This is a genomic window from Chromobacterium paludis (assembly GCF_008275125.1).
Classification (GTDB): Bacteria; Pseudomonadota; Gammaproteobacteria; order Burkholderiales; family Chromobacteriaceae; genus Chromobacterium; species Chromobacterium paludis.
Genome location: NZ_CP043473.1, coordinates 171,099 through 401,784, shown reverse-complemented (window position 1 = coordinate 401,784; position 230,686 = coordinate 171,099). Strand labels below are relative to the sequence as shown.

Annotated in this window: 201 protein-coding genes, 4 tRNA genes, 3 rRNA genes and 2 pseudogenes (1 of these 210 running past the window's edge); 95 read left to right on the top strand and 115 right to left on the bottom strand. The window is 63.3% G+C overall.

Translation table 11 applies throughout. The features are described from left to right. Window positions 1-478: 478 nt before the first annotated feature. Window positions 479-796: a type 1 fimbrial protein gene (locus FYK34_RS01900; RefSeq protein WP_149294807.1), complete on the bottom strand. Its 318-nt coding sequence runs from the start codon at window positions 794-796 to the stop codon at window positions 479-481. Window positions 797-1,122: 326 nt separating this feature from the next. Here FYK34_RS01900 and FYK34_RS01895 point away from each other — a divergent pair, with 326 nt between their 5' ends. Beyond that, window positions 1,123-1,995: an alpha/beta fold hydrolase gene (locus FYK34_RS01895; RefSeq protein ID WP_149294806.1), complete on the top strand. Its 873-nt coding sequence runs from the start codon at window positions 1,123-1,125 to the stop codon at window positions 1,993-1,995. A gap of 91 nt (window positions 1,996-2,086) precedes the next feature. After that, window positions 2,087-2,941: an HDOD domain-containing protein gene (locus FYK34_RS01890; RefSeq protein WP_149294805.1), complete on the top strand. Its 855-nt coding sequence runs from the start codon at window positions 2,087-2,089 to the stop codon at window positions 2,939-2,941. Window positions 2,942-3,062: 121 nt separating this feature from the next. On the opposite strand, the gene FYK34_RS01885 is transcribed toward FYK34_RS01890, so the two are convergent. The 7 genes from FYK34_RS01885 to glyA all read right to left on the bottom strand — a co-directional run bounded on the left by FYK34_RS01885 (window position 3,063) and on the right by glyA (window position 9,649). After that, a complete protein-coding gene (locus FYK34_RS01885) occupies window positions 3,063-4,550 on the bottom strand; it encodes a carboxypeptidase M32 (protein ID WP_149294804.1) in 1,488 nt (495 codons plus the stop codon). 125 nt (window positions 4,551-4,675) lie between these two features. After that, the gene (locus FYK34_RS01880) at window positions 4,676-5,338 is read right to left on the bottom strand and encodes a hypothetical protein (RefSeq protein WP_149294803.1); all 663 of its coding nucleotides are present in this window, start codon (window positions 5,336-5,338) and stop codon (window positions 4,676-4,678) included. Window positions 5,339-5,579: 241 nt separating this feature from the next. Further along, on the bottom strand, window positions 5,580-6,689 hold the full coding sequence (ribD, locus tag FYK34_RS01875; protein ID WP_331252018.1) for a bifunctional diaminohydroxyphosphoribosylaminopyrimidine deaminase/5-amino-6-(5-phosphoribosylamino)uracil reductase RibD: 1,110 nt from the start codon (window positions 6,687-6,689) through the stop codon (window positions 5,580-5,582). Next, on the bottom strand, window positions 6,686-7,219 hold the full coding sequence (locus FYK34_RS01870) for a GNAT family N-acetyltransferase (protein WP_149294802.1): 534 nt from the start codon (window positions 7,217-7,219) through the stop codon (window positions 6,686-6,688). The genes ribD and FYK34_RS01870 overlap by 4 nt, the downstream gene beginning before the upstream one ends. Continuing rightward, window positions 7,216-7,764: a GNAT family N-acetyltransferase gene (locus FYK34_RS01865; RefSeq protein WP_149294801.1), complete on the bottom strand. Its 549-nt coding sequence runs from the start codon at window positions 7,762-7,764 to the stop codon at window positions 7,216-7,218. Before FYK34_RS01865 ends, FYK34_RS01870 begins: the two co-directional genes overlap by 4 nt. 57 nt (window positions 7,765-7,821) lie before the next feature. Then, the gene (gene nrdR / locus FYK34_RS01860; protein WP_149294800.1) at window positions 7,822-8,280 is read right to left on the bottom strand and encodes a transcriptional regulator NrdR; all 459 of its coding nucleotides are present in this window, start codon (window positions 8,278-8,280) and stop codon (window positions 7,822-7,824) included. A 121-nt stretch (window positions 8,281-8,401) separates the two neighbouring features. Then, a complete protein-coding gene (glyA, locus tag FYK34_RS01855; RefSeq protein WP_149294799.1) occupies window positions 8,402-9,649 on the bottom strand; it encodes a serine hydroxymethyltransferase in 1,248 nt (415 codons plus the stop codon). A 70-nt stretch (window positions 9,650-9,719) separates the two neighbouring features. Here glyA and FYK34_RS01850 point away from each other — a divergent pair, with 70 nt between their 5' ends. Together FYK34_RS01850 and FYK34_RS01845 are read left to right on the top strand one after the other, a co-directional pair. Beyond that, window positions 9,720-9,908 carry a hypothetical protein gene (locus FYK34_RS01850; protein ID WP_149294798.1) on the top strand — a complete coding sequence of 63 codons (189 nt, stop codon included), beginning with the start codon at window positions 9,720-9,722 and terminating at the stop codon, window positions 9,906-9,908. Then, window positions 9,905-10,267 (top strand): cyanovirin, encoded by a 363-nt coding sequence (locus tag FYK34_RS01845; RefSeq protein ID WP_149294797.1) that lies wholly within the window; start codon window positions 9,905-9,907, stop codon window positions 10,265-10,267. Before FYK34_RS01850 ends, FYK34_RS01845 begins: the two co-directional genes overlap by 4 nt. Window positions 10,268-10,377: 110 nt before the next feature. Here FYK34_RS01845 and FYK34_RS01840 read toward each other — a convergent pair whose 3' ends face one another. After that, window positions 10,378-11,076 (bottom strand): pirin family protein, encoded by a 699-nt coding sequence (locus FYK34_RS01840; protein WP_149294796.1) that lies wholly within the window; start codon window positions 11,074-11,076, stop codon window positions 10,378-10,380. Between the two features lie 170 nt (window positions 11,077-11,246). Here FYK34_RS01840 and FYK34_RS01835 point away from each other — a divergent pair, with 170 nt between their 5' ends. Beyond that, complete coding sequence (locus tag FYK34_RS01835) at window positions 11,247-12,167, top strand: LysR family transcriptional regulator (protein WP_149294795.1); 921 nt, start codon at window positions 11,247-11,249, stop codon at window positions 12,165-12,167. Between the two features lie 50 nt (window positions 12,168-12,217). Here the strand turns inward: FYK34_RS01835 and FYK34_RS01830 are convergent, their stop codons facing one another. Beyond that, window positions 12,218-13,297 (bottom strand): hypothetical protein, encoded by a 1,080-nt coding sequence (locus FYK34_RS01830; protein WP_149294794.1) that lies wholly within the window; start codon window positions 13,295-13,297, stop codon window positions 12,218-12,220. A 1,160-nt stretch (window positions 13,298-14,457) separates the two neighbouring features. On the opposite strand from FYK34_RS01830, the gene FYK34_RS01825 reads away from it, so the two are divergent. Both FYK34_RS01825 and FYK34_RS01820 read left to right on the top strand, forming a co-directional pair. After that, window positions 14,458-14,826, top strand: a complete 369-nt coding sequence (locus FYK34_RS01825) for a DMT family transporter (protein WP_149294793.1) — start codon at window positions 14,458-14,460, stop codon at window positions 14,824-14,826. Then, the gene (locus FYK34_RS01820) at window positions 14,823-15,143 is read left to right on the top strand and encodes an SMR family transporter (RefSeq protein WP_149294792.1); all 321 of its coding nucleotides are present in this window, start codon (window positions 14,823-14,825) and stop codon (window positions 15,141-15,143) included. The genes FYK34_RS01825 and FYK34_RS01820 overlap by 4 nt, the downstream gene beginning before the upstream one ends. Window positions 15,144-15,289: 146 nt before the next feature. On the opposite strand, the gene ilvD is transcribed toward FYK34_RS01820, so the two are convergent. Then, the gene (ilvD, locus tag FYK34_RS01815; RefSeq protein WP_149294791.1) at window positions 15,290-17,146 is read right to left on the bottom strand and encodes a dihydroxy-acid dehydratase; all 1,857 of its coding nucleotides are present in this window, start codon (window positions 17,144-17,146) and stop codon (window positions 15,290-15,292) included. Between the two features lie 196 nt (window positions 17,147-17,342). Between ilvD and lgt the strand changes: the two genes are divergently transcribed. Next, entirely contained in the window at window positions 17,343-18,194 is an 852-nt protein-coding gene (lgt, locus tag FYK34_RS01810) for a prolipoprotein diacylglyceryl transferase (protein WP_149294790.1), read from the top strand. Window positions 18,195-18,253: 59 nt separating this feature from the next. On the opposite strand, the gene FYK34_RS01805 is transcribed toward lgt, so the two are convergent. Then, window positions 18,254-18,982: a hypothetical protein gene (locus FYK34_RS01805; RefSeq protein WP_149294789.1), complete on the bottom strand. Its 729-nt coding sequence runs from the start codon at window positions 18,980-18,982 to the stop codon at window positions 18,254-18,256. Between the two features lie 157 nt (window positions 18,983-19,139). Here FYK34_RS01805 and chrA point away from each other — a divergent pair, with 157 nt between their 5' ends. Further along, complete coding sequence (gene chrA, locus FYK34_RS01800) at window positions 19,140-20,333, top strand: chromate efflux transporter (protein WP_149294788.1); 1,194 nt, start codon at window positions 19,140-19,142, stop codon at window positions 20,331-20,333. 49 nt (window positions 20,334-20,382) lie between these two features. Here the strand turns inward: chrA and FYK34_RS01795 are convergent, their stop codons facing one another. Then, window positions 20,383-22,239, bottom strand: coding sequence for a S9 family peptidase (locus FYK34_RS01795; protein ID WP_149299696.1), 1,857 nt, complete (start codon window positions 22,237-22,239; stop codon window positions 20,383-20,385). Window positions 22,240-22,525: 286 nt separating this feature from the next. Between FYK34_RS01795 and FYK34_RS01790 the strand changes: the two genes are divergently transcribed. From FYK34_RS01790 to FYK34_RS01780, 3 genes are all read left to right on the top strand, one after another. Further along, window positions 22,526-24,421, top strand: a complete 1,896-nt coding sequence (locus FYK34_RS01790; RefSeq protein WP_149294787.1) for a M14 family metallopeptidase — start codon at window positions 22,526-22,528, stop codon at window positions 24,419-24,421. Window positions 24,422-24,493: 72 nt separating this feature from the next. Beyond that, entirely contained in the window at window positions 24,494-25,252 is a 759-nt protein-coding gene (locus FYK34_RS01785; RefSeq protein ID WP_149294786.1) for a 3',5'-cyclic-nucleotide phosphodiesterase, read from the top strand. Between the two features lie 20 nt (window positions 25,253-25,272). Further along, the gene (locus tag FYK34_RS01780) at window positions 25,273-25,590 is read left to right on the top strand and encodes a DUF190 domain-containing protein (RefSeq protein WP_149294785.1); all 318 of its coding nucleotides are present in this window, start codon (window positions 25,273-25,275) and stop codon (window positions 25,588-25,590) included. Between the two features lie 30 nt (window positions 25,591-25,620). Here FYK34_RS01780 and FYK34_RS01775 read toward each other — a convergent pair whose 3' ends face one another. The 3 genes from FYK34_RS01775 to FYK34_RS01765 all read right to left on the bottom strand — a co-directional run bounded on the left by FYK34_RS01775 (window position 25,621) and on the right by FYK34_RS01765 (window position 29,473). Next, window positions 25,621-26,646 (bottom strand): linear amide C-N hydrolase, encoded by a 1,026-nt coding sequence (locus tag FYK34_RS01775; protein ID WP_168209618.1) that lies wholly within the window; start codon window positions 26,644-26,646, stop codon window positions 25,621-25,623. 118 nt (window positions 26,647-26,764) lie between these two features. Continuing rightward, window positions 26,765-26,974, bottom strand: a complete 210-nt coding sequence (locus tag FYK34_RS01770) for a heavy-metal-associated domain-containing protein (RefSeq protein WP_149294783.1) — start codon at window positions 26,972-26,974, stop codon at window positions 26,765-26,767. A 150-nt stretch (window positions 26,975-27,124) separates the two neighbouring features. After that, complete coding sequence (locus FYK34_RS01765) at window positions 27,125-29,473, bottom strand: heavy metal translocating P-type ATPase (RefSeq protein WP_149294782.1); 2,349 nt, start codon at window positions 29,471-29,473, stop codon at window positions 27,125-27,127. 129 nt (window positions 29,474-29,602) lie between these two features. Here FYK34_RS01765 and pncA point away from each other — a divergent pair, with 129 nt between their 5' ends. Continuing rightward, complete coding sequence (gene pncA, locus FYK34_RS01760; protein ID WP_149294781.1) at window positions 29,603-30,235, top strand: bifunctional nicotinamidase/pyrazinamidase; 633 nt, start codon at window positions 29,603-29,605, stop codon at window positions 30,233-30,235. A 162-nt stretch (window positions 30,236-30,397) separates the two neighbouring features. Here pncA and corA read toward each other — a convergent pair whose 3' ends face one another. The 9 genes from corA to FYK34_RS01715 form a co-directional block, all read right to left on the bottom strand. Then, on the bottom strand, window positions 30,398-31,465 hold the full coding sequence (gene corA / locus FYK34_RS01755; RefSeq protein ID WP_149294780.1) for a magnesium/cobalt transporter CorA: 1,068 nt from the start codon (window positions 31,463-31,465) through the stop codon (window positions 30,398-30,400). Window positions 31,466-31,562: 97 nt separating this feature from the next. Further along, complete coding sequence (gene ppx / locus FYK34_RS01750; RefSeq protein WP_149299693.1) at window positions 31,563-33,056, bottom strand: exopolyphosphatase; 1,494 nt, start codon at window positions 33,054-33,056, stop codon at window positions 31,563-31,565. Between the two features lie 141 nt (window positions 33,057-33,197). After that, complete coding sequence (phoU, locus tag FYK34_RS01745; protein WP_149294779.1) at window positions 33,198-33,902, bottom strand: phosphate signaling complex protein PhoU; 705 nt, start codon at window positions 33,900-33,902, stop codon at window positions 33,198-33,200. A 118-nt stretch (window positions 33,903-34,020) separates the two neighbouring features. Beyond that, a complete protein-coding gene (rpiA, locus tag FYK34_RS01740) occupies window positions 34,021-34,680 on the bottom strand; it encodes a ribose-5-phosphate isomerase RpiA (protein ID WP_149294778.1) in 660 nt (219 codons plus the stop codon). Between the two features lie 106 nt (window positions 34,681-34,786). Beyond that, the gene (gene ispF / locus FYK34_RS01735) at window positions 34,787-35,263 is read right to left on the bottom strand and encodes a 2-C-methyl-D-erythritol 2,4-cyclodiphosphate synthase (RefSeq protein ID WP_149294777.1); all 477 of its coding nucleotides are present in this window, start codon (window positions 35,261-35,263) and stop codon (window positions 34,787-34,789) included. Window positions 35,264-35,292: 29 nt separating this feature from the next. Further along, entirely contained in the window at window positions 35,293-35,979 is a 687-nt protein-coding gene (ispD, locus tag FYK34_RS01730) for a 2-C-methyl-D-erythritol 4-phosphate cytidylyltransferase (RefSeq protein ID WP_149294776.1), read from the bottom strand. A gap of 3 nt (window positions 35,980-35,982) precedes the next feature. Beyond that, complete coding sequence (dnaQ, locus tag FYK34_RS01725) at window positions 35,983-36,705, bottom strand: DNA polymerase III subunit epsilon (RefSeq protein WP_149294775.1); 723 nt, start codon at window positions 36,703-36,705, stop codon at window positions 35,983-35,985. Between the two features lie 49 nt (window positions 36,706-36,754). Continuing rightward, entirely contained in the window at window positions 36,755-37,198 is a 444-nt protein-coding gene (gene rnhA / locus FYK34_RS01720) for a ribonuclease HI (RefSeq protein ID WP_149294774.1), read from the bottom strand. 10 nt (window positions 37,199-37,208) lie between these two features. Then, complete coding sequence (locus FYK34_RS01715; protein ID WP_149294773.1) at window positions 37,209-37,973, bottom strand: class I SAM-dependent methyltransferase; 765 nt, start codon at window positions 37,971-37,973, stop codon at window positions 37,209-37,211. Window positions 37,974-37,986: 13 nt separating this feature from the next. On the opposite strand from FYK34_RS01715, the gene gloB reads away from it, so the two are divergent. After that, complete coding sequence (gene gloB / locus FYK34_RS01710) at window positions 37,987-38,754, top strand: hydroxyacylglutathione hydrolase (RefSeq protein ID WP_149294772.1); 768 nt, start codon at window positions 37,987-37,989, stop codon at window positions 38,752-38,754. A 204-nt stretch (window positions 38,755-38,958) separates the two neighbouring features. Further along, window positions 38,959-40,686 carry a lytic transglycosylase gene (locus FYK34_RS01705; protein WP_231137345.1) on the top strand — a complete coding sequence of 576 codons (1,728 nt, stop codon included), beginning with the start codon at window positions 38,959-38,961 and terminating at the stop codon, window positions 40,684-40,686. Window positions 40,687-40,740: 54 nt separating this feature from the next. Here the strand turns inward: FYK34_RS01705 and FYK34_RS01700 are convergent, their stop codons facing one another. Beyond that, window positions 40,741-41,796 (bottom strand): FUSC family protein, encoded by a 1,056-nt coding sequence (locus tag FYK34_RS01700; RefSeq protein ID WP_149294770.1) that lies wholly within the window; start codon window positions 41,794-41,796, stop codon window positions 40,741-40,743. A gap of 4 nt (window positions 41,797-41,800) precedes the next feature. After that, complete coding sequence (gene dtd, locus FYK34_RS01695) at window positions 41,801-42,253, bottom strand: D-aminoacyl-tRNA deacylase (protein WP_149294769.1); 453 nt, start codon at window positions 42,251-42,253, stop codon at window positions 41,801-41,803. Between the two features lie 113 nt (window positions 42,254-42,366). Between dtd and yaaA the strand changes: the two genes are divergently transcribed. From yaaA to FYK34_RS01680, 3 genes are all read left to right on the top strand, one after another. Continuing rightward, window positions 42,367-43,140: a peroxide stress protein YaaA gene (yaaA, locus tag FYK34_RS01690; RefSeq protein WP_149294768.1), complete on the top strand. Its 774-nt coding sequence runs from the start codon at window positions 42,367-42,369 to the stop codon at window positions 43,138-43,140. Between the two features lie 55 nt (window positions 43,141-43,195). Beyond that, complete coding sequence (locus tag FYK34_RS01685; RefSeq protein ID WP_168209617.1) at window positions 43,196-43,696, top strand: GNAT family N-acetyltransferase; 501 nt, start codon at window positions 43,196-43,198, stop codon at window positions 43,694-43,696. Between the two features lie 128 nt (window positions 43,697-43,824). Next, window positions 43,825-45,411, top strand: a complete 1,587-nt coding sequence (locus FYK34_RS01680) for a methyl-accepting chemotaxis protein (protein ID WP_149294766.1) — start codon at window positions 43,825-43,827, stop codon at window positions 45,409-45,411. A gap of 38 nt (window positions 45,412-45,449) precedes the next feature. Here FYK34_RS01680 and FYK34_RS01675 read toward each other — a convergent pair. The 5 genes from FYK34_RS01675 to FYK34_RS01655 all read right to left on the bottom strand — a co-directional run bounded on the left by FYK34_RS01675 (window position 45,450) and on the right by FYK34_RS01655 (window position 50,659). After that, a tRNA-Met gene (locus FYK34_RS01675) sits at window positions 45,450-45,526 on the bottom strand. Between the two features lie 457 nt (window positions 45,527-45,983). Beyond that, on the bottom strand, window positions 45,984-46,604 hold the full coding sequence (locus FYK34_RS01670; RefSeq protein WP_196782580.1) for a VC0807 family protein: 621 nt from the start codon (window positions 46,602-46,604) through the stop codon (window positions 45,984-45,986). Window positions 46,605-46,727: 123 nt separating this feature from the next. Beyond that, a complete protein-coding gene (locus FYK34_RS01665; RefSeq protein WP_149294764.1) occupies window positions 46,728-46,913 on the bottom strand; it encodes a hypothetical protein in 186 nt (61 codons plus the stop codon). A gap of 283 nt (window positions 46,914-47,196) precedes the next feature. Continuing rightward, entirely contained in the window at window positions 47,197-49,257 is a 2,061-nt protein-coding gene (gene metG, locus FYK34_RS01660) for a methionine--tRNA ligase (RefSeq protein WP_149294763.1), read from the bottom strand. Between the two features lie 142 nt (window positions 49,258-49,399). Continuing rightward, complete coding sequence (locus FYK34_RS01655) at window positions 49,400-50,659, bottom strand: MFS transporter (RefSeq protein WP_149294762.1); 1,260 nt, start codon at window positions 50,657-50,659, stop codon at window positions 49,400-49,402. Window positions 50,660-50,874: 215 nt separating this feature from the next. Between FYK34_RS01655 and apbC the strand changes: the two genes are divergently transcribed. The 12 genes from apbC to narI all read left to right on the top strand — a co-directional run bounded on the left by apbC (window position 50,875) and on the right by narI (window position 65,451). Beyond that, window positions 50,875-52,056, top strand: a complete 1,182-nt coding sequence (apbC, locus tag FYK34_RS01650) for an iron-sulfur cluster carrier protein ApbC (RefSeq protein WP_407923591.1) — start codon at window positions 50,875-50,877, stop codon at window positions 52,054-52,056. A gap of 3 nt (window positions 52,057-52,059) precedes the next feature. After that, window positions 52,060-52,839, top strand: coding sequence for a glutamate racemase (gene murI / locus FYK34_RS01645; RefSeq protein ID WP_149294760.1), 780 nt, complete (start codon window positions 52,060-52,062; stop codon window positions 52,837-52,839). Window positions 52,840-52,906: 67 nt separating this feature from the next. Next, window positions 52,907-53,353, top strand: coding sequence for a ribonuclease domain-containing protein (locus tag FYK34_RS01640; protein ID WP_149294759.1), 447 nt, complete (start codon window positions 52,907-52,909; stop codon window positions 53,351-53,353). Beyond that, the gene (locus tag FYK34_RS01635) at window positions 53,344-53,622 is read left to right on the top strand and encodes a barstar family protein (protein ID WP_231137344.1); all 279 of its coding nucleotides are present in this window, start codon (window positions 53,344-53,346) and stop codon (window positions 53,620-53,622) included. Before FYK34_RS01640 ends, FYK34_RS01635 begins: the two co-directional genes overlap by 10 nt. Before the next feature lie 395 nt (window positions 53,623-54,017). Next, window positions 54,018-55,253: a dicarboxylate/amino acid:cation symporter gene (locus tag FYK34_RS01630; RefSeq protein WP_149294758.1), complete on the top strand. Its 1,236-nt coding sequence runs from the start codon at window positions 54,018-54,020 to the stop codon at window positions 55,251-55,253. A gap of 117 nt (window positions 55,254-55,370) precedes the next feature. Continuing rightward, a tRNA-Ser gene (locus FYK34_RS01625) sits at window positions 55,371-55,460 on the top strand. 229 nt (window positions 55,461-55,689) lie between these two features. Then, window positions 55,690-56,967: an MFS transporter gene (locus tag FYK34_RS01620; RefSeq protein ID WP_149294757.1), complete on the top strand. Its 1,278-nt coding sequence runs from the start codon at window positions 55,690-55,692 to the stop codon at window positions 56,965-56,967. Between the two features lie 20 nt (window positions 56,968-56,987). Further along, a complete protein-coding gene (locus tag FYK34_RS01615; protein ID WP_149294756.1) occupies window positions 56,988-58,367 on the top strand; it encodes a NarK family nitrate/nitrite MFS transporter in 1,380 nt (459 codons plus the stop codon). A 240-nt stretch (window positions 58,368-58,607) separates the two neighbouring features. Then, window positions 58,608-62,330, top strand: coding sequence for a nitrate reductase subunit alpha (locus FYK34_RS01610; RefSeq protein ID WP_149294755.1), 3,723 nt, complete (start codon window positions 58,608-58,610; stop codon window positions 62,328-62,330). A 75-nt stretch (window positions 62,331-62,405) separates the two neighbouring features. Then, complete coding sequence (gene narH, locus FYK34_RS01605) at window positions 62,406-63,956, top strand: nitrate reductase subunit beta (RefSeq protein WP_149294754.1); 1,551 nt, start codon at window positions 62,406-62,408, stop codon at window positions 63,954-63,956. A 9-nt stretch (window positions 63,957-63,965) separates the two neighbouring features. Next, entirely contained in the window at window positions 63,966-64,610 is a 645-nt protein-coding gene (gene narJ, locus FYK34_RS01600) for a nitrate reductase molybdenum cofactor assembly chaperone (protein ID WP_149294753.1), read from the top strand. Window positions 64,611-64,764: 154 nt separating this feature from the next. After that, window positions 64,765-65,451: a respiratory nitrate reductase subunit gamma gene (gene narI, locus FYK34_RS01595; RefSeq protein ID WP_114072484.1), complete on the top strand. Its 687-nt coding sequence runs from the start codon at window positions 64,765-64,767 to the stop codon at window positions 65,449-65,451. A 351-nt stretch (window positions 65,452-65,802) separates the two neighbouring features. On the opposite strand, the gene FYK34_RS01590 is transcribed toward narI, so the two are convergent. The 5 genes from FYK34_RS01590 to moaA form a co-directional block, all read right to left on the bottom strand. After that, window positions 65,803-66,531, bottom strand: a complete 729-nt coding sequence (locus FYK34_RS01590; protein WP_149294752.1) for a hypothetical protein — start codon at window positions 66,529-66,531, stop codon at window positions 65,803-65,805. A 61-nt stretch (window positions 66,532-66,592) separates the two neighbouring features. Continuing rightward, window positions 66,593-67,384, bottom strand: a complete 792-nt coding sequence (locus FYK34_RS01585; protein ID WP_149294751.1) for a restriction endonuclease — start codon at window positions 67,382-67,384, stop codon at window positions 66,593-66,595. Window positions 67,385-67,563: 179 nt separating this feature from the next. Beyond that, window positions 67,564-68,214, bottom strand: coding sequence for a response regulator (locus FYK34_RS01580; protein WP_149294750.1), 651 nt, complete (start codon window positions 68,212-68,214; stop codon window positions 67,564-67,566). Continuing rightward, entirely contained in the window at window positions 68,211-70,112 is a 1,902-nt protein-coding gene (locus tag FYK34_RS01575) for a type IV pili methyl-accepting chemotaxis transducer N-terminal domain-containing protein (RefSeq protein WP_149294749.1), read from the bottom strand. The genes FYK34_RS01580 and FYK34_RS01575 overlap by 4 nt, the downstream gene beginning before the upstream one ends. A gap of 286 nt (window positions 70,113-70,398) precedes the next feature. Continuing rightward, the gene (moaA, locus tag FYK34_RS01570) at window positions 70,399-71,373 is read right to left on the bottom strand and encodes a GTP 3',8-cyclase MoaA (RefSeq protein ID WP_149294748.1); all 975 of its coding nucleotides are present in this window, start codon (window positions 71,371-71,373) and stop codon (window positions 70,399-70,401) included. 192 nt (window positions 71,374-71,565) lie between these two features. On the opposite strand from moaA, the pseudogene FYK34_RS21140 reads away from it, so the two are divergent. Both FYK34_RS21140 and FYK34_RS21135 read left to right on the top strand, forming a co-directional pair. Next, window positions 71,566-72,408, top strand: a pseudogene (locus FYK34_RS21140) (methyl-accepting chemotaxis protein); the annotation flags it as partial. A 3-nt stretch (window positions 72,409-72,411) separates the two neighbouring features. Next, a complete protein-coding gene (locus tag FYK34_RS21135) occupies window positions 72,412-72,864 on the top strand; it encodes a CZB domain-containing protein (RefSeq protein ID WP_407923600.1) in 453 nt (150 codons plus the stop codon). A gap of 259 nt (window positions 72,865-73,123) precedes the next feature. Here FYK34_RS21135 and FYK34_RS01560 read toward each other — a convergent pair whose 3' ends face one another. After that, window positions 73,124-74,545, bottom strand: a complete 1,422-nt coding sequence (locus tag FYK34_RS01560) for an EAL and HDOD domain-containing protein (RefSeq protein WP_149294746.1) — start codon at window positions 74,543-74,545, stop codon at window positions 73,124-73,126. Between the two features lie 59 nt (window positions 74,546-74,604). Next, window positions 74,605-75,705 carry a chorismate synthase gene (gene aroC, locus FYK34_RS01555; RefSeq protein ID WP_149294745.1) on the bottom strand — a complete coding sequence of 367 codons (1,101 nt, stop codon included), beginning with the start codon at window positions 75,703-75,705 and terminating at the stop codon, window positions 74,605-74,607. A gap of 159 nt (window positions 75,706-75,864) precedes the next feature. Between aroC and eat the strand changes: the two genes are divergently transcribed. Genes eat through eutC form a run of 3 tightly spaced genes read left to right on the top strand, consistent with a single transcriptional unit; the run spans window position 75,865 to window position 79,456 of the window. Next, window positions 75,865-77,280 carry an ethanolamine permease gene (eat, locus tag FYK34_RS01550; RefSeq protein ID WP_149294744.1) on the top strand — a complete coding sequence of 472 codons (1,416 nt, stop codon included), beginning with the start codon at window positions 75,865-75,867 and terminating at the stop codon, window positions 77,278-77,280. Beyond that, window positions 77,277-78,659 (top strand): ethanolamine ammonia-lyase subunit EutB, encoded by a 1,383-nt coding sequence (locus FYK34_RS01545; RefSeq protein ID WP_149294743.1) that lies wholly within the window; start codon window positions 77,277-77,279, stop codon window positions 78,657-78,659. Before eat ends, FYK34_RS01545 begins: the two co-directional genes overlap by 4 nt. After that, window positions 78,656-79,456, top strand: a complete 801-nt coding sequence (gene eutC, locus FYK34_RS01540) for an ethanolamine ammonia-lyase subunit EutC (RefSeq protein ID WP_149294742.1) — start codon at window positions 78,656-78,658, stop codon at window positions 79,454-79,456. The genes FYK34_RS01545 and eutC overlap by 4 nt, the downstream gene beginning before the upstream one ends. A 153-nt stretch (window positions 79,457-79,609) precedes the next feature. On the opposite strand, the gene FYK34_RS01535 is transcribed toward eutC, so the two are convergent. The 5 genes from FYK34_RS01535 to FYK34_RS01515 form a co-directional block, all read right to left on the bottom strand. After that, complete coding sequence (locus FYK34_RS01535; RefSeq protein ID WP_149294741.1) at window positions 79,610-80,695, bottom strand: IS5 family transposase; 1,086 nt, start codon at window positions 80,693-80,695, stop codon at window positions 79,610-79,612. A gap of 515 nt (window positions 80,696-81,210) precedes the next feature. After that, window positions 81,211-81,840, bottom strand: coding sequence for a 2OG-Fe(II) oxygenase (locus FYK34_RS01530; RefSeq protein WP_149294740.1), 630 nt, complete (start codon window positions 81,838-81,840; stop codon window positions 81,211-81,213). A gap of 131 nt (window positions 81,841-81,971) precedes the next feature. After that, on the bottom strand, window positions 81,972-83,255 hold the full coding sequence (locus FYK34_RS01525; RefSeq protein WP_231137343.1) for a Rid family hydrolase: 1,284 nt from the start codon (window positions 83,253-83,255) through the stop codon (window positions 81,972-81,974). Between the two features lie 616 nt (window positions 83,256-83,871). Then, window positions 83,872-84,789 (bottom strand): alpha/beta fold hydrolase, encoded by a 918-nt coding sequence (locus tag FYK34_RS01520; protein ID WP_149294739.1) that lies wholly within the window; start codon window positions 84,787-84,789, stop codon window positions 83,872-83,874. Window positions 84,790-84,847: 58 nt separating this feature from the next. Next, a complete protein-coding gene (locus FYK34_RS01515; RefSeq protein WP_168209616.1) occupies window positions 84,848-86,065 on the bottom strand; it encodes an MFS transporter in 1,218 nt (405 codons plus the stop codon). A 107-nt stretch (window positions 86,066-86,172) separates the two neighbouring features. Between FYK34_RS01515 and FYK34_RS01510 the strand changes: the two genes are divergently transcribed. Both FYK34_RS01510 and FYK34_RS01505 read left to right on the top strand, forming a co-directional pair. Continuing rightward, complete coding sequence (locus tag FYK34_RS01510) at window positions 86,173-87,831, top strand: SgrR family transcriptional regulator (RefSeq protein ID WP_149294737.1); 1,659 nt, start codon at window positions 86,173-86,175, stop codon at window positions 87,829-87,831. 114 nt (window positions 87,832-87,945) lie between these two features. Continuing rightward, complete coding sequence (locus tag FYK34_RS01505; RefSeq protein ID WP_149294736.1) at window positions 87,946-88,371, top strand: Hsp20/alpha crystallin family protein; 426 nt, start codon at window positions 87,946-87,948, stop codon at window positions 88,369-88,371. A gap of 244 nt (window positions 88,372-88,615) precedes the next feature. Here the strand turns inward: FYK34_RS01505 and pepN are convergent, their stop codons facing one another. Both pepN and FYK34_RS01495 read right to left on the bottom strand, forming a co-directional pair. After that, the gene (pepN, locus tag FYK34_RS01500; protein ID WP_149294735.1) at window positions 88,616-91,234 is read right to left on the bottom strand and encodes an aminopeptidase N; all 2,619 of its coding nucleotides are present in this window, start codon (window positions 91,232-91,234) and stop codon (window positions 88,616-88,618) included. A gap of 93 nt (window positions 91,235-91,327) precedes the next feature. Beyond that, a complete protein-coding gene (locus FYK34_RS01495) occupies window positions 91,328-93,121 on the bottom strand; it encodes a M61 family metallopeptidase (protein WP_149294734.1) in 1,794 nt (597 codons plus the stop codon). A gap of 453 nt (window positions 93,122-93,574) precedes the next feature. On the opposite strand from FYK34_RS01495, the gene ccoN reads away from it, so the two are divergent. The 6 genes from ccoN to FYK34_RS01465 all read left to right on the top strand — a co-directional run bounded on the left by ccoN (window position 93,575) and on the right by FYK34_RS01465 (window position 98,836). After that, the gene (gene ccoN, locus FYK34_RS01490) at window positions 93,575-94,999 is read left to right on the top strand and encodes a cytochrome-c oxidase, cbb3-type subunit I (protein ID WP_149294733.1); all 1,425 of its coding nucleotides are present in this window, start codon (window positions 93,575-93,577) and stop codon (window positions 94,997-94,999) included. An 18-nt stretch (window positions 95,000-95,017) separates the two neighbouring features. After that, a complete protein-coding gene (ccoO, locus tag FYK34_RS01485; protein WP_149294732.1) occupies window positions 95,018-95,632 on the top strand; it encodes a cytochrome-c oxidase, cbb3-type subunit II in 615 nt (204 codons plus the stop codon). A 3-nt stretch (window positions 95,633-95,635) separates the two neighbouring features. Then, the gene (locus FYK34_RS01480; RefSeq protein ID WP_149294731.1) at window positions 95,636-95,827 is read left to right on the top strand and encodes a cbb3-type cytochrome oxidase subunit 3; all 192 of its coding nucleotides are present in this window, start codon (window positions 95,636-95,638) and stop codon (window positions 95,825-95,827) included. Then, window positions 95,824-96,753 carry a cytochrome-c oxidase, cbb3-type subunit III gene (ccoP, locus tag FYK34_RS01475; RefSeq protein ID WP_149294730.1) on the top strand — a complete coding sequence of 310 codons (930 nt, stop codon included), beginning with the start codon at window positions 95,824-95,826 and terminating at the stop codon, window positions 96,751-96,753. The genes FYK34_RS01480 and ccoP overlap by 4 nt, the downstream gene beginning before the upstream one ends. A 111-nt stretch (window positions 96,754-96,864) precedes the next feature. After that, on the top strand, window positions 96,865-98,298 hold the full coding sequence (ccoG, locus tag FYK34_RS01470) for a cytochrome c oxidase accessory protein CcoG (RefSeq protein WP_149294729.1): 1,434 nt from the start codon (window positions 96,865-96,867) through the stop codon (window positions 98,296-98,298). Window positions 98,299-98,302: 4 nt separating this feature from the next. Continuing rightward, complete coding sequence (locus FYK34_RS01465; protein ID WP_149294728.1) at window positions 98,303-98,836, top strand: FixH family protein; 534 nt, start codon at window positions 98,303-98,305, stop codon at window positions 98,834-98,836. A gap of 109 nt (window positions 98,837-98,945) precedes the next feature. Here the strand turns inward: FYK34_RS01465 and FYK34_RS01460 are convergent, their stop codons facing one another. Beyond that, on the bottom strand, window positions 98,946-100,154 hold the full coding sequence (locus FYK34_RS01460) for an MFS transporter (RefSeq protein ID WP_149294727.1): 1,209 nt from the start codon (window positions 100,152-100,154) through the stop codon (window positions 98,946-98,948). Window positions 100,155-100,163: 9 nt separating this feature from the next. On the opposite strand from FYK34_RS01460, the pseudogene FYK34_RS21130 reads away from it, so the two are divergent. Together FYK34_RS21130 and FYK34_RS20770 are read left to right on the top strand one after the other, a co-directional pair. Further along, window positions 100,164-100,949 (top strand): annotated as a pseudogene (locus tag FYK34_RS21130) (SgrR family transcriptional regulator); the annotation flags it as partial. Between the two features lie 178 nt (window positions 100,950-101,127). Then, window positions 101,128-101,505 carry a periplasmic substrate-binding domain-containing protein gene (locus FYK34_RS20770; protein ID WP_231137340.1) on the top strand — a complete coding sequence of 126 codons (378 nt, stop codon included), beginning with the start codon at window positions 101,128-101,130 and terminating at the stop codon, window positions 101,503-101,505. A 69-nt stretch (window positions 101,506-101,574) separates the two neighbouring features. On the opposite strand, the gene FYK34_RS01450 is transcribed toward FYK34_RS20770, so the two are convergent. From FYK34_RS01450 to FYK34_RS01440, 3 genes are all read right to left on the bottom strand, one after another. Beyond that, the gene (locus tag FYK34_RS01450) at window positions 101,575-101,922 is read right to left on the bottom strand and encodes a hypothetical protein (RefSeq protein WP_149294726.1); all 348 of its coding nucleotides are present in this window, start codon (window positions 101,920-101,922) and stop codon (window positions 101,575-101,577) included. Beyond that, the gene (locus FYK34_RS01445; protein WP_407923599.1) at window positions 101,919-102,374 is read right to left on the bottom strand and encodes a YbaK/EbsC family protein; all 456 of its coding nucleotides are present in this window, start codon (window positions 102,372-102,374) and stop codon (window positions 101,919-101,921) included. The genes FYK34_RS01450 and FYK34_RS01445 overlap by 4 nt, the downstream gene beginning before the upstream one ends. 271 nt (window positions 102,375-102,645) lie before the next feature. Beyond that, window positions 102,646-105,237 carry a BACON domain-containing protein gene (locus tag FYK34_RS01440; protein WP_149294725.1) on the bottom strand — a complete coding sequence of 864 codons (2,592 nt, stop codon included), beginning with the start codon at window positions 105,235-105,237 and terminating at the stop codon, window positions 102,646-102,648. 178 nt (window positions 105,238-105,415) lie between these two features. Between FYK34_RS01440 and FYK34_RS01435 the strand changes: the two genes are divergently transcribed. Continuing rightward, complete coding sequence (locus FYK34_RS01435) at window positions 105,416-105,991, top strand: class I SAM-dependent methyltransferase (protein ID WP_149294724.1); 576 nt, start codon at window positions 105,416-105,418, stop codon at window positions 105,989-105,991. Between the two features lie 33 nt (window positions 105,992-106,024). On the opposite strand, the gene FYK34_RS01430 is transcribed toward FYK34_RS01435, so the two are convergent. Beyond that, window positions 106,025-107,410: a tryptophanase gene (locus FYK34_RS01430; RefSeq protein WP_149294723.1), complete on the bottom strand. Its 1,386-nt coding sequence runs from the start codon at window positions 107,408-107,410 to the stop codon at window positions 106,025-106,027. 596 nt (window positions 107,411-108,006) lie between these two features. Here FYK34_RS01430 and FYK34_RS01425 point away from each other — a divergent pair. The 5 genes from FYK34_RS01425 (at window position 108,007) to FYK34_RS01405 (ending at window position 113,243) form a co-directional block, all read left to right on the top strand. Next, window positions 108,007-109,383: a peptide MFS transporter gene (locus FYK34_RS01425; RefSeq protein WP_149294722.1), complete on the top strand. Its 1,377-nt coding sequence runs from the start codon at window positions 108,007-108,009 to the stop codon at window positions 109,381-109,383. 117 nt (window positions 109,384-109,500) lie between these two features. Further along, window positions 109,501-110,970 carry an ArnT family glycosyltransferase gene (locus FYK34_RS01420; protein ID WP_149294721.1) on the top strand — a complete coding sequence of 490 codons (1,470 nt, stop codon included), beginning with the start codon at window positions 109,501-109,503 and terminating at the stop codon, window positions 110,968-110,970. A 14-nt stretch (window positions 110,971-110,984) separates the two neighbouring features. Further along, complete coding sequence (locus tag FYK34_RS01415) at window positions 110,985-111,992, top strand: glycosyltransferase family 2 protein (protein WP_149294720.1); 1,008 nt, start codon at window positions 110,985-110,987, stop codon at window positions 111,990-111,992. Further along, the gene (locus FYK34_RS01410) at window positions 111,989-112,378 is read left to right on the top strand and encodes a GtrA family protein (RefSeq protein WP_149294719.1); all 390 of its coding nucleotides are present in this window, start codon (window positions 111,989-111,991) and stop codon (window positions 112,376-112,378) included. The genes FYK34_RS01415 and FYK34_RS01410 overlap by 4 nt, the downstream gene beginning before the upstream one ends. A 55-nt stretch (window positions 112,379-112,433) precedes the next feature. Further along, window positions 112,434-113,243 carry a ChbG/HpnK family deacetylase gene (locus FYK34_RS01405; RefSeq protein WP_149294718.1) on the top strand — a complete coding sequence of 270 codons (810 nt, stop codon included), beginning with the start codon at window positions 112,434-112,436 and terminating at the stop codon, window positions 113,241-113,243. A 7-nt stretch (window positions 113,244-113,250) separates the two neighbouring features. On the opposite strand, the gene FYK34_RS01400 is transcribed toward FYK34_RS01405, so the two are convergent. Both FYK34_RS01400 and FYK34_RS01395 read right to left on the bottom strand, forming a co-directional pair. Then, window positions 113,251-113,925, bottom strand: coding sequence for a TIGR01621 family pseudouridine synthase (locus FYK34_RS01400; protein WP_149294717.1), 675 nt, complete (start codon window positions 113,923-113,925; stop codon window positions 113,251-113,253). A gap of 71 nt (window positions 113,926-113,996) precedes the next feature. Continuing rightward, window positions 113,997-114,473 (bottom strand): acyl-CoA thioesterase, encoded by a 477-nt coding sequence (locus tag FYK34_RS01395; protein WP_149294716.1) that lies wholly within the window; start codon window positions 114,471-114,473, stop codon window positions 113,997-113,999. 93 nt (window positions 114,474-114,566) lie between these two features. Between FYK34_RS01395 and FYK34_RS01390 the strand changes: the two genes are divergently transcribed. Then, entirely contained in the window at window positions 114,567-115,292 is a 726-nt protein-coding gene (locus FYK34_RS01390; protein ID WP_149294715.1) for a putative metalloprotease CJM1_0395 family protein, read from the top strand. Window positions 115,293-115,296: 4 nt separating this feature from the next. Here the strand turns inward: FYK34_RS01390 and FYK34_RS01385 are convergent, their stop codons facing one another. Continuing rightward, on the bottom strand, window positions 115,297-117,738 hold the full coding sequence (locus FYK34_RS01385) for a heavy metal translocating P-type ATPase (protein ID WP_149294714.1): 2,442 nt from the start codon (window positions 117,736-117,738) through the stop codon (window positions 115,297-115,299). Between the two features lie 80 nt (window positions 117,739-117,818). Between FYK34_RS01385 and FYK34_RS01380 the strand changes: the two genes are divergently transcribed. After that, a complete protein-coding gene (locus tag FYK34_RS01380; protein ID WP_149294713.1) occupies window positions 117,819-118,325 on the top strand; it encodes a Cd(II)/Pb(II)-responsive transcriptional regulator in 507 nt (168 codons plus the stop codon). A 76-nt stretch (window positions 118,326-118,401) separates the two neighbouring features. Here the strand turns inward: FYK34_RS01380 and FYK34_RS01375 are convergent, their stop codons facing one another. After that, on the bottom strand, window positions 118,402-119,085 hold the full coding sequence (locus FYK34_RS01375) for an LrgB family protein (protein WP_149294712.1): 684 nt from the start codon (window positions 119,083-119,085) through the stop codon (window positions 118,402-118,404). Beyond that, window positions 119,075-119,518: a CidA/LrgA family protein gene (locus FYK34_RS01370; protein WP_149294711.1), complete on the bottom strand. Its 444-nt coding sequence runs from the start codon at window positions 119,516-119,518 to the stop codon at window positions 119,075-119,077. Before FYK34_RS01370 ends, FYK34_RS01375 begins: the two co-directional genes overlap by 11 nt. 104 nt (window positions 119,519-119,622) lie before the next feature. Here FYK34_RS01370 and FYK34_RS01365 point away from each other — a divergent pair, with 104 nt between their 5' ends. After that, on the top strand, window positions 119,623-120,513 hold the full coding sequence (locus FYK34_RS01365) for a LysR family transcriptional regulator (RefSeq protein ID WP_149294710.1): 891 nt from the start codon (window positions 119,623-119,625) through the stop codon (window positions 120,511-120,513). A 40-nt stretch (window positions 120,514-120,553) separates the two neighbouring features. Here the strand turns inward: FYK34_RS01365 and rlmB are convergent, their stop codons facing one another. Together rlmB and FYK34_RS01355 are read right to left on the bottom strand one after the other, a co-directional pair. Continuing rightward, a complete protein-coding gene (gene rlmB, locus FYK34_RS01360; protein ID WP_149294709.1) occupies window positions 120,554-121,303 on the bottom strand; it encodes a 23S rRNA (guanosine(2251)-2'-O)-methyltransferase RlmB in 750 nt (249 codons plus the stop codon). Between the two features lie 61 nt (window positions 121,304-121,364). Further along, window positions 121,365-124,622 carry a bifunctional diguanylate cyclase/phosphodiesterase gene (locus tag FYK34_RS01355; RefSeq protein ID WP_231137339.1) on the bottom strand — a complete coding sequence of 1,086 codons (3,258 nt, stop codon included), beginning with the start codon at window positions 124,620-124,622 and terminating at the stop codon, window positions 121,365-121,367. Between the two features lie 285 nt (window positions 124,623-124,907). Between FYK34_RS01355 and mfd the strand changes: the two genes are divergently transcribed. The 3 genes from mfd (at window position 124,908) to FYK34_RS01340 (ending at window position 130,298) form a co-directional block, all read left to right on the top strand. Continuing rightward, a complete protein-coding gene (mfd, locus tag FYK34_RS01350) occupies window positions 124,908-128,300 on the top strand; it encodes a transcription-repair coupling factor (RefSeq protein WP_149294708.1) in 3,393 nt (1,130 codons plus the stop codon). Between the two features lie 757 nt (window positions 128,301-129,057). After that, window positions 129,058-129,684 (top strand): Clp protease ClpP, encoded by a 627-nt coding sequence (locus FYK34_RS01345; protein WP_149294707.1) that lies wholly within the window; start codon window positions 129,058-129,060, stop codon window positions 129,682-129,684. Window positions 129,685-129,779: 95 nt separating this feature from the next. Further along, window positions 129,780-130,298 (top strand): DinB family protein, encoded by a 519-nt coding sequence (locus FYK34_RS01340; protein WP_231137338.1) that lies wholly within the window; start codon window positions 129,780-129,782, stop codon window positions 130,296-130,298. 70 nt (window positions 130,299-130,368) lie between these two features. Here FYK34_RS01340 and FYK34_RS01335 read toward each other — a convergent pair whose 3' ends face one another. Beyond that, window positions 130,369-131,571, bottom strand: coding sequence for a GGDEF domain-containing protein (locus FYK34_RS01335; RefSeq protein ID WP_168209615.1), 1,203 nt, complete (start codon window positions 131,569-131,571; stop codon window positions 130,369-130,371). A 1,209-nt stretch (window positions 131,572-132,780) separates the two neighbouring features. Between FYK34_RS01335 and FYK34_RS01330 the strand changes: the two genes are divergently transcribed. After that, complete coding sequence (locus FYK34_RS01330) at window positions 132,781-133,149, top strand: hypothetical protein (RefSeq protein ID WP_149294705.1); 369 nt, start codon at window positions 132,781-132,783, stop codon at window positions 133,147-133,149. A 7-nt stretch (window positions 133,150-133,156) separates the two neighbouring features. Here the strand turns inward: FYK34_RS01330 and FYK34_RS01325 are convergent, their stop codons facing one another. Continuing rightward, window positions 133,157-134,146 carry an aldo/keto reductase gene (locus FYK34_RS01325; protein ID WP_149294704.1) on the bottom strand — a complete coding sequence of 330 codons (990 nt, stop codon included), beginning with the start codon at window positions 134,144-134,146 and terminating at the stop codon, window positions 133,157-133,159. A 99-nt stretch (window positions 134,147-134,245) separates the two neighbouring features. On the opposite strand from FYK34_RS01325, the gene FYK34_RS01320 reads away from it, so the two are divergent. Both FYK34_RS01320 and FYK34_RS01315 read left to right on the top strand, forming a co-directional pair. Continuing rightward, on the top strand, window positions 134,246-135,154 hold the full coding sequence (locus FYK34_RS01320; protein ID WP_149294703.1) for a LysR family transcriptional regulator: 909 nt from the start codon (window positions 134,246-134,248) through the stop codon (window positions 135,152-135,154). Window positions 135,155-135,364: 210 nt separating this feature from the next. After that, window positions 135,365-136,162 (top strand): substrate-binding periplasmic protein, encoded by a 798-nt coding sequence (locus tag FYK34_RS01315; protein ID WP_149294702.1) that lies wholly within the window; start codon window positions 135,365-135,367, stop codon window positions 136,160-136,162. A 39-nt stretch (window positions 136,163-136,201) separates the two neighbouring features. On the opposite strand, the gene adhE is transcribed toward FYK34_RS01315, so the two are convergent. The 5 genes from adhE to FYK34_RS20375 form a co-directional block, all read right to left on the bottom strand. Beyond that, window positions 136,202-138,865: a bifunctional acetaldehyde-CoA/alcohol dehydrogenase gene (gene adhE / locus FYK34_RS01310; RefSeq protein ID WP_149294701.1), complete on the bottom strand. Its 2,664-nt coding sequence runs from the start codon at window positions 138,863-138,865 to the stop codon at window positions 136,202-136,204. A 361-nt stretch (window positions 138,866-139,226) separates the two neighbouring features. Continuing rightward, a complete protein-coding gene (locus tag FYK34_RS01305; protein ID WP_231137337.1) occupies window positions 139,227-140,189 on the bottom strand; it encodes a carbonic anhydrase in 963 nt (320 codons plus the stop codon). 625 nt (window positions 140,190-140,814) lie between these two features. Next, the gene (locus tag FYK34_RS01300) at window positions 140,815-141,678 is read right to left on the bottom strand and encodes a DMT family transporter (RefSeq protein ID WP_149294700.1); all 864 of its coding nucleotides are present in this window, start codon (window positions 141,676-141,678) and stop codon (window positions 140,815-140,817) included. A gap of 91 nt (window positions 141,679-141,769) precedes the next feature. Further along, window positions 141,770-142,186: an ester cyclase gene (locus FYK34_RS01295; RefSeq protein ID WP_149294699.1), complete on the bottom strand. Its 417-nt coding sequence runs from the start codon at window positions 142,184-142,186 to the stop codon at window positions 141,770-141,772. Next, window positions 142,183-142,320: a hypothetical protein gene (locus FYK34_RS20375; RefSeq protein WP_168209614.1), complete on the bottom strand. Its 138-nt coding sequence runs from the start codon at window positions 142,318-142,320 to the stop codon at window positions 142,183-142,185. The genes FYK34_RS01295 and FYK34_RS20375 overlap by 4 nt, the downstream gene beginning before the upstream one ends. Before the next feature lie 96 nt (window positions 142,321-142,416). Between FYK34_RS20375 and FYK34_RS01290 the strand changes: the two genes are divergently transcribed. Genes FYK34_RS01290 through FYK34_RS01280 form a run of 3 tightly spaced genes read left to right on the top strand, consistent with a single transcriptional unit; the run spans window position 142,417 to window position 145,818 of the window. Further along, window positions 142,417-143,382: a LysR family transcriptional regulator gene (locus tag FYK34_RS01290; protein ID WP_149294698.1), complete on the top strand. Its 966-nt coding sequence runs from the start codon at window positions 142,417-142,419 to the stop codon at window positions 143,380-143,382. A gap of 46 nt (window positions 143,383-143,428) precedes the next feature. Then, on the top strand, window positions 143,429-144,634 hold the full coding sequence (locus FYK34_RS01285; protein WP_149294697.1) for an FAD-dependent oxidoreductase: 1,206 nt from the start codon (window positions 143,429-143,431) through the stop codon (window positions 144,632-144,634). 41 nt (window positions 144,635-144,675) lie between these two features. Beyond that, window positions 144,676-145,818 (top strand): alpha/beta hydrolase family protein, encoded by a 1,143-nt coding sequence (locus FYK34_RS01280; protein WP_149294696.1) that lies wholly within the window; start codon window positions 144,676-144,678, stop codon window positions 145,816-145,818. Between the two features lie 63 nt (window positions 145,819-145,881). On the opposite strand, the gene FYK34_RS01275 is transcribed toward FYK34_RS01280, so the two are convergent. From FYK34_RS01275 to FYK34_RS01225, 11 genes are all read right to left on the bottom strand, one after another. Beyond that, window positions 145,882-146,886: an NAD(P)H-dependent glycerol-3-phosphate dehydrogenase gene (locus FYK34_RS01275; protein ID WP_149294695.1), complete on the bottom strand. Its 1,005-nt coding sequence runs from the start codon at window positions 146,884-146,886 to the stop codon at window positions 145,882-145,884. 9 nt (window positions 146,887-146,895) lie between these two features. Then, window positions 146,896-147,336, bottom strand: a complete 441-nt coding sequence (locus FYK34_RS01270) for an SH3 domain-containing protein (RefSeq protein WP_149294694.1) — start codon at window positions 147,334-147,336, stop codon at window positions 146,896-146,898. A 10-nt stretch (window positions 147,337-147,346) separates the two neighbouring features. Continuing rightward, on the bottom strand, window positions 147,347-147,799 hold the full coding sequence (gene secB, locus FYK34_RS01265) for a protein-export chaperone SecB (protein ID WP_149294693.1): 453 nt from the start codon (window positions 147,797-147,799) through the stop codon (window positions 147,347-147,349). Between the two features lie 102 nt (window positions 147,800-147,901). After that, entirely contained in the window at window positions 147,902-148,159 is a 258-nt protein-coding gene (gene grxC, locus FYK34_RS01260) for a glutaredoxin 3 (protein WP_149294692.1), read from the bottom strand. 54 nt (window positions 148,160-148,213) lie between these two features. Beyond that, window positions 148,214-149,602: a D-alanyl-D-alanine carboxypeptidase/D-alanyl-D-alanine endopeptidase gene (gene dacB, locus FYK34_RS01255; protein ID WP_231137336.1), complete on the bottom strand. Its 1,389-nt coding sequence runs from the start codon at window positions 149,600-149,602 to the stop codon at window positions 148,214-148,216. Window positions 149,603-149,616: 14 nt separating this feature from the next. Continuing rightward, window positions 149,617-151,800 carry a primosomal protein N' gene (locus FYK34_RS01250; protein WP_149294690.1) on the bottom strand — a complete coding sequence of 728 codons (2,184 nt, stop codon included), beginning with the start codon at window positions 151,798-151,800 and terminating at the stop codon, window positions 149,617-149,619. Window positions 151,801-152,325: 525 nt separating this feature from the next. Beyond that, window positions 152,326-153,390, bottom strand: coding sequence for a uroporphyrinogen decarboxylase (hemE, locus tag FYK34_RS01245; protein WP_149294689.1), 1,065 nt, complete (start codon window positions 153,388-153,390; stop codon window positions 152,326-152,328). A 47-nt stretch (window positions 153,391-153,437) separates the two neighbouring features. After that, window positions 153,438-154,289, bottom strand: a complete 852-nt coding sequence (locus FYK34_RS01240; protein WP_149294688.1) for a hypothetical protein — start codon at window positions 154,287-154,289, stop codon at window positions 153,438-153,440. A 43-nt stretch (window positions 154,290-154,332) separates the two neighbouring features. Then, window positions 154,333-154,848, bottom strand: a complete 516-nt coding sequence (locus FYK34_RS01235; RefSeq protein WP_196782570.1) for a chromate transporter — start codon at window positions 154,846-154,848, stop codon at window positions 154,333-154,335. After that, window positions 154,845-155,408: a chromate transporter gene (locus FYK34_RS01230; RefSeq protein WP_231137335.1), complete on the bottom strand. Its 564-nt coding sequence runs from the start codon at window positions 155,406-155,408 to the stop codon at window positions 154,845-154,847. Before FYK34_RS01230 ends, FYK34_RS01235 begins: the two co-directional genes overlap by 4 nt. Window positions 155,409-155,471: 63 nt before the next feature. Next, window positions 155,472-156,356: a LysR family transcriptional regulator gene (locus tag FYK34_RS01225; protein ID WP_149294686.1), complete on the bottom strand. Its 885-nt coding sequence runs from the start codon at window positions 156,354-156,356 to the stop codon at window positions 155,472-155,474. A gap of 103 nt (window positions 156,357-156,459) precedes the next feature. On the opposite strand from FYK34_RS01225, the gene FYK34_RS01220 reads away from it, so the two are divergent. Both FYK34_RS01220 and FYK34_RS01215 read left to right on the top strand, forming a co-directional pair. Continuing rightward, entirely contained in the window at window positions 156,460-157,056 is a 597-nt protein-coding gene (locus FYK34_RS01220) for a short chain dehydrogenase (RefSeq protein WP_149294685.1), read from the top strand. Window positions 157,057-157,177: 121 nt separating this feature from the next. Continuing rightward, a complete protein-coding gene (locus FYK34_RS01215; RefSeq protein ID WP_168209613.1) occupies window positions 157,178-157,891 on the top strand; it encodes a type 2 periplasmic-binding domain-containing protein in 714 nt (237 codons plus the stop codon). Between the two features lie 60 nt (window positions 157,892-157,951). Here FYK34_RS01215 and parE read toward each other — a convergent pair whose 3' ends face one another. Next, entirely contained in the window at window positions 157,952-159,916 is a 1,965-nt protein-coding gene (gene parE / locus FYK34_RS01210) for a DNA topoisomerase IV subunit B (protein WP_149294683.1), read from the bottom strand. 112 nt (window positions 159,917-160,028) lie between these two features. Then, window positions 160,029-160,553 (bottom strand): RNA pyrophosphohydrolase, encoded by a 525-nt coding sequence (locus FYK34_RS01205; protein ID WP_174774493.1) that lies wholly within the window; start codon window positions 160,551-160,553, stop codon window positions 160,029-160,031. A 186-nt stretch (window positions 160,554-160,739) separates the two neighbouring features. Here FYK34_RS01205 and pssA point away from each other — a divergent pair, with 186 nt between their 5' ends. Further along, window positions 160,740-162,083: a CDP-diacylglycerol--serine O-phosphatidyltransferase gene (pssA, locus tag FYK34_RS01200; RefSeq protein ID WP_149294681.1), complete on the top strand. Its 1,344-nt coding sequence runs from the start codon at window positions 160,740-160,742 to the stop codon at window positions 162,081-162,083. Window positions 162,084-162,225: 142 nt separating this feature from the next. After that, window positions 162,226-164,016, top strand: coding sequence for a GAF domain-containing sensor histidine kinase (locus FYK34_RS01195; protein WP_149294680.1), 1,791 nt, complete (start codon window positions 162,226-162,228; stop codon window positions 164,014-164,016). Window positions 164,017-164,131: 115 nt separating this feature from the next. Here FYK34_RS01195 and rrf read toward each other — a convergent pair. The 17 genes from rrf to FYK34_RS01110 all read right to left on the bottom strand — a co-directional run bounded on the left by rrf (window position 164,132) and on the right by FYK34_RS01110 (window position 181,790). Next, a 5S ribosomal RNA gene (rrf, locus tag FYK34_RS01190) occupies window positions 164,132-164,246 on the bottom strand. A gap of 123 nt (window positions 164,247-164,369) precedes the next feature. Continuing rightward, window positions 164,370-167,258, bottom strand: a 23S ribosomal RNA gene (locus FYK34_RS01185). A 253-nt stretch (window positions 167,259-167,511) separates the two neighbouring features. Next, window positions 167,512-167,587, bottom strand: a tRNA-Ala gene (locus tag FYK34_RS01180). Between the two features lie 86 nt (window positions 167,588-167,673). Beyond that, a tRNA-Ile gene (locus FYK34_RS01175) sits at window positions 167,674-167,750 on the bottom strand. Between the two features lie 181 nt (window positions 167,751-167,931). Further along, window positions 167,932-169,469 (bottom strand): 16S ribosomal RNA (locus FYK34_RS01170). Together the 16S, 23S and 5S rRNA genes with 2 tRNA genes alongside form the textbook arrangement of a ribosomal RNA operon. A 353-nt stretch (window positions 169,470-169,822) precedes the next feature. Then, window positions 169,823-170,383, bottom strand: a complete 561-nt coding sequence (locus tag FYK34_RS01165; protein ID WP_149294679.1) for a glutathione peroxidase — start codon at window positions 170,381-170,383, stop codon at window positions 169,823-169,825. 96 nt (window positions 170,384-170,479) lie between these two features. Beyond that, entirely contained in the window at window positions 170,480-170,842 is a 363-nt protein-coding gene (gene trxA / locus FYK34_RS01160) for a thioredoxin (protein WP_149294678.1), read from the bottom strand. A 122-nt stretch (window positions 170,843-170,964) separates the two neighbouring features. After that, window positions 170,965-172,167, bottom strand: coding sequence for a sodium/glutamate symporter (gene gltS, locus FYK34_RS01155; RefSeq protein ID WP_149294677.1), 1,203 nt, complete (start codon window positions 172,165-172,167; stop codon window positions 170,965-170,967). A gap of 227 nt (window positions 172,168-172,394) precedes the next feature. Next, entirely contained in the window at window positions 172,395-173,339 is a 945-nt protein-coding gene (locus tag FYK34_RS01150; RefSeq protein WP_149294676.1) for a class I SAM-dependent methyltransferase, read from the bottom strand. Between the two features lie 78 nt (window positions 173,340-173,417). Then, entirely contained in the window at window positions 173,418-173,948 is a 531-nt protein-coding gene (coaD, locus tag FYK34_RS01145; protein ID WP_149294675.1) for a pantetheine-phosphate adenylyltransferase, read from the bottom strand. A 90-nt stretch (window positions 173,949-174,038) separates the two neighbouring features. Beyond that, window positions 174,039-174,443 (bottom strand): VOC family protein, encoded by a 405-nt coding sequence (locus FYK34_RS01140; protein WP_149294674.1) that lies wholly within the window; start codon window positions 174,441-174,443, stop codon window positions 174,039-174,041. Window positions 174,444-174,547: 104 nt separating this feature from the next. Next, on the bottom strand, window positions 174,548-175,519 hold the full coding sequence (locus FYK34_RS01135; protein ID WP_149294673.1) for a peptide ABC transporter ATP-binding protein: 972 nt from the start codon (window positions 175,517-175,519) through the stop codon (window positions 174,548-174,550). After that, entirely contained in the window at window positions 175,512-176,492 is a 981-nt protein-coding gene (locus tag FYK34_RS01130; protein ID WP_149294672.1) for an ABC transporter ATP-binding protein, read from the bottom strand. The genes FYK34_RS01135 and FYK34_RS01130 overlap by 8 nt, the downstream gene beginning before the upstream one ends. A 10-nt stretch (window positions 176,493-176,502) precedes the next feature. Further along, complete coding sequence (locus FYK34_RS01125) at window positions 176,503-177,423, bottom strand: ABC transporter permease subunit (RefSeq protein ID WP_149294671.1); 921 nt, start codon at window positions 177,421-177,423, stop codon at window positions 176,503-176,505. A 13-nt stretch (window positions 177,424-177,436) separates the two neighbouring features. Then, window positions 177,437-178,465 (bottom strand): ABC transporter permease subunit, encoded by a 1,029-nt coding sequence (locus FYK34_RS01120; protein WP_149294670.1) that lies wholly within the window; start codon window positions 178,463-178,465, stop codon window positions 177,437-177,439. Between the two features lie 433 nt (window positions 178,466-178,898). Next, entirely contained in the window at window positions 178,899-180,494 is a 1,596-nt protein-coding gene (locus FYK34_RS01115; RefSeq protein WP_149294669.1) for an ABC transporter substrate-binding protein, read from the bottom strand. 174 nt (window positions 180,495-180,668) lie between these two features. Then, window positions 180,669-181,790, bottom strand: coding sequence for a beta-ketoacyl-ACP synthase III (locus FYK34_RS01110; RefSeq protein ID WP_149294668.1), 1,122 nt, complete (start codon window positions 181,788-181,790; stop codon window positions 180,669-180,671). A 279-nt stretch (window positions 181,791-182,069) separates the two neighbouring features. Here FYK34_RS01110 and iscR point away from each other — a divergent pair, with 279 nt between their 5' ends. The 13 genes from iscR (at window position 182,070) to FYK34_RS01045 (ending at window position 190,524) form a co-directional block, all read left to right on the top strand. Next, window positions 182,070-182,558 carry a Fe-S cluster assembly transcriptional regulator IscR gene (gene iscR, locus FYK34_RS01105; RefSeq protein ID WP_149294667.1) on the top strand — a complete coding sequence of 163 codons (489 nt, stop codon included), beginning with the start codon at window positions 182,070-182,072 and terminating at the stop codon, window positions 182,556-182,558. Between the two features lie 28 nt (window positions 182,559-182,586). Next, on the top strand, window positions 182,587-183,804 hold the full coding sequence (locus tag FYK34_RS01100) for an IscS subfamily cysteine desulfurase (RefSeq protein ID WP_149294666.1): 1,218 nt from the start codon (window positions 182,587-182,589) through the stop codon (window positions 183,802-183,804). Window positions 183,805-183,864: 60 nt separating this feature from the next. After that, window positions 183,865-184,248, top strand: coding sequence for a Fe-S cluster assembly scaffold IscU (gene iscU, locus FYK34_RS01095; RefSeq protein WP_011134648.1), 384 nt, complete (start codon window positions 183,865-183,867; stop codon window positions 184,246-184,248). Between the two features lie 16 nt (window positions 184,249-184,264). Beyond that, window positions 184,265-184,588 (top strand): iron-sulfur cluster assembly protein IscA, encoded by a 324-nt coding sequence (gene iscA / locus FYK34_RS01090; RefSeq protein WP_149294665.1) that lies wholly within the window; start codon window positions 184,265-184,267, stop codon window positions 184,586-184,588. A gap of 85 nt (window positions 184,589-184,673) precedes the next feature. Further along, window positions 184,674-185,201, top strand: coding sequence for a Fe-S protein assembly co-chaperone HscB (gene hscB / locus FYK34_RS01085; protein WP_149294664.1), 528 nt, complete (start codon window positions 184,674-184,676; stop codon window positions 185,199-185,201). Window position 185,202: 1 nt separating this feature from the next. Further along, complete coding sequence (locus tag FYK34_RS01080) at window positions 185,203-185,562, top strand: hypothetical protein (protein WP_149294663.1); 360 nt, start codon at window positions 185,203-185,205, stop codon at window positions 185,560-185,562. Between the two features lie 33 nt (window positions 185,563-185,595). Beyond that, a complete protein-coding gene (gene hscA / locus FYK34_RS01075; RefSeq protein WP_149294662.1) occupies window positions 185,596-187,455 on the top strand; it encodes a Fe-S protein assembly chaperone HscA in 1,860 nt (619 codons plus the stop codon). Between the two features lie 9 nt (window positions 187,456-187,464). After that, window positions 187,465-187,806, top strand: coding sequence for an ISC system 2Fe-2S type ferredoxin (gene fdx / locus FYK34_RS01070; protein ID WP_071109699.1), 342 nt, complete (start codon window positions 187,465-187,467; stop codon window positions 187,804-187,806). Window positions 187,807-187,936: 130 nt separating this feature from the next. Further along, a complete protein-coding gene (iscX, locus tag FYK34_RS01065; RefSeq protein ID WP_149294661.1) occupies window positions 187,937-188,131 on the top strand; it encodes a Fe-S cluster assembly protein IscX in 195 nt (64 codons plus the stop codon). A gap of 123 nt (window positions 188,132-188,254) precedes the next feature. Then, entirely contained in the window at window positions 188,255-188,890 is a 636-nt protein-coding gene (locus FYK34_RS01060) for a glutathione S-transferase family protein (protein ID WP_149294660.1), read from the top strand. A 103-nt stretch (window positions 188,891-188,993) separates the two neighbouring features. After that, window positions 188,994-189,608: a uridine kinase gene (gene udk / locus FYK34_RS01055; protein WP_149294659.1), complete on the top strand. Its 615-nt coding sequence runs from the start codon at window positions 188,994-188,996 to the stop codon at window positions 189,606-189,608. Between the two features lie 121 nt (window positions 189,609-189,729). After that, entirely contained in the window at window positions 189,730-189,990 is a 261-nt protein-coding gene (locus FYK34_RS01050; protein WP_149294658.1) for a hypothetical protein, read from the top strand. Between the two features lie 81 nt (window positions 189,991-190,071). Next, on the top strand, window positions 190,072-190,524 hold the full coding sequence (locus FYK34_RS01045) for an LEA type 2 family protein (RefSeq protein WP_149294657.1): 453 nt from the start codon (window positions 190,072-190,074) through the stop codon (window positions 190,522-190,524). Window positions 190,525-190,644: 120 nt separating this feature from the next. Here FYK34_RS01045 and FYK34_RS01040 read toward each other — a convergent pair whose 3' ends face one another. The 4 genes from FYK34_RS01040 to FYK34_RS01025 form a co-directional block, all read right to left on the bottom strand. Further along, window positions 190,645-191,085, bottom strand: a complete 441-nt coding sequence (locus tag FYK34_RS01040) for a hypothetical protein (RefSeq protein WP_149294656.1) — start codon at window positions 191,083-191,085, stop codon at window positions 190,645-190,647. Window positions 191,086-191,191: 106 nt separating this feature from the next. After that, complete coding sequence (locus FYK34_RS01035) at window positions 191,192-193,075, bottom strand: methyl-accepting chemotaxis protein (RefSeq protein ID WP_149294655.1); 1,884 nt, start codon at window positions 193,073-193,075, stop codon at window positions 191,192-191,194. Window positions 193,076-193,266: 191 nt separating this feature from the next. After that, window positions 193,267-195,129, bottom strand: a complete 1,863-nt coding sequence (locus tag FYK34_RS01030; RefSeq protein ID WP_231137334.1) for a methyl-accepting chemotaxis protein — start codon at window positions 195,127-195,129, stop codon at window positions 193,267-193,269. A 154-nt stretch (window positions 195,130-195,283) separates the two neighbouring features. Further along, window positions 195,284-196,213, bottom strand: coding sequence for a LysR family transcriptional regulator (locus FYK34_RS01025; protein WP_149294653.1), 930 nt, complete (start codon window positions 196,211-196,213; stop codon window positions 195,284-195,286). An 88-nt stretch (window positions 196,214-196,301) separates the two neighbouring features. On the opposite strand from FYK34_RS01025, the gene FYK34_RS01020 reads away from it, so the two are divergent. Together FYK34_RS01020 and FYK34_RS01015 are read left to right on the top strand one after the other, a co-directional pair. Beyond that, on the top strand, window positions 196,302-197,807 hold the full coding sequence (locus FYK34_RS01020; protein WP_149294652.1) for an MFS transporter: 1,506 nt from the start codon (window positions 196,302-196,304) through the stop codon (window positions 197,805-197,807). A 50-nt stretch (window positions 197,808-197,857) separates the two neighbouring features. Continuing rightward, a complete protein-coding gene (locus tag FYK34_RS01015) occupies window positions 197,858-198,502 on the top strand; it encodes a TetR/AcrR family transcriptional regulator (RefSeq protein WP_168209612.1) in 645 nt (214 codons plus the stop codon). An 81-nt stretch (window positions 198,503-198,583) separates the two neighbouring features. Here the strand turns inward: FYK34_RS01015 and sucD are convergent, their stop codons facing one another. The 13 genes from sucD to FYK34_RS00950 form a co-directional block, all read right to left on the bottom strand. Next, window positions 198,584-199,468 carry a succinate--CoA ligase subunit alpha gene (gene sucD / locus FYK34_RS01010; protein WP_043592732.1) on the bottom strand — a complete coding sequence of 295 codons (885 nt, stop codon included), beginning with the start codon at window positions 199,466-199,468 and terminating at the stop codon, window positions 198,584-198,586. Between the two features lie 27 nt (window positions 199,469-199,495). After that, complete coding sequence (sucC, locus tag FYK34_RS01005; protein WP_149294650.1) at window positions 199,496-200,668, bottom strand: ADP-forming succinate--CoA ligase subunit beta; 1,173 nt, start codon at window positions 200,666-200,668, stop codon at window positions 199,496-199,498. 160 nt (window positions 200,669-200,828) lie between these two features. Then, window positions 200,829-202,262 carry a dihydrolipoyl dehydrogenase gene (gene lpdA, locus FYK34_RS01000; protein WP_149294649.1) on the bottom strand — a complete coding sequence of 478 codons (1,434 nt, stop codon included), beginning with the start codon at window positions 202,260-202,262 and terminating at the stop codon, window positions 200,829-200,831. A 15-nt stretch (window positions 202,263-202,277) separates the two neighbouring features. Further along, the gene (locus tag FYK34_RS00995; protein ID WP_103901871.1) at window positions 202,278-202,463 is read right to left on the bottom strand and encodes a hypothetical protein; all 186 of its coding nucleotides are present in this window, start codon (window positions 202,461-202,463) and stop codon (window positions 202,278-202,280) included. A gap of 56 nt (window positions 202,464-202,519) precedes the next feature. Continuing rightward, window positions 202,520-203,761 carry a 2-oxoglutarate dehydrogenase complex dihydrolipoyllysine-residue succinyltransferase gene (gene odhB / locus FYK34_RS00990; RefSeq protein ID WP_149294648.1) on the bottom strand — a complete coding sequence of 414 codons (1,242 nt, stop codon included), beginning with the start codon at window positions 203,759-203,761 and terminating at the stop codon, window positions 202,520-202,522. Window positions 203,762-203,813: 52 nt separating this feature from the next. After that, window positions 203,814-206,642, bottom strand: a complete 2,829-nt coding sequence (locus FYK34_RS00985) for a 2-oxoglutarate dehydrogenase E1 component (protein ID WP_149294647.1) — start codon at window positions 206,640-206,642, stop codon at window positions 203,814-203,816. A gap of 129 nt (window positions 206,643-206,771) precedes the next feature. Next, window positions 206,772-208,079: a citrate synthase gene (gene gltA / locus FYK34_RS00980; RefSeq protein ID WP_174774492.1), complete on the bottom strand. Its 1,308-nt coding sequence runs from the start codon at window positions 208,077-208,079 to the stop codon at window positions 206,772-206,774. A gap of 27 nt (window positions 208,080-208,106) precedes the next feature. Next, entirely contained in the window at window positions 208,107-208,355 is a 249-nt protein-coding gene (locus FYK34_RS00975) for an FAD assembly factor SdhE (RefSeq protein ID WP_149294645.1), read from the bottom strand. Next, window positions 208,352-209,062, bottom strand: a complete 711-nt coding sequence (locus FYK34_RS00970; RefSeq protein ID WP_149294644.1) for a succinate dehydrogenase iron-sulfur subunit — start codon at window positions 209,060-209,062, stop codon at window positions 208,352-208,354. The genes FYK34_RS00975 and FYK34_RS00970 overlap by 4 nt, the downstream gene beginning before the upstream one ends. A gap of 14 nt (window positions 209,063-209,076) precedes the next feature. Further along, window positions 209,077-210,852, bottom strand: a complete 1,776-nt coding sequence (sdhA, locus tag FYK34_RS00965) for a succinate dehydrogenase flavoprotein subunit (RefSeq protein ID WP_149294643.1) — start codon at window positions 210,850-210,852, stop codon at window positions 209,077-209,079. Further along, window positions 210,852-211,196, bottom strand: coding sequence for a succinate dehydrogenase, hydrophobic membrane anchor protein (gene sdhD, locus FYK34_RS00960; RefSeq protein WP_149294642.1), 345 nt, complete (start codon window positions 211,194-211,196; stop codon window positions 210,852-210,854). The genes sdhA and sdhD overlap by 1 nt, the downstream gene beginning before the upstream one ends. Then, entirely contained in the window at window positions 211,190-211,567 is a 378-nt protein-coding gene (gene sdhC, locus FYK34_RS00955) for a succinate dehydrogenase, cytochrome b556 subunit (protein WP_149294641.1), read from the bottom strand. The genes sdhD and sdhC overlap by 7 nt, the downstream gene beginning before the upstream one ends. Window positions 211,568-211,787: 220 nt before the next feature. After that, a complete protein-coding gene (locus FYK34_RS00950; RefSeq protein ID WP_149294640.1) occupies window positions 211,788-212,522 on the bottom strand; it encodes a GntR family transcriptional regulator in 735 nt (244 codons plus the stop codon). A gap of 198 nt (window positions 212,523-212,720) precedes the next feature. Here FYK34_RS00950 and FYK34_RS00945 point away from each other — a divergent pair, with 198 nt between their 5' ends. From FYK34_RS00945 to FYK34_RS00910, 8 genes are all read left to right on the top strand, one after another. Continuing rightward, window positions 212,721-213,701 carry a malate dehydrogenase gene (locus FYK34_RS00945; protein ID WP_149294639.1) on the top strand — a complete coding sequence of 327 codons (981 nt, stop codon included), beginning with the start codon at window positions 212,721-212,723 and terminating at the stop codon, window positions 213,699-213,701. Between the two features lie 112 nt (window positions 213,702-213,813). Then, a protein-coding gene (gene prfB / locus FYK34_RS00940; protein ID WP_149294638.1) for a peptide chain release factor 2 occupies window positions 213,814-214,921 on the top strand; the annotation gives its coding sequence in 2 pieces (ribosomal slippage) (window positions 213,814-213,897 and window positions 213,899-214,921; 1,107 coding nt in all). An 89-nt stretch (window positions 214,922-215,010) separates the two neighbouring features. Next, window positions 215,011-216,519, top strand: coding sequence for a lysine--tRNA ligase (gene lysS / locus FYK34_RS00935; protein WP_149294637.1), 1,509 nt, complete (start codon window positions 215,011-215,013; stop codon window positions 216,517-216,519). A gap of 774 nt (window positions 216,520-217,293) precedes the next feature. Continuing rightward, entirely contained in the window at window positions 217,294-217,512 is a 219-nt protein-coding gene (locus tag FYK34_RS00930) for a DUF2188 domain-containing protein (protein ID WP_149294636.1), read from the top strand. Window positions 217,513-217,983: 471 nt separating this feature from the next. Further along, window positions 217,984-218,526, top strand: coding sequence for a DUF3916 domain-containing protein (locus tag FYK34_RS00925; RefSeq protein WP_149294635.1), 543 nt, complete (start codon window positions 217,984-217,986; stop codon window positions 218,524-218,526). A gap of 633 nt (window positions 218,527-219,159) precedes the next feature. Continuing rightward, window positions 219,160-219,576 carry a DUF1484 domain-containing protein gene (locus FYK34_RS00920; protein WP_149294634.1) on the top strand — a complete coding sequence of 139 codons (417 nt, stop codon included), beginning with the start codon at window positions 219,160-219,162 and terminating at the stop codon, window positions 219,574-219,576. 425 nt (window positions 219,577-220,001) lie between these two features. Then, the gene (locus tag FYK34_RS00915) at window positions 220,002-220,970 is read left to right on the top strand and encodes a DUF2076 family protein (RefSeq protein WP_149294633.1); all 969 of its coding nucleotides are present in this window, start codon (window positions 220,002-220,004) and stop codon (window positions 220,968-220,970) included. 323 nt (window positions 220,971-221,293) lie between these two features. After that, window positions 221,294-221,686 carry a hypothetical protein gene (locus tag FYK34_RS00910; protein WP_231137333.1) on the top strand — a complete coding sequence of 131 codons (393 nt, stop codon included), beginning with the start codon at window positions 221,294-221,296 and terminating at the stop codon, window positions 221,684-221,686. A gap of 87 nt (window positions 221,687-221,773) precedes the next feature. Here FYK34_RS00910 and FYK34_RS00905 read toward each other — a convergent pair whose 3' ends face one another. Then, window positions 221,774-224,584, bottom strand: a complete 2,811-nt coding sequence (locus tag FYK34_RS00905) for a bifunctional diguanylate cyclase/phosphodiesterase (RefSeq protein WP_149294632.1) — start codon at window positions 224,582-224,584, stop codon at window positions 221,774-221,776. A gap of 245 nt (window positions 224,585-224,829) precedes the next feature. Here FYK34_RS00905 and FYK34_RS00900 point away from each other — a divergent pair, with 245 nt between their 5' ends. From FYK34_RS00900 to FYK34_RS00890, 3 genes are all read left to right on the top strand, one after another. Continuing rightward, a complete protein-coding gene (locus FYK34_RS00900) occupies window positions 224,830-226,149 on the top strand; it encodes a TRZ/ATZ family hydrolase (RefSeq protein ID WP_149294631.1) in 1,320 nt (439 codons plus the stop codon). Between the two features lie 3 nt (window positions 226,150-226,152). Further along, window positions 226,153-226,854, top strand: a complete 702-nt coding sequence (ubiG, locus tag FYK34_RS00895; RefSeq protein WP_149294630.1) for a bifunctional 2-polyprenyl-6-hydroxyphenol methylase/3-demethylubiquinol 3-O-methyltransferase UbiG — start codon at window positions 226,153-226,155, stop codon at window positions 226,852-226,854. Window positions 226,855-227,186: 332 nt separating this feature from the next. Beyond that, the gene (locus FYK34_RS00890; protein ID WP_149294629.1) at window positions 227,187-227,855 is read left to right on the top strand and encodes a GntR family transcriptional regulator; all 669 of its coding nucleotides are present in this window, start codon (window positions 227,187-227,189) and stop codon (window positions 227,853-227,855) included. Between the two features lie 61 nt (window positions 227,856-227,916). Here the strand turns inward: FYK34_RS00890 and FYK34_RS00885 are convergent, their stop codons facing one another. Both FYK34_RS00885 and FYK34_RS00880 read right to left on the bottom strand, forming a co-directional pair. Then, window positions 227,917-228,426, bottom strand: a complete 510-nt coding sequence (locus tag FYK34_RS00885) for a dihydrofolate reductase (RefSeq protein WP_149294628.1) — start codon at window positions 228,424-228,426, stop codon at window positions 227,917-227,919. Further along, window positions 228,423-229,217, bottom strand: a complete 795-nt coding sequence (locus FYK34_RS00880; protein WP_149294627.1) for a thymidylate synthase — start codon at window positions 229,215-229,217, stop codon at window positions 228,423-228,425. The genes FYK34_RS00885 and FYK34_RS00880 overlap by 4 nt, the downstream gene beginning before the upstream one ends. Window positions 229,218-229,365: 148 nt before the next feature. On the opposite strand from FYK34_RS00880, the gene flhB reads away from it, so the two are divergent. Together flhB and flhA are read left to right on the top strand one after the other, a co-directional pair. Beyond that, a complete protein-coding gene (flhB, locus tag FYK34_RS00875) occupies window positions 229,366-230,532 on the top strand; it encodes a flagellar biosynthesis protein FlhB (protein ID WP_149294626.1) in 1,167 nt (388 codons plus the stop codon). A gap of 6 nt (window positions 230,533-230,538) precedes the next feature. After that, a protein-coding gene (gene flhA, locus FYK34_RS00870) for a flagellar biosynthesis protein FlhA (RefSeq protein WP_149294625.1) crosses the window boundary here: on the top strand, window positions 230,539-230,686 show its 5' end (the start). The gene runs 1,937 nt beyond the window's last position; the window shows 148 of its 2,085 coding nt (coding positions 1-148); it begins with the start codon at window positions 230,539-230,541; its stop codon lies beyond the right edge, outside the window.

Genomic DNA, 230,686 nt, shown 5'->3' with positions numbered 1-230,686 from the left:
GGATAGCTCTATTATTAACCATTCAATTTAAGCTTGATTCATAAAAATTGTACTATCCAGGAAACATTTTCAGCAATGATCAATCCGCGCCAAAAAGCTGCTCACATAACGATGGGTTGAGAAAAAATGCACACAAGCCATTGAAATAAATGAAGAAACTTACAATTTAATCTCTAAAAACGAAAACTTGAAAATAGTTGTTTATTTACATCACTTGATTGTTTTTCTTACAAATAAAATCGATAGCTTACATCCAGTCTTATGAAAGTGACCAATCTCAAATCAAAATTATCCAAATTGAATTTTACGCAAAGAAGGGACACTCTATTCTCATGAGTCGCTTGTGTGATCAGCACAAACAAAAACGCCGCCGGTCAGCCCTGACCGGCGGCGTTTCTACTGAATAAGGGAAGCGAGCGTTACCTCGCTAGTTTGAAAGCCTGCTTGGTGCCGCATTCACACCATGCGGCATGCATGCCTAGCGGTACTCCAAAGTCATGATGGATTGCTGCTGGCCGACGGCCTGCATCGACACCGCCGCGACATAGCGATTCAGAGACTTCGCAGGAACCGCCGCGCTGACCGTGCGCTTCACCGTAGCCGTATCCTCACAGCTGAGTTGCAGAGCAACCGAACCCGACACGCCTTCCGCCTGGGAGGAGCAAGTCGGCGCCAGAATGCTGCCCGAGAAATACACCACGCCATCCGCCGCCAGCGCCGAACCCGCCACGCCCAGACACAGAATCATGCCAAGGGCCGCTTGCGAAAACACGCTCTTCAGGAATGCACGTTTCATGTTTTTCTCCCTGCGCCGACGGAGGCACCATCCACGCTTTAAATTTCACTTTAAAATCTTGTTAGGGGCTAAATTCACCTCATTTGCAATACAACAATATAAATTACGGCCGGTTTTTTCAAGTTATTTTTTATTAACGCGCCATCCCCTCCACCAAAACACCACACTTACTGAGTAAAAAATAGTCAAATTTGATATAAAAATTATTCTTCTTGTTTTATTTTAAATATTTTGTTTAATAAGCACCAACATGCCATCCGCCCCTGTCCCAACCTAGCCGTGACCGGTACACTGAAACGCTTACCACCTCCTCCCGATGCTCCGCCATGCCACCGCGTCTCCCACATCGCAGCGACTTCCGCACCGTCAACCGGCGCAGACTCCATTTACGCCACTGGGGAAGCGAAGGCGCCCCCCTGTTAGTGCTGCTTCACGGCTGGATGGATAGTTCGGCCACCTTTCAATTCATGGTAGAAGCCCTGGCCCAAGAATGGCATGTCGTTGCACCCGACTGGCGCGGCTTTGGCGACAGCCAGTGGAATGAGGGCAGCTATTACTTCCCCGACTACCTCGCCGATCTGGACGACTTGCTGACGCAGCTGTCGCCGGCGCAGCCCGTGCGGCTGCTTGGCCACAGCATGGGGGCGATGATCGCCGGCATTTACGCCGGCGTGCGGCCCGAACGGATTGCCCGGCTGGCGCTGGTGGAGGGATTTGGCTTGAACGCCACGCGCCCGGCCGAGGCGCCGGGACGATATGGCCGCTGGTTGCGCGAGAGCCGCGCCGAGATGGCATTCGAACCCATGCCCAGCCTGGACCAGGTAGCGGACAAGCTCCGCGCACGCAATCCCCTGCTGAGCGAGGAACGCGCGCGATGGCTGGCGCTAGCGCTGACCCGCCCCACGGAACAGGGGCTGGTTTACCGGGCGGATCCGCGCCACAAAATGGTGAATCCAGTGTTGTACCGGCTGGAAGAAGCCATGGCCTGCTGGCAGCGCATCCGCTCGCCGGTATTGTGGGTCATCGGCGAGCATCCCTTCGACCATCCGGCCGTGAGCGGCGTGATGGCCTCGCTGGATGAGCGCCGCGCCTGCTTTGCGCAATTGAGCGAGGTTCACATCGCAGGCGCCGGCCACATGATTCAATGGGAAAAACCGGAGGCCCTGGCCCTGGCGTTGGAAGAATTCATGTTGAAATAAGATTTTTATCAATGAGTTGGCTTCCTTCCCGCCGGGGAGGCGAGCGGCTGCTACACTGCGACAATACCGTTCAACTTCCGACCAAGCGACCATGGCAACCGAACTGAACGACGCGCAGCGCCAGCAGTTGCTGCAAAACCTGGTGATCCCGCCCCGACCGGAAATTCTCGATCGCCTGCAGGCCTTGCGCCAAGACAGCGCGTCCCCGCTGCAAGAGCTCAGCGAGCTGATCTCCAGCGACCCGGCGCTCAGCATCGCCATGCTCAAGGCCGCCAATTCGCCAGTATTGGGCCAGGGCCGCAAAATCCAATCCATCGGCCAGGCCGTCAATCTGCTTGGCGTGATCAATGTGATCAATCTGGCCAGCGGCCTGGTGCTGCGCAGCAGGCTGACGCAGGAAACGCCTCCGGTGCTGGAAGTGTTCTGGGACAAGGCGATGCAGCTGACCACGGTTTCCGGCCTGCTCAGCGAGCGGCTGGCCCAGGTGCCGGACCAGTGCCAGAGCTTCGCGCTGTTCCACGCCTGCGGCATCGCCATTCTGTTGATGCGCCAGCCCGGCTACGCCCGCACCTTGCAGCTGATGGAACTGGCCGACGACGATCGCATCTTGAAGGTGCAGCAGCAGCTGCATGGCACCGACCATGCGGTAGTGGGCTATCTGGTAGCCAAGGTGTGGAATATGCCGGAGAACTTCGCGCGCGCCGTTCTGCTGCAATACGACCCGCAAGCGCTCGCCACCGGACCGGATGCGCTGCTGGACCACGATGCCAGGATGATGGTGGCGGTGACGCGCGCCGCGCAACATGCCTGGCGCACCTCGCTGCCGGGCGACGAGGATCCCGGCTGGCCGCTGCGCCGTTCCGCGGTGCTTGCTTACCTGGGCCTGGATCAGGTGGAGTTTGAAGACTGGTGCGACCATCTGCACCAGCAGATGGCCGGCGCATGACCGGCCATCCACGCTTGGCTTCGCGTCGCCAAGCCAAGCTTGTGAGAGAACCCGCCCCTGGCGCGCCGACGCCAACGGCCAAGGAGACGCACAGCAGGATCCGGGCTGGGCTTCGCGGGTCTTAGCCCAGGTAGCGCGCCTCCAAGTGAGCGCGATAATGCGCCGGATTCAGCGCTTCGCCAGTGGCGCGGCGCACCAGTTCGTCCGTGCTCCACTGGCTGCCCTGGGTCCAGATATTGGCGCTCAGCCAATCGAACACCGGCGACAGGTCGCCCGCCGCGATGCGCTCGTCCAATCCCGGCTCTTGCTGGCGCAGCACCGCGAAATACTGCGCCGCGTACATCGCGCCCAAGGTGTAGCTGGGGAAATAGCCGAAGGTATCCGTCCAGTGAATATCCTGCAGGCAGCCGTCGCGGTAGTTGCCGCGGGTATCCATGCCCAGATAGGCCATCATCTTCTCATCCCACAGCGCCGGCACGTCCTCCGCCTCGATCTCGCCATTGATCAGCGCGCGCTCGATCTCGAAGCGCAGGATCACGTGGGCCGGGTAGCATAATTCGTCCGCATCGACGCGGATATAGCCCGGCTGGACCCGGGTATACAGTCGCGCCAGATTGTCGGCGGCAAAGGCAGGCTGATCGCCGAAGCGGCGGCGAATCAGCGGCGCGATCAGCTGCAGGAAGCCGCGGCTGCGGCCCAGCTGCATCTCGAACGACAGGCTCTGGCTTTCATGGATGCCCATGGAGCGCGCGCGGCCCATCGGCTGCTCCAGCCAGGCGGGCGGCAGCCCCTGTTCATAGCGCGCATGGCCGGTCTCGTGGATGATGCCCATCAGGCTTTGCACAAAATCGTCTTCGCGATAGCGGGTGGTGATGCGGACATCCTCCGGCACGCCGCCGCAGAATGGGTGATTGCTGACGTCCAGCCGGCCGGCGTCGAAATCGAAGCCCAACAGCCCCATCACTTCCAGTCCCAGATCGCGCTGCTTCTCCACCGGGAACGGACCCTCCGGCTGGATCACCATTTCGCCGGCCTGCTTGGCGCGCACTTGTGCGATCAGGCCGGGCAGCCAGGACTTGACGTCATCGAAGATGCGCGCGATGTCGGCGCTTTGCATGCCGGGCTCGTACTTGTCCAGCAGCGCGTCGTAGCGGCTGACGCCGTTCGCCTCCGCCAGCAGCTTGGCTTCCTCGCGCGCCAGCCGCAGCACTTCGCGGAAATTGGGCAAGAAGCCCTGCCAATCATTGTTCTTGCGTTGGTCGCGCCAGGCATGCTCGCAACGCGCGGCGGCCAGGGCCTTGGCCTCCACCAGCTCCGCCGGCAGCAGATTGGCCTGCGCCCATTCGCGGCGCATCTCGCGCAGGTTGGCGCGTTCCTGCTCGCTCAGCGCTTCCTGCTCTGCCGCTTGCAGCTGCGCTTTCAACTCCGGCGCGGTGATCAGCTGGTGCATCAACACTTGCAGCTCGGCCTGGGCCGCGGCGCGGGCCTCATTGCCCTTGGGCGGCATCATCGCCGCCTGGTCCCAGCTGGCAATGGCGCCAAGATGGCCAAAGCGATGCAGGCGTTGAAAGGTTTGGCTCAGGCTCTGATAGGCCTTTTGATTAGACATGGCGCTCTCCCTTGTAGCATGGCGTTCACGGCATGCTCACATGCCATTAGCTGATGGTCAAGCGCGCCGCATCTCCCTGGATCGCAAAGTAAAATCAAGCAGAAGATACAAAACCATCAAGCCAATCATGAGTTTTGATCATTCTGTAGTTTGGCCGGTGCCACCCGCTTGTGCGCAAAGGGAAAGGACTGCCAGTAGGGATAGTATTCACGCACCAGCAGGCGCAGGGCATCCCCTTCTTCCGGCGTCGCCAGGTGCAGCAACAGGGCGTCTACGGCCATGCGGTAGCTATTGGCGTCACAGGGATGCGGGTCCAGCAAGAACAAAAGGACTTGCAGCAGGCGCCGGCGGCGGTCTATCTCCTCCTCGGCCATGCCGTCCTCAAACAGCTTGCCCAGGTAAAGGTCGAGCGAAGGCGGGAAATGGTTGAAATCCATGCGCCGCATCAGCTGCTGCAAGGCATCCAGCGAGCCCAGCAGGGGCATGGCAAGGTTGCGGATGGTGAAGCTGGCACCGGCGGTGATCTCCATCACCTTCTTCATGTCATCCAGCCAAAAATAAAAGAACTCGCGCGCGCAGGTCACGGCCAGCAGCTTTTCCTCGACTGGGCATGCCGCCACGAAGGCATCCACGCCGGCATGGTAGCTGTCGACGTCGCGGCGCCGGCCCGCCAGGCTGTCCAGCAGCCGCTGCAACAGCTGGCGTCTGGCCGAGACCACCTCCGGCGCGGCGCCCAGCTTTTCGATCAAATGCAGATAGGCCGTCAATGCCTCCGTCAACGCCGCCACTTTGTCTCCTCATTGCCTTGCGCCTCACCTACAGCATATAACGCGGCGCGCGCCGATATGATGACCATGACCCCTAGGGGCGGTTGACGTTTGGCGAGCGGATCGCGCTTGAGCTATGCCGCCCCCGCAGGATCGGGCGCGTTTCGCGCCGACTCATCGGGGTCCCGCGCGGGCAGAGCATGCAAGGCGGCACGCCGCGATTCGCCCGAGCGCGCCACCGCGCGGCAAGCCTTAACCGCCCCTATGCCGCAGGCTGCGGACGCAGACTCAGCCGCAGATCCGCCCCCACCTTGCGCGCGTCGGCGATGTCCAGCCTGATCTTGTCCGTCAGACTTTCCAGCGCAGGCCAGGCGAACAGTCCGCGCGCCGCATCGCCGGCCAGCGACGGCGCCAAGTACAGCACGATCTCGTCCACCAGCCCGGCACGCAGCAGGGCGCCGTTCAGTCCGGCGCCCGCCTCTATCATCAATTCATTGACGCCGCGGCCCGCCAGCTGCGTCAACAAGTCCGCCAGGTCCGCCTTGCCGTCTCGACGCCCAACCACCAGCGCCTCCACTCCGCGCGCGCGGAACGGTTCCAGCCGCGCCTCGTCCGCCACGCAAGTGGCCAATAAAGCGCGCCCGCCCTGATAAACGCGGCTGGCCGGATCGGCGCGCAGATCGCCGTCCAGCACCACGCGCCAGGGTTGCACCGCCACGGGGAAGTCGCGCACCGTCAGCTGCGGATCATCGGCCAGCACCGTGCCGCTGCCGGTGAGGATGGCGCAATGCGCGGCGCGCAGCCGCTGCACGTCCAGCCGCGCCTGCGGCCCGGTGATCCACTTGCTCACGCCGTTGAGCAGCGCGGTCTTGCCGTCCAGCGTGGCGGCGGCCTTCAGCGTCACCCAGGGCCGGCCGCGCTCCACGCGCGACAGGAAGCCGCGATGCACGCGGCGAGCCTCCGCCTCCATCAAGCCGGCGGTTGCGTCTATGCCCGCCGCCCGCAGCATGGCGATGCCGCGCCCGGCCACCTCATGATAAGGGTCGACCATGGCCGCCGCCACGCGGCTTATGCCTTCCTTGATCAAACGCTCGGCGCAGGGGGGCGTGCGGCCGTGATGGCTGCACGGTTCCAGGGTGACATAGGCGGTGGCGCCGCGCGGACTGTCGCCGCGCGCCAGGCAGTCCTTGATCGCCTGGATTTCCGCGTGATCGGAGCCGACGGCCAGGGTCGCGCCCTCGCCTATGACCGCGCCGTCGCGCACCAACACGCAGCCCACGCCGGGATTGGGCGCGGCGCGCCGCGTCGCCCCCTCGGCCAGGCGCAGCGCGCGCTGCATGAACACATAGTCGTCGGCGCTGTATTCCATCATTCCCGCTTTTTCCATTCCTCGGCCAACAGGCCGTAACAACGCATATTCCAGAAGCGCCCGTTCAGCCACTGCGCGTCGCGCAGCTCGCCCTCCAGCCGAAAGCCCAGGCTTTCCGCCACCTTGCAGCTGCGGATGTTTTCCGGCGCGCAGCCCAGCTCCACCCTATGCAAGCCCATTTCGTGGAAGGCGTGCTCCAGCAATTGCTCCATCGCCCGCCGCATCACCCCGCGCCCGACGTGATGGTCAGCCAGCCAATAGCCGACGCGAGCGGAGCGATGCGCCTGGCTGACGCCATGCAGCGAGCAGCTGCCGGCGATTTCGCCATCGACAAGAATCAGCCTATGCGCGCAGCGGCCTTCTTCGTTCCCCTGGGCCTGCAGCCGCAGAAAAGCCTCGGTATCAGCCGCCGATTGCGGCTTGACGATGCCGGCCATCCATTGCGCCAAGGTGGCGCGATAGCGGTCGATCAGAGCGTAGACCGCCGCGGCGTCGCGCTCCGGCACGGCCGGACGAATGCTCACCTCGCTCATCGCCGCGCCCTCCACTCCCGCGCCAGCATGCTGTACTGGCAAGCATCGTGATAGTCGCCATGCAGACGGAGCCCGTCGCGCCGCACGCCTTCGAGGGCAAAGCCCAAGCGCTCCGCCACCGCGCGGCTGCGCGCATTGTCCATGCCCGCCAGAATGACCAGGCGGTTCAATCCCAGCTCGCCAAAGCCAAGGTCCAGCATCCGCGCCACCGCGCCGCTCATCGCGCCGCGGCCGACGAAACGGTCCGCCAGCCAATAGCCCAGCAGGCCTGAATCATTCAGCGCGCTGATGCCGTGGATGTCTATGCAGCCGGCCAGTTCGCCGTCCAGCTCGATCAGCCGGCAAGCGCAGCCGCCGCCGTTGCGCGCGCCTTCGGCGACGCCGGCCAGGAATTGCCGGCTGTCTTCCACGGTTTGCGTGGCGTCCACCCAGGGCAGCCAGGCGCGCAGGCTGGCGCGGCTTTCGTCAATCAAGGCAAACAGCCGCTCGGCGTGGATGACATCGGGCGGCAGCAGGGCAATAGCTTCGAGAGTGGCGGCAGTCATGGCTCAATCCAAAATGACAAATAGATTAAACATATGTATCAACCACCGCCAAGACTGTCAATGCGATGACTTCTGGATTTCCTCGATCGCATCGGTAAATTCGGAAATATCCTGAAAACTGCGGTAAACCGAGGCAAAACGGACATAGGCCACCTTGTCCAGCCGCGCCAGTTCATTCATCACCATCTCGCCTATCTGGCGGCTGCTCACCTCGCGCTCGCCCAGCTGCAGCAGCTTGTGGCAGATGCGGTCTATCGCCTCGTCCACCAGGGTGGTGGACACCGGCCGCTTGTGCAGCGCCCGCAGAAAACTGGTGCGCACTTTCTCGATGTCGAACTCGGAGCGATGTCCGGCCGCCTTCACCACCTGCGGCATGCGCACGTCGGCGGTTTCAAAGGTCGTGAAACGCTTGTCGCAGGCCGGGCAGCGCCGCCGCCGGCGGATGCTGCTGCCGTCCTCGCTGACGCGGGAGTCGATCACCTGAGTGTCCGGGTTGCCGCAGAACGCGCATTTCATGACAAAAATCCTGAGAGTTGCAATAAGCGAATGTTATCAGCAAAGGCCAGCCAATACATCGAAGCCATGAAAAAAGCCGCCCGTCAAGGGGCGGCTTGCTTGCAACCGAATAGCGCGGCGCTTACTTGGCGTACACCGGGAAACGGTGGCACAGCGCGGTGGCCTTCTCGGCAACGCGGGCGATCAACGCGTCGTCGTTCGGGTTGTCCAGCACGTCGGCGACCAGATTCGCCACTTCGATGGCCTCGGCTTCCTTGAAGCCGCGGGTGGTGATGGCCGGGGAGCCGATGCGGATGCCGGAGGTGACGAACGGGGTTTCCGGATCGTTCGGGATGGCGTTCTTGTTGACCGTGATGTGGGCGCGGCCCAGCAGCGAGTCGGCTTGCTTGCCGGTCAGGCCCTTGGCGCGCAGGTCGACCAGGAACACGTGGCTCTCGGTGCGGCCGGACACGATGCGCAGGCCGCGCTCGGCCAGGGTCTTGGCCATGATGGCGGCGTTCTTGATCACTTGTTCCTGATACGCCTTGAATTCCGGCTGCAGCGCTTCCTTGAAGGCGACGGCCTTGGCGGCGATCACATGCTCCAGCGGGCCGCCTTGCAGCGTCGGGAACACATTGCTGTTGATGCTCTTCTCGAACTCCGCGCGGGCCAGGATGATGCCGCCGCGCGGGCCGCGCAGGGTCTTGTGGGTGGTGGAGGTCACGAAGTCGGCGTGCGGCACCGGGTTCGGGTACAGGCCCGCGGCCACCAGGCCGGCGTAGTGAGCCATGTCCACCATGAAGTAAGCGCCTACTTTCTTGGCGATCTGACCCATGCGCTCGAAGTCGAAGCGCAAGGCGTAGGCGGATGCGCCGCCGATGATCAGCTTGGGCTTGGTTTCCATCGCCACGCGCTCCATGTCGTCGTAGTCGATTTCTTCCTTGTCGTTCAGGCCGTAGGCGACGATGTTGAACATCTTGCCGGACAGGTTGGCCGGGGAGCCGTGGGTCAGGTGGCCGCCGTGGCCCAGATTCATGCCCATCACCGTGTCGCCCGGCTTCAGGATGGAGAAGTACACCGCCTGATTGGCCTGGGAGCCGGAGTGCGGCTGGACGTTGGCGTATTCCGCGCCGAACAGCTGCTTGACGCGGTCGATGGCCAATTGCTCAACGACGTCCACATGCTCACAACCGCCGTAGAAGCGCTTGCCCGGGTAACCTTCGGCGTACTTGTTGGTCAGCTGGGAGCCTTGGGCTTCCATGACGGCCGGGCTGGTGTAGTTTTCCGAGGCGATCAGCTCGATGTGATCTTCCTGGCGTTGGCATTCCGCGGCAATGGCGGCGGCGAGTTCGGGGTCGAATTTGGCGATCGTCTGGTCAGCAGCGAACATCTTTGACTCATCCATCAAAGGGTTAACGATGGGGCCATTCTACACGAAATGGACTGGATGAAATCTTGACGTGGAATTGTCTTTGCAAGCGCTTGCTCTCGATCAAGCACAAGCAGGCAAGGCAGGCAACCCGCCTTTGGATCAGAGCAATAAAAAACCAATCAACTACATTCAAGTGGCACCCGATACTGGAAAAACAACCACGCCGGGCAGCATCTTGTTAAACAGTCAAAGTCCGCTCATTTTGGAGGGTTTATGAACAACCGCTTTGTGCCGCAAGGCAGCTATCTGCTGACCGCTAACAGCGTTTCCGTCCACTTGTATTGCGAGTCGCAAAAACGCAATGGCCAATGGATCCCGGCCGGCTTCGACCTGACTCAACTGAACGGCGGCCTGGTCAACCTGGACGGCTCGCTGCATGTCGAAGTGGATGCCGAACCGCAAAAGGGCTATATCCCGAACGGCTCTTACGCGCAAACCAGCCGCAACATCAAGGTGATCCTGAGCGCCCAATGCCGCAAGATGGATGGCAGCTGGCAATGGTCCACGCTGGACATCACCGGCTACCAGCAAGTGCCGGGAGAAATCGTGAACGATAACGGGGTGCTGACCCTGTAAGCTCCGGCTCGGCAGGCATCCGCCAGGCCGCAGGGCAATGCCCTGCGGCCTTTTCGCCATCTGGCGCCATGTCCGCCATCTGGACCTGAAGCCCCGCGCAGCCTCCCGCCTTACTCTCGTGTATCGACCAGAACCAGCTCCGCATCCTCGCTGGCCGATACATGAATCACATCTTCTCCCGCGATGGCCGCGCCGTCGCCGGCCTGCAGCGCGATGCCGTTCACCTGCGCCGCGCCGCTGGACAACACCAGGTAGCCGCGCCGCCCCTCGCCGAAGCGATAGTCCGCGCGCTCGCCCGCCCGCAGCGTGGCGCCCAGCACGCGGGCATCGGCGCGGATGGGCAAGGCATCTTCGTCGCCCATGCCGCTGGCCAGCGCGACGAAAGCGCCGGAGCGATCCGCCTTGGGAAACGGCTTGTTGCCCCAGGACGGCTCGCCGCCGTGGCGGTCCGGATAGATCCAGATCTGGAAGATGCGGGTCGTCACCGGCTCCAGGTTGTATTCGGAATGGACGATGCCGCTGCCGGCGCTCATCACCTGCACATCGCCGGCCTCGGTGCGGCCGCGGTTGCCCAGGCTGTCGGCGTGGCTGATCGCGCCTTCGCGGACATAGGTGATGATTTCCATATCGGCGTGAGGATGCGGATCGAAACCGGTGCCGGCGGCGATGGCGTCGTCGTTCCACACCCGCAGCCGCCCCCAGCGCATACGCTCGGCGTCGCGGTAATCGGCGAAGGAAAAATGGTGCTTGGCATCCAGCCAGCCATGCTGGGCGGCGCCCAGGCTGGCGTAGGGACGGCGTTCGATCATGGCGTTCTCCTTCTGCTCTTGAGTGGTATACCGCCACTATAAACGTCGCCACAGATGATGTTAATGGAATGAATTGAATAGCATGATTTCCATTTTCAACATAATCTCGCCGCAGCGAAGCTGGCGAACTGATAGGATGGGCAGAATAGACCCCATTCGACGGAGCCCGCATGAAACGACTGCCCGATCTGGAAGCCTGGGCCATTTTCGCCAAGGTGGCCGAATGCGGCGCCTTCGCCCGCGCCGCCGACGAGCTGGGCCTATCCCAGGCCACGGTGTCCAAGGCGGTATCGCGCCTGGAAGACAGGATGAAGACCGTGCTGCTGCACCGCACCTCGCGCCGGCTGTCGCTGACCGAGGCCGGCGACGCGGCGCTGGAGCGCGCCGCGCGCATCCTGGCGGAAGGCGAGGCGGTGGAGGCGGACATCGCCGAGCAGTCCGGGGCCTTGCGCGGCAGGGTGCGCATGGCGGCTCCCATGTCCTTCGGCCTGTCCCACCTGGCGCCGCTGCTGCCGGATTTCATGGCGCGTCACCCCGAGGTGGAACTGGACCTGCACTTCGGCGACGAGCAAGTGGACCTGGTGGCGGACAGGATGGATCTGGCGCTGCGCATCGCCTCCCCGGCCGACTCCAGCCTGCTGGCGCGCCGTCTGTGCGCGGTGCGCATCCTGCTGGTGGGCGCGCCCTCCTATTTCGCCCGCTACGGCAAGCCTGCCCATCCGGCGGAACTCGGCGATCACCGCGCCTTGCAATACAGCCATTCGCAAGGCGGCCGCTTCTGGCGCTTTCGCCACCCAGTCGAAGGCGAGTTCTCGCTGGAAATGAACGCGCCGCTGCGCGTCAACAACGCCGACGCGCTGGTCCCGGCCTTGCGCGCGGGACTGGGGCTGGCTCTGCAGCCGGAATTCCTGGCTTGGCAGGACTTGCAAGACGGCCTGCTGGAAACGGCGATGCCGGAATGGCAGGTCGATCCCATCGCCCTCTATATCCTGACGCCGCCGGGCCGCGGCCGGCCGGCGCGGGTGCAAGCCTTGATCGACGACTTGGCGCAACGCCTGGCCGGCTCGCCATGGGCCCGCGCGACAGGCTGAAACGACAAGCCCCGCGCTAGGCGGGGCGGCAAACCAGGCGGGGCGGAAACTTACAGATCGTCGGCGGTGAAGAACAGCGGAATGCCGTCGCGGCTTTCCGGCTGCAGTTCAGACAGGATATGCACCTCGCGCACGCGGCACTCCGCCATCAGTTCGCGGAAGTTTTCTTCTATCAGCTTGACGTTGTCGAGCGAAGCCAGCGGCCAGACAAAACCTTCCCAGTTGCGCTCGTCGCCGTGGGCGGACAGGGTGAAATGCAGCTCGCCGTTGTCGTGGGCGGACAGAATGGCCACCGGCTCCTTGTCCAGCTCGCGCAGGCGGCGGATCTGGCTGCTGGCGAACACCTGCAGCGCCACTTCGAAGCGCGCGTAGTTGCCGGCCACCAGCGCCTGCATCGCCGGCAGCGGCGGACGCGCGATGGGGAATAGCGTCACGCCGTCGGTCTTCAATTGCTCTCCCAGAAACTTCATCAGCGGCATGCCCCAGGCGCCGACCGAACCGCCCAGTTTGACCGGGCAGGCTTCGCTTTCGCGCTGAATCGCCACGCCTATCAGATAGCGCAGGAACACGCCCTCTTCCTTCACCGTGATCGGCGCCGCTTCGCTCGGCAAGCCTTCGCGGGCGGCTTCGCCCTGGCGGGACAGCTTATATAAGGTCAAGGCGTCCAGGCCGACCAGGCTGTCGGGATGCAGCAAGACGCCGCTCAAGGCGACATCGCCTCCTTCGGCGAACACGCCATGGCGACGCAGCAAATCATTCAAGCCGGCAACATCTTCGACGCCGCCGGGAAGCTGGGCTTGCTCGCGGCTGCCCGCCACCAAGACCAGCGGCAGGGCGAACACCAGCGCGCGCGCGCCGCCCGTTTCTTCCACCGTTTGGCGCAAAGCGTCCCACACAACCTGGTAGCACGCCTGCGTCGGCACCATGGCCAGCGCCACCGAGATGGACAAAACCTCGCCGCGCTGCAGCATCTCATCCATCGCCCCCACCAGCGCCTGCCGCCACATTTCGCGGTCTTCGGCGTTCGGCGCGTCCAACACGGACTGGGCATGGTGAATCAAACGGTTGGTCAAGGAAACCTGAGGGTGATATTGACGCGGATCGGGAAGAAGAGAGTGGACGGCGTCCATGGGCTGACATCCTGCTGCATGCGAAAAAAACGTATTGTGGCACAGCCGCCACGCACGCGCTCGCCCCGACGCACTTTATGCCAAAAAGCTAAACCCTGATTCCAAAAGGCTGCGTAAACGGCGACGTACTGAAGCGCGACAAAAAGTTATATTTCTCGACATTTTCGAAAACGCACATATTGACACTCGGTAGCGCAATCCGGATAATCCGTTCTCGTTGAGATGCAGCAATTGCTTCTTGATAGTTTCTCCTCTATTTCTCCTTTGTAGACTTGGCGCGGGCCGTAAGGCACCGCGCATTTTTTTTGCCCATCCGCTACTGCCTCATCAAAATAATCATTAAAAAACATTGAAATACAGGCGTCGCCGTCACAATCCGCGCGCCAAAGCCACTTCGCCGCACGCTTGGCGGCTGGCATGATCATGCGGCGCCACGGCGGGGAAAAATCCGGCAGCGCAATGCAATTATCATTTCAAGAAAAAAAGCAAATTCCAAATGGATTTAACAGATATTTCGCTTTCGAAATAAAACGAAACAATGAGCGAGGAAATTGTTCGGTTGCGAGAGAACTGAACACAAGAGGAGGCCCGACATGGGCGCGGAGAAACCTAGCATGGAGAGCCGGGCGCGCCGATTGTCCTACAGGGATGGCGCCATCCTACCACCTTTGCCTTCCCAAATTATGACAATTATCAAGACCTAACAATATAATTGCATAACCACCGCCGGCCGATGACCCAAGCCTCATCGGCATCGTCGATCAAGCCTTCATCATACCCATAACACCACGCTGTCTCAGCGCTTACCGCTCCGTTCTCCGGCCTCGCCTACGGCCGGCCGCGCTCAGCATAGCCATTGGCCCCGACGGCCATGGCAAGTCGACCCCATACCAAGCCGTCCATCTGCCGCATGCCGCGGCGGCGGAGCGGCCTTCCGCCGCGCTCGCCGCTTGAGAACCTTCGCGTTCGCGCTGGATGGCGGAGAAAGCGCCTTGCAGGCGCCAGAATAACCGCCACGTCGCCTAGCGGCGCAAACGCCATCGATTGAATCCGAAATTCGCCCAAATCAGGCGATATGCAAAAGGACTAACCATCTCAAGATGGAACTCCGTCTACATGCTCCGGGTCCCATTCCTGTCTCGTTTATTTTATTTAACACTATGCATAAAAAAATATTCACTCCCTTGTGCGCCGCCTGGCTGATCCTGCTGGCGGCCATTGCATGCGAAATTGCCGGCACGCTGCTCATGGCGTCGGCTGCCCGCGAAGACAGCTATCTGGCCTATGTCGGCATGGCCGGCGCGCTGGCCTTGTCCTACTTCCTGCTGTCTCGATCCTTGCGCGCCATCTCGGTCGGCGTGGCCTATGCGGTATGGGAAGGCCTGGGCCTGATGGGACTGACCATGGCCAGCGTCTGGTTGTTTGGCGAAAGGCTGGTGCCGCAAGAACTGCTTGGCCTGGCGCTGGCCTTGATCGGGCTGGCCTGCGTCACCTTGGGCGAGCAGCACGAAGGGGAGGCCGCGGCATGAAATTGATGTATCTGGGCTTGGTCGCCGCCTCCGCGCTGATTGATGTCTGCGCCAATATGATGCTGGAAAAATCCGACGGCTTCCGCCGCAAATTGTGGGGCGCCGGCGCCATTCTGCTGTTGTGGCTGGCGTTTGCGATTTTGGGCCAGGCCGTGAAAGGCATAGATCTGGCGATTGCCTACGCGCTGTGGGGCTCTATCGGCATTCTGGGCACCGCGATAGGCGGACGCGTGTTGTACCAGCAAAAACTGAAGCCCATAGGCTGGGCCGGCATTGGCATCGTCGCTGCCGCGGTGGTGACTTTGACCACCGTCTGAATCAGCCCGGCCCGAAAATTCCACCGCGTCTGCCGCGGCGAAATTCTCAGGCCCGCCTGAAACAAAATGGGGAGGCGCATGGCCTCCCCTTTTCCATCCCATCATGCATGGCGCGCCGCCGCTGCGGGTCGGCGCGCCCCACGGTTTTATTGGCGCTCCACCTGCGACACGTCGCGTACCGCGCCGGTGTCGGCGCTGGTGGTCATCGCCGCATAGGCGCGCAGGGCCGGGCTGACCACGCGTACGCGGCCGACCGGCTTCCAGGCGTCGCGGCCTTTCGCCTCCATCGCCGCGCGGCGGCGGGCCAGCTCCTCGTCGGACACCGCCAGATGGATGCGGCGGTTGGGGATGTCGATCTCCACCGTGTCGCCCTCTACCGCCAAACCTATCGCGCCGCCCTCGGCCGCTTCCGGCGACGCGTGGCCGATGGACAGGCCGGAGGTGCCGCCGGAAAAGCGGCCATCGGTCAGCAAGGCGCAGGCCTTGCCCAAGCCCTTGGACTTCAGATAGGACGTCGGGTACAGCATCTCCTGCATGCCCGGGCCGCCCTTGGGGCCTTCGTAGCGGATGATGACGATGTCGCCGGCGACGATCTGGTCGGCCAGGATGCTCTCCACCGCCGCGTCCTGGCTTTCGAAGATGCGGGCGCGGCCGGTGAATTTGAGGATGGACTCGTCGACGCCGGCGGTCTTCACGATGCAGCCGCGCTCGGCGATATTGCCGTACAGCACCGCGAGGCCGCCGTCCTGCGAGTAGGCATGGGCCTTATCGCGGATGCAGCCATCGGCGCGGTCGTCGTCCAGCGTCGGATAGCGCATGCTCTGGCTGAAGGCGATGGTGGTGGCCACGCCGCCCGGCGCCGCGCGGTACAGGCGATGCGGCTCGCTGCCTTCGCCGTGGCGCATCACGTCCCACTGCTCCAGCGCCGAACCCAGCGTCGGGCTATGCACGGTGGCCACGTCGCGGTGGATCAGGCCGGCGCGGTCCAGCTCGGCCAGGATGCCGATCACGCCGCCGGCGCGGTGCACGTCTTCCATATGGTATTTCTGCGTCGCCGGCGCCACCTTGGACAGACACGGCACGCCGCGGCTGATGCGGTCGATGTCGGCCATCTTGAAGTCCACCCCGGCCTCGCTGGCGGCGGCCAAGAGGTGCAGCACGGTATTGGTGGAGCCGCCCATGGCCACGTCCAGGCTCATCGCGTTCTCGAAAGCCTGTTTGGTGGCGATGCCGCGCGGCAGGATGGAGAAGTCCTCGCCCTCGTAATGGCGCTTGGCCAGTTCCACGATCAGGCGGCCGGCCTTGAGGAACAATTCTTTCCGGTCCGCGTGGGTGGCCACCAGGCTGCCGTTGCCGGGCAAGCTGAGACCCAGCGCCTCGGTCAGGCAATTCATCGAGTTGGCCGTGAACATGCCGGAGCAGGAGCCGCAGGTGGGACAGGCGGAACGCTCGACGCGGTCGACGTCGGCGTCGGACACCGCGCTGTTGGCGGCTTCCACCATGGCGTCCACCAGGTCCAGCTTGCGCACCTCGTTGCCCCACTGCACCTTGCCGGCCTCCATCGGCCCGCCGGAGACGAACACCACCGGGATGTTGAGCCGCATCGCCGCCATCAGCATGCCCGGGGTGATCTTGTCGCAGTTGGAGATGCACACCAGCGCGTCGGCGCAGTGGGCGTTGACCATGTATTCCACGCTGTCGGCGATCAGGTCGCGGCTGGGCAGGCTGTACAACATGCCGCCGTGGCCCATGGCGATGCCGTCGTCGATGGCGATGGTGTTGAATTCCTTGGCCACGCCGCCGGCTTTTTCGATCTCCCTCGCCACCAGCTGGCCCATGTTCTGCAGGTGCACGTGGCCGGGCACGAACTGGGTGAAGGAATTGGCGATGGCGATGATGGGCTTGCCGAAGTCGGCGTCGGTCATCCCGGTGGCGCGCCACAGCGCGCGGGCACCCGCCATATTGCGGCCGGCGGTAGAGGTGCGGGAGCGGTATTGAGGCATGGAGCTTCCTTTATCTGTTCAAAACCGGTCGTCATTCCGTCACGTCAGCAGGGTAAGCTGGCGGCGATTGGCCCGCGGGTGCCGGGTGGGCCAAGCAAAATGCCGCAACGCCGCGGGTGAGCGGCGCGACGGCGGGGAACGCTTTCCGTATAATCTCGTCAACATTTCTTTTACCGCAAACGCACATCACTGACAAATGCTGATTCATCCACAGTTCGATCCGGTGGCCATCCACCTGGGCCCGGTCGCCGTGCACTGGTACGGCCTGATGTACCTGCTGGGCTTCGCCCTGTTTCTGACCCTGGGCAAATACCGCCTGAACAAAGGCGACAACGTGCTCACCGTGCCGCAGCTGGACGACATGCTGATGTATGGCGCGGTCGGCGTGGTGGTGGGCGGCCGCCTGGGCGAGGTGCTGTTTTACGAGCCCGGCTTCTATTTCAGCCATCCGCTGGAAATCTTCATGGTGTGGAAGGGCGGCATGTCCTTCCACGGCGGCTTCCTCGGCGTGCTGATCGCGGTGGCGCTGTACGGCCGCAAGATCGGCCGCGGCTTCTGGCAGCTGACCGACTTCATCGCGCCGCTGGTGCCGCTGGGCCTGGCCGCCGGGCGCATCGGCAACTTCATCAACGGCGAGCTGTGGGGACGCGTGGCCAGCCCCAGCCTGCCCTGGGCCATGCTGTTCCCGCAGGCGCGGATGCAGGACATCGCCGAGGCGCAGCAATCGTCGGACCTGATGAACATGCTGATGCAGTACGGCGGCCTGCTGCGCCACCCCTCGCAGCTGTATGAGTTCATGCTGGAAGGCATCGCCCTGTTCAGCGTGCTGTGGCTTTACAGCGCCAAGAAACGCGCCACTGGCCAGGTATCGGCCCTGTTCCTGATCGGCTACGGCGTCGCGCGCTTCGTCAGCGAATACTTCCGCAACCCGGACGCCGGCATCTTCGGCAAGTCCGACGTGATCAGCATGGGCCAATGGCTGAGCCTGCCCATGATCATCATCGGCCTGGCGCTGTTTGTCTTCTTCGGCAAGCGCAAGCGCGCCTGATGCCATGACTCGTTAAGCAAAAGCCGGGATGCGTTCCCGGCTTTTTTTGCGCCCCGTCCTCAGTCAGCCGCGTAGCGGAAGCGCAGCAGGGTGTCGTCTGGCCAGGATGCGTCGGCCAAGGGCGCGATATAGCCAAAGCCGCCATTCTCGATCTGATCCAGCGACGCCTGGCGATTGCCTGCCTGCAGCTGTATCGACTCGATCTTGCGCTCGGATGGAAACACCAGGGCAAAGGAAGCCACCGTGCACATATTGCCGATCACGCTCATGGAGGCGCGCGCTGCCCAAGACAATTTCGGCTTGAGCATGGGCCAATACACGCGGCACGTCAGACGCAAATCGCCCAGCCTTTGCGTATCGGCGGCCAGCCCCGGCGTGCGCACCAGCGGTCGCCAGTAGTAACTGCCCTGCTTCTGATTGCCGCGCACCACCGCATCCTCGTCCTGCGCCAGCTCGTCTAGGCGTGGCAGCGTCACGCGGCCTTCGCGCGAAACCGGCACGGTCTCCACTTTCGTGTTGCCGACTATCTTCAACAGCAGGTTCTCAGCCAAGGCATGGCCCTGGCTGGGGCGCAGTTGAAATTCCAGCTTGGTCTGCGGCGCCAGCGCATGGTACTGGTCAAACGCATCCATCCAGCTCAGCGCCTCGCGATAGGGCAGCGATTCCGGTTGACGTATGCCTATCGTTTCGCTGGCCGGCAAGCTCTCCGCCACTGCCGCGCTGGCGGATTGCGCTTGCGCCCAGGCGTTCCCACTGATCAGGCTTATCGCCAGCAATAATGTGCGCACGGCCACTCCAAAAATGACAAAAGAATATCATAGCGCAAAATAGACCTCTGAATGCCCGGTTCCAGATCCAGCCGGTGACGCCCGCCGCAAGCGCAGCGCTTCAGGCCGGCGGCATTTTCGGCTAAGGTGGAACGCGTCTACCCACCGCCTTTCTGCCATGACCCCAAACCCTGCCGCCGATGAGCGCGGTTTCTGGCGCATTTTGCTGATTTTCCTGAAACTGGGATTCAGTTCGTTTGGCGGCCCGGTCGCCCACTTGGGCTATTTCCGCGCAGAATTCGTGGCGCGCCGCCGCTGGCTGGCGGAGCGCGACTACGCCGACTTGGTGGCGCTGTGCCAATTTCTGCCCGGACCTGCCAGCAGCCAAGTGGGCATGGCGCTGGGCATGACGCGCGGGGGCCTTCCCGGCGCGCTGGCCGCCTGGCTGGGCTTCACGCTGCCGTCGGCGCTGCTGATGCTGCTGCTGGCGCGGGGCCTGTCCCATCACGGCCAGGCCATTCCGTCCGGCATCCTGCACGGATTGAAGTTGGCCGCGGTGGCCGTGGTGGCGCAAGCGGTATGGAGCATGGCGCGCCAGCTATGCCCGGATAGGCCGCGGCTGACGCTGATGGGCATAAGCTGCTGCCTGGCCTTGTTGATGCCTGCGCCGTGGCTGCCGCTGGCCGTCATCGCGCTGGCAGGCGCGGCCAGCCGCCTGTGGCTGTCTCCGCCTGCGCAGGGCGCGCCTATGTTAGATGACGCTTCGGCTCCCAGCCGCCGCCGCGGCGCGCTGTGGCTGGCGTTGTTCGTCGCCCTGCTCGCCGGCCTGCCGCTGCTGGCCGCGGCCTGCCCTGGCTACCGGCTGGCGCTGTTCGACGCCTTCTACCGCAGCGGCGCGCTGGTGTTCGGCGGCGGCCATGTGGTGCTGCCGCTGCTGGAAAACGCGTCCGTCGCCAGCGGCTGGGTGCCCAGGGATGCCTTCCTGGCCGGCTATGGCGCGGCGCAGGCGCTGCCCGGCCCGCTGTTCGCCTTCGCCGCCTTTCTGGGCGCGGCCGGCGACGGCAGCTGGCAAAGCGGCGCGCTGGCGCTGGCGGCCATCTTCCTGCCCGGTTTTCTGCTCTTGGCCGGCGCCCTGCCGTTCTGGCACCGGCTGCGCGCCGCGCCGTCCGCGCAATCGGCCCTGGCCGGGGTCAACGCCGCGGTGGTCGGTCTGCTGCTGGCCGCGCTCTACCAGCCGGTTTGGACCAGCGCGGTGCGCGCGCCGGCCGACTTCGCCGCCGCGCTGCTGGCCCTGCTGGCGCTAAGCGCCTGGAAGCTGCCGCCCTGGCTGGTGGTGGGCCTGTGCGCGGCGGCGGGGTGGCTGGCGCGGTAAACGAAAAAGCCCGCCGAAAGGCGGGCTGCGGTCAGCTTGAAGCGCCGGCTCAGTCCAAGTGCTTCTTGAAGAACTGCTCCATGGCGCCATACGCCGCCATACGGTTTTCCTCGTTGTGGAAGCCGTGGCCCTCGTTGTCCTTGACGATGTATTCCACGTCCACGCCGCGCTTCTTCAAGCCATCCACGATCTGATTGGACTCGTTGATGTTGACGCGCGGATCCTTGGCGCCTTGCAGCACCAAGAGCGGCGTCTGGATGCGATCCACGTGCAGCGCCGGCGAACGCGCCTCCATCATTTCCTTATCCTTCACCGGATCGCCCACCATCTGGTAAGTCATGTCCAGATAGGGCTTCCAGTACGGTGGGATGGTCTTCATGAAGGTAAACAGGTTGGACACGCCCACGTAGTCCACGGCGCAGCGGTACAGCTCCGGCGTCTTGGTGATGCCGGACAGCGTGGCGTAGCCGCCATAGCTGCCGCCGTAGATGCATACCTTTTTAGGATCGGCCACGCCTTGCTTGACCAGCCAGTCCACGCCGTCGGTCACGTCGTCCTGCATCTTGCCGCCCCACTCCTTGAACGAAGCCTCCCAGAACTGGCGGCCGTAGCCGGTGGAGCCGCGGAAGTTCATCTGCAACACCGCCCAGCCGCGGCTGGCGAAGAACTGCGCCTCCGGGTTGAAGCCCCAGCTGTCGCGCGCCCATGGCCCGCCATGCGGATTGACAATCACCGGCAGGTTCTTGGCGTCCTCCTTGCCCTTGGGCAGGGTCAGATAACCGTGGATGGTCAGGCCGTCGCGGCTCTGATACTGGATGGGTTTAATCGACGCCATCTGGTCTTCATGCAGCCAAGGTGTGATGGAAGCCAGCAGCGTCAGCTTGTCTTTCTTCGCGTCATACAGATAGCGCTTGCCCTGGGTCTTGTCGTTCCAGGCTGCGACGACGAAGCGGTCTTCATTGCGGTCGCCGGACTGGATCTCCACCAAGTCGCCCGGGAAGTGCGCCTGCAGCTTGGCGTACAACTCGCGCGAGGCCGGATCGAAGCATTCGCGGCCCAGTTTGTCGGTTTCGAAGCTGGCGCAGGTGATGGTCTTGCGCTTGCGCGAATAGCCCAGCTCGCTGACATCCACATCGCTGCGGGCGTAGATTTCCTTGACCTCTTTATTGGCCTTGGGGTCGTACTCGACGATGGCGCTCTTGTCGCGGCCCAGATTGCTGGCGGCGTAGAAGCGCTGGTTGTCCGGGGTGAACAGCAGCGGTGAGAAATTGTCGCGGAAATCGGTGCTCAGCAGCTTGCGGAAGGGCTGGCCCGGCTGGTCGCGGTAGAGCACGGTGTTGTTGACGCCGTCGGTCTCGATGGCGATGCGGATATTGCCCTTGTGGTCGGTGCCCCAACTGGTCACCTTGCCCGGATTTTCCGCTTCCAGCGTCAGCTTGCCGGTTTTCAGATCCACGCGGTAGACGTCGAAAATTTCCCGATTGCGCTTGTTCAGGCTGACCAGCAACTGATTGTCCTGGCCCTCCAGGCCATCCACGATCTCCGCCCGCACGCCGGGAAACGGCGTCAGGTCGCGCGTCTTGCCCGTTTTCAGGTCCACGCTGAACAAATGGAAATTCTCGTCGCCGCCGCTGTCCTTGACGTAGACCAGCTGATTGTTGCCCTTCCAGAAATAGCCGGCCAGATCGCGGTCCTTGACCGCGGTGACGCGCTTATCCGGCTGACCCGGGCGGCGCACCACGATATTGCGGCGCGATTCCCATGGCGACAGAAAAGCCACGCTCTTGCCGTCCGGCGACACGGTGAAATTGCTCTGCTCGGGGTTGCGGAAGAAATCCTTCAGCGGAATGTCCGCCGCCATGGCGGAGCCGGACAGCAAAGTCGCTGCCAGCAGGGTGAGGGTCATTTTCAAGGCGGTTTCTCTCATATCAGGAACAGGAACCCTTGCGGCCTCCTTGGCCTGAGGTTCCGGCGCAGACATTCCGCGCGTCACCAAATGTTAATGCCTTGCCCCGACTTACGGCAATATGCATTTGTAATTTATTAACATTGCTATTAAACGCCACTATTTTACGGTTTTGCGGCAATGTAAAAACCGCCATTGACGGCAATCAAGCATGATAAACCAGACAATTCGAATATCGTGTGCCCAGGCGTAAGCTGGCGCGGTTCAACTCATTGGAGCACCGAAGATGAAACGCCTCGCCCCTCGCCTGACCCTGCTGGCCGCCATCGTCGCCAGCCTGCCCGCTCTGGCCACGCCTGCCGCGCCGGATTATGTCGACGCCCATCAATTCCTCAAGGCGGCGGGAGAGCGCGTGCTGCCGCCGGACATCCCGTGGAACGGCGCCAGCCAGCAGTTCGCCGTCGCCAAGGACGACCCGTGGGCCACGCCGTTCGAAGCCTCCGGCTTCACCCATACGCCGCCCTACGAGGAAACACTGGCCTACCTGCGCAAACTGGCCGCCGCCCGGCCCGAACTGATCCAGCTGACCGCCCTGCCGGAAAAAACCGGCGAAGGCCGGCCCTTCATGATGGCGGTAGTTTCCACTTCCGCCGACAAATCCGCCGCCGGACTCAAGGCCTCCGGCAAGCCCACGCTCTACATCGAAGCCGGCATCCACCCCGGCGAGGCCAACGGCAAGGACGCCGGCCTGATGCTGCTGCGCGACCTGACCACGCGCGGCACGCAACGCGCCTTACTGGACAAGGTGAATGTCCTGTTCGTGCCCACCGTCAACATCGACGGCGACATGCGCTACGGCAAGTACGGCCGCATCAACCAGAACGGCCCGGTGGAAACCGGCTGGCGCGTCAACAGCCGCAACCTGAACCTGAACCGCGACTTCACCAAGCTGGACAGCCCGGAAATCCGCAATGTGGCGCGCGCGCTGGACGAGTACCAGCCGGACTTTTTCATCGATACCCACAGCACGGACGGCGTGGACTACCAATACGACGTCACCTACTGCAATAACGGCGAGGGCTGGTCCCATGCCTCCAGCCGCTGGATGGACCAGGTGATGACGCCCTATGTCTACCGCGAGCTGCGCGCCTACGGCCATGAGCCCAATGTCTGCATCTCCATGAACGACAACGAGGACATCAGCCAGGGCTACTACCCGTATTACAGCGACCTGGCGCGCTTCTCCAACCAGTACGCCGACGCGCGCGGCATTCCCGGCATCCTGGTGGAGCTGCACGCGCTCAAGCCGTACAAGCAGCAGGTGCTGGGCAATTACGTGCTGTACAAGGCCATCATGGAAAGCATGGCGGCCAATCGAGACAGCCTGCGCGCCGCCATCGCCCAGGACAGGGCCGAGCGGCCCAGGGAAGTGACGCTGACCTGGAAGGCCGCCGAGGGCAAGCCGCAAACCGTGCCGTTCAAGGGTTTGAAGTTCGACAAAGTGCCATCGCCCATCACCGGCGACAAGATCGTGCGCTGGAGCAATCAGCCGCAGACCTACCAGATTCCGTTCACGCCGCAATCCGTGCCGGACCTGGTGGTGCCGCGCCCCAAGGCCTACGTGGTGCCGGCGCAATGGACCGAGGTCATCGCGCGGCTGAAAACGCACGGCATCGCCATGCGCACGCTGGACCAGCCCACGTCCATGGATGTCACCGTCTATCGCTTGGAGGACGTCAAGCTGGGCACGCCGTTCGAACCGGACCGCGAATCGGCCGACAAGATTCCGGGCTACGAAGGCAGACTGCTGATCGCCGGCAAACCGGTGCCGCAGCAGCGCAAGGTCACCTACCCCGCCGGCTCGGTGGTGGTCGATCCCAACCAGCAGCTGGGCACCCTGGCCATGATTCTGCTGGAGCCGTCCAGCCCGGACTCCTTCCTGAGCTGGGGCTTCTTCAACGCCAACCTGACCTCGGCCGAGGCGCCGGAAGCCTATGTGATGGAACCGATGGCGCGGCGCATGCTGGCGGAAAGCCCGGAGCTGCGCCAGGCCTTCGCCGCCAAGCTCAAGGCCGATCCCAAGTTCGCCAAGGACCGCGGCGCGCGCCTGAACTGGTTTTATGAGCGCACGCCCTTCGCCGACAGCAACCGCTATCTGTACCCGGTAGGCGTGGTCCGCTAAGCCCGCTCCGGCCGGGACGCCGCCGCGTCCCGGTCTACAATACAAATCGGGCAGGGAGAGGCGGAGCGAGACATGCACATCAAGATTCTGGGCGCGGCGGCATGCCTGGGCCAGCCGGGCCAGACCACCAGCTTTCTGGTCGGCGACGACACCCTGCTGGATTGCGGCACCGGCTGCGGCGCGCTGGACAGCGAACAGATGCTGGCCATCCGCCGCGTGTTGCTGACCCACAGCCATATCGACCATTGCGGCCTGCTGCCGCTGCTGGCCGATGTCCACGCCTGCCATCGCGGCGCCGGACTGGACGTGTACGGCCTGGCCGACACGCTGGACGCCATCCGCCAGCATTTTTTCAATGGCCGCATCTGGCCGGACTACACCGCGCCGGAAGCCCCCTGGCTGCGCCTGCGGCCCGTCGACGTCGGCGACACGGTGGCGCTGGCCGAGGGGCTGGCCACCGCGCTGCCGGCCCGGCACAGCGTGCCGGCCATAGGCTGGCTGATAGAAGGCCCGTGGCGCGCGCTGGCCTTCAGCGGCGACTCCGGCCCCTGCCCGGCTTTCTGGCAATGGCTGGCCGACGTGCCCTCGCTGACCGACGTGATCTGCGAAGTGACCTACAGCGATGAAAGACTGCGCGACGCGCAGCAGCAGGGCCATATGGCGCCGGCCTTGATCGCCGGCATGCTGCCCAAGCTGCCGGTCAATTCCCATCTATGGGTGACCCATTCCGACCCGGTCTGCCGCGAAGCCGTGATGCAGCAGATGCTGAACCTGTGCCCGCCCGGCGTGCACATCTGCCCGCTGAAAGAGGGTACGCTGATAGAACTGTGAAATGGCTGAAGGAACACATCATGCAAGGCTATCAACTGTCCTTCTTCACCCAGCAGGGCCACCGCCACCACGGCGTGCCGCTGGCAGAATGGATATTGCAGGAGGCCAAGCGCCTGGGCATAGGCGGCGCCACGCTGTTCGCCGCCAGCGAGGGTTTCGGCTCCGGCCGCCGCATCCACGCCGCGCGCTTCTTCGAACTATCCGACCAGCCCGAGGAGGTGACGATGGCGCTGAGCGCGCCGGAGGCGGACGCCTTGATGGCGCGGCTGCGGCAGGAAGGCGTCAAGGTGTTCTACGTCAAGACGCCCGTCGAATACGGCATGCTGGGCGAAGACTGAGCCGCGCGCGCCATGCACGCGGCCCCGCGCTTACTTGGGCTGGATGAAAGTGATGTCGGCCAGCTTGGGCAGCGGAATCACCTGGCTGGGCACCGATGCGAAGTCGATGTCATGCAGCCTCAGCCCGCAATACTGCATGCTGTCGTAGGTGCGCACGCCGATCTCGCCGCTGTTCAGGCCCTTCACCACCGCCCACTGCGTGTAATCCTGATCCTGTCCGTCGCGCACCGTGCCGCGCGGAATGTCCACCGCGTTCAGCAGATGGGTGGCCAGGGAGTAAGCCTGCGGCAAATCATCAGGCTGGTCGGCGAACTGCTTCAGATAGACGGTGCGCACGAAGCGTGCCGGCGGCGTGGCGTTGCCGGGCAAACCGGCCAGACCGCCGCCGTGTCCCGGCGGGCTGACCGGCAGGCTGCCGATCTCGCGCGGCGCAGGATCTTCCGGCGACAAATTCAGGTAATTGCCCAGATTGTCCAGGTGCCAGGGGAACCACGGCGCATTGGTGCAGACGCCCACCGGGTTGTGGTAGATCTTCTGCTGGCCGTCCTGGAACTCCACCACCAGCGAGCGCCCGTCCTTGTCGACGATGGCCGCGTGCAGCGGCAGCTGCTTGGCCAGCCAGTCCGGCAGCCAGAACTGGCGCGTCGGCAACAGCTCGCGCGCCTCGTCCACGCTGCCGCAGTGCGCCAGCACCCAGTCGGCGAACAGCGGCGCCAGCACCGTGTTCTGCAGATCGCCGAACGCCTGGTAGCGCGTGCCGGGTAGCCACAGCAGGCTGACGCTGAGGCCGGCCTCGTTCAAGCCGTCCGTGACGATGCGCTGGGTAATGCCCGGCAAGGGCAGGCTGGTGGAGCTGATGCCCACATAGCCATAGCGCGCGGCCCAGCTTGGCGCCCCTTCCAGGCGTTGAAACTCCGCGCCGGCCCATACCGGCTGCTGCAACACCTCGCCGCGGCGCTGGATGTAAAACGCCGGGTCCAACGGCCGCGCGAACTCCATCGAGCGGCCCACCACATGATTCCTGTCCTTCGCCTGCAACTGAAAATGCGTGCACATGCCAGGTCTCCTTGCGTCGCCCCGGAACGGCGGCCGCCGGGATGGCGACAGCCAGGGGCAAAGCATAGGAAACCTTGCCGCAGAGGCAGGCGAAACTGGCCTTTATCTCAGGGCAAAATCAAAAAGTCACATCAAAGCCGGCATCGGCCACCGCCGCCGCCAACTCCTCCGGCGACACGATGGCCGGGTCGTAGCTGACCTTGGCCTGCTTGGCCTCCAGGCTCACCTCGGCCTCGCCCACGCCGGCCATGCCGCCAAGCACGCCGCTCACGCTCTTGACGCAGCCGCCGCAAGTCATGCCATCGATATTCAGGATTACGTCCGCCATTTTGTTCTCCATTCAATGAAAGTTAAGGTTTGGTCCAGGGCCGCTAACAAAACCTCGTTAGATAGCCTGAGCCAAGGCGCACCGACGCAGACAGTGCCAGTAGTCCGGCAAGGAGGCGCAACACAGGATCAGGCGTTTTGTTAGCGGGTTTTAGCGCCAGCGGCGCAACAACAGGGAGTTGGACACCACCGACACCGAGCTGGCCGCCATCGCCGCGCCGGCGATCACCGGATTGAGCAGCCCCAGCGCCGCCAGCGGAATGCCCAACACGTTATACACGAAGGCGAAGCCCAGGTTCTGCCGGATCTTGGCCAAAGTGCTGCGCGACAGCCGGATCGCGTCCGCCGCGTGGCGCAGGTCGCCGCGCATCAGCGTGATGTCGGCCGCGGAAATCGCCACATCGGAACCGGAGCCCATGGCCAGGCTGACATCGGCCGCCGCCAGCGCCGGCGCGTCGTTGACGCCGTCGCCCAGCATGGCCACCACGCGGCCCTGCGCCTGCAGCTCCTTCACCACCGCCGCTTTGTCCTGCGGCCGCATGCCGGCGCGCCATTCGTCCACGCCAGCCTCGGCGGCGATGCCGCGCGCCGTCGCCTCGTCGTCGCCGGTCAGCATCATCACCCTCACGCCGCGGCCGCGCAGCTGGCTGACCGCCTCCGCCGACCCCTCGCGCAGCGGATCGGCCAAGGCCAGCAGGCCCTGCGGCGCGCCGTCCAGGCTGACCGCCACCACCGTGGCGCCGGCGGCCTGCCAGGCGCGCGCCGCGTCCGGCAGCGCCATGTCCAGCCAGGCCGGCACGCCCACGCGCGCCAGGCCGCGGCCGTCTATCTCTGCCTCCACGCCTCGCCCCACCTCGGCGCGGAAGCGGGAGCACGGCAGCAGCGGCAAGCCCAGCTCAGCCGCCTTGTCCAGCAAGGCGCGCGCCAAGGGATGCTCGGAACCCGCCTCCGCGCTGGCCGCCAGCTGGATCAGCGCGTTCTCGTCGCCGCGCAGCGCCAGCGCATGGGTCAGCGCCGGCCGTCCCTCGGTCAGCGTGCCGGTCTTGTCCACCAGCAGCGTGTCCACCTTGCCGGCCAACTCCAGCGCCTCCGCGTTGCGGAACAGGATGCCGCGCCGCGCGCCGTTGCCCACGCCCACCATCACCGCCGTCGGCGTGGCCAGGCCCAGCGCGCAGGGACAGGCGATCACCAGCACCGCCACCGCGTGGATCAAGGCCGCGGTCCAGCTGCCCTGCAGCCAGGCCGTCAATAGAAACGTCAGTAGCGCCACGGCGCTGACCGCCGGCACGAACACGCCGGAAATGCGGTCCGCCAGCCGCTGGATGGGCGCCTTGCTGCCCTGGGCAGCCGCCACCATGCGCACGATCTCGGCCAGCTGCGTCTCGCTGCCCACGCCCTCGGCGCGTATCTTCAGCATGCCGTCCTGGTTGCGCGTGGCGGCGTAAACCTTGTCGCCGGCACGCTTGGCCACCGGCCGGCTCTCTCCGCTCAGCATGCTCTCGTCCAGCCAGGCCTCGCCCGCCACCACCACGCCATCCACCGGCAGGCTGTCGCCATGGCGCGCCACCACGATATCGCCATGCTTGAGCTGGTCGATGGGCACTTCGACCAGCTCGCCGTCCTTCTCCACGCGCGCGCTCTTGGGCGCCAGCCGCATCAGCGCGGCGATGGCGGCCGAGGCCCGGCCCTTGGCGCGCGCCTCCAGCAGCTTGCCCAGCAACACCAGCGTGATCACGGCCGCGCTGGCCTCGAAATACACATGCTGATCATCCAGCCCCAGCACGGTGATGGCCGCCGACAACAGCCAGGCCATGCTGGTGCCCAAGGCCACCAGCACGTCCATATTGGCCACGCCGCCGCGCAGCGCCTGCCAGGCGCCGCGGTAGAAGCGCCAGCCGATGATGAACTGCACCGGCGTGGCCAGCGCCAGCTGCCACAACCGAGGCAGCCAGCCATGATGGCCGCCGCCCAGCATGGCTGCCATCTCGATCAAGAAGGGAAAGGTCAATAGCGCCGACGCGGCGAACCACAGCAGTTCGCGCCGGTAGCGCGCGGCGGCGGCAGCGCCCGCCGCATCGTCCGTTTCAGGCAAGGACGGTTCAAAGCCGGCGCGGCGCACCGCAGCCAGCACGGCGGTTCGCTCGGCCAGACCGGGGAGAAATTCGACGCGGGCGGATTCGCTGGCGAAATTGACGCTGGCGCTGACGCCGGGCAGCCGGTTCAGCGCCTTCTCCAGCCGCGCGGCGCAGGCGGCGCAACTCATGCCGGAAATGCCGAGCTGCAGGGCCTGCCTGGGCACGGCGAAGCCGCAGCGCTCTATGGTTTCCACCAGTTGCCGCGGCGTGGCTTGCGCAGGGTCGTAGCGCAGCTGGGCGCTCTCGTTGGCGAAGCTGACCGCGGCCTCCACGCCGGCCAGCCGGTTCAATTGCTTCTCGATGCGCGCGGCGCAGGCGGCGCAGCTCATGCCGGAAACCGGCAGCGTCAGCAGGGATTGCGTCATGGTGACCTCCTGAACTCATTATATACCCCCCAAGGGTATAAAAGACAAGCGCGGAAACCGCCATGGCCTTTACCCATGGCCGCAGCCGTGTTAACAAATACGCCTGAACACAACAAGAAGGTGTCGCCCATGCCCTTGAAACGTTATGGCGCCGACTGCGCATTGCTGGTGGTGGACGTGCAGAACAGCTTCTGCCCCGGCGGCGAGCTGGCCGTGCCCGGCGGCGACGAAGTGGTGCCCCTGATCAACCACCTGTCGCTCTTGTTTGAAAATGTGATCCTGACCCAGGACTGGCACCCGCGCGGCCATATCTCCTTCGCCAGCAGCCATGCCGGCGCAGCGCCTTTCCAAAACATCGAACTGTCCTACGGCGCGCAGACGCTGTGGCCGGACCATTGCGTGGCCGGCAGCCGCGGCGCGGCCTTCCATCCGGAACTGGAAACCGAACATGCCCGGCTGATCGTGCGCAAGGGCATCCACGCCCAGGTGGACAGCTACTCCGCCTTCGTCGAGGCCGACCGTGCCACCACGACCGGCCTGGCCGGCTATTTGCACGCGCTGGGAGTCAAGAAAGTGTGGCTGGCCGGGCTGGCCACGGACTTCTGCGTGGCCTGGAGCGCCCTGGACGCGCGCGCCGCCGGCTTCGAGACTTTCGTGGTGGAAGACGCCTGCCGCGCTATTGACCTGGATGGCTCGCTGGTCGAGGCCTGGGCGCAGATGCGCCAGGCCGGCGTCAAGCGCGTGCGATCGGATGAGGTGTAAACCGGTTGCGCGGCTTGGCCAAAGGCCATGCCCGCGAACGGCGCAGGCGCATGAGTAAGATATTGCCCGCACTCCGCGCGGAATAATCATCCACGCCATCGAACCAAGACCGCGGGCACGGCTCGATGGCCGACCCGCGCTACCGGCGCGAATGCACGTCCGTCAAATCCACCGCCGCTTCCAGAACCACCAGCCCATGCCGGCTGAAATCGCCGCCATCGCCAGCAAGACGATGTAATAGCCGTAATGCCATTTCAGCTCCGGCATGTTCTCGAAATTCATGCCGTAGATGCCGGCGATCAGCGTCAGCGGCATGAAGATCATGGTGATGACCGTCAGCACGCGCATCTGCAGGTTCAGCCGGTGCGACTGCATGGACAGGTGCAGGTCCAGCATGTCGCCCACCATTTCCCGGCTCATCTCCAGCGACTCCAGCACATGCACCACATGGTCGTAGGCGTCGCGCAGATACAGCTGCGTCTCCGCCGCGAAACGGCCCTGCTCGCTGCGGTTCAATCCCAGCAGCATCTCGCGCAGCGGCAGCAAGGCGCGCCTGAGCTTCAGGCAATCGCGCTTCAGGCGCTGGATTTGCCGCAGCACAGTCTGGTCGCCGTTCGCCATCAGGCGGCGGTCCAGCGCCTCCACTTTTTCATTAAACTGGCTCAGCACCGCCAGGTGGTCGTCTATCACCGCGTCGAGCAGAGAATACGCCAGGTAATCCGCGCCGCGCGCGCACAGCTGGCCGCGCTTGCCGCGCAGCCGCTCGCGCAGCGCCTCGAACACCCCGGTGGGCCGCTCCTGGAAGGTCAGCACGAAATCGGCGCCCACCACCAGATAGATCTGGTCCGACAGCAGCCGCCCGCCGCCATTGGCGTAATCGAACACCCGGCCGGCGATGAACAGGTAATCGCCGTAATCCTCCAGCTTGGGCCGTTGGCGGGCGTTCAGCAGGTCTTCCATCACCAGCGGATGCAGGCCGAAACGTTCGCCTATCAGGCGCATCGCGGCCGGGTCGTGCAGGCCGTAGACATTGAGCCAGCTGACGCCGCCCCCAGGCGCGCACGCGCCCAGCTCGGCCGCGTCGTCGAACTCGGTTTCGTTCAAGGTCTCCGCGTCGTATTCGAACAGCGTGATGCGCACGCCGCTTTGCTTGACTTCTCCGACCGGGATCAGCGCGCCGGGCGCCTCTCCCAGCGTCGGCACCTTGTGTTTCAACGATTGATGGCGCATTCGACTCCCACGATTGTTCTTGCGGATGCGTCCGCCGGACGGCGGACGCGAAAACGGCCCGGAACCCGCCGGGCCGTCCGAGCATGAGCGGCGCGATTCAAGCCTGGATGATGTCCAGTTTGAAGCCCACGCTCTTCCATTGGCTCACTTCCTGGCGGAAGCTGCTGGCCGTCAGGGGGTTGGCTTCCAGCCAGTCCTTGCTGACCGTCAGTTCGAAACCGCTGGCGTGCTGCTTCAGGTCCAGCACGGCCGGCAGGTCCAGCGGCTGGCGGCGGCGGTGGAACAAGACGGCCAGCCTAAGCGCGACCACGGCCTGCCACAGCGGTGCCTGGCTGATGTATTGCGACATCTTGCCCATGTCGCCGCGATGCCCCAGCACGATGGCGGCCAGCGAAGCCTGCTCGCGCTTGGAAAAGCCCGGCATGTCCGCGTTCTGCAAAATATAAGTGGAATGCTTGTGATAGGCGGTGTGGGCGATGGTCAGACCGATTTCGTGCAGCTTGGCCGCCCAGGACAGCAGCTTCAGCATGTCCTGCTCCACATCCTCCCCCGCCAGCATGCGGTACAAGCGCTCCGCCAGCGTGTTGACGCGCTCGGCCTGCTGCGCGTCCACATGGTAGCGGCGCTTGAACAGCGCCACCGTGCTATCGCGCATGTCCTTCTCGCGCTGGCGGCCCAGGAGGTCATACAGCACGCCGTCGCGCAGCGCGCCTTCCGTGACGATCATCTTCTCGACCTGCAGCTCCTCGAACACCGCGATCATGATGGCTAGGCCGCCGGCCAGCACCGGCGCGCGGTCTGCCTTGAGGCCATTGACCTTGATCGCGTCGATATTGCCCTGCTTGATCAAGACTTCGCGCAGCTGCTCCATGCCGGCCAGCGTGATGTCGGACCGGCTCCAGTCGTTGATCTCCAGCACGTCGCGCAGGGAGCGCGCGGTGCCGGAGGTGCCGACGGCCAGTTGCCATTCGCTGGGACGATATTCATGGCGGATGCGCTGGATTTCGTTGCGCGCGGCCAGCGTCGCGTCGCGGAAATGGCTGCGCGTCAGCTTGCCGTCCGGGAAGAAACGCAAGGTGTAGCTGACGCAGCCCAGCGGCAGGCTTTCGGTGACCAGCGCCTTGTAGTGGCTGCCGATGATGAATTCGGTGGAGCCGCCGCCGATGTCCACCACCATGCGGCGTTCCTTGGTGTCCGGCAGCGAATGCGCCGCGCCCAGATAGATCAGCCGCGCCTCTTCGCGGCCGGCGATGACCTCGATGGGAAAACCCAGCTTTTCCTCGGCCTGCTCGATGAAGGCCGGCGCGTTCTTGGCCACGCGCAAGGTGTTGGTGCCGACCACGCGCACCTGGGCCGGCACGAAGCCGCGCAGGCGTTCGCCGAAACGGGCCAGGCAGGCCAGCGCGCGCTGCCAGGTATCGTCGTTCAGGTGCTTGTCCGCGGTCAGGCCGGCGCCCAGGCGCACGGTCTCCTTCATCACGTCCAGCGCGTACAGCTGGTCGTCCACCACACGCGAAACCTGCAGGCGGAAGCTGTTGGAGCCCAGGTCTACGGTGGCCAATACGGTATGGGGGGGCGTGGCGTGTGTCAAAGACACCCCTTTTCTTGTTCGATGGTTGCTGTCCGGCGCGCGCGGGGCGAAGATCGAGCGGCGCGCGCGGACGGAAAAATGGCGGTAACCGCGAAATGTTACCGCCATTTTGCCTCCCGCGTCATGCCCGCCGGTGCCGCCTCAGCGCCCCAGCGTCTCGCGCTTGATGTCTTCGATCTTGGTGTGGCGGATGTCCTTGCCCTTGACCAGATAGACCACGTACTCGGAGATGTTCTTGGCGTGGTCGCCGATGCGTTCGATGGCCTTGGACATGAACAGGGTGTCGATGGACATGCTGATGGTGCGCGGGTCTTCCATCATGAAGGTGATCAGCTGGCGCAATTCGGACGCGAAGTTTTCGTCCAGGCGCAGGTCTTCTTCCGCCAGTTCCAGCGCGGCGCTGGTGTCCAGGCGGGCAAACGCGTCCAGCGCGCGGCGCAGCATGGCCAAGGCCACGCCGGCCATTTTTTCGATTTCGCGGAAGCGCGGCATCTGGTAGCGCTCGGACTGATGGATGGTCTTGCCCATGCGCGCGATCTTGGACGCCTCGTCGCCGATGCGCTCCAGGTCGGTGATGATCTTGATCACGGTGAAGACGATGCGCAAGTCGCTGGCCGCCGGCTGGCGGCGCGCGATGATGTGCAGGCAATCGTCGTCGATGCCGACTTCCATCGCGTTGACCAACGCGTCCTCCGCCGCCACCTTGTCCAGGCGCGCGATGTCGCCGGACATCAAGGCATCGATGGCGGACAGGATCTGCTGTTCCACCAGGCCGCCCATCTGCAGCACTCGGGTACGGATGGTTTCCAGCTCCAGATCGAACTGTTTGGAAATATGCTCTGCCATGTTTGCCTCAGGGTCATGCGGTAAATGGTAGATTGTAAGACAACTAGATGACAGTCGCGTGACATGTCTTCGTCATTCACCCGGCGCCGCCTCGGCGCCGGTCTTCCCTGCCTTCAGCTTAGCGGAGCACTTCCACGCCGTCCTGCTTGCCCAGCAGCAGCACGTCGGCGCGGCGGCGCGCGAACAAGCCGCAGGTGACGACGCCGGCGATGTGGTTGATGATCTCTTCCAGCTCCACCGGCTTCATGATCTGCAGGCCGTGCACATCCAGGATCACGTTGCCGTTGTCGGTGGTGACGCCCTGGCGCAGCTCGGGATGGCCGCCCAGCCTGACCAGCTCTCGCGCCACATAGCTGCGCGCCATCGGGATGACCTCGATAGGCAGCGGGAAGGCGCCCAGCATGGTGACGTACTTCTTCTCGTCGGCGATGCAGATGAACTCGTCGGCCACGCCGGCCACGATCTTCTCGCGCGTCAGCGCCGCGCCGCCGCCCTTGATCATATGCAGGTGGTGATTGATCTCGTCGGCGCCGTCGATATACACCGGTATTTTTTCCACTTCGTTGAGGTCGAACACCGGGATGTGGTGGGCCTTCAACCGTTCGGTGGAGGCGTCGGAGCTGGACACCGCGCCCTTGATGCGGCCCTTGATGCTGGCCAGCTCTTCGATGAACAGATTGACGGTGCTGCCGGTGCCCACGCCGATGACGGCGTCTTCCGGCACGAATTCCAGCGCCTTCTTGGCGACGGCGAGTTTCAGTTGATCCTGGGTCAGCATGGTGTAGCCTCCTGGCGTGTTGTTGCGCCGGCCGGGACTGCGCTCGGCATGAACGATGATGCCCAATTATCCCACAAGCGGCCGGCCATGACAGCCGGCCGGTTCGCTAAGCCCGCGTCAATAAACAGACGGCTTGCGCCTCTATCGCTTCGCAGCGGCCCAGATAGCCCAGCTTCTCGTTGGTCTTGCCCTTGACGTTGACCGCGCCGATTTCCAGCCCCAGGTCGGCGGCGACATTGGCGCGCATCGCGTCGATATGCGGCGCCAGCTTGGGCCGCTGCGCGATCAACGTACTGTCCACATTGACCGGCAGCCAGCCGGCTGCGCGCACCCGGGCCGCTGCCTCGCGCAACAGCGCGCGGCTGTCCGCGCCCTTGAATTCGGCCGCGGTGTCCGGAAAATGGCGGCCGATGTCGCCCAGCGCCGCCGCGCCCAAGAGCGCGTCGGTGATGGCGTGCAGCAGCGCGTCGGCGTCGGAATGGCCCAGCAAGCCCTTTTCATGCGGGATATCCACCCCCCCCAGAATCAGCGGCCGGCCTTCCACCAGTTGATGCACATCGTAACCTTGCCCGATACGGAACATAGTCTTCCTTAATTATTGCAGTCCTGCGCTCAAAACGCGCCGCGCGCCGCCAGGATGGCCTTGGCCAGCGCCAGATCGCGCGGATAGGTCACCTTGAAGTTCTGGGCGTCGCCCTCCACCAGCAAGGGACGCAAGCCCAGCTTCTCGATCGCCGACGCCTCGTCGGTGATGTCCGCCGCCGCCCCCGTTGTCAGCGCCCGGGCCAACAGGCCGGCGCGGAACATCTGCGGCGTCTGCGCCAGCCACAGGCCGTTGCGCGGCACCGTGGCGGCGACATGGCCTTCCGCGTCGGCCCGTTTGACAGTATCCGGCACCGGCAGCGCCAACAAGCCGCCCACAGGATGATCGGCCAGCGCGGCGATCAGCCGCTCCACCGCCGCCACCGACAGGCAGCAGCGCGCCGCGTCGTGCACCAGCACCCAATCGTCGGCGGCGCAGTCCAGCGCGGCCAGTCCATTGGCCACGCTTTCCGCCCGGCAGGCGCCGCCCACGCGCAGCACTTCCAGCTTGGGCAGATCCCACTCGAAATCGTCGAACCATTCATCGTGCGGCGACACCACCACCACCACCCGGCTGATGGCCGGCACGGCAGCCAGCGTGGCCAGCGTGTGCCACATCAGCGGATGACCGTTCAATTGCAGATACTGCTTGGGGCTGGGCGCGCCGAAACGGCTGCCGGAGCCGGCAGCCGGCACCAGCGCGATCATGTCCGTCATGGGCTAGGCCTCCGTCTGCGCCGGGGTTTCCAGCGCGCGCCAGACGCAGCGGCCCTTCACCGACTTGTCCAGCACACCGAGATAGGCTTGATGCTCGGCCAGTTCGGCCGCATCGGCCAGCCGGACTTTCAGCGGCTTGCGCTCGAAGCTCAGATCCTGCCCTGCCTGCGCGCCCGGCACGTCCACCTCGATGTCCATGGCCAGGCTTTCCTGGCCGCGCGTCATCCACAGATAGACTTCCGACAGCAGCTCGCAGTCCACCAGCGCGCCGTGCAGCGTGCGGTTGGAGCGGTCGATCTCAAAGCGGTCGCACAGGGCATCCAGGCTGTTGCGCTTGCCGGGGAACATGTCGCGCGCCTCGGCCAGGGTGTCGATCACATTGGCGCACAGCTCGCGGACGGGTGGCAGGCCCAGCTTGCCGAACTCGGCGTTGAGGAAGCCCACGTCGAACGGCGCGTTGTGGATGATCAGCTCGGCATCGCGCAGGAAGTCGGCGATTTCGTGCGCCACTTTGGCGAACACCGGCTTGCCGTCCAGAAACTCCAGCGAGATGCCGTGCACGCGCTGCGCCTCGGGATCAATGGCGCGCTCGGGATGGATATATAGATGCAGGTGCTTGCCGGTCAGTTTGCGGCCTATCATCTCCAGGCCGGCAAACTCGATGATGCGGTGCCCCTGCTGCGGATCGAGACCGGTGGTTTCGGTATCGAGAATAATCTGTCTCATGCTGCGTCCTGCCCGCGGGCCGCTTTGACGGCGCCGCGGCGTGCTAAGTTCAAACCGACTCCACGCCCTTGTTGGCGAGCTGGTCGGCTCTCTCGTTGAATTCGTGGCCGGCATGGCCCTTGACCCAGCGCCACTCCACCTCCAGATGGCGATTTCGCGCGTCGTCCAGCAGCTGCCAAAGATCCGCGTTCTTCACCGGCTCCTTGGCCGCCGTTTTCCAGCCGCGCGCCTTCCAGCCGTGTATCCACTCGGAAATGCCCTTCTGCACGTATTGCGAGTCGGTGTAGACCACCACCCGGCACGGCCGGTTCAGCGCCGACAGGCCCTGAATCACCGCCATGATCTCCATGCGGTTGTTGGTGGTGCCGCGCTCGCCGCCGAACAGCTCTTTTTCCTTGCCCTTGTAACGGAGCAGCGCTCCCCAGCCGCCGGGGCCGGGATTGCCCTTGCAGGCGCCGTCGGTATAAAGCTCAACCTTGTCTTCTGTCGTCATGCTGTCTCGTTCAATGGCAGGACGGCGCGCCGTCCCGCTCGCGTGTTCCCGGCGCCCGCTGCGTGGTCTGGCGTTCGTTGCCCGCCACCACGCCCAGGGCGCCCTTGGTCTTGGTCTGCTGCTTCCAGTTTGGCGTGATCAGGCGCATGCCGCGCTGACGCTTGACCGCTTCGATGCCGTACACGCCGGCCGCCAGCGGCCACCAGCGCTCGCCGACCGACTCCAGAAAGTCGCAACGGCACAGCCAGTCCTGACGGGAGAACGGCGGCGCGTAAGCCATGAAGGACGCGCCCTCCAGTTCCAGGTCCAGCAAAGCTAGCCAGTCCTTGATGCGCAACTGGGTGAAGAAGTTGCCGTTCCACGGCGCCGACTCCCGGCCCTGGATCAGCCTGCGCACCCCCCAGAGCGATAAAGGATTGAATCCCGTCAGAATCAGCCTGCCCTCCGGCATCAACACGCGATCCGCTTCGCGCAGCACCTGGTGCGGCTGGGTGGTAAAATCCAGCACATGAGGCATGACCAGCAGGTCCAGGCTGCGCGTCTCGAACGGCAGGAAGGCGGGATCGCAGCGCACATCCACATCGCCGGCGCCGGCCACCCGGCACTGCCACGGTATGCGGTTGCCGCGCAGGCAATCCATCTCAGGCAGACCCACCTGCACCGCGTGATAGCCAAAAACATCGGCCACCGCCCGCTCGAAGTACTCTTGCTCGCGTGCCAGCAGATAACGGCCGAGTTCGGTGCCGGTCAGCCAGCCGCCAAACGAATTTTTCATTGAGGAAGGCCTTATGGCTGCCACATTTAGCATCACCCCGATCGGGGCTTTCTCTGACAATTATATCTGGCTTTTGCATCAAGGCGCGCGCGCCGTGGCGGTGGACCCGGGCGAGGCGGCGCCGCTGCTGCGCCATCTGGCAAGGGAACAGCTGACGCTAGAGGCTGTTCTGGTCACCCATCATCACGCCGATCACATCGGCGGCCTGCCGGAATTGAAACAGGCATGGCCGGATGTCGTGGTATACGGCCCGCCGGGCATCGCCGGCGTTGATGTGCCGCTGATGGAGGGCGATGTCGTGTCGCTCAGCATGGGGCAGGCTCAGGTGCTGGCGGTGCCGGGGCATACGCTGGACCACCTGGCATATCTGCTGAACGAGGCCCTGTTTTGCGGCGACACCCTGTTTGCGGCAGGCTGCGGCAGGCTGTTCGAGGGTTCGCCGGCGCAAATGCTGGACTCACTGAAAAAGCTGGCCGCGCTGCCGCCCCAAACCAAGGTTTATCCCGCGCACGAATACACCCTGTCCAATCTGCGCTTCGCCCTGGCCGCGGAGCCTGCCAATCCGGTGCTGGCCATGCGTCAAAGCCGAGATCAGGCGCTGCGCGAACGCGGCCAGCCCACCCTGCCCAGCACCCTCGCCCTGGAAGTCGCCAGCAATCCATTTTTACGGTGCGGCGAACCCGGCGTCAGGGAAAGCCTGCTGCGACAGGGCGGACAGGCCGACGAAGACGAAACCGCCCGATTTGCCCGCTTGCGCGACTGGAAAAACCGCTTTGGCTAGCCGCAACGGCATGCCAGCAAGCTAACTTCGCCGCCCTCTGTCGCAAGCTCCTTTACACGCGGGAGGGATAGTCTATTAACAATGAAAGCGCATGAAATTATTTGGTTTTTTCAATTGACACCCCCAATGCGCATGTTTAGCATCAGCCAAAATCAGAATCACGGGCTCGTTGGCATGAAACGCTTTATTCCATTGGCACTTAGCGTGTCTATAGCATTGCTGTTCGCATCTCCGGCCATGGCCGATGGAAACGCGCAGCCGTCCCCCTCCCCGGTGGACGAAGCCCTGGCCGCCGGCCTGGACATGATGCTGCAGAACTCCAGTCTGCTGCGCAATGGCGACGACGTCTGGAAACGCGTGCGCGAAGGCTTTCAACTGGACGAAGTGAACGCGGACGTGGTCAGACGCCAGGAGCGTTTCTACGCCAGCCGCCCGGAGTATTTCAAACGCACGCTGGACCGCAGCCGCAAATATCTGTTCCACATCATGAACGAGGTGGAACGACGCGGCATGCCGACGGAAATCGCGCTGCTGCCCATGGTGGAAAGCGCCTTCGTGCCCACGGCCAACTCGCGCGTCGGCGCCGCCGGCTTGTGGCAGTTCATGCCGGCTACCGGCCGCCAATATGGCCTGGAGCAAACCTGGTGGTATGACGGTCGCCGCGACGTGATGGATGCCACGCGCGCCGCGCTGGACTACCTGCAAAACCTCTACGCCCAGTTCGGCGACTGGAATCTGGCGTTGGCCGCCTACAACTGGGGCGAAGGCAATCTATCCCGCGCCATCGCCAAGACGGAGGCCAACGGCCAGGCGCCCACCTATGAAAACATCCGCATGCCCAAGGAAACGCGCGACTACGTGCCCAAGCTGCTGGCGGTGCGCAACATCCTAGAGCATCCGGATCGTTTCGGCGTCCATCTGGACAAGTTCCCCAACAAGCCCTACTTCGTCGCCATCAGCACCGGCAAGCATATGAACATCGACATCGCCGCCAAGCTGGCTGGCATCTCGGTGGCGGAGTTCAAGGAGCTGAACCCTGCGTTCAACCTGCCGGTCTTCGCTTACAAGGCCGGACGCCAGATGCTGCTGCCCGCCTCCAAGGTGGACAAGTTCGAAGCCAATCTGGACAAATGGAACAAGCCCTTGCTGACCTGGGAGGTCTACCTGCCCAAAAGCGACGAGAGCGCCACTGCCATCGCTAGCGAACACGGCATGAACACCAGCCAGCTGCTGGCGGCCAACCGCATCAGCGGCGGCACGCTGCGCGCCGGCCAGCCGGTGCTGGTAGCGATGAACAGCAAGACCTCCAACGACGCCCAGCCGCTGGAGGCGGTGGATACGCCGATGTCCAATACGCCGGCCGGTCAAACCATGCTGGCTCAGGCCGATGGCGGCGCCGCCGCCAGGCCCGCCATCCAAGCTGTCGCCGACACCGCCGGGGATAGCGCATCGCAGCCATCCGGCATGCGTCAGACCGTCATGATAGCCAGCGCCGCCACAAACAACGCAGTGTTGCCCGCCCAGACGACATCGACGGCGGACAGCTACATCGTGGCGGCCGGAGACACGCTGTACAGCATCGCGCGGCGCAACAACCTGGCCGTCGACGATCTGAAATCCCTGAACCAGCTAGACGGCAATCTGGTTCAGGTTGGCCAGCAACTGAAGCTGAAGGCGGCGGCCCCGCTTTCCTCGCAGGAAGACGCCAATATCCAGCTCGCCAGCGCGGCGCCCAGCCCGGAGGCCGATCCGGCCCTGATCAAGGTCAACGACGCGCCGCATAGCAAGGAATACGTGGTGCAGCGCGGCGACACGCTGTACAGCATTGCCCGCCGCTTCGGCGTCAATCACTCCGACATCCAGCGACTGAACGGCAACCAGCCGAGCAGCCGCTTGCAGCCGGGGCAAAAGGTCAAGATCATCGGCCTGTAACGCAGGCTTCCCCATGGCATTGGCCCGGATCATCCGGGCCATTTTCATTTTCGCTCAGCGTTTGCGCCTGCCTCGCATGCGCCGCACCAGGCTGCGCGCGGGCGGCGGCGCGTCGATCAGCCGGGGCAATATCTGCTGCAGCTCGCCGCGCAGCGACTCCACCGTCAAGGACAGCTCCGCCACCAACCAATGACAATGCGTGGGTCGCAGCATGCGCGCCGGGTTGTCGGCCGCCGGCAAGGGATCGGCCAGCAGCTGGGGCTGGTTGAAACGCAAAGCGTGCGCAGCGCGCAACAAGGTCCGTACGATGGCGCGCCGCGGCGAAACCTCTTCCGCCAGCGCGGGCGTACTGGCCGCCACCTGATCCATCCGGTCCAGCAAGGTCCAGATGCCGCGCTGGCAGCGTTGCACCTGATCCAATTGGCGGTGAGACAAATAGGATTCTTGCGTGACCGCCCCCAGCAGGCCGCGCATGCGGATCAGGCGCGCATTGAATTGATCCAGCGCCGCATCCCCTTCCACCGGCAGGCGCCGCGCAATGCGGTTATACAGCATGGCCGCCTCGCGCAGATTATCCGCCAGCAGGAAGCGCCAGCTATCCAGCGCGCGCAGCGGCAGCATGGCGGCGGCGCCCATGCCTATCATGGAGCCGATCAAGACATTGCAGCTGCGCCACAAGGCCTCGTTGATGGGCTCGTCGCCCAAACCCCCGACAATGACCAAGGTAATGCCGGTCAGCAAAGCCAGATACCCCCCTTTGCCCTGGGCATGCCAGCTGCTCAAGGCAATCACCAGCAGCATCCAGCCATAGCATAGCCAGGGAGAGGTCCCATGCAGCAGGATCGCCACCAGGCCGGCCGCGGCGCCCAACAGGGAGCCCCCCATCCGCTCCAGCGCCTTGCGCCGCACACCGCCCCAGTGCGGCACGCCGCCCAGCACGATCAGGATGGTCACCAGCATCCAGCCGCCATGCGGAATGCCGCTGCTCATGACCACGCCCAATCCCAGCAGAAAGGCCAGCGCCACGCGCAGCACATGCACCTGGCGCGCGTAGCGGTTCAGGTAGTAGGGCACCACCAAGACTCGCCACGGATGCTGCCACCGGTTCATCGCCTTACTCCGGATTGCGGCTGTCCAGCCAGATCGTCACCGGCCCGTCATTGACCAGGCTAACCTGCATGTCCGCGCCAAACACGCCAGTGGGCACCGGTTTGCCCAAAGCGGCGACCATGGCGTCGACGAAGCGCTCGAACATGGGCTGCGAGACCTCGCCGCGCGCCGCGCGCGAGTACGACGGCCGATTGCCCTTCTTCACGCTCGCATGCAGCGTGAACTGGCTGACGGCCAACGCCTGCCCGCCGCAGTCAAGCAGGCTGCGATTCATCACCCCCTGCTCATCATTGAAGATGCGCAACTGGCTGATCTTGCGCACCAGCCACTCGATATCGGATGCGCCATCCGCCTCTTCCACGCCCACCAGCAACAACAGGCCGCCGCCTATCTCCCCAGTCGTCGCCCCCGCCACCGTGACCGCAGCCCGGCTCACCCGTTGCACCAACACCCGCATGCCAACCCGCCTTTCCAAAAACTGTTCGCTCCCATTCTATCCAATAGCCGGCGGCGGGCGCGACTCGGAAGGCTTCGGTACAATAGAGGCAGATCAAGAAAAGGATGCAATTGATGTTGATGGTGATTTCTCCGGCCAAGACGCTGGACTACCAAACACCCGCGCCCTTGCCGCGCCACAGCCTGCCGGAGCTGCTGGACCATAGCGCCGAGCTGATCCGCGTGCTGAGGCAAAAGAGTCCTCTGGATATCGCCAAACTGATGGACATCAGCGACGCGCTGGCCAATCTGAACGTCGGCCGCTACGCCGACTGGCAGCCCGCCTTTGCGCCGGACAATGCCAAACAAGCTGTGTATGCCTTCATGGGCGACGTTTACGAAGGCCTGGACGCCGCCTCGCTGCCGTCGCAAGGCGTCGACTATCTGCAAGACCATTTGCGCATTCTGTCCGGCCTCTACGGCGTGCTTCGCCCGCTGGACCTGATGCAGGCCTACCGCCTGGAAATGGGCACCCGTCTGGACAACCCGCGCGGCAAAAACCTGTACGCGTTCTGGGGGGACATCATCACAAACCAGCTCAACGCGCAGCTGGAGGCGCTCGGTTCGCGCACCCTGGTCAACCTAGCCTCCGATGAATATTTCAAGTCGGTCAAACCCAAGGCGCTGAACGCCGCCATCGTCACCCCGGTCTTCCAAGACCGCAAGAACGGCCAGTACAAGATCATCAGCTTCTATGCCAAACGCGCGCGCGGCCTGATGGCGCGCTGGGCGGCCGAACGCGGCATACGCGATGCGCAAGCGCTGCGCGGCTTCGATAGCGAAGGCTACGTCTACGACGCCGCCGCCTCCAGTGAATTGAGCTGGGTATTCCGCCGCGACCGCGAGTGACTGGAGCCGTCGCGGCATTGGCATTATGCTCATGGTTTTGCATTGGACACGGGACATGATCACCACCCGCCTCGCCACTGCGGCCGACGCGCCCGCGCTGGCCGAACTGTTCTACCGCATTGACTTGCATTATTTCGGCCCGGCACGCGCCAGCCGCGACGCATCGGCCCGCTATGTGCGGGCCAATTTGTTCCAGCCCCACTGCGGCGTGCAGATCATGCTGGCGGAGTGCCAAGGCGGCGCCGTCGGCCTGGCCTCCTTCTCCCTGCTTTATCCCGCGCCGGAGTACAGCGGCCAGCTTTTCATGAAAGACCTGTTCACTTTGCAGGAAGCGCGCGGCCGCGGCGTCGGTCAAGCCTTGCTCAAGGCCCTGGCGGGACTCGCCGTTCGGCATGGCTGCCAACGCTTTGACTGGACGGCGGAGCGCGGCAACCAGGCCGCCCTGGATTTTTATCTGCGCGCGGGCGCGCGCATCGTCGAAGACAAGCTGTATTTCCGCATCGACGGCGCCGCGCTGCGAACCTTCGCCGACATGCCGGCGCGCCTGGCTCAATAATTCTTCACACTTCCCCGCCATCCCGCTTTGCGCTCGCTAAGAGAAAACTTGACGCATCTCATGCCATTAGGATTTTCATCTCCCTAGAATCGATGGTTTTCATGAAAACCAAAGCGCGGAGTCGTTGAATGAAAAAGAATTTCCCGGTAAGCGGCGTGGAGCATCGCTTTGAAAGCGGGTTGATCGTTTCGCGCACGGATCTGAAGGGCCAGATCACGCATGTCAACGACGCTTTTGTCGACATCTCCGGCTTCAGCCGAGACGAGCTGCTGGGCAGCAGCCACAACATCGTGCGCCACCCGGACATGCCCCCCGTCCTGTTTGCCGACCTCTGGAATACGCTGAAACGCGAATCCCCCTGGCGCGGCCTGGTCAAGAACCGTTGCAAGAATGGCGATCACTACTGGGTGGACGCGCTGGTGGTGCCGGTCAAAGAGCAAGGAAAGCTGACCGGCTACATGTCGGTGCGCTCCCCCGCTAGCCGGGAGGCGATTGCCAAGGCGGAGCAATGGTATCCGCAGCTGTTGCAAGGCGCGCGGCTGCCGGCGCGGCGGCGCCATGGCGTGGAAGAAAACCAGGTGCGGCGCGCTTTTGCCTTCCTGCTTTTTTTCCTGATCCTGTGCCAGTCCGCGCTATCCGGCACCCTCGCCGCGTGGCTACTGGCCGGCGTCGGCGTGCTGGCCTTGCTGCTGTGGCAAGGTTTCGAATTATGGCGCGGCCGGCACCAGCGCCAGCTGTTGCTGACGTGCGAACGCATCGCGGAGGGACGGTTGGACCAAACGCTGGCCATATACGGCCGCGGCGAAAGCGGTCGACTGGAAAGCGCGCTCGCCTGCATGCAGGTGCACTTGAAAGTGGTTATTGATGAATTGCAGATGACCGCGCGCGACCTGGAGCAGGATGCCTGGCAGCTGAACGGCACCCTGGGCGGCGTAGTGGACAGAGTAGCCGCCGGCTCCGGCAATGTGGACAGCATGTGCGCGGCCATCGAACAGCTGTCCAGCTCCATCGGGCAAGTGGCCAGCCACGCCGAGGACACCGCCCAATTGAGCCAGTCCTCCAGCACCACCCTGCGCCACAGCACGGGCTTGATGGCGCAAGCGCGCGAACTAGGCGATGCCACCGTGCACACCGTCAACAGCGCCCAGCACTCCATACAGTCCCTGACCGGCGTCATCGGCAATATCAGCCAAGTGGCGCAAGCTATTCACGACATCGCGGAACAGACCAATCTGCTGGCGCTGAACGCCGCCATCGAAGCCGCCCGCGCAGGCGAACAAGGACGCGGCTTCGCCGTGGTGGCGGACGAAGTGCGAAAGCTGGCCGAGCGCACCAGCCTAAGTACGGAAGAGATCAAGCAACTGCTGGCCCGCGTGCGGCAGGCCTCGGACGCCAGCGTAGCCGCCATGGGCCAGGTTTGCCAGGAAACCCAGGCCAGCAGCACGGCCCAGGCGCAAACCCATACGCAACTGGCGGAGATCCTCTCCGCCATTCACCGCGTCAACGAAAGAATGCAGGACATCGCCGGCACCAATGGCCAGCAATCCACCGCCGCCAGCCAGCTGACCGGGCAGATGCAGAGCATTGCCGAACAACTGGACGCCACGCATCGCCATATCGATCAGGCGCATCAAACCGTGGCAGACTTCAATCGGCGGGCGCAGAGGCTCAGCCAGATGGCCGCTCACTTTCAACTGGCGCGGCAAGGCGGCTGAAATGCAAAAAACCGAAGCCTTGGCTTCGGTTTTTTAATTGGTTGCGGGGGCAGGATTCGAACCTACGACCTTCGGGTTATGAGCCCGACGAGCTACCAGACTGCTCCACCCCGCGTCTGAATTCTTTTCTGCGTTTCGTGCAGAGGAGTGAACTATACCCCAGGGGTTTCTTTGCGTCAATAGCTTTTATAAAAAAATATCAAGACTGCCCGCAATCAGCATTCATATTCTTTAACAGATGGCAGCCGCAAACACATAAGCCATCAACAAAAGCGGGTTACATTGACATCGTGGTCGGCAGTCAAGCGAAAGCTTGGCTGTCCCATGCGTTTGATTAGGACTGCCATTCTAATCAAGTGCGTGAACCGGCCTTGTGCATTTTGACGGGTGTTGCAATCTGTACGCGACTGCCAGCGCGAGCAGCAGGGCGATGCCTGTTCTCCTAAGTGTTCATCACGGAACTTGGGGCCGCCTAGCGCGGCCCTCTTTTTTTATCTACGCGCTCACAAGACGCGGGATACTATACCCGAAATGAATACGCCGCACCACCCCCGCGTTGAACTTCCCACCGTTCAGCCGGCCTCGCTCGCCAGCCTGACGCTCACGCGGCGGCGCAAGTACCAGGTTATCGCCACCAGGCTGCCATAGATGGCATAACCGATCCAGGGCAGGACCAATAGCGACCGCTCCACCGGCCAATGCCAGGCTAGCCAGCTCCGCAGCGCGGTCTCCAGCACCAAACCGCCTCCCCACAGCGCCGTCATGAGGCGCATGCTTTGCCGAAAGGATGCCTGTCGCCACAAGCTTTCGCAGCGCTCACGCCCATCCTCGCGCTGACGCTCCATGGTGGCGCGAGCCAGATAAAACACCAGCGGCCTGGGCAATAGCAAGGAGAGCAGGAAGGCGACGCCAAACAGACCGGAAAGCATGGACTCGCGCAGCAGCAGCATTTTCTCGTTGCCGCCCAAGGCCATCGCCGCCAGCGACAGCGCGATGCCGAGCAGCACCAGCACGCTCAACGCATCCACCCTCTTATCGCGCCACAACTCCCACAAACTCCATAACAGCGGGGGCACGGCAGACAGCAACAAGCCGCCCATTTCGCCCCACAGCGGCTTGCCCCAGTGGTAGCAAGCCCAGGGCAGCACGAAATTGACGCCCAACTCCAGCAGCAATCTGACATGACGCGGCACGGGAATCCTTCCAGATAAAACCATCAACCTGCCGCCTTTTCATGCCATTGTCAACAAAAGCAAAGCCCCGCGCGAGCGGGGCTGTTTCATTTTCGCGGCCATCAAGGCCGCGGCAAGACAGGATCAGGCCGCGGCCTCGATGAAGCCATTGGCGGGATACATGGCGCTGGCCAAGCCAAGCGCGGACATGAATGTCACTTCAAACATCTTGCCGACTTGGCGGATGCTGACCACTTCATAGTGGACCACGCCGCCGCTGTCCTTGTACTCGAATACCTTGTGGCCGGGTTTCAGTTGCGAAATCTTCATTATGGTTTCCTTATTCTTTTTTTAAACAAAACAAGCGCATATAGGGTTTTTAGTCACTCCCCTCCAGGGAAAGTTCCCCTTCCAGGCAGTCTGCCGGCAGAAACCGACTGTAGCAGCGCTCGATGACAACACCGTGAATCGAGGCTGTCGTTCAGTGCCGCCGAAAACAAAACCCCGGCTACCAATTATGGTTGCCGGGGCCGCGTTAACCAAGATGGATTAACTTAACTGGGAATACTACTTATTTACCATGATCTGGATCAATAGCGGTATCTGACAGGCGTCAACCAACGCGCATGCCAGGCTTGACGCCCGCATCCACGTCCAGCAGGAACAGGCCTTCGCTGTCATCCGCGCCGGAGGCGCAGACGATCATGCCCTGCGACACGCCGAAGCGCATCTTGCGCTCGGCCAGGTTGGCGACCACGATCACGTGGCGGCCCACCAGCTTTTCCGGCTCCTGGTAAGCCTTGCGGATGCCGGAGAAGATGTTGCGGGTTTCGAAGCCCAGGTCCACCTTGAACTGCAAGAGCTTGTCCGAACCTTCGACGAAGTTGCATTCCAGCACCTTGCCTACGCGCAGATCCACCTTGGCGAAGTCGTCGATCTTGATGGTTTCGGCCAGCGGCTCGTGCGCGGCGGCGGCCGGCGCGTCTTGGGTAGCTTGCATATTCTGTTTGTTCGCTTCTATCAGTTTGTCGATCAGCGCCGGGTCGATGCGCTGCATCAGGTGCTGGTAGGCGTTGATCTTGTCGCCCAGCATCAGGGTTTGCGCGTCGCTCCAGGCGAGCGGCGCCGTGTTCAGGAAGGCTTCCACGCCCTCGGCCAGCTTGGGCAGCACCGGCTTCAGATAGATGGTCAGCAGGCGGAAGGCATTGATCAGCACGGTGCAGACCTCCTGCAGCCGCGCGTCCTGGCCCTCCTGCTTGGCCAGCTCCCACGGCTTGTTGGCGTCGACATAGCCGTTGACCAGGTCGGCCAGCGCCATCACGTCGCGCAGCGCCTTGGCGTATTCGCGCGCCTCGTAGGCGGCGGCCAGCTCATCGGCGGCGGCCTGCAGCTTGGCCAGGATTTCGATGTCCGACACCTTGCCCGCCAGCACGCCGTCGAAACGCTTGGCGATGAAGCCGGCGGAGCGGCTGGCGATGTTGACGAACTTGCCCACCAGGTCCGAGTTCACCCGCGCCACGAAGTCGTTCAGGTTGAGGTCGATGTCCTCGATGCGGCCGTTCAGCTTGGCGGCGATGTAGTAGCGCATCCACTCCGGGTTCAGGCCGCAGTCCAGGTAGCTCTTGGCCTGGATGAAGGTGCCGCGCGACTTGGACATCTTTTGGCCGTCCACGGTCAGGAAGCCGTGCGCGAACACGCTGGTCGGCGTGCGCAGGCCGGCGTAGTTCAGCATGGCCGGCCAGAACAGCGCGTGGAAGTACAGGATGTCCTTGCCGATGAAGTGGTACATCTCGGTCTGGCTGTCCTTGGCGAACCATTCGTCGAAGTTCAGTCCATTGCGGTCGCACAGGTTCTTGAAGCTGGCCATGTAGCCGATGGGCGCGTCCAGCCAGACATAGAAGTACTTGCCCGGCGCGTCCGGGATCTCGAAGCCGAAGTAAGGCGCGTCGCGGCTGATGTCCCAATCCTGCAAGCCGCCGCCTATCCACTCGTTCATCTTGTTCAGCGATTCCGGCTGCAGGTGGGCCTGCTCCGCGCCGTCGCCGCGCTTGGAGGCGCCGCTGGTCCAGCCCTTGAGGAAGTCGGCGCATTCGCCCAGGCGGAAGAAGTAGTGCTCGGAGGTCTTGACCACCGGCTTGGCGCCGGACACGGCCGAGTACGGATTCTTCAGCTCGGTCGGCGCATAGGTGGCGCCGCACGATTCACAGTTGTCGCCATACTGGTCTTGCGCGCCGCACTTGGGACACTCGCCCTTGACGAAGCGGTCCGGCAGGAACATCTGTTTTTCCGGGTCGAACAGCTGTTCGATGGTGCGCACGGCGATCTTGCCGTCCGCCTTCAGGGTGCGGTAGATCTGCTCGGCGAACTGCTGGTTTTCCGGCGAGTTGGTGCTGTAGTAGTTGTCGTAGCCGATATGGAAACCGGCAAAGTCCGACAGGTGCTCCGTCTTCACCCGCTCGATCAGCTGCTCGGGCGTGATGCCCTGCTTTTCCGCCGCCAGCATGATGGGCGCGCCATGGGTGTCGTCGGCGCAGACGTAATAGCATTCGTGGCCGCGCATCTTCTGGAAACGCACCCAGACATCGGTTTGGATGTGTTCGAGCATATGGCCCAGGTGAATGGCGCCGTTGGCGTATGGCAGCGCGCTGGTCACCAGAATCTTGCGTTTGGTCATGGTTGGGTAATCCGTATCGGCAATCTCAAGCGATCGATTATAGAGACAGAATGGCCGGCCGGCCATCGCCCGCCGCGCCGCAGCAAAAACACAAGCCCGGAACGCTGGGCGGCCGGGCTTGTGAACTGGCGCGGGGTAAGGATCAGGCGCCCTGGCTGGCCAGCTCGCCTTGCGGGGCGGCCGGCGCGGCGCGCTCGGCCATGGCCATGCCCACCATCTTGCGGCCCAGCATCACGTAGATCAGCGAGAAGCACAGCGCCAGCACGGCGAAACCGGCCAAGCCATAAGCTTGGTACACCTGGCGGAACAGTTCGATGCCCACCGCGTAGCCCGCCATGGACAACATGCTCATGCTGGCGGAAATGGTGCCGCGGCCGGCCGCGTCGCAAGACATCAGCGCGAAGCGGTACAGCACGCCGAAGGCCAGGCCTTCGCCGAAGGCCATCAGGCTCATGCCGGCCACCATCCAGTATTGCGGCGCGGACGAGAACAGCACGCCGCCCACCATCACGGCCAGGCCGCCGACGATGGGCCACATGCCCGCCAGCGCGGAGCGGCCCAAGGGCCAACGGTCGGCGATCACAGCCAGCGCCAGATTGCCGGCGATCAGGCCGCCGAACACCGGAATCTGCATCAGGCCGTATTCCACCGTACTCATGTGCAGGTCGCGCACCAGCAGCACCGGCGACAACGCGATCCAGCCCATCAGCGGCAGCGCCAGCAAGGGGATGCACAGAGCGGACAGCACGAAGCGGCCGTGGCCGAATACCTTCATATAGTCGCGGCCCATGCTGGACAGCGGCAGTTTCTCATGGCTGGGCTGCACGGTTTCCGGCATGCGAAGATACAGGCCGATCAAGGACAGCAGCGACAAGGCGGCGATGAACAGGAAGCAGCTGCGCCACGGCGCCAGCTCCACCAGCGCGGCGCCGGCCAAGGGGCCGACCAAGGGCGCGATCAGCGCCACATTGGCCATCAGCGCGGTCACGCGCACAGCGGCGGTTTCTTCAAACGATTCCTGCAGCGAGGCGTAACCCACGGCATTGATGAAGCACAGGCCCACGCCTTGCAGCACGCGCAGCGCGATGAAGGCCTCGATCGAGTTGACCAGATAAGTGGCCAGGCAGGCGGCGGTGAAATAAGCGACGCCGAACAGCAGCACCGGACGGCGGCCGATGCGGTCGGACAGCGGGCCGGTCAGCCACGGCAGCATCGCGCCGCCGATCAGGAAGGCCGTCATCGACGTGGGCGCCCAGGAGGCGTCCACCAGAAACTCGCGGGTGACGGACAGCATGGCCGGCTGGACCATGTCGTTACAGATGTAGACGGCGAATTCGAACAGGACCAGGGCCAAGGGAAACAGCAGATTGGACCAGGTGAGTTTGGCGTGTTTGGACTGCATAAAGCGGGAAATGCCTTTCTTTGACAAAGAACAGGGCCCGCGGCCTGACAGGGCCGAGCCTGGGGACGAGGCTCGCGCCGCGCCGGAAAAAACCGGCCATTCTACGCCTTTTGTCTCTTCATATCAAAAAAAGCTGATAGACATCAGCCGCTTCCGCGCGCTTGACGCCTCTTTACTCGCCATGACGCGCGCGCGCCGGCGCAATCCGGCGTAAAATGAGCGGAAACATCCACCCCATATCCAGCATGTTCTCCAAACTCACCCGCCTGTTCGGCGGCCAAGCCGCCCGGGCCACCCAAAACGAAACCATGGCACAGCTCGAAAACCAGATCCTAGAAACCCTGAAGCCGCTGATCGACGCCGATACCGGCAAAAGCTACGTCGCGGCCAAGAACGTCAAAAACCTGCAGTGCGGCGACGCCGAAATCCGCCTGGACGTGGTGTTGGGCTACCCGGCCAAGAGCCAGTTCGACGCCGTGCGCCAGCAGTTCGAAACCGCGCTGGCGCCGCTGGCCGAAGGCCGCGCGATCAAGGTGAACGTGTCCAGCCAAGTCGTCAGCCACTCCGCCCAGCGCGGCGTGCCGCTGCTGCCCGGCGTGAAAAACGTGATCGCCGTCGCCTCCGGCAAGGGCGGCGTGGGCAAGTCCACCACCGCCGCCAACCTGGCGCTGGCGCTGGCGGCCGAAGGCGCGCGCATCGGCCTGCTGGACGCCGACATCTACGGCCCGTCGCAGCCGCTGATGATGGGCCTGCAAGGCCAGCGGCCGGAAGCGGAGGACGGCAAGCTGATCCCGCTGTCCAACCACGGCGTGCAAACCATGTCCATCGGCTACCTGGTGGACCCGGACCAAGCCATGGTCTGGCGCGGCCCCATGGTCAGCCAGGCGCTGCAGCAGCTGCTGAACGACACCCGCTGGGACGAACTGGACTATCTGGTCATCGACATGCCGCCGGGCACCGGCGACATCCAGCTGACGCTGTCGCAGAAAGTGCCGGTCACCGGCGCGCTGATCGTCACCACCCCGCAGGACATCGCCCTCTTGGACGCGCGCAAGGGCGTGGCCATGTTCCAGAAAGTGGGCGTGCCCATCCTGGGCCTGGTGGAAAACATGGCCATCCACATCTGCTCCCATTGCGGCCATGCCGAACACATCTTCGGCGAGGGCGGCGCGGCCAAAATGGCGCAGGACTTCGGCGTGGAACTGCTGGGCTCGCTGCCGCTGGACCTGGCCATCCGCCTGGCAGTGGACGAAGGCAAGCCCAGCGTGGCGGCCGATCCGGACGGCAAACCGGCCGAACTGTACCGCGCCATCGCCCGCCGCGTGGCGGTGAAAGTGGCCGAAAAAGCGCAAGACTTCTCCGGCAAATTCCCCAAGATCGTCATCCAGAACAATTAAACCATGATCGCGATGTACGATTCCGGTCTGGGCGGGCTGTCGGTATGGCGCGCGGTGCGCGCCGCCCTGCCCGCCTGGCCGATCACCTACCTGGCCGACCAGGCTTACTGCCCATATGGCCCGCGCAGCCGCGAGGAAATCATAGACCGCGCGCTGAAAGTGGGACATTACCTGGTCAGCCAGGGCGCCACGCTGCTGGTGGTGGCCTGCAACACCGCCACCACGGCCGCCATCGGCGCCATGCGCGAGGAGTTTGCGCTGCCCATCGTCGGCATCGAGCCGGCCATCAAACCGGCGGCGGCGATGAGCCGCACCGGCCGCATCGCGGTGCTGGCCACCGAGTACACCCTGGCCAGCGAGCGCGTGCAAACGCTGCTGGACACGCATGCCGACGGCGTGCACGTATTGCGCCGCGCCGGCCACGGCTGGGTGGAGCAGGTAGAGGCCGGCGAATTGTCAGGCGAGCGCACCCGCGCCCTGGTGCGCCAGGTGGTGGAGCCGCTGATGGACGAGAACATCGACCACATCGCGCTGGGCTGCACTCACTACCCCTTCCTCGCGCCGCTGATCCAGGAAATCACCGGCGACGGCATCCGCCTGTACGACCCGGCCGAGGCCATCGCCCGCCGCGTGGCGGACCTGATCCAGCAGCACGGCTTCGACAGCCAGGGAGACGGCTACTGCCGCTTCATCACCACGGCGGACGACGGCGGCGACATGGCCTTGCGCCTGCCGCAACTGATAGGCCAGCCCTATCCGGTAGAAGTCCAGCCCCTAGTCTGACCTGCCCAGGCAAGGCCTTGCGCGTTAAAATGCAAGCACGCATCCTCGCCCACTCAGAGAAGAGTCCATGAAAAATAAAATCGCGCTGCTGCTGTGGATGGCCTGCCTGGGCCTGCCCGCCCTCGCCCAACCTTCCTGTCGCGACGCCGCCGCCCAGGCCAACCGCCAAAGCGGCCACAAACTCGACACGGCCGAGTTGTCGAGCATCCTGCAGGCCCTGAATCAAGGCGGCAAGCTGCCCCCTCGGTTCGTGACCAAGCGGCAGGCGCAGGATGCAGGCTGGAAGCCTGGCCGCAGCCTGTGGAGCGTGCCGGCGCTGCGCGGCAAAGCGATGGGAGGAGACCGTTTCGGCAATTACGAGAAACGTTTGCCCTCAGGCAAGTGGCAAGAGGCGGACCTGAACTATAAAGGCGGCAAGCGCGGAGCCAATCGCCTGCTGTTCAGCGCCCAAGGCCTGCGCTTTGTCAGCGTCGACCATTACAACACTTTCATCGAGGTGGCCCCATGTCAGTAGCCGTGTGCGAGCTGCGCCACATCCGCAGCCTGGAACAATTTTTCGACGAACTGAGCCGGCAACTGAAACTGCCCGCCCACTTCGGCCGCAACCTGGACGCCTTGTACGACAGCCTGAGCCACGATGTGGCCGGCCCGTTCGAGCTGGTTTGGCGCGACACCGACGAAGCCAGGCAAACGCTGGGCGCCGACCTCTACGGCACGGTGCTGGAAATCCTGGAGACCGTGGCGGAAGAGCGCGGCGACGTCACCCTGGACATCCACCATTAGACGCGGCTTGCCGCCTCCAGCAACGGGCAGCCTGGCTGCCCTGTTTTATTGCCTGCCCGCCGCCCTCCCCGCCCGAGCGTTTGACGAGAATGCGCCGCATTTCGCGCAATAAAATCAACATGCACATTCTGTTTCGAAAATCAATTATCGAAATCCTGCCAAGACAAGCTATCCCTAACTCACTATAATCGCCTCCCTTAGGCCGGCGCCGCCTGTCGGACAAAATTGGCGGCACTCCCGCAAATCGGGACTAAAAACAATAAAACAGCCCGGCCGGGCATGGCGCAGCGCGCCCCTTACCAGGCGCTCCTTTCGTAACACCCCGCCACACAAATGTCATGTTACGAAAACGCTACGCTCGTTTCGAATCGTCTCAAACAGGCAGGAACCTCTCAATGAAGTCGAAAAAACTCACGGCCTTGATCCTGGCCGGCATGCTGCTGGGCATCCTGGTGGGCTACCTCTTCCGTCAATACGCCGGCGAGGACACCGCCGCCATCAAATCCTTCGCCGACGGCATGTCCATCCTCACCGATATCTTCCTGCGCCTGATCAAAATGATCATCGCGCCCTTGGTCGTATCCACACTGGTGGTCGGCATCGCCAAGATGGGCGACGCCAAGTCGGTGGGCCGCATCGGCGGCAAGACCATGGCCTGGTTCATCGGCGCCTCCCTGGTGTCGCTGACCTTGGGCCTGATCATGGTCAACCTCCTGAAGCCAGGCGTGGCGCTGAACCTGCCGCTGCCGGACTTGCACGCCGACTCCGGCATCAAGGGCAGCGCCATTTCGCTGAAGGACTTCGTCACCCACGCCATCCCCAAGAGCGTGTTCGAGGCGATGGCCAATAACGAAATCCTGCAGATCGTGATCTTCTCGGTGTTCTTCGGCAGCGCCATGGCCGCGCTGGGCGAACGCGCCAAGGCGCTGATCGACGTCATCGACGTGGTCGCCCACGTCATGCTCAAGGTCACCAGCTATGTGATGAACTTCGCGCCGCTGGCCGTATTCGGCGCCATCGCCGCCACCGTGGCCAAGGAAGGCCTGTCCATTCTCGCCACCTACGGCAAGTTCATGGCTGAGTTCTACTTCTCCGTCGGCATCCTGTGGGCGCTGCTCATCGGCGTCGGCGTGCTGGTGGTCGGCCCGCGCATCCTTCACCTGATGGGCATGATCAAGGAGCCGCTCTTGCTGTCCTTCACCACCGCCAGCTCCGAAGCCGCCTACCCCAAGACCCTGGAACAGCTGGAGCGCTTTGGCGTGTCCAACAAAATCGCCAGCTTCGTGCTGCCGATGGGCTACTCCTTCAACCTGGACGGCTCCATGATGTACTGCACCTTCGCGGTGATCTTCATCGCCCAGGCCTACGGCATCGACCTGACCCTGGCGCAGGAAATCTCCATGCTGCTGATCCTGATGCTGACCTCCAAGGGCATGGCCGGCGTGCCGCGCGCGTCCCTGGTGGTGATCGCCGCCACCCTGTCGCAGTTCAACATTCCGGAAGCCGGCCTGCTGCTGCTCTTGGGCATCGACCACTTCCTGGACATGGGCCGCTCCGCCACCAACGTGGTGGGCAACTCCATCGCCACCGCCGTAGTGGCCAAATGGGAAGGCGAGCTGAAGCGCCACTAAGCCTCCCCGCCCCCCTCTGCGCCACCCTTGCGGTGGCGTTTTTCTTGGGCAAAAATAAGAAGCGACTATTGACAGCAAAGGTTCGCGCGGACATAATGCGCACCTCGACTGACCGCTGGAGAGGTGGCAGAGTGGTCGAATGTACCTGACTCGAAATCAGGCGTACGTGCAAGCGTACCGAGGGTTCGAATCCCTCCCTCTCCGCCAGTAGAACGCATCAAAGCCCTGAGCAATCAGGGCTTTTTTGTTTTTCTTCTGCTCAACAATCCAAATACCTCCCGCCCCTCTGCATTCCGCCAAAATAACTAGTCCCGCCTCATCCACCAGGCGGAGCCACCTCCGTCTTTAGCGCGCAGCAGGCCCTGCCTCCGGCGAATACCGCCTTGCCGGCGCAAACCGTATCGTGACAGCCGTATCCACTATCCGGGGCGGCGTCATGGCATCCGCAAACGTTCAACGCTACAGCGTGCTGGCCAGCAGCACCTTGGCCTTCACCCTCTGCTTCATGGTCTGGATGATGTTCGCGGTGCTGGGCATCCCGATCAAGCAGCAGCTGGGCCTCAATGAAACCGAGTTCGGCATTTTAGCCGCCACGCCGGTGCTGACCGGCGCGCTGATCCGCGTGCCGCTGGGCATCTGGACCGACCGTTACGGCGGCCGGCCGGTGATGTTCGCGCTGATGCTCTGCTGCGTGCCGCCCATCTATCTGTTGCAATTCGCCACCGCCTACTGGGAATTCCTGCTGGGGGGCCTGTTCGTCGGTCTGGCCGGCGGCTCCTTCTCGGTCGGCACGCCCTATGTGGCGCGCTGGTTCCGCAAGGAGCAGCAAGGCCTGGCGATGGGCATTTTCGGCGCGGGCAACGCCGGCTCGGCCCTGACCAAGCTGGTGGCGCCGGCGCTGATCGTCGCCTGGGGCTGGCAAAGCGTGCCCACCGCCTACGCGCTGATCATGCTGGCCGCCGCCATCCTGTTCTGGCTGTTTTCTTTCAGCGACCAGGCGCACAAGGTGTCGTCCGCCGTCACGCTGCGCCAGCAGCTGGCGCTGATGAAGCACCCGGCCGTGCTGCGCTATTGCCAGTTCTATTCCGTGGTCTTCGGCGGCTATGTGGCGCTGGCCTTGTGGATGACCAAGTACTACGTCGGCGAATATGGCCTGGACCTCAAGCACGCGGCCTTGCTGGCGGCCTGTTTCTCCTTGCCGGGCGGCGTGCTGCGCGCGGCGGGCGGTTATCTGTCCGACCGCTTCGGCGCCCGCGGCGTTACCTGGGCGGTGATGTGGGTGTGCTGGGTGGCCTTCTTCCTGTTGTCCTATCCGCAGACCGAGATGCGCGTCGCCACGGTAAACGGGCCGTTCAGCCTGCATATCGGCCTGAACGTCTACCTGTTTACCAGCCTCTTGTTCTTGGTGGGCGTGGCGCTGGCCATAGGCAAGGCCTCGGTGTTCAAATCCGTCGCCGATGAATTCCCGGATTCCATAGGCGCCGTGTCCGGCGTGGTGGGCCTATCCGGCGGCCTGGGCGGTTTTCTGCTGCCCATATTGTTCGGCGCGCTGCTGGACCTGACCGGCGTGCGCTCCAGCGCCTTCATGCTGCTGTACGGCACCGTGTGCGTGAGCCTGGTGTGGATGCATTTTTCCTACAAATCGGCGGACAAGGCTCAGACGCGCGCGGGCGCGCCGGTCTCCGCCATTCCTTTGACGAACGAGCGCGGCTGAGCGCGGCGCGGGAGAGTGTCATGACGTATCTGATCAAGCATTGGGAGCCGGAAGCGCCCGCTTTCTGGCAGCAACAGGGCCGCCCGGTGGCGCGGCGCAATCTGTGGATTTCGATTCCGGCGCTGACGCTGGCCTTCGTGATCTGGCAGGTATGGAGCGTGGCGGTGCTGAACATGCCCAATATCGGCTTCGCCTACAGCCAGAACCAGCTGTTCTGGCTGGCGGCGCTGCCGGCCTTGTCCGGCGCCACCCTGCGCATTTTCTACTCCTTCATGGTGCCCATCTTCGGCGGCCGCAAGTGGACGGCCATTTCCACCGCCAGCCTGCTGATTCCGGCCGTGGGAATCGGTTTCGCGGTGCAGGACCCGGGCACCAGCTATGTGACCATGGTGATCCTGGCCCTGCTGTGCGGCTTCGGCGGCGGCAACTTCAGCTCCAGCATGGCCAATATCAGCTTCTTTTTTCCCAAGGCGGAAAAAGGCACCGCGCTGGGCCTGAATGCCGGCCTGGGCAATCTGGGCGTGTCCGTGGTGCAGTTCGTGGTGCCCATCGTCATCACCATGGGCCTGTTCGGCCAGCTGGGCGGCGACCCGCAGCATTGGGCCAAGGGCGCGCTGTCCAAGCAGGTGTGGCTGCAGAATGCCGGTTTCGTCTGGGTGCCGTTCATTGCGCTGTCCGCGCTGGCGGCCTGGTTCGGCATGAACGACCTGGCTTCGGCCAAATCCTCTTTCTCCGAGCAGGCGGTGATCTTCAGCCGCAAGCATAATTGGCTGATGTGCTGGCTCTACGTCGGCACCTTCGGCTCCTTCATCGGCTTCTCCGCCGGCTTCCCGCTGCTGATGAAAGGCCAGTTCCCGGCGATGGACCCTACGCGCTATGCCTTCCTCGGACCCATGGTGGGCGCCCTGACCCGGCCGCTGGGCGGCTGGCTGGCCGACAAGATAGGCGGCGCCAAGGTCACGCAAGCGGTGTTCGCCTTGATGGCGCTGGCGGTGCTGGGCGTGATCTTCTTCCTGCCGCATCACGGCCAGGGCGGCAATTTCTACGGCTTTTTCGCCATGTTCCTGTGCCTGTTCGCGCTGACCGGCATCGGCAACGGCTCCACCTTCATGCAGGTGCCGGCCATCTTCCTGAAGCTGCATCAGCGCATGGCGGGGCCCGACGAGGCGGCGCGCAAGCAGGCGCAGCAGGATGCCACGCGGGAAGCGGCGGCCGTGCTGGGCTTCACCAGCGCCATCGGCGCCTATGGCGGCTTCTTCATCCCCAAGAGCTACGGCACCGCCATCGAGCTGACCGGCAGCGTGGACGCCGCGCTCTACGTGTTCATCGCCTTCTATGTGAGCTGCTTGCTGATCAATGGCTGGTACTACGCGCGTAAAAACGCGGAGGTGCGCTGCTGAGAGAGCGATCGTTAACGGGAAAGAAGCGCCTGCGGGCGCTTTTTTCACGTCCGGCTTTCGCGCTACTCCGGACTACTCCTTATGGCTTAGCCGTCCCCCTCCCTCTGCAGGCGTTATTCACCCCTACTGGCCGATTGGGCCGCGGGTGGGCGAACGGTAGGCTAAGGACTATCGCAACCCGTACCGGCAGCCGGGCGGCGGCGACTCGAAGCAGGGTTCCCCGGCGCGCATGGAGGCAAGATGAGCCATTTTCTCGACAGGCTGAATTTCCTCGGCAAGGTCAAAAGCACCTTCGCCGACGGCCACGGCGCGGTGGTGCACGAAGACCGCGGCTGGGAAGACGCCTACCGCCAGCGCTGGCAGCACGACAAGATCGTCCGCTCCACCCACGGCGTGAACTGCACCGGCTCCTGCAGCTGGAAGGTGTATGTGAAGAACGGCCTGATCACCTGGGAAACCCAGCAGACCGATTACCCGCGCACCCGTCCGGACCTGCCCAATCACGAGCCGCGCGGCTGTCCGCGCGGCGCCTCCTACAGCTGGTATGTGTACTCCGCCCAGCGCGTCAAATATCCGATGATCCGCGGCCAACTGGCCCGGCTGTGGCGCGACGCGCGCAAGACGATGTCCGCGGTGGAAGCCTGGGAAAAGATCAGCCAGACGCCGGAACTGGCCAAGCAATACAAATCCACCCGCGGCCAGGGCGGCTTCGTGCGCGCCAGCTGGGATGAGGCTAATGAGATCGTCGCGGCGGCCAATGCCTTCACCATCAAGAAGTTCGGCCCGGACCGCATCATCGGCTTCTCGCCTATTCCGGCCATGTCCATGGTGTCCTACGCCGCCGGCAGCCGCTACCTCAGCCTGATAGGCGGCGTGCCGCTGTCCTTCTATGACTGGTATTGCGACCTGCCGCCGGCCAGCCCGCAAACCTGGGGCGAGCAGACCGACGTGGCCGAGTCCGCCGACTGGTACAACTCCACCTATCTGATGGTGTGGGGCTCCAATGTGCCGATGACGCGCACCCCGGACGCCCACTTCTACACCGAGGTGCGCTACAAGGGCACCAAGACGGTGGCGGTGTCGTCGGACTTCGGCGAAATGGCCAAGTTCGGCGACATCTGGCTCGCGCCCAAGCAGGGCACCGACGCCGCGTTGGCGATGGCCATGGGCCACGTGATCTTCAAGGAATTCCACCTGGATCGCCCGTCGGCCTACTTCACCGACTACATCCGCCGCTACACCGACATGCCTATGCTGGTGACGCTGCGCCGCGACGGCGAGCGCTGGCTGCCGGATTACTTCCTGCGCGCCTCCCATCTTGACGGCCAGCTGGGCGAAGACAACAACCCGGACTGGAAAACCCTGCTGCTCGACGAGCAGAGCGGCGACCTCGTCGCGCCCAACGGCTCGATCGGCTTCCGCTGGGGCCAGGCCGAGGGCAGGGCCGGCAAGTGGAACCTGGAGCAGAAGGACGGCGCCAGCGGCCGCGAGGTGTGCGGCCGCCTGTCGCTGATCGAGCAGCGTGACGAGGTGGTCGGCGTCGGCTTCCCGTATTTCGGTTCCGAGCACGACGAGCTGCTGACCCGCAATGTGCCGGTGAAGAAGATCAGGCTCGCCGACGGCGGCGAGGCGCTGGTGGCCACGGTGTTCGACCTGATGGCGGCCAACTACGGCATAGACCGCGGCCTGGGCGGCGGCAATGTGGCGTCCGGCTATATGGATGACGCGCCGTACACGCCGGCCTGGCAGCAAAAACACACCGGCGTGAAGCCGGAGATGGTGATCCAGGTGGCGCGCGAGTTCGCGCAAAACGCCGACCAAACCCAGGGCAAGTCCATGGTCATCGTCGGCGCGGCGCTGAACCACTGGTACCACATGGACATGACCTACCGCGGCATCATCAATATGCTGATGCTGTGCGGCTGCATCGGCCAGAGCGGCGGCGGCTGGTGCCACTACGTGGGCCAGGAAAAGCTGCGCCCGCAAACCGGCTGGGCGCCGCTGGCCTTCGCCGGCGACTGGAACCGCCCGGCGCGGCAAATGAACGGCACCAGCTTCTTCTACGCCCATACCAGCCAGTGGCGGCATGAAAAGCTGGGCGTGGGCGAGATTCTGTGCCCGACGGCCGACGGCAAGATGGCCGGCCTGTCGCTGATCGATTACAACGCCAAGGCCGAACGGATGGGCTGGCTGCCGTCCGCGCCGCAGCTGTCCGCCAACCCGCTGGACATCACCCGCGCCGCCGCGGAGGCGGGCCTGGACCCGGTGGACTACACGGTGCAGGGGTTGAAGGCCGGCCGCCTGGACATGGCCTGCAACGACCCGGACAACCCGCAGAATTTCCCGCGCAATCTGTTCGTGTGGCGCTCCAACATCCTGGGCAGCTCCGGCAAGGGGCACGAGTATTTCCTCAAATATCTGCTGGGCACTCAGAACGCGGTGCTGGGCAGCGAAGACGACTGCATCAAGCCGAGCGAGATCACCGTCCGTCCGGCGGCCGAGGGCAAGCTGGACCTGATGGTGGTGCTGGACTTCCGCATGTCCACCACCTGTTTGTACGGCGACATCGTGCTGCCCACCGCCACCTGGTACGAAAAGGATGATCTGAACACCTCGGACATGCACCCCTTCATCCACCCGCTGTCCGAAGCGGTGCAGCCGCTGTGGCAGGCCAAGAGCGACTGGGAAATCTACAAGGGCTTCGCCAAGAGCCTGTCCGAGATCGGCAAGGATTACCTGGGCGTGCAGAAAGATCTGGTGCTGACCCCGCTGATGCACGACAGCCCGCAGGAGCTGGGCCAGCCTTTCGATCCCAAGGATTGGAAGAAGGGCGAGTGCGAACCGGTGCCGGGCAAGACCATGCCGGCGATGACGGTGGTGGAGCGCGACTACGGCGCGATTTACGACAAGTTCACCACCATCGGCCCGCTGCTGGAAAAGGCCGGCAATGGCGGCAAGGGCATAGGCTGGAAAACCGCGCATGAGGTGGACATCCTGCGCGGCCTGAATAAAGTGGCGCAGAGCGGCGCCGGCAAGGGCCAGCCCCGTCTGGAGACCGCCATCGACGCGGCGGAGATGATTCTGACCCTGGCGCCGGAGACCAACGGCCATGTGGCGGTGAAGGCCTGGGACGCGCTGTCCAAAATCACCGGCCTGGACCACACCCACCTGGCCAAGCCGCGCGAGCACGACACCATCCGTTTCCGCGACGTGCAGGCGCAACCGCGCAAGATCATTTCCTCGCCCACCTGGTCCGGCCTGGAGAGCGAAGAAGTCAGCTACAACGCGGGTTACACCAATGTCCACGAGCTGATCCCGTGGCGCACGCTGACCGGCCGCCAGCAGTTTTACCAGGACCACCAGTGGATGCGCGCCTTCGGCGAAGGCCTGTGCGTGTACAAGCCGGCGGTGGATTTGAAGACCACGCAGGCGGTGCTGGGCAAGCACGGCAACGGCAATCATGAGCTGGTGCTCAACTTCATCACCCCGCACCAGAAATGGGGCATACACAGCACCTATTCCGACAATCTGCGGATGCTGACGCTCAGCCGCGGCGGGCCTCACGTCTGGCTGTCCGAGATCGACGCCGCCAAGGCCGGCATCGCCGACAACGACTGGATCGAGGTGTTCAACGTCAACGGCACGCTGACCGCCCGCGCGGTGGTGTCGCAGCGGGTGCCGGAAGGCATGACGCTGATGTACCACGCCCAGGAAAAGATCGTGAACGTGCCGGGCGCCGAGGTGTCCGGCAAGCGCGGCGGCATTCACAACTCGGTGACCCGCGCCGTGACCAAGCCCACCCACATGATAGGCGGCTACGCCCAACTGGCCTGGGGCTTCAACTACTACGGCACGGTGGGCGCCAACCGCGACGAATTCGTGGTGGTGCGCAAGATGGACAAAGTCGACTGGATGGACGAACCCAGTAGGGTGGAAGCCCCAACGGGGCGTTCCGCCGAATAAGCCCGGCTACCGAATACTGATCAGCAAAGTAAGGCGGAACGCCTCTGCGAGGCTTCCGCCCTACGGAGAAATGCAATGAAAATACGCGCGCAAATCGGCATGGTGCTGAACCTGGACAAGTGCATCGGTTGCCACACCTGTTCGGTCACCTGCAAGAACGTGTGGACCAGCCGCGACGGCATCGAATACGCCTGGTTCAACAATGTGGAGACCAAGCCCGGCATCGGCTACCCCAAGGACTGGGAAAACCAGGACAAGTGGCAAGGCGGCTGGAAGCGGCGCGCCGACGGCAAGCTGGAGCCGCGCCAGGGCGGCAAGTTGAAGATACTGGCCAATATTTTCGCCAACCCCAATCTGCCGGCCATCGACGACTACTACGAGCCCTTCACCTACGACTACGAGCATCTGCAGAACGCGCCGCAGATGCAGACGCCGCCCACCGCGCGTCCGGTGTCGGTGCTGACCGGCAAGAAGATGGACAAGATCGAGTGGGGCCCGAACTGGGAGGACGATCTGGGCGGCGAGTTCTCCAAGCGCGCCAAGGACGCCTTGTTCGAAGGCATCCAGAAGGAGATGTACTCCGCCTTCGAAAACACCTTCATGATGTATCTGCCGCGGCTGTGCGAGCACTGCCTGAACCCGGCCTGCGTCGCCTCCTGCCCGTCCGGCTCCATCTACAAGCGCGAGGACGACGGCATCGTGCTGATAGACCAGGACAAGTGCCGCGGCTGGCGGATGTGCGTGTCCGGCTGTCCGTACAAGAAGATTTATTACAACTGGACCAGCGGCAAGGCCGAGAAGTGCATCTTCTGCTACCCGCGCATCGAGTCCGGCCAGCCCACCGTGTGCTCCGAAACCTGCGTCGGCCGCATCCGCTATCTGGGCGTGCTGCTGTACGACGCCGACCAGATCGAACAGGCGGCGGCGGTGGAAAATCCGCAGGACCTGTACCAGTCGCAGCTGGACCTGTTCCTGGACCCGAACGACCCGGCCATCGCGGCCGAGGCGCTGAAGCAGGGCATCCCGCAAAGCTGGCTGGACGCCGCCAAGCGTTCGCCGGTTTACAAGATGGCGATGGAGTGGAAGGTGGCCTTCCCGTTGCACCCGGAATACCGGACGCTGCCGATGGTGTGGTACATCCCGCCGCTGTCGCCCATCCAGAGCGCGATGGAGAACGGCTTGATCGGCGAGGGCGGCATCATTCCGGACGTGCAAAGCCTGCGGATACCGATCAAGTACCTGGCCAACCTGCTGACGGCCGGCAAGGAAGAGCCGGTGGTCAAGGCGCTGGAAACCATGGTGGCGATGCGTCGCTACATGCGCAAGAAGAGCGTGGAGAAGGTCAGCGACGCGTCCGCTTTGGCCGGCACCCACCTGACTGCAAGCCAGGTGGAAGAGATGTACCAGGTGATGGCCATCGCCAATTACGAAGACCGCTTCGTGATTCCGTCCAGCCACAAGGAAATGGTGGAGAACGCCTTCGAGGACAAGGCCAGCTGCGGCTTCAGCTTCGGCAACGGCTGCTCCGGCGGCGAGTCCGACGCCAGCCTGTTCGGCAAGAAAAAGGCCACGCCCATCGTGTTCCACGACATGCGGCGCGACCGCAAGGCCAACGCCGGCAACTAGGAGACCATCATGCGCATCCACGCCATTCTGTCCGCTCTCTTGTGCTACCCGGAGGCCGAGCTGATCGCCGCGGTGGACGAGATCCGCGCCGAAGCGGCCGAGCACCTGCAAACCGCCAGCCTGCTGGAGCCGTTGCTGCAGGCGCTGGAGAACGAGGACCTGATCGAGCTGCAGGAGCGCTACGTGCGCACCTTCGACCGCAACCCGTCCCACTCATTGCATCTGTTCGAGCACATCCACGGCGAGGACCGCGCCCGCGGCCAGGCCATGGTGGACCTGCTGGCCGAGTACCGCCGGCATGGCTTCGAGCCGACATGCAACGAGCTGCCGGACTACCTGCCGCTGTTCCTGGAGTTTCTGGGGCAGTGCGACAAGGACGAATCCGCGCGGCTGCTGGGCGACGCGGTGCACGTGATCGGCCATGTGGCCGCCAAGCTGAACGCGGCGGAGTCGGTGTACGCCGGCCTGTTCGACGCGCTGCTGACGCTGTCGCCGGTCAAGCCGGAGCCGCTGCAGGCGCCGCCCATCCGCGACATGGACGAAATGCTGGAAACCTTCGGCCCCGGCGCGGACGGCGTGGAGCCGCTGCTGAAGCCGGCCCTGCCGGCCATCGCGCCGGTCAATTTCTACCCCAGGGCGCAGGGCGCGCATTAGCGCCGGAGCCCCACCCGCAGACGGCTAGGGCATTCTGAGGGCTGCGATCCGTGCCTGGACCGCCATGTAGAACCCAAATCCCCCTCTCCCCTCGCGGGAGAGGGCCGGGGAGAGGGGGCGATGCCGCCCGCTCTCCGCCATGCAGGAGAAAACCATGAGCTACCTTCATCAATTTGTATTCGGCATCTACCCCTATATCGCGCTGGCCATCTTCCTGCTGGGCAGCCTGATCCGCTTCGAGCGCGAGCAATACAGCTGGAAGAGCGAGTCGTCCCAGCTGCTGTACCACGGCCAGCTGCGGCTGGGCAATATCCTGTTCCACCTCGGCATCATCGGCTTGTTCTTCGGCCACCTGGCCGGCCTGTTGACGCCGCTGGCGGTGTGGGAAGCGCTGGGCGTCAGCCACAGCTTCAAGCAACTGGTGGCGATGAGCGCCGGTGGCCTGATGGGCAGCCTGTGCCTGATCGGCATCGCGCTGCTGCTGCACCGCCGCTTGATGTGCGACCGCCTGGCGGCCAACACCACCTGGCGCGACAAGCTGGTATTGCTGTGGATACTGGCCACGCTGCTATTGGGCCTGTCCACCATCTTCGTGTCGGCCCAGCACCGGGACGGCGGCGAAATGGTGCTGCTGATGAGCTGGGCGCAGCATGTGGTGACATTCCGAGGCGACGCGGCGGATTTCATCGTCTCCGTCTCGCCGGTGTTCAAGCTGCACCTGTTCATGGGCATGAGCCTGTTCGTGATCTTCCCCTTCACCCGGCTGGTGCACGTGTGGAGCGGCTTCGGCGCCGTGACCTACCTGGGCCGCGCCTGGCAGCTGGTGCGTCCGCGCGGCTGATCGCTTGGGCATGAAAAACGCCGCGCATCCTGAGAGGGAGCGCGGCGTTTTGTTTGGGCGGACCACGTTTCGTTTCCCGTAGAGGGCCGTGGTGTTATCCGGGTAGATGCGGTGGATCGCCCCTGCGGGGCATCCACCCTACGGCTGTCGTAGGGCGGAATCGCGCCGCAGGCGTGAGTTCCGCCGGTGAGTGGTTGATATCCGGGGTACGAGGTAATCCGTGGTGCACGGCGAAACCGCCCATTTTTTTCATACGGAAATGGGTTGGGGCAAGATCGACGTGTTTTCAACGGCCTGTTAGAGATGCTTTTATCACTTGGCAAGTAAATATATTTCTTTTTCATTTAAACATCACTCAACAAGCTTTAGTTGAAGCTTTTCATTTATTTCTCTAGTTGGAACTTTGATAGCGATTCCATCTAATGAACCAAGATGAACCACTTTGCTCCCTTCAGGCTCGTGTGAACCAAAGGCAAAGCGATACTCATTCTGGTGTTCATAGATGTTTCGTTTTCGAAAAATGCTCTCAAGCTTCTTGAAGCTTCCATGAAATGTATCAGGGTCGTAGTAACCGATCAGCCCATTCCAGCAAGCAAAGTTTTTCTCTTGCGCGGCATTCTTCACCCTACCGATGAAGTCCTCAACTTGGTAGACCACAACTGCGAATTCGCCCAATGAAAGGACCTCATCACTCAAGGTGCTTCTTTCCTTGAGCATCTGATTGATCCTCTCAACGATGGCTACTCGCTCTTCTTCTGTCTCATAGGACTCTTCAAATTCTGGGGCTTTAACCGCATACATGCAGTAAAGATTGAGCCGGTCATAGCCATTGTTCTGGATGGCGAGGGGACCTGCCAGCTTTTCAATTGGGAAGCTTTTTTCAATGCCGTCACTGTCTTTGTAGGTGATGACTAGCTTTATCTGATCAGGTTGATGCCAATCTGTGACAGCTTCAAACCTATCACCTCGTCCATCTTCCTCATCAGCCTTCTTAAAGTCCCCTAGAGTTCTGCAAAACAATTCACCCTTCTGGATGAAAGCATCTGCATACTCTTCCTTGTCAAAGACTTTTATCAGCATGTAAATTCGTGTCGTCATGATTAAATCACCGACATCCCCGGATAATTAATTGAGCTAACTTCTACAATGAAAGCCATCTTCCCCAGTTGGAAGGAAACATCTTTTGTTGAATTGCGCTCTCAAACTCACTCTTATGTTTATAGAAAGTTCCAGATGGATTGTATTTGGCAAGCCGATCATTAACATAACCTATCCATCCGTTTATTTCCTCTGAATGAAGTGCCTGATACAAATCTACCCACCCCAAATCTGATAGATTTGCAAGACAACGCTTACATCCGTAGAGGTATTCTAAATGCTCATTTTTATCAAGGCATACCAATGCCATTGAAAGAGGAATCATTTCATCTTGAAGTATATCTACACCACATCCCATACATGGCAATGGTCTATAGTCGCTTGGATGGACATGCAACATATAGCTCACCCCTTTAGGTAAACCATATTTCTGCAACACATAAGCCGAAATCTTCGGGAGATAGTTTGAGATCATGTTTCCGTCATAAATTACGCATTCATGGCCTGCCTGATTCAACTGTTGGAATCGTTCATCCAACCCAGTGCTTAACATTGTTGAATAGACACCGATAAATCCAGTCGCACCATGTTGCGCCATTCTGTCTAAGATGGAATGTTCATCACTGACCCCGACAGCTTTTCCAGACGCAGCATAATGTTTGCAGCTAACCAGGTAGGTCTTTCCATTTAAGGAAACGAGCCCATCTCTGCCACCATCTGGTCCACGAGATGGGTAGCGAATAATCATGTAGCCTAGTGAGGTTAAGAAATCCAGTGAAAAGAATTCCCATTCATCTGGAGTCATATTCAGAAAGAAATCTCCATATACGTTCATCTATACTCCCCTATTCTTGTTGACTGTGTTAACGGTTCTAATTAAGGTAACTGGCAACACTGGATCACTTATGTTCATTCCACGCTGAATTCATAAACACATGAGAGGGGCACGCGGATTGGCTTTGGCCGCCCCGCGCCACGATGGCATGGCTGCGGGGGTATCAAACCGGGCAAGGCTCAAGCCCTGTCCAACCCATGCTCGACGGCGTAGACGGCCGCCTGCACCCGGCTGCTCAGCGACAGCTTGCGCAGGATGTTCTGCACGTGGACCTTGACCGTGCTCTCGGCCAAGTCCAGCGCGCGGGCGATTTCCTTGTTGCTGGCGCCGCGGGCCAGCCAGCTCAGCGTTTCGCGCTCGCGCGGGGTCAGGGTGTCCAGCTCGCTGGTCTTGGCGCTGGCCGGCTGGCGCAGCTGGGCCAGCAGCTTGGCGGTCATTTCCGGCGACAGCACGCTGTCGCCGTCCACCGCGCGGCGCACGCTGTCCAGCAGGAAGTCGGCGTTGATGTTCTTTAAAAGGTAGCCGCGCGCGCCGCCGCGCATGCATTCGGCCAGGTCATCGCCGTCTTCGGACACGGTCAACATCAGCACGGCGGTGTCGGGGCAGCCGTTCAATATCTGCCCCAGCGCTTCGCGCCCGTTCATCACCGGCATGTCCAGGTCCAGCAGCACGACGTCCGGCCGCAATTGCTCAGCCTGTTTGACGCCTTCCAGGCCGTCGGCGGCCTCGCCTATGACCTGAAAGTCATCCTGTCTTTGCAGCAGCGCCTTCAGGCCGCTGCGGAACAGGGTGTGGTCGTCGACCAGCAAGATTCGGATGGCTTGTGTCATGCGCCTACGCGCTCCTCTTTGGGCAGGGTCAACTCCACGGTGGTGCCATGCTGCGGCGTGGAGCGGATTTGAATTTGACTATGGATGCGGCTGGCGCGCTCTTGCATGATGGACATGCCGACATGGCGCGCCGACATGGTTTCCAGCCGCTCGGCCTCAAAGCCGCGGCCATTGTCGCGGATGCGCATGTGGAAGCTGGCGGCGTTGTCTATCTCCACCTCGACCAGGCTGGCCTCCGCGTGCTTGCGGATATTGGACAAGGCTTCCTGCAGGATGAAGAACACTTGCAATTGCTGCTGCGGGTCCAAGGGTTTGCCGTCGCCGCGCATGTCCAGCCGGGTTGGCACGCGGGTTTGCTGTTCGAAGCGCTGCAGCAAGGTTTGCACGGCCTCGGGGAATTCTTGCTTGCTGATGCGGGCGCGGAAGTTCTGCAGCAGTTCGCGCACGTCCTCGTAGCACTCCTGCACGCCGGCGCGGATGAAGGCCAGGCTTTCGCGCGCCTGTTCTTCCTCGCTGCGCTGCATCGCGTCTTCCAGCATTTGCGTTTGCAGGTTCAGGAAGGACAGCGATTGGGCGATGCTGTCGTGCAGGCCCTGCGCCATCAGATTGCGCTCCTCGGACACGGCGAAATGCCGTTCGCGCGCGCTCAGGCGCAGGTTTTCTATCGCCACGCCCAGGTGCTGGCCCAGGGTCTCGATCAAGACCTGCTCGGCCTCGGGCAGGAGGCGCGGCTGGCGGAAGTACAGGGTGAAGATGCCCAGGTCTTCGCGATGATTGCGGATGTGGAACACGGCGATGGAGGCGAAGCCGGCCTGGCGGCAGTGGCGGATTTCCGCGCCGTCCATTTCGCCTATCTGCCGCAATACGGCGAAGGGCTGGCGCACCGCCTCGCCGCAATGGCAGGCGTCGCTGGGTATGCATTCTTCTTTGCTCGCCATGTCCTCGGGCAGGCCGATCTGCGCGATCTGGTCCAGCTTGCCGCGCGCCTCGTCCAGCAGGCGCGCGTTGGCGGCGTCGGCGCCGGTCAGCCTCATCAGCTGGCCGATGAAGCCCAGGCAGATTTCCTCCTGCGAGCGCCGCTGATGCAGGAAGGACGTCATGTCGTACAGCGTTTGCAGACGCAGATTTTGCGCTTCCAGCTCCCGCGTCTGTTCGCGGACCTTGCCTTCCAGATTGTGATACAAATCGCTCAATCTCTCCGCCATTTGGTTGAATCCGGCCGCCAGCATGCCAAACTCGTCGTTGCGGTCCTCGGTGACCCGCGCGTCCAGATCGCCTTCCCGCAGGCGGGCGATGGCCTGGCTGAGCCGGTTCACCGGGTGGATCACCATCAGGAACAGCATATAGGCCATGCACACCGACCCGGCGATGGCCATGGCGATCAGCAGCATCTGGAATAGGCGCAGCAGATTGGTGTTGGTTTCGTTGTCATGCTCGACCAGGCTGACCAGGGTATCGATATCGGAGACGAAGTCCTCCAGCTGCTCCTGGCTCAAGGCGCGGCCCGTTTGCAGGATGGGGCGCATGGAGGCGCGCCAACGCTGCTCGATCAGGCTTTCCTGCTCGCGGATAGCCTGGTTGTCCGGCAGAAACAGCGGCCGCGCCGGATCGCCCCGCCGCAGCCGGGCCAGGGTCTGGTCGAAATTGACGACTTCCCCAGTCATCACGCCGGGGGAAGCGTGTTGCGACAATAAATAAGCCATGCGATAGCTGCGCATGCGCAGGCTGCCCACGTCGTTGATCGCCGCCGCGCCGCCTTCCAGCCGCCAAGACAAGGCCAGGCTGTAGGCGATGGATGTCAGCACCACCAGCAGCGCGATCAGCGATAAGACAAGCAGCCTGCTAGCCAGGCTGGGCAGGCGCTTCGACAGATAGGCGGCGACATTGGCAAGATTCATGCGGCTTTCGATCCAGGGCCCTTGCCCCCCGCGGCCGAACAATGGCGGGGATCGCTTGCGCCGATGGTTTTAGTCAAGATGGTATGAACATAGCGCGAGTCGGCACCGCGGACAATCCACCAAAAGGAGAAGGCTTGCGCCAGTCTGGGACCGGCGACGGCGGACCAAGCGCCAGCCGGCATGGGATGAGCGGCCGGCGCGGGCCGCCTGAAAGGTAGCCGGGCAAGCCCCGTTGGCAAACCAGGGCCAAGGCGCTGCGCCGGGTCAAGACTTGGGTGAACGGATTTTAGCCGCCGGTCTGCGACATGAAGCGCATCACCTTGGCCGGCGCTTCGGCAAAGTCATGCTTCTCCGGCTTCAGCTCGATGGCGGCGCGGATGGCGGCCTCCAGCTCGGCATCGCTGCAGCCTTCCCGCAGCATGGGACGCAGCGGGTAGCTTTGCTCCTGCCCCAGGCAAAGGTAGAGGGTGCCGTCCACCGACATCCGCACCCGGTTGCAGCTGGCGCAAAAATGCTGGCTGATGGGCGTGATCAGGCCCAGCGTGAAGCGGCCGTCGCGCGATCCCCAATAGCGCGCGGGACCGCCGCCCAGGCTGCGGCTCAGCTCCGACAGCTCGAAGCGGCGGCTCAGCCGCGCCAGGATGGGCGCCAGCGCGCTGCCCCGCGCCTGGCGGCCGCTGCTGCCCATGGGCATGGCCTCGATCAAGCGCAGCACGAAGCCTTCGCGCAGGCAGAATTCCGCCATCGCCTCGATATCGCCGTCGTTGACGCCGGCAATGGGGACCATATTGATCTTGATCCGCTCGAAACCGGCGGCCTTGGCCGCGGCCAGGCCGGCCAGCGCCTTGGGCAGGCTGTCGCTGCCGGTCAGCTCCGCCACGCAGTCGCGCCGCAAGGAGTCCAGGCTGACATTCAGGCGGCTGACCCCGGCGCGGCGCAGCGCCTCGGCGTGGCGCGCCAGCTGGGTGGCATTGGTGGAAAGCGATAGATCGTCAAGACCGGGCAGGGCCGACAGCCTGCCGGCCAGCTCGGGCAGGCCGCGACGCAGCAGCGGCTCGCCGCCGGTCAGGCGGACGCGGCGCACGCCCAGCCGCACAAAGGCGGCGGCAACGCGTTCGATTTCGTCGAAACGGAGCCAATGCGCGGGCTCCTCGAAGCCCTTGAAACCTTTAGGCAGGCAATAGCTGCAACGCAGGTCGCAGCGATCCGTGACGGAAAGCCGCAAATAGTCGATGGAACGGCCGTAACGATCCGTCAGCATGGCGGCCTCCTCTTGAAGCGATTGGACCCCATGTTATCGTGAGACGGCCGGCGCCGCCGTTGGCTGGAAGAGGGGGCCGGGCTACGCCTTTTGGCGGAGGGCAGCCGATGGCGCGGCCCCACGCTGGCCGCCGGCGACGAGAACCGCGCCGCCCTGCCCGGCCCGCGCCATTTGCGCCCTGCCCGGCTCACGATGCCGATGGCAGCCCGCATGGCGGCGGTGTACGATGAGCTAGGGGCGGTTGTCGTTTGCCGAGCGGTCGCGCCGGGATCGCTTTCAGGACGCATCGAGGCGTTTCCCAAGCGCACGCCGAGCCAGGCCTCAAAGGCCAACCGCCCCAGGTGTTTCACCTTAAATAACATGCGATGGACGGGGAACAGTATGTTCTGGAAAAAAGATAACGGTCTGCAAGCGGAAACGGCCAAGCTGCGGCAAGAGTTGGATGACCTGCGCGCGCAGTGCCGGCTCAAAGACGAAGAAATCGCGCAGGCCAAGCGGGAGGCCGGAGCAGCGGCAGCGGAAGCCGCCTACGCCAAAAATATCCTGCAGAGCTTCTCCCTGTTCTATCACTCGCTGACCGAGACCCAGTCCTCTCTGGGCGTACTGGCCAACAAGATGCGCAGCGAGAAAGACCGCGCGGTGGATGCGCAGCAGATTTCCCAATCCAGCCGCGTGGAGGTGGACAAGATTTCCGCCAATCTCGAAGAGCTGGCCGTCACCTCCCATGGTGCGGCGGACAATATCGGCAAGCTGGATGCCAATGCGCAGATGGTGGGCAGCATTTTGCAACTGATCCGCGACATCGCGGACCAGACCAATCTGCTGGCGCTGAACGCGGCCATCGAGGCCGCGCGCGCGGGAGAGACCGGCCGCGGCTTCGCCGTGGTGGCCGACGAGGTGAGAAAACTCGCCGAGAGAACCGCTAACGCCACCTCGGAAATCGCCTCGCTGGTGCAGCAGATACGCGACGGCAGCTCGAACAGCCGCAGCCAGATGAACGAGCTGGCCGGCCAGGCTTCCCAATACAGCCAGGATGGGATGCGCGCGGCCGAAACCATGCACCGCCTGCTGGACATTTCTTCGCACATGGAAAAGGCGGTGGCCTCCTCCGCGCTGCGCGGCTTCTGCGAGCTGGCCAAGCTGGACCACATCATCTTCAAGTTCCGCGTCTACAAGGTCTTGCTTGGGCTGGGCCAAGAGCATGCCGGCGACCTGCCCTCGCATCACGACTGCCGCCTGGGCGCATGGTATTACGAGGGCGAAGGCCGGGCGTGCTTTTCCCAGCTGAACGGCTACAAGGAGATCGAGGCCCCTCATGTGCGCCTGCACGAGCTATGCAAGAAAATCCTGCAAGAACACCATGACGGCAATCACGGCGGACTGCCGGCCATGGTGCAGGAGATGGAGCATCTGAGCGCCAAGGTGCTGGCCGGCCTGGAACGGATGGCGGAGTCGGGTGAAGGCGATCCCACCATGTTGTGCAAGGCCTGAGTCATTTCCGCCGGGGTCCGTCGCGTATCCGGACGCCGGCGAAACACGCCAGGCAGGACGAGAGCCCGGCGACGAGCTCTCCTTGCACTACCCCGCCCGGCTTCGCGCCAGAAGCGGTTGACGCTTGCGGGGGGCGCGGGAGGGTGTTTCGTCAAATCGAGGCGTTTCGTCCCGCCTAGTCATGCTCGGCCAGGACAAAACCACGATGCGCCGGCGCGAAACGCGCCCGCAGGCGGCTCAGGCGAGCGCTGCCGCCGGCTCAAACCGCGTCCACGTTGTTGTGCACCTCGCTGTCGCGCAACACCACCTGCGCCCAGACCACGGAATCCAAATAATACTGGTTGACCAGTTCGATCTCGAAGTTCAGCACCTTGGCTTGGGCCTCGATCTGCACATTGTCGCCATGCTCGCAAGCCAGGGCCAGAGCCAGATGCGGCGCGAAGATGCCTTTCTGCTCCACCACGGCCTCCCGCACCGTCAAGGGCAGCTCCAGCGGGTCCAGCACATCCGGGAAGGGGATGTTCAGCAACACGTCCAGCAGCGAGAACATGCCGGTCAGGAACAGGTGCTCCGCCTCCAGCTTGTTGCCGCGATAACCGCCCAGCTTTTCCATGAAGCGGGCGCGGATCAACGACTTCTCCAACAAGGCCAGCGCGTTGCCGTCTTCCTTGCGCGAGGTGAACAGCAGCATGGACAGCCACTTGAACATGGTCTCGCGGCCCAGCAGCAGCAGGGTTTCCTCTATGGTCTGCACCTTGCGCGACAGGCCATGGATGGGGGAATTGATGAAACGCAGCAGCTTGAACAGCAGCACCGAGTCCAGCTTGAACTGGGCTTCTACCTCCTTGGCCTCGGCGTTGGTGCGCAGCAGCCGCATGATCTGCAGCACGCGGGTCTGGCTATTGTCCACCTTGCCGCCCTCCAGCGAGTGCGCCGTGCTGACGAAGGGGCCGTGGAACAGGGCGAAACGGTTGTTCCCGGGCGCGCGCAGGCACACGTCCAGGTCTTCCGCCGTGCCGACATTGCGCGCCATCCAGCGCGCGGCCGGATAGCGCTTGGGCAATTGGTCCAGAATGGGCGCCAACACGCGGGTGGACGGGCCGGCAAAATCCAGCACCATATAGTCCATGCGGCTGAACAGGTCGGCCTGCAGGCCCGGGCTCAGCGTGGCGGGGTCGTAGGCGGCGGGTTCCAGCGCAAAGCGCAGGCCCAGCTTCTGCAAGTCGTCCAGCTGCGACAGCATGAACTCGGACACTTCCATGCCCGGCACCGCCTCCAGCACGAAAATCACGCTGCCGGCCGGCATGCTGCGCAGCAGCGGTTCGTCCAGCGAGGTCATGGCGATGTGGACGAAGGCGCGCCGATAAGCCAGCAGCCTGAAAATGTCCATGTTTTGCAGCGTCCCCAGCAACAGGCGGTCAAACTCCTGCTGCTTGCCGGCCTCGATATTGCGCTTGCCCTGGCGCACGAAGAAATCGTAAGCCACCACCCGGCGCTGCTTGTCCATCACCGGCTGGTGCGAGACAAAACCCAGCGTGGCCGGCAACTCTTCCGGTGCCTGCTCTGGCGGCAGGTCTATGGTGGTCGAGCTGGGAAAGTCTGGCTCGCTCGCCGCGTCCTTTTCCTCGGTTCCCGTTTTTTTCAAGCGCCCCGTCAGACCGTCGATCAGACTTTTCAGCATGATGTAATCCCAATGTTGAATCGGCCGCCTCCCCCGGCGGCCGCTATCCCGTTAGAATTCTAGCCGATGCGGCCGGCAATTCGCGGGGTTTCCACCTTCACGTCGCCGCACTGCGCGCGGTGGCGCAAGGCGTGGTCGATCAACACCAGCGCCAGCATCGCTTCCGCGATGGGCGTGGCGCGGATGCCTACGCAGGGGTCGTGGCGGCCGTGGGTTTCCATGGTGACGGCCTCGCCCTGCTTGTTGATGGAGCGGCGCGGCTGGGCGATGGACGAGGTGGGCTTGATGGCGATGGAAACGGCTATCTGCTGGCCGGTGGAGATGCCGCCCAGCACGCCGCCGGCGTGGTTGCTGGCGAAGCCCTCGGGCGTCAGCTCGTCGCCGTGCTCGCTGCCCTTCTGCGTCACGCAGCCGAAGCCGGCGCCGATCTCCACCCCCTTGACCGCGTTGATGCTCATCATCGCGTAGGCGATGTCGGCGTCCAGGCGGTCGAACACCGGCTCCCCCCAGCCCACCGGCACATTGTCCGCCACCACGCGCAGCCGCGCGCCTATCGAATCCAGGCTTTTGCGGATGCTGTCCATATACTCCTCCAGCCGCGGCACCACGTCCGGGTCGGCGCTGAAGAAGGGATTGGAATTCACATGCTCCCAGCCCTTGAACGGCATCTGCACCTCGCCGATCTGCGTCATGTGGCCGCGGATGACGATGCCGTATTTCTCGCTCAGCCATTTTTTGGCGATGGCGCCGGCGGCGACGCGCACCGCGGTCTCGCGCGCCGAGGAGCGGCCGCCGCCGCGCGGATCACGCGTGCCATACTTGTGCCAGTAGCAATAGTCCGCGTGGCCGGGGCGGAAGGTGTCGGCGATATTGCCGTAGTCCTTGCTGCGCTGGTCGGTGTTGCGGATCAACAGCGCGATGGGCGTGCCGGTGGTCTTGCCCTCGTACACGCCGGACAGGATTTCCACCGTGTCCGGCTCGCGGCGCTGGGTGACGTGGCGGCTGGTGCCCGGTTTGCGCCGGTCCAGCTCCAGCTGGATGTCGGCCTCGGTCAAGGCCAGCCCCGGCGGGCAGCCGTCCACCACGCAGCCTATGCCCGGCCCGTGGCTCTCGCCGAAGGAAGTTACCGTGAACAATCGTCCCATGCTGCTGCCTGACATCTGCTTTCCCCTGCTTTTTCGTCTATGCGGACGATTCTAACGGCGCGCACTGCGGCAAGCTAGCGCGCATTGCGTCGGCGCAATTCCACTGGCATCATTTTTGCGTACTCGCTTGGCATCCTTCTTCCGAAGGCCTTTCATCCTGAACAGGAGCTGCCAATGAACGCATCGACACACAGCCTGGCGCGCAAGCTAGGCGGCTGGCAATTATGGGGCATCGCCGTCGGCCTGGTGATTTCCGGCGAATATTTCGGCTGGAGCTATGGCTGGGCGCAGGCCGGCACCTTGGGTTTTCTCTGCGCCACCGTGTTCGTCGCGCTGATGTATACCGCCTTTATTTTCAGCTTCACCGAGCTGACCACCGCCATTCCGCACGCCGGCGGTCCCTTCGCCTACGCCCGCCGCGCCTTCGGCCCGATCGGCGGCTTCCTGGCCGGCTTCGCCACCCTGTGCGAATTCGTGTTCGCGCCGCCCGCCATCGCGCTGGCCATCGGCGCTTACTTGAACGTGCAGTTCCCGTCCTTGGCACCAAAATGGACCGCCTGCGGCGCTTATTTGGTGTTCATGGCGTTGAACATCGCCGGCGTCGGCATCGCCGCCATGTTCGAACTCGCCGTCACGCTGCTGGCCATATTTGAATTATTGGTGTTCATGGGCGTGGTGGCGCCAGGCTTTAGCTGGGATCACTTCCTGCATCATGGCTGGGCGGGTCAAGACGCCTTCCACTGGGGCGCGGTCGGCGGCATGTTCGCCGCCGTGCCCTTCGCCATCTGGTTTTTCCTGGCGATAGAGGGCGCGGCCATGGCGGCGGAGGAGGCCAAGGACCCGGCGCGCACCATTCCGCGCGCCTACATCGCCGGCATCCTCACCCTGGTGGCGCTGGCCTTCGGCGTGATGATCATGGCCGGCGGCGCCGGCGACTGGAGCCGGCTGGCCAATATCAACGACCCGCTGCCGCAGGCGATGAAGCGGATCGTCGGCGAGCACAGCGGCTGGCTGCACATGCTGGTGTGGCTGGGCCTGTTCGGCCTGGTGGCGTCCTTCCACGGCATCATCATGGGTTATTCGCGGCAGATCTTCGCCCTGGCGCGCGCCGGCTACTTGCCGCGCGCGCTGGCCGCCATCCATCCGCGCTTCCAAACGCCGCATCGGGCCATCCTGGCCGGCGGCGTGGTCGGCATCGCCGCCATCTTCAGCGACGACCTGGTGCAGATCGCCGGCCAGCCGCTGACCGCCAACATCGTCACCCTGTCGGTGTTCGGCGCCATCGTCATGTACATCGTGTCCATGCTGGCCCTGTTCCGCCTGCGCGGCCGCGAGCCGGCGCTGTATCGCCCCTACGCCGCGCCGGGCTATCCCTGGCTGCCGGCGCTGGCCTTGGGCTGCTCCGTCATCTGCCTGATCGCCATGATTTATTACAACCTGCTGCTGGCTGGCATCTTCGCCGCCATGTTGGCCGCCGGCTACCTGTACTTCCTCGCCACCGCGCGCCAACGCGCCGAAGCCGTCCAGGACGCGTTGCTGCACGGCGAGCCGCCCGAAACCCAAGCAGAACCCCTCAAGGCATCCACATGAGCTACGCCATTACGATAGGCCCGCGCCGCTATCGTTTCGACGACTTGAAAACGCTGATGGCGCGCGCCAGCCCGCTGCGTTCCGGCGACCAGCTGGCCGGCCTGGCCGCCGCCAGCGCCGAGGAGCGGGTGGCCGCGCAAATGTGCCTGGCCGATCTGCCGTTGACCATCTTTCTCAACCAGGCGCTGATTCCCTACGAGGAAGACGAGGTGACGCGGCAGATCCTGGACAGCCACGACGCTGCCGCCTTCTCTGCCGTGTCCCACCTGACCGTGGGCGGCCTGCGCGACTGGCTGCTGTCCGACGCCGCCACGGCGGAAACGCTGGCCGCGCTGGCGCCGGGCCTCACCCCGGAAATGGCGGCGGCGGTGTCCAAGCTGATGCGCAATCAGGATTTGGTGCAGGCGGCGAAGAAATGCCGCGTGGTCACCGCCTTTCGCAACACCCAGGGCCTGCCCGGCCGCATGGGCGTGCGGCTGCAGCCCAACCACCCGGCCGACGATCCGCGCGCCATCGCCGCCGCCATGCTGGACGGCCTGCTCTACGGCGCCGGCGACGCGGTGATCGGCATCAACCCGGCCGGCGACAGCCCGGACGACATCCGCGGCTTGCTGACCTTGCTGGACGAGGTGCGCCAGCGCTACGCCATTCCCACGCAAAGCTGCGTGCTGACCCACGTCACCAGCACGCTGCAGCTGATCCGCCAGGGCGCGCCGGTGGACCTGGTGTTCCAGTCGATAGCCGGCACCGAGAAAGCCAACGCCGGCTTCGGCGTCAGCCTCGCCGTGCTGGACGAGGCGCATCAGGCGGCGCGGGAGCTGCAGCGCGGCACGGTGGGCAACAACGTGATGTATTTCGAGACCGGCCAGGGCAGCGCCTTGTCCGCCAACGCCCATTGGGGCGTGGACCAGCAAACTTGCGAGGCGCGCGCTTACGCGGTGGCGCGCCGCTACTCGCCCTTGCTGGTCAACACCGTGGTCGGCTTCATCGGCCCGGAGTACCTGTACAACGGCAAGCAGATCCTCCGCGCCGGCCTGGAAGACCATTTCTGCGGCAAGCTGCTGGGCCTGCCCATGGGCTGCGACATCTGCTACACCAACCACGCCGAGGCCGACCAGGACGACATGGACGCGCTGCTGACCTTGCTGGGCGTGGCCGGAACGCATTTCATCATCGGCGTGCCCGGCGCCGACGACATCATGCTGGGCTACCAGAGCACCTCCTTCCACGACGCGCTCTATCTGCGCAATGTGCTGGGCCTCAAGCGCGCCCCGGAGTTCGAGGACTGGCTGGAGACGATGGAGATCACCCGCGGCGGCAAGCTGCTGCCGCAGGATAGAAACCAGCGCCTGCTGGCGCTGATGGAGGGCGTGGCGTGAAAGAAAAGCAAAATCCCATCACCGAAGACGGCTGGGGCGAGCTGTCCCGCCTCACCGCCGCCCGCATCGCGCTGGGCCGCGCCGGCAGCAGCCTGCCCTGCCGCGAGACGCTGCGCTTCGCCTTGGCCCACGCCCAGGCGCGCGACGCAGTGCACACGCCGCTGGATGTAACGGCATTGACGGGGGAACTGGCGGCCGACGGCCACCGCGTCATCGACATCCACAGCGCCGCCGGCAGCCGCGCCGAGTATCTGCAGCGGCCGGACCTGGGCCGCCAACTGGACGACGCCAGCCGCGCGCGGTTGGCGGCCGAACCGGACAAGGGCTGCGACCTGCTGATCCTCATCGGCGACGGCCTGTCCTCGCGCGCGCCCGCCCTGCACGCGGCGCCATTGCTGCGCGAACTCATGCCGCGGCTGCGGGAGAGGGGTTTGCGCGTTGGCCCGCTGCTGATCGCGCGCGAGGCGCGGGTAGCGCTGGGCGACGAGGCTGGGGAAATCATGGGCGCAAAAATGACGGCGATGCTGATAGGCGAGCGGCCGGGCTTGAGCTCGCCGGACAGCCTGGGCCTCTACCTGACCGCCGAGCCGCGCGCCGGCCGCAGCGACGCCGAGCGCAACTGCATTTCCAATGTGCGGCCGGACGGCCTGCCCTACCCATTGGCCGCGTTCAAGCTGGCCTGGCTGATAGACGCCGCGCTGCGCCAGGCTACCGGGGTGGGATTGAAAGACGGCAGCGCCGCCGATCCGCGCTGGGCGGCGCTGTTGGCGAAGCAGGCCAACTTAACTCAGCGCTAACAGGCCGTTGAAAAACACGTCGATCTTGCCCCAACCCATTTCCATATGAACAAAAATGGGCGGTTTCAGCGGGCAGAATGCCAATAAATCCGCTCTCTGCCTGGGTTTTCAGGCTGTTTGCCGGTTATCCGGCGATTTTGGGCGCAATACGCCCTATACATGCGATCCGCCCCAACAGCCGGACAGGCTGCCCATGCGGATCAGGTTATAGGTCGCAAACGCTAAAAAAGTTTGCCCGGCCAGTTTGGCCCGGCCGATCAGTTTGGTTTTGCGAAGGCCTCCGACGGTTTTCAGCCAGCCGAAGCATTCCTCGATCCGTTTGCGTCGCCGCTGGCTGATCGCGTAACCCTCATGGCGCGTGGTGCGGCTGTCGATGGCGCTGCCGACACGCTTGCGCGCCACGTGCGGCGTGATGCCCAAGTCTCTGCAGCCGTTCACGAAAGCCGGCGTGTCATAGCCCTTGTCCGCGCCGACGGTGCTGCCTTTCTTGGCATTGCGCAGCAACAGGTTCAGCGCTTCGATGTTTTCGGCGTGGCCATTGACCTCGGACACCGAGACGTCCACCACCAGACCGTTGCGGTTCTCGGTCAGGATATGGGCCATATGGCACAAGCGGCTGGCGTCGCCGGCGCTCTTGCGGGCCAGTCGCGCTTCCGGATCGGTTCGCGATTGATGCGTCTGGTTGCTTCGCTTCTCACCCCGGAAATCGACGTCCGGGTTGCGCCCTGCGGGTGGGGAGGTGTCGTCATCCTTGTGAACAAAGCTTTTGTGCGAAGCCCAGGCATCGATCAGCGTGCCGTCGACGCTGAAATGTTCGTCGCTGGTGAGCTTGCCCCACTCGGCCAGGCTGCGTACGCGAATGAAGAAGGCGCGGGCGACGTCTTCGGTAAACAAGCGGTCGCGATTTTGCGAGAAGGTCGAGTGATCCCATACGCGGGCATCGGCGGAAAGGCCGACGAACCAGCGAAACAGCAGGTTGTAGTCCAGTTGCTCGACCAGCAGCCGCTCGGAGCGGATGGTGTAGAGCACTTGCAGCAGGGAGGCGCGCAGCAGATGTTCAGGCGGAATCGAAGGCCGCCCGACGCGGGAATATAAGCCGTCGAATACCTCATTCATCGAGCCGAGCACCAGGTCGACCATCTGGCGGATCTTGCGCAGCGGGTGATTGGCCGGGATGCGATCTTCCAGCTGGATGTAGCTGAACAGGCTCGTCTGACTGTCGTTGCGGACGCCTCTCATCGGGTGCTTTCGCGGTTCGTTGGATGTTGATGATTATACCAAATGAATGGCTGTTGGTTTTTCAACGGCCTGCTAAGCGCCAACTCTAAGAGTGTGGCTTTTGAATCCGCTGCGCGGATGATGATTTTCAATGCCGGGTCTACCCGGCTCGCAGGGAGGGGATATTTGCCTGGCCAAATATCCCCTCCCCCCTAAAAGCCACCCTGCAAGCCTGGCCTGCGGCTCCCCGCCGGGTCCCGTCAGGCCCGAGGCGCGGCTGAACTCGCGATTTGCTAGCGTCAAATCGCTCAAACAGGCAGCCGCTTAATACCTCGGACCTGCCACCCGTCGGCAGGCTTGAAGGGACTTGGGCGCATCGCCAAAGTGCTTGCTCTCATGCCAGGAACCAAAACCATCATCTGGCGGTAAATCCGCCTTGAGTATTCAGCTACACAGGTAAATCCCAAGACAAGATTAACCGAGCAGACATGGAGAAAGTTAAGTACCGCTCGGACTCAGTCCTGCGTTCACAACCTTCACCACGGCAAGCTGCCGCCCTGGCGGCGATACCAGCCGGTGACCGACAAACGCTGTTGCTTGGCCGGCAATACCTCATGCCAGAAACGGTCCGCCAGGAACAGCACCAGGGTGCCGGCCTCCGGCTCCACGTCGATGAACGCTTCGCAAGCTTGGTCCAGATACAGGCGGATCTGGCCGCCGGCATCGGCCGGCCAGTTCTCGTTGAGGTAGAACACCGTGGTCAAGGTGCGCGCGTCGTCGTCCTGAAAACGGTCCAGATGCTTTTTATAGAAGGCGCCTTCTGGGTAGACGGCAAAGTGCGACTCCAGCTCGGCCAGGCCCAGGTACAGGCCGCGGTTCACCGCCTGCATGATTTCGTCCATCGCGGCGTTGTAGGCACGCACCGCCGGCAGTTCATCCACCTGATCCAGCCACAACACCGAGTCGGAGCGGATCTCGGCTCGGCGCGCCTGGCCATCGGCGCGGCCGGTGGCGGCTTCATGGAAGCGCCCCTCGTCCCATACTTGCAGGCAGGCCTCGCGCAAATTGGCGGTCAAGTCGGCCGGCAGGGCCTGCGGGATGACGATCCAGCCTTGGCCGGCCAGGGTGTCGAGTACGGTATCGAGATCGAATTGCAGCTGAGTCATGGGCTTAATCGCGGGAAAACGGGCTGAGGCTTTCTACCATAAGCCCGCCCGCAAAGCGAATGCGCCGGATCAAATACCCTGCGCCAAGCTCAAAGGAGGCGGCTTGCTGTTCCGCCCCCTGCCACGCTATCTCAGCATGCCGTCGGCGGCGTGCCTTCGGCATTGGCCACCACGGCGTCGATTTGGATCAAGGCGCCATGCGGCAAGGCGCCGACGCCCACCGTCCTGCGCGCTGGCAAACCTGCGGGGAAGAATTGCGCGTAGACCTCATCCACCGCGCCGATATCTTCAATGTTTTTGATAAACAGATTCACCTTGACCACGTCTTCCAACGCATGGCCTATGCTCTCCACGATGGCTTGGATATTGCGCAAGCATTGACCGGCCTGTTCCTTGACGCCGCCCGCCACGACTTCCAGCGTTTCCGGATGCAAAGGCAGCTGGGCGGAAAGGTGGTTGTAATGGGAAAAGGCCACGGTCTGGGTGGAGAGCGCGCAACGCGGGGCGCGATCGGTATGATTCGCCTTGATCACAATGCCATGCCGGTCTTCCACGGCTTGCGGCGGCGTGCCATCGCCGTGCGATACCACGGCCTCCATCTGCACCAAGGCATCCATCGGCAAGGCCGCCACCTCCACTACGGTGCGAGCCGGCAGATACGCCACCGCGCGCGCGATAGCAGAATCCGGGAAGAAGGTTCGGTAGACCTCATTGACAGCCTCAAGATCGGACAGGTTTTTCAGGAAAACATTGACTTTGACGATATCGTCAAATGGCACGTCAATACTCTCCAAGATCGACTTAATATTGATCAAGCATTGAGCCGCCTGCTCTTTTACGCCGCCAGCCACCAGTTTTCCGGACTGGGGATCGATCGGCAATTGCGCCGACAGATTGTTGTAATGCGAAAATGCGACCGATTGCGTCGACAACATGCTGGTCGGCGCCCGATTCGTATCGCGCGCCATCTTGACCAGATCGCCCGCCTGCGGCGCATTGGGTATGGTGCCCTCGCCATTGGAAATCAATGCTTCCACTTGCACCTGCGCGCCCATGGGCAGCGCGGCGACGGCCATCGTGGTCAGCGCGGGCACATAGGCGGGGAAGAAACGGGAATAAACGGCCAAGACGACATCGCCATCCGCCATGTCCTGCAAAAAGATGGTGATCCGGACCACATCGTCCATGACGTGGCCGATGCTCTCGACAATGGCCTGAAGGTTTTTAAAACATTGCTCGGCTTGCGCCTTGATGCCGCCGTCAACCAGTTGACCGGTGATGGGATCCAACGGCAGTTGCGCCGACAGATTATTATAATGTGAAAAAGCGGTCGTCTGAGAATAAAGACCCATTCCACTGGGGGCCTTGTCGGTATTTCTTGCCAATACTGCATTGAAGCTAGCCATAATGTTCATTACCCATTCAGTTTGAAATTAGTCGACGGCGCATTATTAAAAAGCGCTAGCCGCTCATCAGCGCCATATTGCATGGCATCAGTTTGCGCGGCAGCCGGCAATCAAAACACGACAGGTAATGCGCACACCATCAGAGCAAACTCAGCTAAGCACCGCAAGCATGATGGCGGATTTTATCGACTAGCGGCCCATAGCTGTCAATACGGCATGCGGCAGAAAATACTTTGAAATTAAAATTCAAAGCGGGTAGAGCCAAGCCTCCATTAGACTTACCCACTCAACATGTCTCTTATTTGAATAAAACAGCGCTTTTTTACCTGCCATGCAGCGTGGCAAAAAAAGGACGGCCTTGTCTTTAATTCCCCACCCTAGTAAAAACCAATCACAACCCCAAAAAACATGGCTTGATCCTGATCAATACCAATACCGCACATCGAATAAGAATAGACAAATCACTTTGGCAGAAATATTTATCGCGAGGGAGAAAAATACCCCACTTCCCGACTCGACACGCATGGAGATTTAGCAATGATGCCACCGCCGGGCGCGCCGTCTCCAGCGGGGGAAGAGCGCTCCCGCTCATCCCGGCCTCCTCTCGCGCTCAGCCGCGCCCGGCTCAATAATTCTCCGCCACCTTGTCGTAGCGCCCCGCCAGCCATTCCAAGGCCAAGGGGAAATGGTCGCGCGGCGCGTCTGGATGGGTCAGCAGCGAGACATGGTTGTAATCGTGCAGATGGCCGGCCCGGCGCCCCAGCAGGTGCAGCCGCGACAAATGCGGGCCGGATTCGTCGCGAAAGCGGCGCACATCCTCCGCGTGGCCGCGGCAGGGATCGTTGACGGCTGCGAAATACAGCACCGGCGGCAAATGGCCCAGGCGCGCCGCGGCCGCGTAGTCGAAGCCGTCGTCGCTGTCCACCCAGGGCTTGGGCTGCGCCCACAGCTTGCTCTGCAGATGGCTCTTGTCGCTCTCGTCGTCCGCGCCCAGCCGGATGCGCCGCGCCGGCAGGTAGCCGAATGCCTTGATCAGCCAGCGCGAGGCGGTGTTCCACATGAAGTCCACCTCGATCAGCTTGTTCAGATTCCGCACGCGCACGCTGCGCTTGGAGCCGAAATAAACGACATTGGCAACTTCGACGGCGATATCGGGGAAGCGGGCCAGGCAGCTGCTCATATGCACGCCGCCCCAGGAGTGCGCCATCCAGTGCACGCGCTGGCCGCCGCTCATGCCGCGCACAAAGGCGTGCAAGGCCGGCAAATCCTCGCAGATGGTTTCTGTTTGACCGTGGCGGCTATGCGGGCCGATCTTGGGCGTGCTGTTGCCGCGGCCGCGCAAGTCCGCCACGTAGACGTCGTAGCCGGCGTCGGCCAGAAAGTGGGCCAAGCCCTTGCCGGAATCGGTATAAAAGATGCGGCCGTTGGCCATCACCCCGTGCACCATCAATACCGGCGCGCCGCCGGCGCGGCCTATGCGCTTGACGAACAGCCGCTCGTCCTGGCCCACCGGCACGTACAAATCCTGTTGCAGTTTCTCCATGGCTTCCTCGTTGGATCATGCCGTCGCCGTCTGCGCAGCGATTCAAGCAAACGCTTGATCATGACAAAGAAGCCGGCAAAGCGGAAGCATCGGCAGCCGCAGCCGGGGCGGCACGTTGCAAACGCAGCCTATCGCCGAACAGCGCCAGCCCCGCGCCCAGCACGCACAGCATGGCCAAGACGGCAAACAGCAGCCAGGCCGGACCATGCGCCAGCAGCGCGCCGGCCAGCGCCGGCCCCAGCGCGCCGCCCAGCGAGGCGAGGTTTTGCGCGCCGTAATAGCTGCCCTTCAGCGCCTCCGGCGCGATGGCGTCGATGTAAAGATACTCCGCCGGCACCAGCACCACTTCGCCCAGCGTGAACAGGGCGATGCCCGCGCACATCATCGGCAGGCTGTCCACCGCGCCCAGCCACAGCATGCCGGCACCGACCAACAAGAAGCCGCCGACGATGGAGCGGATCAGCCGCCTGGGCTTGAGCAGCCGCCCCAACGGATATTGCAGCGCCACCACCACGATGGCGTTGCAGCTGATCAAGGCGGACATCCAGCGCATGGCGTCGGCCTCATCCATCCGTGTCAATAGATAGAGCGGCAGATAGCTGGAGAAGCGGCCATACACGACATAGGCCAGCAGGCTGCTGGCCGTGAACCACACCAGCACGCGGTCGCCGGCCAAAGTACGCAAGGTGGCGGCGAAGCCATCCGGCAGCGCCGCCATATCGCGCGGGAACGACGGCAGCCGCGGCTGGGTCAGCCATCCGGCCAGCGCCAGCGCGCCGCCCAGCCAGAACGGCGCCAGCTCGTTCCACAGCAGCGCGGCGCTGCACAACAGCGGCCCCACCGCCCAGGCCGCGTTGGCCAGGGTATAGCGCAGGGAAAACACCCTGCCGCGTTGCGATTCCTCCGCCAGATCACTCAATATCGCCTTCACCGCGATGCCGTACAGCGTCATCGCCAGCTCGCCAGCCGCCAGCGCCGCCACCACCGCCGCGTAACCATGCGCATAGGGCAGCAGCGCGCTGCCCAGCCCCATCAACACCGCCGCCGCGCGCAAGGCCGGTCCGCGCGGCAGCCTGTCCAGCCAGTAGCCGCCGTACACGCCAAACAAGGCCGTGGCCAGCAACACCGCGCCCAGCAGGCCGCCAGTGGCTTGCAGGCTCAGCCCAAGCTGCCTGGCCAAGGTCAGCACCAGCAAGGGCGTGATCGCGGCGCGCGACAGCGATAGCAGAAAGGACGACAACAGAATGCGGCGGACAGCGGGGGAGTGCGGCGACACGGCAATACCTTGAAAACAATTGGAACGAAAGCAGTATGGCCAAAAAAGAGGAATGTAAAAATGGATATAATCCAATATCAATACTTCCCTTTTATTGAGGAGCCGCGATGCGCCTGCGCCAACAATATCAGCTGCTCTATCAGGCCTTTGGCGAAACCCCGTCCCAGCCCGGCCTGCCGCAGCTGGCCCGGTTGTGGCGCTGCAGCGAGCGCAACGCGCGCCTGCAATTGGCCAGGATGCGCGAGCTGGGCTGGCTGGAATGGCAGCCGGGCCGCGGCCGCGGCCATCGCTCCACCCTGCGGCTCGCGCAAACGCCGGACGGGCTGGACTGGCAACAGCTGCAGGACATGCTGGCGCGCGGCCAGCTGGAGCAGGCCTTCTCACGCTTGGAGCCGGCCCGGCAGCAGCAGCTGCTGGCCGCGCTGCCCGCCCATTTGGGCGCCGGCGATAGCGGCCGCAGCCTGCGCATCCCCATTCCGCACGCGCCGCTGACCTTGGACCCGCTGCTGGTCAATTCACGCTTGGAATCCCATCTGGTGCGGCAAGTGTTCGACCGGCTGTGCCGGCACGACAAACAAGGAAAAAGCCTGCGCCCCGCGCTGGCCCACCACTGGGAAAGCGATGCGGATGGGCGCGGCTGGCGCTTCTGGCTGCGGCCCGGGCTGCGCTTTCACGACGGCGCCGCGCTGGACGCCGAAACCGCCGCCGCCAGCCTGCTGCGCCTGAAAGGCCCGGAGAATCCCTATCACTCGCTGTACGCTCATCTAAACCGCGTGGACATCCACGACGCCTGGTCTTTCAGCTGCCAGCTGGACGAGGCGGACTACCTGTGGCCGCAACGGCTGGCCACCGCCAACGCCTCCATCGTGCCGCAGCGGCGCGGCGCGGACTTCGCGCGCCTGCCGGTGGGCAGCGGGCCGTTCCGCGTCGAGCTGCACAGCCCGCAGCGACTGAAGCTGGCCGCCTTCGACCGGCATTACCGCGAGCGCGCGCTGCTGGACGCGATCGAACTGTGGATCATCCCCTCGCCAAACGAGCAGGACTACCATCTGCGGCTGGAATACGGCACCCAAAACGGCGCCACCATGCTGCAATCGGCCTGCACCTATTTGCTGATCCCGCCTGGCGGCGCGGCCATACCGGACGAACAACGCCTGCCGCTGATGAGCTACCTCGCCTCGCCGCACCCGATAGCGTCCAGCGAGGCGCGTCAGCCGGCGCTGGGCCTGCAGCCCGGCTGGACCCATCCACGGCCGGTATCTGCCGCGCCGCCGCGCCTGTCCAGCCAGACGCTGACGCTGTTTCATTACGACCTGCCCTGCTTCCCGTCCTTGGCCGCCGCCCTGGCGCAAAGGCTGTCGCCGCTGGGCGTGGACCTGGTGGCGCGCTGCCTGACGCGCCGCGAATTCTTCGACTCCGCCGCCTGGCGGCCGCAAGCGGACCTGATCCTGTGCAGCGAAATCCTGCACGACGACCGCGACTACGGCATGTATGAATGGCTGAGCGGCTGCAGCACCTTGCGCCTGGGCCTGGACCATGCCGCCGCCGGCCGACTGGCTGGCGAGATGCGCCAGCTGCAGGGCCAGCCGGCATTTTCCGCGCGCCAGGAGGGCTATCGGCGGGCAGGCGACTGGCTGGTGGCCGAAGGCTGGCTGCTTCCGCTGTCGCATGAAAAAGTCGGCCATCGCGCCAGCCCTCAGCTGGCGGGCCTGCAGCTGGGCGGCAACGGCTGGACCGATTTCGCCGGGCTGTGGCTGCGCGCTTGATTTGACCTGAATCAAGCCCGAGGGCTGGCGGCCACTTGAAACCGGCGTCATGCGCCCTATCTTCCATAACAGGACGGCAACCGCCGTAAGCCACTGATAGGAAAGGAGAAGCAAATGAGCATGTTGCCCAGCCGCCATAGCCTGTTTGACGAATTTTTCCGCGACTTCACCCCCGGCTTCTTCATCAAGCCGCTGCATGGCGACGCGCTGCCGGCGCAAATCAAGATGGACGTGAAAGAAACCGAGCAGGCTTACCAGGTTGAGGCCGAACTGCCCGGCGTCGGCAAGGAGGACATCCACGTCGAGATCGACGGCCCGCTGGTGACGATCAAGGCCGAAGTGAAACAGTGCGACGAGCAAAAGCAGGAGCAGCAAAGCCTGCGCAGCGAACGCTACTACGGCATGGTGTCGCGCAGCTTCCAGCTGCCGCAAGACATCGACCGCGAAGCGGCCAGCGCCAAGTATGAAAACGGCGTGTTGCTGCTGAACCTGCCGAAACGGCGCGGCGGCGGCGCGGGACAAAGGCTGCGCATCGAATAAGCGCCGAGTCTCTCGCGCCAAAGCAAAACGCACCGGGTTTACCGGTGCGTTTTTCATTGCGTGTTTCGAACCCGTATGGCTGGGTGCCCGCGTAGGGCGGAAGCCCCTTCAGGGGCGTTCCGCCTTCCGCTTGGCTAAATGGCGGAACGCCCCGGCAGGCCGAGGCTTCCGCCCTACCAAAGCTCGTAGCCCGTAGCGCGGCTTGGACGCCAGGCCATACCCGCGGGCCACGAGAACCAAGGGATCACGCCAGGATCTTGGACACGATCTCGTACACGTCCTTGGACAGCGGCGCCTGGGCCATGCGCTCCAGCTCGGCGCGCATCAGGGCCTGGCGGCCCGGCTCCAGCTTTTTCAGGCGGCGGAAGGCGCGGGTCAGGCCGCTGGCGCCCTGCGGATTGATGGCGTCCAGCTCCAGGATGCGGTCGGCCAGGAAGCGGTAGCCGCTGCCGTCCGCCGCGTGGAAATGGAACATATTGGCGCCGAACGCGCCCAGCAGCGCGCGCACCTTGTTCGGATTCTTCAAGGTGAACGCCGGGTGCTGCAGGGCCGCGGTCACATGTTCCAGCGTGCCCTCCACCTGGCTGCCGCCTATCAGCATGAAGAACTTGTCCATCACCAGCGCCTCATTCTGCCAGCGCGAGGCGAAGGCGGTGAGGCACTCGTCGCGCTCTTCGCCATCGCGGTCGCGCAACGCCAGCAGCGCGCCCATCTGGTCGGTCATATTGTCCGCATCCAGACATTGCTTGGCCGCCGTCTCCGCCGGCCAGGCGTCGTCCAGGCGGTTCAGCATCCACAGCGCGCGGTTCTTCAGGCTGCGTTTGCCGGCGTCTTGCGGCTTGTACTCGCGCGTCACGTTCAGCTCGTAAGCTTCGCGCCATTCGCCGCGCAGGGCTTGCGCCAGCTGGTCCAGCACAAAGTCGCGCACCTGATGGATGACGGCCGGGTCGGCCACATCCACCATTTCCAGGATTTCGCCTTCGCTCGGCAACATCAGCATGAAAGCCTTGAAGGCCGGGTCCAGGCTATGGTCCTTCAGCACCGCGCGGAAGGCGCCGATGAACACCTCGGACAGCTTCAGCTCGCGGCCGGCGGCCACGTCGTCGATCAATTGCTTGAACAGGCGTTCGGCGAAAGTCTGGCCGGCCTCCCAGCGGCAGAAGCTATCGCTGTCGTTGGCCATCAGGAACACCAGCTGGTCGTCGCGCCAGTCGTATTCCAGCTTCACCGGCGCGGAGAAGCCGCGCAGCAAGGACGGCACCGGCTCGGCCGGGATGTCGACGAAAGTGAAGCGCTGCTCGGCTGCCTTGATGTCCAGCACGCGCGAGGAGCCGACCGCCTCGGCCTCGCCGGCCAGACGCAGCGGCAGGTCCTTGCCGTCCGCGCCCACCAGGCCCAGGGCCAGCGGGATGTGGAAAGGCTGCTTGACGTCCTGGCCCGGCGTGGCGGGGCAGCTTTGCTTGACGGTCAGGGTGTAGCTTTGCTCTGCCGGATTGTAGCTGGACGACACGGCCAGGCGCGGCGTGCCGGCCTGGCTGTACCACAGGGCGAACTGTTCCAGATCGGCGTCGTTGGCGTCGGCCATCGCCGCGCGGAAGTCGTCGCAGGTGACAGCCTGGCCGTCATGGCGCTTGAAGTACAGGTCCATGCCCTTGCGGAAGCCGTCGCGGCCCAACAGGGTTTCATACATCCGCACCACTTCCGCGCCCTTCTCGTACACGGTCATGGTGTAGAAGTTGTTCATCTCGATATAGCTGTCCGGACGGATCGGGTGCGCGGTCGGGCCGGCGTCTTCCGGGAACTGCGCCATGCGCAGGCCCTTGACGTCCTCGATGCGCTTGACCGCGCGGCTATACATGTCGGCGCTGAATTCCTGGTCGCGATAAACTGTCAGGCCTTCTTTCAGGCTCAGCTGGAACCAGTCGCGGCAGGTGACGCGGTTGCCGGTCCAGTTGTGGAAGTATTCGTGGCCGATCACGGCTTCGATGTCTTCGAAGTCGGTGTCGGTGGCGGTGTCCTGGCGCGCCAGCACGTACTTGGTGTTGAAGATGTTGAGGCCCTTGTTCTCCATGGCGCCCATATTGAAGTCGCCCACGGCGACGATCATATAGATGTCCAGGTCGTACTCCAGGCCGAAACGCTCCTCGTCCCACTTCATCGAGTGCTTGACCGACTCCATCGCGTGCGCGGTCTTGTCCTGGTCGGCCGGCTCGGTCCAGATTTCCAGCGCCACTTCGCGGCCGCTCAGGGTGACGAACTTGTCGCGCAGCGCGACCAGCTTGCCGGCGACCAGCGCGAACAGATAGGCGGGCTTGCGGTACGGGTCTACCCACTTAACCCAGTGGCGCTTCTTGTCCACCATGCCCTCGCCCACCTTGTTGCCGTTGGACAGCAGCACCGGGTATTTCTGCTTGTCGGCCTTGATGGTGGTGGTGAACTTGGCCATCACGTCCGGACGGTCCAGGTAATAGGTGATCTTGCGGAAGCCTTCCGGCTCGCACTGGGTGAACAGGTTGCCGCTGGACGCGTACAGACCCATCAGGCTGGTGTTGCCGGCCGGGTCCAGTTCGGTTTCCACTTCCAGAATGAAGCTGTCCGGCACGCCGCTCACGGTCAGCACGTCATCGGCCAGGCTGTAGCGCGTGTCGTCCAGTTTTTCGCCGTCCAGCACCACGGACACCAGCTTGGCGCTGCCGTCCAGCTTGAGCTCGCCGGCGGTGGAGTGGCCATTGCGGTTCACCACCAGGCGGGAATGGACGCGGGTGGCTTCGTCTTCAATATCGAACACCAGATCGACGCGGTCGATCAAAAAGGCCGGGGCCTGGTAATCCTTGCGGTACTTCACTTCCGGCTGTTGAGCCATGCGTGTCTCTCCTTATCGTCCGGCTTGTGGCCGGCCTCATTCATAGACGGAACGGCGCCGCGCGGCGCCGCTCATCGGTGTGTTCTGGTCCGCTCAGCGGCCGGCAATCCACTTGCCGCCATCCGGCAGCAGCTTCAGGCGGCAGGTATCCGCCGGCGCCGCCCGCAGCGTCGCCTCGAAGGTCATCAGCTCATCGCGGCGGAAGGCATGCAGCTTGATCTGGTCGCCTGCGGCATAACGCGATATCTGCTTGTCCAGATCGAAGGCGCGCAGCTTGTCCACCGCCACCACCACGTCGCCGCCGGACAAGCCTGCCGCCTGGGCCGCGCCGCCGTCCAGCACCTGGGCCAGCTTGACGCCGGCGGCGTCGGCCGCGGTCTTGACGCCCAGCGTCAGCGGCGCCGGCTTGCCGGCGAAGGCGTCGACCACGCCGCCGCGGTCGGCCGCGCCCTGCGCCGCCTCGAATTGCATTTCGACGCCCTGGCTGGCCAACAGTTCGGTCAGCGGCAGCTCTGCGGTGGAACGCAGCGCCAGATCAAAGAAAGGCTGCAGCTTGAGGCCGGTGGTTTCGATGGCGATCTTTTCCCACTCGTCTTCCTGCAGGCCCTTGCCGTCCGCCAGCCATTTCTTCCACAGCGCCAGCATCACGTCGTCCAGCGATTGCTTGCCCTGGCTGTCGCGGCGGATGGTCAAGTCCAGCGCCAGCGCGGCCAGCGCGCCCTTGGTGTAGTAGCTGACGATGCTGTTGGGGCTATTTTCGTCCTGGCGGTAGTACTTGGTCCAGGCCTCGAAACTGGATTGCTCCAGCGTTTGCTTCATCCTGCCCGCGCCGCGTTGCACGCCGGTGATGGTTTCGGCCAACAGGCCCAGGTAGCGCTTCTCGTCTATCAGGCCGCAGCGCGCCAGGGTCAAATCGTCGTAATAGGAGGTGATGCCCTCGAAGGCCCACAGCAAACGGGTATGGCCCTCGCGGTTCAGGTCGTACGGCGTGAACGCCGCCGGCTTCATGCGCTTGACGTTCCAGCTGTGGAAGTATTCGTGGCTGATCAGGCCCAAGAGCTTGAGGTAGCCATCGCTGATCTCGGTCGCGCCGGGCGCCGGCAGGTCGTCGCGATTGGCCACCAGGGCGGTGGAGGCGCGATGCTCCAGGCCGCCGTAGATATCCTTGCCGACGAACAGCATGAACACATAGCGCTCGAACGGCGCGGGTTCGCCGAACAGCTGGATCTGGTATTCGCAGATTTTCTTGGTGTCGTCCGCCAGGCGCTTCAGATCGCCCTGGAAGCGGCCGGACACGACGAACTCATGCGGCACGCCGCAGGCCTTGAAGCTGACTTTCTGAAACGCGCCCATTTCCACCGGGTGGTCGATCAGCTCATCGTAGCTGGACGCCTGGTAACGGCCGAAGCCGCTCTTTTTCTTGACCTCCACGGCCGGCAGGCTGGTGGCGATTTTCCAATCCGCATAAGACTTGCCTTCCGGCGCCAGGATGTCCACGCTGCACGGCGCGTCCTCGTAGCCTTCCGCCGCCAGGAACACGCTGCTGCCATTGTAAAAGCCGCGCTCGCCGTCCAGATAAGCGCCGCGCACGGACAGATCAAATGCATAGACCGGGTAGCGCAGGGTCAGCGCGCCCTTGGCCGGATCGGCCTGCCAACGGTTTTTCTCCAGCTGGCGCACCACCACCGGCTTGCCGCCGGCTTCCGCCTGGATTTGGCCAAGGTGCTTGGAAAATTCACGTATCATATAGCTGCCGGGAATCCAGGTCGGCAGCGAAAAAATCTGGCCATTCTTCGCAGGTTGCAAAACTGTAACCGTGGCTTCGAACAGGTGGGCCTCCGGGGAAACCGGCCGCAGAGTGTAGTGGACTGGGATGGACTGGTTCATGATCGCCTGCGTGCGTTGCAAAACCTGATGATTCTAGCATTTTCGCCTGGAAAGCGGCGTCGATTGTGCCGTATTGATCCATATCAAGAGCTGTTGCCCACAGGCCAATACAATTGCATGCGTGACAATCTGGACCGTTTAACGATTGCCGTCCCCGCAGGACGACGGCAAGAACATGCTAAAACGGCCAAACCGTTCATGCGTCTGGTTTGGGTATGGTGCTTGATTTAGAATAAAGGCATTGATCTGGCTAGGAATTGGTGCTGTCGAAACCGCTGACGAACTGCTAATACAGACATCGTAAGCCTTCGATACGGATCGGCACTTGACTCAACTATGCTGTTCGGTTCCCGTGGCTTGAGCCTACCCAGTAGCAAATGGGGCTGAGGTGAAGAAGTTCAAGCCGCTACGGTTTGTTCATGTTCTGAGTTAGCAACCTTGGAGATAACCTTAATGGAAACGCAATCCACTTATAACTATAAGGTGGTGCGCCAATTTGCCATCATGACCGTAGTTTGGGGCATCGTCGGCATGTTGGTGGGCGTCGTCATCGCGGCCCAGCTGGTGTGGCCAGAGCTCAATTTCGGGCCCTGGTTCCACTTTGGCCGCCTGCGCCCCTTGCACACCAATGCGGTCATTTTCGCCTTCGGCGGCTGCGGCCTGTTCGCCACGTCCTACTATGTGGTGCAACGTACCTGTAACGTCAGGCTGATTTCCGACAAACTGGCCGCCTTCACCTTCTGGATGTGGCAGCTGATCATCGTGCTGGCCGCCATCACCCTGCCGCTAGGTTTCACCTTCGGCAAGGAATACGCCGAGCTGGAATGGCCGATCAAGCTGATGATCGCCGTCACCTGGGTGGTGTACGCCATCGTGTTCTTCGGCACCATCGCCATCCGCAAGGTCAAGCACATCTACGTGGCCAACTGGTTCTATGGCGCCTTCATCCTGGCCGTGGCCCTGCTGCACATCGTCAACTCCGCCTTCGTGCCGGTGACGCTGTGGAAGTCTTACTCGGTTTACTCCGGCGCGGTGGACGCCATGGTGCAATGGTGGTATGGCCACAACGCCGTGGGCTTCTTCCTCACCGCCGCCTTCCTCGGCATGATGTACTACTTCGTGCCCAAGCAGGCCGGCCGCCCGGTGTACTCCTACCGTCTGTCCGTGGTGCACTTCTGGGCGCTGATCTTCACCTATATGTGGGCCGGTCCGCACCACCTGCACTACACCGCCCTGCCCGACTGGACCCAGTCCGTAGGCATGGTGTTTTCCCTGATCCTGCTGGCGCCGTCCTGGGGCGGCATGATCAACGGCATCATGACCTTGTCCGGCGCCTGGCATAAGCTGCGCACCGACCCGGTGCTGAAGTTCCTGGTGGTCTCGCTGTCCTTCTACGGCATGTCCACCTTCGAAGGCCCGATGATGTCGATCAAGACCGTCAACGCGCTGTCCCACTACACCGACTGGACCATCGGCCACGTGCACTCCGGCGCGCTGGGCTGGGTGGGCTTCATCACCATCGGCTCCATGTACTACCTGATCCCGCGCCTGTTCGGCCGCGACTCCATGTTCAGCGTCAAGCTGATCGAGGCGCACTTCTGGCTGGCCACCGTGGGCGTGGTGCTGTACATCGCCTCGATGTGGATTTCCGGCGTGACCCAGGGCCTGATGTGGCGCGCGCTGAACCAGGACGGCACCCTGACCTATGCCTTCGTTGAGGCGGTCAAGGCCAGCTATCCGTATTACTTCGTGCGTTTCCTCGGCGGCGCCCTGTATCTGTCCGGCATGCTGCTGATGGCCTACAACGTCTTCCGTACCGTCTCCTCCGGCCGCGCCGTGGACGCCAAGATCCCGGCCATCACCGCGCAAGCTCACTAAGGAGACGAGGTAATCATCATGGACAAAATCCAAAAACTGATCGAAGAACATGTGGGCTGGCTGATCGTGCTGACACTGCTGGTGATCAGCGTGGCCGGCCTAGTGGAAATCCTGCCCCTGGCCTTCCAGAAATCCGTGACCGAGCCGGTGGCCGGCGTCAAGCCTTACACCGCGCTGCAATTGGCTGGCCGCGACATCTACATCCGCGAAGGCTGCTACAACTGCCACTCGCAAATGATCCGCCCGTTCCGCGCCGAAACCGAACGCTACGGCCACTACTCCGTGGCCGGCGAATCGGTATACGACCACCCCTTCCAGTGGGGCTCCAAGCGCACCGGTCCGGACCTGGCCCGCGTGGGCGGCCGCTACTCCGACGAGTGGCACCGCGTGCACCTGACCAATCCGCGCGACGTGGTGCCGGAGTCCAATATGCCGGCCTTCCCGTGGCTGGCCAAGAATCTGGTGGACGCCGACGTGATGCCGAAGAAGATGGAAGCCTTGCGCATGGTAGGCGTGCCTTACTCCGACAAGGACATCGCCGAAGCCAAGGCGCAAGTGGAGGGCAAGTCCGAAATGGACGCGCTGATCGCCTACCTGCAGGGCCTGGGTCTTGCGCTGAAGAATGTACGTTGAGCCATGGACTGGGTAACGATAGGGCGTTCGCTGTTCACCGTGGTCTGCTTCGCGTTCTTCATCGTGGTGCTGATCATCGCCTACAGCAAACGCTCCAAGAACCGGTACGAGGAAGCGGCCAACCTGCCCTTCCTGGATGACGACAAGGTAGAGGAAGCCTCGCACGAGCACGCTTCCAACGGAGCAAGAAAATGAGTCAATTCACAAGCGATTTCTGGAGCATCTGGATTATCGTGATCGTGCTGGGCGGCATCATCGGCCTGACCCTGCTGGTCTTCACCCAATCGAAGACCACGATCAAGAAGGGGGAAGAAGTCCAGACCATGGGTCACGTCTGGGACGGCGACCTGGAGGAGTACAACAACCCGCTGCCGCGCTGGTGGATGCTGATGTTCTACATCACCCTGGTATTCGGCATCGTCTACCTGGTGCTGTATCCGGGCCTGGGCGACTTCAAGGGCATCCGCGGCTGGACCTCGGTCGGCCAGTACAAGGACGAACGCGCGCAGGCCGAAGCCAAGTACCAGCCGCTGTACGACAAGTACCTGAAGCAGGATCTGAAGACGGTAGCGGCCGACCCGCAGGCTCAGGAAATGGGCAAACGCCTGTTCCAGACCTACTGCGTGCAGTGCCACGGCGCGGACGCGCGCGGCGCCAAGGGCTTCCCCAATCTGGTGAACCATGACTGGCTGTACGGCGGCGAGGCCGACACCATCAAGACCACCATCCTGAACGGCCGCCACGGCCAGATGCCGGCCTGGGGCGCGGTGCTGGGCGAGGAGAAAGTCAAGGACGTGGCCAACTACGTGTTGTCGATCTCGGTCCACAAGAAGAAGTTCGATGCCGATCGCGCCTCTCGCGGCAAGGAGACCTTCTCCACGTTGTGCGCCGCCTGTCACGGCCCGGATGGCAAGGGCAACCAGCAACTGGGCGCGCCCAACCTGACCCACCCGTCTGGCAACTGGCTGTATGGCGGCACCGAGAAGACCATCATCGAAACCGTAACCAACGGCCGCAACAACCAGATGCCGGCCTGGAAAGACTTCCTGGGCGAAGGCAAGGTCCACCTGCTGGCCGCCTACGTCTGGAGTCTGTCCAACAACCCCAAAGCCCCGCAATAAGCCTGGCTGCGCCGCCTGCTCCCGCAGGCGGCGTTTTTCCTCCCCACCCCAGAGGCCTTGGCCCAGCTCATCGCCAGGTGAGTTCGGCCAAGCCCTCTCCAGGAAAACAACATGTCAGAGTCTCTGAAGAAAATCCCGGTCAAGGTTGAGGCCGCCGCCAAGGACGGCGCCACCGTCGAGCTGTACGAAGCCCAGAAGAAAGTCTACCCACGCGCGGTCAAGGGCACTTTCAACAACTTCCGCGTGCTGTTCGTGCTCGGCACCCAGCTGCTTTACCTGGGTCTGCCCTGGCTGCAGTGGAACGGACGCCAGGCCGTGTTTTTCGATCTGGTGGGCCGCAAGTTCTACCTGTTCGGCTTCACCGTGTGGCCCCAAGACTTCGTCTACCTGGCCGCCTTGCTGATGTGCTGCGCTTTCGGCCTGTTCACCTGGACCACCATCGCCGGCCGGCTATGGTGCGGCTACTCCTGTCCGCAAACGGTGTACACCGAAATCATGCTGTGGATAGAGCAATGGGTGGAGGGCGACCGCAACAAGCGCATGAAACTGGACGCCGCGCCGATGAGCGCCAGGAAGTTCCGGCTCAAGTTCAGCAAGCACGCCATCATGCTCGCCTTCTCGCTGTGGACCGGTTTCACGCTGGTGGGCTACTTCACGCCGATACGCAGCCTGGTGGCCGCCATCCCCTCCTTCAGCTACGGGCCGTGGGAAACCTTCTGGATGTTCTTCTACGGCGGCTTCACCTATTTGTTCGCCGGCTTCATGCGCGAGCAGGTGTGCAAATACATGTGCCCGTATGCCCGCTTCCAGAGCGTGATGTTCGACGCCGACACACTGATCATCTCCTACGACGAAGTCCGCGGCGAGCCGCGCGGCTCGCGCAAGAAGGGTGCGGACCCGAAAGAGCAGGGCCTGGGGGACTGCATCAACTGCAGCATCTGCGTGCAGGTGTGCCCGGTGGGCATAGACATTCGCAACGGCTTGCAATACGAATGCATAGGCTGCGCCGCCTGCATCGACGCCTGCGACGAAGTCATGGACAAGATGAACTATCCACGCGGCCTGATACGCTACACCACGGAAAACGCGCTGGAAGGCAAATACCCGGAAAAAGCCATCCCGTCGCGCCTGAAACGGCCGCGCGTAGTGCTGTACAGCCTGGTGCTGGCCATCGTGTTCAGCGCCGCCGTCACCTCCATCATTCTGCGCAAACCCTTCAAGGTGGACGTGATCCGCGACCGCGCCTCGCTGGTGCGCGAGACCGAAGAGGGCTGGCTGGAAAACACCTACATCATCAAGATCATCAACACCACGGAACAAAACCAGCGCTTCGCCATCACCGCCACGGGGCTGCCCGACATCAAGGCCAAAGCGGAACAACCGGAAATCGACGTGCGCGCCACGGAGACTGAATCGGTCACCGTGCATGTGCAGGCGGACCCGCAGTACGCGACCAAGGGCAGCCATGAAATCCACTTCGTGATCCAGTCGCTGAACCACCCCGGCCTGAGGGTGGAAGAAAAATCCAGTTTCATTGGAGAGTAAACGCATGCAACACACCACCCACCACCCGCCCCGTCCCTGGCACAAGGAACCCTGGCCCTGGATACTGTTCGGCATCCCGCTGGTTTCGGTCATCGTCGGCATCTGCTACCTGAACGTCGCCATCAAGACCGACGACGGCCTGGTCACCGACGACTATTACAAGAAGGGCAAGGCCATCAATATGGAACTGCGCCGCGACAAGGTGGCGGCGCAGATGGGCCTGTCCGGCCAACTGATGTTTGGCGCCGACGGCCGCAGCCTGCGCCTGATCACCACCAGCAAGGTCAAACTGCCCGACACCCTGTCCGTGCGCATGGTGCACCCGGCCCAGGACGACTTCGACCAAAGCGTGGAAATGACCCTGGCTGGCCCCAATCTATACCAGGGCGTCCTGGCCAAACCGCTGGTCACCGCCAATCACTGGTATGTGCAGCTGGAGGACCACGACAAGATATGGCGCATCGTCGGCGAATGGAAAACCGCCGAGGGGCCGATGGTGAAGCTGGGCCAGCCCCATCTGGAGCCGGCGGACCACTAAACCGCGCTTCACCCAAAACCAAAACGGCCCGCGATGCGGGCTGTTTCGCTTGCCTGGAGGAAGAGCCTCCTCGCCGTCATCAACCTTGTCTGCGCCAGCTCTACCGCCCTCAGCTCACCTCTCTCACTCGGCTGCAGCAACACAACGCTCCGGCGCCCAATTGCCAAGCCGCCGTCGCCAACATCAACCCGCGCAGCGGCATGCCCGCCGACAACAGGCCGCCCAGGATCAGCGCCAGCGGCATCAGCAGTTTGAACAGCGATCCCGTCAGGCCGGACACGCGGCCAATCAGCTCCACCGGCGTCGCCTCTTGCCGATAGCTCCAGATGCCGACATTGCCGCACACCACCACGAAGCTTTGCAGCGCCATCGCCAATGCCAGCCAAGGCAGCGCCGTCAACGTGGCCTGCGCCGCCATGCCCGCCGCCTCCAGCAGCAAGGCCAGGCAGATCATTCGCCCCAAGCCCAGCGCCCTCCTCACCCGCGCCACGGCCAGGCCGGCCAGGATGCCGCCGCCCCCGGCGCAGCCGAACAGCAAGCCCAGCTCGCCCGGCGACAGGCCCAGCTGATCTCGCGCGCGGAACAGGAATAACACCTCGGCCACGCCGGCCGCGCCATTGGCCAAGACCACCACCCAGCTCAGCTGCCACAAGGCGGCGTTGCCGCGCAGCGCGCGCCATCCTTCGGCCAGTTCGCTCAGGAAGCGGCGCTCGCCCGACTCGCGCGGCGCTGTCCGGGGCACACGCGCCATCAGGACGGACGACAATAAAAACATCAGCGCCGGCACGCCCAAACTCCATTGCGGGCTAGCCCAGGCGATCAGCAAGCCGGACAGCATCGGTCCGCTGACGGCGAACACATCGGACAATGTGCCCAGGTAGCCGTTAGCCTGCACCAGCTGCGCCGGCGGCACGCTCACCTTGATCAAGGCCATGCGGCAGATGGCCATCACGTAGTTGCACAACATCACGCAAAAGGTCAGCGGATAGAACAGCCACCACCCCATCCGCCCTTGCGCCAAGGCCAGCGCGCCCCCGCCCAGCAACGCCGCCATCACCAATAGCGAGCGCTGCGCCCAGCTGCGGCGGCACACCCGGTCCACCCACACGCCGATGAAGGCCGCCAGCAATAGATTGGGCAGGAACTCCACCGCGCGCAGATTGCTCATCGCCGCCAGCGAATGCGTCAGCTCGTACAGGATCAAGGGCAAGGCCAGCTGGTAAATCTGGCCGCCCAGCGCCAGCAGCGCGGTGGAGGCGAACAGGCTGGAAAACACCGGCTGGCGCCAAAGCGAAATGGGAGGGGTGACGGCGGACATGCGCGCTCCATGACAATTGACAGAGCCGGCAGTATCCGGCACAAAAGCGGAGACAAAAACGGATCAAATTCAGCCGACAGCTCCCCTTTTATGCGCACGCTCCAGCATTATCAGCGCCTGCACCGCGCCCTTCCCGATCACGACGGCCCCATCCGCCTGGCCGATATCGCCGGCGCGCTGTGCTGCGCGCCGCGCCACGCCCGCGAAATCCTGAAGAAAATGGAGGCGCGAGGCTGGCTGCGCTGGCAGCCCGGCCTGGGCCGCGGCCATCCATCGCATCTGCGGCTGCTGGCTCCGCCCTCGGAGCTGCAGGCCGACGCGCTGCGCCGGCTGCTGGACACGGGCGACATCGAACAGGCGACGCGCATTTTGCCGCCGGACGCGCGGCGGCAGCTGGCCGCCTTGCTGCCAGCCTATCTTGGCGCGCCGCCAGCCCAGCCGCAAACGCTGCGCCTGCCCTTCTACCGGCCGCTGCATAGCCTGGACCCGGTCCAGATCAACCGTCGCACCGAATGCCACCTGATCCGCCAGATATTCGACGGCCTCACCCGCTACGACCGCGCCAAGGGGGAGATCGTCTCAGCCCTGGCCCACCATTGGTCGCATGACGCGGAGTGGCGCAACTGGCGCTTCCACCTGCGGCCCGGCGTGCTGTTCCATCATGGCCGCGCGCTGAATGGCGAAGACGTCCGCCAAACCCTGCTGCGGCTGCGCGACGAAGCCGGTCCGCACCAGGGCCTGCTGCCGCATCTGCAATCCGTCAATCTGCCCGCGCCGTTGACCGTGGACATCGCGCTCTCCCGGCCCGACACGCTGCTGCCGCGGCGGCTGGCCGACAGCGCCGCCTCCATTCTGCCGCGCGACCGCTGGCCGGACGCTGCGGCTTATCACCTACCAGCTCGCGTCCCATGTCGATCTGGCGGAAGCGACGGCGCGGCGTCTGCGCGCGGCAGGCTGCCGCATCGAACTGACGGTGCTGCCCTATCCAGACTTCGCCCGTTACGACTGGCTGGAGAAGGCCGATTTGCTGCTGACCGGAGAAGTGATGGGCGACGACGTGGACTTCAACGTCTGCCAATGGCTGAGCCAGGACGCGGGATTTCACCGTTGGCTGGAAGCGGAGCCGCGGCGCAAAATGCGCCAGGCGGCAGAGGCGCTGGCGCGGGAGCCCGATGCCGGACGGCGCTGGCAGCGCTACGAAGCGCTGGCCCGCCGGCTGGTGGAAGAGGCTAGCCTGATCCCGCTGCGCCATTACTGGCAAATGCTGGAATACTCGCCCCAGGTGCGCGGCGTCAGCTTGGCGCAATGCGGCTGGATGGATTTCGACCAGATCTGGCTGGCGCCGGAGTAAGCCGCGCGCACCTGCGCGGCGACACCCCAGCCCCCAAGCAGGCGGCGCGCGCCTCCCATTGGGGCTTTTTCAGATCGCGGATTCCGCGTGGTAACGCAACCAATAGGCTTCACGGCAAGCGTTGTCGAAGCTCTTGCGCGCGGGCTCGATGCCCGGCGACGCTCCCAGCTCCAGCACCTCGTAGGTGATCCAGCATTCGGAGCAGGCCAGCTCGCTAGGGTAATCGTCCACCTCGATGCCGCGGCGGACAACCACGCCGTTGTCGAAACGGTAATCGCGCTGCCGCAAGGTCACCTCGCAATCGGCCTCGCGCCAGCTCTCGTTCCGCTCCTCGCGGCCGACGATGCGCTCCGCGCCGGCCCCGCCCATGATGGCGCGGGCATAGGCGGCCAGCGACTCCATGCCATCCTCCCTCATGCCTGTTCCTTGCGTATGTCCGCCAACAGCGGACGCGCCAGCCGACGATAGTCTTCACTATACAGAACCATGGGCGCGTCCAGCCTGCCCGCGTTGAACGCGATTTCGCCATAACGGGCCAGCAGCTGCGGGTCCACCACCAGCCGGATGGACGGATGGAAGCTGAATGGCGGAATGGAGCCGATCACGCAGCCGGTGGCGGCCTCAGCATCGGCCGCGTCCGCCAGCCCGACCTTGCGCGCGCCGACAGCGGCAGCCACCTTGGCGAAATCCACCCGCTCGTCGCCGGGCAGCACCGCCAGCACGAACAAGCCCGCCTCATCCGCCACCCGGCACAGCATGGCCTTGGCGCCCTGCCCACCTCGGTGCCGCGAATCTCGGCCACCTTGTGCGAATTGCCCTCGGATGGATGCTCTATCACCCGAAAGCGGGCATGGCCCGCCTCCAGCCATTGCCTCAAATGCTCGCACATCGGGACTTCCAATCCTGGCCATGCTAAACATTTTTGCCAGATTGGGGTAGCCTGTCAGGAAACAAAATCAGGAATGCTAGCCATCGAAGATGTCATTCATCGAATCGAATAGCAAATCGACCTTCTGCCGGATATTACGCAGCGGGTGATTCACTTGAATACGATCTTGCAGCTGAACGTAGCAAAACAGGTCGTTTAGTCAGATGCCTCTCATCAAATGCTTCCACCCACCCGCGCTGCACGATTAAAAATTAAATAGGCAAGAAAACCAAGGCATTTGCATAACCAGCACTTGTCCCTGTCCATCTAGCAGTCATTGCTGCCATAATGATACTGTCTCCCAAAGCAACCAAACCATGCTCTGACAAGTTTGCATAATTTTGAGACCATACTCCATATGACTTTATCAGCCCACCATTTTTATTGTGCAACCATAGAGTCTCTCCCAAAGAGCCAGAATTAGCTCCACAAAGCACTCTACCATCAGTCAAAACCAATACATCAATTGGGTATGAATCTCCTCCCGGCAGCTGACCAACATAGTCCAGACTAACAGGATCAACCTTCAAACACCTGTATGGCGAACCTGAAGCTGTATACAAACTGGCTCCATCTCCGCTTACAGAAATACTCTTGCCATTCGAAGAATTCCCCCAATCCCAGTGACCTGGCTTGATTGAAACAAGCAGAGAACCAGAGGCAATTTCTGAGTAATCTACGTTATAACCCGCCATTGAGGCTGGACTCATCCCAGTATCAATGGAATAAACACTTCTACCATCATCTGTCGCGGTAAGCGTATACCCCTGAATTCCTGTTGCCGCAAAACTTTTCCCAGCCTTGTAAGCCGTGCCATCTCCAAGCAAAACTAGCTCAACGCCGTTAGGTCGAATTGCTAACAAAGGAGTGCTATCACTTACTGCATTGATCAAATTCCAACTATTGGTTTTTTTCAGCGCGGTGAGGTCAACCACAGCCATAGCTCGATTAACTGTATCCAAAACATATAAATAGTCACCATTAGGAGAGACTGTCATTTCTCCGGTTGCCGCAACCACACCTGGAATAACTGCAACTTGAGTTGCGCTATAGGCATTGAATACCAATACGCTGCCATCAACCCCACCGACATAAACCAATGGTCGAATAGGATCTGCGACCATATGCTTGTAATTTCCATTGAGTGTGACACTATTGCTTAGTGATTGGCTATCTCGCCATACAGCGACACGCACAACCGCTGGACTAATATCCACAGCATCCGCGCTAATGGTTACATTAGCGTAGCTGATCTGCCCCATCGGCAATTGGGAATCATCCGCCTGCAGCTGTAAAGTAGAACCACTACTCGTCTGTCCGCTGGCAGTCACTTTTAGCCAGGATGCATCGGAACTAGCAGTCCAATTCAAAACGCCGCCAAAGTTGTCCTTGATGGTCAGCGTCTTGCTCAACACCTTGCCAGCCGGCGTGCTGGAGAAAGCCACGCCCCATTTCGATGGCAACAAGCGGCGCTGGTCGCGGTTGATCGTCACCGGCACGGTGCCCTCCACCGTGTCGCCGTTGATCTGCGAGGACAATTTCAAGGCGTCAGTCGTCGTGCCCACTTTGGCCTGCGAGAAATCACTGCTCAATTGCAAAGCCTGCATCGCGACTTGGCTGACATTGCCGCCAGCAGCGTTCGTCTTCAACCATGCCGGCTGCGAAGCGACTCTCCAAGGCCAGGACTTGTTGCCGGTATTCAGCGCGAACTGCAGGTTCTGCGGCGTGATCGGATCGCGGCCCTTGTCGCCGCCCAGCACAATGCCCTGGGTCGGCAAGGTAAAGCTGGCTTTGCTCAAAGCCAGCGAAGCTGCGATGTCCTTGCTGTCGATAGCATCCGCGTTCAAGTGCAGCGTGCCGCTGTAATTGCCGCTGGCCAAGGCGCCGCGGCTGGGGTCGACGAACAGCGGAATATTGGACGGCGTGGTGCCGCTCACCGCGCCGGCTTGCAGCCAGCCGGCGTTGCTGCTGGCGCTCCACGCCCGCTGGCCGTCATTGTTCAGGCTCAAGCGCAACGTTTGCGCCGGGATGTCGCCGCCATTGATGCCGCTGAAGCTGAAACTGTCTTGCGAGGCGACGAACTGCACCGGGCGCACGTTGACGCTGAACGGCAGCACGGCGGTCTGGCCATCCTCGCTGCTGACGGTCACGTTGTCGGTATACGTGCCTGCCGCCAGCGGCTTGGTGGCCATGGTCACGGTGAAACTGCCTGCCCCTTGGCCTGCGCCCTTATTCACCACCAGCCAAGGGCTCTTGGAGCTGGCCGTCCACTTGCCGCTCGGGCCACTGACAGCTACCGAGCTGCTGAAGGAGTTGTCACCGCCAACATAAACTGTCGTGGAAGACAGCCCGGACAATACGGTCTGCAAAGGCAGTTCCGCCACGGTGAAGTCGTAAGGCAGGCTCAGCGGCGCGCTCAGGTAGGCAGAGCCGCACTGCGCGTCCCGGCACAGCTGGAACTGCAGCGCGCCCTTGTAATGGCCAGCCGCCAGCGTGCCGGACGAATGCAAGGTCAGCGCCATTTGGTTGCCGCCCAGCCAGTTCAGCTGCGGCGAGCCGCCCAGCACATGCTGGTTGTCCACTACGTATAGATAGATGGTGCCGTTGAACTTGCTGGGATCCGCCACGCTTGCCTGTATGGTCCAGGTCTGCGAGCTGCCTACGGTCTGGTTGCCGCCCAAGGAAGGCGTAGACAGCTGGATCGAGGATGGCGGCATCGCCGCCTGAGACTGGCTAGGCCCCTCCCCGCCACCACCGCCACCACCGCCGCCGCAAGCCGATAACATAGATGCCAATAACAGCATCGACCAACGTTTCCACCCTTTCATCACGCAACCTTTTTATTGATGGTTTTGCCCTAACAGGCATTCACATTTATTTACAAAACAAGTAGTTTATCGCGTGATTACATGATTGAAAAATAATTATGTTTAGAGCATAAGCACCAAGCCAATTGCTCCGCCTTAACCTAGAGACTGCCCCATGTTCAAACTCAACCTCGGCTGCGGCCATGACAAACGCCCCGGCTTTATCAACGTGGACTCCCAGGCCGCCTGCCAGCCGGATCAGGTCGTCGATTTGGAGCACTTCCCCTGGCCCTGGGCGGACAATTCAGTGGACGAAGTGGTGATGAGCCATGTTCTGGAGCACTTGGGCGCCAGCGCCGACATCTACCTAGGCATCATCCAGGAGCTGTACCGGGTGTGCGCGCCGGACGCGCGCGTGTTCATTACCGTGCCGCATCCGCGCAGCGACAACTACCTGGCCGACCCCACCCATGTGCGGCCGATCACCGCCATGGGCTTGCAGATGTTCAATCAGGAGCTGAATCGCCAGAGCATGGCGGAAGGCGGTTCCAGCACGCCCTTGGGCGTTTATCTGGGCGTGGACTGGGTGATGGAATCGTCGGACGTGAAAATCCTGGAGCCCTGGGCCAGCCGCTTCAACAGCGGCCAGCTGGCCGAGGCCGACATCACGATGGCGGTGCAGAACTTTTACAACGTGATAGGAGACTGCACCTTCGTCATGCGCATGCGCAAACCGGCTTTCGCCGGTTGAAACAGCCCCGGCCAGTAGACCGGGGCATCCCATTTACAACGGACGCAGCCGCGCCATGAAGTGGCGCAGGATGGGCGGCTCGTAGTCGAAGGTCAGCCCGCGCACCTCGCTGGCGCGCCGCTTCACCGCGATCAGGCAATCGGCGATGTAGTCCATGTGGTCGTTGGTATAGACCCGGCGCGGGATGGTCAGCCGCATCAGCTCGAACGGCGACGGCTCCTGCTGGCCCGTTTGCGGATTGCGGCCCAGCAGCAGCGAACCTATCTCCACCGCCCGCACCCCGCCCTCCAGGTACAGCTCGCAGGCCAGCGCATGCGCCGGGAACTGTTCGGGCGGCAAATGCGGCAGCAAGCGCTTGGCGTCGACGAACACCGCGTGGCCGCCGGTCGGCGTCTGGATCGGCACCCCGCCTTCGCGCAGCCGCTCGCCCAGGTAAGCCACCTGGCCGATGCGGTAGCTGAGGAAGGCGTCGTCCAGCCCTTCCTTCAGGCCTATCGCCAGCGCCTCCATATCGCGCCCGGCCAAGCCCCCGTAAGTGACGAAGCCTTCCATCGGCACGCAGCGCACCTGCACCGCACGGAACAATGCCTCGTCATCCTTGAAGCAGCACAGGCCGCCGATATTGACCAGGCCGTCCTTCTTGGCCGACATGGTGAACATGTCGCCGCAATCGAACATCTCGCGCACAATGGATGCGATGGACGCGGCGGCATAAACCGGATCGCGCTGGCGGATGAACCAGGCGTTTTCGGCGAAGCGCGCGGCGTCTATCACCACCGGGATGCCGCGCGCGCGCGCCAATTCGCTGACGGCGCGGATATTGCCCATGGACACCGGCTGGCCGCCGGCGCTGTTGCAGGTGATGGTGATGATGACGGCGGCGACGTTGTCTCCCTCCGCCGCCACGATGTCGCGCAGCCGCGGCAGGTCGAAATCGCCCTTCCAGTCATATGCCGTGCCGGTGTCCAGCGCCTGCGGCGTCAGCACATTCACCGCGCGCGCGCCGGCCAGCTCCACGTGGGCCTTGGTGGTGTCAAAGTGATAGTTGGACAGGAACACCGGCCGCTCGCCACGGCAGCGCTTGACCAGTTCCGGGAACAGAATCTGCTCCGCGCCGCGGCCCTGGTGGGTGGGAATGGTGTGGGCGTAGCCGAACAGCTCGCGCACGGTGTCGGCCAGGTGCAGGAAATTGCGGCTGCCGGCATAGGCCTCGTCGCCCATCATCAGGCCAGCCCACTGGCGGTCGGACATCGCGCCGGTGCCGCTATCGGTCAGCAAATCTATATAAACGTCTTCCGCCTTGAGCAGGAAGGGGTTCCAGCCGGCCTCCTCCAACGCCTGGCGGCGGTCTTCGGCCGTGGTCTGGCGGATGGGCTCCACCATCTTGATGCGGAATGGTTCGGGAATGCGTCGTGCCATGATGCGTCTCCTCGCGGCGCGGCCAGCCGGCGCGCGGACGCGCGCGAGCCCGGCATGGCGTGCCGTCTTGCGATTGCCAATGAAACAGAGCGGAAAGCGGGGAGAAACTCAGGCGTGGGGGAAGTCGAATGTCAGGATGACATCCAGGGTATACCAGTTGGGGCGCGGGCCCTCATGGAAGGGCTGCGCCAGGCAAGTGATCGTTTTCATCGCCATACCTTGAGCAGTGGAGCGCGGAGCGGATGCCCGGCGCGGGCTTGCAGAAGCCGATACGACCTTATCCCTCTTTACGGTAAATGACAATCACAGACTATTTACCCTGTGACAATGTCGCCACTCACATTGAATACAATCTTCAATGAACACAATGATAAAAACTCATAAGAAAACCATTAAATGCTCAATAAAAATCATCTAAAAATGAAAGCTATTGCTCTAAATATTACGTATAAATGACATTTACCGTTAAAAAATTTTCACATCTCAACATTTAACCGATATGATCTTGCACTGCCTACAAAATCCAGGCAGCCATAAAAAATCAAAAAACACCGCTTGTTGCTGGTGATGTATCAAGTCACTCGAAGGAAACCCTTATGTCTACTCAATCGCATCCCAAGGGGCTGTATCTGCTCTTTGTGACGGAGATGTGGGAGCGCTTCAGCTACTACGGCATGCGCGCCATCTTCACGCTTTACATGATCAAGGCGCTGCTGTTCGACAAGGCTCACGCTTCCGACATCTACGGCACCTATACCGGCCTGGTCTACCTGACCCCGCTGATCGGCGGCTATATCGCCGACCGCTACTGGGGCAACCGCCGCTCCATCATCGCCGGCGGCATCCTGATGGCCATCGGCCAGTTCATGCTGTTCTTCTCCGGCTCGCTGCACGAAACCAATGTGATGGCCGCCTCCTGGCTGCTGTACGGCGGCCTGGGCATGCTGATCGCCGGCAACGGCCTGTTCAAGCCGAACATCTCGTCCATGGTGGGCCAGCTGTACGTGCCGGGCGACAAGCGCGTGGACTCCGCCTTCACCATCTTCTATATGGGCATCAACGCCGGCTCGCTGATCGCGCCGCTGGTCTGCGGCACCCTGGGCGACACCGGCAACCCTGCCGACTTCAAGTGGGGCTTCATGGCCGCCGGCTGCGGCATGCTGCTGTCGCTGGTGGTGTTCACCCTGTTCAAAAACCAATATCTGGTCACCCCGGAAGGCAAGCCCATCGGCATGGCGCCCAAGCGCCATCACGAGAGCGGCGAGAAAGTGGTGCATGCGCCGCTGACCATGATCGAGAAGCAACGCCTGGCGGTGATCCTGATCGTGTCCGCCTTCGTGATCTTCTTCTGGTCCGCCTTCGAACAGGCCGGCGCCTCGCTGACCTTCTTCGCTGAAGAACAGACCAACCGCAACCTGCTGGGCTATGTGGTGCCGGCCTCGTTCTTCCAGTCGATCAACCCGATCTCCGTGGTGCTGTTCGCGCCGATCTTCGCCTGGATCTGGACCAAGCTGGGCCACAAGGGCATGGAGCCATCGTCCCCGGCCAAGATGGCGCTGGGCCTGTTCTTCCTGGCCATCGGCTACCTGGTGATCGCCTTCGGCGTGGACGGCCTGCAGCCTGGGGTCAAGGTCAGCATGCTGTGGCTGGTCAGCCTGTACGTGCTGCACACCTTCGGCGAATTGAGCCTGTCGCCCATCGGCCTGTCGCTGGTGGTGAAACTGTCTCCCGCCCGCTTCACCAGCTTGATGATGGGCATCTGGTTCCTGTCCAACTCGGCCGCCAACAAGTTTGCCGGCGTGCTGTCCGAGCTGTACCCGGACCCGGCCAAGCCTGTGCCGCACTTCATGGGCTACGCCATCAACAATCTGCACGACTTCTTCATGCTGTTCGTGTTCATGGCCGGCGCCAGCTCCATCGTGCTGTTCGCGCTGTCCAGCGTGCTGAAAAAGATGATGCACGGCCGCCAGTAAGCCGTAGCATGCTCAAACGCCACCCCGCCGGGGTGGCGTTTTCGTTTGCGCCTGCAACAACACGCGAAGCGCGGTCTGTGTTAGCCTTCGCCGATCCGTTTCCCATCTGAAATCCGAATGAAAACCGCTGCGAACCCCACCTGGCGCAAGGCTGCCGGCTACGCGCTGCTGGCCCTGCTATTGATCCGTGTCCTGGCGCTCTGGACCATTCCGCTTACCGACACTACCGAGGCGCGCTACGCCGAAATCGCCCGCAAGATGCTGGAAACCGGCAACTGGGTGACGCCGCTGCACGATTACGGCGTGCCGTTCTGGGCCAAGCCGCCGCTGTCCACCTGGTTGTCCGCCGCCAGCATGGGCCTGTTCGGCATCCATGAGCTGGCCGCCCGCCTGCCGGCGCTGCTGCTGGCCCTGGGCGCGCTGTGGCTGACCGCCGACCTGATGCGCCGCCGCGCGGGACAGGACGCCGCCATGGCCGCCGCCCTGTTCCTGGCCGGCGGCCTGCTGTTCTTCGGCGCGGCCGGCACCGTGATGACGGACCCTTCCTTGATGTTCTGTGTCACGCTGAGCCAGGTGGCGTTCTGGCATGCGATGAACGGCGGCAAGCGCGTCTGGCGCTACGCCTTCTTCGTCGGCCTGGGCCTGGGCCTGCTGGCGAAGGGGCCGCTGGACGTGGTGCTGGTGGGCATGCCCATCTTCTTCTGGGTGCTGGTCCGCAATGAGTGGAAACGGCTATGGACCGAGCTGCCGTGGCTCACCGGCACCATGCTGGCCGCCGCCATCGCCCTGCCCTGGTATGTTTGGGCCGAAATCCGCACCCCGGGCTTCCTCAACTACTTCATCATGGGCGAGCACGTCAGCCGCTTCCTGGATTCCGGCTGGAAGGGCGACAAGTACGGCTTTGCCCACGCCACGCCGCGCGGCATGATCTGGCCTTACGCCTTCGGCGCGCTGTTCCCGTGGTCCTTCGCCATGCTGGCCTGGCTCGCCTGCCGCGCCCGCAGGCTGCCCGCCATCGTCCGCCAGGGCGAGACCGACGGCTGGCTGCTGTATATCGCGCTATGGACCTTCATGACGCTGCTGTTCTTCACGCTGTCCGGCAACATCATCTTTCCGTACTCGCTGCCCATGCTGCCCGGCGCCGCCCTGCTGATGGCCGAACTATGGCGGCGCGATCAAACCGCCCGCTCCGGCCGCGCCCTGCCCTGGCTGGCGCTGGCCTCCGGCATCCTGGTGCTGGCCGCCATCGGCCTGCAGCGTTACGACGGCGCCAAATATTTCCGCACCCAGAAACCGGTGATCGAGGCCTGGCGCCAGGCGCAGCCGGCCCAGGATGCCATGCTGTTCTATTGGGACAGCCGCCGCGAGTTCTCGGCAGAGTTCTATAGCCAGGGCAAGGTGCGCACCACCGCCAAGCCCCAGGTGCTGGCCAGCCTGCTGGCCGCGCATCCGGGCAGCTGGATCGTCACCGAACAGCGAGACTACGCCAGCCTGCCGCCGGCCATCGCCGCCGGCTATGCCAAGACAGCGGAATTTCCCGTGATGAAAGACCGCATGCTGCTGCTGCGGCCCCTCGCCGCGCGTTGATCCAGGACCTTGCCATGAGCGATACCCGCAACTTCATCCCACCCTATCTGCTGGCGCTGCGCGCGGCAGAGCGGCCGGACGACCCCTTGGTCAGCTGCGTCGTGCCGGCCTACAACGAGTCGGACAACATCGTGCCCATGCTGGAAACGCTGCACCGCCTGCTGAGCGAACAGGGCCTGCGCCATGAGCTGGTGGTGGTGGATGACGGCAGCCGCGACGACACCGTGCCCAAGGTGATAGAAGCCAGCCGCCGTCTGCCGGTGACGCTGATCCAGTTGTCGCGCAACTTCGGCAAGGAAATCGCGCTGACGGCCGGCATCGACCACATCCGCGGCGATGTGGCGGTGCTGATAGACGGCGACTTCCAGCATCCGCCGGAAATGGTGCCGGTGTTCCTGGAAAAATGGCGCGAAGGCTATGACATGGTTTACAGCGTGCGCGCCAACCGCGACGGCGAAACGCTGGCCAAAAAGTTGTTCACCCGCGTCTTCTACGCGCTGATCAACAGCGGCGCGCCGCTGAAGATACCGGAAAACACCCAGGACTTCCGCGTGCTGGACCGTTGCATCCTGGACGCGCTGCGCAGCATGCCGGAGCGCAACCGTTTCATGAAGGGCCTGTACAACTGGGTGGGCTACACCCAGCTGCCGATGGAGACCGAGACGCAGGAGCGCCGCGCCGGCAAGAGCAGTTTCAACTTCCGCAATCTGCTGGGCCTGGGCCTGACCGGCCTGACCGCGTTTTCCAATATGCCGCTGCGCATCTGGACCCTGATAGGCTGCGTCATCTCGCTGCTGTCCATAGGCTATGCGGCTTGGGAAGTGCTGCACACGCTGCTGTTCGGCAACCCGGTCAGCGGCTGGCCGACCCTGGCCGTGGCCGTCACCTTCCTCGGCGGCGTGCAGCTGTTGTCCATCGGCATACTGGGCGAGTACGTCGGCCGCATCTTCAATGAAGTGAAGGGCCGCCCCACTTATCTGATCAGCCGCATCCACGGCCGGCGGGAAGACGACGCGGCATGAAGCGGCAACTGTTATGGTTCGGCGTGGTGGGCGTATCGGCCATGCTTCTGCATTTTTCGCTGGTCACCCTGGTGCTGGTGCCGCTGGGCGCGCCGCCGCTCGCCGCCAATGTGCTGGGCTTTCTCGGCGCCTTCCAGCTCAGCTACTGGGGGCACCGCCATTTCACCTTCGAGGCGCGCCACGTGCCGCACCGCCAGGCGCTGCCGCGCTTCTTCGGCGTGTCCTGCCTGAGCTTTTGCGTCAACGAGGCCATGTACTTCCTGCTGCTGCGCTTCACCGCGCTGGACTACCGCGTCTCGCTGGCCATCGTGCTGTTCGCCGTGGCCGCGCTGACTTTCCTGCTGGGCAAGCTGTGGGCTTTCGCCTCCGCGCCGCAAACAAATTAACGTCTGCCGGCGCACCCTTTACAAACTTTCCTCACCGCATCCAGTCATACCGTCCATGACGAAACAATTGACTCTCTGCGCCGACGACTTTGCCCAGTCCGGCAGCATCAGCGCCGGCATCCTGCAATTGATCGATGCCGGCCGCCTGTCCGCCACCAGCGTGCTCAGCCAGTCTCCGCACTGGCCGGAGCTGGCCGGCGAGATTCGGGCGCGGGCGGAGCGGGTCGATGTCGGCCTGCATTTCAACCTCACCCACGCCTTCGGCCAGCCGGCCAAGCCGCTGTCGCACTGGCTGATGAAAAGCCAGCTGCGGCAGTTGTCGCTGCCCGCGCTGCGAGACGAAGCCTTGGCGCAGATCGACCGCTTCGCCGAGCACTTCGGCCGGCTGCCGGACTTCATCGACGGCCATCAGCATGTGCATGCGCTGCCCGTCATCCGCGACGCGCTGTTCGACGCCATCCTGCGCCGCTGGGATGAAGAGGAGCTGCCCTATCTGCGCGCGCCGGACAAGCTGGGCCATCCCGGCGACAACCGGCTCAAGTCCTTGATCCTGCGCAGCGTGTGCACCCACTTCGACGAGCAGGCGCAGGAGCGCGGCTTCGCCACCACGCCGTGGTTCGCCGGCATGTACTCGCTGACGCCTCAGGCCGACTTCCCCGGCCTGATGCAAGCCTGGCTCGCCCGCATGCCGGATCAGGCGCTGATCATGTGCCACCCGGGACTGGCCAGCCAGGACCCGGACGATCCCATCGCTGCCTGCCGCGGCCGCGAATTCGAATACCTGGCCAGCGCGGCGTTTGGCGAACTGTGCCAGCGCCAGCGGGTTTGCCTGACTCGCTTTCAGACGGAAGCCGTCGCCGCCTGAGGCGGATCTAGCCGCCCGGCCAGGGCCGCGCCCACGGCTCGCCCAGCTCGTTCAATGCGGCGCGGCAAGCCGGGTGTTCGAAGCGCTCGCCGAAACACGGCGGCTGGATGAAGGCGAAACCTTCGCCGTCCAGGGCAAAGCGCAAGGCGTAGGCATGCAAATAGCCCCGATCCGCCGCCGTGCCGCCGTACAGCTCGTCGCCCAGTATCGGCGCGCCCAGGGACTTCATCGCCACTCTGAGCTGGTGGGTCTTGCCGGTGCGCGGCCGCAACAGAAACAGCCGCTCGCCCGGCTGCGTCGAGAAGCTGAAAAACTGCGTCACCGCCGGATTGCCCTGGCTCGGCGCCAGCCGCCACGCGCCGCCGCGCCCCTTGGCCATGTCGCCGCTGATCCTGCCCTGCTTCTTGGCCGGTTTGCGGTCTGACAGCGCCAGGTAATACTTTTCCACCTCGCGCTCCGCCAGCGCCTCGCCCAGCGCGCGCGCCGCCGCGGCGGAACGCGCCACCAGAATCAGGCCCGAGGTGATGCGGTCCAGCCTGTGCACCGGCCACAGCGCCTCATCGCCCAGGCCGGCGCGCAAGGCCTCCATCAGCCCCGGCTCGTCGCCGTCGCGGTGGAAGCTGACGCCGGGATGCTTGTCCAGCAGGTAGAAACGGGGATCGGTGTGGATCAGGGTGTACATGGGAGGCGCGCCGGAAACAAACGGCGCATTGTAGTGCAGGCGCTGCCTGGGCGACAGCGCCAGACGGACGATTAGGCGCCGTCCTTGCGTTGCTGCATCTCGATGCGCAGCTGCTTGCGCATCTCCGCCGCGCGGAAGCGCTGGCGCTGCTCCTCGGTTTCCAGCACCAGAACCGGCACGGTCATCGGCTTGCCGTCCTGGTAGGCCACCATGGTGAAGTAACAGCTATTGGTGTGGCGCTGGCTGCGGGTCTGGATGTTTTCCGCCACCACCTTGATGCCCACCTCCATCGAGGTGCGGCCCACATGGTTGACGCTGGCCAGGAAGGTCACCAGCTCGCCCACATGTATCGGTTGCTTGAACAGCACCTGGTCCACCGACAAAGTCACCACATAACAGCCGGCATAGCGGCTGGCGCAGGCATAGGCCACCTGGTCCAGCAGCTTCAGCAGCACGCCGCCGTGCACATTGCCGGAAAAATTGGCCATGTCGGGCGTCATCAACACTGACATCGTCAGTTCGCGCTGGCCCTGGCTCTGCTCGCTCATCATGTTCTCCATGGTTTCGACACCTCGCATTCTGCCATGGCGATTGGAATGGACAACAGCCCCCCTATAATGGAATGCTAGAGGTCGAACGCCATGTCCATTTCCAGCATCTCCGGCGGCTACGGCGGCTACGCCCTGCCCACTCACGGAGCCAACTGCCAATGCCCCGCCTGCCAGCAATTGCGGGCGGACGCTTCCGGCGCGCCGGCGGCGGCGGGCGCGGCCGTCCAGCAGGCAACGGCAGGCGCGGCGACCGCCGCTGGCGACGCCTCTTCCAGCCGCTCCGGCGGCAATGGCGCGGACAGCCGCGGCGGCAACGCCGCCTCCGGCAATAGCCAAAACGTCAATCCCGCCACGCCCAAAGCCCCCGACGGCAAGCCGCTGAACGAAGCTCAGCAAAAAGAAGTCTCGGAACTGAAATCGCGCGACACCGACGTGCGCCGCCACGAAGCCGCCCATCAGGCCGCCGGCGGCAGCCTGGCCGGCGCCGCCAGCTTCACCTTCGAGCAAGGCCCGGACGGCAAGCAGTACGCGATAGGCGGCGAAGTGCCCATCCAGGTCAGCCGCGGCGGCACCCCCGAGGAAACCATACGCAACGCGCAAACGGTGCGCGCCGCCGCGCTGGCGCCGTCGGATCCGTCCGGCCAGGACCGCGCGGTAGCGGCCGAGGCCTCGCAGATCGAGCAGCAAGCCCGCGTGGAGCTGCTGCAGAAGCAAAGCGGCAAGGCGCCGCAGTCCCCGCTGGCAAAAGCCCAGCAGGCCAGCGCCCCGGAAGGCAGCCAGGCCAAGACGGGCCAATACGTCGACACCTACGCCTGAACGCTCAGGCCCGCAACGCGCGCGCCAGCCTCAGGCCGTTGGCGATCACGATCAGGCTGCTGCCCACGTCGGCGAATACCGCCATCCACAGGCTGGCCGCGCCCAGCAAAGCCAAGACGAAAAACACCAGCTTGATGGCCAGCGCGATGGCGATATTGGTCTTCAGCACGCGCGCGGTGCGGCGGGCATGGGCAATCAAGTCCGCCAGACGCGACAGCTTGTCGTCCATCAGCGCCACGCCTGCCGTTTCCAGCGCGCTGTCGGAGCCGGCCGCGCCCATCGCGATGCCCAAGTCGGCGCGGGCCAAGGCCGGCGCGTCGTTGACGCCGTCGCCCACCATCGCCACCTTGCCGCGTTGCTGCAGCTGCTCGATGTGGCTTAGCTTGTCCTGCGGCAGCAAGCCGCCGTGCGCGGCCCCCACGCCGGTCTGCCTGGCGACGGCCGCGGCCACTTGCGGGCTGTCGCCGCTGAGCATCACCGTCCGCACGCCCAAATGGGTCAAGCGCGCGACGGTCGCCGCCGCCTCCGGCCGCGCCTGATCGGCCACCGCCAGCGCCGCCAGCGCCCGTCCCTGCTCAAGCAGCACCAGAACGCCCTCGCCGGCCGCGTCCAAATCTTGCAGCGTCCGCTCCAGCCGCGGCGACAAAGCGCCCCGCTCCGCCGCCAGCCGGCGGCTGCCCAGCAGCAGCTCGCGGCCGTCTACCCAGCCGCGCACGCCGCGCCCCGCCAGCTCGGTCACCTGCTCAGACGCCGGCACGGCGACGCCACGCTTGGCCGCCTCGTCCAGCACCGCCTTGGCCAGCGGATGGGTGGAATGGCTATCCAGCGCCGCTGCCCAGGCCAGCACGCTATCTTCGCTATCGCCGGCCAGCGGCAGCACGCGGGTGACGCGGGGCAAGCCCTGCGTCAGCGTGCCGGTTTTGTCGAAGCAAACGGTGTCGATGCGGGCGGCCATCTCCAGCGGCGCGCCGCCCTTGACCAGCAAGCCGTGGCGCGTGGCGGACGCCAGGGCGCTGACCACGGTCACCGGCGTGGCGATCACCAGCGCGCAGGGGCAGGCGATCACCAGCATCACCAGCGCGCTGTAGATGGCCTGGTGCCAGGGCATCAGGCCGGACGCAGGCGCGATGACGGCGAACAGCGCGGCCAGCGCCAGCACCACCGGGGTGTAGACAGCGGCGAAGCGGTCGATGAAGCGCTGGGTCGGCGCCTTGGCTGCCTGCGCGTCGCGCACCGTAGAAATGATGCGCGCCAGCACCGAGCCGGAGGCCGCCGCAGTGCTGGCGATTTCGATCACGCCGCCGCCGTTGATGCTGCCGGCGAACACCGCGTCCTGAGGCCCCTTGTCCACGGGCAGGCTTTCGCCGGTGATCGGCGCCTCATTGAAGCTGCTGTGGCCAGACACGATGCGGCCATCCAGCGGCACGCGCTCGCCCGGCCGCACCCGCACGCGGCTGCCCATCGCCACCTCGGCGGCCGGCGTCTCGCGCCAGCCCTCGCCATCGGCCACCCAGGCGGTTTCCGGCGCCAGCGCCATCAGCGCGCGCACCGCCTCTCCGGCCCGCGCCAGCGACATCGCCTCCAGCCGTTCGGCGATGGCGAACAGGAACAGCACCATGGCCGCCTCCGGCCATTGGCCGATCAGCATGGCGCCGATCACCGCCACCGACATCAGGAAGTGGATGTTCAAGGTGCGGCTGGACAAGGCGATCCAGCCCTTTTTCAAAGTAGGAATGCCACCCAGCAAGATGGAGGCCAGTGCCAGCGCCGCCACGGCGTACTGGCCGTCGCCCAGGCGCCAGGCCGCCGCTTCCGCTGCCGCGGCGCTCAGGCCTGAGGCCAGCAACAATAAATTGGCGCGGCGGCCAGGCCCTTGCGGCGCCTGCGCGGGCGCGGCGGCGTCCAGCTCCACCGCCTGCATGCCCAGCTTGGCGATGGCCAGCTTGACGCCGTCCAGATGCGGCAGATCATGCTGCAGCAGCAGCACGCGCTCGATGAAGTTGAATTCCAACGCCACCACGCCGTCCATGCCGACCAGGGCTTTCTCGATCAGGCGGGCCTCGGTCGGGCAATCCATGGCCTGGATCTGCAGGCGCGCTTGCTTCGTCCCAGGCCCCCGCCCCAGTTGCGCGCGGACTGGCGCGGCATCGCCGTGATCGTGGGAACAGCCTGCGCCGTGTTCATGCCGATGGCCGCTCTCGCGGTCCCGCTCCTGGGAGCCGCCTCGGCCGTGCGGGTGCTCATGCCCGTGTTGATGATCGTGGCCATGCGAGCAGCCGCTGCCGCGAGCGGATGGATGGCCGTGGCCATGGCCATGTTCGCTGCGCGACTCGCCAGCCAGCGCCAAACCAACCTCGGCCTTGGCCGAGCAACAATCGCCGCCCAGGGCCTGGCGTTGGCCTTTGTGCGGCACGGCCGCCCTGCGATAACGCGTGAAGCTTGACATATGCGCCTCCCTTGATAGTCTGAGCGCATTGCACACCCTGAAGTGACTACAGGGTCAAGCGTTTTTGATCGGGAGGCATCATGCTGATCGGGGAACTGGCCAAGAAAACCGGCTGCGAGGTGGAAACCATACGCTATTACGAGCGCGAGGGCCTGTTGTCCGCGCCGCAGCGCTCGGCCTCCGGCTACCGCCATTACAACGCGGAACAGCTGGGCGAGCTGAACTTCATCCTGCATTGCCGCTCGCTGGGCATGTCGCTGGCCGACATCCGCCACCTGGCGGCGTTCAAGGCCGACCACCAGCACGGCTGCGAGGACATCAATCTGCTGATAGACCAGCAGATCGCCAAGGTGCACCAGCAAGTGGAGGCGTTGCGGCTGCTGGAACAGCAGCTGCTAGCCTTGCGCGACAAATGCCACACCAGCCACGCGGCGGCCGATTGCGGCATCCTGCAAACCCTGGTGGAGGCGGCAGAGGGCGAACCCTGCGTCTGCCACACGCCCTTTGGCCAGGACAACCACGGCCACAGCCGCGATCACGACCACGCGGCCAAAAAAAATGGCCGGACCCAAAAGGGCCGGCCGTAGTCAACGCTCGTTTTGGGGCAGAGGAGAAACCCACTGATCGCCACCCCACCGGCAATCAGGTCACAACACAAACTCTTTACAACCAGTATCCGATCAGCGGCGCGGCAAATACCGTCGCCACGCCCGCCAGCATCATGGTCAAACTGGCCACCACGCCTTCCTCGGCGCCTATCTCATTGGCCTTGGCCGTGCCGGCCGCATGGGCCGCCGCGCCGAACAAGGCGCCGCGCGCCAGGGCGGAGCGTATCGGCAGCACCGCCAGCATCAATTGTCCCAACATCATTCCGCACACTCCGGTCACCACTACGAACAAGGCCGTCAAATCAGCCGAGCCGCCCAGCGCATGCGCCGCGGCCAAGGCGAACGGCGTGCTGATGGAACGCGGCGCCAGGCTCTTCTGCATCGTTTCCGACAAATCCAGCCAGCGCGCCAGCGCCACCGAACTGACCACCGCCACCGGTATCGCCGCCAATACGCCGCAGCTCAAGGACAGCCAGTGGCGGCGCATGATGGCGCGCTGTTCGTAAATCGGCACCGCAAACGCCACCGTGGCCGGCCCCAGCAGCCAGGTCAGCCAACGCGTATCGGCGAAGTAAGTGGCATAAGGCACCCTGGCCAACACCACCAGGCCGATGATCAAGAGCGGCACCGCCAGAATCGGCGTGCTCCACCAGCTTCGCGTTTTCAGGTAATACTTCTTGACCACCCAGTACAGCACCACGGTGAGTACGAAGGAGATCAAGGCAATCTCATGTTCCATGGACTTCCGCCCCCATCTGCGCCTTGCGATTGCTGGCGCGGCGGCGCATCCAGACTTCCAGCCGATAGCAACGGTCCACCACCAGGGCGGTCACCGCCATCACCAACGCGGTGGAGGCGACGATCACCAGCAATAAACGGGCGCCGGCGGATACAATCACTTGCGGATACTGCACCACCGCCACCACCGCCGGGATGAAGAACAACAGCATCTCCGCCAGCAGCCAGCGCGCGCCATGGCGGAACCAGTCCACCGGCAACAGGCCGGAACCGAAGCCGGCCAACACCAGCAGCATGCCCAGCACGCCGGCAGGCATCGCCGGCAAGAAGCGGTGGCTCAGCTGGCTGGCCGCCAGCCACACCAGGCTCAGCAGCGCAACCTGGCTAGAGGTTTGCAACAGCGGCATCAGGCGGGAAAACAGGCGGCGGGCCATGATTCGGCTTCCATCAATTCAGAACTTGCAGCCAGTATAGCGAGCCGCCATCCATTCTAAAAATGAATTAAAATTATCATTACAATTCCAAACAGGAATGGAAAATGGACATCCGCGCCCTGCGCTACTTTGTCGAACTGGTGAAATGCCAAAGCTTCACCCGCGCCGCCGACGCCTTATTCGTCACCCAGCCCACCATCAGCAAAATGGTGAAGCAGCTGGAAGAGGAACTGGGCATGCCGCTGATCCTGCGCGAAGGCCGCAGCTTCCGGCTAACCGACGCCGGCCGCGTCACCTATGAGCGCGGGCTGGACGTGCTGTCCGCCATGCAGCAGCTGAAGAGCGAGCTGACCGATCTGTCCGGCCTCAGCCGCGGCGAGCTGGTGGTGGGCCTGCCGCCCATGGTGGGCGTGGCCTTCTTCGCGCCGGTGGTCAGCCACTACCGCCGGCTCTACCCGCAGATCGAATTGAAAATGGTGGAAGACGGCGCGCTGGCGATAGAAAACCGCATCAAGAGCGGCGATCTGGAAATCGGCGTGGCGGTGCTGCCGGTGGACAGCCAGCTGTTCGAGCATTACTCCGTGGTGCGCGACCCGCTATGCCTGGTGGCCGCGGCCGGCTCGCGCTGGCAGAGCCAGGCCATGGTGCGCCTGGCGGACATCGCCGACCAGCCGCTGGTGCTGTACCCGGACGACTTCACGCTAAGCCGCCGCGTCAGCGACGCCTTCCGCGACCTGGGCAAGACGCCCAATATCGTCGGCCGCAGCGCGCACTGGGACTTCATCGTGGAGCTGGTGGGGGCCAATCTGGGGGTCACCCTGCTGCCGCGCAGCATCGTCGCGCGGCTGGACCGCGCGCAATACGACGTGATCCCGCTGCACGACAGCCGGCTGTATTGGCACCTGGGCCTGATCTGGCAACGCGGCGGCTACCTGTCCCACGCCGCGCGCGCCTGGTTGGCGCTGACGCGGGAAAGGCTGGGCGGGCAGGGATGAAAAAGGCCGCTCGCAGCGGCCTTTTTCATCAGCAGAGAACTCAGCCCTGCGCCTTCAACACGCGCTGGCGGCGGCTTTCCGACAACACCATGCCGGACGACACCGACACGTTCAGGCTTTCCACGGTGCCGAACATGGGGATGGACACCAGCACGTCGCAATGCTCGCGCGTCAGGCGGCGCATGCCCTCGCCCTCGGCGCCCATGACCCAGGCCAGCGGGCCGGCGGCGTCGAAGTGGTAGAGGTCGGTGTCGGCTTCCATGGTGGTGCCGGCTATCCACACGCCGGCGTCCTTCAGGTCGCGCAAGGTGCGCGCCAGATTGGTCACCGTGATGTAGGGCACCACTTCGGCCGCGCCGCAGGCCACCTTGGATACGGTGGCGTTCAGCGTGGCGGAGCGGTCCTTGGGCGCGATCACGGCGTGCGCGCCCATGGCGTCGGCCACGCGCAGGCAGGCGCCCAGATTGTGCGGGTCGGTGACGCCGTCCAGGATCAGCAGCAGCGGCGGCTCCGCCAGGTTTTCCAGCACGTCGTCCAGGGTCACGTAGTTCATGCTGGCGTCTATCATCGCCACCACGCCCTGGTGGCGCGCGTTGCCGCTCATCGAGTCCAGGCGCTCCTTGTCCACGATGTGCAGCTTGATCTTCTCCTCGCTGGCCTTGTCCAGCACCGCCTTGGCGCGGGCATCGTGACGGCCGCCGGCCAGCCAGATCTCCAGCACGCTCTTGGGGTTTTGCCACAGGCGGGCGTTGATGGCGTGGAAGCCGTGTATCAGGCGTTTATTGCTCATGGCGGGGATTCTCTAATTCACAATTCCCGCCATTGTAGCCGCAAGCCGCCCGCCGGCCCAGCTAGACCGGCGCGGCCTCGCGCTGCCAGCCCGACACCAGGGCGGCAAAGTCCGCCGCCGGCAGCGGCCGGCTGAAATGGTAGCCCTGCAGGGTATGGCAGCCCTTGCTCTGCAGGAAGGCCGCCTGCGCCTCGTTTTCCACGCCTTCCGCCACCACGTGGAATTTCAGTTTCTTGGCCATGGCCAGGATGGCCTCGGCGATGGCGGCGTTGTCGCCGTCGTCCGGCAGCCCCTCGACAAAGGACTGATCAATCTTCAGCGTGTCCAGCGGGAAGCGCTTCAGGTGGGACAGCGAGGAATAACCGGTGCCGAAATCGTCGATGGACAGCCACACGCCCAGGCTCTTCAGCTTGCTCAGCAGGCCCACCACCTCGTTCGGGTTCTGCATGATCATGCTCTCGGTGATTTCCAGCTCCAGCCGCTCCGCCGCCAGGCCCGCCTCGCGCAGCGCGTCCGCCACCTTGTCCAGCAGGGTGGGCTGGCCAAACTGGCGCGGCGACAAGTTGACCGCCAGCCGCGGCACCGCCAGCCCCTCGCGGTCCCAGGCGGCCAGCTGGCGGCAAGCCTCGGCCAGCACCCAGTCGCCTATCGGCTTGATCAGGCCGGTTTCCTCGGCCAGGGCGATGAAGCGCACCGGCGGCACCAGGCCCAGCTGCGGATGGCGCCAGCGCAGCAGCACTTCCGCGCCATGCAGCCTGCGCGTATCGGCCGACAGCTGCGGCTGGAAGTGCAGCTCGAACTCGCCGCGTTCCAGCGCCATGCGCAGGCCGTTTTCCAGCAGCAGCCGTTCGAAGGTCTGGGTATTCATGCCGGGATCGAAGAACTGGTAGGTATTCTTGCCGGCCTCCTTGGCGCGGTACATCGCCACGTCGGCGTTTTTCAGCAGCGTCTGCGCGTCGCGGCCGTCATGCGGGAACACGCTGATGCCTATGCTGCCGGTGATGAACACCTCGTGCGACTCCAGGCTCAGGGGCAGCCCCAGCTCCGCCAGGATGTCCGACGCCACTTCGGCCAGCTGGGTGTGGTTGTCGAAGCCGCTCATCAGCAGGGTGAACTCGTCGCCGCCCAAACGCGCCAGCATGCCGCGCTCGCCCACCACGCGCGCCAAGCGCAAGGCGATCTCGCACAGCAGCTGGTCGCCGGCCTGGTGGCCGAAGGAGTCGTTGATCAGCTTGAAGCGGTCCAGGTCGATGAACATCACCGCCAGCTGCCCGCCCTGGCTGCCCATGCGCAGCAGGGCCTCGTCCAGCTGGGCCGTCAGGCTGCTGCGGTTGGGCAGCCGCGTCAGCGGGTCATGGTTGGCCAGGAACTGCAGCCGCGCCTCCGCCTCTTTGCGCTGGGTGATGTCGGAAAACACCGCCACGTAGTTGCATAGCTCGTCGTTCTCGTCGCGCAGCGCGGAAATGGACAGCTCGGCCGGATACCATTCGCCGCTCTTGCGCCGATCGCGCATCTCGCCGTGCCAGTAGCCGCTGCCGGCCAGCGCCTCCAGCATGCTTTCGCGCTCGCGCTCGCCTTGTTTGAAAATGCGCGAAGCCTTGCCCAGCGCCTCTTCCTCCACGTAGCCGGTGATGCGGGTGAAGGCGTCGTTGACGGCGATGATGCGCGCCGCCGCGTCCAGGATCAAAATCCCTTCGGCCGAGTTTTCGAACACCTTGGCCGCCAGCCGCAGATTATTGTCGGCCAGCAGGCGCTCGGAAATGTCCATCACCACGCCTATCACCGCTTTGCGGCCTTCCAGCTCGAACAGCCGGCTATGCACCTCCAGGTCCACCACCACGCCGTCTTTGCGCAGGCCGCGCGTGGCGTAATGCATGACAGAAATATTCTCGCGGAAGCGCCGCAGCAATTGCTGGCGCAACCGCACCGCCTCGCCGGGCACCAGGAGCTGCGGCATGGTCATGCCCACCATCTCTCCCGGCTGGTAGTCCATGATCTCGGCCAGCTTGGGGTTCACATAGGCCAGCTTCTCGTCTTGCATGATGTAGATGCCGACCAGCGATTGTTCCACCAAGGCCAGATAACGCTCCTCGGCCTCGCGCTTCGCCTTCTGCTCGCGCTTGTTCAGGGTGACGTCCGCATCCACGCTGCCCACGCCGGCCGGCCGGCCCTCGGCGTCGAACAACGGGAACTTGGAGGCCAAGAGATAGGTTTCCACGCCGTTGAGCGAGAAATGTTCCTCGAACTGGCGCGGCGTCAACAAGCTCAACACCTGCTGGTCCTGCTCGCGGATCTGCCTGGCGTCGTCTTCGTCGAACACATCCTCGGGCCGCCGCCCGATCAACTCGCGCACCGAAACGCCAACCCGCTTGGCGTAAGCCGCATTGACCAGCAGATAGCGGCCATCCATGTCTTTCAGCGACATCATGGTGGGACTGTTGTTGACCAGGGACTCGATGCGGGCGCGGAAGGTCTTCAGCGCGGCCTCGTCCGCGCGGTGACCATCCATCAGAATGGCCACCAACAGGCCGGACAGGTTCAGGGCCAAGGCCAGCAGTAAATCCGTGGAAACATTGCCGATCACAGCCAGATTGACCGCGTCCTGCTCCGGCGCCGCCAGAGACAGGGCCACCGCCACCATGCCCGCGGTCAACGCGGCGCCGCCCAGACTGGTGCGGCAGGCGGCCCACAGGATGAAGGGGAAAAACAACAGCTGGCTGGGAATGTTCAAATGAATGGCGCTGGAGTGCAGCAAGGCCGCGCCGCCCGCCACCAGGGCCAAGATCAGCATCAACTCCAGGCGCACGATGCGCGTGATGGCTTGCGGCGCCGGGCGCGCCAGCGGCACGCACAGAAAAAGCGCCGAAGCCAGCGCTGCCCAGCATTGCCAGGCCCAGGCGCCGGGGCCGATGCGGCCGCTGCCGGACAGCCATACATAACAGCCCAGCAAACCGGTCACCAAGGGCGCCGGATAGGCGATCAGCGTCAGCAGCAAATCGCGCAGCTCATGCGGCGATGCCGGACGCGCCCGCCAAATGACCTGCCGGCCCAGCCGCAGCCCGGGCGGAATCAGATACATAGAGCCGGCCAACCAGGCCGCCCAAGCCGGCGGCATCAGCCAGGCGGCCGGCAACATCGCCGCCAGCGGCCACCACCAGCTGCGGCGCGCGCCGCGCGCCACCAGTTGCCAGGCAAACAGGCCATGCGGCAAAAAGCTCGCCAACGTCAACGCCGCCTGGGGAGAATGCGGCCATAACCCCACGCCGATGACAACGCCCAGGAAAACCAGCCCCTCCTCCACCCATGGTGTGGTTCTCACGCTTCCATCCTTCTTGCAAACGTCCGGTAGACCGGATCTTGGCTACACCCGACACTATGTCGATTTCATTTCATTCGACATTAACCCAGGGGATACGCATTATTTTTCTTAATATCTGACAAGGCTCTCAACGTTGTATTACTTCATGCTGAAATAAGTCGCATTTGAGCCAAACGCATACAATAGCCGGGAATGCCGCGGCCGGCTAGCGTCCAATGACAGGCAAATGCCCAGCCGCTGGTATAATCGCGACAAGCACAACCCCTGCACAGAAGCCCGATCAAGTTGGATACGCTACCGCCCCTGCCGCCCGCCGGCCAGAAAACCCGCTGCGGCCGCCTGCCCGACGGCCTGGACAGCCATGCCATCGCCGCGCTGGCCCAGCAAGGCCGCCCTTTGCTGATTCTCGCCGCCGACGCCCAGGCCGCGCAGCGCCTGAAGGCCGAGCTGCCGTTCTTCGCGCCCGGCCTAACCATCGCGCTGTTCCCGGACTGGGAAACCCTGCCTTACGACCACTTCTCGCCGCACGGCGACCTGGTCAGCGAACGGCTGGCCACGCTGTGGCAAATCCGCCAGCGCGAATGCCAGGTGGTGATCGCGCCGGTCAGCACCGCGCTGAGCCGCTTGGCGCCGGTCAGCTATCTGCTGGGCCGCACCTTTTTCCTGAAGACCGGCCAACAGCTGGACGTGGAAAAGCTGCGCGGCGACATGGTGTCCGCCGGCTACCAGCACGTGACCCAGGTGATGGCGCCGGGCGAATTCTCGGTGCGCGGCAGCCTGATCGATCTGTATCCGATGGGCTCGCCGCTGCCGTACCGGATCGACCTGTTCGACGCCGAGATCGACAGCCTGAAAACCTTCGATCCGGACACCCAGCGCACGCTGTACCCGGTGCCCGAGATCCGCATGCTGCCGGCGCGCGAATACCCGGCCGACGAGACCGGCGTCACCGCCTTCCGCCAGCATTACCGCGAGAAGATGGAAGGCGACCCGAGCAAGAGCCGCGTCTACAAGGACGTGTCGCAAGGCCTGTGGCCAGCCGGCATCGAGTACTACCTGCCGCTGTTCTTTGACGAAACCGCCACCTTGTTCGACTACGTCGGCGACGACGCGCTGGTGATCCAGCACCACGACGTGCAGGCGGCGGCGGAAACCTTCTGGCGCGACGCGCAAGGCCGCTACGACATGGCCCGCGGCGACGTCGAGCGCCCGGTGCTGGCGCCTGCCGACATCTTCCTGCGCCCGGACGAGCTGATGGCCACGCTCAAGCCCTACCCCCGCATCGAATTCTCCGGCGAAGGCGACATCGCCGCCGCGCTGCCGGAGCTGGCCGTGGACCGCCGCGCCGACGCGCCGCTGCATAAATTGCAAAGCTTCATCGCCGCCGGCGGCCGCCGCATCCTGCTGGCGGCGGAAAGCCTGGGCCGCCGCGAAACCATGCTGAGCTTCCTGGCCGAACACGGCGTCAAGCCGACGCCGGTGGACAACTGGGCCGACTTCATGGCCGGCAAGACGCCGCTGGCGCTGACCGTCGCGCCGCTCTACTCCGGCTTCGCCCTGGCCGATCCGGCCATCGCCGTGGTGACCGAGAGCGAGCTGTACCAGCACGTCGCCCGCAGCCACACCCGCCGCAAGACCAGCCGCGCCAGCTCCGACGCCATGCTGCGCGACCTGGCCGAGGTGAAGGCCGGCGACCCGGTAGTTCACGAGGCGCACGGCATCGGCCGCTACATCGGCCTGGTGGCCATGGACCTGGGCGAGGGCGAAACCGAGCTGATGCAGCTGGAGTACGCCGACGGCGCCACGCTGTACGTGCCGGTGTCGCAGCTGCAGCTGATCTCCCGCTACGCCGGCGGCGCCACCGACAACATCCAGTTGCACAAGCTGGGCAACCCGGCCTGGGAAAAGGCCAAGAAGCGCGCGGCGGAAAAAGCGCGCGACACCGCCGCCGAGCTGCTGAACCTGTACGCCCAGCGCGCCGCGCGCGAGGGCCACAGCTTCGAGCTGTCCCCCGCCGATTACAGCGCCTTCGCCGCCGGTTTCGGCTTCGAGGAGACGCCGGACCAGGCCACCGCCATCGAAGCGGTGATCCAGGACATGTGCTCCGGCAAGCCGATGGACCGGCTGGTCTGCGGCGACGTCGGCTTCGGCAAGACCGAAGTGGCGCTGCGCGCCGCCTTCGTCGCGGTGATGGGCGGCAAACAGGTGGCGGTGCTGGTGCCCACCACGCTCTTGGCCGAACAGCACTTCCAGAACTTCTCCGACCGCTTCGCCGACTGGCCGGTGCGCATCGCCGAGCTGTCGCGCTTCAAGAGCGGCAAGGAAACCAAGCAAGCCTTGCAAGGACTGACCGACGGCAGCGTCGACATCGTCATCGGCACCCACAAGCTGGTGCAGCCGGATATCCAGTTCAAGAACCTGGGCCTGGTCATCATCGACGAGGAGCATCGTTTCGGCGTGCGGCAGAAGGAGCAGCTGAAACGGCTGCGCGCCAATGTGGACGTGCTGACGCTGACCGCGACGCCGATTCCGCGCACGCTGTCGATGGCGCTGGAAGGCCTGCGCGACTTCTCCGCCATCGCCACCGCCCCCAGCCGCCGGCTGGCGGTCAAAACCTTCGTCAGCCCCTTGAGCAACGGCGTGATCCGCGAGGCGGTATTGCGCGAGCTGAAGCGCGGCGGCCAGGTGTTCTTCCTGCACAATGAAGTCGACACCATCGAAAACATGCGGGAAAAGCTGGCCGAGCTGATCCCGGAGGCGCGCATCGGCGTGGCCCATGGCCAGCTGCGCGAGCGCGAGCTGGAGCAGGTGATGCGCGACTTCCTGCAGCAGCGCTTCAACCTGCTGTTGTGCTCCACCATCATCGAAACCGGCATCGACATCCCCAACGCCAACACCATCCTGATCAACCGCGCCGACAAGTTCGGCCTGGCGCAGCTGCACCAGCTGCGCGGCCGCGTCGGCCGCTCCCACCACCAGGCCTACGCTTATCTGTTGACGCCGGACGGCATGACCCGCGACGCGCAAAAACGCCTGGAAGCGATCCAGCTGTCCGGCGAACTCGGCGCCGGCTTCTATCTGGCGATGCACGACCTGGAAATCCGCGGCGCCGGCGAAGTGCTGGGCGAAGGCCAGTCCGGCGAGATGCAGGAAGTGGGCTTCAGCCTGTTCACCGAGATGCTGAAGCAGGCGGTGCGCGATCTGAAAAAGGGCCGCGCGCCGGACCTGGACGCGCCCCTGGGCGTCACCACCGAAATCAATCTGCACAGCCCGGCGCTGCTGCCGGACGGCTATTGCCCGGACGTGCACGAGCGGCTGCTGATTTACAAACGCCTGGCCAGCTGCGAGACCGAGGCGGAGATCGACGACATCCACGAAGAGCTGATCGACCGCTTCGGCCTGCCGCCGCAGAGCGTGAAGACGCTGATCGAAAGCCATCGCCTGCGCTTGGCAGCCAAGGAGCTGGGGGTGCAAAAGCTGGACGCCAGCGAGGTGGCGGTGCAGATCACCTTCATCAAGAACCCGCCTATCGATCCGGTGAAGATCATCCTGCTGATCCAGAGCAAGAAGAATTACCGCTTGGCCGGGCAAGACAAGCTGCGCGTCGAGCAGGCGCTGCCAGAGGTGGCGCAGCGGATCGTGAAGGTGAAGGAGGTGTTGAAGGAGTTGAGCGCGTAGGCTGGCTTGATTTCCATCGGTTCCTAGAATGAACGGTCAACTCATCCAGTTGGCCGTTTTCACATCTATGTTCTTTTTTGATGAGTCCGCTTCGCGGATAGTGATTTAGATGGCGGGGCTGCCCGCCAGGCAGGTCGGGGAGCTGTCTCGCCAGCTCCCCGACACCCCTAGGCGACCCCAACAGCGCGGCGAAACCCCGTCTTCGAAGGCATTCCCAAGGCGCCGCCCAACTCGCGGGGCGCTACCGTCGCCCCGCTCAAACAATTGGCGGCTTAAAACCTTGGGAATGCCTTCGAAGCCGGCTTGCGCTGATGGGGACGATGGCGCATCGAATACGTTCCACTCCCTCGTTCATTGAAATTATCTGCACCACGTGTCAGCAAGATGCTGATCAAATCCGATCAGCCCCTATCCCCTTCTGTGCGCGCCGGCAAAAAGCACCGGACGAGGTTTTAAGACGCCGGCTGTTCGACGCCGCGCGACGCTAGCGCGTACCGCTGGGTGAATCAAAGAGTCGCACGCATGTAGTTCCAGCGGTGCCTCGTCCGGCGTTTTTTGTCGGGGTTTCGCGGGCGGAGGGGCGGCCAGGGGGCGTGAGGGGGCTGGCCGCACAGCCCCCTCACCCGTCCGCCGGGTGGAACCGGCATCCAAACATCATCCACGCAGCGGATTCCTAAACTGCTCAACTTGCCCCAATGCAAGGCAAGCCCCCCGCTCCGGGACTAGATTGGAAAGACAAGCACAAGGAGGAAACCTCATGCCCCGCCCCCGCGACGAACTGGAAGACGACATCGACAAGCCCGTCCCGCTGTACCGCCAATACGAAACCCAAGGCACGGTGCGGCAGATTTCTTTTTATCTATCCGAAGAAATCGGCGCCGCCATCCACTACACCGATCTGCTGTACACCCTGCGCACCGCCAGCAGCACCGACATCGTCTACCTGCACCTGAACACCCCCGGCGGCAATTTCGACGCCGGCCTGCAAATCATCAACAACATCACCGCCAGCGAAGCCCACGTCGTCACCATCCTGGAAGCGCGCGCCTATTCCATGGGCGCGCTGATCTTCCTGGCCGGCGACGAGCTGGTGGTGCACGACACCTGCCAGCTGATGTTCCACAACTACTCGTCGGCGCTGATAGGCAAGGGCAATGAGCAACAGGCGCAGGTAGCCGCCAGCGTGAAATGGTTTGAAAAGGTGATGCGCCATGTTTGCCGTCCCTTCCTCACCGACGAGGAGTTGGACCGCATCCTGAAAGGCGAAGACATCTGGCTGGACAGCGACAATATCCGCCGCCGCCTGGCCAATATCCAGAAAGGCGCGCCGGCCACCGCCCCGCGCCAGGCCGCTCGCGCCAAGCCCAAAGCCCCCGGCGCCTGACCGCAGACGCGCCTTGCCGCATGGAAAAGACAAAGCGCTTTCCTCAAATGAAATTTGCCATTATCATTTTTCATCTTCCAAAAAAGACAAATATCATGCCATTGCGCAGCATCCGCATGCTGGCCCGATACAGCGCCTGGGCCAATCGCCGCCTGTTCGACACCCTAGCCGCCCTGCCGGAGACGGAGCTCAACGCCGCCCGGGCCACTGTCTTCGGCACTATTCTGTCCACACTGAACCACAATCTGGTGGTGGACCGCATCTGGCAAGCTCATCTGATGCAACAGCCGCATGGCTACACCAGCCGCAATACCGCGGCCACGCCCAGCCTGGAAGAGCTGGATGCGGCGCAGAGCGAGCTGGATCGGTGGTTTATGGCTTACGCCGATAGCCTGAGCGCGGCGGCTGCGGAGGAGAGCTTGGACTTCCGCTTTGTGGACGGCGGCCAGGGACGCATGCGCCGCGACGACATGCTGCTGCACATCGTCAACCACAAAAACTATCATCGCGGCTTTGTGGCCGACATGCTGTACCAGATCCCGGCCACGCCGCCGGTCACCGACCTGCCGGTCTATCTGCGGGACGCCCACGGCGAGGACGCGCGGCCCGATTAGCCCCGTTGCCCCGCCGCAGTCCTGCCAACTTCCGTCCGTGGGTACGCTATGCTTGCCGCGCACGCGACGCTCACAGCGTCTCGGCCAGCGGTTCCGCAACCCGCTCCATCTCCACCCGATTGCGGCCGTTGCGCTTGGCCTGGTACAGCAGCAGGTCCGCCTCCAGGAACAGGCTGGCCAGGCTTTCGTGCTCAGACGGACGCAGGCTGGCTACCCCTATGCTGGCACTGATGGTCAGCGACAGCTCCCCGATTTGCGGACACAGATTGCCGATGGCCAGCCGCAGGCGGTCCGCGACGTTATAGGCCTCGATGCGGCCTGCCTGCGGCAACAGCACCACAAACTCCTCGCCGCCGTGGCGGCCCAGCAGATCGCCGTGGCGCGCCTCCCGGCGCAAACAATCGGCCAATTGCTTCAGCACGCCATCGCCCACCAGATGGCCATAGCGGTCGTTAATGCTTTTGAAGTGATCCAGATCTATCAGCAGCAACGACAATGACTCCCCCTTGTTCACCGCGCGGCGAAATATGCCATCCGCCTTTTCTTGAAACGTGCGGTGGTTCAGGAGACGGGTCAGGCCGTCCTGATCGGCCTGCTGCCGCAATTGCATGTGCAAGCGCTCGTAGCAAATGAACAGCATGCTCAGGCTGAAGCAGAATGTGAGCCAGAACAGGCTGAGCGAAGTGAACAGATTGAACAGCGCGCCCCGGCTGGCAAAGGCCGCGTCGCCCATCCACCAGGCCACATGGAAACGGCTGGCGGAAATCAGAATGATCAAGCACGCCAAAACCGTGGCCAGCCAGTGCCCAATGGGCGTGGCCTGCGTCCGAGAGCGCCAGAACTGGGCAACAATCAGGGACCAGAACACCATATGCGAAAACGAGGTCACCATGACGCGGTGACCATAGCTCGCCTCCCCGCCCAGCCAAACGAAAGCCACCATCACCACCGCCGCGCTGCCCAGGCAAAACCATCCCTTGTCTCGCAAGCCAAACAGCTGGCGCGTGGCCAGCAGCGCCATCGGATGAAACATCAGCAACAACAGCGTCACCAGAATCAGGCTGTGCCATGGGGACAGCGGCAAGCTCAGGAAAGCGAGGATGGAGCCTGCCGCGCTGATGATGCCGCTCAAGCCCAGCGTCAACAGGGCGGGTTCGCGGCGGTTATCGCGCCAATACAGCAGCACCACCAGGGTCAGCATCAGCGTATAGCCGGTGGTGCTGAGCAGAGTGGTCTTGAAGTCGAGAATGCTTTGGACGGATTGTATGGTCATGGATACAGGCCGAGCGACGCCAGCGCCAGCGCGCCGTTCGCGTCTACCACGCGCCCCGGAATCAGAACGCTCACAACATAACAGATCGCTCCGTTCAACGCTCAGCACAAAGGATGCTTTTGACATTGCCTGCCCAGCGCTCGTAGCGCGCCCGCAACGGCTATGCGCCTGGCTCCAGGCCAGGCTGGCTTGCCCAACCCTGGCGCAATACATAAAATACCGTCCGATCACGATGTCGGCATCATTGTCCAACCGACCATTCGCGCCAGCCACGCGCCCCTAAGCGTCGCCAACCCCACCCTGCCAGCAAGCGCTACTCAGGGTTGGGTTAGCGGGTCTGCCAGGCCGCCAGCCAGTTTGTCCGCAACACCGGGCCTCCGCGCCCGCGACTCTCACAGAAACCCGATATGCACCCAGCCTTTTTGCTGCCGCTGGCGCTTTTCTTCGCCTCGCCCGCCGTATTCGCCACCCCCTGGCCCGCGCTCGGAACGCAGCCGGACAACGACATGTCGCGCGTCAAGCCGCCGCTGCGCCTGAATCCGGACCAGCCTCCCCACGCGCCGGATTTTTCCGCCCCGCAGCCGCCAAGCTGGGCCAAAGCCCCCCGGAAGGCATGGCAGGCCCCGCCGCCAGCATACCGCCACGCCACCCCGCAACCGCCGCAATGGATGCTGCGCGATCGCCTCAACCAGGCGCATCCGGGCGCACAGCCATGGCGGCCTCCCGCCTTTGCACCGGGCAGGCATGGCGAAAAAAGAGCCATACCCATGCACATGCTGCCCTCGCCCCGCCCCGGCACGCCGCCTCATCGCGGGCCGCATCCATAGGGTCATGACCGCTCAGGCGGCCCAGCACAGCGGCACAGCGGCCCAGGTTTTCTAGCGGGATGGGCTTGACCGCGCCAAGCAGACGGCAGGCCTTGCGCCGCTCGCGCGCGGCGCAAACGCATGCGCCAATTTATCCATTTAGCAACAAAAAATTGGCCAATATATATCCATGGATTGTTTCCGCCAGGATTTTTAGCAAGAATCATCCCATTGCACGGGACGAGGCCGCTTGGCTCGCCCTCCTTAAACCGCCAGGCCCCGGATGCTGCGTTGCGCCCCCTTCCATTGAGATGTTACCGGCTGCGGCGCAGCGCCTTGGCTCCGCTTCGCTAAAGTGCTTGGTTTGGCGACGCTTGGCTTGGCCAACTATGATTGGAAATCCATGTCCCTCCGCAGCCTGGCTCTCCTGCTAGCGCTCTGCGCCGCGCCCTTGGCGGCACAGCCGCTGACCTCGCTCGACCTCAGCCTGCCGGCTAGCCGGCCGCGCATCGATATGTCCGCGCCGCAGCCCGCGCTGAAGCTTGCGCCAGCGGTCAAGCTGGACCGCTTGCAAGATTCCCCGCTCACCCCCGAAGAGCAGCGGGAGCTGCAACATGCTTTCGACAATGACGCTGCCGCCAGCCAGCCGGGCCTGCCGCCCCCCGGCCCCGTGGATGGCCGCCAGTTGTTGCGGAGCCTGCAACAGGCGTTTCACAAACCCGATGTCGTGCCCATGCATGAGCTGCCGCCGCTGCCGCTGCAGCGCCAATGAACTCGGCTTAACGATCTAGCAGACTCATCACCTCTGGCGCATAGCGCTGTCCGCGCACCTGGCCATCGCCGAATACGGCGTCCAGCTCGGCTGCGTCGCCATCGCCAAGGCGCACGGCCAGCGCGCCCAGGTTATCGCGCAGATTGGCCTGCTTGCGCGCGCCCGGTATCGCGACGATGTCATCGCCCTGCGCCAGCAACCAGGCCAAGGCCAGTTGCGCCGGGCTGCAGCCTTTCGCCGCGGCTAGCGCCCTTACCTTGTCCACCAGCGCCAGGTTGCGCTGGAAATTCTCGCCCTGAAAACGCGGGTTGCCGCGGCGAAAGTCATCCGGGGCGAAATCATCCGGGCTCCGGATCGCGCCGGTCAGGAAGCCGCGTCCCAGCGGGCTATAGGCCACCAGGCTCGCGCCCACCTCGCGGCACGCGGCCAGCGCGCCGTCCTCCGGATCGCGCGTCCATAAGGAATACTCGCTCTGCAAGGCATGGATAGGATGCACGGCTGCCGCTCGGCGCAAAGTCTCGGCCGAGGCTTCAGACAAGCCCAGATAACGCACCTTGCCCGTCCGCACCAGCTCTGCCATCGCGCCCACAGTCTCCTCGATCGGCACCTTGGGATCGACGCGGTGCAGGTAATAAACGTCGATATGGTCCACCCCCAGCCGCTTCAGGCTGCCCTCGCAGCTGCTGCGCACATAGTCGGGATGGCCATTGACGCCGCGGCGGTCCGGCTGGGCGGGATCGAGCACGATGCCGAACTTGGTGGCCAGCACCACCTCGCCGCGCCGGCGCGCCAGCAGTTTTGCCAGCAGCAGCTCATTGGTGTAAGGGCCATACATATCGGCGGTGTCCAGGAAATTGACGCCCAGATCCAATGCCGCGTCCAGCGTGGACAAGGACTCGGCATCGTCATGCGGGCCATAGAAAGCGCTCATGCCCATGCAGCCCAACCCCAGCGCCGAAACCTGCGGACCATTGCGGCCCAGAGTTCGTTTTTGCATCGTTCTGACTCCTTGCGTGGAAAGTGACGCCAGCATAAGAGATGGCCAGCCGTCGATAAATGGCCGAAAATGACATTCATTATTTAGCTAGGCTTCACAATGTCACGGATATCGCATGATGCGCTGCAGGCCTTCCGCCTGATCGCCCGCCACCGCAGCTTCACCCGCGCCGCCGACGAGCTGAATGTCAGCGCCTCCGCGCTGAGCCAGAGCATGCGCCAGCTTGAGGCAGAGCTTGGCCTGCCGCTGCTGGCGCGCACCACCCGCCAGGTGACGCCGACCGAAGCCGGCGAAGCGCTATTGGAAAGGCTGGCGCCGGCGCTGGACGAAATCCGCCAGGCGCTGGACGACATGCGCGAACGCCAGGGCCAGCCCGCCGGCACCCTGCGGCTGACCTTGCCCCATACCGCCGCCCAGATCGCGCTCTACCCCCATCTGGATGAATTCTTGCGCCGACACCCCGCCCTGGCGCTGGAGCTGGATGTCAATGACAGCCTGGTCGACATCGTCGGCCAGCGCTTCGATGCCGGCATCCGCTTCAGCGACCGCCTGCAGCCGGGCATGCAGGCGGCGCAGGTCAGCCGCCCCATACGCTTTGTCGTGGTGGCGACGCCGGCCTACCTCGCGCGCCGCGGCGTGCCGAAACAGCCCGATGACTTGCTGCAGCATGCCTGCATCGGCTACCGCTTCGGCGCCAGCGGGCCGCAGTACCGCTGGCAGTTCATCGAACAGCAGCAACCGCGCCAACTGGCCCTGCGCGGGCCGCTGCTCGCCAACGATAATCAGGCCAGGCTGCACGGCGCGCGCGGCGGCGTCGGGCTGGCCTATCTGGCCGAGGATCTGGTGCGCCAGGACCTCGAAGCCGGCAGGCTGGTTTCGGTACTGGAGCCGTACTTGCCGCCGGCCGAGGCGCTGTACTTGTTCTATCCGCAGCAACGGCGTCAGCCGGCCAAGCTGCGCGCGCTGATAGACTTTTTGCGCGAACAGGCGGGATTGCCCGCCGCCTGAGCCGGATCGACACTTTATCCAGTCAGATTCATTGTCGCTTCATTGCCGCCGGCATCGTGCTTGAAACAGAGTGAGTGGAAAATGAGAATCAAACTTCTCGACATGCGAATGTCTTTAGCATAAAAAGGCGAATCCACGCGCAACGGCCTTGGCGACTACCGTCTGCAGCCAACCTATGATGGAATGTGACAGTTGATACGGGAGAGATGAGTGAAGCGAAGCCTGTTGTGTCTGCTGTTCACTCTGCAACAAGCCGCGGCCGCGGCGCCGCCGCGCGAGATCACGCTGACCACGCTGGAGTGGCCCCCCTATACCGGCAGCCAGCTGCCGGGGCAAGGCCTCAACAGCGAGGTGATCCGGACAGCCTTTCAGGCCATGGGCTACCGCGTGACTTTCCGCATCGTGCCCTGGCAGCGCGCGGTGTCCGAGGCGCGCTTCAATCCCAAGGTTGCCGGCTACTTTCCCGAATATGACTCGGCCGAGGGTCGCAAAGCCTTTATTTTTTCCGACCCCATAGGCAGCAGCCCGCTGGGCTTTGCCGAGCGAATGGACGAGCGCATCCGCTGGCAAGCGCTGAGCGAACTTTCCCGCCGCCGCATCGGCGTGGTGCAGGGCTACGTCAACACCGCGGAGCTGGACCAGCGCATCGCCGACAAGCGGCAGAACGTCGACGAAGCGCCAGACGACACCCAGAACCTGCTGAAGCTGGACCGCCGCCATATCGACCTGGCGGTCATAGACAGCAATGTGTTCAATTACCTGATGCAAAACGAACCCAGGCTGAAATCCACCCGCGGCCGTCTGATGATGAACCCGCATCTGCTGGACGAAAAAAAGCTGTTTGTCTGCTTCAAGCCGTCGGCCGAAGGCAAACAGCTGGCGGATGTGCTAAACCAGGGCCTGAAGAAGATCAATCTCAAGCTGGTCATCCTGCGTTATCTGCAAGGGCTGGACCATCCGGAGCCGCCAGTGCAAAGCGCGGCGAATATAAAAAAACCGGTCGGCTGACACCGACCGGTTTTTTTTGCGGGTTCACGCCGCGCGGACTCAGGCCTTGGCCTTGCCCTTGGCCGGTTTGGCTTCCGGCTTGGCGGCCGCTTCTTCACGCTCCCAGGCCTCCTTGTACGGACGGCCGTAGAAGCTGTCCAGCAGCAGCTGCTTCAGCTCGCTGATCAGCGGGTAGCGCGGGTTGGCGCCGGTGCACTGGTCGTCGAAGGCGGCTTCGGCCAGCTCGTCCACCTTGGCCAGGAAGTCGGACTCGGCCACGCCGGCGCCCTGGATGGACGACGGGATGCCCAGCGTCTTCTTCAGCTCGTCCACCCATTCGATCAGCTTCTCGACGCGCTCGTGGTCGCGGTTGGCTTCCAGGCCCAGGTGGCGGGCGATCTCGGCGTAGCGCGCCACGCTCTTCGGCCGGTCGTACTGGCTGAAGGCGGTTTGCTTGGTCGGCACGTCGGCGGCGTTGTAGCGGATCACGTTGCTGATCAGCAGCGCGTTGGCCAGGCCGTGGGCCAGGCCGAACTCGGCGCCGATCTTGTGCGCCATGGAGTGGCACACGCCCAGGAAGGCGTTGGCGAAGGCGATGCCGGCGATGGTGGCGGCGTTGTGCACTTGTTCGCGCGCCTTGGGATCATTGGCGCCGTTCAGGTAGGACGACGGCAGGTACTCCTTCAGCAGCTTCAGCGATTGCAGGGCTTGCGGATCGGAGTACTCATTGGCCATCACCGACACATACGCTTCCAGCGCGTGGGTCACCGCGTCGATGCCGCCGAAGGCAGTCAGCGACTTCGGCATGTCCATCACCAGATTGGCGTCGACGATGGCCATGTTCGGGGTCAGCTCGTAGTCGGCGATCGGGTACTTCACGCCGGTCACTTCGTCGGTCACCACTGCGAACGGGGTCACTTCGGAGCCGGTGCCGGAGGTCGTCGGCACGGCCACCATCATGGCCTTCTGGCCCAGTTTCGGGAACTGGTAGATGCGCTTGCGGATGTCCATGAAGCGCAGGGCCAGGTCGGCGAAGTGCACTTCCGGATGCTCGTACATCACCCACATGATCTTGGCCGCGTCCATCGGCGAACCGCCGCCGATGGCCATGATCACGTCCGGCTTGAAGGCGTGGGCCAGATCGGCGCCCTTGCGCACCACGGCCAGGGTCGGATCGGCCGGCACTTCGAAGAAGGTTTCCACTTCCAGGCCCATCTTCTTCAGCAGGCGGATAGGCTCGTCGATGAAGCCGTGTTCGAACAGGTATTGACCGGTGACGATCAGGCAGCGCTTCTTGCCGGCCAAATCTTCCAAGGCCACCGGCAGGGAACCGCGGCGGAAGTAGATGGACTTGGGCAGCTTGTGCCACAGCATGTTTTCAGCCCTCTTGGCGACGGTTTTCTTGTTGATCAGATGCTTGGGACCGACGTTCTCGGAGATGGAGTTGCCGCCCCAGGAGCCGCAGCCCAGGGTCAGCGACGGCGCTAGGCTGAAGTTGTACAAGTCGCCGATGCCGCCTTGCGAGGACGGGGTGTTGATCAGGATGCGGGCGGTCTTCATCTTGTCGCCGAAGTAGCGCACGCGTTCTTCCTGCAGATCCTGGTCGGTGTACAGCGAGGAGGTGTGGCCGATGCCGCCCATGGTCACCAGCGCGGCGGCCTTGTCGCAGGCATCCAGGAAGTTCTTGGCGCGGTACATGGCCAGGGTGGGCGACAGTTTTTCGTGGGCGAAGGCTTCTTGCTCGGAGACTTCGGTCACTTCGCCGATCAGCACCTTGGTGGTGGGCGGCACGTCGAAACCAGCCATGGCGGCGATCTTGGCCGCGCTCTGGCCGACGATGGCGGCGTTCAGGCTCCCGTCGTTCAGGATCACCTTGCGCACGGCCTCGGCTTCGCTCTTGGACAGGATGTAGCCGCCGTGCTTGGAGAAGCGCTCGCGCACCGCGTCGTAGATTTCGTCGACGATGATGACGGACTGCTCGGACGCGCACACCACGCCGTTGTCGAAAGTCTTGGACATCAGGATGGAGGCCACGGCGCGCTTGATGTCGGCGGTTTCGTCGATCACGGCCGGGGTGTTGCCGGCGCCCACGCCGATGGCGGGCTTGCCGGAGGAGTAAGCGGCCTTCACCATGCCCGGGCCGCCGGTGGCCAGGATCAGGTTGATGTCGGGGTGGTGCATCAGCTGGTTGGACAGCGCGACGGACGGCTCGTCGATCCAGCCGATGATGTCTTGCGGCGCGCCGGCGGCGACGGCGGCTTCCAGCACCAGGCGGGCGGCTTCGCAGGTGGAGCGGCGGGCGCGCGGGTGCGGCGAGAAGATGATGCCGTTGCGGGTCTTCAGCGAGATCAGCGCCTTGAAGATGGCGGTGGAGGTCGGGTTGGTGGTGGGCACGATGCCGCACAGCACGCCGATGGGTTCGGCGATGGTGATGGTGCCGAAGGTGTCGTCCTCGGACAGCACGCCGCAGGTCTTCTCATCCTTGTACTTGTTGTAGATGTATTCGGAAGCGAAGTGGTTCTTGATCACTTTGTCTTCCATCACGCCCATGCCGGTTTCGGCGACGGCCATGCGCGCCAGCGGGATGCGGGCGTCGGCGGCTGCCAACGCGGCCGAACGGAAAATGTGGTCTACCTGCTCCTGCGTGAACTGCGCGAAAGCGATTTGCGCCTTCTTGACGCGGGCCACCAGGGCGTCGAGTTCGATTTGATTGCTAACGGCCATTTTGTCTCTCCAAAACCAAATGAAAATACCGAACGCTTAATTGTTCGTTTTCGACATAAAATTTTCGATATCGAAAAAACAACCAGCAGAAACTGCATTCGCCACCACCTTGCGATGACAGCGCCATCCAAGCCTTTGTAGTAGAGCCATTACATCACCCCGGCTATACCCCTAGTAAATTCAGGGGCTTTATCGGCTTTCTGCCATGGCTCACTCGATTCACAGCCATCGTAGCGGGTTTTCGGATATTCGTTTTTGCGCACGGCCAAACAATTTCCAGTTTTCCAGCAAAAAGAGCGCCAAATCGGCGCTCCCTGCGGGAAAGACGTCAAGCCTGCTGTAACGCGGCCGTTACCATGCGCTAGCGCCCCATGAACCCATACTGGAAATACTTGCCGCCGCGCGTCAGGGCGCGGATGCGCGCGGGATCGGTTTCGCCGTTGATATTGGTGATCACCAGCCGGCCCCTTCCCTGTTTCAGATCATTGTTGTAATCGTAATAGCCGCCCAGCACCGCCAGCTTGCCGGCCTCCACCTCGCCGGAGAATTTGAGAATGGCGCCTTCCACCTGGTTGTTGATATTGATCAGCGCGCCGTTGGTGGCGTCTATGCCCTTGGGTATCTCGATATTGTCCAGCTCCTTCTGGATGGCCGGCTCCATATTGCTGTAGTCGCCGGCCGCCGCCTGGATCGCCCGGCAGCCGGTATGGCTGACGAACATCAGCAGCGGCGTGCGCAGATGGCGCACGCCGTATTCGATAGACCCTTCCGAGCTAGCCAGCTGATTCCCCATATTGCTGATCACGAACAGGTCGGCGTCGGCGTCGCCGCCCTGCATGCCCACGCGGCCGCCGGGGCTGGAACAGGTCACCACCGTGGCTTTGGGCGCGGCGCGATCGCCCAGTTTTTGCAGATAGCCGGGCGAATGCTTGGCCACATAGCTGTGATTGGCCTTCAATATGTCGGACACCACGGCCTTGACCTGGGCCGCCTCGCCCATGGACTTGCCTGCCGCATGCGCCTGCTTGGTCGAACGCGGCTTCGCGCGGCGGGCCGATCGCGGCGGCATGCCCGGCGCGTGCACCTCCGGGCTGGGCTGGCTCAGGTCTTGCGGCGGTTTGGCCATTTGCACCGTCGGTGCCATCGTCTCCGGCATGGGCTTGGCCTGAACCGGCGCGGCCTTAGCCGGCGCGCTCTTGGCCGCCGCCGCGGGCGGCTCCGCCGGCTTGTTGATGCGCAAGGGCAACTTGATCACCTGCTGCGCCGCATGGGCGTTAGACGCCTCGGCCGCGCCGGCCGTCGTCATCGCCAACAGCAAGGGCATCGCCAGACACGCTCCAATCCGCCGTGGACTCATCCTAGATTCCTTAAGTCATCCGCAATCGCTTCTATTCTGCATCATCGACCATGGACGGGGAAGCCGCCAGTGCGCCGCCCCTCAAACCACCCGCGCGCGGCTTGGCCTGCGGACATGTCTGCGGAGCTGACTGCTGACAAGGCAGAGAAGAAAAACAATGGAAAAAACCGCCATGACTGCCAGCATGACCGCGGGTATGGCCTGACAGGTCAACCCGCGCTACCTGGCTGTGACCGCCAGTTGGAATCGGGCAGACCCAGACACAAGCACGCGCCAATACCCGCAGGCATGGCCTCATCCAGCAGCCCTAGCGCGGGTTGGCCCTCGGCCATACCCGCGAACCAGGCGACACATGGACAAAGCGGCAAGCCCCCTTGCCAGGAAAGAGAGTGGCGGCGCCCATAAACGACATGAAGGCTGACGATTGGCGAGCACGCAAAGATCGCGGGTATGGCCTGATAGGCCAACCCGCGCTACATGGCTTATCTGAGGAAATCGGCAAGAGTTTAGCGAAATTCGAAAAAAAATTTATGCGGCGAGAAAATCATGAAAAAAACCTCCCGGATGGGAGGCTTCATTCAACGCGCCGAGCCTAAGCCGCCCGCAGCTGGCTCAGCCACACGCCGCCGGCCACCAGGGCGCCGGCGGCGGCCTGCCAGGCTTCGAATCGCTCTCCCAGCAGCAGCCAGGCCAGGAAGACGGTGAAGACGGGTATCAGGTTGTTGAAGGCGCCGGCCTTGGCCACCGGGATGCGCGACACGGCCCAGGTGTAGAGGCCGTAAGCGCCCAAGGTGATGACGGCGCCCAGGTAGAGCACCCACAGGCTGGGAAGCAGATAGAGCTTGGCCGGCCACACGCCCCACGGCGTCAGCATGGCCAAGCCGAACCAGACGCTGCCGGTCACCGCCTGGATGCCGGTGATGGCCAGGGGCGAGTAGCGCGTGGACAGGCGCTTGGCGATCAGCACATAGCCGCAGGCGCAGACCATGGCGCAGAACTCCAACGCGTTGCCCAGCGGCGGATTGGGCGCGCCGGGGCCGGCGCGGCTGTCCATGCTGAGCCAGATCACCCCGGCAAACGACAAAGCGATGCCCAACCACACCTGGCGCGGCTGGCGCTCATGCAAGAACAGGCTGGCGCCCGCGGCCATCAGCATGGGCAGGGTGGCGGTGATGACGCCGGCCTGCGAGGCGCTGGTCAGCGTCAGCGCATTGGCTTCGAACAGGAAATACAAGCAGGGCTCGGCCAGGCCCATGGCCAAGAGCCACGGCCAGTCGCCCTTGCGGTATTGCCAGCTGATGCGGCCGCCCATGGCCAGCGGCAGCAGGCACAGCGCGGCCACCGCCATGCGCGCGAACAGCACGGCCAGCGGCGAATAGTATTCGAACACGTATTTGAGCGCGATGAAGGCGCTGGACCATAGAAACATGGCCAGCGTCAGGGCGAGGTAAGGCAAGGCGTCTCCCAGGGCGGTGGTCGGGCCGTCTGCGCGGCCCTCATGAAGGAGACATTGTTTCAGATTCCGATGACGGCTGTCGAACGCCGCCTCAAGCCAACTGCCGCTCCAGCCCCAGGCGGTCCGCCTGTATCCAGTATTCGACGATTTTGCCGTCCTCCACCCGGTAACAGGCGCTGTCTATCAAAGCCAGCGGCTTGCCCGAGGCCGGCCGGCCGTCTATCTCGCCCTGATGGCGGCCCAGCTGCGTCCAACGCGCATAGGCGCGGTCGCCGTCTATCAGCAGCTCGTCTATGCGCAGCTCGAAATCGCCGAACAAGCGCAGGAATTCGCGCACATGCTCGGCGTAATTGGCCGGACTGCGCGCCAGCGCGCGCGGGTTCTCAGACTCCAGCTGATGAGCCGTCACGCTGCTGGCCATATATTCCCCCGCCGCATCCGGATGGCGGCCGGAGCGCACCTCGCGCAGAAAGCCTTGCACCACCCTGCGGGTTTCCTCGCGGCTCATCGCGCGCCTCCCGCCTGGCGGCGTATTTGCGCCAATGCCTCCGCCTCGTCGCGACAGGCCTGTCTGGCATGCTGGCGCATGCCTTGCCACCACAGCCGGCCCAAGCCTTGCAATAGCTGTTGCAGTTTGTTCAACACTTCGCGCCCCTTTCGGCTTCATTTCAATGCCAACATCCTAAACAATGCAAAAACATTGAAAAACCTCCCATCGGCTGACACACTGTTCAAGAAATGAGAACAAACCACCTACCCGATGCCCAGGCCCTGCTCGCCTTCGACGCCCTGGTGCGCTGCGGCAGCTTCACCGCCGCCGCCGAAGAACTGGACTGCACCAAGAGCCGGGTCAGCCAGCTAGTCAAGGCGCTGGAAAAAGACCTGGGCACCGTGCTGGTCTTGCGCAATACCCGCCGCGTGGCCCTGACCGAGACCGGCCAATTGCTGGCCGGACATGCCGGCAAGCTGCGCAGCCTGCTGGAGCGCGTCCGCGTCGACATCAACGAAGCGGAAAACGAGGTCAGCGGCCCGCTGGTGATCAGTTGCGGCACGTCCTTCGCCCAACATCTGATCGCCCCCTTGCTGGCCGAACTCGCCCTCAAGCACCCCGGACTGCAGCTGAAGCTGCAGGTGGAGAACCGCCTGCAGGACCCGGTGGCGGAGGGCCTGGATTTCTGCGTGCGCACGCGCTACGTCAGCGACGACGCCCTGGTGGCCAAACCGCTGGGCTATGTCCGCGAATGGGCCTTCGCCTCGCCTGACTATCTGGCCAAATTTCCGCCGCTCAAAGAGCCGGAGGATTTGAGCCACCACCGCATCCTGCTCGACACCAGCCATCCCCAGCAGGGCGACGCGCCCGAATGGCGATTGGAAAGCCAGGGCCTGCAAAAACGCATCCCGGTGCGGCCCGTGCTCAGCAGCCACCAGTACGGCCCCTTGCTGTCGGCCGCCATCGCCGGCAGCGGCATCGCCCTGCTGCCCTATTACTGCGTGCGGCACCATCTCGCCAACGGCCAGCTGGCGCCGGTGCTCCCTGGCTGGAGCCATGATTACTGGCCGGTCTTCCTGGTCTACCCCTACCGCCACCCCTTGCCGCGCAAATACCAGGCCTTCATCCAGCACGTGGTGCCGCGGCTGCGCGAACTGCTGAAAAGCGAGATTGATCCAGGCCAAGGCGCGGTCATGCCATCCTCGTCAGAATGACCCGTTTAAGCCGTGCCGCGAGGTTTCGGCGCCTTCTGGAGAATTCATGGAACATCGTGACATCGTCATCGTGGGCGGCGGCATGGTGGGCAGCGCCTTGGCCGCGGCGCTCTCCGGCCGCGGCCTGACTGTCTGCGTGTTGGAGCGCGAAGCGCCGCAGCCTTTCGCGCCGGAACAGGCGCCCGATCTGCGCGTATCCGCCATCAGCCCAGCCTCCGCGGCGTTTCTGGACAGCCTGGGCGCCTGGGAAAAGATAACGGCGATGCGCGCCGCGCCTTACCGCCGCATGCAGGTATGGGAAAAGGACGAAGCCGCGGGCACTCTGTTTGATGCCGCCGAAGCCGGCGTGAGCGAACTGGGCCATATCGTGGAAAACCGCGTGGTGCAACTGGCCGCCACCGCGGCGTTGCGCGACAAGGGCGATATCGACTATCGCTGCCCAGCCGCGGTGCGCGACATCATCTATCGCCCGCAAGCGACGCAATTGACCCTGGACGACGGCAGCCGGCTGCAGGCGCGGCTGGTCATCGCCGCCGACGGCGCGCGCTCCCAAGTGCGCGAGGCCGCCGGCATAGGCGTCACCAGCTGGGACTACCCCATGCACGCGCTGGTGCTGGCCTGCCGCATGGAAGGCGGACAGCAGGACATCACCTGGCAGCAATTCACGCCCACCGGCCCGCTGGCCTACCTGCCGCTGTGCGGCGACGCCGCCTCCCTGGTGTGGTATCACCGGCCGGAAGAGGTGAAGCGCCTGCTGGCGCTGAGCGATGAGGACTTGATCGCCGCCGTCAGCCAGGCTTTCCCGCGCAAGTTGCCTGGCATCCGCCAGATCGCGGCGCGCGGCAGCTTCGGCCTGACCCGCCGCCATGCCCAGCGCTATGCGCGCGACGGCGTGGCCTTGGCCGGCGACGCCGCCCACACCATCCACCCTCTGGCCGGGCAAGGCGTCAACCTGGGTTTCCAGGACGCCGCCGCCTTGGCGCGCACCATCCTGGACGCGCAGGCCAAGGGCGAGGACTGGGCCGGCGAGCGCGTGCTGGCGCGCTACCAGCGCGCGCGCAAGCCCGCCAATCTGGCGATGCAAAGCGGCATGGACGCCTTCTGCTACGGCTTCGCCAACGACGCCGCGCCGCTGAAGGCGCTGCGCGGCCTGGGCCTGCGCCTGGCGGACAAGGCGGGACCGATCAAACGCGGCGTGATACGATACGCCCTTGGAATATCATCGCCCTTCACGCGCGGCCGATCATCATAAACAGGAGCAGGCCGCGCTCAAGATCAACGGAGCTCGCCCTGATGAAAACTTACCTCCATGCGGCCCTGGCGGCGCTGCTGGCTTTAACTTGCGCGGCCAGCCGCGCCGCCGACCAGCTGGCCCCCGACCTTGGCGAAAAAATCGTCAAGCTGCCCGTCACGCTGCCAGACGGCAGCCGCCAGAGCATGACGCTGACCGTCTTCCGCCCCAGCCAGCCCGGCCCCCACCCGCTGGCGCTGATCAGCCATGGCCGCTCTCCCAGCAAGGATGAGCGGGCCAAGCTCCCGCGCCAGCGCCAGGAAACCGCCGCGCGCTATTTCGTGCGCAAGGGCTTCGTGGTGCTGGTGCCGACGCGCATAGGCTATGGCGACAGCGCCGCCCGCCTCGATCCGGAAAACATGGGCGCCTGCCAGCATCCCAACTACCGCTCGGCGCTGACGCCGCAAATCAACGAAATCCAGGCGGCGCTGGATTACGGCCGCAAGCTGCCCGACGTCGACCCAAGCCGCATCGTGCTGATGGGCGTGTCGGTCGGCGGCATGGGCGTGGTGGCCGCCGCCGCGCACAATCCGCCCGGCGTGGTCACCACCATCAACTTCGCCGGCGGCCACGGCGGCAATCCGCAAGCCCACGGCGGCGCGCCCTGCGATCCGGAGCAATTGCGCCGGGCCTATGCCGAGTTCGGCCAGCACGCGCGCATGCCCATGTTGTGGCTGTACGCGCGCAACGACAGCTTCTTCGGCCCGGCCTATTCCCAAGCCTGGGCCAAGGCCTACCGCGACGCCGGCGGCAAGCTGGACTTCCGCCTGCTGCCGCCCTACAGCGACGATGGCCACAAGCTGTACAGCCAGGGCACCGACATCTGGATGCCGCAAGTCGATGCCTACCTGGCCAAGTTCGGCTTCAAGACGCCGGGCACGGTCGCCCGTCCGTCGCCCAGCGGGTATGCCGATCTGCAGGACAAGGCGCGCGTCCCCTTCGTCAACCAGGCGGCCAAGCAAAGCGGGTATAACGCCTTCCTGCGCGGCCCCTTGCCGCGCGCTTTCGCCGTGTCCCGCAATGGCCGCTGGGGCTACGCCTATGGCCCGGATGCGACCAACCACGCGTTGGACATCTGCCGCCGCGGCAACGAACAACCCTGCGCGCTGTACGCGGTGGACCGCGACGTGGTGTGGCATCCCTGATCCGCCCCGGCATGAAAAAAGCCGCCTTGCACAGCCAGGCGGCTTTTTTTCAATCTGTCGCGCTCAGTCCAGCGCGCTGCCGGACTCGGACTTGGGCGAGCGGTTCAGCAGGCCATCCACCACCTGCGCCGGGTCGTTGCCCTGGTAGAGCAGGCCGCACACGGCGGCGGTGATGGGCATGTCCACCTCCAGCCGCTCCGCCATGGTCAATACCTCGCGCGCGGTCGCCACGCCTTCCGCCACATGTCCCAGCTCCTGCAGCACTTGCGGCAACGGCTTGCCCTCGGCCAGCTTCAGGCCCACCTGACGATTGCGCGATAGCTCGCCGGTGCAGGTCAGGATCAAGTCCCCCATGCCGGACAAGCCCATCATGGTGTGCTGGCTGGCGCCCAGCGCCATCGCCAAGCGGGTGATTTCCGCCAATCCACGCGTGATCAGCGCCGCCCGCGCGTTGAGGCCGAAGTGCAGGCCGTCCGCCACGCCGGTGGCAATGGCCATCACGTTCTTGACCGCGCCGCCCACCTCCACGCCCACCAGGTCATCGTTGGCGTACAGGCGCAGCCGCGGACTGTGCAGCTCACGCGCCACGCGGGAGGCGAATTCGGCGTCGTCGGAAGCGATGGTGACCGCCGCCGGCAGGCCCTGCGCCACTTCGCGGGCGAAGCTGGGGCCGGACAGCACGCCGCAGGCATGGTCAGCCGGCAGCTCTTCCGCCACCACCTGGTGCGGCAGCAGGCTGGAACCGGCCTCGAAGCCCTTGCACGCCCACAGCACCGGCGGCAGCGCCGTTTTCAGCACCGTCAACGCCTTCAGCGTGGGGCGCAGGCCGGACATGGGCGTCACAATCAGCAACAGCTCCGCGCCCTGCACCGCGGCGGGCAGGTCGGAAGACAACTTCAGCAAATCGGGAAAGGGGCAATCGGGCAGATAGCGGCGGTTGAGGCGCTCATCCGCCATCTGCTGAATCTGGGCGGCGTCGCGCGCCCATAGCGTCACATGGTGGTGACGGGCAAAAGCAATCGCCAGCGCGGTTCCCCAAGCGCCGGCGCCAAGAATGGCCAGTTTCATGTCTCGCCCTTACAAGCCCCAGAGGTCGGTGATGCGGGCATAGCCGATGCTGCCGTCGCGGTGGCGGACCTGCACCCAGCCATCCTGCGGCGGCTGCAGCATTTCCAGCACGCCGTCCTTGGGGACGGTGAACAGCAGCTTGCCGCTCTCCCCTGCCTGGCCACGCACGCCGGCCTGGGGAGACGTCACCAGCAGCCAGCGTTGCTTGGACAGCGCCGCAGCCGGAATCCAGGCGATGCCGCCGGTGGCGTCGCGCACGCGCGCCCATTCCTTCTGGCTGCTCAGCACTTCCACCGGGTAGTAGCGGCTGACCACGAACAGTTTCTTGGCGGTCAGGGAGGGCGCCTCGTACAGCGCGACGCCGGTTTCCTTGACCGAGCGGAACTCCAGCGCCTGGGCGGCCTGTGCGGCGCCCAGGGCCAGGAGCAGCGCGAGTGCGAGGCGCTTCATGCGGTTCGCCTCAGGCGTTGCCGGCTTCGGCCTGCTGCGCACGCTGCTGCATGTACAGGGCTTCGAAGTTGATCGGGGCCAGCAGCACCGGCGGGAAGCCGGCGCGGTTCACGATGCTGGATACCGCTTCGCGGGCATACGGGAACAGGATGTTCGGGCAAGCCACGCCCAGGATCGGGTCCAGGTCTTCCGCCGGCACGTTGCGGATCTGGAAGATGCCGGCTTGGGCCACTTCGCACAGGAACAGGGTTTTTTCCGGCAGCTTGGCGGTCACGGTCACGGTCAGGGTGACTTCAAAGAAACCGTCGTCCAGCTGCTGGCCGCCGCTGGCCAGTTGCATGTCGATTTCCGGCTGGGCTTGTTCCAGGAACACTTGCGGCGCGTTCGGCACCTCCAGCGACAGGTCCTTCACATAGATTTTTTCGATGGAAAACGCCGGTTGCAGCTCTTGTTGTTCGCTCATGATTCTTTCTCGCTAGTAACCGCCTGAATGACGGTTGAATTGTGGGGTACGACGGCGGGCATCATCGCACGAAAGCCGGCGACGGCCAACCCGCCGCCGGGGTCAATCCGCCAGCAGCGGATCCAGCTTGCCGGCCTGGTTCAGCGCCACCAGGTCGTCGCAGCCGCCGACATGGGTCTCGCCGATAAAAATCTGCGGCACGGTGCGGCGGCCGGTGATCGCCATCATCTTGTCGCGCTGTTCCGGATCCAGATCGATGCGGATTTCCGTGATGCCGCTGACGCCCTTGCTGGACAGCAGCTGCTTGGCGCGCACGCAATAGGGACAGACCGCGGTGGTGTACATCGTAACCGGTTTCATATTCATTGCCTGGGTAAGATAGCGTTGCCGGCGATTATAACGTGAGTTCGCCGCTCAGGGCTTTGCGCTGGATCGCATGGCTTCGGTGTTGAAGCGCAGCGCCAGGTCCGACACCAGCGCGTCCAGCGCCGGGCCGGACGCCTTGGCGCGCGGACCGTTGACGATGGCGACGATGGCCAGCCGCTGGCCGTCGGCCGCCTGCCAGTAGCCGGCCAGCGCCTTGACTTCGTTCAGCGTGCCGGTCTTCATCCTGAGCCGCGGCCCCAGATCGGCGAAGCGCTTCTTCAAGGTGCCGTCGGTGGCGGCGATGGGCAGGCTGGCGATGAACTCGCCGGCATACGGCCCGCGCGCGGCATCCAGCAGCACTTCGCCCAGCAGCCGCGCCGTTACCCGCTCCCGCCGCGACAGGCCGGAGCCGTTCTCCAGGGTCAGCGCGTCGACATCGTCCATCCCGTGGCGCGTCAGCGTCTCGCGCACGGCGCGCGCCGCGGCCGCGGCGCTGCCTTCGCCGCCGGCCTCGCGCCCCAGGGTCAGGAACAGCGTGCGCGCCATGGTGTTGTTGCTGTACTTGTTGATGTCGGACAGCGCCACCGCCAGCGTTTGCGACTGTCTGGCCGCCAGCTCGCGCGCGTCGTCCGGAGTCCGGCCCAAGCCCATCCCCAGCGGCCCCTCCCCACCCAGCGCATGCCACAAGGCGGCAAAGTCCTGGCCGGCGAATTCATCATGGCTCAGCACATTGACGTAGGCGCGCTGGCCGTCGCAAGCCGGAGGCAGGCTGCCGCTCACCCGTACATGGCGGCCGTCGTTCTCTATGCTGACAAAGCGGCGCGGATCGGGGCATGGCAAGTCCGGCCCCGGCTTCAACTCCGCCTGCAGCGTCACGCCGGCCAATGGCGGGTCCAGCACCGCGCGCGCGCCGCGCTCGTCGTGATAGAAAGTCAGCCAGGCCACCTTAAGGTTCACCAGATGGGTGTCCGGCTCCACCGTGAACGCGCGGCCCGCGTCTTCGTCGAAATCATCGGCGCCGCCGACATCGGCAAAGGCTCGCTTGTCCAGCAACAGCTTGCCCTCGATCCGGCGGATGCCGCGCAGGCGCAGGCTATACAGCAGGCTCAGCAAGTCGCCGTTGTCGAAGCGCGGATCGCCGCCGCCCAGCCAATACAGGTCCCCCTTGAGCACGCCGTTTTCCACCGGCGCGCCCGACAGCAGCGAAGTCTTCCAACGGTAATCCGGCCCCAGAAGGTTCAGCGCCGCCCAGCCGGTCAGCAGCTTCATGGTGGAGGCCGGATTGACCGGCGCCTCCGCCCGGTGGCGGATCACCGGCCCGCCGCCCTCCACCGGCGCCGCCCACACGGCGACTTCGTCCGGCTGCAAACCGTGCAAGTCCAGCGCGCCGGCCTGAGCGCACAGTCCGGCCAGCCACAGCGCGGCCCATGTTTTCATCATCTTCATCGTTCTCACCATTCCTGCGGGTCCACATCCAGCGACCAGCGCAAGGCGCGGCCATGGGCCCTGGCCATGCTGTCCAGCAGCGGCGGCAACTGATCGAGCAGGCGATGCAGCGCGCCGCGCTGCGGCGACTCCAACACCAGCTGCGCCCGCTCGCGCTGCGCCAGCCGCGCCATCAAGGCCGGCGCCGGGCCGGAAATCAATATGCCCTCGGCCAGCGGCTCCAGCGCGTCGCGCGCCTGGCGCAAAAAGGCCGTGGCCTGGGCCAGCTCCGGGCTGTCCGCCCGCAGCAAGGCCTGGAAGACACCGGGCGGGAAACCGGCCTGGCGCCGCTCGGCCAGCAGCGCCGCCGCGTAGCCGTCGAAATCATGCGTCACCAGCGCGTGATACAGCGGGTGCTCCGGCCATTGAGTCTGGATCAGCACCTCGCCCGGCGCGTCGGCGCGGCCGGCGCGGCCGGCCACCTGCATCAGCTGCGAAAACAAGCGCTCGGAGGCGCGGAAATCGGCCGAGTACAAGCCGCCATCCGCGCCCAGCACCGCCACCAGCGACAGCGTGCCGAAGTCGTGGCCCTTGGCCAGCATCTGGGTGCCCACCAGAATGTCCACCTCGCCGCCGTTCACCTTGCGGTAAATCTCATCCCAGGCGTCCTTGCGGCTGGTGGTGTCGCGGTCTATCCGCAGCACCCGCGCTTCGGGCAGCATCCGTTGCAAGGCGGACTCCAGCCGCTGCGTGCCTTCGCCCAAGGGCTTGATGTCCGGGTCGCCGCAGTCCGGGCAGGCGCGCGGCACCGGCTCCTCCCAGCCGCAGTGATGGCAGCGCAGCTTGCGCTCCATCAGATGCACCACCAGCTTGGCCGAACAATGCGGGCAGCCGCTGGTCCAGCCGCAGGCGGTGCAGGCCACCACCGGCGCGAAACCGCGGCGATTGATGAAGACCAAGCTCATTTCCTGGCGCGCCAGCCGGGCTTTCAAGGCCTCCAGCACCGGCTCGGACAGCCCTTCCGCCAGCTTCTTGCGCCGAGTGTCCACCAGCCGCACGTCCGGCAGCCTGGCCGCGCCGTGGGCGCGCCGGGTCAGCGCCAGCTTCTGATAGCGGCCGGCCTCGACATTGGCCACCGTCTCCAGGCTGGGCGTGGCCGAGCCCAGCAAGATGGCGATGCCGTCGCGGCGCGCGCGCCAGATCGCCAGGTCGCGCGCGTGGTAGCGCAGGCCGTCCTGCTGCTTGAAGGAGCCATCATGCTCCTCGTCCACCACGATCAAGCCCAAGCGCGGCAGCGGCGTGAACACCGACAGCCGGGTGCCTATCACCACGTCGGCCTCGCCATGCCAGGCATCCAGCCAGCCTTGCAGCCGCTCGCCGTCCGCCAGGTGGCTGTGCTGCACCACGATGCGGCTGGCGGGGAAGCGCATGGCGAAACGGTCGATCAGCTGCGGCGTCAGATTGATTTCCGGCACCAGCACCAGGACCTGGCGGCGCGCGGCCAGCTGATCGGCGATCAGGCGCAGATAGACTTCGGTCTTGCCGCTGCCGGTGACGCCATGCAGCAGCCAGGGCTGGAAACCCTGGCTGCCGCGCAAGGCGTCCAGCGCCGCCTGCTGCTCCTCGTTCAATTCCGGCGCCTCGCCCATCCGCAGCGACGCCGGCTCCGGCGTAACGCGCTCGACCTTGCCCGCCTCCAGCCAGTCGGCCAGCAGCTTGCCGGCCTGCGGCGTCACCGCCTTGGCCTGCTCCGCCGACAGCGGACCATCCTGCAAGGCCTGCCACAGCGCCAGCCTGGCCTTTTGCCGCGCGGGCGGCGCCTCCGCCAGGCCCGCGTCGGTCAACGCGAAAGGCCGCTTGTCCGGCCGTTTCACATCGCGCGGTTCGCGCAAGCTGGTGGGCAAGGCCGTGAACAGCGTCTGGCCCAAGGGGTGGTGATAATAATCCGCGGCGAACCGCACCAGGTCCAGGAAGGCCTGGGGCAACGGCGGCAAACCGTCCAGCACCATTTCGATGCATCGCAGCTTGGCCGCATCGACGTCCGCCACACCCTCCCCGGGTATGGGCGTGACGACAACGCCACACAGGCGGCGCGGGCCGAACGGCACGCTGACGCGCATGCCGCTTATGACGGGTGATTCAGTCAGATAACTGAAAGTGCCGCTCAAGGGCACATCGACCGCCACCTGAACCCGCTCACGCTCGCCCATTGGACCCTTTCCCCGACAAACCCTGTTGCGACAAGGCTTTGCAATCGCTGTGCACAGATCTTGTGGATAACTTTGTGAACAACCCGGCCCGCGGCCAGCAAAATGCCGTCAAATCAGTGTTTCCGCTGGATTGCACAAAAATTAATCAAATGTAAAACTCTTTATTTTTCAATGGTTTAGATTGTGTTCATTTTTTTTGCCATCTGCGCTTGACAAGCCCGCCATCCGCAACTAGCCGGTGTGCATAACTTCTGGAACACCAGCAGGCCTTGCTGTCAACCCGCATGCGGGAACCGATCATCACGCGGTTTGATCCGCGTCAGAACGACCGCGCGGCGGAGCGGAATACCCCGCCCGCCGCGCAGGGCCTGGCCGTGTTGTGCATGGCAAAATTTTAATAAAACCTTAAAAAAACAACGGATTTTTCATTTGTCGCGCCTCAAACCGATGCGCAGGAACAAACGCTGGCCCGGATCGGGCCGCTGCAGGCACCAAAATGGCGCATGATCCGGGCTTAGCCGGGCCTCAGGCCTTGTGATATTCGCGCGACAAACGATGCACGGCCTCGACCAGCGCGCCGGCGTGGGCCGGATCGGCGTGTTGCGAAATGCCGTGGCCCAGATTGAACACATGGCCGCTGCCCTGGCCGTAGCTGGCCAGGATGCGCGCCACTTCGCGCTCGATGGCCCCCGGCTCGGCGAACAGGGCATTGGGGTCGAAATTGCCCTGCAGCGCCACCTTGGCGCCGACGCGCGCGCGCGCCAGGCCGATGTCGGTGGTCCAGTCCAGCCCCACGCAATCCGCGCCGATGGCGGCGATGTCTTCCAGCCATTGGCCGCCGCCCTTGGTGAACACGATCACCGGCACGCGCCGCCCATCGGCCTCGCGCTTGAGGCCAGCGACGATGCGCCGCATATAGGCCAGCGAGAGTTCTCGATACGCCGCGTGGCTCAGCGCGCCGCCCCAGGTGTCGAAGATTTGCACCGCCTGCGCGCCGGCGTCGATCTGGGCGTTCAGGTAGGCGATCACCGACTGGGTGTTCATTTCCAGGATGTGGTGCAGCAGCTCAGGGCGGCTGTACAGCATGGCCTTGACGTGGCGGAAGTCGTCGGAGCCGCCGCCCTCCACCATATAGCAGGCCAAGGTGAACGGGCTGCCGGAGAAGCCGATCAGCGGCACGCGGCCGTCCAGCGCCTTGCGGATGCTGGACACGGCATCGAACACATAGCGCAGTTTGTCCAGCTCGGCCGGGACCAGCGCGCGGATGGCGGCCTCGTCGCGCAGCGGGCGCTGGAACTTCGGACCCTCGCCCTCGGCAAAATACAAGCCCAGGCCCATGGCGTCCGGCACGGTCAGGATGTCGGAGAACAGAATGGCCGCGTCCAGCGGGAAACGGTCCAGCGGCTGCAGCGTCACCTCGGTGGCGTAATCCGGGCTGGTGCACAAGCCCATGAAGCTGCCGGCGCGGGCGCGGGTGGCGCGGTATTCCGGCAGGTAGCGGCCGGCCTGGCGCATCATCCAGATCGGGGTATATTCAACCGGCTCCTTCAACAGAGCGCGCAGGAAGGTATCGTTTTTCAGCTGGGTCATGGCGGCACACGCGTGGAAAGTCAGCCGGCATTATACCCAGCCCCCCATCAGGGGCGAAACCACAGTTCACGCCGCGACAGCGGCGTGTCCGGCGGCAGCAAGGCATTGGGCAGCTCGATGATGGTGCGGCCAGACAGATTGAGTCCGCGCAAATGCTCGTCGTTGAAGACATGGAAGGTCTGCTCGAAACTGCCGTCCGCCACCGCCCTCTCCAGTCCCTGCCGCAGCAGCGTGGCCAGCTCCGGCCGCCTGGGCGTGACGAAGAAATAAAAAGCCGTGGGATAGTGCAGCAGCAGATACGGGTCCAGCATCAGCCCCTGGCTGTTGGGCGAGCCCAGCTCTTGCCTGACCTCGATCACGCTGCGCGGAAAGTAATCGTAGCGCTGCTGTCGCAGCATGGAAAACAGGTTCAGATACTCCGGACTGGTCACCACCGGCAGGCCGGCCCCACGCAGGATTTGCGTGTCCGGCCAGTCCAGGCCCTGCCCGGCGCGCAAGGCCGCCAGCTGCCGCCGAGTTTTCACGCCCTTGAGCAGCTTGGGCCTGCCGGCGCTGATCAACGGCACGCGCCAGCCTATCAGGCCCTTGTCCAGCGGGATGCGCACGGCAAGCAGCTTTTGCTCGCGCTCCCGGCTGGTCATGCCCCAGAACACGTCCAGGACGGTGTCGCCGCGCATCATCTGCTCCATCGCGCGGCCCTGGTTCATGTCGCGGTCCGCGATCAGCGTGCAATGCTGCCGCATCTCGCTGCAGGCCAGCTGCAGCAAGGCCTGCATATAAGGCCAGTGGGGGTCGTCGCCTCCGGACAGCAGCGCATAGTGAATGTCCACGCGTTCGGCCTGAGCCCTGACGCCCAGGCTGCACACGCACAGCAGACAGATCAAACCTAGCTTGCCCATGATGTAGCCATCCCGGTTGCCATGTCGACATTATGGCCATGGATCACCAACCGCCCAAGCCCCCGGCAACGCCGCCCAGCAACAACAGCCACAGCGGGTTCCCATTGCGGCGCCAGGCCAGCAGCGCCACCGCCGCGCTCAGCGCCCAGCCGGCGCCGTCCCGGTTGGCCGCCTGCAGCAGCAAACAAGCGCTGGCGGCGATCAGCCCCACCGTCAAGGGCAGCAAGGCCCGGCCGAGCACGGCGGTCAGCTCGCCGTCGCGATTGCGCGCCCACCAGCGCGAGACGTAAAAACTCAGCACGGAGGACGGCAGGCAAATGCCCAACATGCTGACCATGGCCCCGGCCACGCCGGCCACATGCCAGCCCACCAGGCAGACCACCAGCACGTTGGGGCCGGGAGCGGCCTGGGCGATGGCGAACAGCTCAGCCAATTGCGCCGCGCTCATCCAGCCCTGCTCCACCACGATGCGCTGTAGCTCCGGCAGCACCACATTGGCGCCGCCCACCGCCAGCAGCGACAAGCAGGCAAACGCCCACAACAGCCTGAGCAGGATCACCGTGTCCTCCCCTCCCGCGTCCACCAGGCCAAGGCCAGCGCCAAGGGCACCGTTCCCAGCAGCACCCATAGCAAGGGCAAGCGGAAAACCGCGATCGCGCAGAAGGTGGCCGCCACCACCAGCGCGCTCCAGCCGCGCCGTTCCAGCTTGGGCAGCAGGCGCGGCACCATGGCCAGCAGCAGGCCGGCCGCGGCGGAAGCCAAGCCGTGCATCACGTGGACCACCAGCGGCAGCTGGCGGTAATGCGCGTAGAGCGAAGCTAATAGCAAGACGATGGCCATCGGCGCCAGCAACAGGCCGCTCACTGCGGCCAGCGCGCCGGACGGCCCATGAAAACGCGCGCCTACCGCCACCGCCATATTGACGATATTCGGCCCAGGCAGCACTTGGCACAGGCCCAGTTGTTCGGCGAAGTCGCCCTCGGACAACCAGCGCCGGCGCAGCACCAGCATGCTGTGCGCCTGCGGCAGCACGCCGCCGAAGCCGGTGATGCCGACGCTGAAAAAGCCGGCGAACAAGTCTCTCCGGCATGGCGTGATCAATTCCTGATTCATGTCCATGACACTACTCTCCGCCATAGGAGCAGACAAACGAGAAATGCTGACAACGGCGGTCAATTAAACTCACAGCTCGCCCAGCCTGCCCACGATGAAATCCACAAACACCCGCAGCTTGGGCAGGGGCTGACGATCCGCCGGATAAATCAAATGCATGGGCTTGGCCTCCGGCAGATAGCCGTCCAACAACGGCACCAGCCGGCCGTCCGCCACATCGGCCGCCAGCAGCGCCTCCGCCTGCAGCGCCAGCCCCGCGCCGGCCAAGGCCAGCTGGCGCAAGGCCTGGCCCTGATTGCACAGGAAGCGGCTGGACGGGATTTCCACCCCGTGCAGCCGGGCCAGCGCGTCCCAGCCATCGTCGCGCTGCCAGCGACTGAAGCCCAGACAGTCATGCCGCGCAAGGTCAGCCGGCGTCTCCGGCTTGCCGCGCCGCGCCAGATAGGCCGGCGAAGCGGCGATCATCATGCGGTAAGGCTTGAGCCGGCGTCCCACCAGGCCGGAATCCGGCAGATGGCCGATGCGGAACACAGCGTCATAGCCATCCGCCACCAGGTCCACCAGCTGATCGGACAGCTCCAGCTCCACGCCCAGCTCAGGATAAAGCGCCATGAACTCGGCCAGCAGCGGCGCCAGGCGCAGCGTGCCGAAGGTGACCGAGGCGTTGACGCGCAGCACGCCGCGCGGCTGCTCGCGCAGCAAGGCGGCGGCATCTTCGGCGGCGGCCAGTTCCGCCAGGATGGTCCGGCAGCGCTGGTAGTAATGCTGCCCCAGCTCGGTCAACTGCTGGCGGCGCGTGGTCCGTACCAACAATCGCCCCCCCAGCCGCTGCTCCAGCGCGGCGATGTGCTTGCCTACCATGGGCTGGGACAGGCGATGCGCCTCCGCCGCCGCGGTAAAGCTCCCCAAGTCCACCACGGCGACAAACAACTCCATGCTGAGCAGGCGATCCATGGATTAGAAACTCCAAGATATTAATCCTGTTCATGATAATGGATTAATCAAAAAGAGAAATATCCGCACACTGCGTCCATTCCCAACCCTGATGGAGCAAATCATGAAAATCCTGCTTGTAGGCGCCAGCGGCACTGTCGGCCGCGCCATCCGCCAAGCCCTGTCCCACCACCAGATCCTGACCGCCGGCCGCCACAGCGGCGACTTGCGCGTCGATATCACCGATAGCGCCAGCGTGAGCAAGATGTTCGAACAAGCCGGCCGGCTGGACGCCATCATCAGCGCCACCGGCAACCTGCACTTCGGACCGCTGCAGGAAATGCGCGCGGCCGACTTCCGCGTTGGCCTGGAAAACAAGCTGCTGGGCCAGATCGACCTGGCGCTGACCGGCCAGCATTACCTGAACGACGGCGGCTCCATCACGCTGACCAGCGGCATCGTCAGCGCCCATCCCATCCGCCACGGCGCCAACGCCACGGCGGTGAACCGCGCGCTGGAAGGCTTTGCCGCCGCCGCCGCGCTGGAGCTGGGCCGCGGCCAACGCATCAATGTGGTCAGCCCCAATGTGCTGCAGGAGTCATGGGAAGGCTTCGCCCCCTACTTCCCCGGCTTCGAGGCCATCCCCGCCGCCCGCGCCGCCCTGGCCTATGTGCGCAGCGTGGAAGGCATCGCCAACGGCCAGACGCTGACGGTGTGGTAAGCCATCAAACCGCCCGCAGCCGCTCGAGATGCCGCAGCTGAAGTCAGCTGATAGCCTCCTGGCGCCGCCACCGTCTGCGCCAGGACTATACTGCATCAGCCGCCATGCAGGAGAGAGCCCGATGAAATCCATCCTGTGGCGCGGGCTGGCGCTGCTGCTGTGCCTGCCCGGAGCCCACGCCGAACCGATCCCCGCCTTCAGCCAGGCGATAGAGCCCTGGGGCGATCCCGCCACCGGCGACGGACTGACGCCGCGCTACCTGCGCTGGCTGGCGGATCAAAGCGGCCTGCAGCTGATTCAGGACACTCGCCCGCTCCCCCGGCTGGTGGAGGAGCTGAAGAGCGGCCGCGACGCGCTGGCGCTGATCACCGCCTCCCCGGAGCGCGACGCCTTCGGCCTGGAGCTGTGCCGTCCCACCGACATCCGCCTGTCAGTGATCCATCGCAGCGCCCCCCATGCGCTGCGAGTCGAGGATTTGAAACAACGCCCGGTCGGCATTCTGCGCGGCACCCACACGCTGGATGCCTTCATCGCGCGCAGCGGCGCCGAGCGGGTTCTGGTGGCCGACATGCGCCAGGGCATGGGCATGCTGCGCATCGGCCGGCTGGACGCGATGATGTGCGTGCGCCCCGGCTGCGGCCGCGTGCTGCACGAAGTGTCGCGACCGTCCGACAATTGGTCGGAACTGGAGATCAGCCGCGAACCGATGGCGGTCTACGTCTCGCGCGCCCATCCGCTGGCCCGCGACGCGGCGGCGCTGGCGCGGCTGCAAGCCGCCTGCCTGTCGCCGCAAGGCCGCGCCAAGATGGCGGAATTGCTGGCCCTCTACGACTAGCCATGAAAAACCCCGCGGCCAGCACTGGCGGCGGGGTGGCGGAAACGGAAAGCGGATGGATCAGATATCCGCTTCCACCTCGTTGCCCTTGGCTTCCATCCAGCTGCGGCGGCTGGAGGCTTCGCCCTTGCCCATCAGCATGACGAACATGTCCAGCGTTTCCTTCAGCATGCCGGGGCGCACCTGCACCTTGACCAGGCGGCGGGTGTCGGGGTTCATGGTGGTGTCTTTCAGTTGCTCCGGGTTCATCTCGCCCAAGCCTTTGAAGCGGGAGATGGTCCAGGCGTTCTCGCGCACGCCCTCGCTGCGCAGACGATCCAGGATGGCGGTCATCTCGCCCTCGTCCAGCGCATAGAGCTTGCGCGGCGGACGGGTCTTGCCCTGGCCCGGCACATCGACGCGAAACAGCGGCGGCTGGGCGATGTAGATATTGCCGTTTTCCACCAGCCGCGGGAAATGGCGGAAGAACAGCGTCAACAGCAGCACCTGGATGTGCGAGCCGTCCACGTCGGCGTCGGACAGGATGGCGATCTTGCCGTAGCGCTGGCCGGACAGGTCCGGCGCGTCGTTGGGGCCGTGCGGGTCCACGCCGATGGCGACGGAGATGTCGTGGATTTCGGCATTGGAAAACAGCTGGTCCTTGTCGGTTTCCCAGCTGTTCAACACCTTGCCGCGCAGCGGCAGGATGGCCTGGTATTCCTTGTCGCGCGCCAGCTTGGCCGAGCCGCCGGCCGAATCGCCTTCCACCAGGAACAGCTCGTTGCGCTCGATGTCCTCGCTTTCGCAGTCGGTCAGCTTGCCCGGCAGCACCGCCACGCCGGAGCCCTTCTTCTTTTCCACCTTCTTGACGGACTTGAGGCGGCTCTGCGCCTGGCGGATGGCCAGCTCGGCGATCTTCTTGCCGGCTTCCACATGCTGGTTCAGCCACAGTTCCACCGGATCCCGCGCCAGGCCGGAAATCAGCTTCAACGCGTCGCGGCTGGTCAGCTTGTCCTTGGTCTGGCCTTGGAACTGCGGGTCCAGCACGCGGGCGGACAGCACGAAGCGCACGCGGCTCCATACGTCCTCGGCCATCAGCTTGACGCCGCGCGGCAGCAGGTTGTGGTGGTCGACGAAGCTCTTCACGGCGTCGAACACGCCGGCGCGCAGGCCGGCCTCATGGGTGCCGCCCACCGGGGTGGGAATCAGGTTGACGTAGCTCTCGCCGCTGGCGCCGTCCTCGAACCAGGCCATGGCCCACTGCGCGCCCTCGCCCTTGGCGAACTGCTCGTGGTCGTCGCCGATATAGGCCTCGCCGGCGAACAGCGGCGCCACTGGCTCGTCGTCGCCGCACAGCTCGGCCAGATAGCTCTTCAAGCCCTCCGGGTACTGCCACACCTTGACTTCGTCGCCGCTGGGCTTTTCCACCGTCAACGTCACCGCCACGCCCGGCAACAGCACCGCCTTGGCGCGCAGCAAGCGCTCCAGTTCCAGCATGGAGTAGCGCGGGCTTTCAAAATACTTGCCGTCCGGCCACACCCGCACGCGGGTGCCGCTGGTGCGCGGGCCGCAGTCGCCGATGCGGGCCAAGGGCTCGATCACGTCGCCGCCGGCAAACACCAGGCGGTGCACGCCGCCCTCGCGCTTCACTTCCACCTCCAAGCGGGTAGACAAGGCATTGGTCACCGACACGCCCACGCCGTGCAGGCCGCCGGAGAAGGCATAGGCGCCGCCGTCCTTCTTGTTGAATTTGCCGCCGGCGTGCAAGCGGGTGAATACCAGCTCCACCACCGGCACGCCTTCTTGAGGGTGCAAGCCCACCGGAATGCCGCGGCCATCGTCTTCCACGGTCAGCGAGCCGTCCTGGTGCACGGTGACGGCGATCTTGCGCGCGAAACCGCCCAGCGCCTCGTCGGCGGCGTTGTCTATCACTTCCTGGCAGATATGGGTGGGATCGGTGGTCCGGGTATACATGCCGGGCCGCTCTTTCACCGGCTCCAGCCCCTTCAGCACCCGTACCGAGGATTCGTCGTATTGTTGAGTCATGTTCTGGTCTTGCCCTGTCGGCGCGTCACGTCGACGCCGCCCGCAAGGGGCGGCAAAAATAAAGACAGCGGGCATTGCCCGCCGTCGCTGTATTGCTATGGCCTTGCGCCGCTCACTGCTCGCTCTGCGCGGCGATGCGCGCCAGATAAGCGTCGTGGCTCTCCACGCCGCGCAGGAAGCGGGCCAGCTCGGTCAGCGCGCGCTCGTAGACATCGCGCTTGAATTCGATCACCGCGTCCACCGGCGCCCAGTAGTCGTTCCAGCGCCAGCCGTCGAACTCCGGATGCGTGGACGCGCGCAGGCACACATCGCTGTCGCGTCCCACCAGCCTGAGCAGAAACCAGATCTGTTTCTGCCCCTTGTAACTGCCGCGCCATTCGCGGCGAACCCAGTTGGTCGGCACCTCGTAGCGCATCCAGTCGCGGGTGCGCCCCAATATCTTCACGTGCTGGGGCAATAAGCCCACTTCCTCCAGCAGCTCGCGGTACATCGCGGCCTCGGGGCTTTCGCCCGGCTTGATGCCGCCTTGCGGGAACTGCCAGGAGTGCTCGCGCACGCGCTTGCCCCAGAACACTTCGTTCTTGGCATTGGTGAGGATGATGCCGACGTTAGGGCGGTATCCGTCCCGGTCCAGCATGGAATAAACCTGCAATTCGTCTCGTTACCGGAATTTTTGCACATTTCGGCCGCCCTTGCCATGTGCCGCACCGGCTTGGAACGCGCGCAAAAGCTTGATCGGCATCACCGGCTTGCGCCCCCACTCCCCCAAACCACCCAAACGATGCTACGATTCCGCGATTGAACGTCAATCAACTGCGCATTCATGGCATTTCTGCTCAACCGACCCACGCTGACCCGTCTGCCCTGGCTCCCGCTGCGGGCAGAGGATTTCTCCACGCTGCTGCAAACGAACGAGTTCCGCCTGCGGCTGCTGGAGGCGATCGCGGCGGCCACGCGGCGCGTCTACATCTGCGCGCTGTATCTGGAAAATGAGGAAGCCGGTCAGGAAATCCTGGACGCGCTGTACCAGGCCAAACAGCGCCAGCCGGAACTGGACGTGCGCGTCATGGTGGACTGGCACCGCGCCCAGCGTGGCCGCATCGGCGAGGACCAGAGCCAATGCAATGCCCGCTGGTATCGAGAAGAAGCGGCGCGGCGCGAATTGGACATCCCCGTGTACGGCGTGCCGGTGCAGACGCGAGAATTGTTCGGCGTGTTGCACCTGAAGGGCTTCGTCATCGACGACACGGTGTTCTACAGCGGCGCCAGCCTCAACAATGTTTACCTGCACAAGCTGGACAAGTACCGCTTCGACCGCTACCACCTGATCCGCAGCCCGGAGCTGGCGGACGCCATGGCGCGCTTCATGGCCGAGCAGTTCTTCAACGATCCTGCCGTATTTCGCCTGGACAAGCCCGCGCCGTCCACCCGCAGCATACGCAAGGAGATCCGTCAGTTCCGCGACAAGCTGGCGCAGAGCCAGTATCGCCCCGCGACGCTGACCGCCGTCCCGGCGGACCAGCTGGCCATCACGCCCATCGTGGGCATAGGCAAAGGCAACCGGCTCAATCGCACCATATTGGACATCATCGCCAGCGCGGACAGCCGTTTGTTCATCTGTACGCCGTATTTCAACTTTCCGCGCGCCGTAGTGCTGGAAATCAACCGCGCCCTGCGCCGTGGCGTGGAAATCGACATCGTGGTGGGCGACAAGACCGCCAATGACTTCTACATCCCGCCGGAACAACCGTTCCGCGTGATCGGCGCGCTTCCCTATCTGTACGAGATGAACCTGCGCCGCTTCGCCAAACGGCAGCGCCCATACATCGCCCGCCAGCAGCTGCGTGTCCATTTGTGGAAAGATGGCGACAATACCTATCACCTCAAGGGCATCTGGAGCGACTGGCGCTACCTGCTGCTGACGGGCAATAACCTGAATCCACGCGCCTTCCGCCTGGACCTGGAAAACGCTTTGCTGTTGCGCGACCCGCAAGGCGAGCTGCGCGCCCAGGGGCTGGCTGAGCAGCAAAGCATACTGCGCCATACCACCCTGCTGGCCCACTATCGCCAGCTGGAAGATGTCAAACACTATCCCGAGCAAATCAAGAAACTGCTCACCCGCCTCAGCCGGGTGCGCATAGACCGCATGCTGAACCTGATGTTGTAATGCCTCGCCCCGCTACGCGGGGCTTTTCTTTGCCATCCCTCCCCGCCAGGCGCGCAAGCGCCCTGCATTTTTGCCCCAAGCTCTCATGCGCGCTCCGCTATGCTGGGATGATGAGCCTGGCTCGCGGCGAATGGAGAGCAAGATGCAGCCACCCGGAATCGAAACCCACCACCTGACGGTCAGCCATGAATACTCGGAAAAATGGCAACAGGTGCTGGATCTGCTGGCCCGCATCGTCAGCATCCCTTCCGCGCTGATCATGCGGGTGCAGGCCCCGCAGATCCGAGTTTTCCTCTCCAGCCGCAGCGAAGGCAATCCCTACGAGGAAGATGAGCTGGCCGACCTCGGCACCGGGCTCTATTGCGAAACCGTCATGAGCACGCGCCAGGCGCTCACCGTGCCCAACGCGCTGACAGACCCGCGATGGGACCACAATCCCGACATCAAGCTAGGCATGATTTCCTATATGGGCCTGCCGCTGACCTGGCCCAACGACGAAATCTTCGGCACCATTTGCATCCTTGACCGCGCGGAAAACCACTACACAGCAAACTACCGCGCCCTGCTGGCTCAATTCCGCGCCCTGGTGGAGCGAGACCTCAAGCAGATCTACAACGACAAAGCCAGAGCGCAGGAAGACGCGGCGCTGCGCGCCGAGGAAGCGGAACGCGTGCGCCGGGAGTTCGAACTGCTGCGCGCGGGCGAGCGCAAGGCATTGCGAGCCCTGCGCGAAAGCGAAGAACGCTGGCACTTCGCGCTGGAGGGGGCCGGCGACGGCGTGTGGGACTGGAACCTCGCCAGCGGCGATATCTACTTCTCCAACCGCTGCCGGCAGTTGCTGGGCTTGCGCAATGCGATGGAAATCGGTGACTTCAAGCTATGGCAAACCGGCATCCATCCCGACGACCTGCCCACTGTATTGGCGGATCTGGCCAGTTACTTGCGACTGCCCAGAGACTCCTTCATCACGGAGCACCGCTTTCTCAAGGATCACAGCTGGATCTGGCTGCTGGGACGCGGCATGGTGGTCAGCCAGGACGCGCAGGGCCAGCCGCTGCGCATGATAGGCACTTACTCTGACATCACGCGACGCAGACAGGCCGAGGAGGAGTTGCAGCAGCTCAACATTCACCTGGAAGAACGCGTCGCCAGCCGCACGGCCGAACTGAAAAAAGCGATGCAGCAAATCAGCATCGCCGAGAAACAGAACGCACTAGCACGCATGGTGGCGGGCATGGCGCATGAGCTGAACACGCCCATAGGCAATATCCTGCTATGTTCGACGCAGATCCTCGCCGATGTCCAAACCATTGCCCAAGCCGAAGCGACGCAGCAATTATCACGCAGTCAATTGCGCGACTTTCTCGACAAGGCAGCCGAAAGCTGCGAGCTGCTGCAAAGAAGCAGCGAACAGTCAGCAGACCTGATTGGACGCTTCAAACAAATCGTCGTCGATCAACTGGACCAGCCCAAGCGCAACTTCAATCCTGGCGCCATCCTCGCCAAGTTGTTGGAAATCCTGCTTCCCGCAGCCCACCATCCGCGGATCAAACTGACACTGGACTGCTCTCCCGATTTGCTGATTCACAGTTACCCCAGCGCATTGGAACAACTGATCTCACACCTCGTGGCGAATACCTTGACGCACGGCTTCCAAGGCCGCAACGAAGGCTCGATACAGATCGCGATCCAGCGCCAGCAGAATGAGATCATTCTGCGTTACGCCGACAATGGCCAAGGCATCATCCCAGAATTGCATAGCAAGGTGTTCGACCCGTTTTTCACCACGCGCATGGGGCAAGGCGGCGTCGGCCTGGGTCTCGCCCTGGTGCACAACATCGTCCACATCATCCTGAAAGGGCAAATCCGCCTGGAAAGTGAACCCGGCCACGGCGCCGCCTTCATCATCAGTTTTCCCAGCGAACCACATTAGCCTCGTAGAAACAGCAAAGCCCCGGCAGGGCATCCTGTCGGGGCGGGTTGGGGTCGGCGCGCGGCGGCAATGCACAAAGCCCAGCTCGGTTGAGCTGGGCTTTGTCTGATGGGGCGTCTGGCGGTGTCCTACTTTCACATGGCGAATGCCACACTATCATCGGCGCTAAGATGTTTCACGGTCCTGTTCGGGATGGGAAGGCGTGGGACCATCTCGCTAAGGCCACCAGACATAAACTTGTACAAACTCAAGAAGCCTGAACCAGAGAGGTTCTCTGATTCTGAATATTCGGTATTCAATTGTGTCGCACACACTCTATCTCGCGTCTTGGTTCCCCAAGCCACTCAAATGATAGGATCAAGCCTCACGAGCAATTAGTATCGGTTAGCTTCACGCCTCACAGCGCTTCCACACCCGACCTATCAACGTCCTGGTCTCGAACGACTCTTCAGGGAGGTCAAGCCTCCAGGGAAGTCTCATCTTCAGGCAAGTTTCCCGCTTAGATGCTTTCAGCGGTTATCTCTTCCGAACTTAGCTACCCGGCAATGCCACTGGCGTGACAACCGGTACACCAGAGGTTCGTCCACTCCGGTCCTCTCGTACTAGGAGCAGCCCCCGTCAAACTTCCAACGCCCACTGCAGATAGGGACCAAACTGTCTCACGACGTTTTGAACCCAGCTCACGTACCACTTTAAATGGCGAACAGCCATACCCTTGGGACCGGCTACAGCCCCAGGATGTGATGAGCCGACATCGAGGTGCCAAACACCGCCGTCGATGTGAACTCTTGGGCGGTATCAGCCTGTTATCCCCGGAGTACCTTTTATCCGTTGAGCGATGGCCCTTCCATTCAGAACCACCGGATCACTATGTCCTGCTTTCGCACCTGCTCGACTTGTCGGTCTCGCAGTTAAGCTACCTTTTGCCATTGCACTATCAGCACGATTTCCGACCGTACCTAGGTAACCTTCGAACTCCTCCGTTACACTTTGGGAGGAGACCGCCCCAGTCAAACTGCCTACCATGCACTGTCCCCAATCCGGATCACGGACCAAGGTTAGAACCTCAAACACACCAGGGTGGTATTTCAAGGACGGCTCCATCAGAACTAGCGTCCTGACTTCAAAGCCTCCCACCTATCCTACACAAGTCTGTTCAAAGTCCAATGCAAAGCTACAGTAAAGGTTCACGGGGTCTTTCCGTCTAGCAGCGGGGAGATTGCATCTTCACAAACACTTCAACTTCGCTGAGTCTCAGGAGGAGACAGTGTGGCCATCGTTACGCCATTCGTGCGGGTCGGAACTTACCCGACAAGGAATTTCGCTACCTTAGGACCGTTATAGTTACGGCCGCCGTTTACCGGGGCTTCGATCAAGAGCTTGCACCCCATCACTTAACCTTCCGGCACCGGGCAGGCGTCACACCGTATACGTCCACTTTCGTGTTGGCACAGTGCTGTGTTTTTGTTAAACAGTCGCAGCCACCGATTCTCTGCGACCTGTCAAAGCTTCGTGAGCAAGTCACTACACCTCAACAGGCATACCTTCTCCCGAAGTTACGGTATCAATTTGCCGAGTTCCTTCTCCTGAGTTCTCTCAAGCGCCTTAGAATTCTCATCCTGCCCACCTGTGTCGGTTTGCGGTACGGTTCTTATGTAGCTGAAGCTTAGTGGCTTTTCCTGGAAGCGTGGTATCAGTCACTTCAGGTCCGTAGACCCTCGTTATCACTTCTCGGCCTTAAGGGGCGGCGGATTTGCCTACCACCCCAGCCTACCGGCTTGAACAGACTATTCCAACAGTCTGCTGACCTAACCTTCTCCGTCCCCACATCGCACTACATAAAAGTACGGGAATTTTAACCCGTTTCCCATCGACTACGCTTTTCAGCCTCGCCTTAGGGGCCGACTCACCCTACGCCGATGAACGTTGCGTAGGAAACCTTGGGCTTTCGGCGAGCGGGCTTTTCACCCGCTTTATCGCTACTCATGTCAGCATTCGCACTTCTGATATCTCCAGCATCCCTTACGAGACACCTTCACAGACCTACAGAACGCTCCCCTACCACGCACAGTAAACTGTGCATCCGCAGCTTCGGTTATCAGTTTGAGCCCCGTTACATCTTCCGCGCAGGACGACTCGACCAGTGAGCTATTACGCTTTCTTTAAATGATGGCTGCTTCTAAGCCAACATCCTGGCTGTCTAGGCCTTCCCACTTCGTTTACCACTTAACTGATCATTTGGGACCTTAGCTGGCGGTCTGGGTTGTTTCCCTCTTGACGATGGACGTTAGCACCCACCGTCTGTCTCCCATGCTTGCACTTTCCGGTATTCAGAGTTTGCCATGGTTTGGTAAATCGCAATGACCCCCTAGCCATAACAGTGCTTTACCCCCGGAAGTGATACATGAGGCACTACCTAAATAGTTTTCGGGGAGAACCAGCTATCTCCGAGTTTGTTTAGCCTTTCACCCCTATCCACAGCTCATCCCCTAGTTTTGCAACACTAGTGGGTTCGGACCTCCAGTGCGTGTTACCGCACCTTCATCCTGGCCATGGATAGATCACTCGGTTTCGGGTCTACGCCCAGCAACTCAATCGCCCTATTCGGACTCGGTTTCCCTACGCCTCCCCTATTCGGTTAAGCTTGCTACTGAACGTAAGTCGCTGACCCATTATACAAAAGGTACGCAGTCACGGAACAAGTCCGCTCCCACTGTTTGTATGCATCCGGTTTCAGGTTCTATTTCACTCCCCTCCCGGGGTTCTTTTCGCCTTTCCCTCACGGTACTGGTTCACTATCGGTCGATCATGAGTATTTAGCCTTGGAGGATGGTCCCCCCATCTTCAGACAGGATTTCTCGTGTCCCGCCCTACTTCTCGACTGCTTAGTTCTTGCGATGCGTTTTCGTGTACGGGGCTATCACCCACTACGGCTGGACTTTCCATTCCATTCCACTAACGCAACTCATAACACAGTCAGGCTGTTCCGCGTTCGCTCGCCACTACTTACGGAATCTCGGTTGATTTCTTTTCCTCGAGTTACTTAGATGTTTCAGTTCACTCGGTTCGCCTCCTCTGACCTATGGATTCAGTCAGGGATCTCCTTGCGGAGGGGTTTCCCCATTCGGACATCGCGGGATCAAAGCTCTATTGCCAGCTCCCCCGCGCTTTTCGCAGGCTTACACGTCCTTCATCGCCTATGATCGCCAAGGCATCCACCAGATGCACTTAGTCGCTTGACCCTATCATTTCAGTAACCTAAATTACCGCAACAACAGAGAGTGTTTGTGCGACGACTGCACCGCCCCTTTTGATATGGCGACGCAGCCTTAGATACAATCAAATACCCAAGATGACGATTTGTTGATGCACAGAATTAACTCTGCATCTTCATCTCGCCGTCTTTATATATTCGGCTTCTTCAGTTTGTTAAAGATCGGGCGTTTATACAACGCAAACAGAATCCAACTCTTCCGAATTCGATTTTGTTTGCGATGGTGGAGGATGACGGGATCGAACCGACGACCCCCTGCTTGCAAAGCAGGTGCTCTCCCAACTGAGCTAATCCCCCTCTTTTTGGGTGATGCTGCGTTGCTCAGTCGCTCATGTGCATAAGCACATGTCGCTCCTTCGCGCCTTGCCTGACCCAAAAAATACTGGTGGGTCTGGTAGGACTCGAACCTACGACCCCTGCGTTATCAACACAGTGCTCTAACCAGCTGAGCTACAAACCCAGTAGTCGTTTGATACCACATCCTTTTCGATCAAAATCAAGCAGATCCAGGCGAAAGCTGACGACGTGTACATCGAGTACACGAGGAAGCTTTCAACGCAGAGCTGCGCCGATTTTCATCGAAAATGCCCTTAACTTGAATAACCGATAGGCTGTAAGTACTTGGCGATCGCCTTCTCTAGAAAGGAGGTGATCCAGCCGCAGGTTCCCCTACGGCTACCTTGTTACGACTTCACCCCAGTCATGAATCCCACCGTGGTAAGCGGCCTCCTTGCGGTTAGCCTACCCACTTCTGGTGAAACTCACTCCCATGGTGTGACGGGCGGTGTGTACAAGACCCGGGAACGTATTCACCGCAGCATGCTGATCTGCGATTACTAGCGATTCCGACTTCACGCACTCGAGTTGCAGAGTGCGATCCGGACTACGATCGGTTTTCTGAGATTAGCTCCACCTCGCGGCTTGGCAACCCTCTGTACCGACCATTGTATGACGTGTGAAGCCCTGCCCATAAGGGCCATGAGGACTTGACGTCATCCCCACCTTCCTCCGGTTTGTCACCGGCAGTCTCATTAGAGTGCCCAACTGAATGATGGCAACTAATGACAAGGGTTGCGCTCGTTGCGGGACTTAACCCAACATCTCACGACACGAGCTGACGACAGCCATGCAGCACCTGTGTTACGGCTCCCTTTCGGGCACCAAGATATCTCTACCAAGTTCCGTACATGTCAAGAGCAGGTAAGGTTTTTCGCGTTGCATCGAATTAATCCACATCATCCACCGCTTGTGCGGGTCCCCGTCAATTCCTTTGAGTTTTAACCTTGCGGCCGTACTCCCCAGGCGGTCAACTTCACGCGTTAGCTACGCTACCAAGGATTCAAACCCCCAACAGCTAGTTGACATCGTTTAGGGCGTGGACTACCAGGGTATCTAATCCTGTTTGCTCCCCACGCTTTCGTGCATGAGCGTCAGTGTCATCCCAGGGGGCTGCCTTCGCCATCGGTATTCCTCCACATCTCTACGCATTTCACTGCTACACGTGGAATTCTACCCCCCTCTGACGCACTCTAGTCGTGCAGTCTCCAATGCCGTTCCCAGGTTAAGCCCGGGGCTTTCACATCAGACTTGCACAACCGCCTGCGCACGCTTTACGCCCAGTAATTCCGATTAACGCTTGCACCCTACGTATTACCGCGGCTGCTGGCACGTAGTTAGCCGGTGCTTATTCTTCAGGTACTGTCATCCCCCAGCGGTATTAGCGCTAGGGATTTCCTCCCTGACAAAAGTCCTTTACAACCCGAAGGCCTTCTTCAGACACGCGGCATGGCTGGATCAGGCTTGCGCCCATTGTCCAAAATTCCCCACTGCTGCCTCCCGTAGGAGTCTGGGCCGTGTCTCAGTCCCAGTGTGGCGGATCATCCTCTCAGACCCGCTACTGATCGTCGCCTTGGTGAGCTCTTACCTCACCAACTAGCTAATCAGACATCGGCTGCTCGTATAACGCGAGGTCTTTCGATCCCCCGCTTTCCCCCTCAGGGCGTATGCGGTATTAATCCGGCTTTCGCCGAGCTATCCCCCATTACACGGTACATTCCGATGCATTACTCACCCGTTCGCCACTCGCCACCAGGAGCAAGCTCCCGTGCTGCCGTTCGACTTGCATGTGTAAAGCATGCCGCCAGCGTTCAATCTGAGCCAGGATCAAACTCTTCAGTTCAATCTCATAGCAATTTTCTGGCACGCAAGTTCAAAGAAATAAACAAGTATCTCTTGTCTCTTGCAGTGCAAGTATTTGGCTTTCACCAAGCACTTACACCTATCGGTTATTCGTTCTGTTAAAGAGCAGTGCTGGACGCTGTTTTCGTCACACCGGAAACCGTTTCGTTTCCGCCGTTTCGTTCGCTGCGTCAGCTGAGGAGACGAACTATACGCCCGGGCCTGAACCTCGTCAACACCTTTTGCGGGAAAAATGGAAAGAATTTCACACAAACCCGCCAAGTTGTTGATTTTAAATGGTTGCATCATGAAAAAAACGGCAACTCCAGATGAAGGTGCCGTTGAATACTCACCTCAGGGCTGAGCCGGGGCGGCAGATTGAGTGGCGATGGGCCTCAGATAAGGCACAAAAGCATCGACCACCTCGGGCGCATCCGGCTTGGTGCGGGTGCCGATGCTGATCACCTTGCTGGCGCCGGGCAGGATCAGGTACTTGTGGAAGTTCCACATCGGCGCGTCATCGGTCGCGGCAATCAGCGCCTTGAAGAAGGGCTGCGCATCGCTACCGCGCACATGCCCCTTGCTGGCCATTGGGAAGGTCACGCCATAATTAGCCTGGCAGAACGCGCCAATCTCGCTGGGCTTGTCCAGTTCCTGGAAGAAATCATTGCTGGGGAAGCCGATCACCACCAGCCCTCGCGGACCATATTGCTTATATAGAGACTCCAGCTGGGTGAATTGCGGCGTGAAGCCGCAATGGCTGGCGGTATTCACCACCAGAACCGGCTGATCGGCGTATTGGCAAAGATTGATTTCGCCGCCCATCAGCCCGGGAACCGTGTAATTGAGCAGCGCCGGGCAGCCCGCCAGCGCAGCCTGCCCCCACAGCAACAACAGCAAACCCCAACGCTTCATGATGAACTCCCGTTCTGACCGCAAAATAGAAAATAGGGCAATGCGCCCAAGCATGGCCCTATCGTCTCACATCAGCGCCTGGAACGCGCCATCCGTTCAGGACTGTTGGCTGGCGATTTCCGCACGCACTTTGTCCATGTCCAGATCGCGCAGGCTTTGGATAAGTTGCTCGAACTGTCCGCCCATCATCGCGCCGGCCTGATTGAACACCATGATGCCGTCTTTGACCGCAATCAGCGTCGGAATGGAGCGGATATTGAAATGGGCGGCCAATTCGCGCTCTTCCTCGGTATTGATCTTGCCGAACACGATGTCCGCGTGCTTGGCCGACGCCGCCTCGAACACCGGACCGAACATCTTGCAGGGACCACACCACTCCGCCCAGAAATCGAGGATGACGATGCCCTCTTCCTTCATATTGGCGTTGAAGTTGTCGGCGGTAAGATTGGTGAAGGACATGTCGGCTCTCTTTCAGTATCGGGTGGCCCGCCAGCTGCGGGCCGTCTCAGACCAAGATATGAGCGCCAACCCGCCATTGCAAGCGATGGCCCGTTTGTATTTTTCAATGCATCCGATAGCCCTTAGCCGATAAAGGGCAACGTAAGGTAGAGCTTGATGGTGATGGCGTTGACGATGTCGATGAAGAAAGCGCCCACCATGGGCACCACCAGAAACGCGATATGTGAGGGGCCGAAACGCTCGGTCACCGCCTGCATATTGGCGATGGCGGTAGGCGTGGCGCCCAGGCCGAAACCGCAATGACCGGCGGCCAGCACCGCGGCATCGTAGTTGCGTCCCATCACCCGGAAGGTGACGAACACGGCGTACAGCGCCATCGCCAGCGTCTGCAGCAAGAGCAGCGCGAAGATGGGTAGGGCTAACGCCGCCAGGTCCCACAGCCGCAGCGACATCAGGGCCAGCGCCAGGAACAGTGACAGACTGACGTTGCCCAGCACCGACACCTCGCGCTCGAATATCTTGTACCCGCCCAGCACCGCCAGTCCATTGCTGATCAGCACGCCGACAAACAAGACGCAGACAAAGGTAGGCAACTCGAAAGCCGTACCCTTCAGCAGCGAACCGACAAAGGTGCCGCCCAAGAGGCAAACCGCGATCAAGGCCAGCGTTTCAATGAATGACTGCGGCGTGATCAGCCGCTGCGCGTCCGGCAGCTCGAAGCCGCGCGGCGGCTGGTCCGTGTTATGTTCGGCGCCCGGCGTTTGCACGCGCTTGACCAGAAAGCGCGCCACCGGCCCGCCGATCAAACCGCCCAACACCAGGCCGAAAGTGGCGCAGGCCATGGCCAACTCGGCGGCCGACGCCAGGCCGTATTGATCGGCGAAAGTGCCGCTCCACGCCGCGCCGGTGCCATGGCCGCCGGACAGGGTGATGGAACCGGCCAGCAGGCCCATAAGAGGGTCCAGCCCCAAGGCGCTGGCCACGGCCACGCCCAAGGTGTTCTGCACCAGCAGCAGTCCCACCACCACGCCCAGGAAAATGGCTACTGTCTTGCCGCCCTGCTTCAGGCTGGACAGATTGGCGCTCAGCCCGATGGCGGCGAAGAAAGCCAGCATCAGAGGCGTCTGCAAAGACGTGTCGAAACGCACTTCCACGCCGGAGAACTGGCGCCAGGCCAGCAGCGCGGCGGCCACCACCAGGCCGCCGGCCACTGGTTCCGGAATATTGTAGGCACGCAGCGCGCCGCTATGGGCAACCAGCTTGCGTCCCAGCAATAGAACGAGCGAGGCGGCCACCAGCGTGCCGTAAAAATCGAGTTGAATCATCGGTTCTCCCATAGTCGTTTTCGAGCGAAAACGCGTCCGCGCCGCGACGCAGACAGACCGATGAAGCAGGAAGGCATGGGGCGCTCCGCATCCCGCCGCGCACGCGGCGAGGCAGCCTAAAGGCCGCCGGCTGGCTGGTCGGCGGCTCCATGCGGAAGCGCGCTTTGTTATGGGAGGGTAAGAATGCCGGGTAAGTTCGAGTAAAAACGGTTTACAAACAGCCGCCCTCAGCCGCGGCTGATGCGCCAACACTGGTGGATCTTGCGGTTGCGGAAGTCCTCCGGCACCGACTGCGCGCTGATATCGCGGATCTGGTAATCCTCCTGCAGACGCTCATCCAGCTGGAAAGTGCGCAGATTGTTGGAGAAGTACAGCCACCCACCCGGCGCCAGCAGCGCCATCGCGTAGTCTATCAGCCAGACGTGGTCGCGCTGCACGTCCAGGATGTCGCGCATCTTCTTGGAGTTGGAGAAGGTGGGCGGATCCATCACGATCAGGTCGAACTGCTTGCCGGCGTCAACCGCCTCTTCCAGATACTGGAACACGTCGGCGCGCACCAATTGGTGCTTGGCCAGGTCCAGGCCGTTCAGCTCAAAGTTGCGGCGCGACCAGTCCTGATAGGTATTGGACATGTCCACCGTCTCCGACGACACCGCGCCGCCGGCGCCGGCATAGACGGTGAAGCTGCCGGTGTAAGCGAACAGATTCAGAAAGCGCTTGCCGGCCGCCTCCTCGCGCACGCGCTTACGGGTATTGCGGTGATCCAGAAACAGGCCGGTGTCCAGATACTGCTCCAGATTGACGATGAAACGCTGGCCGAACTCCTCGACGATGAAGTCCTGGCCGGTCTCGCCCTCTTTCTCGTACTGGCTGACGCCCTTCTGGCGGCGTCGGTTCTTCAAGGTCACGGCGGCGGTCGGGATGCTGGTCACTTGCGCGATGGCCTCCGCCACCGCGTCTATCCACTCGCGGTATGCGTCATCGTCCATTTCCCAGCCGGTGTCGTACTCTTGCAGATGCACGCGTTCGCCATAGATGTCGACGGCGAAAGGAAACTGCGGCACGTCCTTGTCGTAAACACGCCAGGCGTCCAGGCCCTGGCGGCGCGCCCATTTGGCGTAATGCTTGTAGTTCTTGGCCAGACGGTTGGCGAAGGCGCTGACATCCTGCATGGCTATCCTCGATGCGGCAAAACAAACGCGCCAGACGAATCTGGCGCGACGTGACATTCCAAACCTGCATTATAAGGCCTATTCCGAGGAATACATCTCCAGCATCTTGCGATACACCGGCTCCGGCAGGTATTGGCGGATCACGGCCTCCCAGCCGCGCGGCCCCACTAGGCCCTTGACCATGGTGGACGACACCTCGGCGTATTCGCGCGGCGGCAACAGGAACAGCGTGGTGATGTCCGGATGCAGGTCCGAGTTGATGTAGCGCATGGTGCGCTCGTACTCGTAGTCGCTGGCGGTGCGGATGCCGCGCACGATGTAGTTGGCGCCGACGCTCTGCGCGTAATTCACCAGGAACTGATTTTCGAAGACATCGACCCGCAGCTTGCTGGAGCCGGCGGTGACCTCGCGCAGCAAGGCTACGCGCTCTTCCACGCTAAACGTGCAATGTTTATCCGGATTCACGCCGACGGCGACGATCAATTCGTCAAATAATTCCACCGCCTCGCGTATCATCCACAAGTGGCCATTGGTCACCGGGTCAAAGCTACCGGCATAGACGGCTCGTTTCAATTGGCGTTTTCCTCGGGCTTTGAGTGCGTGTTCCATGGCGAATGTATCTTGCGGAGGCGGGGTGGTAAAGGATTTTTTGTGCGACGCGTCAAAAAACGGCGCGCCGCCAAGCCTGTCAAAAAATCATCATAATTGACAGTTGATCATCCAGTTGACGCCGAATCTATCACTAAAGCAAGCAAAAAGCGCGCCCCAAAACGTCTTGTGCAACGGCATCGTCACCTGCCCGCCCGCGCTGAGCGCCGCGAAAACCCTCTCCGCCTGCGCCGTATCGGCCTCCAGATTGATGGACAGCACCACTTGCTGGCTGGGCGGCGCCGGCCGGTCGCTATCGGAGATCATCAAGACATTGGCGCCGAACGCCAGCCTGGCGTGCATGATCCGGTTGGGATCTATGCCGCCAAACTCCACATCCGGCGGCGCGTCGGCGTAGCGCATCAGCATGGCGATCTCGCCATCCAGCGCCTCGCGATAGAAGTGCAAAGCCTCTTCCGCCTGGCCATTGAAATTCAGATACGGATATACGTTCATCAATCGCTCCTGGAGCTTGGGCTTTCAGTGTAGCCATCAGGAACGAGGGGCAAATAAAAAGCCCGCGCATCGGCTGCGCGGGCTGGCATGGCGCCATGTTTGGCTTAGACGTTGATCTCTTCGGCGCGGTGGCAGGCCACCATGCGGCTGTCCAGCTCGCGCAATTGCGGCACTTCCGCCTTGCAGCGCTCGTTGGCGTGCGGGCAGCGCTTGTGGAAAGCGCAGCCGGACGGCGGATTGAGCGGGCTGGGCAGTTCGCCCTCGATCTTGATCTTGATGCGGCGGTCTTCCGGATGGATGGACGGCGTGGCCGACAACAGCGCCTGGGTGTAGGGATGCAATGGACGCTCGTAGACGCGGTTCTTATCGCCCACTTCCACCGCGCGGCCCAGATACATCACCATCAGGTCGTTGGCCACGTGCTCCACCACCGCCAGATTGTGCGAGATGAACACATAGGCGGTGTTGAACTCCTCTTGCAGATCCATGAACAGGTTCAGCACCTGCGCCTGAATCGACACGTCCAACGCCGAGGTCGGCTCGTCCGCCACCACGATCTTCGGGTTCAGCATCATGGCGCGCGCGATGGCGATGCGCTGACGCTGGCCGCCGGAGAACATGTGCGGATAGCGGAAATAGTGCTCGGGACGCAGGCCGACGCGCGTCATCATGGCGCGCACTTTTTCCTCGCGCGCCTTGGCAGACAGATCGGTGTTGATCAGCAGCGGCTCGGACAGCTGGTCGCCTATCTTCTGGCGCGGGTTCAAGGAGCCATAGGGGTTCTGGAACACCATCTGCACCTTGCGCCGCATCGCCTTCAACTCGGCCGCGCTAGCCTTGGCCGCGTCCTGGCCGTCCAGAATCAGCGAACCGGAAGTGGGCTGCTCGATCAGGGTCAGCTGGCGCGCCAGCGTGCTCTTGCCGCAGCCGGATTCGCCCACCACCGCCAGCGTGCGGCCGGCCTCCAGCTCGAACGACACGCCGGCCAGCGCCTTCACCTGCGCCTTGGGCTTGAACAGGCCCTGGGCCACATCGTAATAACGGGTCAGATCTCCCGCCTGCAAAACCTTAGCCATGCTGCTTCTCCTTGGCCAGCAACGGGTAGTGGCAACGCACCGCGCCATGCTCGTGCGCGGTCAATCCAGGCCGCTGGCCGCGGCAGTTGTCCTGCGCGTACGGACAGCGCGGGGACAAGAGACAGCCGGTCGGCCGGTCGTACTGGCCGGGCACGATGCCGGGCAGCGTGGACAGGCGATGCGCGCCCTTGCTGTGCTCCGGAATGGAGGACAGCAGCGCCTCGGTATAGGGATGGACCGGATGGCGGAAGATTTCCGGCACCGTGCCCATTTCCGCCACTTGGCCGGCGTACATCACCACCAAGCGCTGCGCTACCTCGGCCACCACGGCCAGGTCGTGCGTGATCAGGATCAGCGCCATGTTCTGGCTCTTCTGCAGCGACACCAGCAGCTCCATGATCTGCGCCTGAATCGTCACGTCCAGCGCGGTGGTCGGCTCGTCGGCGATCAAGAGCTTGGGATTGCAGGCGATGGCCATGGCGATGGCCACGCGCTGGCTCATGCCGCCGGACAACTGGTGCGGGTAGGCGTTCAGACGCGTCGCCGCCGCCGGGATCTCCACCAGCTGCATCAGCTCCAGCGCGCGCGCCTTCAAGGCCGCGCCGCGCAGGCCCTGATGCACTTTCAGCACTTCCATGATCTGGTAGCCGACGGTATAGCTGGGATTCAGCGCCGTCATCGGGTCCTGGAAGATCATGGAGATGTCTTTGCCGACGATCTTGCGGCGGCCGCGCGCCGAGATGGACAGCAAGTCCTTGCCGTCGAAGCTCAGCTCGTCGGCCACGATGCGGCCCTGGCCTTCCAGCAGGCCCATCATCGCCATCATGGTGACGGACTTGCCGGAGCCGGACTCGCCGACGATGCCGACGATCTCGCCCTGGGCGACCGACAGCTCCAGCCCTTCCACGGCGCGGAACGGATTCTTTTCCGAGCCGAATTCCACGGACAGATTCTTGATTTGCAACAGACTCATATTCTTATCCTCAGGCGGCGCGCTTCAGCTTGGGGTCCAGCGCGTCGCGCAGGCCGTCGCCCATCAGGTTGATCGCCAGCACCGACAGCAGAATGGTCAGACCGGGCATGGTCACCACCCACCAGGCGCTCTCGATGTAGTCGCGGGCCGAGGCCAGCATGGTGCCCCACTCGGCGGTCGGCGGCTGCACGCCCAGGCCCAGGAAGCCCAGGGCGGCGATTTCCAGGATGGCGGAGGAAAAGCTCATGGTGGCGTGCACGATCAGCGGCGCCATGCAGTTGGGCAGCACGGTGACGAACATCAGCCGGCCCAGGCCGGCGCCGGCCACGCGCGAGGCCACCACGTAGTCGCGGTTCAGCTCGGTCATGGCGGAGGCGCGGGTCAGCCGCACATACGCCGGCAAGGACACGGTGGCGATGGCGATCATCGCATTGGTCAGGCCCGGCCCCAGAATGGCCATGATGGCCACGGCCAGCAGCAGGGACGGCAGCGCCATCATGATGTCCATCAGACGCATGATGGAAGCGCCCAGCACCTTGGGGAAGAAGGCGGACAGCAGGCCCAGGATCACGCCTGGAATCAGCGCCATCAACACCGACATCAGGCCGATGAACAGTGACAGCCGCGCGCCGTAGATCAGGCGCGACAGGATGTCGCGGCCCAGCTCATCGGTGCCGAACAGGAACTTGACGCTGCCGGCCGCTTCCCAGGCCGGGGGCGTCAACATGTGGTCGCGGTACTGCACGATGGGGTTGTACGGCGCGAGCACCGGCGCCAATAGCGCGCAGGCGACGATGAAGACCACGAAGACCAGGCCGGCCACCGCGCCCTTGTTGTGGGAAAAGCCCTGCCAGAACTCCTTCAGCGGAGACGGGTAGGACAGCGCCAGATCGGCCGTCTGCGCGGCCGCGTTTGCATTGTTTTGGCTCATATTGCGTCCCTGCTTACTTGGCGTGACGGATGCGCGGATTGGCGATGCCGTACAGGATGTCGACGATGAAGTTGGTGACGATCACCAGCGTGGCCACCATCAGGATGCCGTTCTGCACCACCGGGTAGTCGCGGCGGGAAATGGCGTCGATCAGCCATTTGCCCACGCCGGGCCAGGAGAAGATGGTCTCGGTCAACACCGCGCCGCCCATCAGCGTGCCCACCTGCAGGCCGATGACGGTCAGCACCGGGATCAGCGCGTTGCGCAGGGTGTGGATGAAGATGACGCGGGCCGGAGACAGACCCTTGGCGCGCGCGGTGCGGACGTAGTCCTCGCGCAGCACTTCCAACATGGACGAACGCGTCATCCGCGCGATCACCGCCAGCGGAATGGTGCCCAGTACGATGGACGGCAGGATCAGGTGGCTCAGCGCGCTCTTGAAGGCGCCGGCATTGCCCACCGGGTCGGCCGATTCGGCCAGCCAGCTGTCGATCAGCATGAAGCCGGTGCGCGGCGGGATGTCGAACATCAGGTCCATGCGGCCGGACACCGGCGTCCAGCCCAGCTTGACCGAGAAGAACATGATCAGGATCAGGCCCCACCAGAAGATGGGCATGGAGAAGCCGGTCAGCGAAATGCCCATCACGCCGTGATCGAATATCGATCCGCGCTTGATGGCGGCCAACACGCCGGCCAGCAAGCCCCAGACGGTGGCGAACAGCAGGGCGGACAAGGCCAGCTCCAGCGTGGCCGGGAACAGGGTCTTGAACTCGACCCAGACATTGGTGCGCGTCACCAGGGACTGGCCCAGATTGCCGTGCAGCAAGTTGACGACATAGTCGAAGTACTGGGCGTACAGGGGCTTGTCTAGGCCCAAGCGGTGCAAGGCCGCGGCGTGCATGGCCGGGTCAAGCGCGCGCTCGCCCACCATCACCTCCACCGGGTCGCCGGGGATCATGCGGATGAGGCCGAAGGTCAGCAAAGTGATGCCGAAAAAGGTAGGCACCAGAAGACCCAGCCGGCGCAAGATGAATGAAAACATGGATTTGATTCTCCCAGGCGCGGACGCGATGCCAGAATCGCGCGCGCCATTTGACTTCTAAGAGACATGGCGTGCAGGAAATCGGCGCGGGAAAACCATCAGGAAACAACGCCGCCGCTTTGCGCGACGGATGAGGATAGGGTGCCGGGCGGCAGACAGGCAACTAAACCACCCACCAGCATTAGCTGCAGTCGCCAGCCCCGGCAAGAGAAAAGATATCAGTCTCCCCGCCTTGGCTGATTGACGCAGGTCAAACCGGCATCATGCCGGCTGTTCGCCCTAGCCTTGCTACTTGTTTATTCCTTGATTCCCGTGCAGAAGCTGCCATGCCGGCCCCGCGCGCTCTCTAACGGAACGCTGCGGAAAACGGCACTTGTTGCAAGCGGCGGGGCCTCAGCCCCGCCGCCATGGTCATGCCCGATTCAGGCTGACCTTACTTGACGCTGACGCCGTAGAAGGAGTTCAGGCCGAAGGGGCTGACCTTGAAGCCCTGCACCGACTTCAGCATAGGCTGATTGACGGTGGAGTGCGCGATGGTGGTCATCGGCACCTGTTGCTTCACGATCTCCTGCGCCTTCATGTACAGCTTGGTGCGCTCGGCCACATTGGTGGTGGCCTTGCCCTTCTGGATCAGGTCTTCGAACGGCTTGTAGCAGAACTTGGAGAAGTTGTTGCCGTTCATCGCGTCGCAGCCGAACAGCACGCCCAGCCAGTTGTCCGGATCGCCGTTGTCGCCGGTCCAGCCAATCAGCATGGTGTCGTGCTCGCCCGCCTTGGCGCGCTTCAGGTACTCGCCCCACTCATAGGAGGTGATCTTGGCCTTGACGCCGATCTTGGCCCAGTCGGCCTGGATCATCTCCGCCATCAGCTTGGCGTTGGGGTTGTACGGACGCTGCACCGGCATCGCCCACAGCGTGATGTCGAAACCGTTCGGGTAGCCAGCCTTGGCCAGCAGAGCCTTGGCCTTGGTCACGTCGTACGGCGCGTCCTTCAGGTTCTTGTTATAAGACCATTGGGTCGGCGGCATCGGGTTGGTGGCGGCTTGGCCGGCGCCTTGGTACACGGCTTGCAGAATGGCCTTCTTGTTGATGGCCATGTCCAGCGCCTCGCGCACTTCCAGCTTGTCCAGCGGCTTATGCTTGACGTTGTATGCGAGGTAGCCCAGGTTGAAACCGGCTTGCGAGATCACCTTCAGCTTGGGATCGGCCTTCATCGCGGCCACGTCGGTCGGACGCGGATACGCGGTGATCTGGCACTCGCCGGCCTTCAGCTTCTGGTAGCGCACCGAGGCGTCGGTGGTGATGGCGAACACCAGGTTGTCCACCTTGGGGCCGTCAGCCTTGTTCCAGTAGTCTTTGTTGGCGACGTAGCGGATCTGCGCGTCCTTCTGGTAACGCTTGAAGATGAACGGGCCGGTGCCGACCGGTTGCTGATTGATCAGCTGCGGCTTGCCTTCCTTCAGCAGCTTGTCAGCGTATTCTGCCGACTGGATGGAGGCAAAGCTCATCGCCAGGTTCTGCAGGAAGGCCGCGTCGATCTTCTTCAGCGTGAACTTGACGGTGTACGGATCCACCTTCTCCACCTTGGTGATGTTCTCGTCCATGCCCATGTCGGTGAAGTACGGGAACTCGGTCGGGTAGGCCTTGCGGAACGCATTGTTCTTATTCAGCATGCGATCGAAGGTGAACACCACGTCGTCGGCGTTGAATTCGCGCGTCGGCTTGAAGTAGTCGGTAGTCTGGAACTTGACGCCCTTGCGCAGATGGAAGGTGTAGTTCAGGCCATCAGGGGAGACTTCCCACTTGTCTGCCAGCGCCGGGATCACCTTGGTGCCGCCGCGCTGGAATTGCACCAGACGGTTGAAGATGGTTTCGGCGGAAGCGTCGAAGTCGGTGCCGGAGGTGTATTGGCCCGGGTCGAAGCCGGCCGGGCTGCCCTCGGAGCAGAACACCAGCGTGCCAGCGGCGTGAGCCGCAATGGAGGAACCCGCAAACGCGCCAAGCACCAGCAGCTTTTTGAAAGCGTGCATAAATGTTTCCCTTCCCTTTGTACAGACCATCAATTGGGTCTTTTTTGCTATTGGAGCCAAAGTCCGCGACTCGGCAGTGGGGATACATTATGCACAGAGGGCGCTTTTGACAAGCGCCCTCCTGATTTTTTTATGGCGCGGCCGCTGGCGGCTGACGCCCATGACAACAGGCTCTTACAGCCTGCGCAGCGCCACGGAGCCGACGGAATAGCCCGCCCCGAAAGAACTGATGACGCCGACATCCCCCGCCGCAAGGTCGCTGGAGTGCAGATGGAAGGCAATAACCGAACCGGCGGAACTGGTGTTGGCATAACGGTCCAGAATCACCGGCGCCTCCTCCAAGTCGGCCTCACGGCCCAGCACGCGGCGGGCGATCAGCTGGTTCATCGCCAGATTGGCCTGATGCAGCCAGAAGCGGCGCACGCCGTCCGGCGCGATGCCCAGCGACTCCAGATGAGCGACGATATGCTCGCCCACCATCGGACACACCTCCTTGAACACCTTGCGCCCCTGCTGGATGAACAGCTTGTCCGGCTGGCCGATGCCGGCCTCGTCGCAGCGGTTCAGGAAGCCGAAGTTGTTGCGGATGTTGTTGGAGAACACGGTGGCCAGCTTGCAGCCCAGCACTTCGAAACGCTGCGCGGAAACGGCCGCGTCGGCTCGCTCCAGCACCACGGCCGTGCAGGCGTCGCCAAAGATGAAATGGCTGTCGCGGTCGCGGAAATTGAGGTGGGCGGAACAGATTTCCGGGTTCACCATCAGCACCGCGCGCGCCTGGCCGCTGGCGATGGCATTGACGGCGGTCTGAATGCCGAAGGTGGCGGAGGAGCAGGCCACGTTCATGTCGAAGGCGAAGCCCTGGATGCCCAGCGCCTGCTGCACCTCGATGGCCATGGCCGGATACGGGCGCTGCATATTGGAGCAGGCCACGATCACCATGTCGATGTCAGCCGCCGACCTGGCCGCCGCCTCCAGCGCCTGGCGCGCCGCCGTCACGGCCATCTCGGCCTGCAGCGACAGCGCCTCGTTGGGACGCTCCGGCAGAGAAGGCGTCATCCTCGCCGGATCCAGCACGCCGGCCTTATCCATCAGGAAGCGCTGTTTGATGCCCGAAGCCTTTTCGATGAATTCGGCGCTGGACTCCGCCAGCGGCTCCATCGAGCCGGCCGCGATCTCGGCCTGATGCGCCTCGTTGTGTTGGCGCACGAAGGTATTGAAAGCCTCGACCAGTTCCGCATTGCTCACGACATGCGGCGGGGTGAACAGCCCCGTGCCGCTGATGACAACCTTATGCATTGTTGATGTGTCCTCACTCTCCCCCTGAGGGTGAACAGGGAGGCAGCCCGAGACGAACGCCCAAGGTCGTCTTCGCTCGAAACTGTCTGCCCGATATTGCAGCGATTTTACACAAGCGCCTGCGCAAAAAGTAAAAATCCATAGCCCCGAAACGCTTAAACCTAGTAAAATTATCGACTTTGACGTTCCGGAAGCCAAAATCAGCCGGCAAATACTTGACTAAAATACTCGGATATTGGGTATAATCGGCTGAAACCTCCCACCACCGGAACAGACACCATGCGCCTCACCACCAAAGGACGCTTCGCCGTCACCGCCATGCTGGATCTCGCCATGCGCGAGGGGCGGGGCCCGGTCACCCTCGCCGGCATCAGCGAACGCCAGAACATCTCTCTGTCTTACCTCGAGCAGCTGTTCGGCAAGCTGCGCCGCGCCGAACTGGTGGACAGCGTGCGCGGCCCCGGCGGCGGCTACACGCTGGCCAAGGACACGCAGGACATCTCGGTGGCCGACATCATCGTCGCCGTGGACGAGCCGGTGGATGCCACCCAATGCGGCGGCCGCGAGAACTGCCGCGGCACTCAGCGCTGCATGACCCATGACTTGTGGACCAACCTCAACGTCACCATTTTCGATTACCTGTCCAAGGTGAGCCTCGCCAGCCTGGTTGAGCAACAGCACAAGCAGGAAGAGCACGCCAAGGAAACCAGCGTGGTGCAGGACAAACGCGATGGCGGCAAGCAAGCCGCGGCACGCAGCGCCCTGTAAACACCTGAAAATCTCGCGGAGATAATGTATGAGCCAGCTCAAGCTACCGATCTATCTGGATTACTCGGCCACCACGCCGGTGGACCCGCGCGTCGCCGAAAAGATGATTCCCTATCTGACCGGCAAGTTCGGCAACCCCGCCTCGCGCAGCCACAGTTTCGGCTGGGAGGCGGAAGAAGCCGTGGAGAACGCGCGCGCCGAAGTGGCCAAGCTGATCGGGGCCGATCCCAAGGAAATCGTCTGGACCTCCGGCGCCACCGAGTCCGACAACCTGGCGATCAAGGGCGCCGCCCAGTTCTACAAGAGCAAGGGCAAGCACATCATCACCGTCAAGACCGAACACAAGGCGGTGCTGGACACCTGTCGCGAACTGGAGCGCCAGGGCTTCGAAGTGACCTATATGGACGTGCAGGAAAATGGCCTGCTCGACATCGAAGCGTTCAAGGCCGCCATCCGTCCGGATACCATCCTGGTCTCCGTGATGTACGTCAACAATGAAATCGGCGTCATCCAGGACATTCCGCAAATCGGCGAAATCTGCCGCGAAAAAGGCATCATCTTCCACGTCGACGCCACCCAGGCGCCGGGCAAGGTCAAGATCGACCTGAACACCCTGAAGGTGGACCTGATGAGCCTGTCCGCGCACAAGGCTTACGGCCCCAAGGGCATCGGCGCGCTGTACGTGCGCCGCAAGCCGCGCGTGCGCCTGGAAGCGCAGATGCACGGCGGCGGCCATGAGCGCGGCTTCCGCTCCGGCACCCTGCCCACGCACCAGATCGTCGGCATGGGCGAGGCCTTCCGCATCGCCCGCGAGGAAATGGACAGCGAATGCGAGCGCATCCGCATGCTGCGCGACCGCCTGTGGCGCGGCATCCAGGACATGGAAGAGGTGTACATCAACGGCGACGTCGATCAGCGCGTGCCGCACAACCTCAATGTCAGCTTCAACTTCGTCGAGGGCGAGAGCCTGATCATGGCCATCAAGGACTTGGCCGTGTCCAGCGGCTCCGCCTGCACCTCCGCCTCGCTGGAGCCGTCCTACGTGCTGCGCGCGCTGGGCCGCAACGACGAAATGGCACACAGCTCCATCCGCTTCACCCTGGGCCGCTTCACCACCGAGGAAGAGATCGACTTCGCCATCGAGCTGCTGAAGTCCAAGATCGGCAAGCTGCGCGAGCTGTCCCCGCTGTGGGAGATGTACAAGGACGGCGTGGACCTGAACAGCGTGCAATGGGCGGCCCACTGAGCCGATAACCGATTACCGGCCGCGGAGGAAGCAAGCCGCCGCGGCCCGCAGGAGATAGACATGGCATACAGCGAAAAAGTACTGGATCACTACGAAAACCCGCGCAACGTCGGTTCCTTCGACAAGGGCGACGACAGCATCGGCACCGGCATGGTCGGCGCCCCGGCCTGTGGCGACGTGATGAAGCTGCAAATCAAGGTGGGCGCGGACGGCGTGATCGAAGACGCCAAGTTCAAGACCTACGGCTGCGGCTCCGCCATCGCTTCCTCGTCCCTGGTGACCGAGTGGGTGAAGGGCAAGTCGCTGGATGAAGCGCTGGCGATCAAGAACACCGCCATCGCCGAAGAGCTGGCGCTGCCGCCGGTCAAAATCCACTGCTCCATCCTGGCCGAAGACGCGATCAAGGCCGCGGTGGAAGACTACAAACAAAAGCACGGCAAATAAAAGACGGGGCTCTGTCATGGCACTGACTCTTTCCGAACGCGCCGCGCAACACGTAGGCGCCTTTCTCGCCAAGCGCGGCAAGGGCCTGGGCGTCCGCCTGGGCGTGAAGACTTCCGGCTGTTCCGGCATGGCCTACAAGCTGGAGTTCGTCGACGTTGAAAATATCGAGGACGTTCGTTTCGAAAGCCACGGCGTGGCCATCTACACCGACGCCAAGAGCCTGGCCTATCTGGACGGCACCGAGCTCGACTACGTCAAGGAAGGCCTGAACGAGGGGTTCAAGTTCAACAACCCCAACGTCAAGAACGAGTGCGGCTGCGGCGAGAGCTTCAACGTCTGATCGCCGCCGCCGCGGGGCGGAGCGTTGACGCGCAAGCGCTGATGCTCCGCCCCGCGTTTTTCACGGCCCTTAGCTCGGAAGCACGATGAACCACGACTTCACCCAGGACTTCTTCGCCCTGTTCGGCCTGCCGCGCCGCTACGCCCAGGATGCCGCGCAACTGGACGCCGCCTGGCGCGCCGCCGCGGCCCAGGTCCATCCCGATCGCTACGCCGCCAGTCCCGACGCCGAAAAGCGCAGCGCCTTGATGCTGGCCACCCGCGTCAACGAAGCCTACCAAACGCTGAAGTCGCCGCTGAGCCGCGCCCGCTACCTGCTGCAATTGGCCGGCGTGGACACCCAGGAAGAGAACAACACCCGCATGCCGGGCGACTTCCTGATGGCGCAGATGGAATGGCGCGAAAGCATAGACGATGCCCGCAGCAGCGTGGACGCGCTGGAAGCGCTATCGCGCCGGCTGCGCGCCGAAGTCCAGGACATGCAAGCCGAGCTGGAGGCCGCCCTGGACGCGCGCGCCGACTTAGACGCCGCCGCCGTTCTGGTGAGAAAATTGCGTTTCATGGACAAGCTGGACCAGGAAATCGGCGACGCCATCGAAAGCCTACTGGACTAGCATGCTCGCCTCGACATATCGACAGGCTTTGCGGCAGCAAATCTGGGCATGGGCACCGGGCATCGGCTACCTGCTGCTTCAGATATTGATGTTGCTGCCAAACGTCCACCGGGGCGAAGATGGCCCCGGCTGCGGCAATTCACTGTTGGGAGGCGCGTTTATGCTTGGTCTGCTCGCGCTGCCGATCGCCAGTTGGAATGCTTACCGGCTGTCTCGCCTCGGCTGGAAAAACGGGACGGATGACAGCGCCGACTCGCGCGTCACCCGAGCTCGGCACTGGTTCAATCTGGCCTTGAGCGCGCCGGGACTGATTTTGGGTCTTTACATCGTATTCGCCATCCTCTCCGCCACTTGGCGTTGAGAGGGCTAGCCACTTACATTGACTTGAACTGACATGGCTCTACTGCAAATCGCCGAACCCGGCCTCTCCGCCGCTCCCCACCAACACCGCTTGGCCGTGGGCATAGACCTGGGCACCACCAACTCGCTGGTGGCTACCGTTCGCAGCGGCGCCGCCGTGGTGCTGCCGGACGAGCATGGCCGCAGCCTGCTGCCCTCCGTGGTGCGCTACGGCGAAAGCGGCGCGCTGGCCGTCGGCTACGAGGCGCAGAAGGAACAAAACCGCGATCCGCACAACACCATCGTCTCGGTCAAGCGTTTCATGGGCCGCGGCGTCAGCGACATCAAAGACGCCGGCAGCCTGCCCTACCGCTTTGTCGACGCGCCGGGCATGGTGCAGCTGCTGACCAGCGCCGGCGCCAAGAGCCCGGTGGAAGTGTCGGCCGACATCCTGCGCGCGCTGAAAGACCGCGCCGAAGCGAGCCTGGGCGGCGAGCTGACCGGCGCCGTGATCACCGTGCCGGCCTATTTCGACGACGCCCAGCGCCAGGCCACCAAAGACGCCGCCCGTCTGGCCGGCCTCAATGTGCTGCGCCTGTTGAACGAACCCACCGCCGCCGCCATCGCCTATGGCCTGGACAACGGCAGCGAGGGCACTTACGTGGTCTACGACCTGGGCGGCGGCACGCTGGACGTGTCCATCCTGAAACTGACCCGCGGCGTGTTCGAAGTGCTGGCCACCAGCGGCGACTCCGCGCTGGGCGGCGACGACTTCGATCACCGCGTGTTCTGCTGGATGCTGGAACAGGCCGGCCTGTCCGGCCTGTCCGCTCACGACATGCGCCTGTTGCACACCCGCGCCCGTGAAGCCAAAGAAGCGCTGACCGACCACGCCAGCACCCGCATCACCGCCATCCTGACCGACGGCCAGTCGCTGGATCTGGAGCTGGACCAAGCCACCTTGCACGCCATCACCAAGACCCTGGTGGACAAGACGCTGACGCCGGTGCGCAAGGCCCTGCGCGACGCCAAGATCACGCCCGAGGACATCCAGGGCGTGGTGATGGTGGGCGGCGCCACCCGCATGCCGCATGTGCAAAAGGCCGTGGCCGATTACTTCGGCCGCGCGCCGCTGACCAATCTGGACCCGGACAAGGTGGTGGCGCTGGGCGCCGCCATCCAGGCCAATGTGCTGGCCGGCAACAAGCAGGACGACGAGTGGCTGTTGCTGGACGTGCTGCCGCTGTCGCTGGGCATCGAGACCATGGGCGGCCTGACCGAGAAGATCATCCCGCGCAACAGCACCATTCCGGTGGCGCGCGCGCAGGACTTCACCACCTTCAAGGACGGCCAGACCGCCATGGCCATCCACGTGCTGCAGGGCGAGCGCGAGCTGGTCTCCGATTGCCGCAGCCTGGCCAAATTCGTGCTCTCCGGCATCCCGCCGATGGTGGCCGGCGCCGCGCGCATCCGCATCACCTTCCAGGTGGACGCCGACGGCCTCTTGTCCGTCACCGCGCGCGAGCAGACCTCCGGCGTGGAGGCCAGCATCGAGGTCAAGCCATCCTACGGCCTGTCCGACGACGAGATCAGCCGCATGCTGACCGAGTCGATGAGCCATGTGCAAGAAGACATCGAGGCGCGCAAGCTGCGCGAGGCCATCGTCGACGCCGAAAGCCTGCGCGACGCCACCCGCAACGCGTTGGCCCAGGACGGCGACCTGCTGAATGACGCCGAGCGCGCCGAAGTGGAAGCCGCCGTCAGCGCCGTCGACGCCGCCATCGCGGAAGCCGTCACCCGCCGCGTCAACGAGGCCAGCGCCGCGCTGAACCACGCCACCGAAACCTTCGCCGCCCGCCGCATGGACCGCAACATCCAGCGCGCGCTGAAGGGCCACAAGATTACCGATCTGTAAGGATACGCCATGCCGCGCATCATCGTTTTGCCCCACCCGGACCTGTGTCCGGAAGGCGCCGTGATTGACAACGCCGAAACCGGCCAAAGCATCTGCGACGCCCTGCTCGCCCACGATATCGAAATCGAGCACGCCTGTGAGATGTCCTGCGCCTGCACCACCTGCCACTGCATCGTGCGCGAAGGCGGCAACTCGCTGAACGAGGCCGACGAGCTGGAAGAAGACCTGCTGGACAAAGCCTGGGGCCTGGAGGCGCAATCGCGCCTGTCCTGCCAGGCTATCGTCGCCGATGAGGACTTGGTGATTGAAATCCCCAAGTACACCATCAACCACGCCCGCGAACACCATTAAGGAGCAGGCCCTGAAATCCCAGCGGCAGCGTTGCGCCGCCTTGCCGTACTATGTGTACTGTCTGCGGCGGCGCGCCTCGCCGCTGACGCTGCGCTGGATTTCATGACCTGCTCCCGCTCAGGAGACATCTATGAAATGGACCGACGTTAACGACATCGCCATCGAACTGGCCGACGCCCACCCGGACGTGGACCCGAAGACCGTGCGCTTTGTCGACCTGCACAACTGGGTAGTCGCGCTGCCCGGTTTCGACGACGATCACAGCCGCGGCGGAGAGCGCGTGCTGGAGGCGATACAGCAAGCCTGGATAGACGAAGCGGAGTAAACCGCCAGCTTCGAACAAGGCCCCGCAAGGGGCCTTTGTCATGTCCGCGGGTGAAAATAGGCCACAGGGGGTTTATCATCGAAAAACGCGCCGGCCTTCGCCGCGCCCCCTCTCGGAGCCGCCATGTTCACTCTGGTCATCGGCAACAAGAATTACTCCTCCTGGTCGCTGCGTCCCTGGCTGGTGCTGAAACAGCTCAATGAGCCATTCAAGGAACAGCGGATCGACCTCTACCTTCCCGACAGCAAGACGCGCATCCTGGCCGTCAACCCGGCCGGCAAGCTGCCGGTGCTGGTGGATGACAAGCTCAGAATCTGGGATTCGCTGGCCATCTGCGAATACTTGGCCGAATGCTTCCCCGCCGCCGGCCTGTGGCCGGACGACCTGAAGCAACGCGCCGTCGCCCGCGCCATCGTCGCGGAGGTCCACTCCGGCTTCGCCGCCCTGCGGCAAAACCTGTCCATGGACCTGTCCTTGCGCCAGAACGGCTATGAAAGCTCGCCCGCCGTGGAGGCCGACATCACGCGCATCGTCTCCGTGTGGGAGACGCAGCGCGAGCGCCACGCGGGCGATGGCGATTTCCTGCTTGGCCGCTTCACCATCGCCGATGCCTTCTTCGCCCCCATCTGCAGCCGTTTCCAGACTTACAACGTCGCGCTGCCGCCCACTTCCGCCGCCTACATGCGCCATATCCTGTCCTTGCCGGCCATGCAGGAATGGTATCGGGCCGCGGAACATGAAACCCGACGCCCCGCCTAAGCGATCCAGATCATTCGGTGTCGCAAATCGGGTGGAACTACGCGCCATAAGTCATTAGAATGGCGCGTTTTTTATATTTTTATTACCTTAAGGACATCCTGACATGAGCACCCCGTTCATCATCGGCGTTGCAGGCGGCAGCGGCAGCGGCAAGACCACGGTTACCAACAAGGTGCTGGAAACCATTGGTTCCGAGATGGCGGCCGTCATCATTCAGGACTACTACTACCGCGATCAGAGCCACCTGACCTTCGAACAGCGTCTGGGCACCAACTACGACCATCCGCAGGCCTTCGACTGGCCGCTGTTGATCGCCCATATCGACGACCTGCGCAACGGCCGCGCCATCGAGATGCCGGTATACGACTTCGCCAACCACACGCGCTCCCATCAGACCATTACCGTGCAGCCGGCGCCGGTGATCGTGATCGAAGGCCTGTTCCCGCTGTACGACGCGGCCCTGCGCGAGATGATGTCGCTGAAGATCTTCGTCGACACCGATTCCGACGTGCGCTTCATCCGCCGCCTCAAGCGCGACATCGCCGAACGCGGCCGCACCATGGAAAACGTGATCGAACAATACCTGACCACCGTGCGCCCGATGCACAACCAGTTCATCGAGCCGACCAAGCGCTTCGCCGACGTGATCCTGCCGCACGGCGCCAATGACCCGGCGGTGGACATCATCACCACCAAGGTGGCCAGCCTGATGGTGTGAGGCCTGCCCGGTTCCGAAGAAAGCCGCCTACTGGCGGCTTTCTGCTGCCTGGTTGACGGGCGCGGCGGCCAGACGGACAATCGCCGCTCGCGCCATGCGGCGCATTTATCGAGAACACACCATGCACACGATCAAACCGCGCAATCCACTGGCTTGCGCAGCCATCATGAAGAAGGGCGGCGCGCATGCGGCCAGCCGCTCCGGACAGCGCCAGTCGCAAAAACAAGCCCTGTGGGCGGAACTGGAAGACTGGCGCGAGGAAACCCGCGCCCCACTCGCCGCCCGGAACGACGCGTCCGACGCCGAAGAGGCGTTTTTCGCAGCCGCCAAAGCAACAGGCCATCCAGCGATGGCCTGTTGCTTTGGCGCGCTGGCATGCTAACAATTTCGCACACGAGGTTTACACAAGCAGACATGGGCAGGCAGTAAAATGCCGCATCGTCCCGCCTAGGAAGGTTTGGCCATGAAATGGATTGTCCCCGCCCTGCTCGCGCTGCTGCTCACCGCCTGCAGCAGCATGGGCCTCAAGAAGCCTCAAGTCAGTCTCAGCAATATCGAACCGGGCAAGAGCACGCTGTTCGAGCAGAATTTCACCGTCACCCTGCGCATCGCCAATCCCAACGCCATACCGCTGCAAGCCAGCGGCATGGACTTCGACCTGATGGTGGGAGGGGAAAAACTGGGCGGCGGCCTCAGCAATCAGCCCATTTCCATCCCGGCCAATGGCGAGGGCCTGGTGCCGCTGCAGGTGCATACCTCGCTGGCAGCCTGGATTCGTCAGCTGGCCAACTGGCAGCAATTGCCTGGACGCAAGCTGGGCTACGAGATCAAAGGGCAGCTCAAAGACCTGAATGGCCTCGCCACCCTGCCCTTCAGCAGCCATGGCGAGTGGCAGCTGCCCCAGCTGGGCAAATAAGCCTGCAACCCGTCGAGGACGCGCAACGGATCATAAACAGGCTCGGAGTGCCGCCTGGCCGCATGACCGGCACGCTCGGCTTCCGCGCCCCTTGATCCAGGCTGGCGTTGTCCGCGACGCTTACTGCCGCGGCAGCGCCAGACAGTTGTTGCCGTCGAAGCTGACGCTCAGCACTTCCTGGGTTTTCTTGTCCACCACGAAGTTGGTATTGCACTGATAGTGCACGGAGCCGCCGCCCGTCATGCCGTCGCTGACCCAGCGCCCCGGCGTCTCCACCACGCGGCTCTGGCCGTCCTTGTCCGTCACCGTCAGCTTGGTGCCCGGCTCGTAGCGCGTGTTCTGCGTCAGCGGCTGCTGCTCGGTGCTTTCCTTGACATAGCTGTACAGCATGTTGCCGTTCGGCATCTTCATGCTCTTGCTCGGCGGCCCCCACTCGGCTAGCAGCTCATTGACGTCGCGGCCTTGCCAGCGGTACACCTTCTGCGCATAACCCTGCTGGGTCGGGATCATGGAGCAGCCGGCCAGGGCCAGCAGCAGCGTCGGCAATATCAGTCTGTTCATTCTCGGCCTTTGTGCAGTCGATTCATCATCCTGCCTCCATTTTCCCGTTCCCCAAACAAAAACGCCAGCGCGAAGGCTGGCGTTGAGAGGGGCGGCGACAGGCTGTTTACAATTTGAAGCGACTGAAGGCCTGCTGCATCTGGCGCGCCACGCCGTCCAGGGTGCGCAAGGTCTGCTGGGCGTCCTGCAAGGCGGAGTCGGAATCCAGGATCTTGTTGTTGATCGACTCCGTGCTCTGCGCCATCGCCGTGGTGGCGTTATGCTGTTCCCCCGTGGACAGCGCGACATCGCCTATCTTGTCCACCACCTGGCGCATGGCGCGCGTGATGTCCTCCAAGCGCGCGCGGGCCTGCTCGGTCTGCGTGGCGCTGCTGTCCACCGACTGGATGGTTCGCTCCATATTGCCCACGGCCTTGCCGGTTTCGCTGAGAATGTTCTGCACCATATTGCCGATTTCCACCGTGGCGCTGCCGGTGCGCTCGGCCAGCTTGCGCACTTCGTCCGCCACCACCGCGAAGCCGCGGCCCTGCTCGCCGGCGCGCGCCGCCTCGATGGCCGCGTTCAGCGCCAACAGATTGGTCTGATCGGCGATGTCGCGGATCACGCCGGTGATCTTGGAAATTTCCTGCGAACGCTGCTCCAGCCCGGTCAGCAGGCCGGACAGCTCGCCGACCGACTGGCTGGTGCGCGCCATCTCGCCGCTGATGCGCTGCAGCTCCTCGGCGCTGGCCTGGGAATGCGCGCCGGTGTCGCGCGCCAGTTCGTCGGTTTCGCGCGTGGCATCGGCGATGTGCGAGATGCTGACCGTGACCTCCTCGATCGCCGCCGCGTTGGAGCTGGAGATATCGGCCAGGGCGTGAGAATCCTCCGCCACCGTGGCCACCACGGCGCTGACCGAGATCACGCCCTGCGCCAGTTGCTCGGCCTCGCCGCGCAGCTCGCGGAACATGCCGTTCAAACGATCGACGAACTGGTTGAAGGCGCCCGCCATCTGCGCCACTTCATCCTCGCCGTCCGCCGGGATGCGGCGCGTCAGATCGCCCTCGCCCTGCGAGATCTCGCGCAGCGCGTCGCGCACCTGCAGCAGGCCTTGCAGCAAGCGGCTCAGATAGGCGCCGGACAGCAGCAGGGCCAACGCCAGCACCACCGCCAGCGCGACAATCATGTCCACCATCATCTGGCGCAGCGGCGCGTCGCGCAGCTCGCTGTCCACCACCACGCCCAGCACCCAGTCGCTGCCCTCCACCGGGCTTAGCCGCAGCAGGCGGCGGCTGCCGTCCAGCTCCACTTCGGCCGGCTCGCGCTGGCCCAGCAGGCTGGCGATGCGCGCCTCGTCCATGCCAGGCATCAGTTCGGACAGCGGCTTCAGCGCGGTGTCCGGCTTGGGATAGGCGATCAGCTTGCCGTCTTTGCCCATCAGGAAGACGAAGCCATTGCCCGGCAGCGACACCGACAATACCGACTTGACCAGCTGGCCGATGGCGATGTCGCCGCCGACCACCTTGTTGCCGGCCGGCAGCGCCTGGGCGATGGTGATCACCAGATCATTGATGGACGCGCTGGCCGGCTTGTACGGCGGCGTCACGATCACGCCGCCCTTGGCCTTGGCGGTTTGGAACCAGCCGCGCGAGGCCGGATCGTAGCTGGCGCTGGGCTTCTGTTTGCCGGGGATGGAATAGACCATGCCCTTGGTGTCGCCGTCGCCGACGAAAATCTGGATATAGCCGCCGGCTTCGGCCAGCTGCTGCAGATACAGGGTGGGATCGGCTTCGCCGCCGTGGCGCACCGCGCTGGCGATGATCTGTCGGCGCTGCTCCAGCCAATTGGAAACGAAACGCTGCTGCCCGCTGATGGCCAGATCGAGCTGGGCATCGATGCCTTCGGACAGATTGCTGCGGAATTTCAGATAGGCGCTGACCGCCGTGGCGCAGGTGGCCACCAATATGGCCAGGGCCAGCAGCAGGGCGATCTTGCTTCGTATGGATTTCATGGCGCTCCGCTTCTCATCGTCGAGGGACGGCCGCCCGCTCAAGGCCGGCGGGCCGCGGTTTCAAAACGGCGAAATTGTAAATGGAACTTACAAGTCGCGCGACCACACCAAACAAAATAGCTGTGCATCCTACAAAGACTGCCTCGCATACGCCGTAGGCATCGCCATTGCGCGACAATCGCCACCACTCGTTATAGCTTGAAGCGTCCGAACGCGTCCTGCATCTTGCCGGCCACCAGCCGCAAGTCTTCCAGCGTCCGCATCGCGCCTTGCAGCGCGGCGTCGGAGTCCAGGATCTGGTTATTGATGGACTCCGTACTCTGCGCCATCGCCGTGGTGGCGTTGTGCTGCTCGCTGGTGGACAGCGCCACATCGCCTATCTTGTCTATCACCTGCTGCATCGCCTCGCCTATGGCCATCAGCCGGCCGCGCGCCTGGCTGGTCAGCTCCACGCTGGTATCCACCGCGCCGACGGTGCGATGCATATTGCCGACCGCCTTGCCGGTTTCGCTGAGGATGTTTTCCACCATTTCGCTGATTTCCACCGTCGCCTTGCCGGTGCGCTCGGCCAGCTTGCGCACTTCGTCCGCCACCACGGCGAAGCCGCGGCCCTGCTCGCCGGCTCGCGCCGCTTCTATCGCCGCGTTCAAGGCCAGCAGATTGGTCTGGTCGGCGATGTCGCTGATGACGTTGGTGATCTTGGAGATTTCCTGCGAACGCTGCTCCAGCGCCGCCAACAGGCCGGACAGCTCGCCGACCGACTGGCTGGTATGCTCCATTTCAGCGCTGATGCGCTGCATGTCTCCGGCGCTCTCGCGCGAGTGCTCGCCGGTATGGCGCGCCAGCGCGTCGGTTTCGCGCGTGGCCTCGGCGATATGCGAGATGCTGACCGTCACCTCTTCGATGGCCGCGGCATTGGCGCTGGAGATGTCCGCCAGGCGGTGCGAATCGTCGGCCACCTGCTTCACCGCGCCGCCCACCTGGATGACGCCGCCGGCCAGTTGCTCGGCCTCGCCGCGCAGCTCGCGGAACATGCCGTTGAGCCGGCCAACGAACTGATTGAAGGCCTTGGCGGTTTGCGCCACTTCGTCTTCTCCATGCACCTCGATGCGGCGCGTCAGGTCGCCCTCGCCCTGGGAGATTTCATGCATGGCGTCGCGCACCTGGATCAGGCCGCGCAGCAAACGGGCCAGATAACCCGAGCTCAAGCCCACCAGCAGCAGCAGCACCACGATCACGCCGCCGGCGATCAGCCAGAACAGCTGCGTCACCGGCGCCAGCACCGCCGCCTCATCGGCCGCCACCGCCAGCACCCAGTCGGTGCCCTCCACCTGGCGCAAGACCACCAGGAAAGTCTTGCCGTCGATATCCAGCGGCGCCACTTCGCCGCTGGCCACCAGTTGCTGGAAGCGGGCGTCATCCAAGCCCGGAATCAGCTCGGCGATGGGCTTCAGCTCCTGGCCCGGCTTGGGATAGGCGATGACCTTGCCCTGGCGGGTCAGCAGGAAGGCGTGGCCGTCGCCGGCCAGCTTGATGTCCAGCACCGACTTCACCAGCTTGTCGATCAGGATGTCGCCGCCGACGACGATCTCCTGGCCCGGCGCCTTGTCGGCGATGGTGATGACCAGCTTGTCCTTGGTTTCCGGCTCGGAATCCTTATAGGGATCGGTCACGATCACGCCGCCGGCCGCCTTGGCCTGTTGGTACCAGGGGCGCTGCGCCGGCTGGTACTCGGCGCTGGGCTTGGCGCGGCCAGGCACGGAGTAGAACATCTCGCCGCTGTCGCCGTGGCCGGCGTAGAGGATGTTGAAGCCGCCGCCCTTGGCGATCTGCTGCAGGTAGTAGCTGACCTGCGGGTCGCCGGCGCGCTCCAGACTGGCGCCGATCAGCTTCTTGCGCACCGTCAGCCACTCGGACACCAGGCCGCCCTGCAGTTGCTGCACCTGAGTGACTTCACGCTTGGCCTCGTCGTAAGCGTGATTGCGGATATTGAAGCAGGCCAGGAGGGTGACGCTGAGCGTGGCCACCAGGATGGAGGCCGCCGTCAACAGCATGAGTTTGTGCCGTATGGAGCGCATAATGATAAGCCGATGCTGATAAAAGGCCTATTATCCGGCATGCTGGCCGCCGCGCATCGTTAAAAATCACAATACATTCAAATATTATTGATAATTTATTCTAAAATTTCCTCACGCTGCGCCATTGCCTTCAGGCTTGCCAGGCTCCCGCCTGCTTCTGCAGCAAGTCGTCCATGAAAATCAGCAAGGGATCGGCATCGCGCCGCGGATGCCAGACGTGCTCGACGGCAATGGCCAAATTCCCCTCCTCCAAGCTTCTCCAACGCAGCCCGTCATCGCCTCTGCGCAGCAAGCGCGCGAGCAATTCCGGCAACACCGCCACCGCCGGCAGCCGCGCCAGCAGCAGCGGGATGGCCAGCAAACTGGCCGTGGAGGCGATCACCCGCCGCTCCCGCCCATGCGCGCGCAGGTAATCGTCCACCATGCTGTCTTCGCTGCCGACATAAGAGGTATAGAGATGCGGCGGTTCGGCCAGGCGCTGCGCATCCAGCCGCGCGGGCAGGTTCAGCCGCTCAGCATGGTGGACGCAGACAAAACGGCTGCGGAACAGCAGGCGCCGGCTCAGTCGGGCCGGCAACTGCGGAAAATGGCCAACCGCGCCGTCTATGCGCCGCTCGTCCAGGGCCGCCGGCACCTCGGACGCCGGCATGGCCAACACCTCCAAGCGCAAGCGCGGCGCCTGCGCTTGCAAAGCCTCGATCAAACCCGGCAGCAAGGCCGCCTCCAATATATCGGGCATGGCCAGCCGGTAAACGCCTTCCAGTTGCGAGGGATCGAAGGCGCTCGGCGCGAGCAGGGTTTGCGCCTGCGCCAGCCAGGCCTCCAGCCGCGGCAGCAGGGCTTCGGCATACGGCGTCAGCGCCATGCGCCGGCCATCGCGGCACAGCAACGGATCGCCGCACTGCTCGCGCAGACGCTTCAAGATATGGCTGACCGCCGGCTGTCCCAGGCAGAGCCGCTCGGCGCTTTGGCTGACGCTGCGCGTGCTGAGCAAGGCATGCAGCGCCGCCAGGCTGTTCAGATCGAGCCGGCGCAGCCGCAAAGCATCAATATCATTCACAGTAATACATCCAATGAAAACAATCGATTTTATTAAATCTTAAGCGTTTTCTACACTGCCGGCATCCCCCACTCCCGGAAGCGCCGCCATGCCCACCGAGTCCCCTTACGACGGCCGCGCCCGCCTGTTGGCGATCGCGCTGATCGCCTGGCTGGAATTCCTGCAAAACGGTCTGCTCAATTTCGCCTCCTCCCAGGTGATGGGCGGCATCGGCGCCGGGCCGGAGGAATTCAGCCTGGCCGCGATGGCCTATGCCCTGTTCGCCATACTGGCCTTGTTCAACCACCAGTGGTGCGTGGAGCGCTTCGGCTCGCGCCGCCACTTGCAGGCCTCGCTGCTCCTGTTCGGCCTGGGCGCGCTGATCGCCGGCGGCGCCGGCTCGCACCATGCCTTCATCATCGGCCGCGCCGTGCAGGGCTTGGGCGGCGCCGCTTTCTTCACGGCGGCGCGCCTGGAAGTGGCTCAGCTGCCGCCGGACAAGCGCGGCCTGGGCCTGGTGGCCTTCGGCCAGGCCTTGCTGCTGGGCAGCGCGCTGGGACCGCTGCTGGGCGGCTGGCTGCTGCAAGCCTATGGCTGGCGCGCTTTGTGCTGGGGCATGCTGCCCTTCCTGCCGCCTGCATGGTGGGCCGCCGGCCGTTTGCCGCTGCGTCCGCCCGCGCCCAGGCCGGCGCATTACCCCAGCGCGGCCTTCGTCTTGCTTTTAGCCACGGCCTTCTTGCTGCAATGGCTGATCCAGCAAACGCCTTACCAATTATTTGCGCATCAAGCCTGGCTGCTGGCCGCGGCCGCCGCCGCGCTGGCCTGCTATTTCGCCTTCCTCGCGCAACACCGCCGCCACGCCTCCGACCGCCGCCGCTGGCGCCTGCTGCGCCGGCCCGGCTATCGCATGGGGCTGCTGGGCTACAGTTGCTGCTACCTGCTGGTTTCGGCCAATAGTTATATTTTGCCGACGCTGGCGGTGCAGGCCTTGGGCTTCGACCTGCCCACCAGCGGCCTCCTGCTATCGGTCAGCTTCCTGGCCGGCATGCTGTTCGCGCTGGGCTACGCCAAGCTGCTGCTGCGGGGAATGGCCCCGACGCTGCGGCAGACCTTGCTGGCCAGTTGCGTCCTGCTGACGGCCTACGGCTGGCTGATGAGCGGCGTCAACGGCGAGGCCACGCTAGGGCGCCTCGCCGCCATCCTGCTGCTGAACGGCGGCTTCATGTCGCTTTTCATCATGGCGGTGGCGCAAGGCACCTTCCGCGCCATCGCGCCGGCGGCGTTTGGCCGCGCCTATCAAACCAAGAACATCGTGCGCCAGGTGTCGATCTCGGCCGGCGTCGCCCTGGCCGGGGTCTTCATGCAAGCGCGCAATGCGCTGCATTACAACCGTTTGGCCGAGCGTTTCTCATGGGATGCGCAACAATTCCAAGACGCTTTGCGTCTTCTGCGAGAACAATTGCCGCATTTGAGCGATAATCAGCGGCTTGGAGTGCTGGCTGGCGAGCTGGCCCGGCAGACCGCGCTAATGTCCTGTCTGGACTTTTTCCGTCTGGAAATGTGGATCGCGCTGGTTCTGGCCGGCTGTCTCATCGCCCTGCGCGCATCGGATTGAATGCGCGCGCCAGCCCTGCCCGTACCATGTTTCATCAGGAAGAAATCGTCATGCGCAAGAGCGGCACGCAATCGGACACTTTCAACAAGATCGTCGAGGCCAGCCTGCACCTGTTCAACCAGGAGGGCGAGCGGGTCATCACCACCAACCACATCGCGGCGCGGATGAACATCAGCACCGGCAAGCTCTACTACCACTTCCGCAACAAGGAAGAGATCATCGTCGAGCTGTACCAGCGCTACGTCAAAGGCATGGCGGAGCAGCTGTCCGCCGCGCTGAATCACAGCAACTCCATCGAGGCCATGATCATGGCCATGGAAAAAACGCTGCGCCACGTCTGGAGCTTCCGCTTCCTGCCCAAGAGCCTGCCCAGCCTGTTCTGCGTCAACCCGGAGCTGGAAGAGGAACACCAGGCGTTGTCGCGCGGCCAGCTCAACAGCAAGCTGGGCCAGCTGTTCTCCCGCCTGCGCGAACAAGGCATGATCCAGGTGGACGACCAGCAGCTGCCGCATCTGGTGCAGCACTTCCAGATGGTGCAGACCGGCTGGGTCAACACCATCAAGCAGAACGCCAACGCGGCGGAGCTGGAAAAACTGATCCAGTCCGGCTGCCGCAGCCTGATGTTCCTGCTGGCGCCCTACGTCAGCCCGCGCTTCCAGCTGCCGTTCGAACGCGCCTGCGCGCGTTTCGCCTGACACGGCCTGTTTTCCGCCGTTCAAATAAAAACACCCCGCGATCGCTCGCGGGGTGTTTTCGTCTAGACCGGGGATCCGGACTTAGATCATGCCCTTGCTCTTCAGCAGTTCGAACATGGTCTTGCCGATTTCGGCCGGGCTGCGGGTGTAGGCGATGCCGGCCTTCTCGAAGGCCTTGAATTTCTCTTCCGCCGTGCCCTTGCCGCCGGAGATGATGGCGCCGGCGTGGCCCATGCGCTTGCCCTTCGGCGCGGTGACGCCGGCGATGTAGCCGACTACCGGCTTGGTCACGTAGGACTTGGCGAACTCGGCCGCTTCTTCCTCGGCGGAACCGCCGATTTCGCCGATCATCACGATGGCGTCGGTGTCCGGATCATCCTGGAACAGCTTCAGGGCGTCGATGTGGCTGGTGCCCGGGATCGGGTCACCGCCGATGCCGATGCAGGTGGACTGGCCCAGGCCCAGCGCGGTGGTTTGCGCCACGGCTTCATAGGTCAGGGTGCCGGAACGGGACACGATGCCGATGCGGCCCGGGTTGTGGATGTGCCACGGCATGATGCCGATCTTGCACTCGCCCGGGGTGATGATGCCGGGGCAGTTCGGGCCGATCAGGCGGATGCCGGCTTCGTCCACGGCCTTCTTCACGTACAGCATGTCCAGTGTCGGCACGCCTTCGGTGATGCAGACGATCAGCTTCACGCCGCTGTCGATGGCTTCCAGGATGGAATCCTTGGCGAAGGCTGCGGGCACGTAGATCACCGAGGCGTCGGCCTGGGTTTGACGCACGGCGTCCTTCATGGTGTTGAACACCGGCAGGCCCAGGTGCTCGGAACCGCCCTTGCCCGGAGTCACGCCGCCTACGACCTTGGTGCCCACCTTCAGCGCCTGTTCGGCGTGGAAGGTGCCGTTCTTGCCGGTGAAGCCTTGCACCAGCACTTTGGTGTCTTTGTTTACCAATACGCTCATTTTGTATTCCTCAGCTCAGTGCGGGTCTCAGGCCACGGCCTTGACGGCGGCGACGATCTTCTCGGCAGCGTCGTTCAGACCCTGGGCGGAAGTCAGTTTCAGGCCGGATTCGTCCAGGATCTTGGCGCCCAGCTCGGCGTTGTTGCCTTCCAGACGAACCACGACCGGCACGGTCACGTTCACTTCCTTCACGGCGGCGATGATGGCTTCGGCGATCATGTCGCAGCGGACGATGCCGCCGAAGATGTTGATCAGCACGCCTTGCACCGAGGTGTCGGCCAGGATCAGCTTGAACGCTTCGATCACGCGTTCCTTGGTGGCGCCGCCGCCCACGTCCAGGAAGTTGGCCGGTTGGCCGCCCTTCAGCTTGATGATGTCCATGGTGGCCATCGCCAGGCCGGCGCCGTTCACCATGCAGCCGATATTGCCTTCCAGGGCCACGTAGTTCAGGTCGAACTCGGAAGCCTTCACTTCGCGCTCGTTCTCCTGGCTCTTGTCGCGCTGGGCCAGCAGTTCCGGGTGGCGGTACAGGGCGTTGGAATCCAGGTTGATCTTGCCGTCCACGCAGGCCAGTTCGCCGTTTTCGCGCAGCGCCAGCGGGTTCACTTCGAACAGGGCGAAGTCGTTCTCGACGAAGGCCTTATAGGAGCCCAGCATCAGCTTGCTGAACGCGGCGATCTGCGCGCCGGACAGGCCCAGCGCGAAAGCGGCGTCGCGCGCCTGGAACGGCTGCATGCCGACCAGCGGGTCCACTTCGATCTTGATGATCTTTTCCGGGGTCTCTTCGGCCACCTTCTCGATTTCCACGCCGCCTTCGGTGGAAACCATGAACACGACGCGCTGGCTGCCGCGGTCCACCACGGCGCCCAGGTACAGTTCGCGCTGCACCGGGTACATGTCTTCGCACACCAGGACGCTGTTCACCGGTTGGCCGGCGGCGTCGGTCTGGTAGGTCACCAGGTTGGTGCCGATCAGGGTCTTGGCGACTTCGGCGGCTTCTTCGCGGCTTTTCACCACTTTCACGCCACCGGCCTTGCCGCGGCCGCCGGCGTGCACCTGGGCCTTGACGACGGCGAATTTGCCGCCCAGCTTGTCGTAAGCGGCAGCCGCTTCTTCCGGCGACGTGGCCAGAATGCCTTGTTGCACCGGCAGGCCGTAACGGCTCAGCAGCTCTTTCGCTTGGTATTCATGCAGGTTCATCTATGGTTTCCTTTCGGGGAAATGATGGCGGGCATGCGCCTCTGCCTCTATTCCTTGATCGCTTGCCAAACCTTGTTGGCGCGGACCGCTCCAGCCCCCCGGCTGGAAAAGCGGTCCGTTACCGGTCGGGTCGTGCGCATTGTACACGACCCATGTTCACTCAACCGTGCAACGCGCGCTTGTCGGCGGCGAGGGCGGCTTCGTGGATCACTTCCGACAGCGACGGGTGGGCGTGGATGATGCGCGCCAGGTCTTCGCTGGCGGCCTTGAACTCCATGCTTACCACGCCTTCGCTGACCAGCTCGGACACCATCGGGCCGATCATGTGCAGGCCCAGGATGCGGTCGGTCTTGGCGTCCGCCAGGATCTTGACCATGCCCTGCGCCTGGCCCAGGCCCAGCGCGCGGCCGTTGGCGCCGAAGCCCGACGTGCCCTTCTTGTACTCGACGCCTTCGGCCTTCAGCTGCTCTTCGGTCTTGCCGACCCAGGCGATTTCCGGCGAGGTGTAGATCACCCACGGAATCACGCCGAAATCCACGTGCGGCTTCTGGCCGGCGATGCGTTCGGCCACGGCCACGCCTTCTTCCGACGCCTTGTGCGCCAGCATCGGGCCGCGCACCACGTCGCCGATCGCCCACACATTGGGCAGATTGGTGCGGCAGTGGTCGTCCACGGCGACAAAGCCGCGCTCGTCCAGGGCCAGGCCCACCACATCGGCGCCCAGGCCCTGGGTATTCGGCACGCGGCCGATGGAGACGATCAGCTTGTCGAACTCGGCCTTCACCGCTTCGCCGTTCAATTCGTAGTTGACGGCGACGCTCTTCTTGCCGGCCTTCACTTCGCCGATCTTCACGCCCAGCTTGATGTCCAGGCCGGTGTCCTTGGTCAGCGTCTTGAACGCTTCCTTGGCGATCTGCTGGTCGGCGGCGGCCAGGAAGGTCGGCGCGGCTTCCAGGATGGTCACTTCCGCGCCCAGGCGCTTCCACACCGAACCCATTTCCAGGCCGATCACGCCGGCGCCGATCACGCCCAGGCGCTTAGGCACGGCGGTCAGCGCCAGCGCGCCTTCGTTGTCCAGCACCAGTTGGTTGTCGGTAGCCAGGCCCGGCAGCGCGCGCGGGCTGGAGCCGGTGGCCACGATCACGTGGCCGGCTTCCAGGGTGTCCACCACCGCGCCGTTGTCGGTGACTTCGATCACCCACTTGTCGCCCTGGCGGCCCTTGAAGGCGGCCAGGCCGTGGATGTTGGCGACCTTGTTCTTCTTGAACAGGAAGCCGATGCCGGCGGCGTTCTTGTTGATGATGTCGGTCTTGCGGGCCAGCATCTGGCCCACGTCCATCTTGGCGCCCGAAACGGTGATGCCGTGCTTGGCGTAGTCATGCTGAACGGCGTGGAAGTTTTCCGACGACTGCAGCAGGGCCTTGGACGGAATGCAGCCCACGTTCAGGCAGGTGCCGCCCAGGGAAGGCTTGCCTTCCGGGTTTTTGAACGCGTCCACGCAAGCCGCGCTGAAGCCCAGCTGGGCCGCGCGGATGGCTGCGACGTAGCCGCCGGGGCCGCCGCCTATCACTACCACATCAAACTGTTGGCTCATGGTTTTCCCTTGGGGTCAGGCCTTGCCGACTTTGAACAGCAAGGCCCCGAAAGCGATCATGAACAGCGCGATGATGATCTTGCCGAACAAGCTGTAACGGTCTTCGCGTATTCCCTGCTGGCGTTTCTTCCAGGTGAGGAAAAGCAATGCCACGCCGGCCAAAACCGAGGCGATGGCGTAAACCCAATCCGGCAAATTCATGTGCGCTCCGTTCATGCAGATTCAGACAGGCCGGCTTGCGCCGGCCTGGGGCTTCATTACAGGTCGAGCAGCAGGCGAGCCGGATCTTCGATGGCGTCCTTGATCGCCACCAGGCTCAGCACCGCTTCGCGACCGTCGATGATGCGGTGGTCGTAGGACTGGGCAAGATACATCATCGGACGCACCACCACTTGACCGTTCTCAACCACGGCGCGCTCCTTGGTGGCGTGCATGCCCAGGATCGCGGATTGCGGCGGGTTGATGATGGGGGTGGACATCATGGAGCCGAAGGTGCCGCCATTGGAGATGGTGTAAGTGCCGCCGGTCAGTTCTTCCACGGTCAGCTTGCCTTCCTGGGCGCGCTTGCCGAAGTCGGCGATCTGCTTCTCGATCTCGGCCAGGGACAGTTGGTCCGCGTTGCGGATCACCGGCACCACCAGGCCGCGCGGGCTGCCCACGGCCACGCCGATGTCGAAGTAGCCGTGATAGATGATGTCGTTGCCGTCCACGGAGGCGTTGACGATGGGGTATTTCTTCAGCGCGGCGACCACGGCCTTGACGAAGAAGCCCATGAAGCCCAGCTTGATGCCATGCTCTTTCTCGAACTTGTCCTTGTACTTGGCGCGCAGGTCCATCACCGGCTTCATATTGATTTCATTGAAGGTGGTGAGGATGGCGTTGGTCTGCTGGCTCATCACCAGACGCTCGGCCACGCGCTGGCGCAGGCGGGACATCGGCACGCGCTGTTCCGGACGGCCGGACAGCATGCCGGCCACATTGATGGCGGCCGGGGTGGAGGCCAGGGCGACGCCGGCGTTGGCGGCCGGCGCGATCACCGGGCCGGCTTGCGACGGCGCGGCCGGCTTGGCGGCGGCTTGCACGTCTTCCTTCAACACGCGGCCGTCGCGGCCGGAACCGGCCACCTTGGACAGGTCCACGCCGGTTTCGGCGGCCAGCTTGGCGGCGGACGGCATGGCGGCGGCGGACGGAGCGGCCTGAACCGGAGCGGCGGCGGGCGCCGGGGCGGCTGCGGCGGCCGGAGCGGCGTCGCCTGCCTTGGCGGCGGTGTCGATCTTGGCGATCAGCTGGCCGGAGGTCACGGTGGCGCCGTCCTGCTGCACGATCTCAACCAGCACGCCGGCTTGCGGCGCCGGCAGTTCCAGCACCACCTTGTCGGTTTCCAGGTCGATCAGGTTCTCGTCGCGCTTGACGAACTCGCCAACCTTCTTGTGCCAGCTCATCAGCGTGGCTTCGGATACGGACTCGGGCAGTTGCGGGACTTGGACTTCAATCAGCATGTTCTTCTCCATGGCGGGGCGGCCGCGATGCCGCCCCTGTTCTCTCGTTGGCTCAGCGGGAAACCGTCATCGCTTCTTCGACGAAGGCCTTCAGTTGGGCGACGTGCTTGCTCATATAGCCGACGGCCGGCGAAGCGGACGACGGACGGCCGGCGAAGGACAGCTGCTGCTTGGACGACAGCAGGCCTTCCAGACGATGGCGGATCTGGTACCAGGCGCCCTGGTTGCGCGGTTCTTCCTGCACCCACATCACCTCCTTGGCCTGCGGGAAGCGCGCCAGCTCGGCGGCCACCTGCTCGGTCGGGAACGGATACAGCTGCTCGATGCGCACGATGGCGATGTCGTCCTCCAGGCCGCGTTCCTTGCGGCCGGCGGCGAGGTCGTAATACACCTGACCGGCGCACAGCACCACGCGCTTGACCTTCTTGCCATCCTTGACCACGGCATCGCCGATCACCGGTCGGAAGCTGCCATTGGTCAGGTCCGCGATCGGGCTCATGGAGTCCTTGAAGCGCAGCAGGCGCTTGGACAGGAAGATCACCAGCGGCTTGCGGTACGGACGCAGCACTTGGCGGCGCAGCAGGTGGAACATCTGGCCGGCTTCGGACGGCATCACCACCTGCATATTGTGCTCGGCGCACAGTTGCAGCCAGCGCTCCAGGCGGGCGGAGGAGTGCTCCGGACCCTGGCCGTCGTAGCCGTGCGGCAGGATGGTGGTCAGACCGCACAGGCGGCCCCACTTGGTTTCGCCGGAGGAAATGAACTGGTCGATGGCCACCTGGGCGCCGTTGGCGAAGTCGCCGAACTGGGCTTCCCAGATCACCAGCTGGTCCGGAGCGGAGCAGGCGTAGCCGTATTCATAGGCCAGCACCGCTTCTTCGTTCAGGATGGAGTCGATCACCAGGAAGTCGGCCTGGTTGTCGGACATATTGCGCAGCGGCACATAGGTGCCCTGGTCCCAGCGCTCGCGGTTCTGATCGTGCAGCACGGCGTGGCGGTGGCTGAAGGTGCCGCGGCCGGAGTCTTCGCCGGAGATGCGCACGCCGAAGCCGTTGGTCACCAGCGAGGCGTAGGCCAGCGTCTCGGCCATGCCCCAGTCCACGTTCTGCTCGCCGGCGGCCATCGCCTTGCGCGCGGCCAATACCTTTTGCACGGTCGGGTGCAGCTTGAAGCCTTCCGGCAGCGTGGTGAACTTCTCGGTCAGGCGCTGGATGTCGGCCTGCGGCATCGAGGTGTCGGTGGGGTGCGCCCAGTGGGTGCCCAGATATTGGCTGAAGTCCAGCGCGTGTTCGCGCTTGTAGTTGGACAGCGTGGTCTGCTCCACGTGTTCGCCCTTGTCCAGCGCGTCGCGGTAGGCCTGGATCAGCGCGTCGGCTTCCTCTGCCTTCAGCACGCCTTCCTGCACCAGACGCTCGGCGTACATGGCGCGCACGCCTTGGTGCTTGGCGATCTTCTTGTACATCATCGGCTGGGTCAGGAACGGGTCGTCGCCCTCGTTGTGGCCCAGTTTGCGGTAGCACACCAGGTCGATCACCACGTCCTTCTTGAAGGTCATGCGGTAATCCAGCGCGGCCTGCATCACGTAGCACACGGCTTCCGGATCATCGCCGTTCACGTGCAGGATGGGCGCCTCGATCATCTTGGCCACGTCGGTGCAATACATCGTGGAGCGGATGTCGCGCGTGTCCGAGGTGGTGAAGCCCACCTGGTTGTTGATGACGATGTGGATGGTGCCGCCGGTGCCGTAGCCGCGGGTCTGCGACAGGTTGAAGGTGCCCTGGTTGACGCCCAGGCCGCCGAAGGCCGAGTCGCCGTGGATCAGCACCGGCACCGCGGTCTTGCGTTCCGCGTCCTTGCGGCGCTCCTGGCGCGCTCGCACCGAGCCTTCCACCACCGGGTTGACGATTTCCAGGTGGGACGGGTTGAATGCCAGCGACACGTGCATCGGGCCGTTGGCGGTCGGGATGTCGGACGAGAAGCCCATGTGGTACTTCACGTCGCCGGAGGCCATCTGCTGGGCGGCCTTGCCTTCGAATTCGGCGAACAGGTCGCGCGGCTGCTTGCCCAGGGTGTTGACCAGCACGTTCAGGCGGCCGCGGTGGGCCATGCCGATGATCAGCTCCTGCACGCCTTGCTCGGTGGCGTTCTGGATCAGGTGGTCCAGCGCCGCGATGGCGGATTCGCCGCCTTCCAGCGAGAAGCGCTTCTGGCCCACGTACTTGGTGTGCAGATAGCGTTCCAGCGTCTCGGCCGCGGTGATCTGCTTGAGGATGCGCTTTTTCTTGTCGGCATCGTAGCGCGGGGTGGACAGGTCGCCCTCGAAGCGCTGCTGCACCCAGTGCTTCTCATCGGACTGGGTGATGTGCATGTACTCCACGCCGATATTGCCGCAGTAGGTCTGCTTCAGGCGGGACAGGATGTCGGACAGCGGCAGCTTCTGCGGGCCCACCAGGGAGCCGACATTGAACTGCACGGCCATGTCGGCGTCGGTCAGGCTGTGGGTGGCCGGGTCCAGCTCGCGCACGATCTCCTGGTCCATGCGCTTCAGCGGGTCCAGATTGGCCTGGCGCGCGCCCAGCACGCGGTAGGCGGAGATCAGCTTCAGCACGCCCACCTGCTTTTGCATCGCCCCCCAGTCGGTGGCGGCGGCGCCGCGCTGGCCGATCACCGGCTTCTTAGCCAGCTGGATGAACGATTCCTGGATGGGCTGGTGCGGCACGTCGCGCTCAGCGGCGCCCGGAGACTGGGCCAGCTTGTCGAAATAGTCGCGCCACTCCTGCGGCACGGCGTTGGCGTCAGCGAGGTACTGTTCGTACAGCTCCTCGATGAACGGGGCATTCCCGCCGAACAGGTAGGAATGGCTGTACATGGATTGCATCATGGTCGGGCTACCCTTTGTCTTGGACGTTGCAGCAATATTTCAAAGCACTGTGGCAAGGCGGCCTTGCCGCAGCGCTCTGAAAAAGGGTTGGCCGGAGCCCCCGCTCCAACCAACCCCGATTCAGTCAAATCAGCGCTTGGCGGTTTCCACAAAGTCGCGTCGCGGCGCGCCGGTGTACAGCTGGCGCGGACGGCCGATCTTCATGCCCGGATCGCCGATCATCTCGTTCCAGTGCGCGATCCAGCCCACGGTGCGGGCCAGCGCGAAGATCGGGGTGAACATGGAAACCGGGATGCCGATGGCGGACAGCACGATGCCGGAGTAGAAGTCCACGTTCGGGTACAGCTTGCGCTCGATGAAGTACGGATCGTTCAGGGCGATCTTTTCCAGTTCCATGGCCAGCTTGAACTTCGGATCGTTGTGCAGGCCCAGCTCGTTCAGCACTTCGTCGCAGGTGGTCTTCATGATGGCGGCGCGCGGGTCCATGTTCTTGTACACGCGGTGGCCGAAGCCCATCAGCTTGTAGCGCTTGTCCTTCACGCCCTGCATGAAGTCGGCCACGTTTTCCACGGCGCCGATTTCGTCCAGCATCTTCAGCACGGCTTCATTGGCGCCGCCGTGGGACGGGCCCCACAGGCAGGCGATGCCGGCCGCGATGCACGCGAACGGGTTGGCGCCGGAGGAGCCGGCCAGACGCACGGTGGAGGTGGAAGCGTTCTGCTCGTGGTCGGCGTGCAGGGTGAAGATGCGGTCCAGCGCGCGGGCCAGCACCGGGTTCACCTTGTACTCTTCGCACGGGGTGGAGAACATCATGTGCAGGAAGTTTTCCGCGTAGCTCAGGCCGTTCTTCGGATACGAGAACGGCAGGCCCTTGTTGTAGCGGTAGGCTTGGGCGGCGATGGTCGGCAGCTTGGCGATCAGGCGGTGGGCCGAGATGCGGCGGTGCTCCGGATTGGAGATGTCCAGCGAGTCATGGTAGAAGGCGGACAGCGCGCCCACCACGCCCACCATCACGGCCATCGGGTGCGCGTCGCGGCGGAAACCCTTGAACAGGCTCATCAGCTGGTCGTGCAGCATGTTGTGGCGCATGATGCCGCGGTCGAAATCCTTGCGCTGCTCTGCGGTCGGCAGTTCGCCGTTCAGCAGCAGGTAGCATACTTCCAGGTAGTCGCTCTTCTCGGCCAGTTGCTCGATCGGGTAGCCGCGGTAGTACAGCTGGCCCAGGTCGCCGTCGATGAAGGTGATGCCGGATTCGCAGCTGGCGGTGGCCAGGAAGCCCGGGTCGAAGGTGAACATGCCTGTCTTGCCGAAGGCGCGGATGTCCACGACATCGGGGCCCAGCGTGCCTTGCAGCACCGGCAGGTCCAGCGTTTCTTTACCCTCGTTGTAGCTGAGCGTGACTTTGCGATTAGTTTCCACAGCAATACTCCCAGTCATTTCGTTGTTGTAGTGTGGTGAGGGCCGTCACAGCGATCGCAGGATCGCGACGATGGCCATTTGTTCCGGATCATCGAGATCGGCCTTGCCGTTGACGATATCCAGGAAGTCGGTGTCGGGCAGATCGAGCAGGCTGCGGTAGGCGTCGATCTCGGCCGGGGACAGCCGCTCGAACGGGCCGGCGAAGAATTTCTCCAGCACCAGGTCCAGTTCGAGCAGGCCCCGCCGGGAACGCCAGCGGATCCGCTTCAGTTCGATGGGATCGTAACCCGTCATACCGCGCGCCGGACCATCAGGTCCTTGATCTTGCCGATGGCCTTGGTCGGGTTCAGACCCTTGGGGCAGACATCGACGCAGTTCATGATGGTGTGGCAGCGGAACAGGCGGTACGGGTCTTCCAGATTGTCCAGACGCTCGTTGGTGGCTTCGTCGCGGGTGTCCGCGATGAAGCGGTAGGCGGCCAGCAGGCCGGCCGGGCCGACGAACTTGTCCGGATTCCACCAGAAGGACGGGCAGGAAGTGGAGCAGCACGCGCACAGAATGCACTCGTACAGGCCGTCCAGCTCCTTGCGGTCTTCCGGCGACTGGCGGCGCTCGCGCTCCGGCGGCGGCGTGTCGTTGATCACGTACGGCTTGATCGAGTGGTACTGCTTGAAGAACTGCGCCATGTCCACGATCAGGTCGCGCACCACCGGCAGGCCCGGCAACGGACGCAGCTCGATCGGCTGCTTCAGGCCGCGGAAGTCGGTCAGGCAGGCCAGGCCGTTCTTGCCGTTGATGTTCATCGCGTCGGAGCCGCAGACGCCTTCGCGACAGGAGCGGCGGAAGGACAAGGTGTCGTCCTTGGTCTTCAGCTTGACCAGCGCGTCCAAGAGCTTGTGCTCGGTCGCATCCATGTCGATGCTGATGTCCTGCATGTACGGCTTGGCATCCTTGTCCGGGTCGTAGCGGTAGATGCGGAATTTGACGGTTTCGGTAGTCATCTCTGGTTCAACCCTTAGTAGGAGCGGGCCTTCAACTTGATCGTGTCCACGGTCAGCGGCTTCATGTTCACCGGCTTGTATTCCAGACGGTTGCCGTCGCGGAACCACAGGGTGTGCTTGAGCCAGTTGACGTCGTCGCGGCCGTTCGGGGTTTCCGGGGTGTCCGGCGCGTCGTCGCGCACGTGGGCGCCGCGGCTCTCGGTGCGGGCATTGGCGGAAACCATGGTGGCCTTGGCCACTTCGATCAGGTTCTCCAGCTCCAGCGCCTCGATGCGGGCGGTGTTGAACACCTTGGACTTGTCGCCGATTTCGGTCTTGGCGACCATCTTTTCCACTTCCAGAATCTTGTCCACGCCCTCGGCCAGCATGTCCTTGAAGCGGAACACGCCGCAGTGCGCCTGCATCACGCGCTGCATTTCGGCGCGCGCCTCATGCACCTGCACGCCGCCCGTCTGGTTGTCCAGGCGAGCGACGCGGGCGACGGAGCGCTCCACATCGGCCATGGCCAGTTCCGGCAGGTCTTCCGGCTGCTGCTTGATGAAGTCGATCATGGAGTTGGCCGAGCTTTTGCCAAAGACCAGCAGGTCCAGCAGCGAGTTGGTGCCCAGGCGGTTGGCGCCGTGCACCGACGCGCAGGCCACTTCGCCGGCGGCGTAGAAGCCGTGCACCGGCTGGCCCTGGATCACCACTTCGCCGTGGTAATTGGTGGGGATGCCGCCCATCTGGTAGTGGCAGGTCGGCACCACCGGAATCGGGGCCTTGATCGGGTCCACGCCGGCGAACTTGATGGAGATTTCGCGGATGCCCGGCAGCTTGGACATGATCACCTCGGGGTCGAGGTGGGTGATGTCCAGCAGCACGTGGTCCTTGTTCGGGCCGCAGCCGCGGCCTTCGTTGATCTCGGACACCATGGCGCGCGACACCACGTCGCGGGAAGCCAGGTCCTTGGCGTTCGGCGCGTAGCGCTCCATGAAGCGCTCGCCGGAGCTGTTGCGCAGAATGCCGCCTTCGCCGCGCACGCCTTCGGTGATCAGCACGCCCGCGCCGGCCACGCCGGTCGGGTGGAACTGCCAGAACTCCATGTCTTCCAGCGGGATGCCGGCGCGGGCGGCCATGCCCAGGCCGTCGCCGGTATTGATGAAGGCATTGGTGGACGAGGCGAAGATGCGGCCGGCGCCGCCGGTGGCGAACAGGGTAGCCTTGGCCTGGAACACCACGATTTCCGAGGTTTCCATTTCCATGGCCACCACGCCTTGCACGCGGCCTTCGGCGTCGCGGATCAGGTCCAGGGCCATCCATTCCACAAAGAAATGGGTGTTGGCGCGCACATTGCGCTGGTACAGCGCGTGCAGCATGGCGTGGCCGGTGCGGTCGGCGGCGGCGCAGGCGCGGCGAACCGGCTTGCCCTCGCCGAATTCCGACATATGGCCGCCGAACGGACGCTGGTAAATGGTGCCGTCCGGGTTGCGGTCGAACGGCATGCCGAAGTGTTCCAGCTCCACCACCACTTTCGGGGCTTCGCGGCACATGAATTCAATCGCGTCCTGGTCTCCCAGCCAGTCCGACCCCTTGACGGTGTCGTACATATGCCAGTGCCAGTTGTCCGGCTCGGAGTTGCCGAGCGAGGCGGACACGCCGCCCTGGGCGGCCACGGTGTGGGAACGGGTCGGGAACACCTTGGACAGCACGGCGGTCTTCAGACCGGCTTCCGACAATTGCAGCGCGGCGCGCATGCCGGCGCCGCCGGCGCCTACGACTACCGCATCAAAATGACGAATGGCTACGCCCATTACAGCCCCCAAACCACTTTAACGGAATAGATGAAACAGGAAACCAGCCAGACGATGGTGAACACGTGCAGCGTGAGGCGGATGCCCACCGGCTTCACGTAGTCCATCCACACGTCGCGGATGCCTACCCATACGTGCAGGAACAGCGCCAGCAGCGAAACCTGGGTGAACAACTGCACCCAGGTATGGCTGAACAGCTCTTTCCAGCTTTCATAACCGGACGGCAGCGACAACAGGAACAGCGCCATGGCCACGGTGTAGATCACCATGATCGCGGCGGTGACGCGCTGCATCACCCAATCGCGCAGGCCGTAGCCGGCGCCGACAACATTGCGGTTTACCATAGCGCGATGCCTCCCAGGACCAGAGTCAGCGTCAGGCTGACGGCCAACACGGTTTTCGCGGTGGCGCGGGCGGTCTCAAGCTCAAGGCCCTTGTGAACGTCAAGAAACAGGAAACGGATGCCGGCACAGAAGTGGTGCATGTATGCCCAGATCAGACCCAGCAGGACCAGTTTCATCAGCGGGTGGGAAACGACGGCGCGGTAGGTTTCAAACGACTCGGCGGAGCTGAGCGAACCATGCAGCAAATAGATCAACAGCGGGAGGGAAAAGAACAACGCCACACCACTGACCCGGTGCAGGATGGAGACGAAGCCCGGCACGGGCAGTCTGATCCTGGCCAAGTCCAGATGCTTCGGTCTTTGCTTCTGCATAAGGCTTTCCTTGGATGTTTTGTGACCAAGTGGTTTACAAGTCGGCGCGTCCACCTGGATGCGCCGCCGGGCAGACTCGAAACCTTATCCATGGTCCGATGTCCGCCCTTGCCTGGCATATTGCAAACAATCCGTATGCAATATGACCGGGGAATTCTAACAAATGTCAGCCTAGGACGCTGCCCGCATGCGGTTTAATCTGCGTCAAAGTCCTGGCCGCCTAGCCGTGCTTCACTGTATAGGCCAGCTGGTGCGTCAGGCAGTAACGCTGCCTCCACTCCAACGGCCGACCATCCATATCCGCTGACAAGCGCAGTAAACACAGCGCCGGCACATCGGCCACCATGCCGGTCACGCCCAGCAGGCTCGCCTCCTCGCGCGGCAGCATTTCCGCGCGAAACTGCTCGCTCACCACTTGCAGGCGCACGCCGAAGCGTTGCTGCAGCGTGCCGTACAAGCCGGCAGAACCGCGCAGCCAGCGCGCGTCCATGCCATCAAACGCCTCCGCCGGCAGCAGCGCGTCGTCCAGCGCCACCGGCGCGCCGTGGCGGCGCCACAGCTGGCGAATCCTCAATAAAGGCGCCAGGCGGCGCAACTGCAAGGCTTCTGCAATGTCCTCGCTGGCATTGAACCGGGACAGCCCCAGGAACTCCCGCGCCAGCTCGTCCGGCTGCTCCATGAACAGGCCCGGCGTCAGCAGCCTGGCCTCGCCCCAATCGCCCGGCGCGGCGGCCACATACGTGCCTCGCCCCTGCTGCCGGTACAACAGCCCGGCCTCCACCAGTTCAGACAAGGCTTTGCGCACCGTGCCTTGGCTGGCACCCAGCTCGTCGGCCAGCTCCCATTCGCTGGGCAGCGCGTCATGCGCCTGCCACTCGCCGCCGGCTATGCGCTGCATCAGCAACTGCCTCACCTGGACGTAGAGCGGCTGTCTTTTCAAGGTGCCGACTGTCATGGTTCGTGTTTTAACACCAAACAAATCAAGCGTAAAGATAAGTCTTATATAAGACATAAGAATCAAACGCCGGTTTACAAACAATCCATTGACCCAATAGTCCAAATTCATAGGAAGCCGTGATACACTCCAGTTACATCTATACTGCAGAGCAACATCTGCAGCTCATTATCGGATACGTCAAAGGAGAGTCCGCCAATGAAAGCCCCCGTTCGCGTTGCCGTTACCGGCGCTGCCGGCCAAATCGGCTACAGCCTGCTGTTCCGCATTGCCAGTGGTGAAATGCTGGGCAAGGATCAACCCGTCATCCTGCACCTCCTGGACCTGCCGCAGGCCCAAACCGCGCTGAAGGGCGTGATGATGGAGCTGGAAGACTGCGCCTTCCCGCTGCTGGCCGACATGGTGGCCACCGATGACCCGAACGTGGCCTTCAAGGACGTGAAGGTGGCCCTGCTGGTGGGCGCCCGCCCGCGCAGCAAGGGCATGGAGCGCAAGGACCTGCTGGAAGCCAACGGCGCCATCTTCACCGTTCAGGGCAAGGCGTTGAACGACCACGCCGCGCGCGACGTCAAGGTTCTGGTGGTGGGCAACCCGGCCAACACCAACGCCTGGATCGCGATGAAGTCCGCTCCGGACCTGGATCCGAAAAACTTTACCGCCATGTTGCGTCTTGACCACAATCGCGCGCTGTCGCAAATCGCCGCCAAGACCGGCAAGCCGGTCTCGTCGATCGAGAAGCTGGCCGTGTGGGGCAACCACTCCCCCACCATGTACGCCGACTACCGCTTCGCCACCATCGACGGTCAATCGGTCAAGGAAATGATCAACGACGACGTGTGGAACCGCGACGTGTTCCTGCCCACCGTGGGCAAGCGCGGCGCCGCCATCATCGAAGCGCGCGGCCTGTCCTCCGCCGCCTCCGCCGCCAATGCCGCCATCGACCACATCCATGACTGGGTGCTGGGCAGCAACGGCAAGTGGGTGACCATGGGCATCCCGTCCGACGGCTCCTACGGCATCCCGGAAGGCGTGATGTACGGCGTGCCGGTTGTGTGCGAAAATGGCGAGTACAAGCGTGTTGAAGGCCTGGAAATCGACGCGTTCAGCCGCGAGCGCATGGACCTGACCCTGGCCGAACTGGAAGAAGAGCGCGCAGCCATCGCTCACCTGTTTGGCTAAAACCCAGCCTGACTCCTGACGAAGCGCACCGAATGGTGCGCTTTTTGTCTTTAGTCAAACCGCTGATAAACATTTGCATTTACTAATACAGACTGCCATTTGGAGCGAAATCATGATTGAAGTTGAAGTTTTGAACCAAATCGCGGCCAAAATCGAAGACCTGGCCGCCCGCGCCGCCGATATTCGGGGGTATCTTTGACTACGACGGCAAAAAAGACCGTCTGGAAGAAGTTTCCCGCCTGACTGAAGACCCGGATATCTGGAACGACCCGAAAAAGGCGCAGGATCTGGGCCGCGAACGCAAACAACTGGAAGACGTGGTCCTGGTGCTGGACAGCATCAACGCCACCATCGCCGACAGCCGCGAACTGTTTGAAATGGGCAAGAGCGAGGAAGACGCCGACACCATCCTCGCCGTGCAGGCCGATCTGGAAGACGTGGAAGAAAAAGTGGCGAAGATGGAGTTCCGCCGCATGTTCCACGACCCGATGGACCCGACCAACTGCTTCATCGACATCCAAGCCGGCGCCGGCGGCACCGAAGCCCAGGACTGGGCCGGCATGCTGGTGCGCATGTACACCCGCTATGCCGAACGCAAGGGCTTCAAGGTGGACGTGCTGGAACTGTCCGAAGGCGAAGTGGCCGGCGTCACCAGCGCCACGCTGAAAATCGAAGGCGAATACGCCTACGGCCTGCTGCGCACCGAAGTGGGCGTGCACCGCCTGGTGCGCGTGTCGCCGTTCGACTCCAACGCCCGCCGCCACACCTCGTTCTCGTCCGTCTTCGTCTACCCGGAAGTGGACGACAGCTTCGAGATCGACATCAACCCGGCGGACGTGCGCACCGACACCTACCGCGCCTCCGGCGCCGGCGGCCAGCACATCAACAAAACCGACTCCGCCGTGCGTCTGACCCACATCCCGACCAATATCGTGGTGCAGTGCCAGAACGACCGCTCCCAGCACCGCAACCGCGACGAAGCCTGGCAGATGCTGCGCGCCAAGCTGTACGAGCTGGAGCTGAAGAAGCGCAACGAAGCCAAGCAGGCGCTGGAAGACACCAAGACCGACGTGGGCTGGGGCCACCAGATCCGCTCCTACGTGTTCGACCAGTCCCGCATCAAGGATTTGCGCACCAGCTATGAAGTGGGCAACATCAAGGGCGTCATGGATGGCGACCTGGACGGCTTCATCGAAGCCAGCCTGAAACAGGGCGTGTAATCCCTACCAGACCGGCCGCCCGCGGCCGGTCTTTGCCGTTTTTTTTAAAGTGTATTTGCCGAAGGAACCCAACCCGGCACGGAGTCATCATGTCTGATCACGAACAAGCACAGGCGCAAAGCCAAGACGAAAACCAGATCATGGCGGAACGCCGCCAGAAACTGCAGGCGATCCGCGAAAAAGGCATCGCCTACCCCAACGACTTCAAACGCAGCCACTTCGCCAAACCGCTGCAGGACGACCACGCCGCTAAAGAAGCGGAAGCGCTGGAAGCCGAAAAAATCGAAGTCGCCGTCGCCGGCCGCATGATGCTTAAACGTGTGATGGGCAAAGCCAGCTTCGCCACGCTGCAGGACGTGAGCGGCCGCATCCAGGCCTTCATCTCCCGCGACAACGTGGGCGAAGACGTCTACGCCGACTTCAAGCGCTGGGACCTGGGCGACATCATCGCCGTCAAGGGCGTGCTGTTCAAGACCAAAACCGGCGAACTGACCGTGCAGGCGACCGAAGTGCGCATGCTGTCCAAGAACATCCGTCCGTTGCCGGAAAAATTCCACGGCATCGCCGACCAGGAAACCAAGTACCGCCAGCGCTACGCCGATCTCATCATGAGCGAAGAGACGCGCGAAACCTTCGTCAAGCGCTCCAAGATCGTGCAAAAAGTGCGCGACGTAATGGTGGGCGAAGGCTACCTGGAAGTGGAAACCCCGATGATGCACCCGATTCCGGGCGGCGCGTCGGCCAAGCCCTTCGTCACCCACCACAACGCTCTGGACATGCCGCTCTACCTGCGCATCGCCCCGGAGCTGTACCTGAAGCGCCTGGTGGTGGGCGGCCTGGAACGCGTGTTCGAGATCAACCGCAACTTCCGCAACGAGGGGATGAGCACGCGCCACAACCCCGAGTTCACCATGATCGAGTTCTACGAAGCGTACAGCGACTACCAGCGCATGATGGAGATGACCGAAACCATCATCCGCGAATGCGCGCTGGTTTCCTGCGGCACCACCACCGTGACCTACCAAGGCAAGGAAGTGGACCTGGGCAAGCCGTTCGACCGCTTCACCATCGTGGAGGCGATCAAGCACTACAACCCGCAATACACCGACGCCCAGCTGGCCGACGCCGCCTGGGTGGCCGGCGAGATCAAGCGCCTGGGCGGCAAACTGCCCCCGGCCCCCGGCCTGGGCAGCCTGCAGCTGGCGCTGTTCGAAGAATGCGCCGAGTCCCTGCTGTGGAACCCGACCTTCATCATCGACTACCCGGTGGAAGTCTCCCCGCTGGCGCGCGGCTCCGACACCCAGCCGGGCCTGACCGAGCGTTTCGAGCTGTTCATCGTCGGCCGCGAGCACGCCAACGGCTACTCGGAGTTGAACGATCCGGAAGACCAGGCCGCGCGCTTCCAGGCGCAGGTCGCCCAGAAGGATGCGGGCGATGATGAGGCGATGCACTACGACGCGGACTACATCCGCGCGATGGAATACGGCCTGCCGCCGACCGGCGGGTGCGGCATCGGCATCGACCGTTTGGTGATGTTGTTGACGGATGCGCCTTCTATTCGGGATGTGATCTTGTTCCCGCATATGCGTCCGGAGTAAGATTTAGTCCAAACACTGGGCTGATGAGAAAGCCGCTCACTGCAAGGTGGGCGGCTTTTTTTGGTCTTTAAACATGGCCTTCCCCTTTTTCTCTCCCTATTTCTTAGCGAACAAGTTCGCCGTTTACTACCGTTTATCCTTGGCGCTTTCGTAGCTGCTCAATTTTTTCTTGCAGTGTCCTTGGCCTCTCTGGTGCAGGAGGTGGGGGGAATAACAGGTGTAAGTACTGGCAGCGGTTCAGAGCCTTCAAAGCTCTTATGAAAGTATCCAGGTGCCCTTGCCCATGGGACTCCAAACGCTTGAAAGTTCTAAGCGGGATGCCTGCTCGCTCAGAGAACCGGCACTGAGACTCCTTCGCCAGCCTCCGGCCTTGCCGGATCTTCGACGCAAGGTATTTGCATATCTCCTGTTCTGTTGCCGTTCTTAAGTGCTCGAGTTCTTGTTCAGGCGTCATCATCAAGAAAAAGTGCCATATTTGGCACCATTATAGGTGGGTCTGTGGATAATGCTTGATTGGGGATTGCTGGTAGCAAGCTGCAGCGCTACCATTGGTGTTGCCGACACCAAAATACACCAGATATGGTGTTGAATGGGTCGGTAGTGCACAAACCAGAAAGCCGGCTAACGCCGGCCTTGGTGATCCATAGATTGCCGCTGAATGCTGCCATCCGTGAATGCTTTCGTGGGGACTTAAGCGTACACAGATAAATGGCGTAGCTCAAGGGGCTGATATGGTTTGCATCTATTTCCAACACATTGAAATGGAGTAGAACTATGAGCCAAAAGAAGGATAGCAACAATCTCTTCATCGAACGTCGACCGGAAGGTGACTATGCCATCAGAAAGCCGAACTCTGAGCGTGCTAGCGCGGTGAAACCAACGCAAGCAGAAGCTATAGAGAGAGCACGTGCATTAAACCCGGATGCTGCTATCCATGTGGAACGAGTGCGAACGACTAATGTTGGCAAGCCGGATAAATGGAGAAAGCCTTAGCAATAGCACGGTCTTGATTTAGTTAGTTTAGGCATGACCAGGCTGCTACGCAGCTTGGTTTTCGTCAACAGGAAGACACCGGATAATGCTGAGTTCTACTGTTCCGCTCATGCCCACCGGCTAGACTGAGCCATACGAGCAAACGTTTACCGCGTAATGTCGATTTGTTTTGCGTCCGCTCCGCGGACAGATATTTAAGTGCCGGTTCCGCCCGGCTGGACGGGTCCATTTCTTTTGCTTCGCCAAAAGAAATGGACGAAAGAAAAGGCGACCCAACAGCGCTGCGAAACCCCACCTCCAAAGCCCTTTCCAAGGCGCCGCCCAACTCGCGGGGCGCTAACGTCGCCCCGCTCAAACAGGCGGCGGCTTAAAACCTTGGAAAGGGCTTCGGAGTCGGCTTGCGCTGATGGGATAGGGGCAAGTCGGTTCGGTTCTACCTATTGCAATATAACGATCAGCCAAGTTACAAACATGACTATACGTCAAAGCTCTATCAGCAATAAAAAGCTACGCGGCATTCCAAGGCGTTTACGAGCGCTATCCAACTGGGAAAAATCATTCCATGGATACTTTCCTGATGGTCTGAAAAAGCAGGACAAATATTGGAATTACAAAATACCCGTACATGAAAGCCTTGTCCAAGGAAAGCAAGCCAAAAGGCAATTACAAGCCCAATGCGCTCAAAACCTTATCAATGCAGCGCACCACATTTTCCTTGCGAAACCATCAACAGCAACTGATTTTCGCGTTACGTGCACAATAGCCTTACCAGACATGTTCATCAGTGAGCTTTGCATCTTCTCGGATGAAAGTTACTTCAACCTACATACATCGGCTGGGAAAAGTTACCTTGGAGAAAAAGAAATAATCCAAGGTAGAAGCCTAGCCAAAGAATGGAACTTATCCATTCCCGAGAGTTTCTTTGAGCTAGGTGTGCTACGTACCAATATCGATGACAATGGAAATCCATACGTTTCTGAATACTGGTACATTGGCGAAGTGAACAAACGATAGAACAAGCCACCAGCTAATGCTGGCAACGCAACTTCATCACTTGGTTTGGAAAGAAACAGGACCTTTCCAACGCGCCCCCTTCCCTTCAAGCCTGCCGTCGGGTGGCAGGCCCGAGGTCTTAAGCGGCTGCCTGTTTGAGTCCCGCGACGTTAGCGCGGGACGAGTTCAGCCGCGCCTCGGGCCTGACGGGAACCGGCGGGAAGCCGAAGGCCAGGCTTGCAGGGTGGCCTTTAGGGGTGGAGGGGATATTTGGCCAGGCAAATATCCCCTCCCTGCCGCCGGACAGCCCCGGCAATCCCAATCATCATCCGCGCAGCGGATTCTACTTACTGCTTCAAAATACAGCCGGTTTTCCACCCTATTCCCTTGCCTCGCAAGCCTTCACTCCGGATAATCTCATTCGTGCCGTTCAATAGCGGCACCGGGATTGGCGTCCCGCATTCAGGCGGACTTCTGTGCAAGGCTGGGCCTTGTCGCGTCCGTACACCATTGCACGTCCTCTATGGCGGGCCATGGTGGGAGCATCTATGATGCGCCGCTCCTGGATCGGTACGCCAATCCCGCCATGTGCCTGCCACCCCTACTTGGCGTTGGGGTTGGCAGGGTTAAGCACCTATCCAGGAGGGTTTTGCCATGCCTAGCATCACCCGTAGTTCGCCTCACCTTGCCGTTTCCCTGAAAAATCGTCACCCCGCCCGCAGCCGCTGGCTGCTGCACAATCAAGTCCCCACGCACCCGCCCAGCCTGCTGGCCATGACCCGGCTGCATGAAGCCTTTGCCGCCTTGCAAGAGCAATTGGCCGGCAAGGACCAAACCAAGGTCAGAGAGCCGGCCGCGCGCGTGGCGCATCTGTGCCAGGACATCGAGCAGGCGGTGGTGAAGTCCATCTGCCACCTCGCCCACGGCCAGTTGGGTTTGCAATCCGTAATCGACTTGCTCGCTTGCCTGGGCGACGACGTGCGCCTGCCTTCCAGCCGCATCACCGAGTTGCTAGCGCCGCTGGACAAGCGCATGGGCGAATCGCTGACGCTGCTTACCCGCGTGCTGTAAGCCCTGCGCCATAAACACCAACAGCCTGCCCGCTTCCCAGCGGCAGGCTGTTTTGATTGGCTACGGCAAGCAGCCGACGACGATGCCGCCGATGCTTATGCAAGCCCTCGCTTACACCAAGCTATTCTGGCTTGCCGCGGCGCGGTTGGCCTCGGCATGCCTAAGGCGCCCTTGCCCTGCGCGGGCTTGAACGCATGGCGCCATCGCCTTACGCCAACCGGCCCGAGCCGCCCAACCAGATCCGCGCTTCCCGCACCGTCAGCCACCAAGCTGCAACCGCCGCTGTTCCCAAAGCTTGCCGCTCGGCGCGCCCCTCTCCCCGCCAATACCAAATCGATATACAATCTATTTACAAAATTCATATGAGTTTATTTGGCAGGCGCCGCTCCGGTGTCCATGCCCGTTCCGCCCCGTGAAAGGACTATATGACTCCGCAAGAAAACCAGGCTCTGCAAGGTTTCCTCGGCCAACTGGTGCAAACCCAAGGCGTCGCCAAGGACCCGCAGGCCCACGCCAGCATCATGCAGGCTGTGTCCCAGCAACCGGATGCCGCCTACCTGCTGGTGCTGCGCTGCATGCAACAAGAGCAGGCGCTCAACGCGCTGAAGGGCCAGATGGCGCAGTTGCAAAGCCAGATGCAAGCGCTGCGCGCGCAGCAGCCGCCGGTTGGCGCGCCCGGCACCTTCCTGGACCCGAACGCCGGCGCGCCCGCAGGCTTCGGCGCGGCAGCGCCCGCCTTCGCTCCGGCGCCCGCGCCGGCGCCGCGTCCGGTCGCTCCGGCCCCGGCGTATCCGCCCGCCGCGCCGGTTTATCAGCAAGCGGCGCCGGTCTATCAACAGCCCGCCCCCGTTTACCAGCAACCCGCGCCGGTGTATCAACAAGCGGTGCAGCAGCCGGCCAAGCAAGGCTTGTTTGGCGGCGGCGTTGGCAGTTTCCTGGGAACGGTAGCCACTGCGGCTGCGGGCGTGGCGGCCGGCACGCTGCTGGCCGACGGCATTGAGAGCCTGTTCAGCAGCGACAGCCATCAAAACCAGCCTAACCATGGCGGCCATGGCAACCACGGCGGCGATTACGGCGGCGACGGCAATTATGGCGGCGACAGCGGCGGCTTCGGCGGCGGTGACTACGACAATGGCGGCTATCAGCACCACGCCCAGCAGCCTGAGCAGCACATCACCGTCAACAATTACTACAGCTCCGATGCGGCCGGCGGCTCGGACTACACCGAGCAGACCAGCTCCGGCGGCTATGGCGGCGACGGCGACTACAGCGCCAGCAATGCCGGCGCCGATAGCTACAGCGCGGATAACAGTTCGGACAACTACAGCGCCGACAACTCCGGCTCGGACAACTACGACGCTAACGACTACAGCTCGGACAACTCCAGCTACTAAGCGCGCTCAGGCCCGCCTCAAACCCGCCGCCCATGCGGCGGGTTTTCTTTTACTGCCCTTGGCGGCCAACCGTTTGTCCGCAATCTCACGCGGGATAAACCTCACCCCCGCAACGCAAACCGGCGGTCCACATAGCTGGCGCGCTCAGGCCTGGACTGCTGGACGCCAAGCGGCCAAGACTGGGCTGGCAACTGTACACATGGTTACGGTTATGAACAGATACAAATAGCAATCAGCAGCTATCTTTTCTTTACCCTTGCGCAACAAACCCGCGCCATAGTGCGGGCATACGCAATACGCGTTCGCAATAAAGGAAGACTGCCATGAAACACGTGATGACTGCCGCGGCGCTGCTCGCCGCCTCCCTGTTCAGCCTGCCCAGCCAGGCCGCCGTCTCCATTCGCGTCGGCGAACCCGGCTTCTACGGCCAGATCGACATCGGCGGCCTCCCGGCGCCGCAACTCGTTTATCCGCAAGCGGTAGTGGTTCAGCCTGCGGTGGCGGTCATGCCGCCGCTCTATCTGCGCGTGCCGCCCGGCCATATCAAGCATTGGGAGCGCTATTGCGGCCGCTATGGCGCCTGCGGCCGCCAGGTCTATTTCGTGCGCGATGAATGGTATAAACAGGTCTACGCGCCGCACTATCGCGAATACCATCACGACAATGGCCGCCACGAGGGCTGGCATGGCGAACACCGGGACTGGCATGACCATTGATGCCTGCGCCGCGCGCTTCCCGCGCTAAGCCGCGCAATCAAAAGGCCCGCGCCATCGCGCGGGCCTTTCGCATGCCAAACGCTGGACTCAAACCTGCGGCAACAGGCTTTCCCGCTTGAGCAAGGCGGCGAAATCATCGGCCGGCAGCGGCTTGGCGATCAGATAGCCCTGCACGAAGTCGCAGCCCTCCTGCTCCAGGAACTGCCACTGCTCCATCGTCTCCACGCCCTCGGCCACCACCTGCATGTTCAGGTTCTTGGCCATATTGATGATGGCGCGGGCGATGGCGCTGTCGTCGGCGTCCTGCGGGATGTCGCGCACGAAGGAGCGGTCGATCTTCAGCTTGTCCGCCTTGAAGCGCTTCAGATAGGACAGGCTGGAATAACCGGTGCCGAAGTCGTCGATGGACAGCCGCAGCCCCATGTTCTTCATATTGTCTATCGCCTGTATCGTGGCCTGGGCATCCTCCATGATGATGCTCTCGGTCACCTCGATGTCCAGCGCATGGCCGGGCAGGCCATTGGAGGACAAGACCTGTTGCACCTGCTCGGCCAGGTCCGGCTGGCGGAACTGCAGCGCCGACAGGTTGATCGCCAGCGTCAGCTCCGGCAAGCCGGCCTGGCGCCAGGCCACCAGCTGGCGCGTGGCCTCCGCCATCACCCAGTTGCCTATCTGCACGATGAAGCCCCGCTCCTCCGCCACCTGGATGAAGCGCACCGGCCCCAGCAAGCCCAGCGAAGGGTGGTTCCAGCGTATCAAAGCCTCCGCGCCGATGATGCGGCCCGTCTTCATGTCCACTTGCGGCTGGTAGTGCAGCACGAACTCGTCGCGCTCCAGGGCGAAGCGCAGCTGGCTCTCAATGGCCAGGATTTCGCGCGCGCGGGCGTTCAAGTCTGCCGTGTAGAACTTGTAGCTGTTGCGGCCCGACGATTTGGCGTGGTACATCGCCGCGTCGGCGTTGCGCACCAGGGTTTCGTAGTCGCGGCCGTCGTCCGGATACACGCTGATGCCGATGGACGGCGTGATGGTGATCACATGGTTGTGCAGTTCGATCGGATTGGCGAACACGTCGCGCACGCGCTCCGCCGCCAGCGCGGCCTCGCCCGGATCGGAAATCACCGGCAGCAGCACGATGAATTCGTCGCCGCCCTGGCGCGCCAGCATCTCTCCCGGCCCCAGCACGGCCTTGATGCGGTCCGACGCCACCTGCAGCAGCGTGTCGCCGGCCGAGTGGCCCAGCGATTCATTGACGGTTTTGAAACGGTCCAGATCCAGCAGCAGCAAGGCCAGCCGCTGGTTGTCGCGCACCGCGTTGTGGATGGCCAGCTCGACGCGGTCCTGCATGTGCACGCGGTTGGGCAGGCTGGTAAGCACGTCGAAGTGGGCCAGGAACTGGATGCGGTCGTCCGCGGCCTTGCGCTCGGTCAGATCGCTGAAAATGGCCACGTAATGCGTGATCTCGCCCAGGCTGTTGCGCACGGCGTTGATGGCCAGCCATTCCGGGTACACCTCGCCGTTCTTGCGCCGGTTCCACAGCTCGCCCTGCCAGGAGCCGTACTCATTGATGGCCTCCCACATCTGCAGGTAGAACGGTTCGTCATGGCGGCCGGACGACAGGATGCTGGTTTTCTGTCCCAGCACCTCGTGCTGGGTGTAGCCGGTGATCTCGGTGAAGGCGCGGTTGACGCTGCGGATGCGCTTGTCGGCATCGGTGATCATGATGCCTTCCACGGTATTCTCGAATACCTTGGCCGCCAGTTGCACCCGCTCCTCGGCCGCGCGCTTTTCCGAGATGTCGCGCACCATGCGCCACACTGCGTTGATGCGGCCGAAAGCGTCGCGCATCGCCACGGTCTTGACGCTGACCGGCACCTGATTGCTGAAACGGTTCAGATAGGTGGCCTCGAACTCGTCGCAATAGCCGAAGCGCAGCACCTTGTTGTCCAGATTGAAGCGTTCCAGCGCCTCGCTCTCCTCCGCCACCAGGCTCCAGAAATTCTGCTGCTTGAGCTGGTCCAGGCTATAGCACATCAGATTGAGGAAGGCCGGGTTGGCGTCTATCACCTGGCCGTCCAGCGAGCTGATGACGATGCCGTCCAGATTGGACCAGAACAGCTCGCGGTATTTGTTCTCCGAGCGGCGCAGCGCGTCCTCCACCTCGCGGCGGCGCGCGATGTCCGCCTCCAGCGCCAGGGTCTTGGCGCGCAGCTCGTCCACCAGCCGCTTCAGCTCCGAGCGCGTCCCCTCCAGGTGGGTGCCCAGGCGGCCCAGCTCGTCGCGGCGCGTCCACTTGAACGGCGCGTCCAGCTTCAGTTCGGCCAGCAGCTGCGATTGCTCGGTCAGCAGCCGCATCGGCCTGAGGAAGCGCGAGTGCAGGATGCTCATGATCAGCATGATGGACAACATCAGCTGCGCCGCCAGTATCATCAGGATGTTCTTGACCTGATTGCTGAGCGCGATGGCCAGGTTCTCGTTGTCGAACTCCATCGTCACCTGGCCGATGGCCTCGCCGCGGTAGATGACCGGCTTTTCGACATAGGACACGCTGCCGATGCGGCGCTCGCTATGCACCGCGGACAGAAACACTTGATTGGACTGGGTGTCGGTGACGCGGATGGAGATCACGCGCGGATCTTCCATCACCGAGGAAATCAGGGGGTTGCCTGCCTGGCGGCTGAGGTTCCACAAAGGCTCCTGCATGCCCAGCGCCACGATGTCGAGCAGGCGGCGCTGATCGGTATCGAGCTGGGCAGTCAGGTTATCCTTTTGGATATTGAAACTGAGATAGCTGATGATGGATGCGGGGATCAGCAAGCCGAGTATTACGGCAATGAGAAACACGTCCCTCAGATTCAGGCCAGTGCTGGCAGGGGTTTTATCGTCTGCTTGTTGAGCCATGTCGCGCTAGTCTTTGCTTCGGCGAAGTTTCGGAGATCCTACCCGGAAATAGTTTTGAGCGTGCAATCAGCAGTATACACCGGCAAAGGCCGGCTTTTCCTAGCCATATTCAGCAGTCATCCGCAATCGTCATTTTCAAGCACATATGCGCCATCTCCAGCGCCCTTGGCGGCAGCTCATTGCCTAGTCCATCCCGCAGGGCCTACAATCCACGACACTTTTGACAACGCATTCAGGATGTCACCATGCCGCAGTCACGTTATGAAAAGATTATCTCCGCCCGCTGGATCATCACCGTGGAAACGGACGGCGAAGTCCTGGAAAACCACGCCGTCGCCATCCGCGGCGGCAAAATAGCCGCCATCCTGCCGGCTGCCGACGCCGCCGCGCTGGAGGCCGACGAAAGGCTGGAGCTGCCCGACCACGTGCTGATGCCGGGCCTCATCAACCTGCACGGCCACTCGGCGATGACGCTGCTGCGCGGCCTGGCCGACGACAAGGCGCTGATGGACTGGCTGACCAATTACATCTGGCCGGCCGAAGGCAAGCATGTGCGCGACGACTTCGTGTTCGACGGCGCGCTCTTGGCCATGGGCGAAATGATCCGCGGCGGCACCACCACCATCAACGATATGTATTTCTACAATGCCGCGATGGCGCGCGCCGGCCTGGCTTCCGGCATGCGCACCTTCGTCGGCTGTTCCATCCTGGAATTCCCGACCAACTACGCGGCCAACGCCGACGACTACCTCGCCAAGGGCATGGCCGAACGCAGCCAGTTCCTGGGCGAAGACCTGGTCACCTTCACCCTGGCCCCGCACGCGCCCTACACCGTATCGGACGACACCTTCCGCAAGGTGGTGACGCTGGCGGAGCAGGAAGACATGCTGATCCACTGCCACATCCATGAGACCGCCGAAGAAGTCAGCAACAGCGTCAAGGAACACGGCCAGCGCCCGCTGGCCCGCCTGCAACAGCTGGGCCTGCTGTCGCCGCGCCTGGTGGCCGCCCACATGGTTCACCTGAATGACGCCGAAATCGAACTGGTGGCCAAGTACGGCGTGTCCTCCGCCCACAATCCGGCTTCCAATATGAAGCTGGCCTCCGGCATCGCCCCCATCGGCAAGATGCTGGACGCCGGCATCGCCGTGGGCATCGGCACCGACGGCGCCGCGTCCAACAACAAGCTGGACATGCTGGCGGAAACCCGCCTGGCCGCCCTGCTGGCCAAGGTGGGCACGCTGGACCCGACCACCGTGCCGGCCGCCACGGCCATCCGCATGGCCACGCTGAACGGCGCGCGCGCGCTGGGCATAGACGGCAAGACCGGCTCGGTCAAGGCGGGCAAGGACGCTGACCTGATCGCCATCGACCTGTCCGAACTGGAAACCGCCCCGGCCTTCGACCCGATCTCGCACGTGGTGTACGCCGCCGGCCGCGAGCAGGTCAGCCACGTTTGGGTCAAGGGCCGCGCGCTGCTGGCCGGCCGCAAGCTGCAGACCCTGGACGAAGGCAATCTGAAAGCCCGCGCCGACGACTGGCGCAACCGCATCCTGGCAAAGTAAAGCATGAGCAACGTAGACGAACTCGAAATCGACAAATTCAGCCAGCTGGCGCACAAGTGGTGGGACAAGGACAGCGAATTCAAGCCGCTGCACGAGATCAACCCGCTGCGCCTGGACTACATCGACCGCCACGCGGGCCTCGCCGGCAAGAAGGTGCTGGACGTGGGCTGCGGCGGCGGCATCCTGGCGGAAAGCATGGCGCTGAAAGGCGCGCAGGTCACCGGCATCGACCTGGCCAAGAAATCGCTGAAAGTGGCGCAGCTGCACAGCCTGGAGTCCGGCGTGCCCATAGACTACCGCTGCGTGCCGGTGGAAGAGCTAGCGGCGGAAATGCCGGCCAGCTTCGACGTGGTGACCTGCATGGAGATGCTGGAGCATGTCCCCGATCCCCAAAGCGTGGTGCGCGCCTGCGCCACGCTGGTGAAGCCTGGCGGCTGGGTGTTTTTCTCCACGCTGAACCGCAACGCGAAGGCCTATCTCTTGGCCGTGGTGGGCGCCGAGTACGTGCTGAACATGCTGCCGCGCGGCACGCATGAATACGCGCGTTTCCTCAAGCCGTCCGAGCTGAGCCGCATGGTGCGGCACGCCGGCCTGGGCCTGCAGGGTCTCAGCGGCATGGCTTACAACCCCATCACCCGCATCTATTCCTTGAACGACGATACCGACGTCAACTATCTGATGGCCACCCGCCGCGCCGCAGAATAAGGTCGCGCCGACGCGCCGTTCGGCCCCGCCGGACGGCGCATTCTCCCCCTAGCAGCAAGCCCCTCCCTCATTTTTTCAAAAAACAAGCAGAAGCTGCCAAGCCGGACGGTCAACACAAATACAAAACATGCGTTTTAATGTTCTGATTGATATCATGTCCACCCCGTGAAAACAGGCACATGATATGCATCAGCCGCCTGATATGTCGGCGCCACGCGGCCGGCATGCATGGATACAAACTGGCAAACGGACAGAATATTGCCGGACAATCCGGCACTGCGATGTCTTACAATACGTATGAGAACGATAACATTCCATTCCGGAGATGACGCATGACTTTCAAGGCCAACGACCTGTTGACCGAGCAGATCGCCCAATATCTAGGCAAACAGATCATCCAGGGCGAAATGAGGCCGGGCGAGAGGATACAGGAGCTGCGCATCGCCGCTGAACTCGAGGTCAGCCGCGGCTCGGTGCGCGAGGCCTTGCTGATTTTGCAGCGCCGCCACCTGGTGGACATTTTTCCGCGCCGCGGCGCCGTGGTGGCCAGCATCAGCGCGCGCGACGTGCGCGATTTCTTCGAGCTGTGGTTCCTGCTGCTGGACCGGGTGGCGCAGAACCTGGCCGCCGGCTGGCAGAACGACGACCTGGCGCGCTTCATTGAATTGATGTCGCAATTGGAAGAAGCGAAGCGCCGCGATGACCTGCAGGCCTTCTATGAATTCGGCATTGAATTTTTGTCCGCGCTGTACCGCCACGCCAACAACCGCTACCTGACCGACACGCTGAACGACATGCTGCCGCTGACCCAGCGCTGCCTGTACGCCATCCTGCGCGCCGGACAGACCCAGATCGAACGCACCCACCTGTTCCTGGAAAGCCTGCTGAAAACCCTGATCGCGCGCGATACCGCCAGGCTGAAACAGATGGTCTCCGAGTTTGGCCGCGACTACAGCCAGCTGGCGCAAAGCGCGGCGGAGGCGCTGGAAGGCCGCGCCTGAGCCCTCGCCTACCCATGAAAAAGGCTGCCAGCGGCAGCCTTTTTGACTCATGGCGTCCCGCTCAGGCGCGCTGGTAATCAATGAAGGCGTAGCTCAGGCCATCCTTCGAGACATTTTCCTCACGGCTCACCTCCTGCCACTCCCCGTTTGAAATCTCCGGAAACACCGCGAAAGCGGGGAAATGAGCGTCGCCGCTGAAGTCCTTGTCAATGCGCGTCAGACACAGCCTGTCGGCCACCTCCAGCGCCTGGCGATACAGGTCGGCGCCGCCTATCAGGCACACCTCCTCCACGTCGCCGGCCAGGTCCAGCGCCTGCTGCAGCGAGTGCGCCGCCTCCGCGCCATCGGCCCGCCAATCCGCTTGGCGCGTCACCACGATATTGCGGCGGCCCGGCAGCGGCCGGCCGATGGAGTCCCAGGTCTTGCGGCCCATGATCACCGGCTTGCCCAGCGTCACCGCCTTGAAGTGCTTGAGATCTTCCGGCAGATGCCAGGGCAGCGTGTTGTTGATGCCTATGGTGCGGTTGGAGGCCATGGCGGCCACCAGGGTCAGGATAGGCTTCTGGCTCATACGGCCACCGGCGCCTTGATGGCCGGATGCGGGTCATAGCCCTCCAGCGCGAAGTCTTCGAACGTGAACGCGAACAAGTCTTTCACCTCCGGATTCAGCTTCATGGTCGGCAAGGCGCGCGGTTCGCGCGTGAGTTGCAGCTGGACCTGTTCCATGTGATTGCGGTACAGATGCGCGTCGCCCAGGGTGTGGATGAACTCGCCCGGCTGCAAGCCGCACACCTGGGCCACCATCATGGTCAGCAGGGCGTAGCTGGCGATGTTGAAAGGCACGCCCAGGAAGATGTCGGCCGAGCGCTGGTAGAGCTGGCAGGACAGCTTACCGCCGCTGACGTAGAACTGGAACAGGCTGTGGCAGGGCGGCAGGGCCATCTCGTCCACCAGGGCCGGGTTCCAGGCCGACACGATCAACCGGCGCGAGTCCGGGTTCTTCTGGATCATGTCCACCACATTGGCGATCTGGTCGATGTGGCGGCCGTCCGGCGCCGGCCAGCTGCGCCACTGGTAGCCATAGACCGGGCCCAGGTCGCCGTTTTCATCGGCCCACTCGTCCCAGATCGACACGCCGTTTTCCTTCAGATACCGGATATTGGTGTCGCCAGACAGGAACCACAGCAATTCATGGATGATGGAGCGCAGATGGCATTTCTTGGTGGTGACCAGCGGAAAACCGTCTTGCAGATTGAAGCGCATCTGGTAGCCAAACACGGAACGCGTGCCGGTGCCGGTGCGGTCGGCCTTGTCGTGGCCATGTTCCAGCACATGGCGCATCAGGTCGAGGTATTGTCGCATGTCGTTTTCTCTTGCCCAGGCAGGCGGTCAAAACCAAAAGGGTCAATTATATACGCGGGCGCACTGGTCGGACTAGCTCGGCATGCGCTAACATTCACTTCAAAATCAAGACAAAAGCATTATCAAAGCATAAAGCTGAAACAGGGCCATGGCAGAAGATTCCGACCTCGAACGTACCGAACCCGCGTCAGACAAACGATTGTCGATGGCGCGGGAGGACGGCAATATCCCTCGCTCGCGCGAGCTGTCGACCTTCGCCATCACCATGACCGGCGTCTCGCTGCTGATGGTTTTTGGCGGCCGCATCGCCGTTTTCCTGCGCGAAACCATGCGCCAGCTGCTGACATTCGACCAAGCCTCCGTGCACAACACCGAAACCGCGCTGTTGCACTTCCGCGAGGCGATTTTCGGCGCGCTGTGGCAGTTGGCCCCGATATTCGGCGGCCTGGCGCTGGTGGCGGTATTCACGCCCATGCTGGTGGGCGGCTGGAACCTGACGTTCAAGGCGGTGGAGCCCAATTTCGGCAAAATGAACCCTCTGCCCGGCATCAAGCGCATATTCTCGCTGAATGCCGCCACCGAGGCGCTGAAGGCCATCTTGAAGAGCTTGCTGATAGGCGGCATCGCCACCTGGTATATCTGGAAAGAGCGCGAGGAGGTGATAGGCCTGATCGCCATGCCGCTGGATGCCAGCATTCTGAAGATGTCCGACATGATCATCCGCACCTTCTTCATCGTCACCGCGGCGATGATCCTGCTGGTGGCCATCGACGTGCCCTACCAGCTGTGGAGCTACTACAAGAAGCTGCGCATGACCAAGGAAGAGATCAAGCAGGAATTCAAGGAGGCCGAAGGCTCGCCCGAGGTGAAGGGCCGCATCCGCCAGCTGCAACGCGAGGCCGCGCGCCGACGCATGATGCAGGAAGTGCCCAAGGCCAACGTGATCGTCACCAACCCGACTCACTTCGCCGTGGCGCTGAAATACGATGAAAACATGCGCGCGCCGCAGGTGGTGGCCAAGGGCTCGCTGAAACTGGCCGAGAAAATCATCGACACCGGCAAGGACAGCCGCGTGCCGGTGATGCGTTCGCCGCGCTTCGCCCGCGCCTTGTATTTCAATGCCGAGATGGGCGAGGAGATTCCGGCCGCGCTGTACGCGGCGGCGGCCCAGGTGCTGGCCTATGTGTTCCAGCTGCAGCAATACCAGTCCGTGGGCGGCGTGGCCCCGGTGTTCCCGGATCAGCTGGATGTGCCTGACGAGCTTGACCCGTACAGCAAACGTCCGCAAGATTCGGCGCCAGAAGAAAGCCGATAAGCCAGCATGGACGCCATCCTCCAAATACTGCGAAATCTGAAGATCTTCCAGCTTGCCGGGCCGCTGCTGATCATCCTCATCCTGTCGATGATGATCCTGCCACTGCCGCCGGTGCTGCTGGACATCTTCTTCACCTTCAACATCGCGGTATCGG

Coding starts and splice junctions, on each gene's coding strand:
- FYK34_RS01900 (WP_149294807.1), bottom strand. CDS start 796: ATGAAACGTGCATTCCTGAAGAGCGTGTTTTCGCAAGCGGCCCTTGGC.
- FYK34_RS01895 (WP_149294806.1), top strand. CDS start 1,123: ATGCCACCGCGTCTCCCACATCGCAGCGACTTCCGCACCGTCAACCGG.
- FYK34_RS01890 (WP_149294805.1), top strand. CDS start 2,087: ATGGCAACCGAACTGAACGACGCGCAGCGCCAGCAGTTGCTGCAAAAC.
- FYK34_RS01885 (WP_149294804.1), bottom strand. CDS start 4,550: ATGTCTAATCAAAAGGCCTATCAGAGCCTGAGCCAAACCTTTCAACGC.
- ribD (WP_331252018.1), bottom strand. CDS start 6,689: ATGATGGAATACAGCGCCGACGACTATGTGTTCATGCAGCGCGCGCTG.
- FYK34_RS01870 (WP_149294802.1), bottom strand. CDS start 7,219: ATGAGCGAGGTGAGCATTCGTCCGGCCGTGCCGGAGCGCGACGCCGCG.
- FYK34_RS01865 (WP_149294801.1), bottom strand. CDS start 7,764: ATGACTGCCGCCACTCTCGAAGCTATTGCCCTGCTGCCGCCCGATGTC.
- nrdR (WP_149294800.1), bottom strand. CDS start 8,280: ATGAAATGCGCGTTCTGCGGCAACCCGGACACTCAGGTGATCGACTCC.
- glyA (WP_149294799.1), bottom strand. CDS start 9,649: ATGTTCGCTGCTGACCAGACGATCGCCAAATTCGACCCCGAACTCGCC.
- FYK34_RS01845 (WP_149294797.1), top strand. CDS start 9,905: ATGAACAACCGCTTTGTGCCGCAAGGCAGCTATCTGCTGACCGCTAAC.
- FYK34_RS01840 (WP_149294796.1), bottom strand. CDS start 11,076: ATGATCGAACGCCGTCCCTACGCCAGCCTGGGCGCCGCCCAGCATGGC.
- FYK34_RS01835 (WP_149294795.1), top strand. CDS start 11,247: ATGAAACGACTGCCCGATCTGGAAGCCTGGGCCATTTTCGCCAAGGTG.
- FYK34_RS01830 (WP_149294794.1), bottom strand. CDS start 13,297: ATGGACGCCGTCCACTCTCTTCTTCCCGATCCGCGTCAATATCACCCT.
- FYK34_RS01825 (WP_149294793.1), top strand. CDS start 14,458: ATGCATAAAAAAATATTCACTCCCTTGTGCGCCGCCTGGCTGATCCTG.
- FYK34_RS01820 (WP_149294792.1), top strand. CDS start 14,823: ATGAAATTGATGTATCTGGGCTTGGTCGCCGCCTCCGCGCTGATTGAT.
- ilvD (WP_149294791.1), bottom strand. CDS start 17,146: ATGCCTCAATACCGCTCCCGCACCTCTACCGCCGGCCGCAATATGGCG.
- lgt (WP_149294790.1), top strand. CDS start 17,343: ATGCTGATTCATCCACAGTTCGATCCGGTGGCCATCCACCTGGGCCCG.
- chrA (WP_149294788.1), top strand. CDS start 19,140: ATGACCCCAAACCCTGCCGCCGATGAGCGCGGTTTCTGGCGCATTTTG.
- FYK34_RS01795 (WP_149299696.1), bottom strand. CDS start 22,239: ATGACCCTCACCCTGCTGGCAGCGACTTTGCTGTCCGGCTCCGCCATG.
- FYK34_RS01790 (WP_149294787.1), top strand. CDS start 22,526: ATGAAACGCCTCGCCCCTCGCCTGACCCTGCTGGCCGCCATCGTCGCC.
- FYK34_RS01785 (WP_149294786.1), top strand. CDS start 24,494: ATGCACATCAAGATTCTGGGCGCGGCGGCATGCCTGGGCCAGCCGGGC.
- FYK34_RS01780 (WP_149294785.1), top strand. CDS start 25,273: ATGCAAGGCTATCAACTGTCCTTCTTCACCCAGCAGGGCCACCGCCAC.
- FYK34_RS01775 (WP_168209618.1), bottom strand. CDS start 26,646: ATGTGCACGCATTTTCAGTTGCAGGCGAAGGACAGGAATCATGTGGTG.
- FYK34_RS01770 (WP_149294783.1), bottom strand. CDS start 26,974: ATGGCGGACGTAATCCTGAATATCGATGGCATGACTTGCGGCGGCTGC.
- FYK34_RS01765 (WP_149294782.1), bottom strand. CDS start 29,473: ATGACGCAATCCCTGCTGACGCTGCCGGTTTCCGGCATGAGCTGCGCC.
- pncA (WP_149294781.1), top strand. CDS start 29,603: ATGCCCTTGAAACGTTATGGCGCCGACTGCGCATTGCTGGTGGTGGAC.
- corA (WP_149294780.1), bottom strand. CDS start 31,465: ATGCGCCATCAATCGTTGAAACACAAGGTGCCGACGCTGGGAGAGGCG.
- phoU (WP_149294779.1), bottom strand. CDS start 33,902: ATGGCAGAGCATATTTCCAAACAGTTCGATCTGGAGCTGGAAACCATC.
- rpiA (WP_149294778.1), bottom strand. CDS start 34,680: ATGCTGACCCAGGATCAACTGAAACTCGCCGTCGCCAAGAAGGCGCTG.
- ispF (WP_149294777.1), bottom strand. CDS start 35,263: ATGTTCCGTATCGGGCAAGGTTACGATGTGCATCAACTGGTGGAAGGC.
- ispD (WP_149294776.1), bottom strand. CDS start 35,979: ATGACGGACATGATCGCGCTGGTGCCGGCTGCCGGCTCCGGCAGCCGT.
- dnaQ (WP_149294775.1), bottom strand. CDS start 36,705: ATGAGACAGATTATTCTCGATACCGAAACCACCGGTCTCGATCCGCAG.
- rnhA (WP_149294774.1), bottom strand. CDS start 37,198: ATGACGACAGAAGACAAGGTTGAGCTTTATACCGACGGCGCCTGCAAG.
- FYK34_RS01715 (WP_149294773.1), bottom strand. CDS start 37,973: ATGAAAAATTCGTTTGGCGGCTGGCTGACCGGCACCGAACTCGGCCGT.
- gloB (WP_149294772.1), top strand. CDS start 37,987: ATGGCTGCCACATTTAGCATCACCCCGATCGGGGCTTTCTCTGACAAT.
- FYK34_RS01700 (WP_149294770.1), bottom strand. CDS start 41,796: ATGAACCGGTGGCAGCATCCGTGGCGAGTCTTGGTGGTGCCCTACTAC.
- dtd (WP_149294769.1), bottom strand. CDS start 42,253: ATGCGGGTGTTGGTGCAACGGGTGAGCCGGGCTGCGGTCACGGTGGCG.
- yaaA (WP_149294768.1), top strand. CDS start 42,367: ATGTTGATGGTGATTTCTCCGGCCAAGACGCTGGACTACCAAACACCC.
- FYK34_RS01685 (WP_168209617.1), top strand. CDS start 43,196: ATGATCACCACCCGCCTCGCCACTGCGGCCGACGCGCCCGCGCTGGCC.
- FYK34_RS01680 (WP_149294766.1), top strand. CDS start 43,825: ATGAAAAAGAATTTCCCGGTAAGCGGCGTGGAGCATCGCTTTGAAAGC.
- FYK34_RS01665 (WP_149294764.1), bottom strand. CDS start 46,913: ATGAAGATTTCGCAACTGAAACCCGGCCACAAGGTATTCGAGTACAAG.
- metG (WP_149294763.1), bottom strand. CDS start 49,257: ATGACCAAACGCAAGATTCTGGTGACCAGCGCGCTGCCATACGCCAAC.
- FYK34_RS01655 (WP_149294762.1), bottom strand. CDS start 50,659: ATGCAGTCCAAACACGCCAAACTCACCTGGTCCAATCTGCTGTTTCCC.
- apbC (WP_407923591.1), top strand. CDS start 50,875: ATGAGCGGAAACATCCACCCCATATCCAGCATGTTCTCCAAACTCACC.
- murI (WP_149294760.1), top strand. CDS start 52,060: ATGATCGCGATGTACGATTCCGGTCTGGGCGGGCTGTCGGTATGGCGC.
- FYK34_RS01640 (WP_149294759.1), top strand. CDS start 52,907: ATGAAAAATAAAATCGCGCTGCTGCTGTGGATGGCCTGCCTGGGCCTG.
- FYK34_RS01635 (WP_231137344.1), top strand. CDS start 53,344: ATGTCAGTAGCCGTGTGCGAGCTGCGCCACATCCGCAGCCTGGAACAA.
- FYK34_RS01630 (WP_149294758.1), top strand. CDS start 54,018: ATGAAGTCGAAAAAACTCACGGCCTTGATCCTGGCCGGCATGCTGCTG.
- FYK34_RS01620 (WP_149294757.1), top strand. CDS start 55,690: ATGGCATCCGCAAACGTTCAACGCTACAGCGTGCTGGCCAGCAGCACC.
- FYK34_RS01615 (WP_149294756.1), top strand. CDS start 56,988: ATGACGTATCTGATCAAGCATTGGGAGCCGGAAGCGCCCGCTTTCTGG.
- FYK34_RS01610 (WP_149294755.1), top strand. CDS start 58,608: ATGAGCCATTTTCTCGACAGGCTGAATTTCCTCGGCAAGGTCAAAAGC.
- narH (WP_149294754.1), top strand. CDS start 62,406: ATGAAAATACGCGCGCAAATCGGCATGGTGCTGAACCTGGACAAGTGC.
- narJ (WP_149294753.1), top strand. CDS start 63,966: ATGCGCATCCACGCCATTCTGTCCGCTCTCTTGTGCTACCCGGAGGCC.
- narI (WP_114072484.1), top strand. CDS start 64,765: ATGAGCTACCTTCATCAATTTGTATTCGGCATCTACCCCTATATCGCG.
- FYK34_RS01590 (WP_149294752.1), bottom strand. CDS start 66,531: ATGCTGATAAAAGTCTTTGACAAGGAAGAGTATGCAGATGCTTTCATC.
- FYK34_RS01585 (WP_149294751.1), bottom strand. CDS start 67,384: ATGAACGTATATGGAGATTTCTTTCTGAATATGACTCCAGATGAATGG.
- FYK34_RS01580 (WP_149294750.1), bottom strand. CDS start 68,214: ATGACACAAGCCATCCGAATCTTGCTGGTCGACGACCACACCCTGTTC.
- FYK34_RS01575 (WP_149294749.1), bottom strand. CDS start 70,112: ATGAATCTTGCCAATGTCGCCGCCTATCTGTCGAAGCGCCTGCCCAGC.
- moaA (WP_149294748.1), bottom strand. CDS start 71,373: ATGCTGACGGATCGTTACGGCCGTTCCATCGACTATTTGCGGCTTTCC.
- FYK34_RS21135 (WP_407923600.1), top strand. CDS start 72,412: ATGCGCGCGGCCGAAACCATGCACCGCCTGCTGGACATTTCTTCGCAC.
- FYK34_RS01560 (WP_149294746.1), bottom strand. CDS start 74,545: ATGCTGAAAAGTCTGATCGACGGTCTGACGGGGCGCTTGAAAAAAACG.
- aroC (WP_149294745.1), bottom strand. CDS start 75,705: ATGTCAGGCAGCAGCATGGGACGATTGTTCACGGTAACTTCCTTCGGC.
- eat (WP_149294744.1), top strand. CDS start 75,865: ATGAACGCATCGACACACAGCCTGGCGCGCAAGCTAGGCGGCTGGCAA.
- FYK34_RS01545 (WP_149294743.1), top strand. CDS start 77,277: ATGAGCTACGCCATTACGATAGGCCCGCGCCGCTATCGTTTCGACGAC.
- FYK34_RS01535 (WP_149294741.1), bottom strand. CDS start 80,695: ATGAGAGGCGTCCGCAACGACAGTCAGACGAGCCTGTTCAGCTACATC.
- FYK34_RS01530 (WP_149294740.1), bottom strand. CDS start 81,840: ATGACTCAGCTGCAATTCGATCTCGATACCGTACTCGACACCCTGGCC.
- FYK34_RS01525 (WP_231137343.1), bottom strand. CDS start 83,255: ATGAACATTATGGCTAGCTTCAATGCAGTATTGGCAAGAAATACCGAC.
- FYK34_RS01520 (WP_149294739.1), bottom strand. CDS start 84,789: ATGGAGAAACTGCAACAGGATTTGTACGTGCCGGTGGGCCAGGACGAG.
- FYK34_RS01510 (WP_149294737.1), top strand. CDS start 86,173: ATGCGCCTGCGCCAACAATATCAGCTGCTCTATCAGGCCTTTGGCGAA.
- FYK34_RS01505 (WP_149294736.1), top strand. CDS start 87,946: ATGAGCATGTTGCCCAGCCGCCATAGCCTGTTTGACGAATTTTTCCGC.
- pepN (WP_149294735.1), bottom strand. CDS start 91,234: ATGGCTCAACAGCCGGAAGTGAAGTACCGCAAGGATTACCAGGCCCCG.
- FYK34_RS01495 (WP_149294734.1), bottom strand. CDS start 93,121: ATGAACCAGTCCATCCCAGTCCACTACACTCTGCGGCCGGTTTCCCCG.
- ccoN (WP_149294733.1), top strand. CDS start 93,575: ATGGAAACGCAATCCACTTATAACTATAAGGTGGTGCGCCAATTTGCC.
- ccoO (WP_149294732.1), top strand. CDS start 95,018: ATGGACAAAATCCAAAAACTGATCGAAGAACATGTGGGCTGGCTGATC.
- FYK34_RS01480 (WP_149294731.1), top strand. CDS start 95,636: ATGGACTGGGTAACGATAGGGCGTTCGCTGTTCACCGTGGTCTGCTTC.
- ccoP (WP_149294730.1), top strand. CDS start 95,824: ATGAGTCAATTCACAAGCGATTTCTGGAGCATCTGGATTATCGTGATC.
- ccoG (WP_149294729.1), top strand. CDS start 96,865: ATGTCAGAGTCTCTGAAGAAAATCCCGGTCAAGGTTGAGGCCGCCGCC.
- FYK34_RS01465 (WP_149294728.1), top strand. CDS start 98,303: ATGCAACACACCACCCACCACCCGCCCCGTCCCTGGCACAAGGAACCC.
- FYK34_RS01460 (WP_149294727.1), bottom strand. CDS start 100,154: ATGTCCGCCGTCACCCCTCCCATTTCGCTTTGGCGCCAGCCGGTGTTT.
- FYK34_RS01450 (WP_149294726.1), bottom strand. CDS start 101,922: ATGAGGGAGGATGGCATGGAGTCGCTGGCCGCCTATGCCCGCGCCATC.
- FYK34_RS01445 (WP_407923599.1), bottom strand. CDS start 102,374: ATGGCTGGAGGCGGGCCATGCCCGCTTTCGGGTGATAGAGCATCCATC.
- FYK34_RS01440 (WP_149294725.1), bottom strand. CDS start 105,237: ATGCTGTTATTGGCATCTATGTTATCGGCTTGCGGCGGCGGTGGTGGC.
- FYK34_RS01435 (WP_149294724.1), top strand. CDS start 105,416: ATGTTCAAACTCAACCTCGGCTGCGGCCATGACAAACGCCCCGGCTTT.
- FYK34_RS01430 (WP_149294723.1), bottom strand. CDS start 107,410: ATGGCACGACGCATTCCCGAACCATTCCGCATCAAGATGGTGGAGCCC.
- FYK34_RS01425 (WP_149294722.1), top strand. CDS start 108,007: ATGTCTACTCAATCGCATCCCAAGGGGCTGTATCTGCTCTTTGTGACG.
- FYK34_RS01420 (WP_149294721.1), top strand. CDS start 109,501: ATGAAAACCGCTGCGAACCCCACCTGGCGCAAGGCTGCCGGCTACGCG.
- FYK34_RS01415 (WP_149294720.1), top strand. CDS start 110,985: ATGAGCGATACCCGCAACTTCATCCCACCCTATCTGCTGGCGCTGCGC.
- FYK34_RS01410 (WP_149294719.1), top strand. CDS start 111,989: ATGAAGCGGCAACTGTTATGGTTCGGCGTGGTGGGCGTATCGGCCATG.
- FYK34_RS01405 (WP_149294718.1), top strand. CDS start 112,434: ATGACGAAACAATTGACTCTCTGCGCCGACGACTTTGCCCAGTCCGGC.
- FYK34_RS01400 (WP_149294717.1), bottom strand. CDS start 113,925: ATGTACACCCTGATCCACACCGATCCCCGTTTCTACCTGCTGGACAAG.
- FYK34_RS01395 (WP_149294716.1), bottom strand. CDS start 114,473: ATGAGCGAGCAGAGCCAGGGCCAGCGCGAACTGACGATGTCAGTGTTG.
- FYK34_RS01390 (WP_149294715.1), top strand. CDS start 114,567: ATGTCCATTTCCAGCATCTCCGGCGGCTACGGCGGCTACGCCCTGCCC.
- FYK34_RS01385 (WP_149294714.1), bottom strand. CDS start 117,738: ATGTCAAGCTTCACGCGTTATCGCAGGGCGGCCGTGCCGCACAAAGGC.
- FYK34_RS01380 (WP_149294713.1), top strand. CDS start 117,819: ATGCTGATCGGGGAACTGGCCAAGAAAACCGGCTGCGAGGTGGAAACC.
- FYK34_RS01375 (WP_149294712.1), bottom strand. CDS start 119,085: ATGGAACATGAGATTGCCTTGATCTCCTTCGTACTCACCGTGGTGCTG.
- FYK34_RS01370 (WP_149294711.1), bottom strand. CDS start 119,518: ATGGCCCGCCGCCTGTTTTCCCGCCTGATGCCGCTGTTGCAAACCTCT.
- FYK34_RS01365 (WP_149294710.1), top strand. CDS start 119,623: ATGGACATCCGCGCCCTGCGCTACTTTGTCGAACTGGTGAAATGCCAA.
- rlmB (WP_149294709.1), bottom strand. CDS start 121,303: ATGAGCAATAAACGCCTGATACACGGCTTCCACGCCATCAACGCCCGC.
- FYK34_RS01345 (WP_149294707.1), top strand. CDS start 129,058: ATGCCCCGCCCCCGCGACGAACTGGAAGACGACATCGACAAGCCCGTC.
- FYK34_RS01340 (WP_231137338.1), top strand. CDS start 129,780: ATGCCATTGCGCAGCATCCGCATGCTGGCCCGATACAGCGCCTGGGCC.
- FYK34_RS01335 (WP_168209615.1), bottom strand. CDS start 131,571: ATGACCATACAATCCGTCCAAAGCATTCTCGACTTCAAGACCACTCTG.
- FYK34_RS01330 (WP_149294705.1), top strand. CDS start 132,781: ATGTCCCTCCGCAGCCTGGCTCTCCTGCTAGCGCTCTGCGCCGCGCCC.
- FYK34_RS01325 (WP_149294704.1), bottom strand. CDS start 134,146: ATGCAAAAACGAACTCTGGGCCGCAATGGTCCGCAGGTTTCGGCGCTG.
- FYK34_RS01320 (WP_149294703.1), top strand. CDS start 134,246: ATGTCACGGATATCGCATGATGCGCTGCAGGCCTTCCGCCTGATCGCC.
- adhE (WP_149294701.1), bottom strand. CDS start 138,865: ATGGCCGTTAGCAATCAAATCGAACTCGACGCCCTGGTGGCCCGCGTC.
- FYK34_RS01305 (WP_231137337.1), bottom strand. CDS start 140,189: ATGCCCTTGCTGTTGGCGATGACGACGGCCGGCGCGGCCGAGGCGTCT.
- FYK34_RS01295 (WP_149294699.1), bottom strand. CDS start 142,186: ATGAGCCGCGAGGAAACCCGCAGGGTGGTGCAAGGCTTTCTGCGCGAG.
- FYK34_RS01290 (WP_149294698.1), top strand. CDS start 142,417: ATGAGAACAAACCACCTACCCGATGCCCAGGCCCTGCTCGCCTTCGAC.
- FYK34_RS01285 (WP_149294697.1), top strand. CDS start 143,429: ATGGAACATCGTGACATCGTCATCGTGGGCGGCGGCATGGTGGGCAGC.
- FYK34_RS01280 (WP_149294696.1), top strand. CDS start 144,676: ATGAAAACTTACCTCCATGCGGCCCTGGCGGCGCTGCTGGCTTTAACT.
- FYK34_RS01275 (WP_149294695.1), bottom strand. CDS start 146,886: ATGAAACTGGCCATTCTTGGCGCCGGCGCTTGGGGAACCGCGCTGGCG.
- FYK34_RS01270 (WP_149294694.1), bottom strand. CDS start 147,336: ATGAAGCGCCTCGCACTCGCGCTGCTCCTGGCCCTGGGCGCCGCACAG.
- secB (WP_149294693.1), bottom strand. CDS start 147,799: ATGAGCGAACAACAAGAGCTGCAACCGGCGTTTTCCATCGAAAAAATC.
- grxC (WP_149294692.1), bottom strand. CDS start 148,159: ATGAAACCGGTTACGATGTACACCACCGCGGTCTGTCCCTATTGCGTG.
- dacB (WP_231137336.1), bottom strand. CDS start 149,602: ATGAAAACATGGGCCGCGCTGTGGCTGGCCGGACTGTGCGCTCAGGCC.
- FYK34_RS01250 (WP_149294690.1), bottom strand. CDS start 151,800: ATGGGCGAGCGTGAGCGGGTTCAGGTGGCGGTCGATGTGCCCTTGAGC.
- hemE (WP_149294689.1), bottom strand. CDS start 153,390: ATGACCCAGCTGAAAAACGATACCTTCCTGCGCGCTCTGTTGAAGGAG.
- FYK34_RS01240 (WP_149294688.1), bottom strand. CDS start 154,289: ATGGGCAAGCTAGGTTTGATCTGTCTGCTGTGCGTGTGCAGCCTGGGC.
- FYK34_RS01230 (WP_231137335.1), bottom strand. CDS start 155,408: ATGGACATGAATCAGGAATTGATCACGCCATGCCGGAGAGACTTGTTC.
- FYK34_RS01225 (WP_149294686.1), bottom strand. CDS start 156,356: ATGGATCGCCTGCTCAGCATGGAGTTGTTTGTCGCCGTGGTGGACTTG.
- FYK34_RS01220 (WP_149294685.1), top strand. CDS start 156,460: ATGAAAATCCTGCTTGTAGGCGCCAGCGGCACTGTCGGCCGCGCCATC.
- FYK34_RS01215 (WP_168209613.1), top strand. CDS start 157,178: ATGAAATCCATCCTGTGGCGCGGGCTGGCGCTGCTGCTGTGCCTGCCC.
- parE (WP_149294683.1), bottom strand. CDS start 159,916: ATGACTCAACAATACGACGAATCCTCGGTACGGGTGCTGAAGGGGCTG.
- FYK34_RS01205 (WP_174774493.1), bottom strand. CDS start 160,553: ATGCTGGACCGGGACGGATACCGCCCTAACGTCGGCATCATCCTCACC.
- pssA (WP_149294681.1), top strand. CDS start 160,740: ATGGCATTTCTGCTCAACCGACCCACGCTGACCCGTCTGCCCTGGCTC.
- FYK34_RS01195 (WP_149294680.1), top strand. CDS start 162,226: ATGCAGCCACCCGGAATCGAAACCCACCACCTGACGGTCAGCCATGAA.
- FYK34_RS01165 (WP_149294679.1), bottom strand. CDS start 170,383: ATGAAGCGTTGGGGTTTGCTGTTGTTGCTGTGGGGGCAGGCTGCGCTG.
- trxA (WP_149294678.1), bottom strand. CDS start 170,842: ATGTCCTTCACCAATCTTACCGCCGACAACTTCAACGCCAATATGAAG.
- gltS (WP_149294677.1), bottom strand. CDS start 172,167: ATGATTCAACTCGATTTTTACGGCACGCTGGTGGCCGCCTCGCTCGTT.
- FYK34_RS01150 (WP_149294676.1), bottom strand. CDS start 173,339: ATGCAGGATGTCAGCGCCTTCGCCAACCGTCTGGCCAAGAACTACAAG.
- coaD (WP_149294675.1), bottom strand. CDS start 173,948: ATGGAACACGCACTCAAAGCCCGAGGAAAACGCCAATTGAAACGAGCC.
- FYK34_RS01140 (WP_149294674.1), bottom strand. CDS start 174,443: ATGAACGTATATCCGTATCTGAATTTCAATGGCCAGGCGGAAGAGGCT.
- FYK34_RS01135 (WP_149294673.1), bottom strand. CDS start 175,519: ATGGCTAAGGTTTTGCAGGCGGGAGATCTGACCCGTTATTACGATGTG.
- FYK34_RS01130 (WP_149294672.1), bottom strand. CDS start 176,492: ATGAGTCTGTTGCAAATCAAGAATCTGTCCGTGGAATTCGGCTCGGAA.
- FYK34_RS01125 (WP_149294671.1), bottom strand. CDS start 177,423: ATGAGCCAAAACAATGCAAACGCGGCCGCGCAGACGGCCGATCTGGCG.
- FYK34_RS01120 (WP_149294670.1), bottom strand. CDS start 178,465: ATGTTTTCATTCATCTTGCGCCGGCTGGGTCTTCTGGTGCCTACCTTT.
- FYK34_RS01115 (WP_149294669.1), bottom strand. CDS start 180,494: ATGCACGCTTTCAAAAAGCTGCTGGTGCTTGGCGCGTTTGCGGGTTCC.
- FYK34_RS01110 (WP_149294668.1), bottom strand. CDS start 181,790: ATGCATAAGGTTGTCATCAGCGGCACGGGGCTGTTCACCCCGCCGCAT.
- iscR (WP_149294667.1), top strand. CDS start 182,070: ATGCGCCTCACCACCAAAGGACGCTTCGCCGTCACCGCCATGCTGGAT.
- FYK34_RS01100 (WP_149294666.1), top strand. CDS start 182,587: ATGAGCCAGCTCAAGCTACCGATCTATCTGGATTACTCGGCCACCACG.
- iscU (WP_011134648.1), top strand. CDS start 183,865: ATGGCATACAGCGAAAAAGTACTGGATCACTACGAAAACCCGCGCAAC.
- iscA (WP_149294665.1), top strand. CDS start 184,265: ATGGCACTGACTCTTTCCGAACGCGCCGCGCAACACGTAGGCGCCTTT.
- hscB (WP_149294664.1), top strand. CDS start 184,674: ATGAACCACGACTTCACCCAGGACTTCTTCGCCCTGTTCGGCCTGCCG.
- FYK34_RS01080 (WP_149294663.1), top strand. CDS start 185,203: ATGCTCGCCTCGACATATCGACAGGCTTTGCGGCAGCAAATCTGGGCA.
- hscA (WP_149294662.1), top strand. CDS start 185,596: ATGGCTCTACTGCAAATCGCCGAACCCGGCCTCTCCGCCGCTCCCCAC.
- fdx (WP_071109699.1), top strand. CDS start 187,465: ATGCCGCGCATCATCGTTTTGCCCCACCCGGACCTGTGTCCGGAAGGC.
- iscX (WP_149294661.1), top strand. CDS start 187,937: ATGAAATGGACCGACGTTAACGACATCGCCATCGAACTGGCCGACGCC.
- FYK34_RS01060 (WP_149294660.1), top strand. CDS start 188,255: ATGTTCACTCTGGTCATCGGCAACAAGAATTACTCCTCCTGGTCGCTG.
- udk (WP_149294659.1), top strand. CDS start 188,994: ATGAGCACCCCGTTCATCATCGGCGTTGCAGGCGGCAGCGGCAGCGGC.
- FYK34_RS01050 (WP_149294658.1), top strand. CDS start 189,730: ATGCACACGATCAAACCGCGCAATCCACTGGCTTGCGCAGCCATCATG.
- FYK34_RS01045 (WP_149294657.1), top strand. CDS start 190,072: ATGAAATGGATTGTCCCCGCCCTGCTCGCGCTGCTGCTCACCGCCTGC.
- FYK34_RS01040 (WP_149294656.1), bottom strand. CDS start 191,085: ATGAACAGACTGATATTGCCGACGCTGCTGCTGGCCCTGGCCGGCTGC.
- FYK34_RS01035 (WP_149294655.1), bottom strand. CDS start 193,075: ATGAAATCCATACGAAGCAAGATCGCCCTGCTGCTGGCCCTGGCCATA.
- FYK34_RS01030 (WP_231137334.1), bottom strand. CDS start 195,129: ATGCTGTTGACGGCGGCCTCCATCCTGGTGGCCACGCTCAGCGTCACC.
- FYK34_RS01020 (WP_149294652.1), top strand. CDS start 196,302: ATGCCCACCGAGTCCCCTTACGACGGCCGCGCCCGCCTGTTGGCGATC.
- FYK34_RS01015 (WP_168209612.1), top strand. CDS start 197,858: ATGCGCAAGAGCGGCACGCAATCGGACACTTTCAACAAGATCGTCGAG.
- sucD (WP_043592732.1), bottom strand. CDS start 199,468: ATGAGCGTATTGGTAAACAAAGACACCAAAGTGCTGGTGCAAGGCTTC.
- sucC (WP_149294650.1), bottom strand. CDS start 200,668: ATGAACCTGCATGAATACCAAGCGAAAGAGCTGCTGAGCCGTTACGGC.
- lpdA (WP_149294649.1), bottom strand. CDS start 202,262: ATGAGCCAACAGTTTGATGTGGTAGTGATAGGCGGCGGCCCCGGCGGC.
- FYK34_RS00995 (WP_103901871.1), bottom strand. CDS start 202,463: ATGAATTTGCCGGATTGGGTTTACGCCATCGCCTCGGTTTTGGCCGGC.
- odhB (WP_149294648.1), bottom strand. CDS start 203,761: ATGCTGATTGAAGTCCAAGTCCCGCAACTGCCCGAGTCCGTATCCGAA.
- FYK34_RS00985 (WP_149294647.1), bottom strand. CDS start 206,642: ATGATGCAATCCATGTACAGCCATTCCTACCTGTTCGGCGGGAATGCC.
- gltA (WP_174774492.1), bottom strand. CDS start 208,079: ATGACTGGGAGTATTGCTGTGGAAACTAATCGCAAAGTCACGCTCAGC.
- FYK34_RS00975 (WP_149294645.1), bottom strand. CDS start 208,355: ATGACGGGTTACGATCCCATCGAACTGAAGCGGATCCGCTGGCGTTCC.
- FYK34_RS00970 (WP_149294644.1), bottom strand. CDS start 209,062: ATGACTACCGAAACCGTCAAATTCCGCATCTACCGCTACGACCCGGAC.
- sdhA (WP_149294643.1), bottom strand. CDS start 210,852: ATGGGCGTAGCCATTCGTCATTTTGATGCGGTAGTCGTAGGCGCCGGC.
- sdhD (WP_149294642.1), bottom strand. CDS start 211,196: ATGGTAAACCGCAATGTTGTCGGCGCCGGCTACGGCCTGCGCGATTGG.
- sdhC (WP_149294641.1), bottom strand. CDS start 211,567: ATGCAGAAGCAAAGACCGAAGCATCTGGACTTGGCCAGGATCAGACTG.
- FYK34_RS00950 (WP_149294640.1), bottom strand. CDS start 212,522: ATGACAGTCGGCACCTTGAAAAGACAGCCGCTCTACGTCCAGGTGAGG.
- FYK34_RS00945 (WP_149294639.1), top strand. CDS start 212,721: ATGAAAGCCCCCGTTCGCGTTGCCGTTACCGGCGCTGCCGGCCAAATC.
- lysS (WP_149294637.1), top strand. CDS start 215,011: ATGTCTGATCACGAACAAGCACAGGCGCAAAGCCAAGACGAAAACCAG.
- FYK34_RS00930 (WP_149294636.1), top strand. CDS start 217,294: ATGAGCCAAAAGAAGGATAGCAACAATCTCTTCATCGAACGTCGACCG.
- FYK34_RS00925 (WP_149294635.1), top strand. CDS start 217,984: ATGACTATACGTCAAAGCTCTATCAGCAATAAAAAGCTACGCGGCATT.
- FYK34_RS00920 (WP_149294634.1), top strand. CDS start 219,160: ATGCCTAGCATCACCCGTAGTTCGCCTCACCTTGCCGTTTCCCTGAAA.
- FYK34_RS00915 (WP_149294633.1), top strand. CDS start 220,002: ATGACTCCGCAAGAAAACCAGGCTCTGCAAGGTTTCCTCGGCCAACTG.
- FYK34_RS00910 (WP_231137333.1), top strand. CDS start 221,294: ATGAAACACGTGATGACTGCCGCGGCGCTGCTCGCCGCCTCCCTGTTC.
- FYK34_RS00905 (WP_149294632.1), bottom strand. CDS start 224,584: ATGGCTCAACAAGCAGACGATAAAACCCCTGCCAGCACTGGCCTGAAT.
- FYK34_RS00900 (WP_149294631.1), top strand. CDS start 224,830: ATGCCGCAGTCACGTTATGAAAAGATTATCTCCGCCCGCTGGATCATC.
- ubiG (WP_149294630.1), top strand. CDS start 226,153: ATGAGCAACGTAGACGAACTCGAAATCGACAAATTCAGCCAGCTGGCG.
- FYK34_RS00890 (WP_149294629.1), top strand. CDS start 227,187: ATGACTTTCAAGGCCAACGACCTGTTGACCGAGCAGATCGCCCAATAT.
- FYK34_RS00885 (WP_149294628.1), bottom strand. CDS start 228,426: ATGAGCCAGAAGCCTATCCTGACCCTGGTGGCCGCCATGGCCTCCAAC.
- FYK34_RS00880 (WP_149294627.1), bottom strand. CDS start 229,217: ATGCGACAATACCTCGACCTGATGCGCCATGTGCTGGAACATGGCCAC.
- flhB (WP_149294626.1), top strand. CDS start 229,366: ATGGCAGAAGATTCCGACCTCGAACGTACCGAACCCGCGTCAGACAAA.